The 230686-nt window shown below is 57.4% G+C and carries 212 protein-coding genes, 3 tRNA genes and 2 riboswitches (2 of these 217 running past the window's edge); of the genes, 92 read left to right on the top strand and 123 right to left on the bottom strand.

Translation table 11 applies throughout. From position 1 onward, the window contains the following. The 3 genes in view from MFLA_RS08745 to MFLA_RS08755 are tightly spaced (at most 41 nt apart) and all read right to left on the bottom strand, a layout consistent with a single transcriptional unit that may run on beyond the window. Nucleotides 1-890: the 5' portion of an argininosuccinate synthase gene (locus tag MFLA_RS08745; protein ID WP_011479930.1), read on the bottom strand. 331 nt of this gene lie to the left of the window's left edge; only the first 890 of its 1221 coding nucleotides appear in the window; its start codon is at nt 888-890; the stop codon falls past the left edge of the window. Nucleotides 891-931: 41 nt separating this feature from the next. Further along, the gene (gene argF / locus MFLA_RS08750) at nt 932-1852 is read right to left on the bottom strand and encodes an ornithine carbamoyltransferase (protein ID WP_011479931.1); all 921 of its coding nucleotides are present in this window, start codon (nt 1850-1852) and stop codon (nt 932-934) included. A gap of 20 nt (nt 1853-1872) precedes the next feature. Continuing rightward, nucleotides 1873-3051 (bottom strand): acetylornithine transaminase, encoded by a 1179-nt coding sequence (locus MFLA_RS08755; protein ID WP_011479932.1) that lies wholly within the window; start codon nt 3049-3051, stop codon nt 1873-1875. A 442-nt stretch (nt 3052-3493) separates the two neighbouring features. On the opposite strand from MFLA_RS08755, the gene MFLA_RS08765 reads away from it, so the two are divergent. The 3 genes from MFLA_RS08765 (at nt 3494) to MFLA_RS08775 (ending at nt 6293) form a co-directional block, all read left to right on the top strand. Next, a complete protein-coding gene (locus MFLA_RS08765; RefSeq protein ID WP_011479933.1) occupies nt 3494-4618 on the top strand; it encodes an aromatic ring-hydroxylating oxygenase subunit alpha in 1125 nt (374 codons plus the stop codon). A 66-nt stretch (nt 4619-4684) separates the two neighbouring features. Next, on the top strand, nt 4685-5548 hold the full coding sequence (locus MFLA_RS08770) for a DMT family transporter (protein ID WP_267864354.1): 864 nt from the start codon (nt 4685-4687) through the stop codon (nt 5546-5548). Between the two features lie 31 nt (nt 5549-5579). Continuing rightward, nucleotides 5580-6293, top strand: a complete 714-nt coding sequence (locus MFLA_RS08775) for a hypothetical protein (RefSeq protein WP_011479935.1) — start codon at nt 5580-5582, stop codon at nt 6291-6293. Between the two features lie 4 nt (nt 6294-6297). On the opposite strand, the gene MFLA_RS08780 is transcribed toward MFLA_RS08775, so the two are convergent. Both MFLA_RS08780 and MFLA_RS08785 read right to left on the bottom strand, forming a co-directional pair. After that, entirely contained in the window at nt 6298-6939 is a 642-nt protein-coding gene (locus MFLA_RS08780) for a response regulator (RefSeq protein ID WP_011479936.1), read from the bottom strand. Beyond that, nucleotides 6936-8657: a PAS domain S-box protein gene (locus MFLA_RS08785; protein ID WP_011479937.1), complete on the bottom strand. Its 1722-nt coding sequence runs from the start codon at nt 8655-8657 to the stop codon at nt 6936-6938. The genes MFLA_RS08780 and MFLA_RS08785 overlap by 4 nt, the downstream gene beginning before the upstream one ends. Before the next feature lie 120 nt (nt 8658-8777). On the opposite strand from MFLA_RS08785, the gene MFLA_RS08790 reads away from it, so the two are divergent. Further along, entirely contained in the window at nt 8778-8996 is a 219-nt protein-coding gene (locus MFLA_RS08790) for a hypothetical protein (protein WP_011479938.1), read from the top strand. Nucleotides 8997-9321: 325 nt separating this feature from the next. On the opposite strand, the gene MFLA_RS08800 is transcribed toward MFLA_RS08790, so the two are convergent. Further along, nucleotides 9322-11184 carry a methanol/ethanol family PQQ-dependent dehydrogenase gene (locus MFLA_RS08800; protein ID WP_011479939.1) on the bottom strand — a complete coding sequence of 621 codons (1863 nt, stop codon included), beginning with the start codon at nt 11182-11184 and terminating at the stop codon, nt 9322-9324. 263 nt (nt 11185-11447) lie between these two features. On the opposite strand from MFLA_RS08800, the gene MFLA_RS08805 reads away from it, so the two are divergent. The 4 genes from MFLA_RS08805 (at nt 11448) to MFLA_RS08820 (ending at nt 15540) form a co-directional block, all read left to right on the top strand. Then, nucleotides 11448-12128 (top strand): PEP-CTERM sorting domain-containing protein, encoded by a 681-nt coding sequence (locus tag MFLA_RS08805; RefSeq protein WP_011479940.1) that lies wholly within the window; start codon nt 11448-11450, stop codon nt 12126-12128. A gap of 350 nt (nt 12129-12478) precedes the next feature. After that, nucleotides 12479-12748 (top strand): tetratricopeptide repeat protein, encoded by a 270-nt coding sequence (locus MFLA_RS15005; RefSeq protein WP_267864502.1) that lies wholly within the window; start codon nt 12479-12481, stop codon nt 12746-12748. A 171-nt stretch (nt 12749-12919) separates the two neighbouring features. Beyond that, on the top strand, nt 12920-13753 hold the full coding sequence (locus MFLA_RS08815) for a hypothetical protein (RefSeq protein WP_011479942.1): 834 nt from the start codon (nt 12920-12922) through the stop codon (nt 13751-13753). Nucleotides 13754-13920: 167 nt separating this feature from the next. After that, complete coding sequence (locus MFLA_RS08820; RefSeq protein ID WP_011479943.1) at nt 13921-15540, top strand: Na/Pi cotransporter family protein; 1620 nt, start codon at nt 13921-13923, stop codon at nt 15538-15540. Here MFLA_RS08820 and MFLA_RS08825 read toward each other — a convergent pair. Then, nucleotides 15537-16643, bottom strand: a complete 1107-nt coding sequence (locus MFLA_RS08825) for a methyltransferase (protein ID WP_011479944.1) — start codon at nt 16641-16643, stop codon at nt 15537-15539. The genes MFLA_RS08820 and MFLA_RS08825 overlap by 4 nt on opposite strands. Before the next feature lie 141 nt (nt 16644-16784). On the opposite strand from MFLA_RS08825, the gene MFLA_RS08830 reads away from it, so the two are divergent. From MFLA_RS08830 to MFLA_RS08840, 3 genes are all read left to right on the top strand, one after another. Next, a complete protein-coding gene (locus MFLA_RS08830) occupies nt 16785-18092 on the top strand; it encodes a PQQ-dependent sugar dehydrogenase (RefSeq protein ID WP_011479945.1) in 1308 nt (435 codons plus the stop codon). 114 nt (nt 18093-18206) lie between these two features. Then, the gene (locus tag MFLA_RS08835; RefSeq protein WP_011479946.1) at nt 18207-18752 is read left to right on the top strand and encodes a DUF3828 domain-containing protein; all 546 of its coding nucleotides are present in this window, start codon (nt 18207-18209) and stop codon (nt 18750-18752) included. A 124-nt stretch (nt 18753-18876) separates the two neighbouring features. Beyond that, entirely contained in the window at nt 18877-19500 is a 624-nt protein-coding gene (locus MFLA_RS08840) for an HD-GYP domain-containing protein (RefSeq protein WP_011479947.1), read from the top strand. Here the strand turns inward: MFLA_RS08840 and glnE are convergent. After that, nucleotides 19497-22238 (bottom strand): bifunctional [glutamate--ammonia ligase]-adenylyl-L-tyrosine phosphorylase/[glutamate--ammonia-ligase] adenylyltransferase, encoded by a 2742-nt coding sequence (gene glnE, locus MFLA_RS08845; protein WP_048811663.1) that lies wholly within the window; start codon nt 22236-22238, stop codon nt 19497-19499. The genes MFLA_RS08840 and glnE overlap by 4 nt on opposite strands. A gap of 99 nt (nt 22239-22337) precedes the next feature. Between glnE and acs the strand changes: the two genes are divergently transcribed. Further along, entirely contained in the window at nt 22338-24302 is a 1965-nt protein-coding gene (gene acs / locus MFLA_RS08850) for an acetate--CoA ligase (protein WP_011479949.1), read from the top strand. Between the two features lie 82 nt (nt 24303-24384). Here the strand turns inward: acs and MFLA_RS08855 are convergent, their stop codons facing one another. From MFLA_RS08855 to MFLA_RS08875, 4 genes are all read right to left on the bottom strand, one after another. After that, nucleotides 24385-24738 (bottom strand): TIGR01244 family sulfur transferase, encoded by a 354-nt coding sequence (locus tag MFLA_RS08855; protein WP_011479950.1) that lies wholly within the window; start codon nt 24736-24738, stop codon nt 24385-24387. A gap of 67 nt (nt 24739-24805) precedes the next feature. Next, nucleotides 24806-26992 carry a bifunctional mannitol-1-phosphate dehydrogenase/phosphatase gene (mtlD, locus tag MFLA_RS08860; protein WP_011479951.1) on the bottom strand — a complete coding sequence of 729 codons (2187 nt, stop codon included), beginning with the start codon at nt 26990-26992 and terminating at the stop codon, nt 24806-24808. Nucleotides 26993-27982: 990 nt separating this feature from the next. Then, on the bottom strand, nt 27983-28351 hold the full coding sequence (locus tag MFLA_RS08870) for an antibiotic biosynthesis monooxygenase family protein (RefSeq protein WP_011479953.1): 369 nt from the start codon (nt 28349-28351) through the stop codon (nt 27983-27985). 34 nt (nt 28352-28385) lie between these two features. Next, nucleotides 28386-29024 (bottom strand): zinc-binding dehydrogenase, encoded by a 639-nt coding sequence (locus MFLA_RS08875; RefSeq protein ID WP_229407039.1) that lies wholly within the window; start codon nt 29022-29024, stop codon nt 28386-28388. Between the two features lie 263 nt (nt 29025-29287). Between MFLA_RS08875 and MFLA_RS08880 the strand changes: the two genes are divergently transcribed. Further along, the gene (locus MFLA_RS08880) at nt 29288-29986 is read left to right on the top strand and encodes an MBL fold metallo-hydrolase (protein ID WP_011479955.1); all 699 of its coding nucleotides are present in this window, start codon (nt 29288-29290) and stop codon (nt 29984-29986) included. Nucleotides 29987-30053: 67 nt separating this feature from the next. Further along, complete coding sequence (locus tag MFLA_RS08885) at nt 30054-30779, top strand: Crp/Fnr family transcriptional regulator (RefSeq protein WP_011479956.1); 726 nt, start codon at nt 30054-30056, stop codon at nt 30777-30779. A 10-nt stretch (nt 30780-30789) separates the two neighbouring features. Here MFLA_RS08885 and MFLA_RS08890 read toward each other — a convergent pair whose 3' ends face one another. Beyond that, nucleotides 30790-31449: a hypothetical protein gene (locus MFLA_RS08890; protein WP_011479957.1), complete on the bottom strand. Its 660-nt coding sequence runs from the start codon at nt 31447-31449 to the stop codon at nt 30790-30792. Between the two features lie 13 nt (nt 31450-31462). After that, complete coding sequence (locus MFLA_RS08895; protein ID WP_195741984.1) at nt 31463-31858, bottom strand: response regulator; 396 nt, start codon at nt 31856-31858, stop codon at nt 31463-31465. Nucleotides 31859-32033: 175 nt separating this feature from the next. Here MFLA_RS08895 and MFLA_RS08900 point away from each other — a divergent pair, with 175 nt between their 5' ends. The 3 genes from MFLA_RS08900 to MFLA_RS08910 are packed head-to-tail and all read left to right on the top strand — an operon-like array spanning nt 32034 to nt 35217. After that, the gene (locus tag MFLA_RS08900; RefSeq protein ID WP_011479959.1) at nt 32034-33608 is read left to right on the top strand and encodes a peptide chain release factor 3; all 1575 of its coding nucleotides are present in this window, start codon (nt 32034-32036) and stop codon (nt 33606-33608) included. A 5-nt stretch (nt 33609-33613) separates the two neighbouring features. After that, on the top strand, nt 33614-34006 hold the full coding sequence (locus MFLA_RS08905) for a YchJ family protein (protein WP_011479960.1): 393 nt from the start codon (nt 33614-33616) through the stop codon (nt 34004-34006). A 2-nt stretch (nt 34007-34008) separates the two neighbouring features. Then, a complete protein-coding gene (locus tag MFLA_RS08910) occupies nt 34009-35217 on the top strand; it encodes a glycosyltransferase family 4 protein (RefSeq protein ID WP_011479961.1) in 1209 nt (402 codons plus the stop codon). 368 nt (nt 35218-35585) lie between these two features. Here the strand turns inward: MFLA_RS08910 and MFLA_RS14600 are convergent, their stop codons facing one another. The 5 genes from MFLA_RS14600 to MFLA_RS08925 all read right to left on the bottom strand — a co-directional run bounded on the left by MFLA_RS14600 (nt 35586) and on the right by MFLA_RS08925 (nt 39998). Next, the gene (locus MFLA_RS14600) at nt 35586-36206 is read right to left on the bottom strand and encodes a hypothetical protein (RefSeq protein WP_229407040.1); all 621 of its coding nucleotides are present in this window, start codon (nt 36204-36206) and stop codon (nt 35586-35588) included. Between the two features lie 56 nt (nt 36207-36262). Further along, entirely contained in the window at nt 36263-36727 is a 465-nt protein-coding gene (locus MFLA_RS14605; protein ID WP_195741985.1) for a hypothetical protein, read from the bottom strand. A 75-nt stretch (nt 36728-36802) separates the two neighbouring features. Further along, nucleotides 36803-37282: a hypothetical protein gene (locus MFLA_RS08915; protein ID WP_195741986.1), complete on the bottom strand. Its 480-nt coding sequence runs from the start codon at nt 37280-37282 to the stop codon at nt 36803-36805. A 196-nt stretch (nt 37283-37478) separates the two neighbouring features. Beyond that, a complete protein-coding gene (locus MFLA_RS08920) occupies nt 37479-38045 on the bottom strand; it encodes a hypothetical protein (protein ID WP_011479964.1) in 567 nt (188 codons plus the stop codon). A 51-nt stretch (nt 38046-38096) separates the two neighbouring features. After that, nucleotides 38097-39998, bottom strand: a complete 1902-nt coding sequence (locus MFLA_RS08925) for an ATP-binding cassette domain-containing protein (protein WP_011479965.1) — start codon at nt 39996-39998, stop codon at nt 38097-38099. A 212-nt stretch (nt 39999-40210) separates the two neighbouring features. On the opposite strand from MFLA_RS08925, the gene MFLA_RS08930 reads away from it, so the two are divergent. The 6 genes from MFLA_RS08930 to MFLA_RS08955 all read left to right on the top strand — a co-directional run bounded on the left by MFLA_RS08930 (nt 40211) and on the right by MFLA_RS08955 (nt 51243). Then, nucleotides 40211-44065, top strand: coding sequence for a YhdP family protein (locus MFLA_RS08930; protein WP_011479966.1), 3855 nt, complete (start codon nt 40211-40213; stop codon nt 44063-44065). Nucleotides 44066-44130: 65 nt separating this feature from the next. Beyond that, a complete protein-coding gene (locus MFLA_RS08935) occupies nt 44131-44988 on the top strand; it encodes a carbon-nitrogen hydrolase family protein (RefSeq protein ID WP_011479967.1) in 858 nt (285 codons plus the stop codon). 216 nt (nt 44989-45204) lie between these two features. Further along, nucleotides 45205-46680, top strand: a complete 1476-nt coding sequence (gene tldD / locus MFLA_RS08940) for a metalloprotease TldD (RefSeq protein ID WP_011479968.1) — start codon at nt 45205-45207, stop codon at nt 46678-46680. Between the two features lie 79 nt (nt 46681-46759). Beyond that, the gene (locus MFLA_RS08945; protein ID WP_048811935.1) at nt 46760-47038 is read left to right on the top strand and encodes a DUF2934 domain-containing protein; all 279 of its coding nucleotides are present in this window, start codon (nt 46760-46762) and stop codon (nt 47036-47038) included. A gap of 160 nt (nt 47039-47198) precedes the next feature. Further along, on the top strand, nt 47199-50603 hold the full coding sequence (gene mfd, locus MFLA_RS08950; protein ID WP_011479970.1) for a transcription-repair coupling factor: 3405 nt from the start codon (nt 47199-47201) through the stop codon (nt 50601-50603). A 1-nt stretch (nt 50604) separates the two neighbouring features. Further along, a complete protein-coding gene (locus MFLA_RS08955; RefSeq protein WP_011479971.1) occupies nt 50605-51243 on the top strand; it encodes a DedA family protein in 639 nt (212 codons plus the stop codon). 123 nt (nt 51244-51366) lie between these two features. Here the strand turns inward: MFLA_RS08955 and MFLA_RS08960 are convergent, their stop codons facing one another. From MFLA_RS08960 to MFLA_RS08970, 3 genes are all read right to left on the bottom strand, one after another. Then, nucleotides 51367-52314, bottom strand: a complete 948-nt coding sequence (locus MFLA_RS08960; protein ID WP_011479972.1) for a choice-of-anchor A family protein — start codon at nt 52312-52314, stop codon at nt 51367-51369. Nucleotides 52315-52580: 266 nt separating this feature from the next. Then, nucleotides 52581-55970 carry a UvrD-helicase domain-containing protein gene (locus tag MFLA_RS08965; RefSeq protein ID WP_011479973.1) on the bottom strand — a complete coding sequence of 1130 codons (3390 nt, stop codon included), beginning with the start codon at nt 55968-55970 and terminating at the stop codon, nt 52581-52583. Beyond that, nucleotides 55967-58732 carry a PD-(D/E)XK nuclease family protein gene (locus tag MFLA_RS08970; protein ID WP_195741987.1) on the bottom strand — a complete coding sequence of 922 codons (2766 nt, stop codon included), beginning with the start codon at nt 58730-58732 and terminating at the stop codon, nt 55967-55969. The genes MFLA_RS08965 and MFLA_RS08970 overlap by 4 nt, the downstream gene beginning before the upstream one ends. 114 nt (nt 58733-58846) lie before the next feature. On the opposite strand from MFLA_RS08970, the gene greB reads away from it, so the two are divergent. Genes greB through efp form a run of 3 tightly spaced genes read left to right on the top strand, consistent with a single transcriptional unit; the run spans nt 58847 to nt 61062 of the window. Continuing rightward, nucleotides 58847-59344 carry a transcription elongation factor GreB gene (greB, locus tag MFLA_RS08975; RefSeq protein WP_011479975.1) on the top strand — a complete coding sequence of 166 codons (498 nt, stop codon included), beginning with the start codon at nt 58847-58849 and terminating at the stop codon, nt 59342-59344. An 8-nt stretch (nt 59345-59352) separates the two neighbouring features. Continuing rightward, nucleotides 59353-60453: an elongation factor P maturation arginine rhamnosyltransferase EarP gene (gene earP, locus MFLA_RS08980; RefSeq protein ID WP_011479976.1), complete on the top strand. Its 1101-nt coding sequence runs from the start codon at nt 59353-59355 to the stop codon at nt 60451-60453. A 51-nt stretch (nt 60454-60504) separates the two neighbouring features. Beyond that, complete coding sequence (gene efp / locus MFLA_RS08985; RefSeq protein WP_011479977.1) at nt 60505-61062, top strand: elongation factor P; 558 nt, start codon at nt 60505-60507, stop codon at nt 61060-61062. A gap of 125 nt (nt 61063-61187) precedes the next feature. On the opposite strand, the gene MFLA_RS08990 is transcribed toward efp, so the two are convergent. The 4 genes from MFLA_RS08990 to MFLA_RS09005 all read right to left on the bottom strand — a co-directional run bounded on the left by MFLA_RS08990 (nt 61188) and on the right by MFLA_RS09005 (nt 65480). Then, on the bottom strand, nt 61188-61814 hold the full coding sequence (locus tag MFLA_RS08990) for a hypothetical protein (RefSeq protein WP_011479978.1): 627 nt from the start codon (nt 61812-61814) through the stop codon (nt 61188-61190). A 2-nt stretch (nt 61815-61816) separates the two neighbouring features. Continuing rightward, nucleotides 61817-63130: an ammonium transporter gene (locus MFLA_RS08995; RefSeq protein WP_011479979.1), complete on the bottom strand. Its 1314-nt coding sequence runs from the start codon at nt 63128-63130 to the stop codon at nt 61817-61819. Nucleotides 63131-63290: 160 nt separating this feature from the next. Next, on the bottom strand, nt 63291-64223 hold the full coding sequence (locus MFLA_RS09000; RefSeq protein WP_048811667.1) for a TIGR03915 family putative DNA repair protein: 933 nt from the start codon (nt 64221-64223) through the stop codon (nt 63291-63293). Nucleotides 64224-64244: 21 nt separating this feature from the next. Continuing rightward, nucleotides 64245-65480 carry a putative DNA modification/repair radical SAM protein gene (locus tag MFLA_RS09005; RefSeq protein WP_011479981.1) on the bottom strand — a complete coding sequence of 412 codons (1236 nt, stop codon included), beginning with the start codon at nt 65478-65480 and terminating at the stop codon, nt 64245-64247. Nucleotides 65481-65618: 138 nt separating this feature from the next. Here MFLA_RS09005 and MFLA_RS09010 point away from each other — a divergent pair, with 138 nt between their 5' ends. Further along, nucleotides 65619-68246, top strand: coding sequence for a chemotaxis protein CheW (locus MFLA_RS09010; protein ID WP_011479982.1), 2628 nt, complete (start codon nt 65619-65621; stop codon nt 68244-68246). Nucleotides 68247-68272: 26 nt separating this feature from the next. On the opposite strand, the gene MFLA_RS09015 is transcribed toward MFLA_RS09010, so the two are convergent. The 19 genes from MFLA_RS09015 to MFLA_RS14905 form a co-directional block, all read right to left on the bottom strand. After that, complete coding sequence (locus MFLA_RS09015; protein ID WP_011479983.1) at nt 68273-69208, bottom strand: response regulator transcription factor; 936 nt, start codon at nt 69206-69208, stop codon at nt 68273-68275. Next, nucleotides 69195-72635: a hybrid sensor histidine kinase/response regulator gene (locus MFLA_RS09020; protein ID WP_011479984.1), complete on the bottom strand. Its 3441-nt coding sequence runs from the start codon at nt 72633-72635 to the stop codon at nt 69195-69197. Before MFLA_RS09020 ends, MFLA_RS09015 begins: the two co-directional genes overlap by 14 nt. 110 nt (nt 72636-72745) lie before the next feature. After that, nucleotides 72746-73312 carry a HupE/UreJ family protein gene (locus MFLA_RS09025; RefSeq protein ID WP_011479985.1) on the bottom strand — a complete coding sequence of 189 codons (567 nt, stop codon included), beginning with the start codon at nt 73310-73312 and terminating at the stop codon, nt 72746-72748. Between the two features lie 121 nt (nt 73313-73433). After that, complete coding sequence (ureG, locus tag MFLA_RS09030; RefSeq protein ID WP_011479986.1) at nt 73434-74045, bottom strand: urease accessory protein UreG; 612 nt, start codon at nt 74043-74045, stop codon at nt 73434-73436. 193 nt (nt 74046-74238) lie between these two features. Then, the gene (locus MFLA_RS09035; protein ID WP_011479987.1) at nt 74239-74922 is read right to left on the bottom strand and encodes an urease accessory protein UreF; all 684 of its coding nucleotides are present in this window, start codon (nt 74920-74922) and stop codon (nt 74239-74241) included. After that, on the bottom strand, nt 74915-75406 hold the full coding sequence (gene ureE / locus MFLA_RS09040; protein ID WP_011479988.1) for an urease accessory protein UreE: 492 nt from the start codon (nt 75404-75406) through the stop codon (nt 74915-74917). Before ureE ends, MFLA_RS09035 begins: the two co-directional genes overlap by 8 nt. Before the next feature lie 160 nt (nt 75407-75566). Further along, on the bottom strand, nt 75567-77270 hold the full coding sequence (gene ureC, locus MFLA_RS09045; protein ID WP_011479989.1) for an urease subunit alpha: 1704 nt from the start codon (nt 77268-77270) through the stop codon (nt 75567-75569). Next, nucleotides 77267-77575: an urease subunit beta gene (locus MFLA_RS09050; RefSeq protein WP_011479990.1), complete on the bottom strand. Its 309-nt coding sequence runs from the start codon at nt 77573-77575 to the stop codon at nt 77267-77269. The genes ureC and MFLA_RS09050 overlap by 4 nt, the downstream gene beginning before the upstream one ends. A gap of 154 nt (nt 77576-77729) precedes the next feature. Further along, nucleotides 77730-78032: an urease subunit gamma gene (gene ureA, locus MFLA_RS09055; protein ID WP_011479991.1), complete on the bottom strand. Its 303-nt coding sequence runs from the start codon at nt 78030-78032 to the stop codon at nt 77730-77732. A gap of 55 nt (nt 78033-78087) precedes the next feature. Next, entirely contained in the window at nt 78088-78945 is an 858-nt protein-coding gene (locus MFLA_RS09060) for an urease accessory protein UreD (protein ID WP_011479992.1), read from the bottom strand. Between the two features lie 186 nt (nt 78946-79131). After that, the gene (gene urtE, locus MFLA_RS09065) at nt 79132-79821 is read right to left on the bottom strand and encodes an urea ABC transporter ATP-binding subunit UrtE (protein ID WP_011479993.1); all 690 of its coding nucleotides are present in this window, start codon (nt 79819-79821) and stop codon (nt 79132-79134) included. A gap of 68 nt (nt 79822-79889) precedes the next feature. Then, nucleotides 79890-80633: an urea ABC transporter ATP-binding protein UrtD gene (urtD, locus tag MFLA_RS09070; RefSeq protein ID WP_011479994.1), complete on the bottom strand. Its 744-nt coding sequence runs from the start codon at nt 80631-80633 to the stop codon at nt 79890-79892. After that, nucleotides 80630-81799 (bottom strand): urea ABC transporter permease subunit UrtC, encoded by a 1170-nt coding sequence (urtC, locus tag MFLA_RS09075; RefSeq protein WP_011479995.1) that lies wholly within the window; start codon nt 81797-81799, stop codon nt 80630-80632. Before urtC ends, urtD begins: the two co-directional genes overlap by 4 nt. An 11-nt stretch (nt 81800-81810) precedes the next feature. Then, on the bottom strand, nt 81811-82728 hold the full coding sequence (gene urtB / locus MFLA_RS09080) for an urea ABC transporter permease subunit UrtB (RefSeq protein ID WP_011479996.1): 918 nt from the start codon (nt 82726-82728) through the stop codon (nt 81811-81813). Between the two features lie 111 nt (nt 82729-82839). Beyond that, nucleotides 82840-84084 carry an urea ABC transporter substrate-binding protein gene (urtA, locus tag MFLA_RS09085; RefSeq protein ID WP_011479997.1) on the bottom strand — a complete coding sequence of 415 codons (1245 nt, stop codon included), beginning with the start codon at nt 84082-84084 and terminating at the stop codon, nt 82840-82842. Nucleotides 84085-84201: 117 nt separating this feature from the next. After that, the gene (locus tag MFLA_RS14610) at nt 84202-84576 is read right to left on the bottom strand and encodes an FmdB family zinc ribbon protein (protein WP_011479998.1); all 375 of its coding nucleotides are present in this window, start codon (nt 84574-84576) and stop codon (nt 84202-84204) included. Between the two features lie 28 nt (nt 84577-84604). After that, a complete protein-coding gene (gene fmdA, locus MFLA_RS09090; RefSeq protein ID WP_011479999.1) occupies nt 84605-85825 on the bottom strand; it encodes a formamidase in 1221 nt (406 codons plus the stop codon). A gap of 71 nt (nt 85826-85896) precedes the next feature. Further along, nucleotides 85897-86547 (bottom strand): porin, encoded by a 651-nt coding sequence (locus MFLA_RS14900; protein ID WP_011480000.1) that lies wholly within the window; start codon nt 86545-86547, stop codon nt 85897-85899. Between the two features lie 62 nt (nt 86548-86609). Then, nucleotides 86610-87056, bottom strand: coding sequence for a hypothetical protein (locus MFLA_RS14905; RefSeq protein WP_011480001.1), 447 nt, complete (start codon nt 87054-87056; stop codon nt 86610-86612). A 252-nt stretch (nt 87057-87308) separates the two neighbouring features. Here MFLA_RS14905 and MFLA_RS09100 point away from each other — a divergent pair, with 252 nt between their 5' ends. Beyond that, nucleotides 87309-87851 (top strand): hypothetical protein, encoded by a 543-nt coding sequence (locus tag MFLA_RS09100; protein WP_011480002.1) that lies wholly within the window; start codon nt 87309-87311, stop codon nt 87849-87851. Between the two features lie 136 nt (nt 87852-87987). Here the strand turns inward: MFLA_RS09100 and MFLA_RS09105 are convergent, their stop codons facing one another. Continuing rightward, entirely contained in the window at nt 87988-88572 is a 585-nt protein-coding gene (locus MFLA_RS09105; protein ID WP_011480003.1) for a LexA family protein, read from the bottom strand. Between the two features lie 382 nt (nt 88573-88954). On the opposite strand from MFLA_RS09105, the gene MFLA_RS09110 reads away from it, so the two are divergent. After that, nucleotides 88955-89347, top strand: coding sequence for a hypothetical protein (locus MFLA_RS09110; RefSeq protein WP_048811668.1), 393 nt, complete (start codon nt 88955-88957; stop codon nt 89345-89347). 123 nt (nt 89348-89470) lie between these two features. On the opposite strand, the gene MFLA_RS09115 is transcribed toward MFLA_RS09110, so the two are convergent. From MFLA_RS09115 to MFLA_RS09125, 3 genes are all read right to left on the bottom strand, one after another. Then, on the bottom strand, nt 89471-90706 hold the full coding sequence (locus MFLA_RS09115; RefSeq protein ID WP_229407041.1) for an MgtC/SapB family protein: 1236 nt from the start codon (nt 90704-90706) through the stop codon (nt 89471-89473). 134 nt (nt 90707-90840) lie between these two features. Then, a complete protein-coding gene (locus MFLA_RS09120; protein ID WP_011480005.1) occupies nt 90841-92130 on the bottom strand; it encodes an LLM class flavin-dependent oxidoreductase in 1290 nt (429 codons plus the stop codon). Between the two features lie 188 nt (nt 92131-92318). Further along, nucleotides 92319-93104, bottom strand: a complete 786-nt coding sequence (locus tag MFLA_RS09125) for a 3-oxoacyl-ACP reductase (protein ID WP_011480006.1) — start codon at nt 93102-93104, stop codon at nt 92319-92321. A gap of 44 nt (nt 93105-93148) precedes the next feature. Then, a riboswitch (TPP riboswitch) is annotated at nt 93149-93259 on the bottom strand. A gap of 190 nt (nt 93260-93449) precedes the next feature. Then, nucleotides 93450-93553, top strand: a riboswitch (TPP riboswitch). Between the two features lie 47 nt (nt 93554-93600). On the opposite strand from MFLA_RS09125, the gene MFLA_RS09130 reads away from it, so the two are divergent. Continuing rightward, the gene (locus tag MFLA_RS09130) at nt 93601-95052 is read left to right on the top strand and encodes a sodium:solute symporter family transporter (protein WP_011480007.1); all 1452 of its coding nucleotides are present in this window, start codon (nt 93601-93603) and stop codon (nt 95050-95052) included. A gap of 119 nt (nt 95053-95171) precedes the next feature. Further along, nucleotides 95172-96656, top strand: a complete 1485-nt coding sequence (locus MFLA_RS09135) for a mechanosensitive ion channel (protein ID WP_011480008.1) — start codon at nt 95172-95174, stop codon at nt 96654-96656. 281 nt (nt 96657-96937) lie between these two features. Here the strand turns inward: MFLA_RS09135 and MFLA_RS09140 are convergent, their stop codons facing one another. Then, entirely contained in the window at nt 96938-98494 is a 1557-nt protein-coding gene (locus MFLA_RS09140) for a protein adenylyltransferase SelO (RefSeq protein ID WP_011480009.1), read from the bottom strand. A gap of 348 nt (nt 98495-98842) precedes the next feature. On the opposite strand from MFLA_RS09140, the gene MFLA_RS09145 reads away from it, so the two are divergent. After that, nucleotides 98843-99844: an LLM class flavin-dependent oxidoreductase gene (locus MFLA_RS09145; RefSeq protein ID WP_011480010.1), complete on the top strand. Its 1002-nt coding sequence runs from the start codon at nt 98843-98845 to the stop codon at nt 99842-99844. 221 nt (nt 99845-100065) lie between these two features. Here MFLA_RS09145 and MFLA_RS09150 read toward each other — a convergent pair whose 3' ends face one another. Next, on the bottom strand, nt 100066-101079 hold the full coding sequence (locus MFLA_RS09150) for a LysR family transcriptional regulator (protein WP_048811938.1): 1014 nt from the start codon (nt 101077-101079) through the stop codon (nt 100066-100068). A 275-nt stretch (nt 101080-101354) separates the two neighbouring features. On the opposite strand from MFLA_RS09150, the gene MFLA_RS09155 reads away from it, so the two are divergent. The 5 genes from MFLA_RS09155 (at nt 101355) to MFLA_RS09175 (ending at nt 109146) form a co-directional block, all read left to right on the top strand. Further along, nucleotides 101355-102167 (top strand): alpha/beta hydrolase, encoded by an 813-nt coding sequence (locus tag MFLA_RS09155; RefSeq protein WP_229407042.1) that lies wholly within the window; start codon nt 101355-101357, stop codon nt 102165-102167. Nucleotides 102168-102300: 133 nt separating this feature from the next. Then, a complete protein-coding gene (locus tag MFLA_RS09160; RefSeq protein WP_011480013.1) occupies nt 102301-103539 on the top strand; it encodes an efflux RND transporter periplasmic adaptor subunit in 1239 nt (412 codons plus the stop codon). A 25-nt stretch (nt 103540-103564) separates the two neighbouring features. Beyond that, on the top strand, nt 103565-106753 hold the full coding sequence (locus tag MFLA_RS09165) for an efflux RND transporter permease subunit (RefSeq protein WP_011480014.1): 3189 nt from the start codon (nt 103565-103567) through the stop codon (nt 106751-106753). 10 nt (nt 106754-106763) lie between these two features. Then, nucleotides 106764-108224, top strand: coding sequence for an efflux transporter outer membrane subunit (locus MFLA_RS09170; RefSeq protein WP_011480015.1), 1461 nt, complete (start codon nt 106764-106766; stop codon nt 108222-108224). A gap of 283 nt (nt 108225-108507) precedes the next feature. Continuing rightward, nucleotides 108508-109146: a LysE family translocator gene (locus tag MFLA_RS09175; protein ID WP_011480016.1), complete on the top strand. Its 639-nt coding sequence runs from the start codon at nt 108508-108510 to the stop codon at nt 109144-109146. Between the two features lie 162 nt (nt 109147-109308). Here the strand turns inward: MFLA_RS09175 and MFLA_RS09180 are convergent, their stop codons facing one another. After that, complete coding sequence (locus MFLA_RS09180) at nt 109309-109635, bottom strand: BON domain-containing protein (protein ID WP_011480017.1); 327 nt, start codon at nt 109633-109635, stop codon at nt 109309-109311. Nucleotides 109636-109944: 309 nt separating this feature from the next. On the opposite strand from MFLA_RS09180, the gene MFLA_RS09185 reads away from it, so the two are divergent. The 3 genes from MFLA_RS09185 to MFLA_RS09195 all read left to right on the top strand — a co-directional run bounded on the left by MFLA_RS09185 (nt 109945) and on the right by MFLA_RS09195 (nt 112678). Continuing rightward, on the top strand, nt 109945-110178 hold the full coding sequence (locus MFLA_RS09185) for a hypothetical protein (protein ID WP_011480018.1): 234 nt from the start codon (nt 109945-109947) through the stop codon (nt 110176-110178). A gap of 270 nt (nt 110179-110448) precedes the next feature. Further along, nucleotides 110449-111375 carry an aldo/keto reductase gene (locus tag MFLA_RS09190; RefSeq protein ID WP_011480019.1) on the top strand — a complete coding sequence of 309 codons (927 nt, stop codon included), beginning with the start codon at nt 110449-110451 and terminating at the stop codon, nt 111373-111375. A gap of 13 nt (nt 111376-111388) precedes the next feature. Beyond that, nucleotides 111389-112678: an NTP/NDP exchange transporter gene (locus MFLA_RS09195; RefSeq protein WP_011480020.1), complete on the top strand. Its 1290-nt coding sequence runs from the start codon at nt 111389-111391 to the stop codon at nt 112676-112678. Between the two features lie 118 nt (nt 112679-112796). Here MFLA_RS09195 and MFLA_RS09200 read toward each other — a convergent pair whose 3' ends face one another. Further along, nucleotides 112797-113183 (bottom strand): winged helix-turn-helix transcriptional regulator, encoded by a 387-nt coding sequence (locus MFLA_RS09200; protein ID WP_011480021.1) that lies wholly within the window; start codon nt 113181-113183, stop codon nt 112797-112799. A 143-nt stretch (nt 113184-113326) separates the two neighbouring features. Here MFLA_RS09200 and MFLA_RS09205 point away from each other — a divergent pair, with 143 nt between their 5' ends. Continuing rightward, complete coding sequence (locus MFLA_RS09205; protein ID WP_011480022.1) at nt 113327-113938, top strand: NAD(P)-dependent oxidoreductase; 612 nt, start codon at nt 113327-113329, stop codon at nt 113936-113938. 285 nt (nt 113939-114223) lie between these two features. Then, a complete protein-coding gene (locus MFLA_RS09210; RefSeq protein ID WP_011480023.1) occupies nt 114224-115018 on the top strand; it encodes an SDR family NAD(P)-dependent oxidoreductase in 795 nt (264 codons plus the stop codon). 131 nt (nt 115019-115149) lie between these two features. Here MFLA_RS09210 and MFLA_RS09215 read toward each other — a convergent pair. From MFLA_RS09215 to MFLA_RS09245, 7 genes are all read right to left on the bottom strand, one after another. Further along, nucleotides 115150-115225 (bottom strand) — tRNA-Gly (locus MFLA_RS09215). A 26-nt stretch (nt 115226-115251) separates the two neighbouring features. Further along, a tRNA-Cys gene (locus tag MFLA_RS09220) sits at nt 115252-115325 on the bottom strand. A gap of 77 nt (nt 115326-115402) precedes the next feature. Continuing rightward, a tRNA-Gly gene (locus tag MFLA_RS09225) sits at nt 115403-115478 on the bottom strand. A 60-nt stretch (nt 115479-115538) separates the two neighbouring features. Beyond that, the gene (pgsA, locus tag MFLA_RS09230) at nt 115539-116105 is read right to left on the bottom strand and encodes a CDP-diacylglycerol--glycerol-3-phosphate 3-phosphatidyltransferase (protein ID WP_011480024.1); all 567 of its coding nucleotides are present in this window, start codon (nt 116103-116105) and stop codon (nt 115539-115541) included. Further along, a complete protein-coding gene (gene uvrC / locus MFLA_RS09235) occupies nt 116105-117904 on the bottom strand; it encodes an excinuclease ABC subunit UvrC (RefSeq protein ID WP_011480025.1) in 1800 nt (599 codons plus the stop codon). Before uvrC ends, pgsA begins: the two co-directional genes overlap by 1 nt. 60 nt (nt 117905-117964) lie before the next feature. After that, on the bottom strand, nt 117965-118150 hold the full coding sequence (locus MFLA_RS09240; RefSeq protein WP_011480026.1) for a tautomerase family protein: 186 nt from the start codon (nt 118148-118150) through the stop codon (nt 117965-117967). 41 nt (nt 118151-118191) lie between these two features. Continuing rightward, complete coding sequence (locus MFLA_RS09245; protein ID WP_011480027.1) at nt 118192-119169, bottom strand: cation diffusion facilitator family transporter; 978 nt, start codon at nt 119167-119169, stop codon at nt 118192-118194. Nucleotides 119170-119342: 173 nt separating this feature from the next. Here MFLA_RS09245 and MFLA_RS09250 point away from each other — a divergent pair, with 173 nt between their 5' ends. Together MFLA_RS09250 and MFLA_RS09255 are read left to right on the top strand one after the other, a co-directional pair. After that, nucleotides 119343-120188, top strand: coding sequence for a 23S rRNA (adenine(2030)-N(6))-methyltransferase RlmJ (locus MFLA_RS09250; RefSeq protein WP_011480028.1), 846 nt, complete (start codon nt 119343-119345; stop codon nt 120186-120188). Between the two features lie 54 nt (nt 120189-120242). After that, nucleotides 120243-120773, top strand: a complete 531-nt coding sequence (locus tag MFLA_RS09255) for a TIGR00645 family protein (RefSeq protein WP_011480029.1) — start codon at nt 120243-120245, stop codon at nt 120771-120773. A gap of 37 nt (nt 120774-120810) precedes the next feature. On the opposite strand, the gene MFLA_RS09260 is transcribed toward MFLA_RS09255, so the two are convergent. Genes MFLA_RS09260 through MFLA_RS09285 form a run of 6 tightly spaced genes read right to left on the bottom strand, consistent with a single transcriptional unit; the run spans nt 120811 to nt 125072 of the window. After that, nucleotides 120811-121593 carry a sulfite exporter TauE/SafE family protein gene (locus MFLA_RS09260; RefSeq protein ID WP_229407043.1) on the bottom strand — a complete coding sequence of 261 codons (783 nt, stop codon included), beginning with the start codon at nt 121591-121593 and terminating at the stop codon, nt 120811-120813. Continuing rightward, nucleotides 121587-122012 (bottom strand): DUF6691 family protein, encoded by a 426-nt coding sequence (locus MFLA_RS09265; protein ID WP_011480031.1) that lies wholly within the window; start codon nt 122010-122012, stop codon nt 121587-121589. The genes MFLA_RS09260 and MFLA_RS09265 overlap by 7 nt, the downstream gene beginning before the upstream one ends. Before the next feature lie 7 nt (nt 122013-122019). Beyond that, nucleotides 122020-122442 carry a YeeE/YedE family protein gene (locus tag MFLA_RS09270; protein ID WP_011480032.1) on the bottom strand — a complete coding sequence of 141 codons (423 nt, stop codon included), beginning with the start codon at nt 122440-122442 and terminating at the stop codon, nt 122020-122022. A gap of 5 nt (nt 122443-122447) precedes the next feature. Beyond that, the gene (locus MFLA_RS09275; protein ID WP_011480033.1) at nt 122448-122636 is read right to left on the bottom strand and encodes a YgaP family membrane protein; all 189 of its coding nucleotides are present in this window, start codon (nt 122634-122636) and stop codon (nt 122448-122450) included. 40 nt (nt 122637-122676) lie between these two features. After that, the gene (locus MFLA_RS09280) at nt 122677-124341 is read right to left on the bottom strand and encodes a bifunctional protein tyrosine phosphatase family protein/NAD(P)/FAD-dependent oxidoreductase (protein ID WP_011480034.1); all 1665 of its coding nucleotides are present in this window, start codon (nt 124339-124341) and stop codon (nt 122677-122679) included. Between the two features lie 44 nt (nt 124342-124385). After that, nucleotides 124386-125072: an MBL fold metallo-hydrolase gene (locus tag MFLA_RS09285; RefSeq protein ID WP_011480035.1), complete on the bottom strand. Its 687-nt coding sequence runs from the start codon at nt 125070-125072 to the stop codon at nt 124386-124388. 195 nt (nt 125073-125267) lie between these two features. Between MFLA_RS09285 and MFLA_RS09290 the strand changes: the two genes are divergently transcribed. Continuing rightward, entirely contained in the window at nt 125268-126569 is a 1302-nt protein-coding gene (locus tag MFLA_RS09290) for a sigma-54 interaction domain-containing protein (protein WP_011480036.1), read from the top strand. Here MFLA_RS09290 and MFLA_RS09295 read toward each other — a convergent pair. Together MFLA_RS09295 and acnB are read right to left on the bottom strand one after the other, a co-directional pair. Next, on the bottom strand, nt 126553-127059 hold the full coding sequence (locus tag MFLA_RS09295) for a DUF3016 domain-containing protein (protein ID WP_011480037.1): 507 nt from the start codon (nt 127057-127059) through the stop codon (nt 126553-126555). The genes MFLA_RS09290 and MFLA_RS09295 overlap by 17 nt on opposite strands. 167 nt (nt 127060-127226) lie before the next feature. Beyond that, nucleotides 127227-129794 carry a bifunctional aconitate hydratase 2/2-methylisocitrate dehydratase gene (gene acnB / locus MFLA_RS09300; RefSeq protein ID WP_011480038.1) on the bottom strand — a complete coding sequence of 856 codons (2568 nt, stop codon included), beginning with the start codon at nt 129792-129794 and terminating at the stop codon, nt 127227-127229. Nucleotides 129795-130340: 546 nt separating this feature from the next. Here acnB and purB point away from each other — a divergent pair. From purB to MFLA_RS09345, 9 genes are all read left to right on the top strand, one after another. Further along, complete coding sequence (gene purB / locus MFLA_RS09305) at nt 130341-131711, top strand: adenylosuccinate lyase (RefSeq protein WP_011480040.1); 1371 nt, start codon at nt 130341-130343, stop codon at nt 131709-131711. Continuing rightward, nucleotides 131695-133527 (top strand): autotransporter assembly complex protein TamA, encoded by a 1833-nt coding sequence (locus MFLA_RS09310; protein WP_229407044.1) that lies wholly within the window; start codon nt 131695-131697, stop codon nt 133525-133527. The genes purB and MFLA_RS09310 overlap by 17 nt, the downstream gene beginning before the upstream one ends. Beyond that, on the top strand, nt 133527-136697 hold the full coding sequence (locus MFLA_RS09315) for a translocation/assembly module TamB domain-containing protein (RefSeq protein WP_011480042.1): 3171 nt from the start codon (nt 133527-133529) through the stop codon (nt 136695-136697). Before MFLA_RS09310 ends, MFLA_RS09315 begins: the two co-directional genes overlap by 1 nt. Nucleotides 136698-136720: 23 nt before the next feature. After that, nucleotides 136721-137548 (top strand): NYN domain-containing protein, encoded by an 828-nt coding sequence (locus tag MFLA_RS09320; RefSeq protein ID WP_011480043.1) that lies wholly within the window; start codon nt 136721-136723, stop codon nt 137546-137548. Next, entirely contained in the window at nt 137545-138144 is a 600-nt protein-coding gene (gene wrbA / locus MFLA_RS09325; RefSeq protein WP_011480044.1) for an NAD(P)H:quinone oxidoreductase, read from the top strand. Before MFLA_RS09320 ends, wrbA begins: the two co-directional genes overlap by 4 nt. Nucleotides 138145-138223: 79 nt before the next feature. Continuing rightward, nucleotides 138224-138967, top strand: coding sequence for a 5'/3'-nucleotidase SurE (gene surE, locus MFLA_RS09330; RefSeq protein ID WP_011480045.1), 744 nt, complete (start codon nt 138224-138226; stop codon nt 138965-138967). Nucleotides 138968-138970: 3 nt separating this feature from the next. Next, nucleotides 138971-139642, top strand: coding sequence for a protein-L-isoaspartate(D-aspartate) O-methyltransferase (locus tag MFLA_RS09335; RefSeq protein WP_011480046.1), 672 nt, complete (start codon nt 138971-138973; stop codon nt 139640-139642). Next, nucleotides 139642-140643 carry a peptidoglycan DD-metalloendopeptidase family protein gene (locus tag MFLA_RS09340; RefSeq protein WP_011480047.1) on the top strand — a complete coding sequence of 334 codons (1002 nt, stop codon included), beginning with the start codon at nt 139642-139644 and terminating at the stop codon, nt 140641-140643. The genes MFLA_RS09335 and MFLA_RS09340 overlap by 1 nt, the downstream gene beginning before the upstream one ends. A 26-nt stretch (nt 140644-140669) precedes the next feature. Continuing rightward, complete coding sequence (locus MFLA_RS09345; protein WP_011480048.1) at nt 140670-141011, top strand: hypothetical protein; 342 nt, start codon at nt 140670-140672, stop codon at nt 141009-141011. A gap of 141 nt (nt 141012-141152) precedes the next feature. Here the strand turns inward: MFLA_RS09345 and MFLA_RS09350 are convergent, their stop codons facing one another. The 6 genes from MFLA_RS09350 to MFLA_RS09375 all read right to left on the bottom strand — a co-directional run bounded on the left by MFLA_RS09350 (nt 141153) and on the right by MFLA_RS09375 (nt 145278). Then, on the bottom strand, nt 141153-141527 hold the full coding sequence (locus MFLA_RS09350) for a thioredoxin family protein (protein WP_011480049.1): 375 nt from the start codon (nt 141525-141527) through the stop codon (nt 141153-141155). 59 nt (nt 141528-141586) lie between these two features. Continuing rightward, nucleotides 141587-142189, bottom strand: coding sequence for a nitroreductase family protein (locus MFLA_RS09355; RefSeq protein ID WP_011480050.1), 603 nt, complete (start codon nt 142187-142189; stop codon nt 141587-141589). Between the two features lie 4 nt (nt 142190-142193). Further along, nucleotides 142194-143270 (bottom strand): alkene reductase, encoded by a 1077-nt coding sequence (locus MFLA_RS09360; protein ID WP_011480051.1) that lies wholly within the window; start codon nt 143268-143270, stop codon nt 142194-142196. Between the two features lie 86 nt (nt 143271-143356). Then, nucleotides 143357-143938 carry a YceI family protein gene (locus tag MFLA_RS09365; protein WP_011480052.1) on the bottom strand — a complete coding sequence of 194 codons (582 nt, stop codon included), beginning with the start codon at nt 143936-143938 and terminating at the stop codon, nt 143357-143359. Nucleotides 143939-143974: 36 nt separating this feature from the next. After that, nucleotides 143975-144541, bottom strand: a complete 567-nt coding sequence (locus tag MFLA_RS09370; protein ID WP_011480053.1) for a flavodoxin family protein — start codon at nt 144539-144541, stop codon at nt 143975-143977. A gap of 14 nt (nt 144542-144555) precedes the next feature. Further along, nucleotides 144556-145278 (bottom strand): pirin family protein, encoded by a 723-nt coding sequence (locus MFLA_RS09375; RefSeq protein WP_048811946.1) that lies wholly within the window; start codon nt 145276-145278, stop codon nt 144556-144558. Between the two features lie 139 nt (nt 145279-145417). Here MFLA_RS09375 and cysZ point away from each other — a divergent pair, with 139 nt between their 5' ends. From cysZ to MFLA_RS09415, 8 genes are all read left to right on the top strand, one after another. Further along, a complete protein-coding gene (cysZ, locus tag MFLA_RS09380; RefSeq protein WP_011480055.1) occupies nt 145418-146179 on the top strand; it encodes a sulfate transporter CysZ in 762 nt (253 codons plus the stop codon). Next, nucleotides 146176-147078, top strand: coding sequence for a LysR family transcriptional regulator (locus tag MFLA_RS09385; RefSeq protein ID WP_011480056.1), 903 nt, complete (start codon nt 146176-146178; stop codon nt 147076-147078). Before cysZ ends, MFLA_RS09385 begins: the two co-directional genes overlap by 4 nt. Before the next feature lie 137 nt (nt 147079-147215). After that, the gene (locus tag MFLA_RS09390) at nt 147216-147671 is read left to right on the top strand and encodes a phosphate-starvation-inducible PsiE family protein (RefSeq protein WP_011480057.1); all 456 of its coding nucleotides are present in this window, start codon (nt 147216-147218) and stop codon (nt 147669-147671) included. A 24-nt stretch (nt 147672-147695) separates the two neighbouring features. Next, nucleotides 147696-148604, top strand: coding sequence for an AAA family ATPase (locus MFLA_RS09395; RefSeq protein WP_011480058.1), 909 nt, complete (start codon nt 147696-147698; stop codon nt 148602-148604). Next, nucleotides 148585-149538: a DUF58 domain-containing protein gene (locus MFLA_RS09400; RefSeq protein WP_011480059.1), complete on the top strand. Its 954-nt coding sequence runs from the start codon at nt 148585-148587 to the stop codon at nt 149536-149538. The genes MFLA_RS09395 and MFLA_RS09400 overlap by 20 nt, the downstream gene beginning before the upstream one ends. Continuing rightward, complete coding sequence (locus tag MFLA_RS09405) at nt 149535-151496, top strand: transglutaminase TgpA family protein (protein WP_011480060.1); 1962 nt, start codon at nt 149535-149537, stop codon at nt 151494-151496. The genes MFLA_RS09400 and MFLA_RS09405 overlap by 4 nt, the downstream gene beginning before the upstream one ends. Continuing rightward, nucleotides 151496-152002: a tRNA adenosine(34) deaminase TadA gene (tadA, locus tag MFLA_RS09410; RefSeq protein ID WP_011480061.1), complete on the top strand. Its 507-nt coding sequence runs from the start codon at nt 151496-151498 to the stop codon at nt 152000-152002. Before MFLA_RS09405 ends, tadA begins: the two co-directional genes overlap by 1 nt. Nucleotides 152003-152045: 43 nt before the next feature. After that, a complete protein-coding gene (locus MFLA_RS09415; protein ID WP_229407045.1) occupies nt 152046-152261 on the top strand; it encodes a hypothetical protein in 216 nt (71 codons plus the stop codon). Between the two features lie 9 nt (nt 152262-152270). Here the strand turns inward: MFLA_RS09415 and MFLA_RS09420 are convergent, their stop codons facing one another. Together MFLA_RS09420 and MFLA_RS09425 are read right to left on the bottom strand one after the other, a co-directional pair. Further along, nucleotides 152271-153341: a rhomboid family intramembrane serine protease gene (locus MFLA_RS09420; protein WP_011480063.1), complete on the bottom strand. Its 1071-nt coding sequence runs from the start codon at nt 153339-153341 to the stop codon at nt 152271-152273. A gap of 83 nt (nt 153342-153424) precedes the next feature. Further along, entirely contained in the window at nt 153425-154030 is a 606-nt protein-coding gene (locus tag MFLA_RS09425) for a Bax inhibitor-1 family protein (RefSeq protein ID WP_011480064.1), read from the bottom strand. Nucleotides 154031-154364: 334 nt separating this feature from the next. Here MFLA_RS09425 and MFLA_RS09430 point away from each other — a divergent pair, with 334 nt between their 5' ends. Next, nucleotides 154365-154901 carry an FxDxF family PEP-CTERM protein gene (locus MFLA_RS09430; RefSeq protein ID WP_011480065.1) on the top strand — a complete coding sequence of 179 codons (537 nt, stop codon included), beginning with the start codon at nt 154365-154367 and terminating at the stop codon, nt 154899-154901. Here the strand turns inward: MFLA_RS09430 and MFLA_RS15010 are convergent. From MFLA_RS15010 to MFLA_RS09520, 19 genes are all read right to left on the bottom strand, one after another. Continuing rightward, nucleotides 154898-155026 (bottom strand): hypothetical protein, encoded by a 129-nt coding sequence (locus tag MFLA_RS15010; RefSeq protein WP_267864359.1) that lies wholly within the window; start codon nt 155024-155026, stop codon nt 154898-154900. The two genes, MFLA_RS09430 and MFLA_RS15010, sit on opposite strands and share 4 nt — an antisense overlap. Next, nucleotides 155019-156068, bottom strand: coding sequence for a beta-N-acetylhexosaminidase (gene nagZ, locus MFLA_RS09435; protein WP_011480066.1), 1050 nt, complete (start codon nt 156066-156068; stop codon nt 155019-155021). The genes MFLA_RS15010 and nagZ overlap by 8 nt, the downstream gene beginning before the upstream one ends. A 31-nt stretch (nt 156069-156099) precedes the next feature. Then, nucleotides 156100-156798, bottom strand: coding sequence for a queuosine precursor transporter (locus MFLA_RS09440; RefSeq protein ID WP_011480067.1), 699 nt, complete (start codon nt 156796-156798; stop codon nt 156100-156102). A gap of 11 nt (nt 156799-156809) precedes the next feature. Next, complete coding sequence (locus tag MFLA_RS09445) at nt 156810-157604, bottom strand: ABC transporter permease (RefSeq protein WP_011480068.1); 795 nt, start codon at nt 157602-157604, stop codon at nt 156810-156812. Then, complete coding sequence (gene nikB / locus MFLA_RS09450; protein WP_011480069.1) at nt 157601-158512, bottom strand: nickel ABC transporter permease; 912 nt, start codon at nt 158510-158512, stop codon at nt 157601-157603. Before nikB ends, MFLA_RS09445 begins: the two co-directional genes overlap by 4 nt. Further along, nucleotides 158505-158987, bottom strand: coding sequence for a L,D-transpeptidase (locus tag MFLA_RS09455; protein ID WP_011480070.1), 483 nt, complete (start codon nt 158985-158987; stop codon nt 158505-158507). Before MFLA_RS09455 ends, nikB begins: the two co-directional genes overlap by 8 nt. Continuing rightward, nucleotides 158988-160487, bottom strand: a complete 1500-nt coding sequence (locus tag MFLA_RS09460; protein ID WP_011480071.1) for an ABC transporter substrate-binding protein — start codon at nt 160485-160487, stop codon at nt 158988-158990. After that, nucleotides 160484-161821 carry a 23S rRNA (uracil(1939)-C(5))-methyltransferase RlmD gene (gene rlmD, locus MFLA_RS09465; RefSeq protein WP_011480072.1) on the bottom strand — a complete coding sequence of 446 codons (1338 nt, stop codon included), beginning with the start codon at nt 161819-161821 and terminating at the stop codon, nt 160484-160486. The genes MFLA_RS09460 and rlmD overlap by 4 nt, the downstream gene beginning before the upstream one ends. Before the next feature lie 34 nt (nt 161822-161855). After that, complete coding sequence (locus MFLA_RS09470; RefSeq protein WP_011480073.1) at nt 161856-162632, bottom strand: 3'-5' exonuclease; 777 nt, start codon at nt 162630-162632, stop codon at nt 161856-161858. 24 nt (nt 162633-162656) lie between these two features. Then, a complete protein-coding gene (locus tag MFLA_RS09475) occupies nt 162657-163073 on the bottom strand; it encodes a YdbL family protein (protein WP_011480074.1) in 417 nt (138 codons plus the stop codon). Continuing rightward, nucleotides 163070-163255, bottom strand: coding sequence for a hypothetical protein (locus MFLA_RS09480; RefSeq protein WP_011480075.1), 186 nt, complete (start codon nt 163253-163255; stop codon nt 163070-163072). Before MFLA_RS09480 ends, MFLA_RS09475 begins: the two co-directional genes overlap by 4 nt. A 151-nt stretch (nt 163256-163406) precedes the next feature. Next, entirely contained in the window at nt 163407-163877 is a 471-nt protein-coding gene (gene nikR / locus MFLA_RS09485; RefSeq protein WP_011480076.1) for a nickel-responsive transcriptional regulator NikR, read from the bottom strand. Nucleotides 163878-164001: 124 nt separating this feature from the next. Then, nucleotides 164002-165363 (bottom strand): type III glutamate--ammonia ligase, encoded by a 1362-nt coding sequence (gene glnT / locus MFLA_RS09490; RefSeq protein ID WP_011480077.1) that lies wholly within the window; start codon nt 165361-165363, stop codon nt 164002-164004. A 134-nt stretch (nt 165364-165497) separates the two neighbouring features. Then, on the bottom strand, nt 165498-166412 hold the full coding sequence (locus MFLA_RS09495) for an ABC transporter ATP-binding protein (protein WP_011480078.1): 915 nt from the start codon (nt 166410-166412) through the stop codon (nt 165498-165500). Between the two features lie 4 nt (nt 166413-166416). Continuing rightward, nucleotides 166417-167382: an ABC transporter permease gene (locus MFLA_RS09500; protein ID WP_011480079.1), complete on the bottom strand. Its 966-nt coding sequence runs from the start codon at nt 167380-167382 to the stop codon at nt 166417-166419. A gap of 20 nt (nt 167383-167402) precedes the next feature. Beyond that, complete coding sequence (locus MFLA_RS09505) at nt 167403-168395, bottom strand: ABC transporter substrate-binding protein (RefSeq protein WP_011480080.1); 993 nt, start codon at nt 168393-168395, stop codon at nt 167403-167405. A 349-nt stretch (nt 168396-168744) separates the two neighbouring features. After that, the gene (locus MFLA_RS09510) at nt 168745-170553 is read right to left on the bottom strand and encodes a hypothetical protein (protein WP_229407046.1); all 1809 of its coding nucleotides are present in this window, start codon (nt 170551-170553) and stop codon (nt 168745-168747) included. Between the two features lie 1529 nt (nt 170554-172082). After that, a complete protein-coding gene (gene cysM, locus MFLA_RS09515; RefSeq protein WP_011480082.1) occupies nt 172083-172970 on the bottom strand; it encodes a cysteine synthase CysM in 888 nt (295 codons plus the stop codon). A gap of 53 nt (nt 172971-173023) precedes the next feature. Then, nucleotides 173024-173524: a disulfide bond formation protein B gene (locus MFLA_RS09520; RefSeq protein WP_011480083.1), complete on the bottom strand. Its 501-nt coding sequence runs from the start codon at nt 173522-173524 to the stop codon at nt 173024-173026. A gap of 140 nt (nt 173525-173664) precedes the next feature. Here MFLA_RS09520 and xseA point away from each other — a divergent pair, with 140 nt between their 5' ends. The 9 genes from xseA (at nt 173665) to MFLA_RS09565 (ending at nt 182527) form a co-directional block, all read left to right on the top strand. Then, complete coding sequence (gene xseA, locus MFLA_RS09525) at nt 173665-174861, top strand: exodeoxyribonuclease VII large subunit (RefSeq protein ID WP_011480084.1); 1197 nt, start codon at nt 173665-173667, stop codon at nt 174859-174861. Between the two features lie 119 nt (nt 174862-174980). Further along, nucleotides 174981-175307 (top strand): TfoX/Sxy family protein, encoded by a 327-nt coding sequence (locus tag MFLA_RS09530; RefSeq protein WP_011480085.1) that lies wholly within the window; start codon nt 174981-174983, stop codon nt 175305-175307. A 97-nt stretch (nt 175308-175404) separates the two neighbouring features. Beyond that, a complete protein-coding gene (locus tag MFLA_RS09535; protein ID WP_011480086.1) occupies nt 175405-176247 on the top strand; it encodes a M48 family metallopeptidase in 843 nt (280 codons plus the stop codon). A gap of 104 nt (nt 176248-176351) precedes the next feature. Continuing rightward, complete coding sequence (gene dapD / locus MFLA_RS09540) at nt 176352-177176, top strand: 2,3,4,5-tetrahydropyridine-2,6-dicarboxylate N-succinyltransferase (protein ID WP_011480087.1); 825 nt, start codon at nt 176352-176354, stop codon at nt 177174-177176. A gap of 426 nt (nt 177177-177602) precedes the next feature. Continuing rightward, a complete protein-coding gene (locus tag MFLA_RS09545) occupies nt 177603-179741 on the top strand; it encodes a putative bifunctional diguanylate cyclase/phosphodiesterase (RefSeq protein WP_011480088.1) in 2139 nt (712 codons plus the stop codon). Nucleotides 179742-179781: 40 nt separating this feature from the next. Then, nucleotides 179782-180132 carry an ArsC family reductase gene (locus MFLA_RS09550; RefSeq protein WP_011480089.1) on the top strand — a complete coding sequence of 117 codons (351 nt, stop codon included), beginning with the start codon at nt 179782-179784 and terminating at the stop codon, nt 180130-180132. Beyond that, complete coding sequence (gene dapE / locus MFLA_RS09555; RefSeq protein WP_011480090.1) at nt 180129-181256, top strand: succinyl-diaminopimelate desuccinylase; 1128 nt, start codon at nt 180129-180131, stop codon at nt 181254-181256. The genes MFLA_RS09550 and dapE overlap by 4 nt, the downstream gene beginning before the upstream one ends. Further along, nucleotides 181253-182152, top strand: coding sequence for a 50S ribosomal protein L3 N(5)-glutamine methyltransferase (gene prmB / locus MFLA_RS09560; RefSeq protein ID WP_011480091.1), 900 nt, complete (start codon nt 181253-181255; stop codon nt 182150-182152). Before dapE ends, prmB begins: the two co-directional genes overlap by 4 nt. A gap of 12 nt (nt 182153-182164) precedes the next feature. Beyond that, complete coding sequence (locus MFLA_RS09565) at nt 182165-182527, top strand: YidH family protein (RefSeq protein WP_011480092.1); 363 nt, start codon at nt 182165-182167, stop codon at nt 182525-182527. A 6-nt stretch (nt 182528-182533) separates the two neighbouring features. Here MFLA_RS09565 and MFLA_RS09570 read toward each other — a convergent pair whose 3' ends face one another. The 6 genes from MFLA_RS09570 to MFLA_RS09595 all read right to left on the bottom strand — a co-directional run bounded on the left by MFLA_RS09570 (nt 182534) and on the right by MFLA_RS09595 (nt 187367). Continuing rightward, entirely contained in the window at nt 182534-183685 is a 1152-nt protein-coding gene (locus MFLA_RS09570; RefSeq protein WP_011480093.1) for a pseudouridine synthase, read from the bottom strand. 69 nt (nt 183686-183754) lie between these two features. Beyond that, the gene (scpB, locus tag MFLA_RS09575; RefSeq protein ID WP_011480094.1) at nt 183755-184309 is read right to left on the bottom strand and encodes an SMC-Scp complex subunit ScpB; all 555 of its coding nucleotides are present in this window, start codon (nt 184307-184309) and stop codon (nt 183755-183757) included. 3 nt (nt 184310-184312) lie between these two features. Next, nucleotides 184313-185113: a segregation and condensation protein A gene (locus tag MFLA_RS09580; RefSeq protein WP_011480095.1), complete on the bottom strand. Its 801-nt coding sequence runs from the start codon at nt 185111-185113 to the stop codon at nt 184313-184315. Nucleotides 185114-185229: 116 nt separating this feature from the next. Beyond that, nucleotides 185230-185871, bottom strand: a complete 642-nt coding sequence (locus MFLA_RS09585; protein WP_011480096.1) for a site-2 protease family protein — start codon at nt 185869-185871, stop codon at nt 185230-185232. Next, on the bottom strand, nt 185871-186500 hold the full coding sequence (locus MFLA_RS09590) for an L-threonylcarbamoyladenylate synthase (protein WP_011480097.1): 630 nt from the start codon (nt 186498-186500) through the stop codon (nt 185871-185873). The genes MFLA_RS09585 and MFLA_RS09590 overlap by 1 nt, the downstream gene beginning before the upstream one ends. Nucleotides 186501-186512: 12 nt before the next feature. After that, nucleotides 186513-187367, bottom strand: a complete 855-nt coding sequence (locus tag MFLA_RS09595) for a 3',5'-nucleoside bisphosphate phosphatase (protein ID WP_011480098.1) — start codon at nt 187365-187367, stop codon at nt 186513-186515. 109 nt (nt 187368-187476) lie between these two features. Between MFLA_RS09595 and MFLA_RS09600 the strand changes: the two genes are divergently transcribed. The 6 genes from MFLA_RS09600 to MFLA_RS09625 all read left to right on the top strand — a co-directional run bounded on the left by MFLA_RS09600 (nt 187477) and on the right by MFLA_RS09625 (nt 193294). After that, the gene (locus tag MFLA_RS09600) at nt 187477-188016 is read left to right on the top strand and encodes a septation protein A (RefSeq protein ID WP_011480099.1); all 540 of its coding nucleotides are present in this window, start codon (nt 187477-187479) and stop codon (nt 188014-188016) included. Then, nucleotides 188016-188318, top strand: coding sequence for a YciI family protein (locus MFLA_RS09605; RefSeq protein ID WP_011480100.1), 303 nt, complete (start codon nt 188016-188018; stop codon nt 188316-188318). The genes MFLA_RS09600 and MFLA_RS09605 overlap by 1 nt, the downstream gene beginning before the upstream one ends. Then, the gene (locus tag MFLA_RS09610) at nt 188315-188593 is read left to right on the top strand and encodes a BolA family protein (protein WP_011480101.1); all 279 of its coding nucleotides are present in this window, start codon (nt 188315-188317) and stop codon (nt 188591-188593) included. The genes MFLA_RS09605 and MFLA_RS09610 overlap by 4 nt, the downstream gene beginning before the upstream one ends. Before the next feature lie 21 nt (nt 188594-188614). Beyond that, nucleotides 188615-189466 (top strand): peptidylprolyl isomerase, encoded by an 852-nt coding sequence (locus MFLA_RS09615; RefSeq protein ID WP_267864360.1) that lies wholly within the window; start codon nt 188615-188617, stop codon nt 189464-189466. An 89-nt stretch (nt 189467-189555) separates the two neighbouring features. Beyond that, on the top strand, nt 189556-191310 hold the full coding sequence (locus MFLA_RS09620) for a M61 family metallopeptidase (RefSeq protein WP_011480103.1): 1755 nt from the start codon (nt 189556-189558) through the stop codon (nt 191308-191310). A gap of 46 nt (nt 191311-191356) precedes the next feature. Then, nucleotides 191357-193294: a cytochrome c/FTR1 family iron permease gene (locus tag MFLA_RS09625; RefSeq protein WP_011480104.1), complete on the top strand. Its 1938-nt coding sequence runs from the start codon at nt 191357-191359 to the stop codon at nt 193292-193294. A 102-nt stretch (nt 193295-193396) separates the two neighbouring features. Here the strand turns inward: MFLA_RS09625 and MFLA_RS09630 are convergent, their stop codons facing one another. From MFLA_RS09630 to sucC, 6 genes are all read right to left on the bottom strand, one after another. After that, nucleotides 193397-193777: a VOC family protein gene (locus MFLA_RS09630; protein ID WP_011480105.1), complete on the bottom strand. Its 381-nt coding sequence runs from the start codon at nt 193775-193777 to the stop codon at nt 193397-193399. Nucleotides 193778-193826: 49 nt separating this feature from the next. Continuing rightward, nucleotides 193827-194165, bottom strand: a complete 339-nt coding sequence (locus MFLA_RS09635; RefSeq protein ID WP_011480106.1) for a P-II family nitrogen regulator — start codon at nt 194163-194165, stop codon at nt 193827-193829. Between the two features lie 36 nt (nt 194166-194201). Further along, nucleotides 194202-195809 (bottom strand): NAD+ synthase, encoded by a 1608-nt coding sequence (locus tag MFLA_RS09640; protein WP_011480107.1) that lies wholly within the window; start codon nt 195807-195809, stop codon nt 194202-194204. A 69-nt stretch (nt 195810-195878) separates the two neighbouring features. Continuing rightward, complete coding sequence (locus MFLA_RS09645; protein ID WP_048811673.1) at nt 195879-196832, bottom strand: ankyrin repeat domain-containing protein; 954 nt, start codon at nt 196830-196832, stop codon at nt 195879-195881. A gap of 49 nt (nt 196833-196881) precedes the next feature. After that, on the bottom strand, nt 196882-197760 hold the full coding sequence (gene sucD, locus MFLA_RS09650) for a succinate--CoA ligase subunit alpha (RefSeq protein WP_011480109.1): 879 nt from the start codon (nt 197758-197760) through the stop codon (nt 196882-196884). A 5-nt stretch (nt 197761-197765) separates the two neighbouring features. Beyond that, a complete protein-coding gene (gene sucC, locus MFLA_RS09655; RefSeq protein WP_011480110.1) occupies nt 197766-198929 on the bottom strand; it encodes an ADP-forming succinate--CoA ligase subunit beta in 1164 nt (387 codons plus the stop codon). A gap of 166 nt (nt 198930-199095) precedes the next feature. Between sucC and serB the strand changes: the two genes are divergently transcribed. Next, a complete protein-coding gene (serB, locus tag MFLA_RS09660) occupies nt 199096-199968 on the top strand; it encodes a phosphoserine phosphatase SerB (protein WP_048811674.1) in 873 nt (290 codons plus the stop codon). Nucleotides 199969-199979: 11 nt separating this feature from the next. Beyond that, the gene (locus tag MFLA_RS09665; RefSeq protein WP_011480112.1) at nt 199980-200531 is read left to right on the top strand and encodes a peptidylprolyl isomerase; all 552 of its coding nucleotides are present in this window, start codon (nt 199980-199982) and stop codon (nt 200529-200531) included. Nucleotides 200532-200557: 26 nt separating this feature from the next. Here MFLA_RS09665 and MFLA_RS09670 read toward each other — a convergent pair whose 3' ends face one another. The 3 genes from MFLA_RS09670 to fabA form a co-directional block, all read right to left on the bottom strand. Next, nucleotides 200558-201991: a PLP-dependent aminotransferase family protein gene (locus tag MFLA_RS09670; protein WP_011480113.1), complete on the bottom strand. Its 1434-nt coding sequence runs from the start codon at nt 201989-201991 to the stop codon at nt 200558-200560. Between the two features lie 69 nt (nt 201992-202060). After that, a complete protein-coding gene (gene fabB / locus MFLA_RS09675) occupies nt 202061-203284 on the bottom strand; it encodes a beta-ketoacyl-ACP synthase I (RefSeq protein ID WP_011480114.1) in 1224 nt (407 codons plus the stop codon). A 61-nt stretch (nt 203285-203345) separates the two neighbouring features. Next, nucleotides 203346-203861 carry a 3-hydroxyacyl-[acyl-carrier-protein] dehydratase FabA gene (gene fabA, locus MFLA_RS09680; RefSeq protein WP_011480115.1) on the bottom strand — a complete coding sequence of 172 codons (516 nt, stop codon included), beginning with the start codon at nt 203859-203861 and terminating at the stop codon, nt 203346-203348. 300 nt (nt 203862-204161) lie between these two features. Here fabA and MFLA_RS09685 point away from each other — a divergent pair, with 300 nt between their 5' ends. The 7 genes from MFLA_RS09685 (at nt 204162) to MFLA_RS14615 (ending at nt 209920) form a co-directional block, all read left to right on the top strand. Next, a complete protein-coding gene (locus MFLA_RS09685) occupies nt 204162-205178 on the top strand; it encodes an AAA family ATPase (RefSeq protein ID WP_011480116.1) in 1017 nt (338 codons plus the stop codon). 5 nt (nt 205179-205183) lie between these two features. Continuing rightward, a complete protein-coding gene (locus MFLA_RS09690) occupies nt 205184-206044 on the top strand; it encodes a DUF58 domain-containing protein (protein WP_011480117.1) in 861 nt (286 codons plus the stop codon). Continuing rightward, on the top strand, nt 206041-206997 hold the full coding sequence (locus tag MFLA_RS09695) for a hypothetical protein (RefSeq protein ID WP_011480118.1): 957 nt from the start codon (nt 206041-206043) through the stop codon (nt 206995-206997). The genes MFLA_RS09690 and MFLA_RS09695 overlap by 4 nt, the downstream gene beginning before the upstream one ends. Beyond that, on the top strand, nt 206998-207978 hold the full coding sequence (locus tag MFLA_RS09700; protein WP_011480119.1) for a vWA domain-containing protein: 981 nt from the start codon (nt 206998-207000) through the stop codon (nt 207976-207978). Then, nucleotides 207969-208505 carry a hypothetical protein gene (locus tag MFLA_RS09705; protein ID WP_011480120.1) on the top strand — a complete coding sequence of 179 codons (537 nt, stop codon included), beginning with the start codon at nt 207969-207971 and terminating at the stop codon, nt 208503-208505. The genes MFLA_RS09700 and MFLA_RS09705 overlap by 10 nt, the downstream gene beginning before the upstream one ends. Before the next feature lie 7 nt (nt 208506-208512). Next, nucleotides 208513-209478 carry a vWA domain-containing protein gene (locus MFLA_RS09710; RefSeq protein ID WP_011480121.1) on the top strand — a complete coding sequence of 322 codons (966 nt, stop codon included), beginning with the start codon at nt 208513-208515 and terminating at the stop codon, nt 209476-209478. A gap of 127 nt (nt 209479-209605) precedes the next feature. Beyond that, nucleotides 209606-209920: a hypothetical protein gene (locus MFLA_RS14615; protein WP_011480122.1), complete on the top strand. Its 315-nt coding sequence runs from the start codon at nt 209606-209608 to the stop codon at nt 209918-209920. A gap of 838 nt (nt 209921-210758) precedes the next feature. On the opposite strand, the gene MFLA_RS09720 is transcribed toward MFLA_RS14615, so the two are convergent. Further along, nucleotides 210759-211457: a DUF2490 domain-containing protein gene (locus MFLA_RS09720; RefSeq protein ID WP_011480123.1), complete on the bottom strand. Its 699-nt coding sequence runs from the start codon at nt 211455-211457 to the stop codon at nt 210759-210761. 65 nt (nt 211458-211522) lie between these two features. Continuing rightward, a complete protein-coding gene (locus MFLA_RS09725; RefSeq protein WP_011480124.1) occupies nt 211523-211996 on the bottom strand; it encodes a protein YgfX in 474 nt (157 codons plus the stop codon). Nucleotides 211997-212010: 14 nt separating this feature from the next. On the opposite strand from MFLA_RS09725, the gene MFLA_RS09730 reads away from it, so the two are divergent. The 3 genes from MFLA_RS09730 to MFLA_RS09740 all read left to right on the top strand — a co-directional run bounded on the left by MFLA_RS09730 (nt 212011) and on the right by MFLA_RS09740 (nt 215736). Beyond that, complete coding sequence (locus MFLA_RS09730; RefSeq protein WP_011480125.1) at nt 212011-213015, top strand: YgfZ/GcvT domain-containing protein; 1005 nt, start codon at nt 212011-212013, stop codon at nt 213013-213015. 102 nt (nt 213016-213117) lie between these two features. After that, nucleotides 213118-215259, top strand: a complete 2142-nt coding sequence (locus MFLA_RS09735; protein WP_011480126.1) for a TonB-dependent receptor plug domain-containing protein — start codon at nt 213118-213120, stop codon at nt 215257-215259. A 15-nt stretch (nt 215260-215274) separates the two neighbouring features. Then, nucleotides 215275-215736, top strand: a complete 462-nt coding sequence (locus MFLA_RS09740) for a TlpA family protein disulfide reductase (protein WP_011480127.1) — start codon at nt 215275-215277, stop codon at nt 215734-215736. Nucleotides 215737-215746: 10 nt separating this feature from the next. On the opposite strand, the gene MFLA_RS09745 is transcribed toward MFLA_RS09740, so the two are convergent. From MFLA_RS09745 to glyA, 11 genes are all read right to left on the bottom strand, one after another. After that, complete coding sequence (locus tag MFLA_RS09745) at nt 215747-217210, bottom strand: sensor domain-containing diguanylate cyclase (RefSeq protein WP_011480128.1); 1464 nt, start codon at nt 217208-217210, stop codon at nt 215747-215749. A gap of 22 nt (nt 217211-217232) precedes the next feature. After that, on the bottom strand, nt 217233-217553 hold the full coding sequence (gene ftsB / locus MFLA_RS09750; RefSeq protein WP_011480129.1) for a cell division protein FtsB: 321 nt from the start codon (nt 217551-217553) through the stop codon (nt 217233-217235). Beyond that, nucleotides 217550-218833, bottom strand: coding sequence for a phosphopyruvate hydratase (gene eno, locus MFLA_RS09755; protein ID WP_011480130.1), 1284 nt, complete (start codon nt 218831-218833; stop codon nt 217550-217552). The genes ftsB and eno overlap by 4 nt, the downstream gene beginning before the upstream one ends. Before the next feature lie 40 nt (nt 218834-218873). Further along, nucleotides 218874-219713: a 3-deoxy-8-phosphooctulonate synthase gene (gene kdsA / locus MFLA_RS09760; protein WP_011480131.1), complete on the bottom strand. Its 840-nt coding sequence runs from the start codon at nt 219711-219713 to the stop codon at nt 218874-218876. Nucleotides 219714-219718: 5 nt separating this feature from the next. Then, nucleotides 219719-221347, bottom strand: coding sequence for a CTP synthase (locus MFLA_RS09765; RefSeq protein WP_011480132.1), 1629 nt, complete (start codon nt 221345-221347; stop codon nt 219719-219721). A gap of 182 nt (nt 221348-221529) precedes the next feature. Continuing rightward, on the bottom strand, nt 221530-222993 hold the full coding sequence (locus tag MFLA_RS09770; protein WP_011480133.1) for a bifunctional ADP-dependent NAD(P)H-hydrate dehydratase/NAD(P)H-hydrate epimerase: 1464 nt from the start codon (nt 222991-222993) through the stop codon (nt 221530-221532). Between the two features lie 9 nt (nt 222994-223002). Beyond that, nucleotides 223003-224130, bottom strand: a complete 1128-nt coding sequence (gene mtnA / locus MFLA_RS09775) for an S-methyl-5-thioribose-1-phosphate isomerase (protein ID WP_011480134.1) — start codon at nt 224128-224130, stop codon at nt 223003-223005. Nucleotides 224131-224710: 580 nt separating this feature from the next. Continuing rightward, entirely contained in the window at nt 224711-225517 is an 807-nt protein-coding gene (locus MFLA_RS09780; protein WP_011480135.1) for a TatD family hydrolase, read from the bottom strand. Between the two features lie 7 nt (nt 225518-225524). Next, nucleotides 225525-226658, bottom strand: a complete 1134-nt coding sequence (gene ribD / locus MFLA_RS09785; protein WP_011480136.1) for a bifunctional diaminohydroxyphosphoribosylaminopyrimidine deaminase/5-amino-6-(5-phosphoribosylamino)uracil reductase RibD — start codon at nt 226656-226658, stop codon at nt 225525-225527. 176 nt (nt 226659-226834) lie between these two features. Continuing rightward, complete coding sequence (gene nrdR, locus MFLA_RS09790; protein ID WP_011480137.1) at nt 226835-227281, bottom strand: transcriptional regulator NrdR; 447 nt, start codon at nt 227279-227281, stop codon at nt 226835-226837. A 183-nt stretch (nt 227282-227464) separates the two neighbouring features. Then, nucleotides 227465-228712 carry a serine hydroxymethyltransferase gene (gene glyA / locus MFLA_RS09795; protein ID WP_048811676.1) on the bottom strand — a complete coding sequence of 416 codons (1248 nt, stop codon included), beginning with the start codon at nt 228710-228712 and terminating at the stop codon, nt 227465-227467. A 293-nt stretch (nt 228713-229005) separates the two neighbouring features. Between glyA and MFLA_RS09800 the strand changes: the two genes are divergently transcribed. Continuing rightward, nucleotides 229006-230529 carry a fumarate hydratase gene (locus tag MFLA_RS09800; RefSeq protein WP_048811952.1) on the top strand — a complete coding sequence of 508 codons (1524 nt, stop codon included), beginning with the start codon at nt 229006-229008 and terminating at the stop codon, nt 230527-230529. Nucleotides 230530-230542: 13 nt separating this feature from the next. Beyond that, nucleotides 230543-230686, top strand: the 5' portion of a protein-coding gene (locus tag MFLA_RS09805; protein WP_011480140.1) for an NADH:flavin oxidoreductase/NADH oxidase. 927 nt of this gene lie beyond the right edge of the window; the window shows 144 of its 1071 coding nt (coding positions 1-144); its start codon is at nt 230543-230545; the stop codon falls past the right edge of the window.

Consider the following 230686-nt stretch of genomic DNA (forward strand, 5'->3'; position numbering starts at 1 on the left):
AGGGTGATGGACTCGATCGCGCGGTGCGCCTTGAGCAGGATGGTGCCGCCCGGGGTCTCGTAACAGCCGCGCGACTTCATGCCTACATAGCGGTTTTCCACCAGGTCGAGACGACCAATGCCATGCTTGCCGCCCAGGCGGTTCAGTTCCGCAAGCAGTTCATGTGGTTTCAGTGTCTTCCCATTCAATGAGATGGGGTCACCGTTGCGATATTCAATCTCAAGGTACTCGGCTTCATCTGGCGCGCGCTCTGGCGATACCGTCCAACGCCACATATCCTCCTCGGCTTCCGCCGCCGGGTTCTCTAAGTGACGACCTTCGTAGGAGATATGCAGAAGGTTGGCATCCATACTGTAAGGGCTACCGCCTTGACGATGCTTCATTTCGACCGGGATGCCATGCTTCTCGGCATAAGCCAGGAGCTTTTCACGGCTGAGCAAGTCCCATTCGCGCCAAGGCGCAATGATCTTGATGTTGGGGTTGAGCGCATAGGCTCCCAGCTCGAAGCGCACCTGGTCATTGCCCTTGCCAGTAGCCCCATGCGAGACCGCATCGGCATTGGTTTCCTGGGCGATCTCGATCAGGCGCTTGGCGATCAGTGGTCGCGCAATCGAAGTGCCGAGCAGGTATTCGCCTTCATAGACGGTATTGGCGCGGAACATCGGGAATACGAAGTCGCGCACAAATTCTTCGCGTAGGTCATCAATATAGATTTCCTTGACGCCAAATTGCCTGGCTTTTTCGCGCGCAGGTTCGAGCTCCTCACCTTGGCCGATATCTGCTGTAAAGGTCACCACTTCACACTGGTAGGTATCCTGCAGCCACTTCAGGATCACAGAGGTATCCAGGCCGCCGGAATAGGCCAGCACGACTTTGTTCACATCACTCATTTCGCTATTTCTTTCTCAATTAAATCCAGTTCAACCCAGGTCTACACCTGTACCTTGCCCAGCAGGAGGTATTCCATCAGCGCCTTCTGCACATGCAGCCTGTTCTCGGCCTCATCCCATACGACCGATTGCGCGCCATCAATCACATCGGCCGTGACTTCCTCACCGCGGTGCGCAGGCAGGCAATGCATGAACAAGGCGTCCTTGCCTGCAACACGCATCATATCGGCATCCACCTGCCAGTCGTGGAAGTCACGGCGGCGCTCTTCGTTCTCGGCCTCGAACCCCATCGACGTCCAGACATCGGTAGTGACGAGGTCGGCACCGCGTGCGGCCTCCATCGGGTCGGTGAATTCCTCGTAATGGTCGGTGCCATAGAGGTTGGCGCGTTCTGGCTCGACTTCATACCCCGGCGGCGTGGACACATGGACATTGAAATCCAGCACCTCTGCCGCTTGCAGCCAAGTGTTGCAGACATTGTTCGAATCGCCGATCCAGGCCACAGTCTTGCCCTTGATCGAGCCACGATGCTCGATATAGGTGAAGATGTCGGCAAGTATCTGACATGGATGGTATTCATTGGTCAGACCATTGATCACCGGCACGCGAGAATTGGCGGCAAAGCGCTCAATGATTTCCTGCTCGAAGGTGCGGATCATGACAATGTCGCTCATGCGAGAGATAACCTGCGCCGCATCTTCCACCGGCTCGCCACGTCCAAGTTGGGAATCACGGGTATTGAGGTAAATAGCGGAGCCGCCTAACTGCTGCATCCCGGCCTCAAAGGAGAGGCGCGTACGTGTGCTCGCTTTCTCGAAAATCATCACCAGGGTACGGTCAGTCAGCGGCCAATACTGCTGATAGGCTTTGAACTGCTCCTTGATCCAGCGTGTACGCTCGAAAATATGCGCCAACTCGTCCGCATTCAGGTCGTTGAACTGCAAGAAATGTTTGAGTGCCATAACGTTTTCCATTCCCGGGATCAAGCCAGGAGCTTCTTGATTAAAGGTGTCAGAATGTCCACCACTTGCTGTGCCTCCTGCTCACTCATGATAAGCGGAGGCAACAGGCGGATCACTTTTTCTGCGGTCACATTGATGAGCAAACCAGCCTCCAGTGCCTGACCGACCAGTTCAGCACAAGGGCGATCCAGCTCTATGCCTATCATCAGGCCAGCGTTGCGAATCACAGTGACACCAGCCACGCCCTGCAGGCTCACGGTGAAGGCTTCGCGGATGTCATTGCCCAGCTTTTCGGCATGGGCAAGCAAGCCCTCCGACTCAATGATGTCCAGCGTCGCCAGCGCCGCGCTGCAGGCCAGCGGATTGCCGCCAAACGTAGAGCCATGTTTGCCGTAGGTAAATATTTCTGCAGCGGGTCCATGGGCCAGGCATGCACCGATGGGCACACCAGACCCCAGCCCCTTGGCCAAGGTCATGACATCCGGCTTCACATCAGTGTGCTGGAATGCAAACCAGGTACCGGTACGGGCCATACCACTCTGGACCTCATCCAGCATCAACAACCAACCATTGGCATCGCAGATTTCACGCAATCCCGTCAAATAGGCTGCCGAATCACGCGGTAAATTGATACCACCTTCACCCTGTATGGGTTCAAGCAGGATGGCGACAACATTTTTGTTATGCCTCGCCACCTGACGTACGGCATCGAGGTCATCGAATGGCACACGGATAAAGCCGCTCACCAATGGCTCGAAACCTGCCTGGGCCTTGCGATTCCCCGTTGCAGAAAGGGTTGCCAGGGTGCGGCCGTGGAAAGCGCGTTCCATGACAATGATTTCAGGGCTTTCTACGCCCTTGCCATGGCCGTAAAGGCGTGCAAGCTTGATGGCCGCCTCATTGGCCTCGCAACCGGAATTACAGACAAAGACCTTGTCCATGCCGGAAACCTCGCACAACCTCTCGGCCAACCGGGCCTGCTCGTCGATGCCGTAAACGTTGGAGACATGGATCAAGCGGCCGGCCTGTTCGCTGATGGCGGACACTAGCCGAGGATGGGCGTGACCCAAGCCATTGACCGCAATCCCGGCAAGCGCATCTAGGTAGCGCTTGCCTTCAGTATCCCAGAGCCACACACCCTCGCCCCTGGTGAAGGTGACGGGCTGGCGGGCATAGGTATTCATCAAGTGTTCAGACATTGCAGTATCTAGCCTCTACGTTGGAACGAGCGTAAGCAAAAACAAAAACGGCGGCACCAGCCGCCGTTTGAAGCACCCTGCGGCACCCTCAGCGGTAGAACGCGCGTTTTCTCAGCAGTCGAATGGCTGCTAGCAGAGCAATACCCGTTGCTACCTTGCGCACTACAGTTTTCATGAGGTCACCGTTGAATTCTTAAAATGGAAACCCGGGCGGATTTCCTATCTTGCCGGACTTGGTCAAGCTTTCAAGCCAAATTGAAATCTTAGCCTTTAATTGCTCGAGAGTAGCGCAAATCCCGGGTTTAGGCAAGGAATTCGGCAGCGCAATCTTATCTTCAACCTCATGCAAGTGATGACAAATGGGTTTCAAAAAACTTGAGTTTAGGGCAGAATCCAATGTTCGCCCGAACTTTAAGATCATAACTCTAAACCCTTGCATGATATGGTGTCGCTAGCTACAGTTACCAAGATGCCCGGCCAGGGCCAGGATGCTCGATTCAGCACCCAGTTGCCAGTTTCGTGGTACACGGACCCTGCCATTTATGCCCTAGAGCAGCAGCATCTCTTTGCAAGCTCGCCTCAATATATTGGCCATGAGCTCATGGTCCCCGAGGTCGGCAGCTATCATGCCCTGTCATGGATGAACAATGCCAAGGCGCTTGTGCGTAATGAAAACGGCATTGAACTCATCAGCAATGTCTGCCGTCACCGACAGGCGCTCATGCTCAAGGGTAGTGGCAAAACCAAGAATATCATTTGCCCCTTGCACCGCTGGACTTACGATACCCGCGGCCAACTGCTCGGAGCGCCCCATTTCAAGGAAAACCCCTGCCTGCATCTCAACAAATCTTCGCTGCAGAATTGGCAGGGCCTGCTGTTCGAAAGCAAGCGCGATATTGCGCAGGACCTGCAGAACCTGGGCTGCAAGCAGGATTTCGACTTTACCGGCTACATGCTCAACCGGGTGATGGTGGATGAGTACAACTTCAACTGGAAGACCTTCATCGAAGTCTACCTAGAAGACTACCACGTCGGCCCTTTCCATCCCGGTCTTGGCCATTTCGTCAATTGCGATGACCTCAACTGGGAATTCGGCGATTGGTATAGCGTGCAAACAGTAGGCGTGCACAAGGCTCTACAGAAATCCGGCTCATCGATTTACGACAAGTGGCACAATGAAGTACTGCGTTACAACAAGCAGCAATTGCCCAAGTTTGGCGCGATCTGGATGGTGTATTACCCATTCCTCATGATCGAGTGGTACCCGAACACATTAGTCGTGTCCAACATCATCCCGCGTGGTCCGAATGCCTGCACCAATGTGGTCGAATTCTATTATCCCGAGGACATTGCGCTGTTCGAGGAGGAATTCATCGCTGCACAGCAGGCAGCCTATACCGAAACTGCCGTGGAGGACATGGAAATCTGCCAGCGCATGCACGATGGCCGACATGCCTTGGCCGCCCAGGGGGTGGATGAACGCGGGCCATACCAGCATCCGATGGAAACCGGCATGCAACACTTCCATGCCTGGTTGCACAAGCAACTGGATCCGTACCTGAAATAAGCATTTCCGGGCAGGCTATGCCCTGCCTAGGGATTGAGCCTGAAGCCAGCTTGGAAAGATCGCACTTTGAACCTACCTAAACTCGGCAGCCTATGGATGCTGGTTGCCGCCTTCTTTTTTGCCATCATGGGCGTGCTGGTCAAGCTGGGAGCGCAAAAATTCGCCAGCGCGGAGCTAGTCTTCTACCGTTCACTGTTCGGCCTGCTGCTCATCGTAGCTGTCACGCACTACCGCCGGCTTTCGCTCAGGACCCGGCTCATCAACCCGCATATGAAGCGGGGAATTCTCGGCTTCGCCTCGCTGCTCTGCTTTTTCTTTGCCATCAGCGAGCTGCCACTTGCCACGGCCATCACACTTAACTACACATCTCCGCTATTCCTGGCAATGGCCATGCCATTCATGTTGCATGAAAAGCCGCGCAAGATCCTGCTGCTCGCCGTCGTACTCGGCTTCATCGGTGTCACCTTGTTGCTCAAGCCCAGCCTGCACATGGATGAGTTGATCGCGGGCGTGATCGGCCTGCTCTCGGGCGCAATGGCAGGCATCGTCTACGTCCACGTCACTCAGCTTGGCCGTGCCGGTGAACCGGACTGGCGCACTGTGTTCTACTTCACCTTGGTTTGCACCATAGGCAGCGGCTTGTGGATGCTGTGCTACCACTTCACACCCCCGGACTGGTCCGACATGCCCCTATTGTTGGGGCTCGGCGCATCAGCTACCGTCGCCCAGCTCGCCCTGACACGCGCTTATCGTACCGGCAGCCCATTGGTGGTGGGGAGCCTGGCCTACTCCACGGTGGTCCTGGCCAGCCTGTTTGGCATACTGGTCTGGCAGGAAACCTTGTCTCTTGACCGCTGGCTCGCGGTCGGCTTGATCGTGCTCAGCGGCATCATCAGCGTATGCGCCACCCCCAGGCCCAACAAACACTAAACTTTGGCCTGAAGCATCCGTTGAAGATAACATGATCATTAGGTATCTTCACTATCTTGCGCGCATTGCCAGCGTGACGCTGCCCACCCTCATGCTGGCAGGATGCATGGGAGGGCCCATTGTGCAGCAGATCGCTTCTTCGGTCCTGATGCGCGTTGCAGACAAGGCCACGTCAAATGCCTATGAAGCATACTTGCTCAGAGATCCCTCCGCCACCACGCCTAGGCACGATTCCAGCACGATGGCAACCATTCCTGGCCATACTGGCACCAGCGCCGTCACCTCACCACCGCCACCGCAACTTGATGCATATTGGAGCGCATTCCTCAATGCGGGGTTTACCGAGATCAAGCCCACCTCTGAACCCTTGCCTGCACATGCGTCAGACATCCCCACCGGCAATGGCGATACGATGACGACAAGCGAGTTGGTGGTGGTCGAAGTATGGAGCATGCTGTTGGGGGAAGAAAAGGCCGCCATCCTGGAGCAAGCCAGGCTGCGTGGGAACGATATATCGCATTTACAACATTCAGCCCAATGGCAGATGGCAGTGGGCGCGTCCATTGCCTCGCCGCAGTCGCCGGTCACCTTCTTGATCCCTCCCGAACTTGGCCGCATTCGCAGCGGCCAGGAATTGCTGGTGGAAATATCCGGGCAAGATGATCTCAACGTTGCACGCTACCTCATACAGCCGCCCCGCGGCTTCCAGCAGGCATCAAGCCATGCTGCCATCAGCCAGCCCTGAACCCTCAGGGATCGATCAGGCCTGACCGCATTGCAATCAAGGCGATCTCGGCTGAATTGCTGGCATTGAGCTTCTGCTTGATATTGTAGAGATGCGTACCCACAGTCCGCGGCGACAAGCTTAGAATATCGGCAATCTCATTGGTGGTCTTGCCTTTTGCCAAGGCCATGAATACTTCAAACTCGCGGTCGGACAAGACATCCACTGGATTCTGCTGCCCGGAAATCTGCTGGATTGCCATTTGTTGAGCCACGTTGGCCTCAAGGTACATCTTGCCGCCTGCTACGGTATGAATCGCCTTGATCAGCTCCTCCGCCGCGCTACGCTTGGTCAGGTAACCCATCGCCCCCGCATTGAGCACACGCTTGGGATGCACGGAATCCTCATGCGCGGACAATACCAGGATGCGCGCATGCTCATCCTTGGCCCGGATGCGGTCTATCGCCTCCAGCCCGCCTATGCCTGGCATGGTGATATCCATCACCACCACGTCGGGCCGATGCTCCTGATAAAGCTTAATCGCCTGCTCTCCGCTTTCTGCTTCGGCAATGACCTGAATGGCCTGGTCAGATTCGAGCAGCAGCTTGAATCCCATGCGCACCACGGCATGGTCATCCACCAGCATCACTTTGATATTTGCACTCATGGCATTGGCCTTTCCGGAATCGTCACCGTGATGGCGGTACCCTGGCCCGGCTGGGAATCAATGGCAAAATTGCCATACAGGGCCTGGACACGCTCGCGCATTCCTAAGAGTCCGAAATGGCGGTTCTGGTCGACGTTGCACATATTCATGCCAATGCCATTATCCTTGATCAAAAGCGTGAGATTACCATTTTCGTCGCGTGACAGGCGGATATCAATGCGGTCTGCCTGCGCATGGCGCAAAGCATTCGTCACGGACTCCTGCACAATCCGGTAAAGGTTGATGTTCAGACTTTCTCCGAGCAAGTCCAGTTTGCCCTGCAATTCCAGGTTGAATGTGACATTGGAGTTTTGCGCCTGCCAACCGGCGACAGCGTCGCGCAAAGCCTCTGACAACCCGAGATTGTCCAGTGAGCCGGGGCGCAGGTGGCGGATAATATTGTGCATGCCATCGTAAATATGGTTGGCCGCAGAGACAATGGTCTGCGCACTGCTTTCTATGCTGGGCATTTCCTGCTTGGCCTTGTTCGCAATCGCCACGGCAAAGGTCTTGATGGCAGTGACATACTGTCCGAGCTCATCATGCAGCTCACGCGCCAGGCTACGCCGCTCATCCTCGATATGGCGCTGGATCAGGTGCGTCAGCTGGCGATTTTCCTCCAGCTTGCGCGCCGTCTCCTCTGCCAGCTTACGCTCGGTAATATCACGCATGCTGCAAATCTCGCCGATCAGTTCTCCACTCTTAGGATCCATCAACGGTGCGATGGAAAGCGACACATCGAGCAGTTTGCCGTCACGTGCCACCCGCTGCGTGTCGTAATGCTCCACCAAGCCATTCGCCGACATGCTTGCCGCGCTGCTGCGCTCCTGCTCACCCTCATGCCCTGGCGGCATCAACAGCGCTGCCGACTTGCCGATGATATCCTCGGGAGCATATCCAAAGAGCCGCTGGGCGGCTGGATTCCAGAACGAAATATTGCCATCAGGGTCATGGATCATGATGGCATCGGCGCTCTGTTGCACGATCAGCGCCAGGCGACGGTTTTCTTCGGTTCGCTCCCTCAGCGACTCACCCATCAAGTTGAAGTTCTGTGCAATACGTGAGAACTCAGGCACATTGAACTTGGGTAGCCGGACATCCAGATTGCCCCGCTCCACCTCGGAAATCGCCCTGAGAATATCGTCTGCAGGCCTGAGCCAACGCCCCAGCATCCAATAAATCAGGGCATTGAGCACAACAAAAAACCCCGCCTCTATCCACAGCAGATGCTGGAAGGAGGCCCAAGATTCCCGGATCGCACCTGCCGCATCAGAGGCCACCACCAGCATGCCGAAGCGGATACGACGTGAAACCACTTCAGGCTCAGGCTCCACCATGCGCACAAACCAGCGTGGCGGCGTTTCATTGGCACGGTAGGTAGATGGCGGCGACTGGTATATCAGCTCGCCCTGTGCGTTATAAAGAAAAATTTCGCTGCTGCGTACATGTCCCAGAGATTGCAGGAACGTATGCATCACATCATGCGTATACCCCCACTCCGGGTTCTGGCGAGAATTGATGATCACCGTGTCGAGTAATTGCACCGTCACCCGCGTGGCGGCCTCCACACTCTCCTCGGTGGAAATACGCATACCTTTGATGACCACGTAACCCACTGCTACCATCAGCATGAGCAACAACGTGGTGATCAGGAGATTGAACCTAACGCGTAAACTCATACATTATCCATCGGCCTGTCACCTCTGCCACATTCATCAGAATGTCATGAGTATAGAACACAGTGGAGTGCCATATGCATTCCAACGTCACATCGCAGGCATGCAATATGCGGCCTATTCATGTTCATGCCGCACCTGCAACCGGAACATGACGGCATTGCACATTCCCCCTATAATCCTGCCATGCCGAACAAATACAAAGATATATTCAATCTCAGCGTCGCTACCATCCTGGGGACGACTGTCGGCCTGACGCAGGACAACCTGATATTAGGCGCGGTGGTCGGCATTGCCCTGGGGATCGTATTTTCCCTGTTCAACCGGCCTGACCAAGACTGAGCCATCATACCGCCTTGCCCGGCGGAAGAGATACAGCAGGTCGACCCTGGGCGATGTCAACACAGGTCCTATCCCGGTCACGCAATCAAAACATTGGCGACAACTCCTCAGAGTATGGCAGCTGCCCTCATTTTTGCCGATATCCTGCTTCTGGAGAATAGCCGGCTGAAGACATGGAAATCACCCCTCAACTGGGCAGGGATGCGTCCCCAACCCTCGAAGAAACGTGACGCGCCCCTCACCGACCAACAGAAAATCGATCTCTGCACCCACATCCGGCAGGAATATGCGCCACCCACGGCTTGGACGGCATGGCTAGGTGGGTTTACAACGCGAATACGTTGAGCGCACCACTCCCTGGAGCCGCATTCTCCTGGCTCAACCCGCGAAAAGCGCCAGCCGTGCCAGCCCCGTCGCTGTCCCCTGTCAGTCCCTGGTTGAGCGCAACACCTGCCCATCCTCCGATGCCTGAGAAAACCGCCACATACTGCTTGCCTGCGTGCTGATAAGTCATGGGGTTGCCCACAATGCCCGAACCCACTTGGAAGCGCCATAACTCCTTGCCATTCCGAGCATCCAGCGCCTTGAACCATCGGTCCAGTGTGCCGTAGAATGCCAGTTGCCCAGCCGTCGCCAATGCCCCGCTCCAGACAGGGTACTTCTCACGCGTATACCAGACAGGCTTGTGCTTAAGGGCATCCCAGGCCATGAAAGCCCCCATGTCGCCATCAGGCCCCGGGTACATGGACAGGCTGGCGCCGGCCCATGGCTGTCCAGCCACATACTTGGCCTCCACCGCTTCATACGTCATGCACAAGTGGTTCATCGGCACATAAAACCAGCCGTTTTGCGGGGAATACGCCGCAGGCTGTATATTCTTGACGCCTATGGCAGAGGGGCAGATCGCCGACGTTTCCTGGTCCTCATGCGTAGCATAGCGGCCATCCTTGAGCGGAATCCCGGTCTGCAGGTCAATACCGGTCGCCCAGTTGACGAAAGGGTGCATTTTCTCCGCCGCCAGTAACTTGCCATTCTGGCGATCCAGAGTATAGGCAAAGCCATTGCGATCGAAATGCGTGGCCAGCTTCCGGCTACCCTGATCCCATAGTATCAATTCATTGACGCTGTCGTAATCCCACTCGTCATGAGGCGTCAGCTGGTAGCCCCAACGCGCCATGCCGGTATCGAGGTCGCGTGCGAACAATGTCATGGCCCATTTGTTGTCCCCAGGCCGGATATCTGGATTCCAGACCGAGGGATTGCCCGTTCCATAGTAAACCAGGTTGAGCTTGGGATCATAAGAAAACCATCCCCAGACCGGGCCTCCACCATGTTGCCAGCCGTTGGCAGCCGCCTGCGGCTTGAGCCAGGTTTTCACCCCCAGCTCGGTCTCTGGAAACTTCAGCCTTTCCTTGGGCAGGGCACGGAAAGACCCCCCTTCCCTATTGCCACCGTTCACATCCTCATAAGTGGAGAGTGCACTGTAATGCGGGTTCTCTGCATTAAATCCCGGACCTATCAACACTTCACTATCCGGCCCAGTGCTATAGGCCTTCCATTGCAACCGCCCATCCTGCAGTGCATAGGCGGCAAGAAAGCACCGCACACCAAATTCGCCACCGCTGCACCCCGTCAGTACTTTATCCCTGAACACATAAGGCGCATTGGTATTGGTAGCCCCCATTCTGGGGTCGTTCACCTGAACCTCCCACACCTTGCGTCCATCGCGGGCGTCCAGTGCCAGCAATATGCCGTTGTTCTGCTGCAGCAGTATCTTGCCATCGCCATATGCCAGGCCGCGGCTCACGCTGTCACAGCACAGAATGGCTTCAATATCGCTGGTTTGCTTGGGGAAGTAAGCCCAGAGTATTTTCTGGTCATGATCCAGGTCCAGTGCATAGACATTATTAGGAAACGCTGTATGCACATACATCACATTCCCCACCACCAGAGGCGCCCCTTCATGCCCACGCTGGACACCAGTCGAAAAGCTCCAAGCAAGCTTGAGGTTCGCAACATTGCGGTGATTGATCTGGCTCAGGCGACTATAGCCTTGATTGTAATAATCCTTGCGTGGGCTGACCCACTGCTTGTCATCCTGAAGCAATGGCAGCAGAGGATCTGCTGCTGACGAAACGGCGGAAACAAGATTCAAGGAAACGACGATAAGAAAAGGAGAAATACGCATTCGAAACCCAACGTTTCGCAGCCCCCTGAGATGACAGGGCGAACAAAAAATGACAAAGATGACCAGTTTATTTTAGCCAAAAAGAAGAGTTAGAGTTGACACATAAGAAAAAATAAACATAATACAAATCATTCTTATTTGTAAATCAAATGAGAATTCGCCAGTTCATCCTTGTGCTCATTGCAAGATAGCTCGGCGAAGGTGTCCGGATTTTCATTGGGAGAGTCCGGTTGATCATCATCAATACTAAGGAAATTAACAGAATGAACATGACATCCGTTCGTGCCATCATTGGTGCCAGCCTTCTTGCCGTAGCAAGCCTTGCTCAAGCGAATGCAACCCATGAGAGTTTTATTGACGTTGCAGGGTCCGTGTCCTTTGACGGCTGGAACCAACTGAATCGCAACCGCACCGATGCCAAGGGCAACCCCGACCCATTGACCTCCGCACAACTGGAAGCCGGTACCGCTGGCAATGTAGCAGGTTCAGGCGATGCACTACTGACACTGATTTCCGGCTCCTACTATCCTGCAGGTGCGGGCCTGTATGGTAATGCTTCCATCACCTTTAGCGACAACACCGTTGCCAGCAACATCTCCTCCCTCGCATTCCAAGGCATCATCAATGACTTTGATGGATCCTTTGGCGGCACCCCATTCTCCTTGAGCCTGAGCTACAATGGTGGCGATCAGGCCATTGCCGGCACATTGGTCAACTTCGTTGATACCGGCACCGCTGCCGACTATTACTATTTCACCTGGGATCTGAGCGGTATTTCCACGCCCATCACTTCCTACACCCTCAATTTCGACATCGGCTTCTCCCAGTCGCTGGCTTTCCAGATTGACCAAGTAGCCGCAGTACCTGAACCATCCACCTATGCCATGCTCATGCTGGGCCTGGGTGCAGTAGGCTTCGCAGCACGTCGTCGCAAGCAAGCCTAAGCTACTCAAGCGCTACTGCAAGCTATGCAGTAGCGCTCCCCTCTCATATTCATATTGAAAATCTTGGAATAATCATCTCGGCATTGAAGTAAGCATCTGGATTTGCCTTCGATCAAATGATCATTTGAGTGCGTTGATTAAAAAAATAACTCAAACACCAATGAAGAATTTTCTTATATTGCTGACTATAATTAGTCAGCACCTCCGGTTGCGCGTCTAGCCCAAGCAAGCACACTATTCACATATGCGATGAGCAAGGTTGCTCTGACCGTCACCGCAGCGGATCCACCTTTGCCCCCGAGTCCTCCACCTCTCCAGAAGAAAAGCTGAAGATCCAGCAACTTACCGCGCTGGCAGAAAAAGACCCGCGCGCAGCTTTTGATCTTGGACTGCGGTATTTCCGTGGCGATGGCATCACCAGCAACTCATATCAAGCATTGACCTGGATGCGTCATGCAGCAGAGCATGGCGATGTTGATGCCCAGCTCGCGGTCGGCCGTTTCTACCTGATGGGGCTGGAAGAAATGGGTTCCGACCCTGCCGAAGCTGAATCCTGGCTAAGCCAGGCCGCAGGCAAGGGTAATCAGGAAGCGCAAACACTGCTGGAACAAGCACAGTAAACCAAAAAAAATGAAGTGGAATACCGCCGGTGGCTGAATCTTTATCGGCCTTACTGGTACGGATATTGGCATAGCGGCTATAGCTACCGCAGCTATTGGCGCGGATCTTCCTGGCATTTTTATTGATACGCCAACGATTACCTCACCCCTCAACCCTAGCGAGAATTAAGCATGTTCAAGAAAAAACTTAACCTGGCAATGGTATTGTTGCCACTGGCATTGGTCGGTTGCGTCAGCACTGATGGTCCTGGCCTGGGCGGTATGCTTTCCACCGGCTCCTCACCAACCGTGGCCTCCGGTGCAGCAGGTAGTACCAGTGCAGATGCAAACTCCAACCTGGAGCGCTGCAAAGCCCCGCTTGGCACCATTGCCATGGATGACGGCCGCGACAAAGAATGGTTCACCACTTTCGGTTCCGCCACAAAAGTCACCAGCATTGAACCTCTATTGCGCTTGGCGGTGCAGCAATCAAACTGCTTTGTAATCACAGCTATCGGCAACAGTCATACCGATGGGCACATCTCGGCCATTACCGATAAGCAACGCAACTCCGTCGAATTTCGCGCTGGATCCAAACAGCAAAAAGGGCCGCGCGTGGCTGCCGATTACTTTCTTGAACCAGCCATCATCATCGACAACGACTCCACCGGTAAAATTGCGGGTGCCTTGGGCAGCCTGATTGGCAACGGCGTAGGTGCATTGGCTGGCTCCTTGGAATCCAAGGTATCCGTTGCAACATTATCTTTGTACGATATCCGCTCTTCCTTGCAAATCGGTATTGCGGAAGGCAATGCCACCGCCACTAATTATGGTGCCGCACTCGGTGCATTTGGCGGCGGGGCGGCAGGAGGGCTTGGCGGCTTTTCCCGCACGCCTGAAGGCAAGGCAACTGTTGCTGCATTCGTGGATGCTTACAACAAAATGGTAGTTTCACTACGCCACTACAAGGCGCAGGAAGTTGAAGGTGGCTTAGGCACAGGTGGCAAATTGAAGGTCGGCAAATAAGCCTCTTGCCCATCACGTCAAGGGAGGATGCCTATCGGCATTCTCCTTTTTCATTTCCATCTCCTATTTTCCAGACTGCGTCCTTAGTCACTTCAACTAAGGGCTGGCCCAGCATCACTTCGGGTTAAACTAATGTTTTCCCTGCATACAGAGGCATCAACAACTTAATGTGGTCTGATCTCTTCATGGGCTTAGGGGCGATCGGCCTCATGCTGCTAGGCATAGATTGGATGACGCGCGGCCTGAAAACCGCGGCGGGCCCCAGCTTCATGCAATTATTGCAACGTTGGACCGGCACGCCGCTACAAGGCATTTTCATCGGCAGCGTGAGCACGCTCGCCGTCCAGTCTTCCACCGCAGTCACCGTAGCAACCATCGGCTTCGCCAATGCCAACATCCTCTCACTTTCCGCCGCAGCCTTTATTATTTATGGCAGTAACCTGGGCAGCTCGCTGAGTGCATGGCTGGTGGCAGTCGTTGGCGGCGGCATCAAGCTGGACGATCTGGCGCTGCCCATCCTCGGCATCGCCGTCATGCTCAAGCTCCTCAGCAAGCACTCCCGCCGGCAGGGCATCGGCGAGGCATTGACCGGATTCGCACTGTTGTTTCTCGGACTGGGTTATCTCAAGACCAGCTTCGACTCGGCTTTTATCAATATCGATTTCGCCTTCCTCACCAGCCTGGGCGTCTGGGGCATCCTGCTTTCCATGCTGGCAGGCATCCTGCTCACGGTCGTCATGCAAGCCTCCTTAGCAGTCGTCGCCCTCGTCGTCACTGCAGTATCCACTGGCGCCGTCCCGCTGGAAATCGGCGCTGCAGTCGTCATCGGTGCCAATGTCGGCACGACCTCGACAGCACTGCTAGCAACCTTGGCGGCCACAGCAACCGCCAAGCGGGTCGCCAGCCTGCACGTGCTGTTCAACGTGCTCACCGCGATCGTCGCCTTACTACTATTAAAACCACTGCTTTGGGGCATCCAGGAAATCGCACAGCTGTTATTTCACGACACCCAGCCACAATTCATCCTGGCATTGTTCCATACCATGTTCAACGCCTTGGGTGTCGTGCTGATGTACCCCCTGACACCACCGCTACTCCGCTGGCTGGAAACCAAATTCAAGGCACCCACCTACCAAGGATCGTTTAGCCTCGACCAATCCAGTCTGGCCATTCCCAGTCTGGCGATCAAGGCCATGAGCCTGGAAGGCATGCGCGCCGGGCAATTGATCGCACGCCTCGCACTCACGATGGGGCGGCACCATGAACTGGATGCGCAACTGCTGGAGGATAACAAGCAAATCCTGCAAAACCTGCATCACTACATTGCGCAGTTAGCCCAGCAAAGCATGTCGGCAGAAGAAGCCGAACTGCTCAATCAGCTCGTGCAAAACCAGCTTCGCCTTTCCATGGCTCTGCAATTGCTGCCGGCCCTGGCTCGGCACCTGGATCAGGACCCGGCTGCCTTCGAGCTGGAAATCCCTTACTGGCAAGCCTTGAGCGACAGCCCCCTGCCTCCCGACTCGGCGGCGCTGCGCCATGCCTACCGGCAATTCATTCGTGAGCGCCAACAGAAAAAACAGCGCATTGTTCAGGATGTACTACATGAACGCAGGGGCCAGGAGTCCGGCGGCGACGACCTGCTCAAACTGGCAGAAACACGGCGCTTCAACCAGCAGCTGACCAAGGCTCTGCTTGCATTCGGCAAGCTGCAGTCTCGCTTCGATCAGCCGGAATCGATTGTCGAAGCACCGGAAGAAAGCTCTGGCCAGCCACAAACAGCGGCCTAGGCGGCCGTGAGCCGCCACAAGGAAGTCACTTCAGCCGACCTTGCCAGGTATAAAGGATCGGCTTGGTCGCTGGCCCGGCCATGCCGTGGCCGGATATCCATTTTATCAATGACCTTGAGTCCAGACTCCTCAAACATCCGCAGCAACACCTCGCGGGTGCGCAACTCCAAGTGCTCGGCAATATCGGACAAGATGAGCCAGGCTTCCCCGCCTGGTGTGAGGTGGGCTGAAACGCCACCAAGAAAGCCCTTGAGCATTGTGCTCGCAGGATCATAAATCGCATACTCGATGGGGGCATTAGCCTTTGCCGGTATCCAGGGCGGATTGCAGACAATCAGCGGTGCCTTGCCTGGCGGGAAGAGATTGCACGACAGCACTTCCACCTGCGCCTCCAGCCCCAGTCTTTGCATATTCTCTCGCGCGCATGCCAAGGCACGGGCATCCTGGTCGGTGGCAATGACTTTCTGCACCCCACGTTTTGCCAGTACCGCTGCCAGTACACCACTGCCCGTGCCGATGTCGAACGCCAGCATCTTATCTGGCAACGGTGCCTGGGCCACCAGGTCGACATATTCACCACGCACTGGCGAAAACACACCGTAATGCGGATGGATCCGCGCGCCTAGCGCTGCCACCTCCACCCCCTTCTTGCGCCACTCGTAAGCGCCGATGACGCCTTGCAGTTCACGCAGGGATATCAGGGAGGGCTGCACGGCATCACCATATGCCTGCTGGCAGGCTTCCCGTACATCGGGCGCGCGACGCAAGGCGATGCTGTAATCTTGGTCCAGCTCCACCAGCATCATGCCTAGCACGCGTGCCCGCTGCGCCTGGGCTTGTCGGTGCAAATGGAATGCCTCTGCAGGCTGGACAGAGGTTTTGGTCGGCTTGCGATCTATCCGTCTTGCCATGGCCTGCAACAGCTGGCGGGCATTCTGGAAATCCCCTCGCCACAGCAATGCCGTGCCTTCACAGGCCAGGCGGAAGGCATGGTCCGCCTTGATAGCGTCATCCACCACTTGCACCCTCGTTGGCGGCTTGCTATGGTTCTCGGATCGCCACAAGGCCTGGCGTGACTGTGCGGCCTCCTGCCAGAAGATCATCGTGTCGGGAAAGGCGGGCGTGCTCAAGTCAGAACTTTCTTGGTATGTAATGCGTCATTCAGTTGCAGAATCAAAATAAAACTATTTGCTCATTATAGAGCATGACCGCCCACTACCCGGATGCCACAAAGGACAACCACCATGCACCCAATTTTGTTTCCTGCCTTGATCGTACTATCTCTCGCCGCGTGCGGCGACGTTGCAAAACTTTCCGTCTCTGCGGGAACCGGCACCAAACCCGAGCTGCCTGAACCACGCAGCAGCCTGATTCCTACCGTGCATATTGCCCCTGCAGTAGGATGGGCTGAGGATGCAACGCCAATTCCCGCAGAAGGGACTATAGTCAATGCGTTTGCCAAACACCTGGACCACCCTCGCTGGCTCTACCAACTGCCCAACGGCGATATCCTCGTGGCGGAAACCAACGCCCCCCCGAAGGAGGAAGGTTTCAGCCTACGCAGCTGGGTTGCCTCCAAGGTCATGGCGCGGGCTGGCGCGGCCACTCCGAGCGCAAACCGCATTACCTTGCTGCGTGATACGGACGGTGACGGAGTAGCAGACCAACGCTCCGTCTTTCTGAAGGGCTTACATTCGCCTTTTGGCATGGCCCTGATCGGCAACACTTTTTATGTCGCCAATGCAGACGCAGTGGTCACGTTCCCCTACCAGGAAGGCGCCACGGAAATCAGCGTCCCGCCCACCAAGCTGGTCGACCTGCCTGGCCTTCCGCTCAATCACCACTGGACCAAGAACTTGATTGCCAGCCAGGACGGCAGCAAGCTGTATGTCACCGTGGGCTCCAACAGTAACATCGGGGAAAATGGCATGGACATCGAACAAGGCCGCGCCGCCATCTGGGAAGTGGACGCCAAGACGGGCGAGCACCGCATTTTTGCATCAGGCCTGCGCAACCCGAATGGCCTGGCTTGGGAACCGGACAGCGGGGCATTGTGGACTGCAGTCAACGAGCGGGACGAGATCGGCAGCGACCTGGTCCCCGACTACATTACCTCGGTACAGGATGGGGGATTCTATGGCTGGCCTTACAGTTACTATGGTGGCCATGTCGATACGCGCGTCAAGCCGCAACGCCCGGAGCTGGTCGCAAAGGCCATTGCCCCGGACTACGCTGTCGGACCTCACACTGCTTCACTGGGTCTGGCAGCAGCCAGAGGCAATACGCTGCCTGAGCAGTTTGCCAATGGCATGTTCATCGGCCAGCACGGTTCATGGAACCGCAAGCCCAGCAGCGGTTACAAGGTAGTGTTCGTGCCCTTTGCCGAGGGCAAGCCCTCCGGCTACCCTATCGACGTACTCACTGGCTTCCTGAACAGCCAGGGCGAGGCTCAAGGTCGACCCGTGGGCGTGCTGGTGGACCAGAAAGGTGCCTTGCTGGTAGCTGACGATGTGGGCAACACCATATGGCGTGTGACCTCGTCAGCAAATTAATGAGAAATAGCACGGATTTTTTCCTGATCTAGCGCAAAGGGTTGCCTGCGTTTTTTACGACATGTTTTAATGCGCCATCTTTGTCCATTGCAGACTGAACCCGGAGCCGCATGCATGATCAGGAAAATTTTCACCATCGCCCTGGGCTTTGGTGTGTTAAGCACTTTGTCGGTCAATGCGGCAACATCGGAAAAGGACGACGCGCGTGAAGCCGCCGTCCGCTTTTTTGACGACTACGCCACGCTGCGGAAAACCGATCAGATAGCTGGGTTGCCAAACATGCAACAGCTTGATGCGGTTTCCCGGCACTTTATCCCAAAGCTGCATCGTATTTTCTATATTTCGCTACGCGAGCAGCACCGTTGCCGGACAAGAAACAAGCCCATCCCCTGGTCTAGTGGCGACCTGTTCACTTCCAATGATGCCGGTTACACCAGCTTTACCATCGAACCTAGCATCCCGAACCAGTTCGGCCGCCAGTCAACTGTCCATTTCAGCCTGGAGCAAAACGGCAAGGTACAACGCTGGAGCGACGAGGTGATCCTGCACAAGGAAAATAGCCAATGGATGATTTACGATATCGAGTACCACGCCCCATTTGCTGGACAAAAAGCTGGAAAGAGCCTGCAATCCATCATCGACAAGAATCCCGCCTGCTGAACTTAGAGGTTTCAATCAACGGATGCCTATGTTAATGTACGCGCCTATTACTTAGGTCACGTATATTCAGTTTCAAACGGATGTAGATTGATAGTATTAGCAACACACCAGCAGGGAACCGGTTGTGGCATTTGATGCATCAACCGCAGTCGCGCCCTCTTCCTTCGAGTCTTACCTGGCTGCGTCCACACAAGCGTTGTTTATCGCCCTAGATGAACGCGATTCCTATACCCACCAGCATTGCGACCGGGTGTCGCTACTCGCCCACGAGATCGGCATCGCTTGCGGATTGAGCCAGAAAGAACTCGACCTGCTTGCCGTGGGTGCGCGATTCCATGACATCGGCAAAATCGGCATCCCGGACAACGTGCTACTCAAGCCTGGAGCATTGACCGCCGAAGAATGGGGCATCATGAAGATGCACCCTGTGAAGGGAGAGCGCCTGTTCCGCAACACGCTGCACCCCCAGGCTGACCAAATCGCTACCATCATCCGTCATCATCATGAATGTTTTGACGGCAGCGGCTACCCGGATGGTCTGGCAGGTGATGACATCCCGCTGGCGTCTCGCATCATGCTGATTGCCGATGCCTATGACGCAATGGCGACGACGCGCCCTTATCATCGCGCACGCGCCCATCGCGACATCATCGACATCCTGGCTGCAGAGGAAGGCATCAAGACCGACCCCGATGTCTTGGCCCGTTTTCTACGTGTGATCCCTCACAGTCAGGCGCGCGCAGACTAAGCATCATCGCTGAATACCTGCTGCCACAGACGCCGTACAGCAGACACCTCTCGTTCCACCTGGTCCAGCGGCACGCGCGCCTTCTGGTCCCCTTGCAGCCGGATGGCATGCTGGCGGCGCCGGTAATCGCGATATGCCTGCGCCACCTCGTGCGCCAATGCCGCATTCACCAGACCCAACCCACCCAGAATGTCGAGCAATGCAATATTGCCCAGATTACGCGTCAGCTCGGGATACTGCGACGCATGCGCCAATACCAGGTATTGCACGATGAACTCGACATCGACGATACCGCCACGATCATGCTTCAAGTCGAATAGCTCACCATGGTTGGGATGCGCCTGGTGCATCTTCTGACGCATCGCCACGACCTCTGCAGCCAGCGACTGCCTGTCACGCGGCTGGCGCAGCACGCTTTCCCGGATGCACTCGAAAGTAGCGCCGACCTGGGGATTACCTGCACAGAACCTGGCCCGCGTCAGCGCCTGATGCTCCCAGACCCAGGCCTTTTCCTGCTGATAAAGCTGAAAAGCCTGTACCGAACTCACAAGCAAGCCGCTGGCCCCATCCGGACGCAACTGCATGTCGGTCTCGTAGAGGGTGCCGGCCGAGGTAATGCTCCCGAGCCAGGTATTCACGCGCTGTCCAAGCTTGGCATACACTTCTCCGGCTTCTGGCGCCTCATCATCGTAAAGGAAAATGATGTCTAGGTCGGAAGCATACCCCAGCTCCTTGCCTCCCAGCTTGCCATAGCCAATGACGGCGAACAGCGGTTGCTCACGGTGACGGTGACGCAGGACTGACCAGACGGTTTTGATGACCACATCCAGAATGATGTCCGCCAATGCGCTCAGATAGTCCGAGAGCGTTTCCAATGCCAGCTCTCCGGCCACATCCTTGGCCGCAAAACGGAACACGGCGGCATGCTTGAAATGCCGCATCTCATCCATCTGCCGCTCCAGATCGCCGGTAAGTGACGTCATGCGCTGCTCAAGGTCAGCATGCATGGCGGCAAAATCGGGAGCCGCATACAGGTTGCGCGTATCGAGCAGTTCGTCCAGCAATATGGGATGCTGGGTCAGGTATTGCGCAAGCCATGGGCTGGCAGCCACAATACGCGTTACCAGCGTCAGGGCCGAGGGATATTCGGCCAGCAGAGCAAGATAACTCGCTCGACGGCAAATGCTGTCCAGCAGGTCGGCAACCCGTATCAGTGCCTGGTCGGGATTGACCTCCTGAGCAGCCTCCTTGATCGCCAGCGGCACCAATGCGTCGAAACGCTGGCGGCTGAGCTCGGGCAATTGCTTGTAACGCGGGCTGTCATGCAAACTTAGCAGCTTGCGCAGGGTTTCGGCCGGCTCCCGATAATTGAGCTGTGCCATGGCTTCGACCGCTTCCTCTCCCTGGAGCGCCCGCTTCCATAAAGCGACTTCACGCTGTCGCGGCACCTCTTGCTCGGTACACTCATCCGCAGGGTCGTTGAACACCTCTTCGAAATGCCGCTGCACTACAGTGCGATGCTGTTCCAGCACGTCGAGAAAGGCGTTCCAGTCATCATAGCCCATACCCAGCGCGATACGTCGCCGGCTCTCTTCGCTCACTGGCAAATCCTGCGTCTGCGTGTCTTCAAGGTACTGCAACCTGTGCTCCAGGTTGCGCAGGAAAATATAGGCCTGTCTCAATTCCCGCACGGCATGTGTGGGCAGCAAACCCTTTGCCTCCAGCAGCCCCAGGACCGACAAGGTCGGCTTGACTTGCAGGCTGGCGTCTCGGCCGCCGCGAATCAGCTGGAACACTTGGGCGATGAATTCCACCTCCCGGATGCCGCCGCGCCCCAGCTTGATGTTGTCGTGCATGTCGCGGCGGTTTACATCCTGTTGTATCTGCACCTTGAGGTCGCGCATGGAGGCAAATGCGCCAAAATCGAGATACTTGCGGAATACGAATGGTCGCAGCAGCTCGGTCAGGCCCTGATCCGGTCCCGCAACCACCCTGCCCTTGATCCAGGCATAACGCTCCCATTCGCGTCCCTGGTTCTGGTAATACTCCTCCAGCATGGCAAAACTGCAAGCCAGCGGGCCTTCCGAACCGTAAGGCCGCAACCGCATGTCCACACGGAAGACAAAGCCATCCTCGGTGATCTCATCAATCGCGGCAATCAGGCGCTTGGCCAGCCGGGTAAAGAACTCGAAATTGCTGATCGACTTCGCACCGTTGGTTTCGCCATCCTCCGCAAACGCAAAAATCAAATCGATGTCAGAAGAGACGTTGAGTTCACTCCCACCCAGCTTACCCATACCCACTACGGTAAACTGCTGGCGCTCGCCGCTTTCTTCGCCTATAGGGGTGCCATATTGCGATTCCAGCCACCCCGTGATGTGACGCAAGGCAAATTGCAGACTGATCTCCGCCAATGTGCTTACCACCTGCATCACTTCGTCCACCCCGCCAAGGCCATTGAGGTCGCGCACGATCAAACGCAGCATGACGCGTCGGCGCAATTGGCGCAGCGCACGTTTGAGGCCGGCATCGTCCACGACTTCGTGGCTGTCCAGCCATGACTGCATCTCTGCAGCAGTCCATGGTCGATGCAGGGTGGCGCCCAACTCGGTCAGCAACCCAGCATCGCTATTGATCAAGCGAGCAATAAAAGGACTGCACTTGACCGCATGCAACAAATATTGTTCATCCCGCGATAAGGGTGTATCTGCCTGTAAAATCTGTGATAGTGTGCGCATCTTGGATTTGTAAATGAAATGTTATAATTCGTTTCCTAACGGCACAGGTGCGCTAGCACCGATAGCATAGCCTCATTATAAAGTCTTGAAGGAGCATTTATGTCGTCCATTGAATCCGTGCTGACGGAAACGCGCGTTTTTGCGCCGCATGAAACATTCCGCCAGGCCGCCACCGTCTCGGGATTGCCTGGCTACCAGGCTTTATGCGATGCGGCTGAGCAGGATTACACCGGCTTTTGGGCCAACCTTGCCCGGCAGGAAATCTCGTGGCAGACCCCGTTCACCGAGGTACTGGATGAGTCGAATGCCCCTTTCTATCGCTGGTTTGCCGATGGCAAACTCAATGCTTCCTATAACTGTATAGACCGTCACCTGGAAAAACGGGCCAACAAGATCGCGCTGATTTTTGAGGCCGATAACGGCGATGTCGCCAACATTACCTATAGGGAACTTCACCAGCGCGTATGCCGCTTCGCCAATGCTTTGAAAAAGCAAGGGGTCGGCCTCGGCGACCGCGTCATCATCTACCTGCCCATGAGCATAGAAGCCATCGTTGCCATGCAGGCCTGTGCCCGCATCGGGGCAATCCACTCCGTGGTATTCGGCGGCTTTTCCGCCAAGAGCCTGCACGAGCGCATCGTCGATGTCGGCGCCAAGCTGGTCATCACTGCCGACGCCGGTATACGCGGAGGCAAACAGGTAGCATTGAAGGCTTCAGTGGACGAAGCGCTGGAGCTGGGCGGCTGCGAATCGGTCGAGAAAGTCATCGTCTACCAGCGTACAGGCGTGGATATTGCCTGGAATCCGCACCGCGACGCATGGTGGCATGAGGTTGAAGCCGCCGAGAACGACAATTGCGAGCCTGTCTGGGTGGATGCCGAACATCCTCTGTTCATTCTATACACTTCGGGCTCCACCGGCACGCCGAAAGGCGTACAGCATTCCACCGGAGGCTATCTGCTTGGCGCCATCATGAGCATGAAATGGGTGTTCGACCATAAAGCCACCGATATTTTCTGGTGTACGGCCGACGTTGGCTGGATCACCGGCCACAGCTACGTAGCTTACGGCCCATTGGCGCTCGGCAGTACGCAAGTGGTGTTCGAGGGCGTGCCAACTTATCCCGACGCCGGCCGCTTCTGGCAAATGATAGAACGCCACAAGGTCAGCATTTTCTACACCGCACCCACTGCCATCCGTTCGCTGATCAAGCTGGGCGGCGACCTACCCCACAAGTATGACCTCTCGAGCCTGAGGCTACTGGGCACCGTGGGTGAGCCGATCAACCCTGAAGCCTGGATGTGGTATTACAAAGTGGTCGGCAAGGAGCGCTGCCCGATTGCCGATACCTGGTGGCAGACCGAGACCGGGGCGCATATGATTGCGCCGCTGCCTGGCGCCATCGACCTCAAGCCAGGATCCTGCACCCGCCCCCTGCCCGGCATCATCATGGATATTGTCGAAGAGGACGGCACCCATATCGAAGGCACCGGCGGCGGCCTGTTGGTGGTGAAGAAGCCGTGGCCCTCGATGATACGCAACATCTGGGGCAATCCTGAACGATTCAGGAAAGCCTATTTCCCCGAAGAGCTCAACGGGCTGTACCTGGCAGGCGATTCGGCGCACCGTGATGAAGACGGTTATTTCTGGATCATGGGCCGCATCGATGATGTACTCAACGTTTCCGGCCACCGCTTGGGCACCATGGAGATCGAATCTGCCCTGGTTGCCAACCCCTTGGTGGCTGAAGCAGCCATTGTCGGTAAACCGCACGATATCAAGGGCGAATCCATTGTGGCCTATGTAGTGCTCAAGGGTGAGCGGCCTGAGGGCGAAGCCGCCAAAACCATTGCCGGTCAGTTGCGCGAGTGGGTAGGCAAGGAAATAGGCCCGATCGCCAAGCCAGACGAAATCCGCTTCGGCGAGAACCTGCCCAAGACGCGCTCCGGCAAGATCATGCGCCGCCTGCTGCGCTCGCTCGCCAAGGGAGAGGAAATCACATCGGACATTTCGACGCTGGACAATCCCGCCATTCTCGATCAGCTCAGACAGTCAGCGGGCTGAAACCCTGGCAGGCCTTAAACAAAGACGGCATCCTCAGGATGCCGTCTTTGTTTCTACGCCAGGGACGAATTGCGCATGAGTATCATGACTGCGGACTTCTGGCCAATGCCTGCTGGTAGATATTGACTGCACGCGTCCCAAGCTTGCAGAACCCCAGGATCGGCGTCGGCAGGCTGGGCAGCAGCGCGGCTAGCTCCTCCACTTGGGCAGGGGTCATCTGGCCTGGCACCACAGGAATGTGGACATACCGTAAACCATGGGCTTCCGCAGCCTGTCGGATGTCCTCGCTACGGGGCTGCTCGGCGCCGCCCTCTCCATCCGGGCGATTGTTGATGATGGTTTTGAATCCTGCAGCAGCAGCGTCAGCTACCTGCTCCACTGTCAATTGTGGGCAGCTGCTGAACTTGTCGCTGAAGGTGTTGGTCGTGAGTGTCATCTTTCCTCCTGTGAAGTCATGTCGAATATACCACAGTCGGCAAAGCCTCCTCGCTGTTGGCAGCCTGTCAGGATGCCAGCTCCTCGGCGTAGTTATAACTCAGCGGCCATTGCCAATGCGCCGAAGTTGGGTCGGTCAGCTGTCGCAAGTGCTCTGCAATGCGCTCGATCAATGCCGCATCCTGCTGCCGGTCGAGGCCAAGGTAGGGTTTGCCGTGATAGTCACCACTGAAGGCCAGCACGTCGGCCACGGCACCATTCTCCTCGAACAAGGCCTTGATGCGCTGGCACTCCTTGTCCTCTGGCGTGATGAGGCGCAGTGAATACAAAATCCCCAGTGCTGCACCGAACTCCAGCATAGGCGTCTGGATACCATGGCGGGCAGCCAGCTCAATGCTGCCCATGATACGCTCCTTGCGCTGTAGTTTGCGTAGGGGATCGCGCCCGATACGCCGACATGGGTCCTTGAAAGAAGCCTTGCAACGCGCAATGAAGCTGTTGACGAACGAGGTATTGATATATTCCGCCAGGGCCGGGTTTTCCTGCAGCATGGCAGGCTTGATCTCGTTATTGACCAGGCGCTTTACCAGCATGACCACACGCTCGTCCCCCATGCCTTGCCCGATGGTCTGGTAACCCAGCAAGCTGGCATACCATGCGATGATGGCGTGTGTACCGTTCAGCAGCCTGTTCTTGATCGCCTGGATCTCGGCAATGTTATCCACGGTCTGTACCTGGCGGAGGCGTTCGAGTATCTTGCCTCCCTTCTTGGCATACAGCACCATGTCCGGCCCGCTTTCAAACAAGGTCACTCCAAGCTGGTCCAAGGCCCGATTAAGATGCGAGGCATGCCGTAACTGGCTCACGATCTTGCCCAGCCCCGGCTCGGCCAGGAGGGCGGGTTCCTGATGCATGGGCGCCACGTTGCCTTCCCCGCTGCCCAGTGCCTTCTGGGTATGTTTCTCAAAACTAGCGAAATTAATCCTGACCTGCTTCAATAGAATTTCTTTCGGTATTTTTGACACCATGCGGTTGACGACCGTTTCGGTAAAGTATGCCATCGCCATGATCTGCTCTGCGCGCTGCTCATCAAGCATGCGTACCATGGCCTCCTTCACCTGCCGCCTGACAAATGCCGCTCCGCTCAACTTGTTGAGTATGACCAGAATGGTCAGGGGCCCGGCGCCGTTCTGGTAGCGTGCAACCAGTCCCTTGGCAATCATCGCCGCCTGCTGCTTGATGGCGGACTCCGGCAGGCACAGCCCGATGATCTCCGATACTGCGTACATCTCGCACACCGCTGCCTCGTCTGCCATGTCGATCAGGCGGATACGGTCTATGGTCTGATGGAAGGCCAGGTTCCCGTAGTGAACGTCATACTTGCCGAATGCATTGACCAGGCTGCGCAGGATCGCATTGTTGCTCGCGCCGATAATTTCATAGGGCCTGGTATATCCATCCCAGTGCGAGAATATCTGCGCCAGGTAACCGCCGCCCATCGCGCCGAAACCATGAATGCCCGCACGCATATTGTTGATGGTTTGCGGAAACGCATCTGTCAGCTTGGGCTTGGGCAGATTGGGTGTGAATCTGACCAGGTCGGCCAGGAAATCGGGCATGCTGTCGTAGGCCTGGTAGGCCAATTGTTTGATATCGGGCCTGGGCTCCTTGATGTCCTTGATCAAAATGGGCAGGCCGCCGGCTCCTGAGGCAGAGCGCAGGCCATTTTCAGAATCCTCGAACATAAGACAATGCTCGGGCAGGCAATTCAGCTCCTTGGCCGCGGTGCGGAATATCTCCGGGTGCGGTTTGCCCTGCTTCACCTCGTCGCCGCAGACCGTGATATCGAAATACTTCATGACGTTGGCGTTGATCAGGTACTCCTCCGCAATCGCGCGACGGCTGGAAGTGGCAACCGCCATCAACAGGCCATTGCGCTTGAGTCGCTCGAGGATCTCATACAGTCCTGGTTTGACCGGCACGCCATGCTTGCGCACATGCGCCAGCTCCAGCTCGTCCGCGCGCTTGCGAATAGCGGCATAGGGATAGTCTTCGCCATAGCGGCTCTTGGCAAGCTCTTCCGCCTTCTTGGCACTCAGGCCCAAGGAGCCGAGCAGGATCTCATCACTGATGGTTTCGCCGAAAAGTTCGGCAGAAGCTTGCTTGATGGTGGTAAATCGGAGACGTTCGGTATCGAACATGGTGCCATCCATATCGAATATGGCAGCATGGATGAGTCTTTCCTTGAAAATCATTAAAAATCCTTAACGCTGATTGATTATGCGGGTTCACCTCGGGTGTGAAATGAATGATGACTTTTTTACCATAACATATTTTTGCTACTGTTCGGCTATTTGGTCTTTGGATTCAATTTGATGCGATGAGGAATACTCATCATTCGGCAGGGCCCTAACGATCCTGAAAGCGGCTTACTTGTAGGACTGAGGCAACATTTTCGCCGGTAGCACAACATGGATCCATGGATTGCCTTTCCCTTGAATAAGGGCCGCTGCCAAGTCTTTAGTACAGACATGTAGCGGGGTGAAAGGTCTTGTGGGGCAATAGGTTAGGCAAAAAACGACCGTTGCATGTTTTGGGTTAAGTGCTACACAAGCGCTTCACAATAACAATCGTAGGGGCGTTCTGACAGGCTGGGACGCAGTATTGTCGTAACCTTCAACTTGTTCTATTCCCAAAAGGCGAAAGCGCGTGCACACAACGGCACTCGACGTCATCCTGGCCCGTGTGCTGGGAGTGCTTTTTGTCGAAGCTCTGCACTCGACGGCTGGAACAACCGTGTCTTCTGGCTTTCTGTGTGGACTTATGGATGAGAGTCTTTCAGCCGCAATACGACAGATGTATGAGATCCCGGAGCGATCATGGGAATGACTCCGATGGAATATTTGTTGGCTTGGCGCATAGGGCTGAGCAAGCATTTCCTGATACTCAGTGCGTGCGGTCTTGCTGAAGCAGAGCGCGATGGATACAGCTCAGTAAACAGGTTCCGTGTCGCGTACATCCGCTATGCGGGAGTGGCGCAAGGCGCTATGCTCTGCGGGGCATGACAGTGCCTTGCACGCAAGAAAAGTAATAGCGCACAAAGGTCTAAAGGGGACAGCTGGACGGCAGTGTATACACCGCCTCGCTGCCCTAACGGCTACTCTGCCAACGTCTACACGGTAATGTCGCGCAGTCGGTACAGATCGCGTTGGGTATGAAAGCTTCCCGACAACGATCCAATTATTTTATCGCCACAACCCCCTTGAGGCACTAGCATTCCCGGTGCGAACAGCACTACTCATATCATCATCTGTATCAAAACTCTCCCCTTCGCCTTCAATGTGATAGACCCTCGGCTCTTCTGAAAAGTATTTCTGCAAGCCTGTCATGAATGTCAGATGGTCTTCACTTGCTTCGAAGCCCGGGGTGTGATCTTCAAGTGACTCCCATCGTACGATCAGATTAAATAGCTCAGGTGTTTCGACCCCTCGTGCGAGCAGGTGACCGCCGTAGCCCTTGGCTCGACTGAGCAAGAGAGCGACCTCGGCAAATGCACAACTGAATCTTTCAACGTATTCCTTGTGAACAGGTAGCAAAGCGATTTCATAAATCATGGTGACTCTCCAAACTGATTTTGATGGCTAAAAATTATGCACTTTCGGTATGACTCGATGGCTCTACTGCAATCGCGATTTTTCCCCGGAGACCATTATTGGGAGTCTCCAATAGCGCATGGGCGAGTGGTATGTCGGCTAGCGAATAGACCGCGCCAATGTGTGGCCGTAGTTGACCGCGCTCTATCAGTGCGCTCAATTCATCAAGCTTGCCGCGATTCTGTCTTGTGAATACGAAGTGGTAACTTGCGTTCTTGCCCCAGGCCTGAACGAGGTTTTGTGGCAGTGAAGTGTCTACTATCGTGACAATGCGGCCAAGTTGGGCCAGCGTATCGGGGCTGCGCGACAACGTGTTACCGCCGATGGTGTCGAATACGACATCGACGCCATGACCACCCGTTTCCCGCATAATGGCATCAACATAGTCCTCCTTTTCATAGTCAATGACCACGTCAGCCCCCAAGGTTCGAGCGAACTCAAAATTTGCTTCACGCACAGTCGTAAACACCCTGGCCCCCATGGCTTTTGCGACTTGGATCGCTACATGGCCCACCCCGCCCACACCACCGTGTATCAGGATGCTTTCTCCCACTCGTAACGCGGCGCGCACGACCAGTGCTTCCCATACCGTTCCTCCTACCAGGGTCAGACTTGCCGCCTCAAGATGGCTCAATGAGCGCGGCTTCTTACGCCAGTCCCCGGTTACGCAGTGAGCCCAGCAGGTTGCGTGCTGCCCGGTAGTCCAGCGAAATGCGGTATTGAAGTTATCGGTGAAATGAAAAAACTTTGGTTCCGGATTTTTATCAATGCATTTATAACGGCAATAAATCCCAGCCAGGAACATAGTGCAGTCAACCGTTGTCTTTTACTGTGTCAACTCAAGATTGACATTTTTTCCCCGAGGACCAACCGATAAAAATCAAGAAAGGAGCCTCAATGATATTCAGGCAACTGTTTGATCAGGAATCCTCCACTTATACCTACCTGCTCGGTGATGAATCAAGCAAAGAAGCATTGCTAATCGACCCTGTCGATTCGGGACTCCAGCTTTACCTCACCCTGCTGGATCAATATGGCCTGGTGCTGAAATATTCACTGGATACCCATGTGCATGCTGACCACATCACCGCCAGTGGCTTGTTACGCCAGGAAACCAGCACGCTCACGGGCATTGGCAGCCGCTGCAACGCCTTGCTTGCAGACCTGCAATTACAGCATGGAGACCAGCTCAGCCTGGGCCAACATATCGTCGACGTGCTGGCGACACCCGGCCATACGGCAGGCAGCGTCAGCTACCTGATGAATGACAGGGTGTTCACAGGAGACTCATTAATGATCAATGGCTGCGGACGGACCGATTTCCAGGGCGGAGACCCGGGCACGCTTTATGACAGCATCACCGGCCAGCTCTTTACCTTGCCGGACGAAACGCTGGTCTACCCAGGTCATGATTACAAGGGATACCGCGTCAGCGCCATCGGCCAGGAAAAGGCCATCAACCCGCGGCTGGCAGGAAAATCGCGCGAGGAATTCATCGCCATCATGAACGCGCTGGATTTGCCGAAGCCGGATATGCTCGAGGTCGCGGTGCCAGCCAACAAAAGGCTGGGGATAGAAGCCTACCCCCATGGCTGAAAGCCAGCATGCACCGAGCAAACCCGACCCGCAGTTTGCCTGACTCAATAGAACCCAAGGAGACTTTATGGATGCACTCAGTGACTACCTGCGCCAGCAACCGGCCTTCAAACGCCACAAGCCAGAGGAAATCGCCTTCATCAATACATTCAAGCTACGCCAGCTCAACATGCCTGCGGGCAAGACGGTCGTAAAGGAAGGCGCCAGCTCCCCCCAGCTCTATACCCTGCTTGACGGCTGGGCTTATCGGTATCGCACACTCAAGAACGGCAACCGCCAGATCCTCAACTTTCTGCTGCCTGGCGACCTGATCGGGCTGCAGCAGAACCTGCTGGAAAACAGCGGCAGTAGCGTGCAATCGTTGACGCCCATCAGCCTGTGCGAGCTGGACAAGAGCAAGCTCTGGTCGCTCTATCAGCACCACCCGGCGCTGGCCTACGACATTACTTGGCTATGCGCTCAGGAAGAACAAATCGTCGATGAGAACCTGATCAATGTCGGCATGCGCAACGGCATGGAAAAAATTGCCATGCTGCTGCTGCACCTCTACAAGCGATACAAATCCATCTACCCTGCCACCAGCAAGACCATTCCCTTTCCCCTCACACAACAGGAAATTGCCGATGCGCTGGGATTGTCACTGGCCCATACCAACAAAACGCTGCACAAACTGGAGAAGCTCGGGCTGCATCACCTACGCAACAATCTGCTGACTATCTATGATGAGAAAATGCTGGCCAGCCTGGCGGATTACTTCCACACACCGTTGAAACCGCGCCCTCTACTTTGCTGAAAGCCGACGACTATATCCAGCTCAGGCGCATCCACCCTTCCCCAGAGGTTAGCTGTAAGCCGCTTGCGGCAGCCATCAATTCCAGCGCTGCCTGATCAATCAGGCGCACATGCGCAGTTGGCCTGGTTTTGTCCTGGTTGACGTCATATAAGGAATGTATGATCTCCACAGACACGGACTTGGGCTGCTTCTGCTCGATACGCAAGCTCACAGGCGCTTGCACACTATCCTCGACATGACATAGCAGTGCCAACCAAGCGTAGAGAAATGGCTGGTGGTGCACCTCTTCTACCTCCTGGATATCGCTGGGAACATAATCCAGCTTGATATCGCGCAAGGCCAGCGATGCCGTCATCAATGACATACCCTGGCGCAGCACCTCGGCAGGCGTCGCCAGCCCCTTGGCCCCAGGTTCCCATGCCTGCAGCGCGCGTATTCCCGTCACGGCCTCTGCCAGTTGCTGGTCTATGCGTTCAACCGGTTCGTTCAGCACTGCCTTGCCTGCATCCCCTTTGGATAATAGCCGCCGAACGATGGAAACGCTCATGCGTGCAATGGAGACGGGGCCAACCAGGCCATGTCGCAAGGCAGGGAAAACACGCATGAATATCTCATGCCTGATACCTGCAAGCACCCATTCCCGTTGTTGTACCGCTATTGGAGATTCCATGCATTCAACCTTGTCAAATGGACTGCAATATAGGCTCAAGCGAGGCAATATCTATCGGTTTTTCCAGATAGAAGTCAAATAGCTCGCAAGCTTCCTTTCCGAGGTCATTCTTGGCAAAACCGCTCACGGCAACGAACTTCGATGTTTTCTCCATAGGCAATGCGCGCAATTGCTTGACCAATGCCAGCCCTGAAGTGTCGGGAAGATTTAAGTCGATGAACACTGCATCATAGCCCCTTGTGGACATTGCATGCAGTGCATCGGTACCGGACATGACATAATCGGCCTGAAAACCGAGCATTTCCAGCAGCTCCTTGAAGGTTTCTGCCGCGGCTTGATAATCTTCGACGATCAACGCCTGTTGCGCCTGTTTCTCCAAGTCCCCTCCATTATTATTTTTAAGTGTCATGATCTGCATTATAGGAAAACCGACAGCTTAGTCATATGTCGTTTCACATATTCATCAAGTATTCGTCAGCCAGAGGTTACGGCGTTCATCATACCCTGAGCACAAAAACCGCGGCACATGGAAACAACAAGGTAAAATAGCCCCTTTGTCCAGCGTTCAAAATTTAAAACTCCCTATGTCCAGTTTCAGCTCAGAAGTCCAGCGCCGTCGCACTTTCGCGATTATTTCCCACCCGGATGCGGGTAAAACCACGTTGACCGAGAAGCTGCTCTGGTTCGGCGGCGCCATCCAGGTCGCAGGCGAAGTGCGCGGACGCAAGGCGGCACGCCATGCCACCTCGGACTGGATGGAACTGGAAAAGCAGCGCGGCATTTCCGTCACATCGTCAGTGATGCAGTTCCCCTACCGCGAGCACATGATCAACCTGCTCGACACGCCGGGCCACGACGATTTCTCGGAAGACACTTACCGTACGCTTACCGCAGTGGATTCTGCCGTGATGGTGATCGACTCTGTCAACGGCGTGGAGGCCCAGACCATCAAGCTGCTCAACGTCTGCCGCATGCGCGACACGCCCATCCTCACCTTCATCAACAAGCTGGACCGCGAATCGCGCGCGCCGATTGAATTATTGGACGAGATCGAATCCACGCTGGGCATGCAGTGCGCCCCGATGACCTGGCCGATCGGCATGGGCAAGAGCTTCCGCGGCGTCTACCATTTGTACAACGACACTATCAGCTTCTTCGATCCGCATGCTGAGAAGGGTACCGCCGAAATCATCCAGGGCCTGGACAATCCACGCCTGGACGAACTGATCGGCGCACAGGCCGATGACCTGCGCGTGGATGTGGAACTGGTGCGCGGCGCCTCCAATGCCTTCGACAAGCAAGCTTATCTCGACGGCAAGCAAACGCCGGTGTTCTTCGGCTCGGCTATCAACAACTTCGGGGTGCAGTCCCTGCTCGACGCCGTAGTAGAGCTTTCCCCGCCCCCGCTGCCGCGCAATACCGCCAGCCGCGTGGTTGAGCCGACGGAGGAAAAATTCTCCGGCTTCGTGTTCAAGATCCAGGCCAACATGGACCCCAAGCACCGCGACCGCATTGCTTTCCTGCGCATCTGCTCGGGCCGCTTCGAGCGCGGCATGAAGATCAAGCAGGTCGCGACAGGCAAGACACTGTCGGTGAACAACGCCATCACCTTCATGGCACAGGACCGCACGACCATGGACGAAGCCTATTCCGGCGACATCATCGGTATCCCCAACCATGGCACAGTCAAGCTGGGGGACACCTTTACTGAAGGCGAAAACCTCAAGTTCATCGGCATTCCGTCCTTTGCCCCTGAATATTTCCGCCGCGCACGCATCAAGAACCCGATGAAAATGAAGCAATTGCAGATCGGCCTCAAGCAACTAGCCGAGGAAGGCGCTTCGCAATTGTTCCGCCCGCTACTTTCCAATGACTTGATCCTCGGCGCCATCGGCTTGTTGCAGTTCGACGTAGTGGCACACCGCCTGGAACATGAATACGGCGTGGACGTCGCATTCGAGAATTACGATTGCGCCACCGCACGCTGGCTACGTGGATCTGATGCCGACCTCAAGGCAATTGCCGACAAATACGGCTTCAACGTCGCGCTGGACGGCAATGAGGAATACGTCTACCTCGCTCCCAACCGCGTCAACCTGCAAATGGCACAGGAACGCTATCCCGACATCGAGTTTCTCGAAACCCGCGAGATTTTCTGAACCCGATGAAGCACACGGTTCCCTGTCCTTGTGAAAGCGGCGACGCCTACGAGCAGTGCTGCAAGCGCTGGCACCTGGGAGAACCCGCGCCAGACGCCGCAGCGCTCATGCGCTCCCGCTACACAGCCTATGTGCTCGGGCTGACGGATTACCTGCTGCATACCTGGCACCCTTCGACGCGCCCTGCCTCGCTGCAGGATGAAGCGGGTAGTCAGCCGCTGAAATGGCTGGGCCTCAAGGTCGTGCAGCATGAGGCAACAGGCAGCAACCAAGCTATCGTCGAATTCATTGCCCGCTACAAGCTGAACGGTAAGGCGGAAAGGTTGCACGAGCACAGCCGCTTTGTGTGCGAACATGGACGCTGGTACTACGTGGACGGCGACTTCATCGGGGACTGAGCATGAATATCCTTTTCATCCACCAGAACTTCCCTGGGCAATTCCGCCATATTGCCCAATCCCTGATCGATGAAGGCGGACATCAAGTATTGAGCCTATGTGAAGCCCATGCCCCCGGCATGCAAGGCGTACAGCGCATGGAATACAAACCGGCTCGTGCCGCGACTCAAGGCGTTCACCCCTATCTCGCTCCCGTGGAAGAGCATGTGATCCGCGGCCAGAGCGTCGCGCGGGCGCTGCTGCACCTGAAAGAAAAGGGTTACCGGCCCGACATCATCGTCGCCCATATGGGCTGGGGCGAAGCGATCTACCCCAAGGACATCTACCCCGATGTGCCGCTGGTCACATTCTTTGAATTCTTTTACCAAACCACAGGCGCAGATGCCGGCTTCGACCCGGAATATCCCATGACACTGGATGACCACCTGCGCATCCGTACCAAGAACATCACCAACCTGCTCTCTCTGCATGCCGCCGACATCGGCATCAGCCCCACGGCTTGGCAACGCAGCCTGTACCCGCCGCAATACCAGCCCAAGCTGCGGCTGATCCATGAGGGCATCAACACCGAGGCTGCGCGTCCCGACCCTTCAGCCTGGATACAGCTAGGCTCAGGCTTAAAACTCACGCGCAAGGACGAAGTGATCACCTATGTATCGCGCAATCTCGAGCCCTACCGCGGCTTTCATGTCTTCATGCGCGCCTTGCCGGAAATCCTCAGGCGCAGGCCCAAGTGCCATGTCTTGATCGTGGGGGGTGACGAGGTCAGCTATGGCCGCAAGCTGCCGCCAGGCGAGACCTACCGGGCCAAATTGTTGCGGGAAGTGCCTGGCCTGGACCTCAGCCGCGTGCACTTCCTCGGCAAGCTACCCTACCAGCAATACCTGCGCGTGCTGCAGATATCCTCGGCACACGTCTATCTCACCGTGCCTTTCGTGCTGTCCTGGTCGATGCTGGAAGCCATGTCGGCCGGCTGCCTGGTGATAGGCTCGCGCACGGCACCGGTGGAGGAAGTCATTGAAGATGGCAAAAATGGCTTGTTAGTTGATTTTTTCTCAGGCAACGAGCTGACCAATGCCATAGACCGCGTATTTGCCTCATCAGACCAATTGCAAGCCATCCGCGAAACCGCACGCGCTACCATTATTGAACGCTACCCTTTGAGCCAAGGCATCTCGGCCTACCGGCAACTATTCGGCGAATTGATATAACAGTTGAGAACAGCACTTGGCGACTGCCTACGAAAAATAAAAAAAAACGATCAAGACTCAGTGTAACAAGACTCAGTGTAAAAAGAACCTGACAACATTGCTTGCACTACATCCGATGCTTACTTGACCAGCTTGGTGAGCAATGTTACTGACAACTACGAAGCAGCCTATACCAACTAGGCAAAACACTAGGGAGAAAACAGCATCAACCGGCAATCAGGCGGTTGATTACGGCTTATGACAGTAGTAACGATGCAGCGTGAGCAGTTCACTTAACTTGGCTGCTCGACGCCTAACTGGCGAGTCGGCAAAGGGACGGCAGGTTTTACCCCCATCCCAGCAAGCAAAATAAACGGCCTATAAAGTTGTTAGGTGCTTGTGTTGAGCTTTGGAAAACCTTTGTACCACTCAGTAAAATTACCAGTGACACTCTCGCCTTTCAATAGAACTCTAGGCTTCATCCAGCTCGTAATGAGTTTTTTAGGCTTTTCATGCCAGCTCAAATTAAATGAGCACATACCGCGACCATCAAAAAACTCAGCTTGACTATAGGGAAGATGATCATGAATCCAATATGCAAGTGACCGCCAGTCAGTGCCGCTGCTGTATTTATCCATAAACCAAGGAATGACAATACATGCAGTTGCCCCTATGCCATTATCATCGGGATAATCCCAGATATGATGGGAAAAATTTGCTTTATTGCTAGCGCAATTATGCCCTTTCTCATGTCCAATACTATTTATTTTCGGTGATCTATAAGCAGAACGTACTGTTATACGACCAAAGGTAGCATTTAGTGGCTCTAGTAACTCCTCACACAAATGCCTACCTGCCTCAACAGCCTTATCCGGATTTTCTGGAATATTTGGCACTCCGTAAAAATTCGATATTTCGCTATACAAAAAATCCCGCATAAAAAAATGCTTAGATAGACGAATGCGACCAAAGCGATCAAGTGCATCATAAGATTTAATGGTTCGCATCATATATCCTCAATCATCCAATATCTAAGCTCATCAAATGAGCTTACTGCGATGAATTATCAAAAAACCTCTGGCTGTCTATCCCAAGTACAATATTTCCAAGGAAGGACATCCTCAAGAACGGTTAGCCTTGGCTTAGGCATCCCTGGGTCAACAAACGCTCCAAGCGTAGCAAGCTTTCGTTCGTAAATGTACTGTCGACTCTCTGGTAAAAATACCCAAACAGATATATGCCAAGTAGGATCGATGCCAGAGTCTCGTTGCAAAGCAAGCTCCAATTCAGGCCAATGTGCCTTCCAGGCTTTAAGACGCTTTATCAGTGCAGATACGCTTGACGAATAAGTGACTTCACAAAGATATACCTCACGCTCTCGAAGGGAGACTGCCATTAGATCACAATACCAAAAGCGGCCTTTCTTTGGACTAGCTCCAAGTTCAAGTTGCAGCAATATTTCAGGATTAACAAATACCCCACGGTCAGCACGTAAAAACTCGGCCACAACACCTTGAAAAAAATCTGTCACAACCACTCCTCATCTCGAAATCATCGACTTGTTCCACTATGTAGGCAAGTCCAATATATGACAGTATTAGTGCAATCAATCATTCAGTAAATATGAAGTTTTCTGTACCGAAATGCAATTAGACTTTCTTCTTATAGGAGCAATTGATTTCCTTACAAATTGGGGCAACAACACTCCTTCGCTGTGCTCAAAGTTGGCAGCATGCAAAAATTCACTATTATTCTTCCTTATCTCTTCAACAACATCACACCTAAACCAGACTTTTGCATCGACTTCATTATCAAAAATTGTGTAAATATCTGGTCCTTTTATCATAGAAAACGAATACTCAATGACCCGTACCCGAAATTTAACAACTCGCTTTAGATCAATCTTTTTCGTCTGGTTTTCGGTGTAGTAGAGATACATCCAGAACGCTGCATTTTTATCATTTGGTAGAGTAGTTGGTTTAAACCATAGAAAAGGAAATGAAATCGCTCTGGTTCCCGAGCTTTTCCACCTCTCAAGAAGTTCTTCAAACCAGCCTGGAATTGTTGGATATAAATATGAATTCATCTGTTCCTTATTGATTACCAATGCCTGCATACACTGTATCGAGTAACCAGTTCGGTTTCGATGCTTAGCTTAGATACGCTTATTCATAGAGATGAGAGAAAGCTACCTGCCAGTTTAAGGCAATAAGAGCGCTATCAATAATAAGCGCAATAACTACATGAACCTTTTAAAAATCCACGCATATAATTCCTTGATGCTATTCACTCGCAAACGCCTCGCACAACATACTGAGCAAGGCCCCCAGCATTGGCACCAACTCTTCCTTGTCGAAAGGCGATTCTTCATCGGTTGCGGCGATCACGAACGCCATCAACACTTTCTCGATATCCTGGCGGTAATTCATCCAGTGTTCGGCTTCCGCATCGCCGATCAACTGGTATTTATGGCTGCCGGATTCGATGATTTCCGCCAGCTCCTCGTTTTCCAGTTCAGCAAACAATGACCTCGCAATGGTAATGGCGGCCGCCTTGTAATCCGGCTCTATTGCTTCGTCCCCCAACGGCAGCGTCAGGTAGGTATAGACCAGCATCGCGTATGCCTGGTATACGGCCAGCATATCGAAGTTTTCTACGCGCTCGTCCGCAGGCGAACGGCCGGCTTGCTGGATGGCACGGAAGGTGATGTAGCAGGCGAGGTAGGTCGAAGCCTCCAAGGGATCATAATCCTCCAGCCTGGTGCTGGGCGGCTCGCCGGCATTGGTACGTGCTTCATTGAGGCACAAAGCATAAGTCAGGCTTAATCTCTGTGAATAGCGTATTTCCATTGCTTTACTTTCCTTTTTCATTCTTGTGGCGGTGCGCCTGATTGATCGTGCTCAATGGATGTCGGGCAAGGCTTCCAGCTGTTCCTGCAAGGTCAGCCAGCGCTCTTCTGCCTGCGCCAGTTGCTGTTCCAGCTCTGCCTGGCGCTTCTGCAAGCTGTACAAGCGCGTCTTGTCCGCTTCCTGGTATAGCTCGGGTGCGGCCAAGGCTTGTTCCAATTGGTTTTTTTCTGGCTGCCAGACAGCCATTTTCTTTTCTATCTGCTCCAGTTCCTTCAGCAGGGGCCTGCGTTCCTGCAGCCGTGCATGGCGTTCTGCCTTGTTCTGCGCGCGGGCATTGGGCGCCGCTTCTGGTTTGTCTTTTTCTTCCTTCGCCTTGTCGCGCAGGCGCTGCTTGTTGAGCCAGTGGCGATAATCCTCCAGATCACCATCAAACTCCTGCACCTTGCCATCCGCGACCAGCAGGAAACGGTCACAGGTAGCACGCAACAGGGAACGGTCATGCGACACCAGCACCATGCCGCCCTGGTAATCCTGCAAGGCCATGGTCAGGGCATGGCGCATTTCCAGGTCGAGGTGGTTGGTCGGCTCGTCCAGCAGCAACAGATTGGGACGCTGCCAGATCAGTAATGCCAAGGCCAGCCTGGATTTTTCACCGCCGGAAAACGCGCCGACTGCGCTGGTGGCCATGTCGCCGCGGAAATCAAACCCGCCCAGGTAGTTGCGGTGTTCCTGCTCGCGCGTCTCGGGATCAAGGCGCAGCATGTGCTGCAAGGGAGACTCATCCGGACGCAATTGCTCCAATTGATGCTGGGCGAAATAGCCAAGCCGCAAATCCTTGCCTTCCACCCGTTTGCCTTGCAATGGCGGCATGGCATTGGCAAGCAGCTTGATGAGCGTGGATTTTCCCGCGCCGTTACGGCCAAGCAGGCCGACCCGTTCACCGGGACGCAAGGTCAGCATGATGCGCTGCAATATCAGCGTAGATGCATAACCCGCATCGGCCTGGTCCAATACCAGCAAGGGATCTGGCGCCGCTAACGGCTCGCGGAAGCTGAAGCTGAATGGGCTGTCCACATGCGCCGCGCTAATCAGCTCCATGCGCTCCAACATCTTGATGCGGCTTTGTGCCTGCCGTGCCTTGGTGGCCTGGGCACGGAAGCGGTCGATATATTTCTGCAAGTGCGTCACTTCGCGCTGCTGACGTTCATAGTTGGCTTGTTGCTGTGCCATGCGCTCGGCGCGCTGGCGCTCGAAATCAGAATAACCGCCGCGATAAAGCGTCAGTGTCTGCTGCTCGATATGTGCGATGTGGTTGACGATGGCATCGAGGAAATCGCGGTCATGCGAGATCAGCAGCAAGGTGCCGCGGTAATCCTTGAGCCAGTTTTCCAGCCAGATCACGGCATCAAGGTCGAGGTGGTTGGTCGGCTCGTCGAGCAGCAGCAAGTCGGAGCGGCACATCAGTGCGCGGGCCAGATTGAGTCGCACGCGCCATCCGCCGGAGAAATCGGAAACCGGCCTGCCCAGGTCCGCCGGTCCGAAACCCAGCCCATGCAACAGCTCCGCCGCGCGTGCTCGCGCGGAATAACCATCGATTTCTCCCAGGCGGGCATGCAGCTCACCAACCTTCTCCCCCTCTCCCGCAGCCTCGGCCTCGCGCAGCGCTGCCTCGATCTGCCTGAGCTCGACATCGCCGTCCAGGGTGAATTCGATCGCGGCATCGGCAAGCGCCGGAGTTTCCTGGGCGACATGGGCAATTGTCCAATGCGCGGGAATATCCAGCTCACCAGATTCAGGATGCAGCTCGCCGCGCAACATGGCGAATATGCTGGATTTTCCTGCGCCGTTTGCACCGGTCAGGCCGACTTTGTGACCGGGATGAAGCTGAAAGCTTGCGCCTTCGATCAGGCATTTAGCTCCCCGGAACAGTTTGATATTTTTTAGCTGAATCAAGAATTTCTACTCAAGTGATGGGCAAAGCGAGGAATAACGTTTGCCGGAACAATGTCAACAATTGTAATTGTAAGCCAATCCTAGCAACTTTCGCCTTTCAAGCGTTGACCAACGCACATGCCAATGAAATACTTTCAGCATATCGAATACCTTTATGTAGCTTAAACAGGCATGAATCGTGCGGACTCCGGCGACAACAGTGCAAACAGAATATGGTCAAAAAATCCCTGATATGGTGTTACCGCGCCGCCCTCGCCCTGCTGTGGTTCGCCATCATTGCATTCTCCATCATCGTCCTCAGCCTGCGCTACCTGGTGCTACCTAATATCGGCGACTATCGCGAACACATTGCAGGCAAAGTCAGCGAAGCCTTGGGGCAAACCGTGACCATCAAGCAATTGCACGCAAGCTGGAGCGGCCTCAACCCACACCTTTCCCTGCGCGACATCGACATTTACGATGCGGAGCAACGTGTTGCGCTTTCCTTTGAGCATATCGAGGCCAGCTTGTCATGGCTCAGCATCCTGCTGCTGGAGCCTCGCCTCAGCTCACTCGTCATCCATGATCCCGCATTGAGCATTCGCAGGGATACAGACGGCACGCTCTATATTGCCGGCATTGCAACCAACGGCCCTTCCAGGCCCGAGTTCGCCAATTGGCTGTTGCGCCAGGCCAGTATCGATGTCAGCAACGCCACCATCACCTGGCACGATGATTTGCGCCAGGCACCGCCGCTGCGTCTTGAAAAACTTCATCTGCACATCGAAAACCCCGCCTGGAGCAGCTTGGTTGGCCACCATCGCTTTGGCTTGCAGGCCATTCCCTCCGTGGCGGCGTCCGGGCTGATCGACATTCGCGGCAACCTCTACGGCAAGGATGTCAGCAAGCCGGATACCTGGCGAGGCACCTTGTATGCCCACGCCGACGGCACCGATATCGCTGCCTGGAACCAGTGGCTGCCTGAAAACGTAATTGATATACGCCGTGGCTACGGCGCCATGCGCGCATGGCTGGAATTTGCCCACGGAGAGCCAAAGAAGCTCGTCAGCGACATGATCCTCCACAACGTCATCAGCCACATCATCCAGGACCAGCCCGAAACCAGGCTGGAAAAGCTATCTGGCCGGCTGACGTGGATCAAGCACGCGGACGGGCAGGAGCTGATGGCTGAAAATCTCAAGATCGTCACGCCCAGCGGGCTGGATATGCAGCATGGCCAGATTGCGCTGCGCGAGCGGCATGACGGAGAAAAACAGTCGCTAGAAGGCAGTGTTGCGCTGGATGAAATATCACTGCCGTCGGCCCACCTGCTTGTCTCCCACCTGCCCTTGCCGGAAAAACTCAAGCACACCCTCGCAGAGATCAGGCCCAGGGGGGACTTGCACAAGCTGACCCTGGAGTGGGCCAGTCAGGGCGGGTTCCCGGAAAAATACAAGCTCCGTACGCAATTCACCGATCTGGGCATGCAGCCCTATATGAAGTTTCCCGGCTTCAAGCAGCTGAGTGGGACCGTCAGTGCGGATGAAACCGGCGGCAGCCTCACGCTCAACGCGCGCAACGCGGAACTTGAGTTCAAGGATATATTGCGTTGGCCGGTGCCGGTGGACAAGCTGAGCGGCCAGGTGAAATGGAAAACCAATGGCGACAGCCCTGAGCTGCGCATCAACAACCTCAATATCGCCAACCGGCACCTCGCAGGCGCCATCAATGCCAGCTTCCAGCACAACGCCGCCACGGGTGGCAGACTGGAGCTGATCGGCAAGCTCAACCGCGTGGATGGGCAGTATGCGCGCTTCTACTATCCCGTGATGCTGGGCGAGCACACCCTCTCGTGGCTGGATAACGCCATCCTCGCCGGAAAAAGCGAGGATGTCAGTATCATCGTCAAAGGCAACATGCGCGAATTCCCCTTCGCCGACAACAAGAACAGCCTGTTCCAGGTCAAAGCCAAGATTCATGACGGCGAACTCAGGTTCTCCCCGGAGTGGCCCAAGATCGAGAATATCGCCCTCGATATGCTTTTCGAAAGCAACCGCATGGAATTGAATGCCAGCAAGGGCAGCACGTTAGGTACCGACATCACCAAGAGCAAGGTTGTGATCACCAACCTAGCATCGCACCAGCCTGTCGTGAGCATCGCGAGCGAAGGCCAAGGCCCGGTCAGCCACGGCATCCAGTATCTCAACTCCAGCCCGCTGATCAAGATCACGGGCGGCTTCACCGAGGGACTGCAAGCCAGCGGTACCGGCAAGCTGGCATTGAATCTGCAGATTCCGCTGCATGACGCCAACGCGACCAAGGTCAAGGGCAGCTACACCATCACCAACGGTAGCCTCGCAAGCGAGGACATCCCGCCGTTAAGCCGCATCAACGGCAAACTGGACTTCACGGAACATGGCGTGAGCGGCCAGAACATAAGCACCTGGGTGTACGGCGGACCGGCGCAGGTCAGCCTCAGCACAGGCAAGGACAAGGCCATCCACATTACGGCCCACGGGCAGGTCAGTGATGCCGGGTTGCGCGCCAGTTTTGGCAATGGCATTTTCTCCCGCATCTTCGGCACCGCCGACTGGCAGGGCAATATCGTTGTCAGCCCGAACGGCGTCAATCTCGTCATCGACTCCAACCTGCAGGGCATGACATCCAGCCTGCCCTTCCCGCTCAACAAGGCCATGAACGACAATGTGCCCCTGCATATCGAGAAAAAACAGCCCACCCCCAGCCAGGACAACATCACCATCCAATATGGCAACAACCTTGGCGCCTTGTTTGTCCGTACCAAGCAAGGCGACGGCAGCTGGAAGTTGGAGCGTGGAGATATCGCCTTCAATGCTGCACCTTCGCTCCCCCAGCAAGCGGGCATCAGGATACATGGCAAGATAGACCATCTGGATATCGATGAATGGCGGGCGCTGGCCATCGCGACCAAGGAAAGCAGTCAGCAATCTGGTCATGGCGTGGATATCCGCAATATTGACCTGTACATCAGCAAGCTGGACGTATTCGACCGCCGCATCAATGACCTCAACCTCGCTGCCACCGCGATCAAGGATGGCTGGCAGGCGCAGGCACAAAGCAAGGAAATGATTGGCGATATCCAGTGGCTGAGTCATGGGAACGGCAAGGTGCTGGCCCGCCTCAAGCGCTTGAGCATCCCATCTTCGACACCAGACACAGCCATGCTGCGCACCCAGGGACAATTCAGCCAGCAAAGCAATGTCAATGAGTACCCCTCGCTGGATATCGTCGCCGACAGTTTCGAATATGGCCCGAAGCAGCTAGGGAAACTCGAGCTGCTCGCCAACGAGCACAACAATGACTGGAGCATAGAGAAACTGCGCATCTCATCCCCGGAAAGCGAGTTGAATGCCGAAGGCGAATGGCACAACTGGAAGCGCTCCCCCAACACCCGCCTCAATATCAACTGGAAAATCAGCAACGTAGGCAAGACGTTGGAACGATTCGGTTATCCCAACGCCATCAGGGATGGCTCGGCCAACCTCACGGGCCAGCTCAAGTGGCCGGGTAGCCCGCATGATTTCGAAACGACTAAACTGAGTGGCAATCTCCAGCTCGATGTCCGCAAGGGGCAGATACTCAAGATACAGCCCGGCGTAGGCCGTCTGTTCAGCGTGCTGACATTGCAGAACCTGCCGCGCCGCCTCACTTTCGATTTCCGCGATGTCTTCAGCAGCGGCTTTGCCTTCGACAAGATCAGCGCCAGCGTGCGCATCGATGAAGGCATCATGCGCAGCGACGATTTCCGCCTGGAAGGTCCCACCGCCCTGGTGCAAATGACCGGGGAAACCAACCTGCAGAAGGAAACCCAGCATATCAAGGTCAAGGTAACGCCCTATGTCAGCGACAGCCTCTCGATTGCCGCGCTGGCAGGCGGCCCTGTCGTGGGTGCAGCCACCTACCTCGCGCAGAAGCTGCTGAAAGACCCACTGAACCAGATCGCATCTTCGGAGTACGAGTTCGTCGGCACCTGGGACAACCCGGTGGAAGTCGAGGCGGGCAGCAGGCGCGAAAATGCCGACCAGACACCCATGCTGCCAGGGAGATGACAACCGGCACTTACAAATGCAACAAACCAAGCTGACAATTCATAGTCCGTCCGGAATCACGAACCATGGCCATCAAATCAAGAGAAAAAGTTGCCAAGAGCAAGAACAAGAACTCCATCCCTGGCATTCACCGCATTGCCGCCATCCAGATGGCCTCAGGGCCCTACGTCGCAGCCAATCTGAGCGAGGCGGAGCGCCTGATCGAAATTGCCGTCAACATGGGGGCCAGGTTAATCGCCTTGCCGGAATACTTTGCCATCATGGGTCTCAAGGATACCGACAAGGTCGCCGTCCGGGAAAAGGAAGGCAGCGGCCCCATCCAGCGCTTTCTTTCGAAGACGGCCAAGAAACACCAGGTCTGGATCATCGGCGGCTCGGTACCGCTGGAATGCGGGAACCCGGATAAGGTGCGCAACACCTGCCTGGTTTTCGACGACAGGGGCAAACAAGTGGCACGCTACGATAAAATCCACCTGTTCGGATTCGAGAAAGGCGACGAGCATTACCAGGAAAAGAAAACCATAGAGCCTGGAAACAAGGTAGTGACCGTAGACACGCCTTTTGGCAAGCTCGGGCTTTCCATTTGTTATGACCTGCGCTTTCCCGAGCTATACCGCGCCATGGGGGAAGTCGACATCATTGCCGTGCCATCGGCCTTTACCGAGACGACAGGCAAAGCGCATTGGGAAACGTTGGTGCGGGCGCGTGCAATCGAGAACCTCTGCTACGTCATTGCACCAGGCCAGGGCGGTTATCATGCATCCGGGCGTGAGACACATGGCAACAGCATGATCGTGGATCCGTGGGGCGTCGTGCAGGACAGGCTGCCGCGCGGCTCAGGCATCGTGATTTCCTCCATCAATACCGCCTACCTGAAAAGTCTGCGCAAGAGCCTGCCAGCATTAAAACACCGCAAGCTTTGAAAAGGCATGCGCTTCCGCCGTGGTCGCCTTGACTTCTTGAATCACTTGCAGGGACTGTGCACCGTCTCCCATGAGGATCTGCACGCGACATTCCTAAAACCAGGCTGTCGTGCTTGAAAAAGCAGCCAATCGCCGCCATTTACAGAAAATACTTATATTCCGCCATCTCAGCTGGCTGTTATGATGGCGTCAATGCAACCTTGAAGATGTAATGCCATGAAACCCGATACATTACCGACCGCCTCCAGTCCTGCCACCGACTCGCATTTCCATACCGCGACCGAAGCCTTGCTTCGTCCCAGCGGACTGGATATCGGACATTTGCAGGGCGTGATCGGCAACATCATGTCGCACCAGGTGGATTACGCCGACCTGTATTTTCAATACAGCCGGGCAGAAAGCTGGGGGCTGGAAGAAGGACAGGTCAAGTCGGGACATTTCAGCATCGACCAAGGCGTCGGCGTACGCGCAGTGAGCGGCGAGAAAACCGCGTTCGCCTACTCTGATGACATCAGCCTGCCCGCGCTGAAACAGGCAGCGAATGCCGCTCGCGCAATTGCAGCACTTGGCGAAGAAAGACAGGGCCAGGCCGTACAGCGCGTCAATGCTCCCCAACTCTATCTGCCGCAAGACCCGATTGCGTCGCTGGGCGCCGAAGCCAAGGTCAGGCTGCTGGAGCGCCTGGAACTGTACGCCCGCAAGGCGGATCCGCGCATCACCCAGGTCATGGCCTCGATTGCGGGCGAGTATGAGGTGGTCATGGTAGCGCGCCATGATGGCGTCATGGCGGCGGACGTGCGCCCGTTGGTACGTCTTTCCATCCAGGTAATCGCCGAGCAGAACGGCAGGCGTGAACAGGGCTCCGCCGGCGGCGGCGGGCGCTTCGACTATCGCTATTTCACTGACGAAGTACTACAGGACTACGCACAGAAAGCCGTACACCAGGCATTGGTGAACCTGGAAGCCCGTCCTGCTCCTGCTGGCAGCATGACTGTCGTGCTCGGGCCAGGCTGGCCCGGCATCCTGCTTCATGAGGCGATCGGACACGGGCTGGAGGGAGACTTCAACCGCAAGGGCAGTTCCGCCTTCAGCAATGCGATCGGCCAGCAGGTCGCCGCCAAGGGCCTTACCGTGGTGGATGACGGCACCATCATCAACCGCCGGGGCTCGCTCAACATCGACGATGAAGGGAACCCGACCCAGCGCACCGTGCTGATCGAGGATGGCATCCTGCGCGGCTACCTTCAGGACAGCCTCAATGCCCGTCTCATGAACATGCCGCTCACCGGCAACGCGCGTCGTGAATCCTACGCCCACATCCCCATGCCGCGCATGACCAACACCTACATGCTCAACGGCAACATGGCGCCCGAGGAAATCATCAAGTCGGTGAAGAGAGGCCTGTATGCCACCAACTTCGGCGGCGGCCAGGTGGATATCACCAGCGGCAAGTTCGTGTTTTCCGCAGCCGAAGCGTGGATGATCGAGGACGGCAAGCTCGCCTATCCGGTCAAGGGCGCGACCTTGATCGGTAATGGCCCGGACGTGCTCACGCGCGTATCCATGATCGGCAACGACATGGCCCTGGATAGCGGCGTCGGCACCTGTGGCAAGGAAGGCCAGAGCGTCCCGGTCGGCGTTGGCCAGCCCACCCTGCGCATTGACGGCTTGACGGTGGGTGGAACGGTTTAATATGATGGTGCCGAAGGTTACCGCCTTCTCCCCCTATTCCAAGCAGAACGGAAGTCCCGACCACGAGAAAGGAACCGAAATGGCTACACCCAAGAGCACCACTGCAAAGAAACCTGCCACTACCCGCGCCGCGGCGGCTAAACCAGCGGCAGCCCCCAAGAAGACCACGACCCCCAGAAAGAGCAGTTCAAGCAAAACTAAGGCCGTTGCGCCCTCCTCCCAGATCAGCGCGGAAGAGCGCTACCGCATGGTGGAAGTAGCCGCTTATTTTCTTGCCGAACGCAATGGCTTTGCGGGCAGCCCGGTAGAATACTGGACGGCAGCCGAGGCCCAGATCGACAAGCTGCTCAGCAAGTAGCACGCAATTTTGCACTTCAGGCCCCAGCTTGTCCGCGAGCGGACAGCCTGGCGTGCCACTTGTCATATCCCGCCATCATCACGCCAGACGCCAGTATTCGCGTACCTGGCAAGCGAAAAGGCTATAATAGGCCGTTTATCCAATCCCTCACGGCAAAGCAATGCAGTTTTCCCTGCCCATTCCGGCACCCGGCCAAACGAGCCGGATCAATCCCCTGACGCCCGGCACCGATAGCCTGGCACTCGCACAACTCGCCACCCACCGTGCAGAGACTTCTGCCAAGGCGCCTATCGTTGTGGTCACCTCCAACGCTTTCGATGCACAACGCCTACTGGAAGAAATTCCCTGGTATGCGCCGCAGCTACGCGTGCACCTGCTGCCGGACTGGGAAACCTTGCCCTACGACCACTTCTCGCCGCACCCGGACCTGATTTCCGAGCGGCTGGCAACCCTGTACCAGATCAGCCAGAACAGCTGCGACATCGTGCTCGTGCCGATATCGACAGCACTGTTGCGCTTACCGCCCAAGGCCTACCTGGCAGCCCATACTTTCATCTTGAAAAAGGGACAGACCCTGGACATTGAGGCCTTGCGCAACCAATGTGCCAATGCCGGCTACCACCATGTCAGCCAGGTCATGGGTCCCGGGGAGTTCAGCGTGCGTGGCGGGCTGATCGACCTGTTCCCGATGGGCAGCGCCCTGCCTTATCGTCTGGACCTGTTCGATGACGAGATCGAGACTATCCGTACGTTCGATGTCGATACCCAGCGCAGCCTGTATCCGGTTGCCGATATCCGCTTGCTGCCGGCCAAGGAATTTCCACTGGATGAAGCCGGTATCGCGCGCTTCCGCCAGAGTTTTCGTGAAATGTTCGAGGGAGATCCCTCGCGCAGCCGTATTTACAAGGATGTTTCCAAAGGCATCGCCAGTGGCGGTATCGAATGGTATCTACCCCTGTTTTTCGAACAGACCGCGACACTGCTGGATTATGTGCCTGCTGACGCCCTGTTGTGCCTGCACGGCAACCTCGACCTGGCATCGCAGGCCTTCTGGCATGATGCGCAATCACGTTACCGCCAGCTGGCGCATGACCCCGAGCGCCCCATCCTCAAGCCAGAAACCTTGCTGATCAAGGCTGAGGAGTTCTTCAGCCAAAGCCACGCCTGGGCCAGGATGCAGCTCAGCCTGGATAATGACAGCAAGCTTCCGGCGCTGGAGGTAGAGCGCCGCTCGGAGCAGCCCCTGCATAAACTGAAGGACTACATCCGCCGCTTCAAGGGCCGCATCCTCATTGCCGCAGAAAGCCTGGGACGCCGCGAAACCATGGCGCAGCTGTTTCACGACCACGGCATCTCCTATGAAACCTCCGAGGACTGGCAATCCTTCCAGGCAGGCACCGCTCCTGTCATGCTCGGCATCAGTCCCTTGCATGGCGGTTTCAGGGTCGACGACATCACCGTCATTACCGAAGCCGAGCTCTACGCCAACACTGTCCGCCAGCAGCGCCGCCGCGACAAGGAAAAGCAGCGCAATACGGAAGGCATGCTCAAGGATCTCTCCGAGCTTCGCGAGCACGACCCGGTCGTGCATGAACAGCACGGGGTAGGTCGCTACCGCGGCCTGGTCAATATCGACTTCGGCGAAGGCGAAACCGAATTCCTGTTGCTCGAATACGCCGGTGACGACAAGCTCTACGTCCCGGTCTCACAGTTGTTCCTGATCTCGCGCTACTCCGGCGGCCCGCCGGAATCCGCGCCGTTGCACCGCCTGGGCAGCGGCCATTGGGAAAAGGCCAAGAAGAAGGCCCTCAAGCAGGTACGCGACACCGCTGCCGAACTGCTCAACCTCTACGCCCAGCGTGCGGCGCGCAAAGGCCATGCCTTCAAACTCGGCCTGCATGACTACGAGGCATTTGCCGAGGGGTTTCCCTTCGAGGAAACCGCCGACCAGCTTGCCGCGATCGAAGCCGTCATCAGCGACATGCAGTCCGGTCGTCCCATGGACCGACTGGTCTGTGGTGATGTCGGCTTCGGCAAGACGGAAGTGGCCTTGCGCGCCGCCTTCGTCGCCGTCATGGGTGGCAGGCAGGTAGCCGTGCTGGTGCCGACAACGCTATTGGCGGAACAACATTTCCACAACTTCAGCGACCGCTTTGCCGACTGGCCGGTCAAGATCACCGAAATCTCCCGCTTCCGCACCGCCAAGGAACAGGCACAGGCATTGAAGGGCCTGGAGGATGGCAGTATCGATATCGTCATCGGTACCCACCGCCTAATCCAGAAAGACGTCAAGTTCAAGAACCTCGGCCTGGTCATTCTCGATGAAGAACACCGCTTCGGCGTTCGCCAGAAGGAACAACTCAAGGCCATGCGCGCCGAGGTGGATGTCCTGACGCTGACCGCCACACCGATCCCACGTACATTGTCCATGGCCATGGAAGGCCTGCGCGAATTCTCGGTCATCGCCACGCCACCGCAGAAGCGGCTGGCGATCAAGACCTTCGCCACCCATTATTCCGAAGGCATCATTCGCGAGGCTGCCATGCGCGAGTTCAAGCGCGGCGGACAAGTGTACTTCCTGCATAACGAAGTGGACACCATCTTCGTCATGAAGGAAAAGCTGGAGAAAATCCTGCCCGAGGCCCGCATCGGCATCGCCCATGGACAGCTGCGCGAGCGCGAGCTGGAACATGTGATGCGCGACTTCTACCAGCAGCGCTTCAACCTGCTGCTGTGCACCACCATCATCGAGACCGGCATCGACGTGCCAACGGCCAATACCATCATCATGAACCGCGCCGACATGTTCGGCCTGGCGCAGCTGCACCAATTGCGCGGACGCGTGGGACGCTCGCACCACCAGGCCTATGCCTACCTGCTGACCGACCCTGACCGCAATATCACGCCGCAGGCGCAAAAACGCCTGGATGCGATCCAGCTGCTCGAAGATCTGGGAGCGGGCTTCCATCTCGCCATGCACGACCTGGAAATCCGTGGCGCAGGCGAACTGTTGGGCGACAGCCAAAGCGGGGAAATGCAGGAAATCGGCTTCACCCTCTACTCCGAGATGCTCAGCCACGCCGTCAAACAGCTCAAGGCAGGCAAGGAGCCGGATCTTTCGGCCCCCCTCGGCGTCACCACTGAAATCAACCTTCATACGCCTGCATTATTGCCGAACGATTATTGCCCCGACGTGCATGAGCGCCTGGTGCTCTACAAGCGCCTAGCCAACTGCAGCGACGACGATGCGCTGGACGCCATGCAGGAAGAGCTGATTGACCGCTTCGGGCTGTTGCCAGAACAAGGCGAGGCCCTGATGGCCTGCCATCGCCTGCGCATTGCCGCCAAGGCCCTGGGAATCAATAAGATCGACGCCAGCGACTCCGCGATCCAGCTGCATTTTTCACCGAAAGCGGATCTCGATCCGACCAAGCTCATCGCGCTCCTGCAACGTGACCGCCGCTGCCGCATGAACGGGCCGGACAAGCTCAGGGTTACGGTACAATATCCCGGCATTGCGCAACGTGCCGACTTTATCAAGAACCTGTTAAAGGAACTCGCCTGACATGCTGGAAAAAATCATTGCAAGCGTCGCTGCCTGGATCATCGGGGTAATCTCGACCATGGGTTACGGCGGCATCGTATTGCTGATGGCAATCGAGTCTGCCTGCGTCCCCTTGCCCTCGGAAATCATCATGCCGTTTGCGGGCTATCTGGTATTTACGGGTGAGCTGACCTTATGGGGCGTGGCACTAGCTGGGGCCGTGGGCTGTGTGGTCGGCTCAATCCCCGCTTATTACCTGGGCATGTTCGGTGGCCGGCCCTTGGTGGAGAAATACGGCAAATGGGTGCTGATCTCCCATCACGACCTGCACTTGGCCGACCGCTGGTTCGAGAAATACGGCGACATCATCATCTTCGTCGGCCGCCTGCTGCCTGCAGTACGTACCTTCATCGCCTTCCCAGCCGGAGTGGCACGTATGCACATGGGCAAGTTTATTGCCTATACTTTCGTCGGCTCATTGATCTGGTGCTTCCTGCTGGCGTATGCCGGCATGAAATTCGGCCAGCATTGGGAGTCGCTCGAAGTCTATTTCCACCAGTTCCACATCGTGCTGGTCGTCGTCGGCGTCATCTTCGCCGTGTGGTACATCAGGCGCCACCTCAAAGCCATCCGCCGCGTACACCACCACGATCACCATTGATCCAGACTACATCCCGGCAGCACGGTTAGAGCAACGCAGACGCCAGAAAGGAAAAAAGCGTGGGTAATGCTACCCCACGCCTTTCTCCTCCTCTATCCCCCCCGGGATTCAGATGGTATGGCTTTACTTCCTAGCCAAAATCTTCCTGCGACGGGCGGTTGCCAGCCCAATCACACCCAACCCAGTCAATAACAAAGCATAATCATGTGGTTCCGGTACAGCAGCTGTTACACCAGCGAACAACGCAGTCTCGACAGTGTCGAACCCACCGTTGCCCAATGTCATGGCGTTATCCCATTGGTTGGCAATCACCGTCCCATATAGATTGCCAGAGCCAGTGATGGTGGCATTGACCGCCAGAATGTTCGCATTGATGGCCGCATTTTCCAGCTTGACGCTGGTGGCCTCGTAAAAGTTGAACAATACGTTGTAGTCATTGCTCAACGACTGCCATTGCCAGCCCAGGACTGCATCAGAACCTGCCACGTTGAAAACCAGTGTAGTACCAGCAGAAAATCCATTGAAGGTTAAATTATTAAAGCTTGCGAATTCGCTGGCATCAAGGTTGAAAAACTCGACACCGGATCCCGAGCCGGTAAACACCTTACTATTCTGGTTCCATTCATCCAATGGTGAGTAGCTGCCTGTCGCAGAGACATTGGAGAGGCCGCTTGATAATGCAGTCAGGTAACTCTCTGCCGCAGCAAAATCAACGGGAGCTGGCGCTGTCGATGGATTATCCAATGTGCCGCTTATTGTGTAGTTCCCGCCCTTGTTATTGGTGCCACCTACCCACAGATTACCATTCGCGCTACCGCCCCATGGGGTATCGCCCAGATTGCCACCGACCACGACGGCATAATCATTGCCATTGATATTGGAGACGCTATTGCCATTCAAGCTGGCATCGCCGCCGATAGCCAATGCGCCTGCCACCGAATTACCGTTGGCCGTATAATCCCCAAAGATAAATGCGTTGTAATCTCCAGCAACCCCGAGGTCAATCGTGCCCGCAGCGGCTGGAGCGGATATTGCCGCCAATACTGCCAACATACTCAATTTCGTTTTCATCGTTTCACTTTATCCTGTTGTAGGGGGATGTTTGCTTTACTATAAGCAACCCTTGTACCGATCTATACCAAGGGCATGCTCATCTATAAATATGACTCTTAAATATCCTTTAAATTCAATTTGGTACTAAAAAAACATTCCAGTTTTCCACGGATATCATCCGGCTTCCCATCCAGGCCAATACCACTTGGAGTGACAAAATTTCCACACATCCATCAAAATTCCGACAATCTTTGTCATGATGTTGTCCAGATTGGCGTGATGGATCAAGGCAATTCACACAGTTTGCCCAAGGCCATGAAGTAAATTGCCTTGCGAATTGGTCGTCCTTCCTCCGCAAATAGTGCCGCATATCCCGTCAATTGTGCTGCATGCACTGAAGCGGCATCCAGCATGATTTGGGCATCTGCGTTGACAGGCAGCCGTGTCGATTTGTAGTCGATGATCCAGCGCTCGCCATTCTCGATGAAGCATCGATCCACGACATGCTGCTTGAAGCCAGCGTCGCCGACATGCCCGAGAGCGAGTTCCGCCGCCGCTTGCGGCCTCGCCGACAGCACCCAGCGGCCATCCGGACTCTGCAAGGTGAGTGCCAGCAACTGCAGTACCTGCCCTGCTGCCTCCTGCGCAGCATCTTGATGGTGCCCTTGCCGCGCCAGCCACCTTACCATTGCAGGCCTCAGGCTGGGCAGGCGCGCCAGCCAGCCATCGAAGTCGGGATCGGCTGAGATCATTTCCACATATTTATGCGCAAGCGTACCGATGTGGGCTTCCAGCCCTGCCTGTCTGCCCAACACCGGTGTGTCCGCAGGCGCCTGTTCGTAAGAGACCACTTCATGCCTGTCATCGTTGTAAATTGACGGCATGTCGGCTTCTTCCACCCTGACCAGCTTGGGCACGAAGTCGGCCAGCAATGGCGGCTGACTTGCATCTTCCGCAGGCAGGACATGCTGCGCAGCCGCTTCCATGAAGCGGCCTGCCAAGTGTGGCCACAGCAAGTCAAGAAATGTGCCGCCGGACGGCCTGAGCTCCCCCTTGGCATTCGGAACGACGCTGCCGAGCAGGTGCAGGCAGCGTTCGGCTCGGGTTGCCGCGACATACAGCACGCGCGCGCTTTCATGGTCCGCGCGCTCCTTTTCCAGCATTTTCAGGTAGCTGTATGGGCTGGGTTCGTCCCGCCCCGCCGCCCCCTTGGGAATAAACGGCGCCGTGACCAGCTCGGTAGTGACGCCAGCCTCCGTGTCGATGGCAACTTCCTCCCACAGCAGCAGAGGCATTTCACCGTTGCGCGGCCGCCGCTCCAGTCCCGGGAGGATGACCGTATCGAATTCCAGTCCCTTGGACTTATGAATCGTCATGAACTGTAATTGCCCATTCGCCTCCAGATCTGGCGCGGCATAGAGTTTCTCCACCTCTTGCACCAAGCGCTCCAGGCTGAAGCGGCCTTGCTGGTCCAGCTGGTCCACCAAGGCAAAAAAGGCTTCCACATCGGCCACATCCCCCGGTTGCCACAGGCATTGCGCTCCGCCCAGCATCAGCCAGGCGCTCTCCAGCCAACGGCTCAAGGGCATGCGTCCCTGCTGTCCCAGGATTTCCGACAGCACCTGCACCACATGCTGGCTGCGCCGGCGGCCGTCTTCACTCATCCCAGCCAGCAGGGCGTTGTCATGCAACAATGACCAGATCGTGCGATAACGGTCACGCCCTGCCAGCACATGCAGATCGGCAAGGCGGAGGCCGCACCAGGGCGCACGCAATACGGCAAGCCAGTTGACGCGGTCAGCGCGCTGCAGCAAGGCATGTGTCAAGGCCAGGAGATCCTGCACACTCTGCCGCCCGGCAAGTGGCTCGATCTCCACTGCCTGGAAATGCAGGTCGGGGTGGTGGCGCCGAATTTCCGCCACCAGCGTCTCGAGATGCGCACGCGCACGCACCAATACCGCAATGCGCGCCTCAGGCCGACTTGCCCAGGTATGACGTATGATCCCAACCACCGTGCCGGCTTCGCGAATGCGCAGTGCATCGGCACCCTCGTCCGGATGAGCGATCAACGGGTGCACCATCACGTCGGCGCCGGCTTCATTCTCGCGGGTGGCCACGAATTCGCGGTAGCGGATCGCCCCCTGCACCACGCTGTCATGGGCAGGAAACACATGGCGGAACGTGGCGTTGATCCAATCCACCACCGGCGGTGCAGAACGGTTGTTGCGACAAAGCTGCAGGCGTTCCAGCTTCAACGCGCCAATGCCGTCTTCGGCAACCTCAAGGAACAGCCCCACATTGGCCTTGCGGAAGCGGTAAATCGACTGCATCGGGTCGCCCACGGCAAACAATGTCCGGCCATCGCCAGGCATCCATCCCTGCGTCAGCCGCTGCAACAGCTTGACCTGCCCGGGGCTGGTGTCCTGGAATTCATCCACCAATAGGTGGCTGATCTCATAATCCAGTTTCATGGCCAGTTCGCTGGGCGCATCGTCATCGTCGCCCAGTGCCAGCAATGCGCGTTGCGACACTTCGACGAAATCCACCTCCCCTGCCTGCTGGAACACCAGCCACAATTGAGCGACGGCAAGCTTCAATAACTGCGCCAGCGCTGCCACCATCTGCCAGCTATGTTCGTCCTGCCGTACCGGCAGGCTGCGCAAGCGCTGCAAGGTGGCCTCTGCACCTGCGGTCTGCTGCAAGGTTGCCACGATCTCGGCAAACCGCTCCTTGAAGGGCTTGGATTCCGGCGTGGCCGGGAAGCCATTCTTGACGTTGACCGTCTTGCGCAATGTCCCGGTGCCCGTCAGCAGCAGGTCACACACTGCCAGCCATACCGGCAATGCCTGGGACGAGGCGGGCAATGGCGTTTCCCAATCCAGCAACAATGCCTGGCGTACGTCGCAGGCCAGGTTCCCGGCAGCATATCGCGCCACCGGCATCAAGACGCGCTGCATGCGCTCCGGCAACACCTCGGCAGCGGCTTTCAGATCCTGGATGACCAAGTGTTCCAGCGCCCGCTCGGCAGCCTGTTGCAGGTTGCCATGGTTGGCGTAGTCCAGCCATTGGTCGCGCTTGCCCAGCATGTCCACCAGCAAGCCCGTGAGCTTCTGCACATCATTGTCGACATAGCGTAAGGCCAGGCGTACAGCTTCGCCCATGCTCTCTTCGTCCACCAGCGCGAGCGTGCGCTCAGCGGCAAGCCGATAATGCGCGCTGGCGTCCTCGCTGACGGCTGGCTGGCTGCCGAAGCGGCTCAGCAGCGGCATCTGCCGCGACAGGTGTCCGGACAAGGAATCGATCGTGAATATCCTCAATCGCGACGGATGGTCCAGCAACTCCCAACCCAGGCTGTCCGCATGCCGCAAAGCCTCCTTGCCCAGCCTGAAGGTCTGCTGCTTGTGCGCTTGCGGTGGCGGGCTGCCACTGGCGGCCATCAGCAAGCTGTCGAGAATGCGGGCACGCATCTCGGCTGCTGCCTTGTTGGTGAAGGTGATCGCAATGATCTGCTCAGGCGCCGAGACGGTTGTAAGCAAGCGCAGAAAGCGCTGGGTCAGCAGCTCGGTCTTGCCAGCCCCGGCAGGCGCTTCCACGATGAAAGATGCAAGCTCGAGCGCCCGCTCGCGGCTGACGCGATCCAACTTGAGCAAATCCGTTGCCTGCGCTGTTGTCATTGTGCGCCCCCCTGCTGCATGTGCTCGAACTGCAGCCGCCTTTCCGGCAGGCGCAGCAGGGGCAGCACCTCGCAATAGGCAAGTTCATTCTCATCCTGTACCAGGACTGCGGCTTCTCCGCGCTTCAATTCATCCACCACTGCGGTAATGCTGCTGCGCCAATGCGCAAGCACACTGTGCCAATCCGGAAACATCTCCTCAGAAAACACTTCCCGGGTTTTCTTGTCATCCAGCACCGGCATCGCTGGCAGCACGTTGCCATTGGCAAGCCCGGCAAATCCATGTTCCTCCAGCTTGACCATGGCGAAGGCGATCGCGGAAATCTCTGCGCCCTGGGAACCGGCCGTATCGGCCGGGTCGAGCGACGACAGCACAAAGGCGGCATATACCGGTAGCTGGGGCTCGGTAATGCGACTTTGCGCCCAGTTGCGCGTATCCGGCTTGCGGCCGGTCTTGTAATCGATGACGATGCGACTACCGTCTTCCAGCTGGTCGATGCGGTCTATGATCAAGGTGATCTCCACCCCTTCGATGAGTACTTTCTGCTGCTGCTCGCTGGCCAGGACGGTGAATGGCTGTTCGCGCATGCGCTCGAAGGCCAGCCAGCCCTTGAGCAAGCGGGTTAGGCGCAATGTCTCCAGCGCAACGAACGCCTCGCTCAATACTTCGCCGCAAGTGTCCGCATAAATACTCAGCCCGTCCTGCACGGCTTCTCCGAGTGCCTGTTCCAACTGCATCTCATCCATTGCCTGCAAGTCATGCAGGCCTCTTCCGCGCCAGAACCGTTCCAACACCAGATGGACCAGCGTCCCGCGACCGGCTGCATCCAGGCCATTCACCGGTGCCTTCAACGCGCGCGCATGCAAGCGATACTGGAAATAAGCCCAGGCGGGACAGACCGCCTGGGCCTTGAGCAGGCCGGTACCGCCCGAGATATGCTCGCCTTCCTCGACCGGCGGCGCCTGGTGGTCATCCAGCCATTGCAGCGGCTTGCCGTCACGTTCAGCGAGCGCCTGCGCCAGGCTAAGGCTAAGCTCGGGCATCGCATCGGCCAGGGGAATCGCCTGCAGCAGCGGGCTGGGGCGCAATTCGCGCTCGCCGTCCTTCAGCGCACTGGAAAATATGACTTGCTGCGCGCTATGCAGCAGGCGCTGATGAACCACCTGCGCAAACGCGGCCTGCACCGCGCTGTCGGCATTCGGCACGCCGTATTGGCGCTGCATTGCAGCGGGCAGCAGGGGATTGGGCCTGGGCGGCGGCGGCCATACATAGTCATTCATACCCATTACCCACAAGCCGTGCAGCGGCTGGCTGACGCTTTCCAGCATGCCCATGACCTGCAACCGGACCTCACCTTCCGCCTCCGGCTGGTGAATCTTCTCCTGCACCAGCTCGCGCAATCTTGCCAGTGCCTGGGAGAAAGGCAACGCTTGCTGCAGCACATCGAGCGAAGCCAGCGCCTGCAGCACCTCATCGAAAGCCTTGATGGCCTGGAATTCAAAACTGGACAGGCTGCGCTGCCTGCCCGGCCATTCAAGCGCGTCCAGCGTACGCTGCATGACGTCTGCCCATACCGAGGGCAGCTGCTGGCCGTGCTGCTCCTGCAGGATGGCCAGCGCGTCGGAGATATGTGCCTGCAAGCCGGCCAACACCAAAGGCGCTTTTTCACTGCCGGCCTCGCGCCGGATAAAGCGGACCAGGCGCGACATGCTCATGGACAATGGCAGCCGCTCACGCATCCGCGCATCGAGCTGCGCGCGGGCATCTGCCTCGGTAACGGCATGGGACCAATAGGGTTGCTGCAGCAAGTGAGAGAAATCCTGCTGCTCGATCTTGTCCTGTCGCCGCCACTGGCTGAAGAACTGGAGGAGCGCCAGCGCCGTATGCACGACTGGCTCTCGGTGCAAAGGCTGTCCCAGAGAAAAGTCGTATTGCCGTGGCGCCTCCACCATGGCAGGGCGCACCCACGAGGGATGCAAGGCGTCATCAAGCAAGCGTGCCAGCGTCCCGCGCAGCTTGGCCAGCTCTGGCACCACAATCCCGATACTGGCCCCGGGGTGTTCGGCCAGCTGCCGTTTCGCCCAAGCCACAGCGGCCCGGCACTCTGCCTGCTGGTCGGCGAGCAGCAGGCGCTGGGCACCCCCTGCTTCAGCAAGAGCGGTATCATGGCGCTGCACATCGACATGGCGTTGCTGCAAGATTTCCCACAGTCGCACCATCTGCGGTGTCATGCGGTCAAAACCCGCAAAGGCGATGCTGCCGGGCAGCCGCCCTACGCCCCGGGCCAGCATGTCGAGTTGCCAGTCGAAGTAACGCGCCGCCTCCATCCAGCCACTCTGCCGGCACCGGGCCACGAACTCTCGCCGCCAGGCGAGAAACTGGCGCGTTTCCTCGCTGTAGCCGGCATCAGGCGCAGGCAGGCGCCACTCCAGCAACAATTGGTTGGCCTCCTGCGCCATGCACGCCAACCCCTTGATATCGAACAGGTCGCCGGCCACCTCGGCTGCAAGCACCTCCTTGATGACGGTTTCCCACAACATACGCTCCTGCGCGCTGCTCAACACGCCTTGCGGGACCTCTTGCGCGTCCAGTTCACCCGTGAGTAGGGCTGCCTCGAACAAGGCGTCCAGCCACTGGCTGACGGTCATGACATCCAGTAACGTCCACTGCTTCAGGCCACGGGCCGACTGCGCCCTGGCATGGTCGAGCTGCAATGCGCGCGCCAGCCGGGCCGTGGCGCAGAGAATCAGGTGGTTTTCCATGGGCGGAATTCTACTTGATTCAGCACCGCTTGGCCCGGTATCTGTCCCCACTGCCATGCGGCTTTGACGGCAACGGCTTGACAGGCGGCGCCTTGCCGCCTACCTTGCCAGCCTATGGCAGACCAGAAAAACTACATTACGCCGGAAGGCTATGCTCGCCTCAAGGACGAGTTCGAGCAGCTATACAAAGTTGAGCGCCCCAAGGTCGTCAGTGATGTCGCCTGGGCAGCGAGCAATGGCGACCGCAGCGAAAATGGCGACTATATCTACGGCAAGAAGCGCCTGCGCCAGATAGACTCGCGGCTACGCTTCCTCATGAAGCGCATGGACATTGCCGTGGTCGTGGACCCGGCCCAGCAGCAGGACCTGGAGAAAATCTATTTCGGCGCCTGGGTCGAGCTTTATTCCATCGACAAGGACAGCGAACATCATTACCGCATCGTAGGCCAGGATGAACTCGATCCCGGCAAGGGGTACATCAGCTGGATATCGCCACTCGCACGCGCCCTGTTAGGTAAACAGCCGGGCGACGTGATCCGCGTGGAAACGCCAGCAGGTGAGGAGCGCTTCGAGATTGTCGACGTCAGTTACCACCCGCCGGGACAAGGCTGACTGACGCCATGCGCTGGGACATTTTCTGCCGCATTGTCGACAACTATGGGGATATCGGCGTGTGCTGGCGCCTGGCAAAACAGCTGGCACAAGCGCATGGGATACAGGTCAGGCTGTGGATAGACCAGCCCGGCATCGCGGCCAAACTGGTGCCAGAGCTGGATCCTGCACTGCCTGCACAGACAGTCTCGGGGGTGGAAATATGTCACTGGACGCTACCGTTCCCGCAAACCGCCGCTGCCGACGTCGTGATCGAGGCATTCGGCTGCGATCTGCCTCCAGCATACCTGCATGCAATGCAGGCATCCCGACCAGTATGGATCAACCTGGAATACCTGAGTGCCGAACGTTGGGTGGATGATTTCCACGCCCGCGCGTCTACACACCCCCAACTCGGCCTGACCAAGCATTTCTTCTTTCCTGGTTTCACCCCAGCCTCCGGCGGGCTACTCCGCGAAACCAACCTGCTGGCGGAACGCACCCGCTTCCAGCAAAGCCATGCCTTGCAGGCTGCATTCTGGGAGAGCCTTGGCATCATGCCGCAGCATGCCTATACCATCAGCCTGTTCTGCTACCCACATGCGCCGCTGGATTCGCTGCTGGATGCGATGATGCAGGTTGGGCAACCGGTCCTGTGCATCATCCCCAACGGCCCCATCGCCGAACACGCCATGGCGTGGCTCAGAAGCAGGAAAGGCCAGCACAAACTGAGGGTCGCCACTGTCCCCTTCCTTTCCCAGGAGCGTTACGACCACCTGCTCTGGGCTTGCGACCTCAACTTCGTTCGCGGAGAGGACAGCTGGATCAGGGCACTGTGGGCAGGCAAACCCTTGATCTGGCAGCCCTATCTTCAAGAGGGGGATGCCCATCTCGCCAAACTGGAGGCCTTCCTGCAACACTACTGTCAAGATAGTCCGCCAGACTTGTCCATCCACATCATGGCGGCCCATCGCGCATGGAACCGGAACGGCTTCACACCCTCTGCCTGGCAGGCATTGCTCGCCGCGCTGCCGGGCTGGCATAAGCAGTCGCAAGCCTATGCCAGGAAGCAGGCCGAAGAAAGCGACCTTGCCGCTAAGCTTGTGATTTACTGCAGGAAATTTTTCTGATTTTCGGTTATACTGCGACCCTTTTTCCTTTCAACCTTTTAAGCACATATTATGAAGACAGCTCAGGAACTTCGCGTAGGCAACGTAGTGATGATCGGCAACGACCCATTGGTCGTGCAAAAGACTGAATACAATAAATCCGGCCGCAACGCGGCTGTGGTCAAAATGAAGTTCAAGAACTTGCTGACCGAAGCCGCTAGCGAAGCCGTCTACAAGGCTGATGATAAATTCGACGTGGTCATCCTCGAAAAGAAGGAAGTGACTTACTCCTATTTTGCCGACCCTATGTATGTCTTCATGGATGCGGAATACAACCAGTACGAAGTCGAAGCCGACAACATGACCGATGCCCTTAACTTCCTTGAGGACGGCATGACGTGCGAAGTCGTGTTCTACAACGGCAAGGCAATCTCCGTGGACCTGCCAAATTCCGTGGTCCGCGAGATCACTTACACCGAGCCAGCAGTCAAGGGCGACACCTCCGGCAAGGTGATGAAGCCGGCGAAAATCGCCACTGGCTTCGAATTGGCCGTGCCGTTGTTCTGCGATATCGGCGACAAGATCGAAATCGACACCCGCACACTGGAATACAAGAACCGCGTGAAATAAGGTTCAAGCCACCGAGCGACAGGAGCCCTTAGCGGCTCCTTTTTTTATGCCGCCCGAGCCCAAGCCTCCAGGTTGTGTCGGCAGTGCGCCCAGCGCCATAGCATCCACACCCACAGAACAGCAGCCTACAGCAAGTCATGTACCCGGAATCCCAGGCGGGCGCCCTGGGCGTCTGCCTGGCGAATCGCCAGGGCCAGTACCTGATCGGCCTTGACCGGTCCAAGCGCTTCGCACATCGCCACATACGCCTGGTTGATCAAGTCCCGCAGCAATGCAAGACTGTAGCTTTGCGACAATTCAGTCCCATGCCCTGCCAACCAGTCACGCAATCCCTGCCCTTCGTCCGCCTTCAGGTGTGTCAGCAAGCGACCGCGTATCGTTCCCTCTGTCCTTGCATCCAGGTTCACCAGCATCGCCGCTAACAGCAGAGCAAACATGCGCGTCTGCTCATCGGGCTTCGTCGCGGCTGCCTGCGCTCCCAGGGAAATCGTGTCCCCTCCCAGGCTGCCAGGGTCTGGTAATAATTGCGCCTCCGGCAATTCCATGGCGCTGACAACGGCCCGCAGCATCTGCCCGCGCTGCACCTTGAGCTCTGCACGGAAACAACACCTGGAGATGAAGCTGCTCAATGCGAATGATGGCTGATGCGCATAATCGCGCTCCCATAAACTCACCGCGGACAAAAGCTCTTCATCGTCAAGAAAAGGCCTGAGCCCGGTCAATACGGCTCGGCGACGCAGTACGATATCCATGCTCACAATCTGCTCAGGTGTTGCACATGCTCAGGCTGGTAAGCCGCTTCGCGGTTGAATTCCGGATACCCGACCTCGCCGTGCTCCGTGATATCCAGCCCGCGCTGTTCATGCATGGTGCTGACGCGCAGCCCTATCGTGCGGGCAAGCAGTCCATACATCAGCAATGCGCTGAGGAAAACCCAGACAAAGGCCACGGCCACGCCGATCATCTGCACGAGCACCTGGTTGAGGTCGAACATATTGTCCTTTAGGAACAAACCGGCAGCCACTGTACCCCATACGCCGCTGAAACCGTGCACGGCAACCGCGCCCACGACGTCATCCAGCCTGAGTTTCTCCAGCGCCCACACTCCCAGCATCGTCACAATCCCGCCGATGAAACCGGTTAGGACCGCAAAAGGGACATCCATGCTGGCGCAACCCGCGGTAATCGCCACCAGCCCGCCCAGGCTACCGTTGACGACGTAAGCCATCAATATTGGCCTGCGCATGGCCAGCGCAACCAGCAGGGCTCCCACGGCCCCGGCGGCCCCGGCCATATGGGTATTCAAGAGGATAGGCCCGATCTCGACGCCCGCCGCCAGTGTACTGCCGCCATTGAAGCCGAACCAGCCGAACCAGAGCAGGAAGCCGCCCATCGCTACCAGGCTGAGGTTATGACCTGGGATCATGTGCACTTCGCCCTTGCTGCCGAAACGTCCCAGCCGGGGACCAAGCACCATGATGCCTGCCAATGCGCACCATGCCCCGACCGAATGCACCACGGTGGAGCCGGCAAAATCAATGAAACCCATCTGCTTGAGCCACCCATGCTCATTCCAGGCCCAACTGCCGAATACGGGGTAGATGAGTGCCATGATGCCGCAAGCGCCCAGCAAATAAGCAATGAAGTTCGTACGCTCGGCCATGGCGCCGCTGACGATGGTCGCCGCCGTCGCGGCGAACATTACCTGGAAGAACAGCATGCTGGCGCCCCAGTCATCGCCATGGGCCAGGGCGAAATGATCCGTGCCGATCCAGCCGCTGGGATTGCTGCCGAACATCAGGCCATAGCCCACCAGCCAGAACAGCAGCGCCCCCACGGCCAGGTCCATGTAGTTCTTCATCATTACGTTCACGGCATTCTTGGCACGTGTCATGCCGCTTTCCAGCATGGCGAACCCGGCCTGCATCATAAACACCAGCGCGCCAGAGATTGCCACCCATACGCTGTCGACTGCCAGCGCCTGGGGTGCGCCCTCGCCTGCAGATACAGGCAGGGGGACGATGCAAAGAGAGAAAAGAAGGGTTAACGGCAACAGAGATATGGGCATGGCAGCTTCTTATGATGATCGGCGGTCTCTCCGGACAAAAGCACGAAAAATGCCAGCGCTTGCCCCATACCCGACAATTTGCCACCCCCTCAAATGGGCATCCGGCCATTAGCAAGCCTGGCTTGCCTGCTTTCAGGCACCCGCCACTTCCTGGATATCGCTATGTCTTTCCATCGTCCGCATCTGGCCGGGGCACCTTCCGCCTGTAGCCAACAATCTTGCGCCTGGGCGCTTCGGGCACGCGTTCCAGCATCGCACGGGTGCGCATTCCGGCACTGGCAACCAATGCGGTGATCAGCTCGGCCTCGGGCAGGTTGCGCCAGTATTTTTTCGGCATTTCCTTTTGCATGGCCTTGAGCTTGAGACGGGCGGGATTGAAAATGTGCTGGTAGTAGCTCAGCCACAGCGCTTCGCCTGCATCCTCCTCCGGTAGCGCCTCGAGCTTGCCGCCCGGCAGGAAATGTAGCCTGCTGCCGTCCCAGCGCATCCCCAGACGCGGGCTCATGATGGTCCAGTCCATGGCGGCAAACCGCCCGATGAAGAAAGGCGCGATCGCGGCCATGATATGGTGCTCCGGCTCGAACCAGGCCAGGTAGCGCAACTGGCCCTGCACCACGGCCTCCCGGAACCGGACGAACGCCGTCATTTTGTGCATATCGCGCCGCACCGCCTTGGCCATGGCATTCAGCCCGGCAATATCGGCATCCCCTGCCAACTTCATCAACCCGCGCTCCTGCTGCAGGCGCCAGAGAACCCGGTACAGCAGGGCAAAGCGCTCCGGCGCCCGGTGCATGATCACCGGATGCACCAGCTCGGCAAATGCGCGCGGCACCATCAACGGCCTGCTGTCGGCTGACGTGACTGGCGGCGCATTATCGGCCCCACTTGCCTGGACTCTGACGGCAGATGGAGACTCCGCCGGGTACGCTGTCTTCCCTGTTCCTGCAAAGAAATCTTCCTGAACCACAGTCCCCGGGGCTGGCTTCACGTACCAGCTCACCTCCTGTGGGGCAACACCCTGGGCAAGCAGCCGACGCGCTGCATGGCGCCAGCCTTCCATGTCGGTTTCACTCTTGAGCTCAACGTTGTACATACGCAGCTTGCCAACAGGCCCCTATATGAACAAGCCCAACTGCTGCGGGGCTGTATGCGTGTCCTTGAGCCGGGCATGCAGGTTGGCAGCATCCAGGGTCGCACCCGGATGATGGTCCGGCAGCTGAATGAACGGCAGCATGCGATTGACCGGTGCGTGCATGCGCACCAGATCATCCAGGCGTACTGCGCGCACGCGCCTTGCTGCCAGGATGCGCTGCACGTTGCGTACCCCCAGTCCCGGCACGCGCAGCAGCATAGCCTTGGGCGCACGGTTGAGGTCGACGGGGAACATGGCGCGGTTCTGCAGCGCCCATGCCGTCTTGGGGTCGATATCCAGCGCCAGCATGCCCTGGTTGCCAGTCACGATTTCATGCGCCTCGAATCCATAGAAGCGCAGCAGCCAATCTGCCTGGTACAGCCTGTGCTCGCGCACCAGCGGTGGCGACTGCAATGGCAGTACCGGGCTCGCATCGGGAATCGGGCTGAACGCGGAATAATAGACGCGCCGCAGGCGGTAGCGTCCATAGAGGTCGGCACTGGTGCTGAGTATCGTCCTGTCATCCGTGGCATCCGCGCCGACGATCATTTGCGTACTTTGCCCGCCTGGGGAGAACTTCGGCGGACGCTTGCCGCTGATGCTTTTCTCCTTTCCCGCGTCAATGCGTTCGCGCAGTCTTGCCATCGAGATACGGATGGCCGCACCGTCCTTTTCCGGCGCCAGCGCGGAAAGACTGGCTGCCGTCGGCAGTTCGATATTGATGCTCAACCGGTCTGCATAGCGCCCTGCGCGCGCCAGCAAGTCCGGGCTCGCATCCGGAATGGTTTTCAGGTGGATATAGCCGCGGAAGCCATGCTCCTCGCGCAGGACGCGCGCCACCTCGACCACCTGCTCCATGGTGTAATCCGGGCTCTGGATGATGCCCGAGCTCAGGAACAGACCCTCGATATAGTTGCGACGGTAAAACGCCAGTGTCAGCTGCACCACTTCGTCTATGCTGAAGCGCGCGCGGGGAACATTGCTGCTTACCCGGTTGACGCAGTAAACGCAGTCGTACAGGCAAAAGTTGGTCAGCAATATCTTCAATAGTGAAATACAGCGGCCATCGGGCGCATAGCTGTGGCAAATCCCCGTGCCCGTGGTCGAGCCTATGCCCTTCCCGTCCCGCGAGTTGCGCCGCTCAGTGCCGCTGGATGCGCACGAGGCGTCATACTTGGCGGCATCGGCCAAGATTTCGAGTTTCCGTTTCACCTGCATTTCATTATTGTACGTTCGTACAGTAATTTTGCCTACCCTCTCCCTGCCCGGTTCAACCCTGCAAGGAAAAAATGTCGTCCCAGGAATAGGCACGATAATTGCTGGCAGGTTGCTGGCACTTCACCAGGAAAGCAAATCATGATGACCGCACATCACCTCCCAGCCATGATACAAAGCATGGGCAGCCTCCACCGTTATCGTGAATCGCTGCAGCAGCTGCAGAGCACCTGGGATAACCTCTCCCTGCTCAGCCAGCTTTCCGGCACAGGCACCGACATGAGCGAGACGCGCCAGGCATTCGGCAAGATCACGACCGACGTGCTGGACAGTCTGGCCCAGGAAACGCTGAACAAGACCATCAGCGCGATCACGGCAAAGGCTCAGGTAGCAGTGGACATCGTGGTGCGCAACCTGTTCGAGCGCACCGCAGACATCGGCTTTCTATCCACGGACGACAACCTCAGCAACTTCCTCGACAAGCACATCGCAGGCAGCGTCGACGAGACTGACTACCTGCTGCTGCGCGAGCGCTTCAGCGAGTATGTCCAGAAGTACTCGGTCTACTTCAACGTGATCCTGCTTGATGCAGGCGGCAACATTTTGGTGCAGCTGGATGATACCAACCCCACCAGGCAGTCGCACGACCCTCTGATCGAGGAAGCCCTGCATTCCGACGCACCCTACCTCGAAGTGTTTCGACACAGCGATTTATCGCCCGGGCGGGATGCCAGCCTGATCTATGCGCGCAAGGTATGCCATGACAATAGCGATACCGCGCTGGGCGTGCTCTGTCTTTGCTTCAAGTTCGAAGATGAAATGGACGGCATATTCAAGGACCTGATCCGACAGGACGAATGGTGCGTGGGCTTACTGTTGGACGAACAAAACCGGGTCGTTGCCAGCAGCGACCACTACCAGATCCCGCTGGGCGCCCCATTGGAACATGCCCTGGGCCAGGACTGGATACTTACGCGCTTTGCCGGCAGGCTGTATCTTGCCGTCACGCGCGAAACCAAGGGCTACCAGGGCTACATGGGCCCTGGCTGGCGCGGCCATGTGATGATTCCGCTCGAGCATGCCTTCGAGGACAATGTCGCCAGTATCATCGCCGGCATCGACCCGATGCTGCTGAAGAAAGTCATGCGCAGCCCGTTGCTGTTCTCGCCGACATTGCTGGGCATTCCCAAGCAGGCAGCCACCATCCAGAGTAAGCTCAACCAGTCGGTCTGGAATGGCAATATCTGGCAGAAGCGTGACGCCAGCCACAACGCGCAGCAGAACAATTTCTCCAAGATGTTGCTGTGGGAAATCAGCAACACCGGCTTCAAGACACAGAGCGTCGTGGAAAAGACGGTCGCCGACCTCTACCAGACCGTCGTGGCCGTCATGCTGGAGAACTCGCGCTTTTTCGCGTCGCTGGCTGTGGATATCATGGACCGCAACCTGTACGAACGTGCCAATGACTGCCGCTGGTGGGCATTGACCGCAACATTCCAGCGCCTGCTCTCCCAGCCGGAACTCGGCATGCAGGAAATGCATGCGATCACTAAGGTGCTGGCCTATATCAACCAGGCTTATACCGTGTATTCCAACCTGGTCGTCTTCGATCGCCATGGCCGTATCGTCGCGGTGTCCAATCCCACCTATGAGCGGCTGACAGGCGAAACCATCACAGCGGACTGGGCCAAGGCTGCACTGCAATTGCGCCGGTCGCAAGACTATGTCGTATCGGACTTCGAACCCACTCCCCTGTATGACAACCAGCCCACCTATATCTATGCCGCCGCCATCCGCCACCAGGAGCAGACCGTAGGCGGCATCGGCATCGTGTTCGACAGCGCACCGCAATTCTCCGCCATGCTCTCGGACGCCCTGCCTCGCAGCGCCGATAACGAAGTCATCCAGGGCAGCTTCACGCTCTATGTCGACGAAAAGCTGCGCGTGATCTCATCCACCTCCCAGGACTTTGCCGTCGGCAGCCACTTTACCGTGCATCCGGGGCTATGCAAGCTGGCGCCAGGAAGCACAGGCTTCGATATCGCGCTCTATCACGACAACTACTATGCCGTGGGCGCGCGCGCCTCGTCCGGATATCGTGAATACAAGGGGGCCGGCGACAATTACAAACACCATGTGACCGCGCTGATCTTCATCCCGCTGGGCAAGGCCGCTGACATCAACGCCATGATGGATTCAGAGAACTTGTTGCAGCAAAACCAGTTCAAGCCGGTAAGCAACCAGGCTGCGGCGGAAGACGCCGAGGAATACGCCACCTTCTACATCGGCAAGCACTGGCTCGGCCTACCGGCCTCACACATTGTCGAGGCTATCCAGGCCAACAGCATCAAGCCTTTGCCCGACACCTCATCGGTGCTGGAAGGCATGCTCAAGCACAAGGACAGCGTCGTGCCCGTCCTCAACCTCGCCCGACTCACCGGCATCGACTTTCAGCCCCCCGAACAGGACAAGCAGATTGTCATTGTCCAGGCCGGCCCCAAGCTGCCCAAGTTCGGCCTGCTGGTGAGCGCGCTGGGGGAAATCCCCGCCATCGCCCCCGACGCGATCGAGCCGCTCTCGGCCTTTTTCGCGACCATCAACATCCCGGCCGAGGGCATTGCCAAGGTCATGACGGACAAGGGTGAAAACCTGCTGATCCTGCTATCGGCCGTCAACCTGATCACGCGCATCAGCGAGGCGGCACGGCAGGCGTCCGTGCAAAATGCGGAAACGGAAGGTGGAGGCGACGTGCTGGAGCAGGTGGCCTGAGCCAAGGGTGGCGCTAGATTGTCTCCTCAACCCGCCTTGAGGTTGCGCAGCTTGCTGGTGGCGAGCGCTGCGGCGGCGGTGCGGGTTTCGACACCCAGCTTGGCAAAAACGTGCTCCATGTGCTTGTTGACGGTGCGTGGGCTAGTGCCGAGGATGTCGCCGATGTCGCGGTTGGTCTTACCCTTGATTGCCCAATAGAGTACTTCGGATTCGCGCTGGGTCAGGCCGAAGGTCTGCATCAGCGCTTCGATCTGGGCAGCATCGGATTCCTCCCTCAGGATGATGATCCATTGCTCCTCCGCATTGAGGTCCGCCAGCGAGAAGACGAGGCGGCCGCTGCCCTGCACAATGGTGAGCGGCATGCTTTCCTTCCCGTCCTCCCTCAAGTTGGCCAGCCACTTGAGTACCGCCAATGGGGTGAGCGTGACCGGATCGATATCACTGGCGCTGAAGTAGCGCTGCATCCAGTCCCGCGCCAACGGCGTCTGCCAGACGATGCGGCCGCTTTTGGGCATGACGGCAATGGCCGCCTGGCCGAAGGCGTCCAGCGCCCCGCGCGCCTGGTGCATCTGGCGCGATGCCTGCAGGTGCGTATTGATGCGGGCCAGTACTTCGGCAGTACGGATGGGCTTGGTGACGTAATCGGTGCCGCCTGCGGCAAACCCCGCCACCACGTGTTCTGATTCGGTCAGGCCGGTCATGAAGATCACCGGGATGTGCTGGGTGTTGAGGTTGGCCTTGAGCCTAGCACAGACTTCGAATCCGTCCAGGCCCGGCATGATCGCATCCAGCAGGATGATATCAGGGCGCGCTTCTTCCGCCCGCTTGAGCGCAGTCTCGCCGTTATTGGCCACCAGCACCATATAGCCGGATTCGTCCAAGGCATCGTGCAACACGGCCAGGTTGTCCGGCACGTCATCTACGATCAATACGACCGCGGTATCTTTCCTAACCTCCATCATTCACTTCTTCCAACATTTTCTGCATTGCTTCAAGTTCGAATTGACCTGCCAGCTGGCGCATGGCGGCAATAAAAGTCTCATACTGGCCATCCTGTCCGATCTCATCCAGCTTGCGGGTAATGCCTCGCATATAGCCCACCTTGATCAAGGCCATCAATTCGTCGCGCTGCTCGCGGGGAGGCGCTTCCAGCTCACCGGTCACAGGCCGGGAGACCGCATCTACATCCACAACATCACCGAGCGCGGTCACCCACTCCAGTTTGAGTTGTTCGCCAATCCAGCGCAGCAATTCCATCACGTTCACGGGCTTGACGATGAAGTCCGAAGCCGGGATGCCTGCGGTATTTTCCAACCCCTTGTCGAACGCGTTGGCGGAGACGATCGCGATCGGCACGTCGGACTGGTGCACCTTGCGTATCATGTAGCTCGCCTCCCAGCCATCCATGTCCGGCATGGCAAGATCCATGAGGATGACGTTGGGCTTGAACTTGACATAGGTCTGCAGACACTCGCGCCCGTTCGCCGCCTCTGCCACCTCGAAGCCCAGCGGCTGCAGGATGTTCTTGAGCAGCTCCCTGTCCACCTGCTCGTTGTCCACCACCAATATCCGCCGACGCTGTCCCTTGTAGGCCAGAGGCATGGGCATGGAAGCATTCTCGATCTCTTCGGGCACCCGCACCTGGGAAAGGAACAGGCGGATATTGAACTGGCTGCCCTGCCCCAGGGTACTGCGCACCGTGAGCTGGCCGCCCATCAACTCGGTGAGCATCTTGCTGATCGTCAGGCCGAGGCCAGTGCCGCCGATATTGCTCTTGGCGGCTGCCGAACCACGCGCGAATGGCTCAAACACCTTCTCGATTTCCTCGGGCGCTATACCGGGGCCGGTATCCTCAATGCTGATATGGAGCATCTCGCGCGCATAGCGCAATTTGAACGAGACCCCGCCATGGCGCGTAAACTTCACGGCATTGCCGAGGATATTGATGAGGATCTGGCTCAGGCGCTTCTGGTCGATGCGCACCACCTTGGGCAGCTCTCCCCGCAATTCATATTTGAAGTCGATACCCTTGTTGCGTGCCTGCAACTCGAACATGCTCACGAGTTGCTGAATGAATTCCGGGAAGCGTACCAGGCGCAGGTCGAAGGTAAGCTTGCCGCTCTCGATGCGTGCAATGTCCAGCGTGCCTTCGATCAGGGACAGCAGGTGCTCGCCGCTGCGACGGATTACGCGAATGGACTGGCGCCGGTTTTCCGGGATGCTGGGATCATTGTCCAACAATTGCGCGTAGCCGAGGATGCTGTTGAGCGGCGTGCGCAACTCATGACTGATGCCGGTGATGTAGCGGCTCTTGGCCTGGTTGGCCTGCTCAGCGACCTGACGCGCGCGCTGCAATTCAGCATCGGTCTGTTTGTGCAGCACGATTTCGCGTTGCAGCAGATTGGTCTGGCGGTTGGACTCTTCCTGCGCGACGCGGCGACTCTCCGACGTCAGCACGATCCACCAGGCGATGATGCCGCTCACGAACGCAAGCGCAGCGAATACCTTGAGATATCCCAGCCTAAGCTCGGGCAGCAGGGCTTCCTTCTCGCCCGTGAAGGTCAGCGACTCATGGAAATAAATCAGCCCGAACAAGGCGCTCAGGAATGCCAGCGTCACTGCCATGAGCAACAGGTAATGCCCCAACCCGCTCTGCATCACCTCAACCCAGCGATCGGGCAGCACCCGCCGCATGACGCGCTGCCATTGATACTCGATGCGGCCATGCGGCTTGCAGAGATCGTTGCAACGCGCATCCAGCGAGCAGCACAGCGAGCAGATCGCGCCCTGGTAGGCTGGGCAATGCGCCATGTCCTCGACCTCATACTGCTTCTCGCAGATGCTGCAGCGCTGTACGCCGCTCGCCGGCTGGTAGCTCACGGGACGACGCGCGATGTAGTACTTGCCCTTCGTCAGCCATGCAATCAAGGGGGACACCACCAAGGCGGTGCCCAGCGCGATCAGGGCCGAGAACGCCTCCGCCTCGACGCCGAACATGCCGAAGAACGCCGCCACCGACAACAGCGAGGCGATCACCATCGCCCCGACGCCGACGGGGTTGATGTCGTAGAGGTAAGCGCGGCGAAACTCGATCCCCTTGGGACTCAGACCCAGCGGCTTGTTGATGACGAGATCGGCCACCACTGCCGTAATCCAGGAAATCGCGATATTGGAATACAGGCCCAGCACCTGCTCCAGCGCCTGGAACACGTCCATCTCCATGAGAATGATCGCGATCATGGCATTGAACACCACCCACACCACGCGGCCCGGGTGGCTATGCGTGAGACGCGCGAAGAAATTGGACCAGGCGAGAGAGCCTGCATAGGCATTGGTCATATTGACCTTGATCTGCGAAATCACCACGAAGAACACCGTCACCGCCAGCACGACTTCCGGGTTCGAGAATACCTGGCTGAAGCCAGCCATGTACATCTGGTTGGGATTGACCGCCTGCTCGAACGACCTGGCGCCCTCCACCGCCAGATAGGCCAGCAAGGCGCCACCGAGCATCTTGAGCATGCCTAGGGATATCCAACCCGGCCCTGCCACCAGTACGCCAAGGTGCCAGCGGAAACGGTTCTTGCGCGTCTTCTCCGGCATGAAGCGCAAGAAGTCCACCTGCTCGCCGATCTGTGGGATCAGGGCCATGCCCACCGCCATCGCCGTGCCGAACATCAACAAGTTGAAGTCGCTGTCGTAGCCCGACTTACCTGCAAACTCGCCAAGCCTGCCCAGCACGCCCGGATCCTTGTAAATGATGAACACATAGGGCAAAGCCAGCAGGAACAGCCAGATCGGCTGGGTGATCATCTGGATGCGGCTGACCAGGGTGACGCCATGGGTCACCAGCGGCACAATCACCAGCGCACTCACCAGATAACCGATGTAGAGCGGCAGGTCGAAATACAGTTCCAGCGCATAGGCCATGATGGCCGCCTCGAGCGCGAACAGGATGAAGGTAAATGATGCATAGACAAACGAGGAAATCGTCGAACCAATGTAGCCGAAGCCTGCGCCGCGCGTGAGCAGGTCCATGTCAAGCCCGAACTTAGCCGCGTAGTAGCTAATGGGCAGGCCGGTCATGAAGATCACCAGTCCGATGGCAAGAATGGCCCAGAAAGCGTTGGTGAAGCCATAATTGACGGCCAGCGTGCCACCAATCGCCTCCAATACCAGGAAGGAAATTGCACCGAACGCGGTATTGGCGACACGGAAAATCGACCACTTGCGGAAAGAACGCGGCGTGAACCTGAGCGCGTAATCCTCCAGCGTTTCGTTGACCACCCAGGTATTGTAGTCGCGGCGCACCTTGACGATGCGCTGCGTGGGCTCCATGACCTCGCTGGTGCCCCCGCCTGCCCCCGCCTGATAGTCAATTGCAGTCATCCAGCCTTGATATTCCCATCAATGTCTACCATACCTGCAGCAATTTTCAAGCCAGGCGGACACCAGGCTGGAACTGCCCTGGACCTGCATGAATAATGGATGGCACCTGCTCAGCTTGCCAGCAGCCAGGCGCCAAGCACCACCATGGTGCACCCAAAAACAGAGTGCACCATCTCAGGAAGCTGCAAGCGGCGACTGGATACTGCCAGACCCAGGACATGCAGCAAGGCTGTTGCGGCCAGCATGCCGAGCATGACTGCCAGGCCTTGGCTTGCGGCCAACTCGCTACCGTGAGCAATGCCATGGAACAGGGCGAACAAGGCAACCAGCCCGGCTTGCAGGGTCCGAGGCAGGCGCAGGCTGACGACGAGCAATGCGCCCAGCGCCATCACGCTCGCGGCCAGCAATGTTTCAATCGCGGGCAGGCGGTAGCCCGCCATGCCGATGACGGCGCCCAGCGCCATCACTGCAACAAAGGTGGCCGGAAGCTGCCAGCGCGCCGCGCCACCGATGCGCCCTGCCCACATCCCGACGGCAAGCATGACCAGCAAGTGGTCCAGCCCGGTGAGCGGATGCATGAACCCAGCCACCAGGCCCTGTGATTCATGTCCAGGATGTGCGAAGGCCAATGGGGAAAATGCCAGCAGGCCCAACGCTGCGAAACGAATGATGTTCATGTGTATTTTCCTTGTACGATAACTGACTTCTAGAATACGGAAACAAAACCCAACGAAGCAATTCAGCGACCATCCGTACTGCGAGGCAGTACCGGTAGCGTTCTCGTTCCGCTGCCAGCCCTCAAAGCATCAGCCCCTGTTTTTCGATAAACCCGACAATGTCTTCCAGCCCCTGCCCGCGCTTGAGGTTGGTAAAGATGAAGGGCCGCTCGCCGCGCATCCTGCGCGCATCCTTCTCCATCACCTCCAGCGAGGCCCCCACCATGGGAGCGAGGTCGATCTTGTTGATCACCAGCAAATCCGACTTGGTAATGCCTGGCCCGCCCTTGCGCGGAATTTTCTCACCCGCCGCAACATCGATCACGTAAATGGTCAGGTCGGAAAGCTCTGGGCTGAACGTGGCAGCAAGGTTATCGCCGCCGCTTTCGACAAATACGATGTCCAGCGGGTTGAAGCGTTCGCTCAACTGCGCTACCGCTTCGAGGTTCATCGAGGCATCCTCGCGGATCGCCGTGTGCGGACAGCCGCCCGTCTCCACCCCGATGATGCGCTCTGGTGCCAATGCTTCGTTGCGTGTGAGAAACTCTGCATCTTCCCGCGTATAAATGTCATTGGTCACCACCGCAATGTTGTACACATTGCGCAAGCGCTGGCACAACGCCAGCGTCAATGCGGTCTTGCCCGACCCGACCGGGCCGCCGATGCCGACGCGTAAAGGTTCCTTAATCTGCATTACTTATCCAGTATTTAAAAATCACTCAAAAACAAAGCTCAACACGGTAACTATCTACAAGCAAAAGGCTGGCCAAGCTCCGGGACGCAGACAATCGGGGTCGCCTTTTGTTTGCTTCCTTTATTTTGCGTCGCCAAAATAAAGGAAGCAAACAAAAGGCGACCTCTCATTACCAACAATATTGCTGAGTCACTTACGACCTGAACAACCGACTGTACTGCGTCTCATGCCTACAACCCGCAATGGTCAATGCAGGACAAAAATTACTGATCTCATGATCCTGCATCTGTATCGCAGCTTCTACCAACACAGGAATTTTCCCTGCCACACCCAATAATATCTTCTGCCCTGCCACCTGCCCCAACGGCACCGCCTTCATCGCGGCGCTGGCCTGGTTTTCCAGCCAAGACCAAGCATATGCCTGCAAGGCATCCTGTTCCTCTATCTCCCAGGCCTGGCTGATGCCAGCGTACAGCGCCGGAAATGATGCATTGGGCAAGGCTTCCAGCATGGTCGCCCAGGCACCGGACAATTCCTCGAACTCCAGCAGCAAGCGCTTGAGCGAATACCCCATTTGCCTGCTCTCGGCCAAGGCTTCGGCGTTGTCGCGCCCGGCCAGGTAAAATGCATTCCATTCGTTCAAGGCCTCAACATCGCCACGCTGCCACGCACGGTAACACCGGCTCAGCACAGGCAGCTCGAAACCGCCCTGGTAAACCTGTAGTACGTCGCCGATCCATGCCTGGGCGCTTTCCAGGTCATGCACCTCGCCCGACTCGATGCCCCACTCCAGGCCTTGAGAGTAGCTATATGCTCCCACCGGCAGCATTGGGCTGGCCAGCTGCAGCAGACGCACCAGCGACCTGGATTTACTCATGTATCCTCAAGCGTGCCGGCTGGCGAATCGAAGGCGCGTCATCGTCGTGGTGATGGCGATGCCCGCCACCATAGGCGCCGGCCTCTGGCTCGAACGGGGCCATCTGCCCTTCCACCTGCACACCCAACCCGAGCAGCATTTCCTGCAACACATGGTCCTGTTCCAGGCGCAGCCAGCCATCGCCAACCTCAAGCGGCACATGGCGGTTGCCCAGATGGTAGGCCGCCCGCGCCAGCTCGCGCGGCGTCGCAGCCGTCACACGCAGCACAGGCTCATCCGCCGCAACCACCTGCACCACGCGTCCGTCCTCGGCCTGCAGCAAATCCCCGCCACGCAATACCGTGCCGCGCTCCAGCAATAAGGCCGCCTCGGTGCCCGATGCCAGCTCCACGCGCAACCGGCTCTTCTGCCTGCGGTCGAACGGCAGCACCAGTTGATCGTCAACCTGGCTGGCGGTTTCTATTTTCTTGCTGATACCTAACATTCAAATCCCATATCGGCGACATTCATTTCATCAATTTCTGTTTTCAATAAATACTGCCTAAGCGTGCAGACTAGCGTTCCTGGCAAGGCGCTTTGCCGCAGGCGGTACATTGAGTACGGCAAGGCAAAGCAACGCCGCCAGGGGCGCTAGTCTGCACGCGTCAAAACAGGAAGTAGCGTTGGGCTAGGGGAAGTATTTCTGCCGGTTCACAGCTCAGCACCATGCCATCCGCCCGCACTTCATAGGTTTCCGGGTCCACATCAATTTCCGGCATCCAGCCGTTATGCACCATATCCGCTTTCTTCACGCCGCGTGTGCCCTTGACCGCCACCAGCGGCTTTTTCAACTGCAATGCAGCGACTTCCGGGTTTTGCAATGCCGCTTGCGAGACGAACGTCACCGAAGTCTGCAACGCGCCGCCGTAGGAACCGAACATTGAGCGGTAATGTACAGGCTGCGGCGTCGGGATGGAGGCATTGGCATCGCCCATCACGGCAGCCGCGATCATGCCGCCCTTGAGGATGGTCGAAGGCTTGACGCCGAAGAATGCCGGGCGCCAGAGCACGAGGTCGGCCAGCTTGCCGACTTCGATAGAGCCGACGACGTGAGCAATGCCGTGCGTCAATGCGGGGTTGATGGTGTATTTGGCGATATAGCGCTTGATGCGGAAATTGTCGTTGCGTGCGCTGTCTTCAGGCAATGGTCCGCGCTGCACCTTCATCTTGTGCGCCGTCTGCCAGGTGCGGATCACGACTTCGCCCACGCGGCCCATGGCCTGCGAGTCGGAGGACATCATGGCGAATGCGCCGAGGTCGTGCAGGATATCCTCTGCCGCAATGGTTTCACGGCGGATGCGGCTCTCGGCGAATGCCACGTCCTCGGCGATTGCCGGGTCAAGGTGGTGGCAGACCATGAGCATGTCGAGATGCTCGTCTATGGTGTTGATGGTGAAAGGCCGGGTCGGGTTGGTCGAGGATGGCAATACATTGGGATACCCCGCCGCGCGGATGATGTCCGGCGCATGGCCGCCGCCTGCGCCTTCCGTATGGAAGGTATGGATGGTGCGACCCTTGAACGCACCCAGCGTGGTCTCGACGAAGCCGGATTCATTGAGGGTATCGGAATGGATCGCCACTTGCACGTCCATTTCCTCGGCGATGCTCAGGCAATTGTCGATCGCGGCTGGCGTTGTGCCCCAGTCCTCATGCAGCTTGAGCCCGACCACGCCCGCCTCGACCTGCTCGCGCAAAGGTTGCGGCAGGCTGGCGTTGCCCTTGCCGAGAAAACCCAGGTTCATCGGGAAAGCATCCGCCGATTGCAGCATGCGGTGGATATGCCAGGGGCCGGGCGTGCAGGTGGTGGCAAAAGTGCCGGTCGCCGGGCCGGTGCCGCCGCCTATCATGGTGGTGACGCCGGACATCAGCGCCTCTTCAATTTGCTGCGGACAGATGAAATGGATATGGGTATCGATGCCGCCCGCGGTGACGATCATGCCCTCGCCCGCGATCACCTCGGTGCCCGCGCCGATGGCAATCTCCACGCCGGGCTGGATGTCGGGATTGCCCGCCTTGCCGATGGCGGAAATATAACCGCCCTTGATGCCGATGTCGGCCTTGACGATGCCCCAGTGGTCGACGATCAACGCATTGGTAATTACCGTATCCGCCACTTCGCTCGCTACGCCCTGGCCTTGCCCCATGCCGTCGCGGATCACCTTGCCGCCGCCGAACTTCACCTCTTCGCCGTAGATGGTGTAATCCTTCTCCACCTCCAGCCACAGCTCGGTGTCAGCCAGGCGCATGCGGTCGCCCACCGTCGGGCCGAACATCTCGGCATAGGCGCGCTTGTCGATTTTCACACTCATTTCAGCGCTCCCATCACCTTACCGGCAAACCCATACACTTCACGCTTACCGCTCAACGCCACCAATTGCACCGTGCGGCTCTGTCCCGGCTCGAACCGCACCGCCGTACCTGCAGCAATATCGAGGCGGAAGCCATAAGCCAGTTGCCGCTCAAACGATAAGGCTTCATTGGTCTCATAAAAATGATAATGCGAACCCACCTGGATAGGCCGGTCACCCGTATTCGCCACCTCCAGCGTCACCGTCTCGCGCCCGTCGTTGAGCAGGATTTCGCCCGCGTCTATTTTCATTTCACCTGGGATCATGTGTATTGCTCCAGTCGCGCTCATTTACTTTTTCAATTTCACACTGCCCTGAGTGGCTCACAATCCATTGCTAGCAAGGCGCGCCGACGCAGACAGTACGAATGAGTACGGCAAGGAGGCGCAACGCCGCTAGCGATGGATTGTGGGCCACGACTCAAGGGATGGGTTGGTGGACGGTGACTAATTTCGTTCCATCCGGAAAAGTCGCCTCCACCTGTATCTCCGGGATCATCTCCGGCACGCCTTCCATCACATCGTCACGCGTCAGCAGCGTTGCGCCATATCCCATCAATTCCGCCACCGTCTTGCCGTCGCGGGCGCCTTCCATGATGGCGGCGGTGATGAACGCCACGGCTTCCGGGTAATTCAGCTTGAGACCGCGCGCCTTGCGGCGTTCTGCCAGCAGAGCCGCGGTGAAGATCAGCAGCTTGTCTTTTTCTCTAGGGCTTAATTCCATAGACCATTCTTTTCCAATTGACTCATGTTCATGCCAGGTTCACATGGCGGCGGTATCAGGTATTCCATATTCTCGGGCGGGTGGCAGGGCGGGCAGCATACCACGGCCTGAGCACCTGCCAAAGCCGTTCGAAATACTCCTTGGCAGCCTCGGAAGAAGCGCCGATATAGCGTGCAGACAATATCTCCGGTAAGGCTGTCACACCGTAATGCGCATCGCCGCGGGCTTCGATTGCCCGGCAAGCCTCAATAATTTCTACAGGCACTGTACCTGCGGCCACCACTAGGCTGCCATTGACCGGCATGCCTTTCAAGCCGATACCGGAACGCATCACCAGGCTATCCGGCTGGGCAAACAGGCGCTCATTCCAGATCAAGCGACCTTCACGCCGCACTTGCATCACTTGACGCAGCTCGCCCTCGCTCCATCGCTCGCCCCGCGCCTGGCGGCCAAAACACAGGATGTCCCAGCCGCAGAATACGGCGCCTTCGGCGAGGTCGATTTCGCTGCTGAAATGCACATTGCTGCCATCAAACAGGATGTTTTCCTGCGGCAGCCACTCCAGGCAGCTATTGGCCGCCAAGTGGAACCGTACCGCCTGGCTCGCGCTCAACTGGTTGGCCTTGTACCATTTACCGGCGCCCGGCGTGGTCAACAAGGCCCGGGCTGATGCCTCCAGCGTCGCCTGCAACTGCAACTGGTCGCCGCCTGCGACGCCGCCCGGCGGGTGAATAATGATGCCGTGGCAGACCTCGTCCCCTTCCGGGTAAAGCATTTTCTGCACCACCAGCGGCCCCTGGTGGCGCTTACCTATTAACGTCGTCCGCCCTGCCCGCGATGAAAAATCAAGCGCCAGCAATGCCTGCCAGCGCTTGTCCGCCCATGCCGCCGTTTTTGTATTGACATCATCCATTGGCAGCATCCTGCCATAAAAACGCCAGCATCTCGAAATCAATCACTCATTATTGAACCTTCTCTCACGTTCAAAACAATCAAAAAAGCCAGCACAGCGGTGCTGGCAAGGCGCGCGACACGCAGACAGTACGATAAGTACGGCAAGTAAGCGCAACGCCGCCAGCAGGCTGTTTTGTTTGTTTTCTTATACGGAGAGGTAGCCTTTGATTTTGGCCGCATCCACTTCGCTGCGCTTGTTCTCGTGGATGAAGTTGCCCTTGTCGATCACGATGATGCGGTCCGCAATTTCCATCGTGAAGCTCAGCACCTGCTCGGACACGATGATCGTGATTTCACGCATCTTGCGGATCTCATTGAGCACCTTGGCAATATCCTTGATGATGGACGGCTGGATACCCTCGGTCGGCTCATCCAGCAACAGCACCTTGGGGTTGGTCACCAACGCGCGGGCAATGGCCAGTTGTTGCTGCTGGCCGCCGGAAAGGTTGCCGCCCTTGCGACCACGCATGTCGTAAAGTACCGGGAACAAGGCATAAATGTCCTCGGGAATCTGGCGTGACTTGGATTTCTCCAGGCCGGTCTCGATGTTTTCCTGCACGGTCATAGTCGGGAAGATCATGCGGCCTTGCGGCACGTAGGCCAGTCCTTTGTGCACGCGCTGGAAAGTTTCGTTGCCGGCAATATCGACGCCGTCCACCGTGGCTTTCTTGCACTTGCTGGGAAGAATGCCCATGAGCGACTTGAACAGGGTGGTCTTGCCCATACCGTTGCGGCCCATGATCGCCAGAGTTTCGTTCTTGACGGCACTAAAGCTGATGCCGTGGATCACTTCACTTTGTCCGTAGCTGACTGTCAGGTCTTCAATTTCAATCATATTCCTATCCTTTCATTGTCCGGGCTGGCGGCACGAGGTTGAATGCATCGCACCGCCTCTCGCATGCGTTAATGGCCCAGATAGACCTCAATCACTTTTTCATTTGCCTGCACCTTATCCATGGGGCCCTCGGCAAGAATCTTGCCCTGGTGCAACACGGTGACCTTGTGGGCGATCTTCTTGACGAACTCCATGTCATGCTCGATCACGATGACAGAGCGGTTCTGGCAGATGCGGTTGAGCAGCTCGGCAGTCTGGTCGCGCTCCTTGGCGCTCATGCCCGCCACCGGCTCGTCCAGCATCAAGAGCTCGGGCTCCTGCATCAGCAGCATGCCGATTTCCAGCCATTGTTTCTGTCCATGGCTCAGCAGTGCGGCTTCCATGCCCAGGATGTCTTCCATCATGATTTCCTTGGCAATCTTGTGCACCTGCGTCACCACTTCATCGGTGCGCTTGAAGAACAGGCTGCCGAACACGCCGCGGCCCTTTGGGTAGGACACTTCCAGGTTCTGGTACACCGTGAGGTTCTCGTAGATCGATGGCGTCTGGAACTTGCGACCTACCCCGGCCCGGACAATTTCATGTTCCGAAAGCTTGGTAAGCTCGCGGTTCTTGAACTTGATCGAGCCGGCAGTGGACTTGGTCTTGCCGCAGATCAGGTCCAATACCGTGGTCTTGCCGGCGCCGTTGGGGCCGATCACCACGCGCAGCTCGTTCTTGTCGATGTACATGTTGAGCTTGTCGACCGCCTTGAAACCGTCGAACGATACGGTCAGGTCTTCGATAGCCAGTACGAAATCGGTATTGCTCATGCTTTCACCCCTGCTTCCTTGGTTTCAACTGGCGCGGTAGGCACAACGTCGGCCTCCTTGGCCTTGGGGGTTTCTTCGGACAATTTGCGCAGGAAAGGTATTTTCTTCGCATATTTGTCGTAGATGCCAGCCAGACCGTTGGGGAAGAACATCACCACGGCGATGAACAGGCCACCCATGAGGAACAGCCAAAGTTCTGGGTAGGTCTCCGAGAACATGGTCTTGCCGAAGTTGACCAGCAAGGTGCCATAGACTGCGCCGATCAGTGACATGCGCCCACCCACTGCAGCAAAAATCACCATTTCAATCGAGGGCACGATACCGATGAAGGTTGGCGACATGAAGCCGACCTGCAGAGTGAACATCGCCCCGCCGATCGCCGATATCAGGGCAGACAGGCAGAAGATGAAGATCTTGAAGTTGGACACATCGTAACCAGAGAAGCGCACACGCTCTTCCTTGTCGCGCATTGCCAGCAACAGCATGCCGAACTTGCTGCTGAGGACATAGCGCGAGAGCAGGATGCAGGCAATCAGCAAGCCGGCGTTCACGTAATACAGCACATATTTGGCGCTATCGGTGCGGATGTCCCAGCCCATCAACGTCTTCAGGTCGGTAATACCGTTGACGCCACCGGTGTAGCCCTGCTGACCAATGATCAGGATGCTCAGGATCAATGCAATGGCCTGGGTGATGATCGCAAAGTACACGCCACCGACACGCCGCTTGAACATGGCATACCCGATCAGGAAGGCAAAGAATGTCGGCACGATCAGAATGGCCAGGATGGTCAGCGGGAAGCTCTTGAACGGCTCCCAGAACCATGGCAAGGCCGTCAGCTGGTTCCAGTCCATGAAGTCAGGAATGCCAGGTGTCGACTGAATCGCCGTGCTTTCTGGGTCGGATGCCTCCAGCTTGAGAAACATCGCCATCGCATAACCGCCCAGCCCGAAGAAGATGCCCTGACCAAGGCTGAGGATACCGCCATTCCCCCACAGCAGCACCAGGCTCACCGCGACAAAGGCATAGGTCAGGTACTTACCTATTAGGCCCAGGCGGAAGGGTTCCAGCCCTAGCGGCAGCACCACCAGGATGAAGGCAGCTAGGATACCGAGGCCGATGGCCCCTTGTTTCCCGCCGAGTAGTTTGTTGAGTGTATCGCTCATATTGGTTCCCCTTACTTACGTACTTTGGATGCAAACAGGCCTTCGGGGCGCAGCATGAGGATGCCGACGATCACCATCAGGGTCGCGACCTTGCCCATGGAACTGGTCATGAAGAACTGCAGGATGGACTGTGCCTGGGCGATACCGAAGGCAGAAGCTATGGTGCCCAATACGCTGGCCGCACCGCCGAAGACCACGACCATGAAGCTATCGACGATGTAGAGCGAGCCTGTCGTCGGGCCGGTGGAGGCGATCGTCGTGAACGCAGCACCAGCAACACCAGCAATGCCACAGCCAAGCGCAAACGTGACGCGGTCAACCTTCTTGGTATTGATGCCAACAGCACCTGCCATCACACGGTTCTGCACCGTGGCACGCACACGCAGGCCCCAGCGGGAACGGAACATGAAGATGAAGACACCCAGTGTCACGACGGCAGCCAGGCCGAGGACGAACACGCCATTGATGGGGATATCAATGTCAGGCGTCGGTTGGAAGGAGCCCATGAGCCATTCTGGCAACACGGCGCTGACCTCCTTGGCGCCAAAGGTAGAGCGGAATATCTGCTGCATCACCAGGCTTAGCCCCCAGGTGGCAAGCAGGGTATCAAGCGGCCGCTTGTAAAGATGCCTTATGAGCACGAACTCAACGATATAGCCGATGATGAACGCCACGATGAATGAGGCAATAATCGCGAAAAGGAAATAGTAGTTGACGATTCCGTAAGTCTCGGCAATCCGGGAAAGAAACACAGTGGTATAGGCGCCAATGGCCATGAATTCGCCATGGGCCATATTGATCACGCCCATTTGGCCGAAGATGATCGCCAGGCCAAGTGCCATCAGGAGAAGAACGCTGAACAGGCTCAATCCGGAGAAAGCCTGCATGACAACGATATTGCCTATCTCTGCCATTGAATAATCAAACATAATCGGCCTCCAGCCTTTTACTTACGAAGATAAAACGTTTGGTACCCGGTACTCGCCACAACAACCCCAAGCGGGGCTGTCGTAGCGTCTTGCATTGTCAGCGCTAGCTGATTATTGATAACCCTTTGGGAACGGATCGGGCTTGATCAGCTCGGACTCGTACACCACATCGGCCTGGCCGTCAGCACGCCACTTGCCTACGCGCAGCCTGCTCACCAAGTGATGGTTGGGGTCAACCTTGACATAACCTTCTGGGGCTTCCTTGAACTCGTAGCCAGGCAATGCTGCTACAGCCTTGTCCACATCGAAGCTACCTGCACGCTCAACGGCAGCTTTCCACAGCCATGGGCCGAGATAGGCAGCTTGTGTCACATCACCGATTACGGACTTCTCGCCCCACATTTTCTTGAACTCGGCGACGAACTTCTCGTTGTTCGGGTTCTTCAGGGACTGGAAGTACTTCATTGCAGAGTAGAAGCCCTCAAGGTTTTCACCGCCGATACCCAGCACTTCATCCTCGGTCACGGAGATGGTCAGCATATTCTGCTTCTTGGAGTTCAAGCCTGCAGCATTCAACTGCTTGAACCATGCCACGTTACTGCCACCCACCACTGCTGCGTAGATCACATCGGGCTTCTTCAGCTTGATCTTGTTGATCACGGAACCGAACTGGGTATCACCCAACGCGATGTACTCTTCACCCACCACCTTGCCACCAAGCTTGTTCTCGATGTGCTTGCGGGCAATCTTCATGGAAGTGCGTGGCCAGATGTAATCGGACCCAATCAGGTAGAAAGTCTTGGCGTTCTTTTCCTTGGCGATCCAGTCCAGGCCTGCCAGGATTTGCTGAGTGGCTTCCTGGCCGGTGTAGAACACGTTCTTGGATTGCTCCAGGCCTTCATAGAAAGTTGGGTAGAACAGCAGGCCATTGTCTTTCTCGAACACTGGCAATACCGCCTTGCGGGAAGCAGAAGTCCAGCAACCGAATACGGCAGCTACCTTGTCCTTTTCAAGAAGTTTCTTGGATTTTTCAGCAAAAGTCGGCCAGTCACTGGCGCCATCTTCCTGTACCACTTCGATCTTGCGTCCCAGTACGCCGCCCATGGCATTGATCTGGGCAATCGCCAGTTTCTCAGCCTGGATGGAGCCGGTTTCACTAATCGCCATGGTGCCGGTGGAAGAGTGAAGGATACCGACCTTGACGGTCTTGTCGGTCACGGCCAACCCTGTCGTGTTGACCTTGGCAGTTGGAAAGTCGGCTGCATAAGCGCTGCCGGAAATAATGCCTGCTGCGAGCATTGCCCCCATCAGGGCGCCTGTCTTGGTGATGAACTGGCGTCGATTTGTCTTACTCATCAGATTTCTCCTGAAATTAAAACTAAAAAAGTGGGGTGTTCAACTTACAACTACTTGGGATGCCCAGCGTCATGTGAGGGTAAGGCGCAACGCCGCCATCACGCGATGCTGGAGTATTCAGTGCCCTAACATCCAGGGTCTGGCGGTTTTCTTCGTCTGCATCTGCAATAGGCTTCCTTTCTCTTTTCCCTCACCTCGCTTGCCTTGGGTGTCCTGGCCGGACTTTTTCGAAGCTGCTGATGAACCGCAAGTATGATTTCCCAGGCACCCGCAGCTTGAACGCCGCGTGGACCTGGGTTCATGGGCAGATTTTTCGTTGCGTTCATATGCGCTTCGCTGCGCCTTGCCCATGATGGCCAGACGCGGTGCCGAAAGAATGCGCTCGCTCAGTTCGCCGCAATCGGGACAGATCGTCGGCTCGCTGGATGTGCTCATTTTCCCCAGTGCGGCAAACACACCGCATTCATCACATCTGTATTCATACATAGGCATGGCTGTTTCCTCTACGCGTTAAATCAACTCAGGATGTCCGGGCAACGTCGGCACCCGTCACAATCTTCACTGGACCGTTGGCGTTCGGCTTCAGGTCGAAGTCAAAGATTTCGGTGGGCAGCCAGAGCGTGGCGCAAGCATTCGGATAATCCACAACGCCGCTGATATGGCCTTCCACTGGCGCAGTACCCAGGATGGCAACCGCCTGCTCGCCGCTATAGCCGAACTTCTTCAGGTATTCGATCGCATTCAGGCAGGCCTGGCGGTATGCGACATGCACATCCAGGTAGTGCTGCTTGCCTTGCTCATCCACGGAAATGCCCTCGAAAATCAGGTAATCACGGTAAGTAGGTGACAGTGGGCTTGGCTGGAATAGCGGATTCTTAATGCCGTACTTCTTCACGCCTTCCTTGATCAAGCCAACCTTTATATCCAGATAGCCGGCCATTTCGATTGCGCCACAGAAAGTGATTTCGCCGTCACCTTGGGAGAAATGCAGGTCACCCATGGACAAGCCACCGTCCTTGACGTAAACGGGGAAATAAATACGTGAGCCCTTGGTCAGGTTCTTGATGTCGCAGTTACCACCGTTATCGCGTGGAGGTACAGTACGCGCACCTTCATTGGCAGCGGCAACAGCCGCATCACCCTTCAACCTACCCATGACGGCAGACTTCGCGGTCGGAGGGCACGCTAGTGGCGGCACGCTGTCAGGGGCTGTCGCAATCAATTCGCCTTCGCGCTTGTTCCACTCATTCAGCAACTCGCGGGATGGCAAGCAGCCGATCAGGCCGGGATGCATGATGCCCGCAAACTTGACATTGGGCACATGGCGGGAAGTCGTATAGATGCCATGAAAGTCCCAGATCGTCTTGGAAGCCTCAGGATAGTGATCGGTCAGGAAGCCGCCGCCATTGGTCCTGGCAAACAAGCCATTGAACCCCCATTGCTGATCCTGCAAGGTACCCACATCCAGGATGTCCACCACCATCAGGTCACCGGGCTCGGCACCTTCTACACCGATCGGGCCGCTCAGGTAATGCACCTGCAGCAAGTCGACATCGCGAATATCGTTCGCACTATCGTTATTGCCGACCTGGCCGCCTGTCCAGTCCATACACTCGACGCGGAACTCATCGCCAGGCTTGACCATCGCCACCATCGGCAGATCAGGATGCCAACGGTTATGGATCTGGCCGTCCTGTTCCCAGGCTGGCTTGTCAAAATCCAGCTTAATCAAGGTCTTCATCTATACATCTCCTTTAACAACAACATTCACGACAGCCGCCACCGCATCAAGTGATGGCGGCCATCCCCCAACTAGAATTGCAACTGCAGACCGACGGTGAACTTGTCGATATCATCTGCACCCTGCGTTTTGGTCTTGGTGTAGACAGTACTGATACGGGCGTTATGGCCATCGATGATGTAGTTCAGGCCCAGGTCGTATTCCTTTACGTCCGGATTGAAAAGCGTTCCGCTAGATGCATCAAAACGTTGATAGCGAGCGTAAGGCTGGAATTTCCCCCAACCTACTGTGTCATTGAACATCCAGGAAACAAGCCCTAAATAGGCTTTGCCAGATTTATGTCCATTGGGATCTGCATTCACTGCAGTGGTGCTGAAATCGTACTTATAGGCTGCGCCTTCAAGGTTTAAAACACCTGCGGCAAATTTCTTTTCCAGCAAAGCATCAATGTTGTAAGCAAAATAATCGTCACTTGCACCTACAGCGCCTACAGCATCTTTTTGATACATACCAACTAACGCTACAGAGAGTACGTCTTTACCGTAGTAAGTACTGCTTGTGTAATAAGCAGGGTCATTCCCAGCATCCCAGAAGTCATATTGCAATCGACCACTGAACATCAAATCGTCAGAACGATTAGGATTCAATGCATTGTTACCATTGAAGGAAGATGCGCGATTACCTTCATAAGTACCAACGGAATACACCAGGCGCTTATCCATTAACTTACCCCAGACCGTGACACCGATATCACGACCAATGAACTTGTTCTGGTAACGCGAAACTACACCAGGATAAGACCAGGGGCATTGAGGAAGAAAGGGCCATCAAGATTGGCTCTGTCAGTTGGCGGAAGCAATTGACCAACCCAGATATTGAATTCATCCATGAACTCAAACTGCAGGTAAGCATCCAGTACTTCCATAGCACCATCGTCACCATATCCATCCACGGTACTGGTAAACAAGTTCAAGGTACCCTTGATATATTTGTTCAAGGAACCATTGATGTAGATACGCGCATCATGGACATCAAAATCCTTGGAATAGGAACTGCCGTTGGGAGCAGCATCATCTTGACTCGTGAACTGAGTACGGATCCCCATGCCGATGCTGATGGACTTGTCTTCACCAAAGGTGATCGTGCCAGCAGCCTGCGAACTCATGGACGGCAATGCGGCAGACGTTGCCAGCGCCACCATCAGCGCACACTTCTTCATCTTGAATTTCATCTTTACTTACCCCTTTATCAAGTTTCACCAAAAATCATCGGGCTGAACGGTGAACTACCCGCCAAATCTTTCGTGTTGCCAGATTAGCGATTGAGGGGTTAGGCTTAAATACGTCATATTGCGTACATGCGCAGATTCGTGAGGCGTGGTAATTTGACTGCGCGCTCGATCCAAACCCATATCCAACAAGGCATTGCAAGAATGAACGACCAGATGAAAAGCCAAGTAACACGTAAAGGAATACCTGCACTAATGATTGCCACACTCTTGTTGGCAGGCTGCGGCGGAGAGTTTGCCTACAAGCGAGGGGCCGGGGTCAATGACTTGAATTCGGCAAAATCCGCATGCCAATCGAAAGGACTGCAGGGCAATGCCTTTGCCCAGTGCATGGAGGAAAGTGGCTGGGTATTCCACAACCCGCTCGATGCAGCAGAAGATGACGACCCGGTCATCAAGGCTTCATTCAAGAAGGATTACCGCAATACCGCTTCCAGCACCGCGAGCGCCCATGCAGAGGAAGCATCAGAAACAGCGAGTCCAGGCGAGACCAAGCAAGAAACGGCAGCGAAACCCGCCGCCAAGAAGCCGGCAGACCCGATGGATATCTTTGTCGTCAACTCCTGGTGGAAAACAGGCCGTGGCGCCGACAGCCTGAAAAGCGACATTCAGCAATGCGTGGCTCAACTTGGCCCGGAACATAAGCCTGACATGTCGGGGAAGACTGCCAAGGCGACACGCGGCCTGTTGCTGTGCATGAGGGAGCTGGGCTGGAAAGCGCTGCAAGCCCACGAATGACCACAAAATCTGTGCATAACATTGTGGGCAGTCTGGGGATGGCGTCACTAAGCAATTGATGGTGCAAAAATAAACGCCATTGCCTTGAAAATAGGCAATGGCGTCGATGCTACGGTAATGGTGAGCACAATACGGCTCAGCCGTATTTGCGGAACTGCCCCACAACCACGCCGAATATCTCGAAATCCCCCTCTGGGCGGATGACAGGGAAATCCTTGTTGGCAGGAATCAATACGAACTGGTTGCCCTCCTTGCCCAAGGTCTTCAATGTAAATTCCTTGTTGAGGATGGCGACGACGATATCTCCGACATTGGCAAACGGGCGCTTTTCGACGATGACGACATCACCGTCGAATATGCCCGCGTCCTTCATGGAGTCGCCGCGAACCGTGATCAGGATAGTCTGCGATGGCTTCTCGATCAGATAGTCATCGATCCCCATTGTATCCAGGCTGTCGCCATAGGCAGGTGTGGCAAACCCGGCCTGCACCGTGCTCTCGGCAATGATGCGCTCAAAGAAGCGCCTGCCTGGTTTAAGCCGCTTATCCGGCGCATAGTCGATGAAGCCTTGCAGTTTCAGGCGTGCCACACACGAAGTCACGGCATTTTTCGACTTGAATCCAAGCAATTGCGCTACATGACTAAAGGTAGGCAATGTCTTGTGCTCGGCAAAATAGTCCTGGAGCTTGCCCAGGTATTCAATATCTTTGTCTTGTCCCATGAGTGGAAATCTACTGTACGAATGTACAAAAAGTCAAGCCTCTCAGTGAAAACTTCTCAACAGGCCTCTTAAATTCTGCAAACGCATTCTTCAATACTGGCTCAACATCACTCAACAGAAACTCTCATGCTTACCAATCGCGTCTTGCCTTGGGTAGCTGTAGCCGATGATCAAGGGTGAGGTTGGTCATCAAGAATTGACTCAGGTCATCGTCGAAAACACCGGGGTTTCCTTCATGATGCATTAACGAATGACAACCCGCGTCTATATTAATAACTATTAATCATATTAAATTATTGCAACGATGTGATAATTTAATAAGTGCATTATTCGCGCCTCTGGCAATCCTGTCGGGAATCTGTTCACAGAACACACAGCATTCATGGACTGGCTACCCACATTGCTCGCTGCTGCGGGCACGCAGCCCGACGCCCGCTACCAACCTGACGGCGAAAATGTGCTGCCAGTCATTCTTGGCGAAGCAGCCGTGCGCCCGCGCACACTTTTCTGGCGCTACAAGGGGCAGGAACAGGCCGCCGTGCGCTCAGCCGACTGGAAATACCTGAAAATCAACGGCAACGAGTTCCTGTTCGACCTGAGCAAGGACCAGCGCGAACGTGCCAACCTGGCGGAGAAATATCCACAGGTGCTGGCCGAGCTCAAGGAAAAATGGCAACACTGGAACAGCAGCATGTTGCCGATTACCCCGGATGTACGCTCACACAGCGTCAATGGCAAGATGCAGGCAGACAGGTATGGCGTGCCTGCCCCCTGAGGGCCTCAACCAACCCATCACGTTGCCGCCCTGCCCTGCATTGCCTTGCTGAATTGGCGATCAGTGTGCTGAATCACCACGCAAGGGCTGTCATTTCAGCCCTTCTCCCTACTAGCAAAGGCGTCAGACTGAGAGCAGCAATACTGATATGCCAGCCACCAAAGCCAGTGCGATGACAGGATAAGTACGCAATGCCAGCTCCCGCCCGCCTATCAACCCGACCAGAACCGCCTTGAAGATGCTATTGCTGACCACCGCGAGGACAATGCCCAGCACCGCGACATGGCTGGCAAGCTCCTGATGCGCACTGCGCGACAGGGACAAGGTGATTGCATCCACATCGGCGATCCCGGCCATCAGAGAAACCAGGTAGACGCCGGTATCTCCCCAATAGCGCCGGCCCGCTTCCACCAGGAACAAAATGAGCGTCAGCAACAAGGCAAACCGCAGCGCAGGTCTCAATTCGAATGGATTGCGCAATGGAGTTTCAGCGTTTGCAGGCTCTTGATGGACAGCCCGCCGCCAGAAAACAGCCGCACCGACCATGTAGACCAGAAACATGGTGCCCAGCGACCAGGCAATGGGCGGCAATAGGGAGGCATTCACGACAGCGACTTCCAGCAACACGCGCGGGAACATCAAACCCGAGGTCGCCAGCAGGCCCGCTGCCAGCAAACTATGCAGGTTCTTGGCAGACAGGCGCGACAGGGTCAATGTCATTGCGGTAGAGGAAACCAGGCTGCCGAGAATGGCCGTGAGCATCAGGCCATAGCGCGTGCCGGTCAAACGCACGGCGATATAGGCAATGAAGCTGAGGGCTGCGATCAGCACCACCATCCACCAGGTGGTGTAGGGATTGAACACCTGCCAGGAATCGTAGGACTCGTTGGGCAGCACCGGCAGCATGACCACAGAGATGAATAGCAGCTTCAACGCACCGGAAAGCTCCGCCTCGCTCATGCGCTTCAAGAGGGTATGCAGAACATTCTTCAAGCTGAGCAGCAAGGCCACCACTACCGCCCCGGCACTGGCCAGCATGACATTGTCCGAGAGCGCCAGGCTGCCCAACAGGAAAGTAATCAGCAGCGCCAGCTCGCTGGTAATGCCCTGGTCGCCATTGCGGCGCAAGTCGCCCACATAGGCAATGCTGACGACCAGCATCAGTGCCACCAGCACCGTCACCCAGACCGCAATGCCGAGATGCTGGCTGAGCAGGGCGCTCAGTCCCCCGAGCAGGCCGGTCAGGGCGAAAGTGCGTATCCCTGCACTCTGGCGGGACTCTGTCTCGTCACGCTCCTGCCAGCCACGCTCGGCCCCGATCAATAACCCTGCCCCCAAGGCAATGAGCAGGTGAAGCATTACATCTACAGAGACGGACTCAGGCATCAAGCGGCTTTCTCAACAATGGTTTAGGGCCTGTTCCAGGCGCTCACATCATACATGACGGCGCGATATCCAAGATAGGACCCGGCGCGGGACAAGGAAGAGCCAGGCTACTGTCTCCCAGGCCGCGCTAGGCCCAGGTGGCCGCGCAATGTCGTGTGCTCGTAATCCTCGCGGAACAAGCCGCGCCGTTGCAGGATGGGAATCACATGGTCGACGAAATCCTGAACGCTGTCAGGCTGCACAGGTGGCATCAGGTTAAACCCATCGGCGCCGCCATTGCGGAACCAATGCTCCATCTGGTCTGCCACCTGCTCGGGAGTGCCAACCATGGTGCAATGCCCTCCTCCGGCCGCCAGGCGGCCCAATAGCTGGCGTACCGTGGGCCGCTCGGTTTCAATGATGCGCAACACGGTGGCGTAGCGCCCCTTGGGGCCGGTGAAGGCTTCCAACGGCGGTAATGGCGGCACCGGGGCATCCAGCTCCCAGCCCATGCAATCCTGGTCGATGAACAACTGCAATTGCCGCAACGAGGTTTCCGCAGGCAGCAGTTCATCCAGTGCGCGCTGCTTGGCACGCGCCTCAGCCTCAGTTGAGCCGATGAAGGTCACCAGGCCGGGCAGGATGGGCACATCCACCTGCCGTCCGGCAGCCTTGACCCTGGCCTTGACGTCACGGTAATAGGCCTGGGCCGATGGCAGGTCGTAGGCCACCGCATAGATCGCCTCAGCGTGTTTTGCCGCCAGCGCGCGACCATGCTCGGAAGCGCCGGCCTGGAACAGCACGGGATGTCCCTGCGGCGGGCGCGGCACGGTCAACGGCCCGTCGACGAGAAAATGCTTGCCCCGGTGGTTGATCTGGCGCACCCGGCTTTCGTCGACGTAATCGCCAGCGCGGTCGTTGAGCAGCGCACCATCGTCCCAGCTATCCCACAACTGCAGCACCGCCTGGATGAACTCTTCTGCCCGGGCATAGCGCTCAGCATGGCCAGGCATGGCTTCATAGCCGTGATTTCGGGCCTCGACGTCGAACATGGACGTCACCACGTTCCAGCCCGCGCGCCCACCGGAAATATGGTCAAGCGAAGCCATCAGCCGTGCGGCATGGAATGGTGTGAAGAAGGTGCTGGAAATCGTGCTCACCAAGCCGATGTGCCGGGTGGCGCGGCTGATGGCCGTAAGCATGGTCACCGGTTCGAGAAACCAGCGTGGACCATCGGTGATGTTGTTGGTGGCATGGCCGTCGGCAAAGAACACGGCGTCCAGCTTGCCACGCTCGGCCAGCTGCGCCATTTCCTCGTAATAGCGGATATCACCAAGCCGCTCGACCTGGGAATCCGGGTGGCGCCAGGCCGCATTGTGGTGGCCGCAGCCGAACAGGAACAAGTTGATGTGCATCATGGCAGAACAAAAGCCTCTTTAGTGAATTCGATCATGACAGGCGCTGAGTCAGCGGATAGCATATTGACGCGAGCAAGAATGGCTGGAAAAAAGCTTAGCAGCGATCCTGGCTAGACGACTTGCCGCAGGCAGCGCAAGAAATAACGCCAGAGCTGGGCAACAACGCCAGAAAAATGGCGTCAGCCATCCTAATTCTTGACCAGCCCGCCATCCACCACCAGGTTCTGCCCCGTCACCGCGCGCGACCAGGGCGAAGCGAAGAACAGCACCGCGTCGGCGAACTCTTCCGGCGTAGTAACGCGGCGCAAGGGTGTGCTCGCGGCAATCAGGTCAAATACGGCATCCGGTGTGGCAGCAGAGGCGTCAGTCGTGCGCAGCAGGCCGCCCGACACCATGTTGACCGTGATGCCATCAGGCCCCAGATCCTGCGCCAGGGTGCGCGTGAGGGAAAGCAGCGCTGCCTTGGCGGCGGTGTAATCATGGTAAGGCACTACCGGGTTCTGGAACAGGTTGGTGCCGATATTGATCACCCGGCCGCCGCCCTGCGCACGCATGCCAGGCAAACAGGCCTGGACGGTATTAAGGGCACCGCGCACCACACCCTCAAATTGCTGCTGCAACTCTTCCCATGCCAGCTCATGCGCATGCGACCGCGCATCGCCGTTGAACTTGAAGTCAGGCAGGGCGTTGTTCACGATGGTGGTTACGGTCTTGCCGAAATGCGCCTGCGCCTGCTCCACCATCGCCCGCACGGCAACGGCATCACTCACGTCCGCCCGGATCGCCAAGGCCCGCCCCGGCGCTTCATCTGCCAAGGCCTCGGCGGCTTCCGCACTGTGAAGATAGTTGACGACCACACTTGCCCCCTGACCAAGGAAGGCGCGAGCGATATGCCGCCCCAGCCCACGGCCTGCGCCGGTGACGAGCACGAGTTGTTCTTGAATCGGGAGTAGCGATGAAGATGGATTGCCCATGTAATTCCTTTGCAATGGTCCATGGCAAGGGAATACATGGCAGCGCAAACTGCGACAGGCATTCCTCCGCCAGTATGATCTGGATCAGGTATACGGGTGTGTTCTCAGCCCTGACTGAATTGAATCATTCAAACAAGGCACCCCGTGCCGAAGAGTGGCTAACAAAACTCTCCTGACGTTGTTGTGCTCTGCCTTGCCGTACTATTTGTACGGTCTGCGGCAGAGCGCCCAGTCAGGATCGCTTGGCTGAGTTTTATTTAGCCACTCTGAGGCCGAACCATACCATGAAACATGAATTATCCGCATGTCTTCATCGCACACTGGAAGAATATCGCTATAATTCCAGACCTAACCTAGGGGAGCCGCTTGCGGCTGAGAAATGACAACCGTCATGACCCTTAATACTTGATCCAGACCATGCTGGCGAAAGGAAGGAAACAACGCATTCGATGTGCGTGCTCCTTGTCGTTCGCCGATTACCAGGAGTCACCACGCAATGCTCAGTACACAAGCCGTTTTCACCTGGCTGGTCTTTTTCGCCGCCATTTTCGCCATCGCTGGCATAGCTTATTCACGCAGGTTCCGCGGCAATCTTGAGGAATACATCGTCGCGCGTAATAGCCAGGGTACGCTGGCCAGTATCATGACCCTGCTGGCCTCGTCGCTGGGCGCATGGATATTGTTCTCGCCTGCGCAGGCAGCGACCTGGGGCGGCCTGACTGCCGTGATCGGCTATGCTATTGGCGCCATGTCGCCCCGACTTGCCATGATCCCGCTCGGCAAGCGCATGCGCGAGCTGATGCCCAGCGGTCACTCGCTGACTGAATTCCTCATCGCCCGCTACGGCAAGCCCATGTACCTGCTTGCGCTGACCATCATGCTGTTCTACCTGTTCATCGCCATGAGCGCCGAGATCACCGCCATCGCCAAGATGGTCACGCTGCTCGCGCCGGTGCCGCTCTGGGCCACTGCTGCCATCGTGCTCGGCTTCACGCTGCTCTACACCACCTACGGCGGCCTCCGTGCCTCCATCTTCACCGACAAGGTGCAGATCGTCATCATCATCCCGCTGTTGGCCGCGCTGGTCTTCATCGGATGGCAGGCGACCGGCGGCATTGCCCCGATCGCGGAAAAGCTGCAGCACACCGCGCCGCAGTTGATCGACCTGGAGGATATCGGCGGCATCAAGGCCGGGCTCACCTTCTTTGTCGCCATCCTGCTCACCGGCATCTTCCACCAAGGCAACTGGCAGCGCATCTACTCCGCCAAGGACATCCCTACCATGCGCAACGGCTTCCTGCTCGGCGGCATTCTCGTCGTGCCCTTCATCTTCATCATGGGCTTGTTCGGACTGGCCTTCATGGCAATGACACCGGACGGCGACAGCTCAGTGGCGTTGTTCAGCGTGATCATGCCCAATATCCCGCTCTGGTTGGCCGTCGCCCTGATTCCGCTGGGCATCTCGCTGGTCATGTGCAGCGTGGACACGGCCATCAGCGCCATCTCCAGCATCGTGGCGGTTGATATCGGCCGCGTCATGCCCAGAAGTAGCGCAGCCAGCCTGATGCGCCTGTCGCGCTGGCTGGTCCTGCTGGTTGCGATTCCCGTGCTGGTCGTCGCCGCGCAAGGCTACAGCGTGCTCTACCTGTTCCTGCTGGCAGACCTGCTCTGCGCAGCGGCAGCGTTTCCGGTGTTCTTTGGCCTGTTCAGCCGCTCCCACACCGGCCGCGAAGCCGTCACAGGCACCGTGGCAGGACTCGCCGCAGGCCTGTTCATGTTTCCGATGCCTTACCAGCCGGTGACACATTTGCTGGAGTCCTTCCTGCTTGCTGCCCTGGCCCCGGTTGTCGTGATTACCCTCATGCGCTTGCTCAAGCGCCGAAAACAGCATTTCGACCTGACCACGCTCAACGGCAGCGTCCGTAAACTGGATGGGGGACAGCTTTAAGGTAGCAAGGACTTGTTGACAAACCCTTCCCAGCACAGCCATCATCAAACCATTGAATACCGAATATTGTCATTGAAAACAATCGAATAGTGTCATCTATACGAAAATAGGAGGTTCGCATGAATACACAATGGAACAATGTGTGGAGCACGGTGCAAGCCGGACTCGGCGACAATATGCTCCAGTTGCTGGGCGCGCTGGCCATCCTCGTATTGGGCTGGCTGTTCGCCGTACTGGTACGAGCCGGCGTGCGACGCGGTCTCGGCATGGCAGATCTGAACCGCCGCTTTGCGCAGATGACCGGTCAGACCGGGAAAATTGTGGATATCGAAAAAGGCGTCGCCATCAGCCTGTTCTGGATAGTATTGCTGTTTACCTTTGTCGCGGTGCTCAATTCGCTCGACTTGGCGATGGTATCCGACCCGTTCGCCGCACTGCTCACCGAAATGTTCGCCTATGCGCCGCGCATCCTTGCAGCGCTGGTGCTGGCATTGATCGGCTGGCTGCTGGCCAGCTTGGTACGCGCCATCATCACGCGCGTGCTGGCGAAAACCACGCTGGATGAAAGGCTGGCCGAGCATGCAGGCATGGCACCTATCAGTGACAGCCTGGCACAGGCCCTATTCTGGCTGGTGATCCTGCTGTTCGTGCCAGCCGTGCTGGGCGCGCTGCAGTTGCAGGGCCTGCTCGATCCGCTGCGCGACATGGTAGGCCGGGTACTCGACATCCTGCCCAATGCAGTCGCCGCACTGGTGATCGGTAGCGTTGGCTGGATCGTCGCCACGGTGCTGCGCAACCTTGTCAGCAACCTGCTGCGCACCGCTGGCGCCGACAATCTCGGCCAACGCGCCGGCATAGCGGAAACTCTGCGCCTGTCGCACGTGGGCGGATTGATAGTGTTCATTGCAGTCTTCCTGCCCTCACTGATCGCCGCACTCGACGCTCTGCGCATCGAGGCGATTTCCCGCCCGGCCACCGAGATGCTGAGCATGTTCCTCGCCGCCGTGCCACACATCATCGCCGCTGGCCTGATCCTGGGACTCACCTGGCTGGTGGGCTCATTCGCAGCGCGCTTGCTGGCCAGCCTGCTGCATACCCTCGGCTTCGACGCCCTGCCTGCACGCATCGGCCTCGGCCATGCCTTTGAAGGGAAATCTGCCTCGGGCCTCGTTGGCAAGATCGCGTTGTTCTTTGCCATGCTGTTCGCCACGGTGGAAGCGGCCAACCAGCTTGGCTTCCTCCAGGTCAGCGACATCATCGCCACCTTCATACGCTTTGGTGGTGATGTGCTGCTCGGCTCGGTGATTCTGGTGGTCGGCTTCTGGCTGGCAGGGCTGGCACATGAAGCCATCGACCGCGCTACCGGCCCCAACAGCCGCGGCCTGGCACGCATTGCCCGTTTCGCCATCCTCGGCCTGGTAGTGGCCATGGGCCTACGCGCCATGGGCATTGCCGACGACATCGTCAACTTGGCATTCGGGCTGACACTGGGCGCCATCGCAGTGGCCGTTGCCCTCTCCTTCGGCCTGGGGGGACGTGAGGCGGCTGGCAAGCTCATGGATCATTGGCTGTCGAAATTCATCGACGACGACAAGCAGAATTAAGTCCATCTGGATCACCGCCTTACCTATTCAGGCAGAAGCCGTTCAGCAAAGCTGGGCGGCTTTTTTTGCACATTCCCAGCCGATGTTGCGCCCTTGTCCCTGCCAGATAGCGAGAGGATAGGCTAGACCATATGGCGTGTATCGTTTCTCTGTTGTCGAAAGTAAGAATGTCAAACGAGAAGTTTGCGGCAAGTGCGATCAATCCCACACTTGGCTGCGCCATTCCGCATCATTGGGGCGATCAGGCGCGGTCAGACATTCACTCGTGGAAAAAGCTTGAATCAAGAACTACACGATAGCATCGAACACCCGGCCTTGTGCCTGGCCCAATCCGGTCTCAGGGCAGCAAAACGCTCCTTGCCCGGCTGCTCATCATAAGGCTTTCGCAGCACGTCCATCAACGCTTCTATCATGCTGGTATCGCCGGTGTCGGCCAGGTCTATGGCCTGCTGGGCAAGATAATTGCGCAGCACGTAACGCGGATTGACCCGGTTCATCGCCTCACGCCGCTCCGCTGGGTCGCGCCCGTCCGCCAGAGTCGCCTGCGCGTATTGCCCCAGCCAGTCGCTGAACCTGGGCTTGAATGTTTCCCACAATGCGGGACTGTAAGCCGCGCTCTGCAGTATGCCCAAGTCGGGCTGAGCGGCATCTACCAATGCCAGCTTGCGGAAAAATTCAGTCATGTCGATTTCGGCCTGGGTCATGAGGCCGAATACTTCATTGAGCAAAGGCTCATACTCGTCGCGCCATGCACTGAAACCGAACTTGGCAGCCAGCACGGCGCCCCATTCGTTGTTGTAGGCCTGGTCATACAGCATGAGACCTTCGTCGTAGATTTCGCGCTCCGGCTTCAAGGTATAGAGCGCCTGCGCCAGGCGCTCCAGGTTCCAGCGCGCAATGTCGGGCTGGCGGCCGAAGCAATAGCGGCGGCCCGCCGCATCGGTGGTATTGGGGGTCCAGCCCGGGTCGAAATTGTCCACCCATCCGTAGGGGCCGTAATCGATGGTCAGGCCGAGGATGGACATATTGTCGGTGTTCATCACGCCATGCACGAAACCCACGCGCATCCATTGCGCGATCAGGCGCGCCGTGCGTACGCAGATGATCGCAAACCATTCAGCCAACCGTTCCTCTTCCGGGTAATTCCTCAGTTCGGGAAAATCGCGGTCAATGGTGAAGTCCACCAGCTTTTGCAGGGTTTGCTTGTCATCACGCATGGCAAATATCTCGAAATTGCCGAAACGGATGAACGAGGGCGAGACCCGGCAAACAATCGCGCCTTTTTCTGCCTGGGGATGGCCGTCGTAGAACATGTCGCGGATCACGACATCGCCGGTCTGCACCAAGCTCAGGGCGCGTGTCGTCGGGATTCCCAAGTGGTGCATGGCCTCGCTGCAGAGGAATTCGCGCACCGAGGAGCGCAGCACTGCGCGCCCGTCCGCCATACGGGAATATGGCGTGACGCCTGCCCCCTTGAGCTGCAGCTCCCAACGCTGCCCTTGGCGGTTGACCACCTCGCCCAGGCTGATGGCCCGGCCATCTCCCAGCTGCCCTGCCCAATGGCCGAACTGGTGCCCGCCATAGCAAGCCGCATAAGGCTCCATGCCGGGCATCAGGCCATTGCCTGCCAATGCGTCAACCCATGCCGGGGAGCGGATCTCTTCCTCGCTCAGCTCCAGCGCCTCCAGCATTTCGTGGGAATACGCCAACAACTTGGGCGATGATACCGAGGTCGGCATCACGCGGGACCAGCAAGCGCCATATACCTGACGCAACTGGTTACTGGTTTCCGGGTCTCCCGGCAGTTCCCGCAGGAAACGGTTATCAAAAGTGAGCATAGTCAAATCATCAATTCAGGGGGCAGAAGAAAAAGAAAAGCTTATGAGGATGACAGTTTTCAGCATTGTATGTTCTCCTGCTGCAGAAGTTAATCTGGAAACTTGCCTGGGGAAACAGGCCAAATGAGTTCATGCATGGCGCAACAGCCGCTGGGAACAACCGGCACGATCCAGCCTAGCCGGCCCGGGCCCGGAGCGTTGTCTTGACACAAAGCGCGTTTTCTAGCCAATCCCTGGGCTCTCTTACGAACTTCCCCCAGGCATCGTTATTGCCGGTGCATAATCAGGCTTGCAAAGAACCTCAGGCACACATGCCTGTCTTCCACAATAATCCCACGACACTTGCACATGATGATTCCATTTTCCATCCTTGACCTCTGCCCCATCGTTCAAGGCAGCACGCCTGCGCAGGCGTTCAGCAACTCCGTCGAGCTGGCGCAGCTCGGCGAAACGCTGGGTTATCGTCGCTTCTGGCTGGCGGAACACCACAACATGCCCGGCATCGCCAGCGCTGCGACGGCTGTCGTCATTGGCCATGTCGCCGGCCATACCCAGACAATCCGCGTCGGTGCCGGCGGCATCATGCTGCCCAACCATGCTCCGCTGGCGATTGCTGAGCAATTCGGCACGCTGGAATCGCTCTATCCCGGACGCATTGACCTCGGACTGGGCCGGGCGCCCGGTAGCGACATGGCCACCGCCCGCGCCTTGCGGCGCAACTTGCATGCGCATGGCGAAGACTTCCCCGAGCTAGTGGCAGAACTGCAGGGCTACTTTGACTTGCCCCAGCCAGGGCAAAGCATCAGGGCGGTGCCCGGGGCCGGGCTAGCCATTCCCATCTGGGTACTGGGTTCCAGCCTGTATGGCGCCCAATTTGCCGCTGCACATGGCTTGCCGTTCGCCTTTGCCTCGCATTTTGCGCCTACCTTCCTGTTGCAGGCGCTGGACACCTACCGCCGCAACTTCCAGCCTTCCACCTCGCTGGACAGGCCTTATTTCATGGTGACGGCCAATATCCTGGTCGCTGACACCGATGAAGAAGCACGCTACTGGTTCAGCTCCCAGCAACAGGCGTTTACCAATCTCCATCGCGGCATACCGGGACAATTGCCGCCGCCGGTGGACGATATCGAGCAATACTGGACGCCAGCCGAGAAAATCAGCGTGGAGCGCATGCTGGCCTGTTCGCTGGTCGGCTCTTCCACCACCGTGGAGGCCGGCCTGAGAAAACTGCTCAACGATCTCGCCCCTGATGAGTTGATGGTGACCGGCCATGTGTTCGACCAAGACATCAGATTGCAATCGTACCGTGCCGTCGCCACTATCCGCGACAGGCTGACCGCGGAATGAACAAGGCCGGACATGCGTCCGGCACCTGGGGAACGAATATCTTTCATTGAGTCGATGATGGCGTTGATGCCTGCTGATCAGGGTCAGCACCTGGAGCTGGGCCGGGGAGCCATGACCACCACGCGATTGATCAAAGCATGAAGCGAGGATACATCCTGCGCTCTTACTACATAGCTCAGTTCAAAGTGATGAGATTGTGGCAGGCCAAGAACGGTCACACTTCAGAACACCGCCTCGGCGACATTATTGCGATCGATGATCCCGCGCATCGTGTTGCCCTGCTCGCATTGAGCAAAGCGACATTCATTCTCGACCATGTCGCTGCTGCATCCGCCCAGCAAGGGGCAGCTGCCGAACAACTCCGCAATCCAGTCCACGAAAGCCCTGACCTTTGGAGACAAGTGCCGGTTATGTAAATAGACCACCGAAATCGGGTGGCTTGAAGGCTGCCATTGCGGCAAAACCTCGACCAGCTCACCGGATTCGAGCTGCGGCAACACCATGTAACGCGGCGCCTGGATAAGCCCAAACCCCTGCAATGCGCAAGCCACATAGACCTCGGAATCATTGACCGCGACCCTGCCCGCCATCTTGACCTCAGTAACCTTTCCCTCGATGACGAAATCCCAATCCATATTGCGCCCGGTGCGGCTGGAAAAATAATGCACGGCATGATGGTGCTGCAAATCGTCCAAGGTGCCGGGCATGCCATATTCCGCCAGGTAACGCGGGGCGGCGCAGGTAACAATATGGAACGTGCCGATGCGCCGTGCCACCATGCTGGAATCCTGCAAATCGCCGACGCGCACCACGCAGTCGACCGCCTCCTGCACCATGTCCACCGGGCGGTCGCTCATGCCGATCACCAGCTCCACATCCGGGTAGCGGGTATAAAAATCGCATAGTTTGGGAATGATGATAAGACGACCGATCGAGGGCGGTACGTCGATGCGCAGCCGTCCGCTCGGGCCGCGCGTCACATCGCGGAACAAGGCCTCCGTCTCATCCACTTCGGCCAGGATGCGCATGCAACGCTCGTAATAGGCCGCGCCGTCCGGCGTCAGGCTCAAGCGCCGCGTAGTGCGGTTGAGCAGGCGTACGTTGAGCAGGCCTTCCAGCGCCTGGATGGTAGTCGTCACCGTAGTGCGTGGTAGACCTAGACTATCCGCCGCCCGCGTGAAGCTGTTGGCATCCACCACCCTGGTGAAGACCTGCATTGCCTGCAACCTGTCCATCATGAATTCCCGTCAAACTGAATGATTGTGAGGAATTCTACTAACAATATTGAAAAATTTAACCAATTATTTACAAAAAACCTATAAAAAGCATACCGACACTCCTTCAGAACCAAGTCACTTGGGCAATAACTAGCCTGGATGGTGTGCGTTACTCCATTAGACCAACACTATTGTTTGCCAATTAGCAATAGTGTTTCCACATTTCGACAGATTATTAATACAGAAACAACGATCACAATGTGTCGCATCGCTACCACGACTGCAGACCAATTGTGAACGAACTACACGTTTCGCGTGAAAATTTCATCATCCCCGGGCCGGAGGGAACAATCCCCGTCCGGCTGTACCGTCGCGCGCAGGCAGGCGGCGATGTGCCACTAGTGCTGTATTTCCACGGCGGCGGATTCAACGCAGGCTGCCTAGACGATGCGGACTTTCCCGCCGGCTTCATCGCATACCATTGCCCTGCCGTCGTCCTTTCCGTCGGCTATGCCTTGGCGCCACAGCACCCGTTTCCCGCTGCGCCAGAAGATGCCTACGCCGCGACACGATGGGCGGCACGCAATACGTGTCGCCTGAACGTGACTGCCAAGCTGCTGGTGGTCGCAGGCGATGATGCCGGAGGCAGTATCGCCGCGGGCCTGAGCATGATGGCGCGCGACCGCGGGGAATTCAGCATTGCCGCGCAAGTGCTGATCGCGCCGATGCTGGACCCCAGCATGACCCTGCTGGGCGACGCCGCCGGGCTCAAGTCCGAGCTCACCGCGGCGCAATGCGCGCAACGCTATCGTCAATATCTGCCCAAGTGCACGCAACGCATGCATCCCTATGCCGCACCGCTGGAATCGCTACGCCTTGCCGGCCTGCCCGCTGCCATGATCGCCACTGCCGAATGCGACGTGCTGCATATCGAAGCGGAAAAATACGCCAATGTCCTGATCCAGGCTGGCGTCCCCACCCAGGTTTCACGTTTTTCCGGCGTCCAGCATGCCGAATTGCTCGCGCACCAGCCCATGCTGCGCGAGGTAGTCGAGTTCCTGCGCCGCCAGGCCATGCACGCCGGCTTACCTATTGACAGCGGCTAGCAGCACTCCGCCAGGCGGCCCGGGCTACGCGCCCTGCCACAGACTGTACAAGCAGCACGACAAGACAGGGCAACACATGAGCGTTTTGTTAGCTGCGCTAATTTCGATTTCAACATTAAAGATGAGGGACATCATGTCTGCACCACTCCAACAAAAGAAATTCGCCGCCCTGCTGGCGGCAACCCTGGCCATCTCGGGTGGCGTCATCTTGTGGTCGCCAGCGAGCCACGAGGCCCAGGCCGACACTGCCGCCGTATCAAATATCGCTAGCGTGGACGTTGCGGTTGTCGCGCAGCAGGACATCACCGACTGGCAGGATTATTCCGGCCGCCTGGAAGCAGTCGAGCGCGTGGAAATCCGCCCCCTGGTTTCCGGCACACTGACCAAGATCCACTTCAAGGACGGCGACCTGGTGAGGAAAGGCGATCTGCTGTTCACCATAGACCCGCGGCCATTCGAAGCGGAGGTAGCACGCGCCCAGGCCCAGTTGAGCGGCGCCGAGGCGCGGTTGGACTACACCAGCCACGACCTGGAACGCGCAGAGCGCCTGATCGGTGACAACGCCATTGCCCGGCGCGACTTCGAGGAAAAGCGCAATGCGGCATTGGAGGCGAAAGCCGCATTGCTGGCAGCCCAGGCTGCATTGCAGACCGCCCGCCTCAATCTGGAATATAGCCGCATCACGGCCCCGGTTTCCGGCCGGATTTCCCGCGCCGAGGTGACACTGGGCAATATCGTTTCCGCGGGCGCTAGCTCCACGCCGCTCACTACGCTGGTATCTACCGACAACATCTACGCGGCGCTTGAAGTAGACGAGCAAAGCTACCTGAAATTCATCCAGCCCGGGCATACCAGCCGGCTCAAGGTATTGCTGGGCCTGGCGAACGAGGACGGCTACAGCCGCGAAGGCCGCATCGGATCGGTCGATAACCGCCTCGACACCGCATCGGGCACCATCCGCGTGCGCGCCGTGTTCGACAACCACAAGGGCGAGTTGCTGCCGGGGCTGTATGCGCGCGTCAGGCTGGGCAGTGGCAGCACCCGTCCGGCGTTACTGATAGACGAGAAAGCCGTGGGCACCGACCAGGACAAGCGCTACGTGCTGGTGGTTGATGCGCAGAACCAGGCCAATTACCGCGAGATACAGCTAGGCGCGGCCCATGGCGAACTGCGTGTGGTGGAAAGCGGGCTGCAGCCTGGCGAACGCATCGTGGTCAATGGCCTGCAACGCGTGCGCCCCGGCAGCCAGGTCAGCCCGCACTTGGTCGCCATGCCTGGCAGCGATTCGCCATTGGCACAGGTCAGGGCAGAGGAAGCCATCCACACCATCCGCAGCCTCCCCAATCAACAACAAAAGACCGTCAAAGCCTAAGAACCTTCTTAGGGAGAACTTATAAATGAACATCTCAAAATTCTTCATCGACCGCCCGATCTTTGCGGGCGTACTGTCGATGCTCATCTTGCTGGGCGGAGCGCTGGCCATGTTCCAGCTGCCCATCTCGGAATATCCCGAAGTCGTGCCGCCCTCCGTGGTGGTACGCGCACAATACCCCGGCGCCAACCCCAAGGTGATCGCCGAGGCGGTGGCTTCGCCGCTGGAGGAATCCATCAACGGCGTGGAAGACATGATCTACATGCAGTCGCAGGCCAACAGCGACGGCAACCTCACCATCACCGTCAACTTCAAGCTTGGCGTGGACCCGGACAAGGCACAGCAACTGGTGCAGAACCGTGTCAACCAAGCATTGCCCAGGCTGCCGCCCGACGTGCAGCGGCTGGGCCTCACCACGCTGAAAAGCTCGCCCACCCTCACCATGGTGGTGCACCTGGCCTCGCCGGACAACCGCTATGACATGACTTACCTGCGCAACTATGCCGTGATCAACGTCAAGGATAGGCTGGCGCGCATCCAGGGCGTGGGCGAGGTCGGCCTGTTCGGCTCCGGCAACTACGCCATGCGCGTCTGGCTCGATCCGCAGAAAGTCGCCCAGCGCGGCATGACTGCATCCGACGTGGTGCAGGCAATCCGCGAGCAGAACGTGCAGGTGGCGGCCGGCGTGATCGGCGCGTCGCCCAACAATGTGCCGTTGCAGCTGTCAGTCAATGCCCAGGGTCGCCTCAAGACCGAGGAGGAATTTGCTGCGATTATCCTCAAGACTTCCGCCGACGGCGCCATCACGCGCCTGTCCGACGTGGCGCGCATCGAGCTCGCCGCCTCCGAATACGGCCTGCGCTCCTTGCTGGACAACAAGCCTGCGGTCGCCATTCCGATCTTCCAGGCACCCGGCGCCAACGCGCTGGCGATTTCTGATGCCGTGCGCGCCACCATGAAGGAGTTGGCCGCCGATTTCCCCGAATCGGTGGAATACCATATTGTCTACGACCCGACGCAGTTCGTGCGCTCCAGCATCCGCGCCGTGGTGACCACGCTGCTGGAAGCGATCGCCCTGGTGGTGCTGGTGGTGATCCTGTTCCTGCAAACCTGGCGCGCATCCATCATCCCATTGCTGGCGGTCCCGGTCTCCATCATCGGCACTTTCTCGCTGATGCTGGCGTTCGGCTACTCTATCAACGCGCTGTCGCTGTTCGGCATGGTGCTGGCGATCGGCATCGTGGTGGATGACGCCATCGTCGTCGTGGAAAACGTCGAGCGCAACATCGAATCGGGCCTGAGTCCGCGCGATGCCACCTACCAGGCCATGCGCGAGGTGAGCGGGCCCATCATCGCCATCGCGCTGACCCTGATTGCGGTGTTCGTCCCATTGGCGTTCATGACCGGCCTCACCGGGCAGTTCTACAAGCAGTTCGCCATGACCATCGCCATTTCCACCGTGATCTCGGCGTTCAACTCCCTGACCTTGTCCCCCGCCCTGTCCGCCATGCTGCTCAAGGGCCACGGCGACAAGAAGGACTGGCTCACGCGCTTCATGGACCGTTGGCTGGGCGGCTTCTTTGCCAGGTTCAACCGCATGTTCAGCCGTGCCTCCGACAGCTACGGCAAGGGCATCAAGGGCATCATCAACCATAAGGGCGCAGCCATGGGCGTCTATGCCGTGCTGCTCGGCCTGACCGTGGGCGTGTCGCTCGCCGTGCCCGGCGGCTTCGTACCGGCGCAGGACAAGCAATACCTGGTGGGCTTCGCCCAGCTGCCCAGTGGCGCCTCGCTGGAACGCACGGAGGAAGTCATCCGCCGCATGAGCGAGATCGCATTGCAGCAGCCCGGCGTGGAAAATGCGGTCGCCTTCCCTGGCCTCTCCATCAACGGCTTCACCAACAGTTCCAGCGCCGGTATCGTCTTCACCCCGCTCAAGCCGTTCAGCGAACGTAAAGACAAGGCACTGTCGGCTGCTGCGATTGCACAATCGCTGAACGAGAAATTCGGCCAGATACAGGACGCCTATATCGCCGTGTTCCCGCCGCCCCCGGTCATGGGCCTGGGCACCATCGGCGGCTTCAAGCTGCAGATCGAGGACCGGGGGGCGCTGGGCTATGCCGAGCTGGACAAGGCGGTAAACGCCTTCGTTGCCGGGGCTTCCAAGGCGCAGGAACTCGGCCCGATGTTCACCAATTACCAGATCAACGTGCCGCAGCTGAACGTGGACCTGGACCGCGCCAAGGCCAAGCAATTGGGCGTACCGGTGACCGAAGTGTTCGACACCATGCAGATCTACCTCGGCTCACTTTACATCAACGACTTCAACCGCTTCGGTCGCGTGTTCCAGGTGCGCGCGCAAGCCGATGCACCCTACCGCGCCAAGGCCGAGGACATCCTGCAGCTGAAAACGCGCAATATGGCGGGCGACATGGTGCCACTGTCCTCGCTGGTCAGGGTGACACCCACCTACGGCCCGGAAATGGTGGTGCGCTACAACGGTTATACCGCTGCCGACATCAACGGCGGGGCAGCGCCAGGTTATTCCACCGGGCAGGCCCAGGCGGCAGTGGAAAGGATAGCCGCGCAGACCCTGCCGCCCGGCATCAAGTTCGAGTGGACCGACCTGACCTACCAGCAGATCCTCGCGGGCAATGCCGGTATCTGGGTGTTCCCGATCAGCGTTCTGCTCGTGTTCCTGGTACTGGCCGCACTGTACGAGAGCCTGACCTTGCCGCTAGCGGTGATCCTCATCGTGCCGATGAGCATCCTGGCGGCGCTCACGGGCGTGTGGCTGACCAAGGGGGACAACAACATCTTCACCCAGATCGGGCTGATGGTGCTGGTCGGGCTGTCTGCGAAGAACGCCATCCTCATCGTCGAGTTCGCACGCGAACTGGAGCTGCAAGGCAGCAGCATCGTCAAGGCGGCCATCGAGGCCAGCCGCTTGCGTTTACGCCCCATCCTCATGACCTCCATCGCCTTCATCATGGGCGTGGTACCGCTGGTGACTTCCAGCGGCGCGGGCTCGGAAATGCGCTATGCCATGGGTATCGCCGTGTTCTTCGGCATGCTGGGCGTGACCCTGTTCGGCCTGTTCCTCACGCCCGTGTTCTACGTGCTGTTGCGCAAGCTGAGCGGAGGCCGCCGGCTGCACTCGGCCACCAAGCACGAACCCCATGTTGTCGGCCCAGCCGCCAGCCATTTGATATAGGACGCAACACATGAAACCGACCAAGACATTATCGCTATTGACCGCCACGCTGCTGCTGGCAGCATGCTCGGTGGCCCCGGTCTATGAAAAGCCCCAGGTGGTAACGCCGGTGCAATTCAAGGAAGCCAGTCTCAGCGCGACAGGCGAACAGTCCGGCCAATGGAAGACTGCCGAGCCGGCGGAATTGAACCACCGCGGTCAGTGGTGGCAGGTCTTCAACGACCTCACCCTGGACAACCTGGAGGACGAGGCCCTGGCCGCCAACCAGAACCTGCAGGCCGCCACCGCCAGGCTGGCACAATCCCGCGCCTTGTTCAAGGACGAGCGTTCCAACCGCTATCCGCAACTGAGCGGCGGCATCAGCCCCGGGCATCAACGGATATCGCCGGACGCACAGCGCACCGGGAACGGCAGCGAACAGACATTGTGGCGTGCGCAGGCGCAGTTCGCCTACGAGGCCGACCTGTTCGGTCGCGTATCCTCGCTGGTCAATGCCGCCCAGGCCGATGCGGAACAGAGTGTTGCCCTGCTGCGCTCGGTCCTGCTTTCCCTGCAGGCGGATGTGGCGCAACAATACTTCACCATCCGAGAGCTGGATGCCGAGCGTGTCATCTACCAGCACACCGTCAAGCTCCGCGAGCAGACTGTGCAATTGACGCAACACCGCTACGACGCCGGCGACATCAGTGAACTGGAACTGGCCCGCGCCAAGTCCGAGCTGGCGGCTGCACGCTCGGAGGAACTGGGCGTGACGCGCCGCCGCGCGATTGCCGAACATGCCCTCGCCATCCTGCTGGGTAAATCCCCTACGGAATTCAGCCTGGCAGCACTGCCACTGCAACGCATCAGTATCAATGTACCGGCCGGCTTGCCCTCCTCATTGCTGGAGCGCCGGTCAGACATCGCCGCCGCTGAACGCGCGATGGCGGCAGCGAATGCGCGCATCGGTGTCGCCAAGGCGGCCTACTTCCCACGCCTCAACATTACCGGCGCACTCGGTTATGAATCCTCCGAGCTGGGCAGCTTGTTCGAGTGGTCCAACCGCACCTTCCTGCTTGGCCCCTTGATCGGCACCATGCTCTCAATGCCGATCTTTGACGGCGGCCGCCGTGAAGCCGGGCTGGAACGCGCACGCGCCGTCTATGAGGAAGACGTCGCCAAATACCGGCAGACCGTGCTCAACGCCTTTGGCGAGGTCGAAGACAACTTGGCCAGCCTGCGCATCCTCGACAACCAGTCCGAAGTGCAGGACACGGCCGTTGCCTCGTCGCAACGCGCCAGCCACCTCGCCCAGAGCCGCTACCGCGAAGGGCTGGTGAGCTATCTCGAGGTAATCGATGCGGATCGCACCTTGCTGCAGCAAAAGCGTGTCACTGTGCAATTGGACGGAGAACGCGCCCGCGCCACGGTCAACCTGATCCGCGCGCTGGGCGGCAGCTGGGAGGGTGCGCCACTCGTTGCATCAAAATGACGCCAGCGGCCTTGGCTGGACCATGGCAGCCAGGCACGGCCTTGTACAACCATCCTGGGCAAAGTGATACTCTGGCTGGCAAGGATGATGTTGCGATAATGCGCAGCATCCATTCAACAATCCTTGTGGCAGATTACCCGCCGGGCAGCTTATGATGGCGAACAAACTCAGCCAGGTGGCTCTGGCCAAGCACATTGACCCAGGTACAGACATATTTAAGCGGACGACAATGACTGGCAACAGCACCTGGAGAGTTTATTAGCCCGTTTTAAAGGAGATCAGCATGGTTTCAATCGATACGGCGCTGCAGTTTATCGCAGTATCCGCGGTACTTGCTGTGGTGCCTGGCCCCGACAACCTGTTCGTCCTGATGCAGTCAGCTGCCGGCGGCGCGCGCAAGGGCATCGCCGTGACGCTGGGCCTGTGCACCGGCCTGGTCGTGCACACGGCGGCTGTCGCATTTGGCGTCGCTGCTATTTTCCAGGCATCGGCCGCCGCCTTCACCGCACTCAAGATTCTTGGGGCCACCTACCTGCTTTACCTTGCATATGGTGCACTCACGTCGGGCATGGACACCCCGGTCGCCAGCGAAGGACCGGCCGGCGCTGGCCGTGATAACCTGACAGGACTTTACAGGCGCGGCATCCTCATGAACATCACCAACCCCAAAGTCGCGCTGTTCTTCCTGGCTTTCCTCCCTCAATTCGCCAAGGCAGGCGCCGGGCCAGCGGCGCTCCAGATATTGCAGCTCGGCGGGCTGTTCATGATGACCGCCTTGATGATCTTCAGCCTGATTGCCTATACCGCAGGACGACTCAGCCATTGGCTGCGACGCTCGCCCAAAGCCATCAAGACCATGAATAGGGTCGCAGGGATCGTATTCATCGGGCTTGCTGCCAAGCTGGCAGCCGCACAGCGCTGACTCATCGACCATGCGCAGCATCACGGCAAGTGGTTAGTGCGCCCAATCTATATCGGCAGAGTCACACTGGGTCAATGACGGCTCATCGGCCTGCATGCAGGCTTACTGCCTTATTCACGGCACTAACCCGCACATTCTAACCCCGAATGGTACTGGCCACCGCTACTTCCGCTTGGGGTCATCAGGGCTGTCGATCACGATATCATTCTGTACCGACACCACCCCACTGACGCTGCGTGCCACGAGGGTCGCCTGGCTCACCTCGGCTTGCGACCTTGCGGTGCCGCTCAAGTGCACGGCGCCTAGGTCATCCGACCGCACCTTGATATCAAGCGCCGCCAGCACCTGATCGCGAGCGAGCGCGGCCTTCACCTTGCCAGTGGTGGCTGACTCTTCCGCATAGGTAGTCAGGGATGCGCTATCCTCGGCGTGACCGTGCAACGGCAAGGACAATGCCAGTATCAGCAACGAATATGTGCATAAGCGCATGTCTTATCCTCAAACTTGATTTGATCCCATCATCCTAAACTTGGCTCTCCCGGGAATAAGAGTCTTCCTATTCCGAAGCGCATGTAGGAATTCGCAAACACGCGTGATGAATCGCGTTCGGCTGGGCATTCTGCGGCAGTCAGTACAAGCCATATGGCAAGGCGCCACATCGACACCAGGGGAATTTGGCTCGCCGCTTTAAGCGCAAATCGCTTGGCACAGGCGGGGCAGCGCCATGTAAGATGAAAAACTGTTTCCGTCATCAAAACTTGAACCGGAAGAGTCCAACCAGGAGTAGAAGGATAAGCGATGCCCTCGTTATACAAGAGCCGCGAAGAGCGTGTGCAAGATGTCGTCAAAGCCTATATGAATGAGAACAACACCGTGCGCCATTCCCTGACGTTTGGCGGCCAGTTCCTGCCCCATAGCGAGCAGGAAAGGGAACAGATGCGCGAGGAACGCGCTTGGGCACTGGCCCGTCTCGCCATTGACAAGATCATGCGGCTCCCCCATATCCCCATCAACCGCATGTCGGCGATGTGATGCCTCCTGCATCATGAGCAATGAAGCGCACCCAACACCACGTCCCTAACGTTGCTGCCTTGCTTCACCAACCGCTTGCACTGCGTGCGGTAGAGACCCCTAGCCGTCTGCCTCCCTGAGCTTTGTTAACTGCGCTAACTCTTCTGCTCCGGCATAAGATAAGGAGTTATGCTTTGCTTGGATGTTTCAGCATCTCGTGTGCCTGGTAGCATTTATTTATTCCAGCACTCAAATTAAACTCCGGAATACCCCAACTGATAAGGAGCTCCCATGCTATCCCGACGCAGTTTCCTCTCAGGTCTTGCAGCGGCTAGCGCAGGCATTGTCCTCGCCCGCCATGTATTTGCCAATCCGTTATCCCCAACCCAATCGGGGATCATGCAAACTCGCGTTGTTCCGTCCAGCGGCGAGCGTTTGCCCGTGATCGGCATGGGTAGTTCCGGCAGCTTCGAAGTTGGCAATAGCGCCGCCGAACTCGACCCCTTGCGTGAAGTACTGCGGCGGTTCTTCGCGGGCGGCGCCACTGTGATCGATACCGCCCCCTCCTATGGCACAGCAGAGAAAGTCATCGGGCAATTGCTTGAAGAGCTGGGACTGCGCTCCAGCGCCTTCCTCGCCACCAAGATCGGCACTTCTGGCCGTGAGGCCGGGCTGGCGCAGTTCCAGGATTCGCTCAAGCGGTTGCGCACGGACAAGGTGGAGCTGCTTCAGGTGCACAACCTGCGGGACTGGCGTACCCAGTTCGAAGTGATCAAGGAACTCAAGGCCCAGGGCAAGACCCGCTACACCGGGCTCACCCATTATCTGGACAGCAGTCATGACGAGCTTGCCGAGGTAGTGCGCAAGGTGAAGCCGGACTTCCTGCAGGTGAATTACTCCGTCGTCTCGCGCAACGCAGAGCAAACAGTCTTCCCAGTGGCGCGGGAGCTAGGCGTGGCGGTACTGGTCAACCGCGCTTTTGAGGACGGACGCCTGTTTTCCAGGGTGCAGGGCAAAGCGCTACCGCCATGGGCCGCCGAAGTCGGGATTACCTCATGGGCGCAAGCTTTCCTCAGGTTTGCCCTGAGCCACCCTGCCGTCACCACCGTAATCCCTGCCACCGGCAAGCCGGAGCGCCAGAGCGACAACCTCAAGGCTGGCAGCGGGCCCATCCTGACCGAAGCGCAGCGGCAATCCCTGATCGACACGGTCGGCTGAGGCAGCGCACCATATGCGCATCTCCTCGCTAGCCAGCCGGCTGTTCAACGTGGAAAAACAGGAGGCGCCAGCAGTGCTGGCTGGCCTGCTCATGTTCTTCCTGCTATTCGCAGGCTATTTCATGCTGCGCCCGGTACGCGAGACCATGGGCATTGCAGGCGGCGTGCGCAACCTGCAATGGCTGTTCACTGGCACATTCATCGCCACACTTGCCGTGCTGCCGCTGTTCGGCTGGATTGCCTCCAAGGCACAGCGTCGGAACATTCTGCCTTGGACTTACGGCTTCTTCACCGTCAATCTGCTTGCATTTGCCGCAGGCATGGCATGGCGGCCTGACGATCCATGGCTGGCGAGGGCATTCTATATCTGGCTGTCGGTATTCAATATGTTGACCATCTCGCTGGCCTGGAGCGTCCTGGCCGACGTCTTTTCCAGCGCCCAGGCCAAGCGCCTGTTTGCGCTGATGGCGGCAGGCGCCAGCCTTGGCGGCCTTGCCGGGCCGCTACTGGGAACAATCCTGGTCGGGATGCTCGGCCATGCCGGGTTGCTGGCGCTATCGGCATTGATGCTCGGGGGCAGCGCAGTGGCGGGCAGCGTCCTGCAGCGCTGGCGCGACTACCTCCCGCTCGCGCCGGACGAGGGACTCCTCCGCTCGCAGCCATTGGGAGGCAATCCGCTATCAGGTGCAGTTGCAGTATTCCGCTCGCCATACCTGCTTGGCATCGCCGCTTTCGTCATCTTGTTGGCGACAGCCAATACGTTCCTCTATTTTGAGCAGGCACGCCTAGTGGAATCAACCTTTCCGGACCGCATCCAGCAAACCCAGGTGTTCGGCATCATCGACATCGTTGTGCAGTCGCTGGCGCTGCTGACCCAGCTCTTCCTCACCGGCCGCATCGCCCAACGCCTTGGCATAGGCGTGCTGCTGGTGGCGGTGCCTGTAGCAATCGCCGCCGGATTTCTCTGGCTGGCACTGGCACCCGTGTTCGCAGTACTTGCCGTCATCATGGTGGTACGCCGCGCCGGTGAATATGCATTCGTGCGCCCAGGCCGTGAGATGTTATATACCTCGGTTTCCCCCGAGCAAAAATACAAGGCCAAGAACTTCATCGACACCGTTGTATACCGCGCTGGCGATGCCGTCAGCGGTTGGGTCAAGCACGGTATTGATTTATTGGCAGGCCAGCCTGCTGTGGCGATGCTGCTTGGGAGCGTTCTTGCCCTGATATGGGCAGGCAATGGGCTGTTGCTGGGACGGACACAAAAACGCCTGGAAGCAAAAGAAGGCGTGAGTGCACAATAGCAAGTCGCCTGTGCAATCGGTGTCTGCACGACAGGCACCCTAATGACTAGAATGACGGCCCTTCAGCCACATCTTCACACAACAGGAGATGCTGCAGCACGTGGCTACGGTACGGGCTCTACTGAACCTGCTCCCGCAAAGCCTGCCGTTGCTTGCGTGACCGACAGATAGCCTCGTGATTGTCCTCCGCCCACTGGATCAGCTTCTGCATGGGTTCAAGAAAGGATCTGCCAAGTCCGGTCAGCGCATACTCGACGCGGGGTGGCACTTCGGCATACACCGTGCGGCTGATATAACCATCGTTTTCCAACCGCTTTAGTGTGCGCGAGAGCACTTGGCGCGACACATCGCCGATCTCACGGTGAAGCTCGTTGAAACGCAGGGTGCGCAGGGCCAGCGCTTCAAGTATCAATAAGCTCCATTGATCACCTATCCTATCCAGCACATCGCGGATAGGGCATGGCTGCTCAAGCTCAATAGGATCTTCGGTATGACTCGATGACATGATATCCCTACAGTAAAGGTCACCTCAGAGTGACTCAGTCGCAATAAACTGACTTCTTGTTTCAGGTTAATGACGAATGTACCATCCCAGCTCTGAACAGTCTATTTTTGTTACTTAGTTTCACTCATCAAAAGGAATCCATAATGGCACGCATTGCACTCATTGGCGCATCCGGACAGGCCGGCTCGCGCATCCTCAAGGAACTCTCTGACCGCGGCCATACCATCACCGCGATCGCCCGCCATCCGGAGAAAATCCCCGCACTACCCAATGTAACCGCCAAAACCGGAGACGCCAACGACAGGGAAGGCCTGGCCAAGTTGCTGACTGCCCATGATGCGGTGATCAGCGCAGTCAAGTTCACCGCCACTGACCCGCGCACGCTCATCGAGGCCGTACGCGCATCCGGTGTCAAACGCTATCTAGTAGTGGGTGGCGCCGGCAGTCTTGAGGTCGCTCCCGGCCAACGGCTGATCGACCAGCCAGGCTTTCCCGACGCCTATCGCCCCGAGGCCAGTAAAGGTGGAGAATTCCTCGACATACTACGCAAGGAAAAAGAGCTGGACTGGACCTTTTTATCTCCTTCGGCAGAGTTTGTACCGGGTGAACGCACTGGCAAGTTCCGCCTTGGCGGCGACCAGTTGCTGTCGAATGAGCAAGGCAGCCGCATCTCTTTTGAGGATTTCGCCGTCGCCCTGGTGGATGAAATCGAAAACCCTGCACATTCGCGCCAGCGCTTCACGGTAGGCTACTGACTGAGGTCATGAGGCGCAAACTCGGCAGGCACTGCTTACCCTCGCGTCCATCCTGATGGCAATTGATTCCATGCAGGACGAACAATCATGAGGCTTGCATACCACCCTTCACCGAGCTGCAACCTCGGGGCCACCAGGGCTCGATGAACATCACCCTCTTCCCTTACCCGCATGACACGATATGACGCCTGTACATGGTGTTATAGGCAAGACTGTCGTCAAGCAGACTCGCGGATGGACAAGAATGCGCCGCAACCGCATTTAAGTTAAATACAGGAGAAAATCATGATCATCGACCTTACGGGCAAGACCGCTATCGTCACAGGTTCGACAGCCGGTATCGGCTTCGCCATCGCCGACGGCCTGGCCAAGGCAGGTGCGCGGGTAGTCGTGACCGGGCGCACTCAGGCTGCGGTAGATAAAGCCGTTGCAGCAATCAAGGCCGGAACCACGGCAGGAAGCGTTGAAGGCATTGCCGCTGACTTGGCCTCGCCAGAAGGAGCCGCGGCGCTCGTGCGTGCCGTGCCGCAGGCAGACATCCTGGTCAACAATCTGGGTATCTATGGCGCAAAACCGCTGTTCGATCTGGAAGATGATGACTGGCTGAAGCTGTTCGACGTCAATGTCTTAAGCGCCGCACGCCTTTCCCGCCACTACGCACCCGGCATGAAGGACAGAGGCTGGGGCCGTTTGATCTTCATTTCCAGCGAATCGGCACAGAACATCCCGGTGGAAATGGTGCATTACGGCGTTTCCAAAGCCGCAATGCAAGCGCTTTCACGTGGCTACGCCAAGGCGCTTGCCGGCACGGGAGTCACCTCCAACGCTGTCTTGCCCGGGCCCACCCGCACTGACAACGTTGGTCAATTCCTTGCGGATTTTGCCAGGGAGCGCGGCATCCCCGCCGAGGATGCCGAGGCACGATTCCTGACCGAGAACCGTCCATCCACACTGATCCGCCGCTTCGCGACAGCAGAGGAAGTCGCCAACCTGTGTGTCTACGTAGCCTCACCGCTATCAAGTGCCACCACGGGCGCTGCCCTGCGGGTCGAGGGTGGGATTGTGGAAGGAATAGGCTGATCCGAACCCGAGCTATGCCATTATCGGATAGCTACAAAGTGCGTGCTGTTCATGCAAAACACTCACTGCAAGCAAGTGGGAATAGCATTCTGGAATAAAAAAGGACCTTAATAAAAGGTCCTTTTTTATTCTGGAGCGGGAAACGAGTCTCGAACTCGCGACCTCAACCTTGGCAAGGTTGCGCTCTACCAACTGAGCTATTCCCGCATTGCTTCACAGCTAAATCATTTACCTGGAGGCGCGAGCCGGAGTCGAACCGGCCTAAACGGCTTTGCAGGCCGCGGCATAACCGCTTTGCTATCGCGCCATAAACAGTATCAGGCCACTCTTCAGGACACCTGATAAAAAAAGAAAGCGCTTGCAGCCACTTTCCTTTTAAAATCCTGGAGCGGGAAACGAGTCTCGAACTCGCGACCTCAACCTTGGCAAGGTTGCGCTCTACCAACTGAGCTATTCCCGCATCGAAAGAAGGCGCTATTCTAAGGATTTTCAGACCTGTGTCAAGCGTATTTCAGCCCGCTCAGCCGGCCTTCATGCGCGGCCACGCGGCCTTCAGATAATAAGCCATTGACACCAATGTCAAAAATGCAGCAATGTAAATCAGTACCTCACCATAAAAACTGACATGCAATGGTCCCAGGGGATCGTAATACAGCAGCAACAGGATGGCGGCCATCTGCACCGCGGTCTTGACCTTGCCGATGAACGCCACAGCAACACTGCCGCGCTCGCCCAGGCCGGCCATCCATTCCCGCAGGGCGCTGATCGCGATTTCACGCCCAATGATGATCAATGCCACCACCGCCCCCACGCGATCGAGCTCTATCAGCAGTATCAAAGCTGCCGCGACCATCAGCTTGTCCGCGACCGGATCAAGAAAGGCGCCGAACGCGGAAGTCTGGTTGAGTGCGCGTGCAAGGTAGCCATCGAACCAGTCGGTAATGGCGGCAAAGGCAAAAATAAACGTCGCCAGCACGTTTTTATCATGCATGGGCAAGGTCGTTTCCGGGAGATAGAATATCCCGATGAAAACCGGGATGCTCAGGATACGCATCACCGTCAGGCTATTGGGGACATTCCAGACCATCAGTGCAACTCCTCATAAATTTTCTGCGCCAGTGCATGGCTGATGCCATCCACTTGGGCAATCTCGTCCACGCTGGCATTCTTGACGCCATCAAGGCCGCCAAACCGCGTCAGCAGGCTCTTGCGGCGCTTGGCGCCTATGCCGCTGATATCTTCCAGGCTGGAATGCATGCGCGCCTTGCCACGTTTTGCACGATGGCCGGTGATGGCAAAACGGTGGGCTTCATCGCGGATTTGTTGCAATAGGTGCAACCCGGGATGATCCTTCTTGAGGCTCACCGGCTCTTCCCTCTCGGGAAAGAACATCTGCTCCAGCCCCGGCTTGCGCTCCTCGCCTTTGGCGATGCCGACCAGCTGGATATCCGGCAAGCCGACTTCATTCAGGACCTCGACCGCCACGCCCAATTGCCCCTTGCCACCGTCGATAAATACTAGGTCGGGACGCTTGCCTTCCCCGGCGGCCACTTTGCGGTAGCGCCGGGTCAGCACATCGCGCATCGCGGCATAATCATCTCCTGGCGTGATGCCGGTGATATTGTACCGGCGATACTCCGAGCTCTGCATGGCGCCCTTGTCGAATACCACGCAGGAGGCCACCGTCGCTTCTCCCATGGTATGGCTGATGTCAAAGCATTCAATGCGCTCCGTGCTCTCGGGCAGGCCCAGGGCTTCGCGCAGGGCATTCAGCCTGGATTGCTGGTTGGCCTGTTGCGCAATGCGCTGACTCAGCGCAAGTTGCGCATTGGTATGCGCCATCTTGAGCCAGACACGCTTGTCGCCGATGGGATGAGTATTGATCCTGATTCTGCGGCCGGCCTGCTCACTGAACACCTCTTCCAGTGCAGCGGTTTCCAGGGAGGCTCCCACAATCAGCAGCGGAGGGATCGCGCCCGCCATGTAATGCTGCTCGAGAAAGGCTTCCATCGTCGTTTCCAAGTCGGCACCGTCAGCATTTTTGGGAAAGAAGCTTTTGTCACCCAGGTGATGACCGCCGCGGATCATGACCAGATTCACGCACCACTGTCCTTCCAGTTCGGCGCAGGCAATCACATCGGCATCACTGACGTTGAAGTCGCTGACGAATTGCTTGGCCTGCACCTGGCGCAGGCTCTGGATGCGGTCACGGTAAACGGCGGCAAGCTCATACTCCATTTTTTCGGCGGCTTCGTTCATTTTCTCGCCAAGCTCGTCCATCACCTGCTGCTCCTTACCTTGCAGGAACAGGCTGGCATGCATCACGTCCCGGCGGTAATCCTCTTCGCTGATGAAACCCACGCAAGGCGCAGTGCAACGCTCGATCTGGTGCAACAGGCAAGGCCGTGAGCGGTTGGCGAACACGGTATTCTCGCAAGTGCGCAGACGGAACACTTTCTGCAGGAGCTGAATACTTTCGCGCACCGCCACCGCGTTGGGGAATGGGCCAAAATAGCTGCTGCCCTTGCGCTGGGCGCCACGATGGAAAGCCAAGCGCGGGAAGGTATCTCCAGTCAGCGCGATATAAGGGTAGGACTTGTCGTCGCGAAACAACACGTTGTAGCGCGGCATGAAGCCCTTGATCAGATTGTTCTCCAGCAAGAGCGCTTCCGCTTCCGACCGCGTCACCGTGGTTTCGATGCGCGCGATATTGGACACCATGAGCCGGGTGCGCGCAGACGGCAGGTTTTTCTGGAAATAGGATGAGACTCGCTTTTTGAGGTCGCGCGCCTTGCCCACATAGATCACTTCATCCTGAGCGTTGATCATTCGATATACGCCAGGCAGGTTGGGCAGATTTTTCAGTACCGGTTTGGGGTCGAACATAAGATTTGGTGGCCGTCACGCAGCCAGCAGCATCCACTCAATGAAACAAGGCAGCAGGGTTCAATCGCTGTCCAGCAGCTCGCCTGCCACAGCCCAGTTCTCCCCTGCCACCTCATGGAAGGTAATATAGGTATAGGATTTGGGCTTCTTGGCGATACGCTCCAGCGTATCGGTGATTTCTTCCGCAATCTTGGCCTTTTGTTCGCGAGTCAATGTTCCCGCGACCTTGATATCGACATAGGGCATATGCTTCTCTCCTGGCTTGGGTTGTCAGATTCACCAATCATTCAGTGCGCATGACCAGGCTGGCCATGGAGGTGGTCAGACGCATCATCATGGTCATGCCGATGATTGGTGCTGGTCAGCCAGCAATTGGCGCTGGCATCGCTGTGCAAGTTGCCGATCTCCGGCTGCAGTGTGACATGCTCGATATTGAACCGCTCATGGAGCATATGCCGCAGGTTGTTCAATACCTCATGCCAATCCAGTATATTCTCCAACACGATATGGGCAGAAAGTGCAGTTTTCTCGGAAGAAAGTGACCAGATATGCAAATGGTGCACGCCCTGCACCTTGTCGCTCGCGCTCATGGCATGCTCAACTGCCTGGATATCGAGATGCAGCGGCACACCCTCCATCAGCACATGCAGCACTTCGCCCAACAGGCGCAGGGTGGATACCAGGATCAGTACCGAGATGAAGATCGACAAGATGGGGTCAATCGGCATCCAGCCTGTGAAATAAATCACTGCACCGGCCAGGATCGCCGCCACTGAGCCAAGCAAGTCTCCCAGCACATGCAGCAAGGCAGCACGGCTGTTCAGGCTGCTGTGTCCCTTATGTAACATCAAAGCCACGACGATATTCACCAGCATGCCGATAAACGCGATCAGCATCACTTCCCCGCCCTGCACCGGGCGCGGATCGGCGATGCGCTGCACGGCTTCATAGGCAATACCGCCGATCACTGCCAGCATCAGCAGGGCATTCACCAGCGCTACAATGACTTCGGCACGCACCAGACCGAAATTATGCTTGCGCGTGGCAGGCTTGCGGGCGATCCAGCTGCCCAGCCAAGCAAGCGCAAGGGCGAAAGCGTCCGACACCATATGGCCGGCATCGCTGAGCAAAGCCAGCGAGCCCGTCCACCAGCCGCCCACCGCCTCGACCACGGCAAATCCCGCAATCAATAGCAAGGGAAGCAACAGGGAGGGCTGGCCGCCACCATGTGCATGAGAATGATCGTGATGATGATGAGCACTCATAGGAGTGTAATGCTAGCAGGCATGACCACAATTAAAAAGCCGCAGCTATAAATATCTGCCTGCATGCCTTTACCGGCGTCTCATGATGAGCAGGGAAAGAAATTTCATGGATAAAACACGATAGAGCCCTGCCCGTCCTTTATAATGTGGCCAGTTCTTGCCAACCCTTACCCATGCTCAGTTATCGTCACGCATTCCATGCCGGCAACCATGCCGATGTCCTCAAGCATTTCATATTGCACCAGGTGCTGGCTTACACCAACCAAAAGGACAAGCCATATTGGTACATCGATACGCATGCCGGTGCCGGGATATACGCCCTGGATCATGGCTATGCCACCCAGAATGCGGAGTTCGAGCATGGCATCGCGCAATTGTGGGAATGTCATGACCTGCCTGTCCCGCTGCAATCCTTCGTTGACCTGATCAAACACATCAACCGTGGCAAGACGCTCAAGCATTATCCAGGCTCTCCCGCCATTGCACAGGCGCTGTTACGCAGCGGCGACCGCGCGCGCTTGTTCGAATTGCATCCAAGCGACACCAAACTGCTCAGGCAGCACTTCAAGACGGCTGGCCGCCAAGTACTGATCGAACAACAGGATGGATTTGCAGGCCTGAAAGCCTTGTTGCCGCCACCACCGCGCCGAGCTGTGGTACTGATCGACCCGCCCTATGAGGAAAAGCACGATTACCAGCGCGTGATCGACGCATTGAAGGATAGCCTGCAACGCTTTGCCACTGGCACCTATTTGCTGTGGTATCCGCTATTACAGCGCTCCGAGGTTGATCAGCTGACAGGGCGCCTGGCAAAACTGGGCGTTGGCAGCTGGCTGCATGCCACGTTGACTGTCCATCGCCCGGCTGCAGATGGATTCGGCATGCACGGCAGCGGCATGTTCGTGATCAATCCGCCGTGGACATTGCCCGGCCTCCTGGCGCAAACCCTGCCATACCTGGCGGAAAAGCTGGCTTTGGATGATGGTGCCGGATATACACTGCAGCACCATATTCCCTGAGCATTCCTTCCCCAGGCTACTGAATTATTTTATCCAGCAAGAAAGGAAACAAGCATGCAACCCCAGCCCAAACCCAAAATGAGTCCGTTGAGCGCTATTCTGTTCGGCAGCCGCTGGCTGCAATTGCCGCTCTATCTGGGCCTGATCGCGGCACAGGTGATCTACGTCATCCATTTCATGAAAGAGCTGGCACACCTGATCGAACGCCTGCCGCAACTGCAAGAAGCCGACATCATGCTCATGGTGTTGGGCCTGATCGATGTGGTGATGATTTCCAATCTGTTGATCATGGTCATCATTGGCGGTTACGAAACCTTCGTCTCACGCCTCAACATCAAGGGCCATCCTGACGAGCCGGACTGGTTGTCACATGTCAATGCCAACCTGCTCAAGGTAAAACTGGCGATGTCCATCATTGGCATTTCCTCCATCCACCTGCTCAAGACTTTCATTAATGTCGAAAACCTGGACGAAAAAACCCTGATTTGGCAAACCATTATCCACATGGCTTTCATTGCCTCAGCCGTCTCCATCGCCTGGATAGACCGCATCATGTCGCACTCGGGTGCCCCAAAAGCTCACTGATCCCCTCTTGCCCTCCAGAACTGGAGGGCTGTTCACTTCAGGAGATTGCCCTCATCATCATCGCCATCGCCACGGCAGCAGCGACAAAGGCAAAGCTTCTTTTCAACGATGCGGGAGCAAGATAACCAGCCAGCCTCCGCCCAGCCGCCATCCCTAACACGGATCCAGCGACGAAAGGCAGGGCAAGCCAGGCATCGAAGCTTCCCCACAACAATGCGCTGCCCAGGCTAGAGAGCGAAACCAGAGCGATCACCGCCAACGAGGTGGGAATGACGGAGTGCATGTCCAGATTGGACAGCCTATTCAGTGCCGGCACAATCACAAAACCTCCCCCCACTCCAACCAGGCCCGACAGGAAACCAGCAAGGCTTCCTGCGCTCATCAGCCAGAACGAGCATCGACTGGTCCAGCGAAAGCGGCCAGTGGCTGGATCAATCATGCACGCCGGATCGCCGGGACGGTTGCGTTGTTTTTTCTGCACCAGGTTTTCCGCTGCCACGAACGCCAAGACGCATGCAAACGCGAAGGTCAGTGTACGATTGTCAAGGTGATGCGCCAGCCACAACCCCAAGGGGGCCATCAGGATACCTAGCCCCGCCATCACGCATGCAGAGCGATAGCGTACTACGCCTTTTTTCCAGCCAGCAACCGCTCCCACCCCAGCAGCTACCGTGATGGCGGTGAGCGCCACGGGCGCAGCAGCCGTCAAGGAAATGTCCGTAAAAAACACCAGCAATGGCACGGCAAGAATACCACCGCCAGCACCGGTTGCTCCCATAAGCAGTCCGACGGCTGCGCCCAACAGACAAAGGGTCAGCACGGCCCTCCCCATTTCCTATCAAACAGGTGGTGCAGCAGCATGCCCGCCATCATGGCCAGAGAAAAAATCACAGGACCATCCAGCCCACTCATCAGGCTGGCCAATGCAGGTCCGGGACAATAGCCTGCCAAGCCCCACCCCACACCGAATATAGCCGCCCCAGCCACCAGGCTGGCATCGATTTTCCGCTTGGCTGGGATAAGCACATCCTGTTGCAAACAGGTCTGCTGCCGTAACCGCATAAGTCGATATGCCAGTGCCATCACCGGAATGGCGCCCAGCATGACGAATGCCAGAGAAGGATCCCACGCCCCCGTGACATCGAGAAAGGCAAGCACTTTTTGAGGGTTGGTCATGCCGGAGGTGATCAAGCCGATGCCGAACACCAGCCCAGCCAGCAATGCTGTTATCAGATGCATAGCTACCTCACCAAGGGGGATAAATTGACACAGTCAGCATCGCAGCTGCCATGAAAACCAAGGTGGCAATCATAGAGCGTGGTGACAGTCTTGCCATGCCACATACACCGTGACCACTGGTGCAGCCGGAACCAAGCCGGGTACCAAACCCGACCAGTATGCCAGCCAGAACCAGTACATGGATATCCCGGGGAGCAGTGGCCTCAGGCATGGCCGACCATAGAGAATACAGCCAGGGAGACCCCACCAAGCCAGCAAGAAAGCAAAGCCGCCAGGCATTGGCTGACCATGATGCGTTGAGCAGTCCGCCGAGAATGCCGCTGATACCGGCGATACGCCCGTTCATGATCAATAGCAGCGCTGCCGCCAGTCCGATCAATACACCGCCCGCCAGCGATTCCAAAGGGGTAATATGCGCCCAGGTAACCATCACTCTCACTTTCCTTTGGAGGTTGCAATGCCAAACACAGCATATGCCGGACACCACCGTACCAGCCCGGTCAGTAAAGGCAAGATGCCAACATATGCCCAGGACGGCCCTTGAAAAAACGCCGACCAACCAATCAATGCCAAGCCAACCAATATGCGTAATACCCGGTCGACGCTCCCTATATTGATATTCATCTCGACTCCTACTCGTTTATCGACCCAATGACCGCGTTATTCAGCGATCCTGCCTTGCCGGGCTAGCCAGCCACTCGCGCCCCTTGAGCATGGCCTTCCAGTACACGGGTGGCAATATCCTTTCCTTGAGCCACCATGCCAGCCGCGACGGGCGCTGCCCGTTAATGAACCAGCGCGGAAAACTCGGCAGCAGTTTGCCGCCATAGCCAAACTCTGCCAGCACGATCTTGCCGCGCTCCACCGTCAGCGGGCATGAACCATAGCCATCGTAAACTGCCTGCATTTCATGACCAGACAGCACTGCCAGCACATTTTCCGCCACAACCGGCGCCTGCTTGCGCGCAGCGGCGGCTGTCTTGGCATTCGGAGCGTTGGTGACATCACCGAGGCCGAATACATTGGCGAACTGCCTGTGGCGCAAGGTGTACTGGTCGACATCCAGCCATCCGGACGCGTCCACCAGAGGACTCGCACGCACAAAATCCGGTGCTTGTTGAGGCGGCACCACGTGAAGCATGTCGAACTCCACCTCCAGGCTGCCCTGCCCCCCCTCGGAGTCCGTCACCGCGAACCAGGCCCGCTTGGCCTTGCCGTCAACCTTGGTCAACCGGTGACCAAAATGAAGCTGTGCACCATAGTGTTTGACATACTCCATCAGAGCCGGAACATATTCCTTTACCCCAAACAGCACGGGGCCGCTGTTATAGAACTCAATGCTGATATCGTGCAGACAGCCCGCACGCCGCCAATGGTCGGCAGATAGGTACATTGCCTTTTGCGGTGCGCCAGCACACTTGATCGGCATAGGCGGCTGAGTAAACACAGCTTTGCCGCGCCTCATCTGGCTCACGAGCTGCCAAGTATAGGGTGCAAGGTCATAGCGGTAGTTCGATGTCACCCCATTCTCGCCAAGCGTATCCACCAACCCCTCCACTCCATGCCAGTTCAGCTTGATACCGGGACATACCACCAGCACGTCATAAGCAATAAGCTTGCAGCCTTCAAAAAGGACACGACTATGCTCTGGCTCAAAAGCTGCCACCGCCGCCTTGATCCACTTGGCCTGAGCGGGGATGACTGAAGCCATCGTGCGCACAGTGGTTTCTGGACGAAATATGCCACCACCCACCATGGTCCAGCCTGGCTGGTAATAATGGATTTCCGCCGGATCTATGATGGCAATATCAATCCCGGGATGACGCGACAGCAGGCTGGAGGCGACAGCAATGCCCGCCGCGCCAGCCCCGACAATCAATACTTGGTGATGGCTGACATGGGCCGGTACTTCATTGCCGCCAGCTAGGCGGTAGGTAATGCCACTCAAATCATAACCGGCAGACTTGGCTGCGGAAAGCACTGCAGGCAAGCCCTGGACTGGCGCCTGGCTCAATGCCCATAATGTGACTGCGCGCATGCCTGAACGACAATACGCCATTACGGGTTTGGACATTCCGGCATAGGTGCTGGCAAAAGCCCGCACATCATCATCCGAGACCTTGCCGCTTTCCACGGGCAGGTAAGCCATCTCGATACCGGCCTGCCTTGCGAGCGCCTCCAATTCGTTGAATGTAGGCTGGTCCGTCCCCTCGCCATCAGGACGGTGACACAATATCGTCCTGAATCCGGCGGCGGCCAGCCTGGGGATATCCTGAGGGAAAATCTGCCCGCTGACGCTGAATCCTGCTTCAATTTTTTCTATTTTCATGCTCGCTCTAATGGGGTCCAAATAACGTTGAAATGCTTTAATGATCAGGATAGTCTGCCGCACGCCTGGTTGGCAGGTAAAGCGATATCAATCTTTCCGGGATAGGACAGCTTGAGCTCGGACATTAATGCAATGAAGTCCTCTCGACTGCGGCCTCTGCCTAGGCGTTGATTGTGCAGACGCTCCTGCCCCACTGTCGAATGCAACCTACCGTGATAGTCATGCCCGGGATACACTTTGGTATCATCCGGCAGGGTAAAAATCTTCTGGTGAATACTGTCATATAGCTGCCCAGCGTTGCCCATCTGAAAATCCGTGCGGCCGCAGCCATCAATCAGCAGCGCATCTCCAGTGAACACCTTGTCCCCACAGACATAGCTGACGCAACCGTTGGTATGCCCTGGAGTATGCCGCACTTCGATATCCAGGGTTCCCACGATCAAGTGCACGCCATCCGTGACCAGCAAATCCGCACACATGGCGCCTGCATCGCGGTGCACTACGCTCTTGCTGCCCAGTCTTTGCCTCAGTAGATCGGCACCGGTCACATGGTCGGCGTGCACATGTGTTTCCATGGTATACACCAGCTTGCAACCAGTTGACTCCAGCTCGGCAATATAAGTATCCACTTCAGAGGCCACGGGATCAATCAGCACAGCCAGTCTGGTCTTGTCGCACCCCAGCAAGTACGTATACGTTGAGCTCTCGGGCTCGAAAAATTGCTTGAACATAACTTACCCCTCGAGAAACAATGGATTTCATATTGTCAGCAAAAAAGGGGCCACGCGGACACTCAAAATTTTTACCTTATAAATCAATAACCAATATATCCACCAATGCCACCATATGTTTCAAAAGTAAAAATGAAACAAGTTCATCCTGTTTCATGATATAAGAATGAAACACCACATAAAATCATACCCGCCATGCCTTTATCCCTAGCACAGCAGATTGCCAAACTCATGCCGGATGCCGCCGTGATCATGGTCAACCGGGATTGCACCATTCATTACTGGAGCCCGGGCGCCGAGAGGCTGCTGGGCTTCCCTGCGGTTGACGCCATAAGCCAGGCAGGGCTGGCTGGAAGTCACTGTGAAAGCTGCCAAGCTGCCTATGAAGTCACACCGCACGACAGGCTGGTCGGCCACATCCTGACGTTACAAACTGCAGGTGGCCAATCCCGTGTTGTGAAGAAATACACTATGCCCCTGTTCGACGACCATGGGGAGTTCAATGGTAGCATTGCCGTACTAATCGCCTACCCTACATTGCCGGGTCCCGGTGACTCCCAGCCAGTGCCCGGCAAACCCTACCATGGCATGATCAGCCATAATCCGGTCATGCAACATGTATTCACCATGATCGGCCGAGTAGCCAAAACCGATCTGCCTGTACTCGTCCGTGGCGAATCCGGAACCGGCAAGGAGCTGGTGGCACGCGCCATTCACGAGGAGAGTACGCGCAAGGGACAGCCCTTCATTGCCATCAACTGTGCCGCCCTAAACCCCAATATTCTGGAGAGCGAGCTCTTCGGTCATGTGAAAGGAGCATTCACCGGCGCCATACGCCAGCACGTGGGTGTTTTCGAGCAAGCGCGGGGCGGCACACTGTTCCTGGATGAAATTGCCGAGATTCCGCTGGACCTGCAGGCGAAGCTGCTGCGCGTGCTGGAAACCGGTGAATTCACTCCGCTGGGCAGCGAACGCAGATATATCGCAGATGTACGCATCATTACCGCCACCCACCGGGCACTGCGCGAAGAGGCGAAATCAGGTCGTTTCAGGCATGATCTGCTTTACCGGCTGCGCGTCATTCCGATCTTCCTGCCGCCGCTGCGCGAAAGGCGGCACGACATTCCACTGCTGGCGAAACATCTATTGCACGAGCAAGCAGGCGACGTACTAGTGCCGCAGCTTACTCAAGCCGCTGTTGAGCACCTGATGCAATATGACTGGCCAGGGAATGTGCGGGAGCTGCGCAATGCACTGAGTTATGCCTGGGTGATGTCTGACGGCGCCGTGATAGACATGCAGCATCTTCCAGCGGAAATACTGGGCCTGAAAAACACAGGCAGGGCAGCCTCCAAAAATACGGCGACACGCAGACAATTAGACCGTCATGAAATCCAGGCGGCCATCGAGCGTCACCACGGAAATCTATCGCAAGCCGCCCACTCCTTGGGCATCAGCCGGACAACATTATGGCGGAAACTCAAGACTCTGGATTGAGCCCTTTCCTGGTCGCACGGCCAGAGAAGGTACTTGCCAGCCAATCGTCCAGCAACGCCTTCTCATAGCGCATGGTATCCTGGCTGTTCTGTACGGAGCGCATTTGGTAATTCGGCTCAGTCAACCGCACCTGCCCCTCCTTGAGCACATTGCCTTCAGCATCCTTGAGCTGATAATGCAATTCGACGCGTGGTGGATAGATATGCCGGATCATGCGAATATCGTTACCTGGGGTATTCCAGGGCTCAAACTCCCCCGCCATGTCGATGTCCTTGATCTTAATGCTCAATTGCTCGCCTAGTGCAAGATAAACAGCCGCTTTTTTCATCACGTGTCTGCGGAGCTGCTCGAGATAATTCTGATTGGGCGGCCCATGGTCGGTGCTGGAACATCTGTAAACTTCTCTGGCGAGACGTACTCGACGACAACCGGCGGCCGTGACGCTTCTCCGGCGTGAACTGCAAACACCACCCATCCTACTATCCAGCATGCTAGCATTCTTATGCTCACCTTACCGTCCCCTTTTCTACCTGCTCTTAACCAAGAGACAGTGCGCCGGCGAAACAATTCTCACCATACGCAAGTACCGTCTAAAGACAATAAGCCGCATGAAGCGGCTTATTGTCTATGCATTCGAGGCCAAATGCCGGTGGCGACCTAGCTTGCCACTTCGGAAATCGGAATCACTTTCTTCGTATATTCCGGCATCTGGTCGAAATTGAGGTACTTGTAGATATTGTCGGCATGCTTAGTGAGCTTGTCGCCTATGATCTCAAGATACTCGGCTTGTGTCGGAATGCGTCCTAAGCGTGCGCATACGGCCGCCAGTTCAGCAGAACCGAGATAGACGCGCGCATCCTTGCCCATACGGTTGTCGAAGTTACGGGTAGAGGTCGAGAACACTGTCGCCTTGTCCGCCACGCGGGCCTGGTTCCCCATGCACAACGAGCAACCTGGCACTTCGGTACGCGCCCCCGCCACGCCGAACACCGAATAGACACCTTCATCGCGCAACTGGCTTTCGTCCATGCGGGTAGGCGGCGCGATCCATAACCGGGTCGGAATGTTGCCAGCCCCCTCGAGTACCTTGGCGGCAGCACGATAGTGGCCAATGTTGGTCATGCAGCTGCCGATGAAAACTTCGTCGATCTTGTCTCCCACCACGGCAGATAGCGGCTTGATGTCGTCCGGGTCGTTCGGGCAGGCCACCAGGGGCTCTTTGATGTCGTTGAGGTCGATCTCGAGTACATAAGCATACTCCGCATCCTTGTCGGCCTCGAGCAACTGTGGGTCGGCCAGCCAGGCCTCCATTGCCTCGATGCGGCGCTGCAGGGTGCGCGCATCCTGGTAGCCGTTGTCTATCATGTTCTGCATCAGCACGATATTGGACTTGAGGAACTCGATCACCGGCTCCTTGTTCAGGTGCACGGTACAGCCATTGGCGGAACGCTCGGCGGAGGCATCGGCAAACTCGAACGCCTGCTCGACCTTGAGGTCCGGCAGTCCCTCGATTTCGAGAATGCGCCCGTTGAAGACATTCTTCTTACCCTGCTTGCCTACGGTCAGCTCGCCCCGCTGGATCGCGGCGTAGGGAATCGCATTTACCAGGTCGCGCAAGGTGATGCCAGGCTGCATCTCTCCCTTGAAACGCACCAGCACAGATTCCGGCATGTCCAGCGGCATAGCGCCCATGGCGGCGGCAAACGCCACCAGGCCGGAACCCGCGGGGAAGGAAATGCCGATCGGGAAGCGGGTGTGCGAATCGCCGCCGGTGCCGACGGTATCGGGCAGGATCATGCGGTTGAGCCAGGAGTGGATCACGCCGTCACCGGGCCGCAGGCTGACGCCGCCGCGGCTGGAGATGAATTCCGGCAGGCTGTGCTGCAACTTGATGTCCACGGGTTTGGGGTAGGCGGCAGTATGGCAGAAGCTCTGTATGACGAGGTCGGCAGAGAAGCCTAGGCAGGCCAGCTCCTTGAGTTCGTCACGCGTCATCGCCCCCGTCGTATCCTGTGAGCCGACAGTGGTGATCTTGGGCTCACAGTAAGTGCCCGGACGCACGCCCTTTCCTTCGGGCAGCCCGCAGGCGCGCCCCACCATCTTCTGTGCCAGGGTGTAACCCTTGCCGGTATCTTGCGGCATGATGGGCTGGATAAACAAATCAGAAGGCGGCAGGCCGAGAAGCTGGCGGGCATTGTTGGTGAGGCCGCGGCCCACAATCAGCGGGATGCGTCCGCCGGCGCGCACCTCGTCCGGCATGGTCAAAGGCGCCAGCTCGAATCGGGCGATTTCCTCGCCTGCAGCATTCAGCACCTTGCCATCGTAGGGCCGCACTGCGATCACATCGCCTGTGGACATGGCGCTCACATCGCATTGGATGGGCAAGGCGCCGGAGTCTTCCGCCGTATTGAAGAAGATAGGCGCAATCTTGCCGCCCAGCACTATCCCGCCCGTGCGCTTGTTTGGAATGTAGGGAATGTCGTTGCCCATGTGCCACTGCACCGAGTTGATCGCAGACTTGCGCGAAGAGCCAGTGCCCACGACATCGCCGACATAGGCCAACGGCAAACCCTGAGATTTCAATTGCTCCAGGGTTTGCAACGCCCCTGGCATTTTGTTGATGAGCATGGCCTTGGCATGCAGCGGGATATCAGGACGCGACCAGGCTTCCTGCGCAGGAGACAGGTCATCGGTATTGGTTTCACCATCGACCTTGAATACCACCAGCCTCAACTCTTCTGGCAACTTGGGACGGCTGGTGAACCATTCCCCGGCAGCCCATGATTCGACCAATGCCTTGGCATAGGTGTTGCCTGCCTTCATTTTTTCGGCTACGTCATGGAAGGCATCGAACATGAGGATAGTGTGCGACAGCGCCTTGACGACTTGCTCAGCCAATGGGCTGTCCAGCAAGGCCACCAGGGCTTGCACATTGTAGCCGCCCAGCATGGTGCCCAATAGTTTGACGGCATGCTCGGGAGTGAGCAGAGGGGAATGCGCTTCGCCTTTGGCGATATCTGCCAGGAAGGCTGCCTTGACATAGGCGGCCTGGTCCACGCCGGCCGGGATACGGTTTTCCAACAGGTTGAGAAGAAATGGCTCTTCACCAGCGGGAGGGTTCTTCAACAGCTCAACCAGGGCAGCGGTTTGCTCTGCATCCAGTGGCAAAGGGGGAAGGCCAGCGGAGGCGCGTTCTTCTACATGTTTACGATAGGCAATTAGCATGGTTTTCCATTAACTTCGTGATAGCGGTAGGCGGCAACATACGTGACGATGGCTGCAGACATGCTGGAGATGTTCCCATGGCAGCGCCAGGCCTGTTGCCCGCATGATCTGCGTGGCCTGAATGAGTGAATTATACAGTGTTGCGGCCGGCTTATAAAACGCCGGCAATGTCCTGCATGCAATGAACATGCCTGTTTTGACAGGATTTTTCAGAGAATGAATCTTGTTTGCACTTGTGGCACCCAATGACGCACGAGGCCACACCTTTCGACCTTGCATGCAGAAATCTCCAGGCAGATGAGGATAAATCCGGATGCAAAATGCCTGTCGCCATTCCGCTGCCAGCCCATCCATGCACCACTTTGGCGCAACCATGGACGACAACATGGAAATGGCGGGAAGGCGGACCATGCAGAGCGAAAGAAGCCAACGATTTTGTCAATCGCAGATGTCAGGTAAAATCACGGTTTTCCAACGCTGGCAGAACAGCTTGTATGAAGGCTGTCCATTGCGCCCGCGCTCACTACCATGCAAAAAGGTTTACCGATGGAGCTCACACCTCTTAACGCACTTTCCCCCCTCGATGGCCGCTACCAATCCAAGCTCGATCCTTTGCGCCCCTATTTCAGCGAATATGCCCTGATCCGTTTCCGCGCGCTGATCGAGGTCGAGTGGCTCAAGGCACTTTCCGCCGAAGCGGAGCTCAAGGAGGTCGCCCCGTTCAGTACCGAGACCATACACGAGCTCGACAAGGTCATTGCGGCATTCGGTGAGGTGGAAGCCGCACAGGTCAAGGCAATAGAATCCCGTACCAATCACGACGTCAAAGCTTTGGAATACTGGCTCAAGGAACATTTCGACGGCAACCACGAAATCCGCGCCGTCAGCGAGTTCATCCACTTCGCCTGCACTTCGGAAGACATCAATAACTTGTCGCATGGCCTGATGCTGAAACATGCGCGTGACGAAGTGATTATCCCCATGGTAGACAAGCTCATTGCCCGCCTGACCGAGCTTGCCCACGAGTTGGCCGAGATACCGATGCTGTCTCGCACGCATGGGCAGACCGCCTCCCCTACCACGCTGGGCAAGGAACTCGCCAACGTGGTCTACCGGCTGCGTCGCCAACGCGAACAACTCGCAGATAACGAGATCCTAGGCAAGATCAATGGCGCGGTAGGCAATTTCAATGCCCACCTTTCCGCCTACCCCGATTTCGACTGGGAAAGTTTTGCCCGCAAATTCGTCGAGAGCTTGGGCCTGACCTACAATCCCTACACCATCCAGATCGAGCCACACGACTACATGGCTGAGCTATACGATACGGTGGCCCGCATCAATACCATCCTGATCGACATCGACCGCGACATCTGGGGCTATATCTCCCAGGGCTACTTCAAGCAGAAAGTAAAGGAAGGCGAAGTCGGCTCCTCCACCATGCCGCACAAGGTCAACCCGATCGACTTCGAGAACTCGGAAGGCAACCTGGGCCTGGCCAATGCCTTGCTGCGCCACTTGGCGGAAAAGCTGCCGATCTCCCGCTGGCAGCGCGACTTGACCGACTCCACCGTGCTGCGCAACATGGGGGTCGCGCTGGGCTACGCCCTGCTTGGCTATGACTCCTGCCTCAAGGGTCTGGGCAAGCTTGAGGTCAACCGCCAGCGCCTGGAAGAAGACCTCGACAGCAACTGGGAAGTGCTCGCGGAGCCCATCCAGACCGTCATGCGCCGCTACGGTGTACCGAACCCGTACGAGCAGCTCAAGGCGCTTACGCGCGGTAAGGGCGGCATCAACAAGGAATCTCTGCATGCCTTCATCCACGATCTCAAGATACCGGCGGAAGCCAAGCAGGCGCTGCTGGAGCTGACCCCTGCCAATTACACAGGAAAAGCCGCGGCACTTGCAAAAGCCATTTAGCCAGCCTGCCATGATGGCCTTTGCGGCCATTGACTACTTTTTCAAGGCACCGGGCCTGCACAGATGCTTCCCGATGATACAGGCCTGGCTGCTGCTCATCCTGCTGTCATGGCAGGGCCAGGCCGTTGCTGATACCCGCTATAGCGTCGATATCGACGCCCCCTCCGCAGTAGAAGATCTGCTGGAGAAGCACATGGAGATCATGCGTTGGCTTGATAACCCGCGCATGAACAATGCCGAATGGCACCGCTTGTTGCAGGCAGCGCCCCGCAATATAGAGGACCTGCTAGCAACCGAAGGCTACTTCTCGCCAGAGATCAAGCAACAACTCGAAACCAGCCGCGAAGGCGAGAATGTCCGCCATCGCGCCACATTCACCATCGTGCCGGGCAATCCGGTCACCGTGGACATCGTCGATATCCGCTTCACAGGCGACGTCACGCAGCAAGACGCCGGTGCAGAGCCTGCCCCGGACAAGCTGATTGAGGGTTGGCCGCTCAAGCGGGATATGCGCTTCAGCCAGGATGCTTGGGCTAGTGCCAAGCGCAGCCTGCTAAGAGGACTGATGCTGCAGCGCTACCCGAACGCCAGGATCACCAGCAGCAAGGCCGAAATCGATGCTGCCAGCAACAAGGCCAGATTGCGGGTGGAGATCGACAGCGGCGCACCTTTCCGCTTTGGCGGCCTGGAGGTCAACGGCCTGCAGCGCTACCCGCGAAGCCTGGTCGAGAACATGAATCCAATCAAGCCAGGCGAAACCTATAGCCAGGCCCGCTTGCTGTTCTTTCAGTCATTGTTGCAAGCCAGCGGCTATTTCGGCAACGTCGAAGTCACATCGCACACCGAGGACGCTGACCCGGAAGCGGCACCAATCGTCGTCACCGTCACCGAGTTGCAATCCGTGCAAGTGGGGGTCGGCGTCGGCGCCAGCACCAACACAGGGGCTCGTACGACACTATCCTACCAAGACCTCAACCTGTTCAACCGCGGTTGGCGCTTCACCAACACCTTGAAGATCGAGCAAAAAGCGCAGTCACTCAACTCCCTGGTCCGATTGCCTACGGACAAGAACGGCTACCGCGATAGTTTCAATGCCGATCTCAACCGCATTGATATCGAGGGCCAGACCATTTCCACCTTGGGCAGCGGGGTGAAACGCGCATGGGGCCCGCGCAGCTTCGAACAAACCATTGGGGCAGCCTATCTGCTAGAACACCTGGCCATCGATGGCAGCGATTCCGAGAACAACTACGCCGCTACCGTCTCCTACGGCATCACCCTGCGCCGCACGGACAATGAGCTCAACCCGACGCGAGGCTACTTGCTCAATGCCTTGTTCACTAGCGCCCCACTCGATGTCATGGCCACCGGCAAGTTTCTGCAAAGTTATGTCAAGACGCAAATCTATTATCCGCTGACGCGCAGGACGCAGCTCATCACCCGATTCGAAGGCGGCATTGTCAGCGGCGCCAACAACGCACCTGCCACCTATCTGTTCCGCGCCGGTGGCGATCAATCGGTGCGAGGCTATGCCTACCAAAGCCTTGGTGTCGCCGATGGCGACGCCGTGATCGGTGGACGCTACCTAGCCACCGGCAGTATCGAGATCATCCAGTGGCTGACGGAGTCATGGGGCGCGGCTGCATTCGTGGATTTCGGCAATGCGGCAAACAGCACGCGCGACCTCAAGCCTGTATATGGTTATGGCCTGGGGGCCCGCTTCAAGAGTCCCGCAGGGCCGATCGGCATCGATATCGCCCGCGGCCAGGAAACCGGCGAATACCGGTTACACTTTAACCTGGGGGTCACCTTCTGATGGCAAAACGGCTACTGCTCATCCTGCTGCTGTGGTTCCTGCCCTGCATCGCGCCGGCATATGCCTTGATCCAGCTCAGCTCCAGCCTGCAGGACCTGCATTACGATGCGGGCAGCATGGAGATCGACCTACTGCAGTTCGAGGGCCACCTCAGGCTACTGCCCACACGCGAAGGACGCCTGCGCGTGGATCGGCTGCATGCGCAGCGGCTGGTCATCACCATGAAGCAGGCTGCGCCTGAAGATGCGCCCGATACCCCCACCGGCAGCCTGCCCGAATTGCCCGACGCCATCCAACTGCCATTCCCGATCGAACTGGAACAGGCGTCCATAGATGAAATCGAGATCGTGTCCGGCAACAGCCGCCAGGTGCTGCAGCATGTCACGCTCAACATGGCGGCGGACAGCAACACCATCCGCCTGCAGCTGTCGCGCGCGGAAACGCCCTGGGGCGACATCACGGCCGAGGTCGTCCTGCGGAACAGCAAGCCATTTCCCTTGTCGGGCAACATCCACATCCGCCAGGCGCAAGGCAACATGCCGTATGACCTCAACACCACCCTTTCCGGTGACCTCCAGGCATTGCGCTTTGACATGCGCAACCTGTTTGCAATGCAGAACGAGCTGCCTGCCATGGTCGCGATCGATAGTCCGCTGCCTGCGGCTGGCAGGCTGGATATTACGGGAGAAGTTGCCCTGGAGGGCGACCTGCCGCTCAAGCTCGACATCCGGTTACGCGACTTGAACCCGAACGCGTTGGGCCAGGCGACCGACGCTCACCTGAGCGCCGACCTCAGCGTCAGCGGCAAGCTGCTGCCCGCTGCCGACTTCACCGTGGCATTTAGCAGCCTGGACAGCCAATGGCGCGGCCATCCTCTGCGAGCCACAGCCAGCATACGCCTGCTGGATAACATCCTGGACAGCATCCAGGTCGATGCCACACTCGGCGACAACCGCATCAGCGCTCGAGGTAGCCTTGGCCAGCCCGGCGGCACCCTCGCCTGGCAAGCGGCCTTTCCCGTATTGGCTGCACTAGGGCCGGCGTTTGCTGGCAAGGCCGAAGCCAGCGGCACAGTAGCTGGCGAGTTCGACGATCTGCGCGCGCAATTCCAGCTGCTCGCGGAAAACCTGCGCCTTCCAGGCAATATCACGGCCCATCAGCTCAGCGGCAACGGCAGCCTGCACACCCAGGGCGAACTCAATGCAGCGCTCAATGCTTCAGGCCTGCGCATCCACCAAGGCAGCTTCATGGATGGCAAAATCGCTCTGACCGGCAACCGCGCGCGCCATACGCTCAGAATGGAAGCCACCGGTCCTGGCCTCAACCTGCAATCCACCCTTGATGGCGGCATCGATGACACCGGTGCCTGGACAGGCGTCCTGCACCAGTTCGAATACCAATCACAGGCACCGGTCAAACTGCAAGCGCCCGCCCCCATCCGCTACGATGCGGCCGGGCTTGCAATCGACGACCTGACCTTGCAGTTCAAGCAGGGCATCATCCGCCTGGACACCTTGCGCCAAGGTCCCAATGGCTTGCAGACGCAAGGCCAGATTGAGCGGTTGGCCTTGCAGGACATTCCGCCGCTGTTATTCTCATTGCCTGCCAATCTCAAGGGCAATCCGGTATTTTCAGGGGAATGGGATATCAATGCCGGGGAACTGCTCAACGGTAAAGTCATGCTGCAGCGCGAGTCCGGCGATATCGCCGTGGTACGCGAAGGCCAGCCCGAACAACCGCTAGGCCTCAGCGAAGTTAAATTACTGCTGGCGATGCGTGACAATCAGGTCGGCCTGACGGCCAGCATTCGGGGTAGCGGGCTCGGCAATATTGCCGGAAGCCTCAATACCAGTGTCACCAGCGCAGATGGCAGCCTCAGCCTCGTCAGCAGTGCACCGTTGCAAGCCAGCCTGATCGCGGAAGTGAACAGCCTTGCCTGGCTGCCCTCTCCCGACATCCAGGCGGATGGTACCCTCCATATCGATATCCATGCCGATGGCAGCATCGGCAACCCCAACCTGGACGGCAATATCCGCGGCCGCAACCTCAGCGCCAGCCTGCCGGCCGAAGGCGTGAACCTCACCAATGGCCAGCTCGACGCATCTCTGTCAGGCAACAGGCTGATTCTGGATACGCTGCGCTTCACAGGAGGCCAGGGTACCATCAATGCCAGTGGCAACATCAGCCTGGTAGCAGGCAAACCGGCAATGGAGCTCGACTGGATCCTCGACGACTTCACGGCGGCCGAACGCACTGACCGCACATTGGTATTGAAAGGCAGCGCAAAAACCACACTACAGAACAATGAACTCATCCTGGACGGCGACCTGCGCATCGTGCGTGGCTTGATCGAACTGGCGTCCGAAGGTGCCCCGCAGCTAGACAACGACGTCGTCGTGGTAGGACGTGAGCGCGCGGAAGAGCCGGCCCCATTGCAATTCACGATTGGCCAGCTCAGGATCAACCTCGGTGACGAAGTCATTGGCATCGTCGATCCGGGCAAGCAGTTCCTGCTGCGCGGTTTCGGCCTGGATGGCTACCTCACCGGCATTCTCACCCTGTCAGGAAGCGTACCCAACGGCCTGCGTGCGGAAGGTTCGATCAGGGTTGGCGGCACCTATATGGCCTATGGTCAGCTGCTCAACATCAAGCAGGGCATCGTCAACTTCAGCGGCCCGGTGGATAATCCCGGCCTCAACATTACCGCCATGCGCGAGAACCAGACCGTACAGGCCGGCGTCGAAATCACCGGCAATGCCCAGATGCCCATGGTCAAGCTGGTTTCCAACCCCAGTGTGCCGGACAGCGAAAAACTCTCCTGGCTGGTGCTCGGCCATGGCCTGGACCAGGCAGGCAAGAACGAATTCGCCATGCTCTCGCTCGCCGCCGGCGTCCTGCTCTCTCAGGGAGACTCCGTTCCGCTACAGACCAGGATGGCCCGCGCCGCAGGCCTCGACAGCTTCAGCATAGGCGGCAGTGATATGGAAAGCACTACCGTCAACTTCGGCAAGCGCCTGTCTTCCAGGCTCTACCTCAGCTACGAAAAGAGCCTGACCGGCCTGCTCAACGTCGCCAAGCTTACCTACACCATCAGTCGCAACTGGTCGGTCGTCTCGCAAGCTGGGTCGGAAAGCGCGGTGGATGTGCTTTATACTTTCCGCTTTCAATAACCCATTCCACAGAGAATCGCATCATGCATTACACCGAGACTGGCAGCCCCCGCCTGGCAATATTGATTGATGCCGACAATACTTTCAGATTCATCAACGTGATAGATGAGTTACTGGAAGAAATCTCGAAATACGGGGATGTGAGCATTCGACGAATTTATGGCGACTGGACCGAAACCAAGATGCAGCGCTGGAAAGAAATCCTGCCCAAATATGCGATTCAGCCTATCCAGCAATATGCCAATACAAAAGGGAAAAACTCGACCGATAGCGCCCTGATTATCGATGCCATGGATTTACTATACACAGCCCCACTCGATGGTTTCTGCATCGTTTCCAGCGATAGCGACTTTACCAGGTTAGCCACCCGGCTGCGCGAATCGGGCAAGCAGGTGTATGGCTTCGGAGAGCAAAAAACGCCAGACTCATTGATCGCGGCATGCAACAAATTCATCTATATTGAAATTCTGTCAAAAGAAAAATTATCCGATCCTCCCGAACCTACACCCATATCAACATCAGAGACCTCTGCAAGCGTAGAATCTAAACCTCCAGCCGCCCCATCGACTCCCTTGTCCCCAGCCGCATTGGCTCCGGGCATCCGCAAGAGCAGTCGCGAGCTGGCCATGGATACACGGCTCATTTCCCTCATCCGCTCAGCCATCAGTGCATTGTCCGATGACGATGGCTATGCCCATATCGGGGAAATAAAAAAATATATGATCAAGAACTTCCCTGCCTTTGATTCGCGCAATTATGGTTACAGCAAATTTAGCGAGCTGATCAAGGCCACGGGGCTTTTTGACATCGATAAGGATAAGCAGCGTATTAAGGACAAGCGGAAAAAATGATCCCCATTCTTATACTCTACTATTCTCAAGGCGGCGCTACCCGCGACATGGCCAAGCTCGTCGCGCGCGGCATTGCTTCGGTCGAAGGCACGCAACCCAGGTTGCGCACGGTACCCAAAGTATCCGCCAACCATGAAGCAACCGAGCCCGAGATTCCGCAAAGCGGCGATCCTTATGTCGAGCTTGCCGACCTAGAGGAATGTGCTGGACTGGCATTGGGCAGTCCGACCCGTTTCGGCAACATGGCCGCGCCGATGAAGTATTTCCTCGATGGCACCAGCGTGCTCTGGCTCAAGGGTGCTCTGATCGGCAAACCGGCTGCAGTGTTCACTTCCACATCCTCCATGCATGGCGGCCAGGAGAGCACGCTGCTCTCCATGATGATCCCCTTGCTGCACCACGGTATGCTGGTGCTGGGCCTGCCTTATTCCGAACCTGAGCTCGCGGCCACCAGCACGGGCGGCACGCCATATGGCGCCAGCCATCTTGCTGGCGTGATGAACAACAAGCCAGTCAGCGCGGAGGAGAAAGCGCTATGCATTGCACTGGGAAAACGCCTGGCAGAAACGGCCATCAAGCTCAAGCGTGGCGAGTGAAAACTGCCAGCCGTATTTTTTACGCGATTGTTCCCGGATAGGCATGAAAAGCGCTTCATGACTCGGTTATAATAAAAAAATGCGTATTCTTCTTTCCAATGACGACGGTTATTTTGCCCCCGGGCTCAATATCCTGGCCCAACACCTTGCAAAGGTGGCAGACATTGTCGTTGTCGCTCCCGAGCGTGACCGCAGCGGCGCGAGCAACTCCCTGACACTGGATCGCCCGCTGTCGGTGCATCGAGCCAACAATGGTTTTTATTATGTCAACGGCACCCCGACCGACTGCGTGCACCTTGCCGTGACCGGTCTGCTCGACGAATTGCCCGACATGGTGATATCGGGCATCAACGACGGCGCCAACATGGGGGATGACACCATCTATTCCGGCACCGTCGCTGCCGCTACCGAGGGTTTCCTGCTCGGTGTACCGTCGTTTGCCGTTTCCATGTCGCGCCATGGCGTACAGCATTTCGAGACTGCGGCAAAATTCATGGTGAGCCTGGTCAAGCGTTACCAGAAAGACCGCTTTCCGCCGCCAGTGCTGCTGAATATCAACGTGCCGGACGTGCCGTTCGATCAGATCAAGGGCACGGAAGTCACGCGTCTAGGTAAGCGCCACAAGGCGGAGCCTGTGATCAAGTCCACTACGCCTCGCGGCCAGACCGTGTACTGGATCGGGGCGGCTGGCAGCGCGCAGGATGCCGGCGATGGTACGGATTTCCATGCCGTGAGCCAGAACCGCATTTCCATTACGCCCCTGCAAATCGACCTCACGCAATACAGCCAGCGTGAACAAGTCAAGAACTGGCTTGCGTTGTAAAGTATGAGCAGCGCGGCATTAAGCGGCATTGGCATGACCTCGCAGCGCACGCGCGAGCGTATGCTGAGGCGCCTGAGCGAGAAAGGCATCAAGGACGAAGTGGTGCTGGCGGCGCTGGGCGCCATCCCCCGTCATATCTTCGTCGACGAGGCGCTGTCCTCACGCGCCTATGAAGACGGCTCGCTGCCGATCGGGTTCGGACAGACCATTTCCCAGCCCTATATCGTGGCCCGCATGACCGAGATCTTGCGCAACGGCGGCCCGCTCGGAAAAGTACTGGAAATCGGCACCGGCTGCGGTTACCAGACTGCCGTACTTTCCAAAGTGTCCAAGGAGGTCTACTCGGTAGAGCGTATCCGCCCGCTGTTGATGAAGGCACGTGGCCATTTGCGGGAATTGCGCCTCGCCAATATTAAGCTCAAGCATGCCGATGGCACCATGGGCTTGCCGGAACTGGCACCTTTTGACGGCATCATGGTCACAGCGGCTGCACGTCATATCCCGCAAGAGCTGCTAGAGCAGCTTGCCGTCGGGGGACGCATGGTCATCCCTGTCGGCACTGAAGAACAAATCCTGTACCTGGTCGAGCATCTCAAGACTGCATCAGGCTCGGAATACAGACAAAGTAAACTGGAAGCGGTGAAATTCGTACCGCTGCTAGGTGGAACCAACTAATGCAATGGACTAAGCAATTCAACACATCCAGGATGATATGCCTGCTCCTGATCGGCCTGGGAGGCTGCAGCACGACCGAGCACGCCCCGGTGATAGATCGCGCGCCCGCAACCAAGCCGTCACAGGGTAAACCAGCGGCAGGCCAGCATGCCAGTGACTGGCGGCCCAACACGCATATCGTCAAAAAGGGCGACACCCTGTACAGCATTGGCCTGGAATATGGGTTCGATTACAAGGAAATCGCCCAGCTCAATAATATCGCGCCACCGGCCTATACCATACACATCGGACAGCAGCTCAACCTGCCTGCCCGTTCGGCAGACATCTCTACCGCAGCCAGCCCTGTGGCGGGACAACCGGCCAGCACCACCGACGGCGATGTCATTGTCACGCCACTCAACCTGGACGGGGGAAGCGATCCTGCCACCCTAGCAGGGCAGGCGGAAACCGCCCCACTGTCGGCGGGCCAACCACTGCTGTTGATTGAGCCCAAGGCACTACGCCAGCCTTACAGCGAAGCAGCCATGAATGCGCCCGCCCCAGCGCCGCAACCTCAGCCCGTGGCAGCCCCAGCAACGGCTACTCCGGCTCCGGCAGCAGTTTCATCCGCCACCAAAAGCATTGAAGGCATCGAATGGGCATGGCCGACCAACGGCAAAGTCATCGCGGGCTTCAATGATTCCGCCAGTACCAAGGGCCTGGATATTGGCGGCACCATGGGACAGCCGGTATATGCCGCGGCACCCGGCAAGGTAATTTACAGCGGGTCTGACCTGCGAGGGTACGGCAAGCTGGTCATCATCAAGCACAACAATACTTTCCTCTCGGTCTATGCCCACAACAGCAACATCCTGGTCAAGGAAGGCCAGCAAGTCACCCGGGGCCAGAAGATTGCGGAAATGGGCGACACCGATACCGACAAGGTCAAGCTGCATTTCGAGATTCGCCGCCAAGGCAAATCAGTAGACCCAAGCAAATACCTGCCTGCATCCCCGAGCTAGATACCGACCCCAAGGAGCCCGCCTATATGAGCAAGCCTGTGCGCAACCCCGATGCCAAGCCAGAATCCTTGCTCGCCACGCTGCTAGCAGGTCTCCGGTTGGGGTTGATGCTGCTCGGCATTATCGGTATTGCCGTCCACCTGTTCAGCGATGAGGGTTGGCTGGACCGCGCGATGGCCTGGATATTTTCTGGCACCTGGACGCTGCTGGCCGTTCCTACTGCGGTCTTGGGCGCTTATCTTGCCAATCGCTGGCTCACGGCCCCCAAACGCGGGGAATTGAGCAAACGCGGCGACCTGCCGCTTTACCTCATGATGGGGGTAGGCGCGTTTTTCCTATTTCGCCTACTCAGCACGGGTGGCTTCTGAACTGCTGAAATCCTGTGCTTTGCTGAATTGACACTGCCCTGCCAGTGCTGCGACCTCATGCGCCAAACCCATGGCAGCCAATAAAAATGCCGCCCCCTTTCAAGGGGCGGCATTCATTCAACGACTTCATTATCCCGCGAGCTACTTGGCGGCCGCTGCTTCCTGCTGGGCGTAATATTCGCGCACCTGGGTCATGTCATAGGCCCTGGCCCACTCAATGATCTTGTCGAGCGCAGGAGCGCCTATTTCACCGACCTGGGCATGAATGCCGGCCTGCTCGCGGATCACCAGGATGCCCGGAATCTTCTCCACCTCGAAATACTCGCTGATTTCCGGGTCATCTTCGGTATTCACCATACCGAACACGATATCCGGATTCTGCTCGGAGGCCGCTTCAAAAACAGGCGTGAAAGCAACGCAGGGCTGACACCATGGTGCCCAGAAATCAACAATCACAAAGTCATTGCTCTCGATGGTGTGCTTGAAGTTGGCTTTGGTAAGCTGCAAAACAGGCATGATGAAATCCCAGCTGATGGAAGAAGCGTTGCATTATAACAGACCTGTATACCACCTACTCAGACAATAGGTTTACCCCAGGCGCTGTCGAAGAACAGCTCTCCCAGCTCGCGACGGCTGCGTGCAGCCAGCTCTCCCTCCTTGACTTCACCCTCCAGCGTGGCAGGGTCAGCGGCATAACCCACCGCTACCATGGCAATGATTTCGATCTGCTCGGGAATGGCAAAGGCATCCCGCAACTTGCCCGCATCGAAACCTGCCATCTGGTGCGCCATGAGTCCTGATGCAGTTGCCTGCAAGCAAAGGTTTTCTGCCGCGGCACCAGCATCATAAGCTGCAAACGGATTGGGTTTTCCATTATGGTGAAACTTGGTGTCAGCCGCGACCAAGATCAAGAGCGGTGAGTTCTTGACCCAGCCCTGGTTGAATTCTACCAAGGTATCGAAAGCTTTCTGCCATGCCGCAGCATCCTTGTTCTTATCCCAGACAATGAATCTCCACGGCTGATCGCCATAGCAGGAAGGCGCCCAACGGGCTGCCTCCAGCAGTGCAATGGTCTGCTCACGCGTGACCGGCTTGCTGGCGTCATATGCGCGACCGCTCCAACGACCGGCAATGGTGGAATCAATAGGAACACTGGTAACTGCTGGTTTTTTTGACATATTGTTATCCTTGTAAAGTTGGGTAATCGGTATAGCCCTTGGCATCCCCGCCATAGAACGTCGCCTGGTCAGGCGTATTCAATGGCGCATCCTGCTGGAATCGCTCCACCAGGTCAGGATTGGCAATGTACAAGCTGCCGTAGGCCACTGCATCGGCATGGCCCGAGGCAATGGCGGCATTGCCCTTGGCCTTGTCGTAGCCAAGGTTGGCAATATAGCCGCCCTTGAAGTGTCGACGCAAAGCGGAGAAATCGAATGGCGGTATATCCCCGCCGCCCATTCCGCCCTCGACGACATGAAGATAAGCCAGTCCAAACGGACTGAGGCTGTCAGCCACATGGTTGAACAAGGCCTGCGGATTGGAATCGCTGATGTCATTGAATGGATTCAGCGGCGAAATGCGCACCCCAACACGGTCCGCACCAGCCACATCGACCACGGCCTGGGTCACTTCCAACAACAGACGGGTGCGGTTCTCGATACTGCCACCATACTCATCGGTACGGCGGTTGGTGCTGTCGCGCAGGAACTGGTCTAGCAGGTAGCCATTAGCAGCATGAATCTCGACCCCGTCGAAACCGGCTTCGAGTGCGTTGCGCGTAGCCTGCGCATAATCTGCAACGATGCCCGGCAGCTCCTCAATCGCCAATGCACGCGGCGTGACGAAATCCTGCAAGCCCTCGTAGGTAAAGGCCTGCCCTGCCGGCTTGATGGCCGAAGGTGCTACGGGCAGGGCATTGCCAGGCTGCAGGGACGGGTGCGAGATACGGCCTACATGCCAGAGCTGCAGCACGATCTTGCCCCCCTTGTCATGGACGGCCTTCGTCACCAGCTTCCAGCCCTCCACTTGCTCGGGCTCGTGTATGCCTGGCGTGGCGGGATAGCCATGTGCAGTGGGAGAAATCGGTGTCGCCTCGGTGATGATCAGCCCGGCGGAAGCGCGCTGGGCATAATACTCGGCATTGATAGGCTGTGGCACATTGCCCTTGCCGGCACGGTTGCGGGTCAGTGGCGCCATCACGATGCGGTTCTTGAGTGCGATGCTGCCCAATTTGGTTGGGCTGAATAAATCAGCAGGCATGACATTCCTCCGTAATTGAACAACGAAACACCGCGCAAGTCGAGACTTGCGCGGCTTATCGGACGTTAAGACATAACATGCAGGATTTACTTCTTGATACCTTCGATCAGCAAGGTGACTTCGATATCATCGCCCACCGGGGAACCAGGCTTGCCCCAGGTATAGCCATAATCGGAAGCCTTGATGATGGTCTTGGCTTCGATACCGGTGCGTACGTTACCCCAGGGGTCGTTGCCGAAACCGAGAATGGCAAATGGGAAGGTCACTTCCTTGGTCACACCGTTGATGGTGAGCTTGCCCGTGACATTGCCCTGAGTGGCAGAAGTCGGCTCAACCTTAGTACTGACGAAGCGCATTTCGCCGAACTTTCCTGCATTGAGATATTCTTCTTTCTTAATGTGGTCGTCGCGCTTTGCGTTGCTGGTGTTGACGCTCAGCACGTTGATCCTCGCATCCACGCTGGAATTGGCCAAGTTGTCCTTGTCGATGGCCAGTTTGCCCGTGATGTCACTGAAAGTACCAGAGGTCTTGGACACGACGTGGCGGATCGCAAAGTTGGCAAAGCTGTGCGTATTGTCGATCTCGTAAGTCTCGACGGCAGCAAATGCCAGGCTGCTTGCTGCAAACAGGCCGGCAACCAAGCCCAGTTTAGCGATGGAGTGTTTCATTGCATTTCCTCTCTGCGTTTCAAAAATCGTTTTAGTTTAACTGCGTAACTTCTTGGTGATGCTGGCAACCCGCTCACCCAGGTGTTCGGCTGTCAGCAAGTCACTCTGCAATGGCGCAACGTCTGGGCCTTGATCACTGTTCGCCTGGGCCAATGCGCCCAAGAAACCACCCAGGCGGTTCAAGTCATTGACTGAACCTGAGCTGCTGTTGTTCCCTGGCAGCAAATCATTTCCCACCCAGATCATGCCGTGCTGGGCGGCAAAAATAGCAAGCTGCACAATAGTGTTGAGCTTATCTCCGCTCTGGCTGGCTGAAGTCGTGAAGCCTGCAGCCACCTTGTCCTTCCACCCCCTGTTATACCAGATGCCGGAGCTGGCATCCATGAATGCCTTGAATTGGGCAGAAGCCGAGCCCATGTAGGTCGGGCTGCCGAAGATGATGGCGTCAGCGGCGTTCAGCGCATCCCAGTTTTGCTGTGCATCCTCCGAGTTGAACAGTTGCACCTCGGTGCCGTCGACTTTCTCAGCCCCGCGCGCGACTGCTTTTGCCTGGACTTCAGTATGGCCATAGCCGCTGTGATACACCACTACCACTTTCGTCATGATATTTCCTTTCATTACACAAGATTAACGGAATGATGAGATGGCAGATCGAACAACAGCACCTCTGCTGCTTCCCCCGCCGTGATTTCAATGTGCTGCTGGGCATCGACCTTGGCAGCATCGCCCGCCTCCAGCAATAATCCATCCACAATGAGGCTTCCGCGTACCACATGCAGGTATACGCTGCGTCCTCGCTGCATGCTGTATTCGATTCGCTGGTTTTCGGACAGCACTGTTGCATACAGGGCAACATCCTGGTGAATGCGCAATGAACCCTCACGGCCATCGCGTGACGCAACCAGGCACCAGCGGTCGCGCTTCTCCTCGGCGGCAAAGTGCTTCTCCTCGTACCCAGGCGATATCCCGCCCTCTTCGGGCAACAGCCATATCTGCAACAAATGTGCCTGGCTACGGTCAGAAGCGTTGAATTCGCTGTGCACGATGCCGGTACCAGCGCTCATGCGCTGTACGTCGCCCGCGCGAATCACCGAGCCGTTGCCCAGGCTATCCTCATGGCGCAACTCGCCTTTGAGCATGTAGGTGATGATTTCCATATCGCGGTGCGGGTGCATGCCGAACCCCATGCCGGGCGCGATCACATCCTCATTGATCACACGCAGTACCGAGTAATGCATGTGCTCGGGATCCTGGTAGCTGGAAAAGGAAAATGAATGATAGCTGTCGAGCCAACCATGGTTGGCATGGCCGCGCTCCTGGGCTTTACGCAAACTGATCATGGTGTGCCTTTCTTGACCTTCAATAATATTGAACTGAATAGGCATGGTAGATAAACGACTGCAGTATGAATAGCAAAGAATTTTGTATATATTGTTCAAAAATTATGAACATGTTGCGGTGCACCCACCCAGAGACTGCATGACCACCATCATCCAACCCAACGCTGTGTCAGGGCCACAGTATTTATGGCAAGGCCTGAAACTGGTATTGAGCCCAGGACTACGCCTGTTTGTGCTCTTGCCCCTGCTTGCCAACCTCGCGCTGTTTATCGGCATGGTCTATTACGCCATCAGGCAGTTCGACCGCTGGCTGGCAGGATTGCTGGCGACCTTTCCCCAATGGCTGGAATTCCTTTCTTACCTGGCATGGCCTTTCTTCGCCATTCTGCTTATGCTGATCATCTTTTTCACCTTCAGCCTGTTTGCCAACCTGATTGCCGCGCCATTCAATGGTCTGCTGGCGGAAAAAGCGGAAGTCATGATCCGCGGCCAGGACGACTTTCCCGCCTTCAGCCTACAGGAGCTATTGGCCATCATCCCCCGCACTTTAGGCCGCGAGCTGCGCAAGTTGTTGTACTTCCTGCCGCGCGCGCTGGGCCTCATGCTCCTGTCGCTGATCCCCGGACTCAACTTGCTCGCCCCACCCTTGTGGCTGCTGTTTGGCATCTGGATGATGTGCGTGCAATACCTCGACTATCCTGCGGACAACCACAAACTAGACTGGCAGGATATGCTGGCCTGGCTGAGACAGAAGCGCTTGAAAAGCCTGGGATTTGGCGCCAGCGTCTATGCTGCGCTGTGGATTCCCGGACTCAATGTCCTGATGATGCCGGCGGCAATCGCAGGCGCCACGCTGTTCTGGGTGCGTGAGCGTAACACGCTCCCGAAAGCCTCCGCATGAGCATCAGGCTCTCCATCGAAGCGCTTGAGGTGCTGGATGCGATTGACCGTGAGGGAAGCTTCTCCGCCGCCGCCGAAAGCCTTCACCGCGTTCCTTCGGCCATCACCTATACCATCCGCACGCTGGAAGACGACCTCGACATCAAGCTTTTCGACCGCAGCGGGCACAAGGCAAAGCTCACCGCTGCCGGGCTCGAGCTCTTGCGCGAAGGCCGCCACCTGCTCAAGGCGGCTGGGGAATTGGAACGTAGGGTGCGTCGCGTCGCCACTGGCATAGAAACCGATATCCGCATTGCCATCAGCGACCTCCTCAGGCTGGAACCACTGTATGACATCCTGGATCGCTTTTACCGTCAAGCATTCGGTACTCGCGTATATCTGCAGCGCGAAGTCTACGGCGGCAGCTGGGATGCCTTGATCAGCAACCGGGCGGATATCTCGATAGGCGCGCCAGGCGAAGGTCCATCCGGCGGCGGCTATACCACGCGCCTGCTCGGCACGCTGGAATTCGTATTCGCCATCGCGCCCCACCATCCTTTGGCTGACCTGCCAGAACCACTGTCCAACCACGACATCCAGCAGCACCGTTCCATTTCGGCGGCAGACAGCTCACGCCACCTCCCGCCGAAAACATCCGGTATCCTGGACGGACAGGATGTGCTGTCTGTTCCAGACATTCCGAGCAAGGCACTGGCACAGATCAAGGGGCTCGGGGTGGGTTATTTACCGCGCAAACTCGCTGAATACCATGCTGCACGCGGCGAATTACTGATCCGCGAGGTGGCAGAGCCGAAGCCGGAAGTGGTGGCCTATGTCGCCTGGCGCAGCGGCGGCAAGGCGCAGCAATGGCTGCTGCAGGAATTGCAGAAAGTTGGTATGGAGGCCTTCCTGCCTGGGTGAGACAAGCTGGCATGTAGTTCCGGGAAATTTGGTATATTGGCGCAGAAGGGCATCCTACTTCAACAATCACACAATGATGCCGTTGGATATGACACGCCACCAAGACAAACATTAAGAAGGGGAGACAGGAAACCACCATGGCACAAAACCACTTTCCACGCGAGTTCAACGCCATCAATCGCTATACCATTCGCGCCATGCTCTGGCTCAATGGTTTCGCGCATATCACCATCGGATTGGCGCTCGCTGTCTCCGTGGCGATGTTCACCTGGCTGTTTTTCCTCGACGTGCGCATCGCCTTTGCCGCCAATAATCTCGTTCATGGCTTCCTCAACGCGCTGGGTACCCTGATGTTACTGTGGTCGATTTCAGCATTGATTTCCGCCGAGATCCGCTACCTCATGGGCGCCAAGCTGGAAGTGGAAACCTTTATCGAAGTCGCCATGGTGCTGGTGCTGCGCAAACTCATCATCATGCCGGTACAGGAAGTCACGCCTGACCCGATGGAGGTAGTGCTCTGGGTCGGCGCAGGCCTCATGCTCGGGCTGACTTTCGTGCTGGTGCGCTGGGGCCAGAAGCAGCAAACCGATTAACACAACACACATGAAGGAAAGAGCATGCAGGCCCAGATCCAGGCCATCATCCAGAACACCAGCCGCATCATTCTAGGCAAGGACCAGCAAATCAAGCTGGCCCTGGCTGCCATCCTCGCTCGCGGGCACCTGCTGATCGAGGACCTGCCCGGCATGGGCAAAACCACCTTGTCCTACACGCTGGCCCAGGTGCTGGGCTTGCAGTTCAATCGCGTGCAATTCACCAGCGATCTGCTGCCAGGCGATATCCTCGGCGTATCGGTCTATGACCGCAATGCGGCTGATTTCAAATTCCATCCCGGCCCGGTGTTTACCCAAGTGCTGCTGGCGGATGAAGTCAACCGCGCCACGCCCAAAACCCAGAGCGCGCTACTGGAGGTCATGGAAGAAGGCCAGGTGACGCTCGAAGGCGAAACGCGCGCGCTACCAGCGCCGTTTTTCGTGATCGCTACCCAGAACCCGTCCCAACACGTCGGCACATTTATCCTGCCAGAATCGCAATTGGATCGTTTCCTCATGCGCATCAAACTGGGCTATCCCGACCCTCGCGCAGAACGCGCCCTGCTCCGGAACGATGGTGGGCGCCACGGCGTTCATGCGCCGGAGCAGGCGATTGACGCAAGCGGGCTGATCGCCCTGCAACAGGCAGTCGACCGCGTCCATCTTTCCGATGCGCTGTTGGACTACCTGCAGGCCCTGTTGCAATATAGCCGCAACTGCAACCAGTTCAAGGCTGGTCTGTCGCCTCGCGCCGGGCTGGCGTTGCGGCAGTGCGCGCAAGCCTGGGCATTGATTCACGGGCGCGACTTTGCCATCCCCGACGACATCCAGGCAGTGCTACCTGGTGTGGCAGGCCACCGCCTCCAACCCATCTCCGGCAGTACCGTCAGCGACACCGCTGAGCACCTGCTGAATGCCGTTGCCATCCCTTGACACCCAGTCAGCGAGGTTGTGGAGGCGCCACAGTGCGACACTCCCCGCCAAGCTGACGCTCCAGCGCATCTATATCATGCCCAGCCGCGCAGGCTGGGGCCTTGCCATCCTATTGCTTGCCATGCTTACAGGTGCCATCAATTACACCCTGAATCTGGGGTTCATTCTCACCTTCCTGCTCGCGGGCATGGCACTGGTCTCCCTGCTGCACACCTGGCGCAACCTAGCATGGCTGCAAGTCGAAGCAGCCCCGCCATCCCCCGTCTTTGCTGGCCAGGATGCCATGCTCCATGTTTCCCTGTCGGAAGACCGCGGATGCGAACGCTTTGCCATTGCCGCCAGCCTGGGCAGCCAAGCCGCGTTATTCGTCGATGTGCCAGCCAACGGCACTGCCACGCTAGTGATCGGCAGTCCAACACTCAAGCGCGGCTGGCACGACATGGGGATTCTCACCCTCTCGACCGGGTTCCTGGGCGGCCTATTCCGCGCCTGGAGCCGGCTTGAAACCGGAACCCGCTGTCTAGTGTACCCACGCCCTGCTGCCACGTCCCTGCCCCTGCCGCAAGCGAATGGGCCGACCCATAGCGGCAGCCTCTCCCCGCAAGCAGGGGATGAGGATTTCGCGGGCTTGCGGCTTTACCAGCGCGGGGACTCTCCTCGCCGGATAGACTGGAAGGCATCCTCACGCGAGCAAGGCATGTACAGCCGCGACTTTCATGCCGAATCGCAGCAGCAGGTCTGGCTGGACCTAGGGCAGACGCCTGGCAGCGACCTCGAGCAACGCTTGAGCCAGCTGACCAGCTGGGTCATGCAGGCGCACGAAACCAATCAGCGTTACGGCTTGCGCCTGCCGGGTAGGGATCTCGCACCGGCACACAGTCAAGCCCACTATGAAGCCTGCCTGCGCGCCCTGGCCCTGCTGGAGGTGGAGTGAGCATCGCCAGCCAGCCTGGCAAGGCCGACCTCCATTGGCTGCTGGGAGCCATGTTGCTCGCCATGGCGCTACATTTCAGCCACTTCCCGCTATGGGCCAGTGCATTGATCCTGCTATTCATGGTCTGGCGCCTGTTACTGCAGCTGAAGCAGTGGACCATGCCCAAGTTATGGTTGCTGTTGCCCATCACCCTGCTGGGCGTCGCCGGGATATACCTGCAATACCGTACCCTGTTTGGTCGCGATGCCAGCGTGACGCTGCTTGCGCTGATGCTGTCGCTCAAACTCATGGAGTCCGGCACCCGACGCGACTATATCATCCTGATCTTTGCTGGGTATTTTCTCACGATCACTGCCTTTCTGTTCGACCAGTCGCTATGGGTCGGCGCTTACCTGCTGCTCCCGGTATTCGGCCTGACAGCATGTCTAATCGGCATCAGTTATCCGCACGGCATCCTGCCCCACCGCGTGCGCACTCGCTTGAGTATGATGCTGCTCTTGCAGGCAGTACCGCTGATGCTGGTGCTTTTTATGCTGTTCCCGCGCATTCCCGGCCCGCTCTGGGGCGTGCCGCAGGATGCCTACCGTGCCATGAGCGGTCTGAATGACCATATGCAACCTGGCGACATCAGTGAGCTCAGCCTGTCCGGTTCAGTGGCCTTCCGAGCGCAGTTCCAGGGCAAAATCCCAGCGCAGCAGCACCTTTATTGGCGCGGACCAGTACTCTGGCAATTCGATGGTCGCAACTGGCATATGGGAGGGCATGAACGCTACCAGGAAACGCTGGAGGGATTGGCGGAACCAGTCGACTATGCCGTCACGCTGGAACCGCATAACCGCCGCTGGCTGCTGATGCTGGATGTGCCGCACGCCCAACCGGCGGGCACCTCTTTTACCAGCGACCGGCAGGCGCTTGCGCAGATGCCCGTTCGGACAAGAATGCGCTATACCGGTAGCTCCCACGTACAATACCACCTAGCCGCCGACATCTCCGACAAGACACTTGCCCAGGCCTTGCAGCTGCCATCGGGCGGCAATCCGCGCAGCCGTGCACTGGCGCAAGCCTGGCACCGGGAGCTGCAAGCGCCGGAGCGCATTATCGATGCCGCGTTGTCGATGTTCCGCAGCCAGGCATTTTTCTACACCCTGACGCCCCCGCGCCTGGGCGACCAAGCTATTGATGACTTTCTCTTCAACAGCAGGCGCGGCTTCTGCGAGCACTATGCCAGCAGCTTTGCCTACCTCATGCGGGCTGCCGGCATTCCTGCACGCATCGTCACAGGCTATCAGGGCGGCGAGACCAATCCCGTGGGCCAATACCTGATCGTACGCCAATCCGATGCCCATGCTTGGGTGGAAGTCTGGCTCGAAGGCCGGGGCTGGGTCAGGGTGGACCCCACGGCGGCAGTCGCCCCATCCCGGGTGGAGAGCGGGATCAGCACAGCATTGTCGGACAATAGCCCATTGCCTATCCTGGCGCGGCAGGATCGCACCTGGCTGCGCGATCTATACCTGAACTGGGATGCCATTAACAACGGTTGGAACCAGTGGGTGCTGGGCTATGACCAGCAACGCCAGCTTGCGCTGCTGTCACGCATGACGGGTACATCCGCCAACTGGCAGCAGCTCATGCTATGGCTCACTGGCAGTCTGCTGTTGATGTCGGTACTGCTGTGCGCCTGGTTACTCCGCCGCAGGCATATACCAACCGACCCCATAAAAGCGCTTTACCTGCGCTACCTGGCGAAACTGTCGCGCAGGGGGATTCACCATAGTCCCGGAGAAGGGCCGCTCAGCGTCCAGCGACGTGCCAGCACAGCGTTACCTCAGCATGCGACAGACATTGCCCGTATCACCCGGCTTTATCTCGCGCTTCGTTACGGACCACTTGAAGAACTGCCTAATGAGCACAAAACCATGGCAGAATTACGGTTACTAATAGAAGGACTAGATGGCTAATGCCAGCATCTCAAGAAGAAAACACCGCCGCTGACGAAGATTTCATGCGCATTGCCCTGCAGCTGGCACAGGAGGCCGCTCTTGCGGGCGAAGTACCCGTGGGTGCTGTCGTGGTGAAAGACGGGGTGGTGATTGGCCGCGGCAGCAATGCGCCGATCGCATACCACGACCCCAGCGCACATGCCGAAATACGTGCCATGCGCGATGCCGCGGCCAGGCTGGGCAACTACCGTCTGACCGGCTGCGCGTTGTATGTCACGCTGGAACCCTGCGCCATGTGTGCAGGCGCCATCCAGCATGCCCGCATTGCACGCCTGGTATTTGGCGCCCATGATTACAAGACCGGCGCTTGTGGAAGCGTCATCGACCTCATGGCCGAAGAGAGACTCAACCACCATACCCTGGTAAAAAGCGGCGTATTGGTGCAGGAATGCAGCGCCACCCTTACGCAATTCTTTGCCGAACGGCGGCGGCAGCAAAAGGTAGAAAAGTCTGGCAGCAATTAAGATTTACACCTGAATGACAGGCGGGAGAACCGAGGAGACAATCATGATTCCAGAAGAGTATATCGTGGTGTATTTCATATCGCTTGGGCTTTGCCTGCTTTCCACCATCTACAAGACAGCCTGCTTCAAATCCATGCTCTGCAGGCAGATTCTTGGCAGCGTATTCTGGAGTCTGGTGCCGGTCATGAACACGTTCAAGGCCATGCTCTGGCTACTATCCCTGCTCGTGACATGGCTGGATAGGCGCAAAACCATGTAGGCCAAATGCTCAGGGCGCAGGTTTAGACGGCTTTCTGCCCTGCTTGAGCTCCTCGGCCAAAGCCCGCGAAGCATCGCGCTTCTGCTTGGTGTATTGCAGTATGTTCTCTAGCTTGGCGGCAGACGGTAGATTAGGATCATAGGGCAGTTGCGACAAGGCCTCATAGCGTTCCTGATAGCGGTCGGTGATATCGTTCTCGATCTGCTCGCCCAGCTCAAAATATGTCACATTGCCCTGCTTGCTCTCATGCATGATATGCAGCCAAGAACGGTTGATCGCCTGATCTTCCTGAATGAAAGCATTGATTTCCTTTTGCAGCAGCAGCTCATCGCCCCAGCTGTATTTAGGCGCTGGAAGCTTGTATAGCATGATGGCAATAGCAGCTACCAGCAGGCTGCCGCCGATCAGCCGGGGCAAACGTGGCACTACCTCTTGCGGCCTCAAGCCGCGCATCAGCAGCAATCCAGCCAGCATGCCCGCGACAAAGCCGCCAATATGTGCGGCATTGTCAATCGCGGGAATCATGAAGCCCAGCGCAATGGTGGCGGTTGCGAATACGCAGGCGCCCCCGAACAGCCAACGGAACTCGCGTCGGTCTAGCAACGCCCGTTCTTGCCAGAGAAATACGATCAAGGCGCCATAAATGCCGAAAATCGCGCCAGATGCCCCACCAGATACCGCCTGGTTGCCCTGCCACACCAGCGAAAGCAGGTTACCGACCAAGCCGCTGACCAGATAGATGACCAGGTAGCGCCAATGGCCATACATGCGCTCCACGAGCTGCCCGCCATCCCAGAATGCAATCATGTTCAATGCCAGGTGCACAGCGCCGAAATGCAAGAACAAGGCGGTGAACAAACGCCACCATTCCCCATCCTGCGTCGCAGGACCGAAGTTGGCACCCCATGCAAGCTGCAGCTGCACATTGTTGGGGGAGTGCCAGAAACCAGCACCATTGAACAGCATCAGCACAAATACCAGCAAGTTGGCCGCGATGAGGCACTTGGTCACCGGGATGCCTGGCGTGCGCTGCTTGATTGCAGCACCTAGGGAAGGCCAGCTATCGGTTAGGTCAGTCATATCGTTGGATGGAGGATACAAAAAGAATGTGCCGAAACAAAAAACCCGCCACAAGGACGGGTTCTTGACTTAGCGATGGGAGATCAGTCACGCTCGCCCATGAACGCCATCAGCAACTGCAGCAAATTGACGAACAGCTGATAAATGCTGATGTACAGTGACAGGGTAGCCATAATGTAATTGGTTTCCCCTCCACGCACGATGCGGTTCACATCGTACAGGATGAAGCCGGAGAACAGCAGCACTGCCACTGCAGAGATCGCCAGCGAAGCAGCAGGCACCTGGAAGAACAGGTTAGCCAGTGACGCAACGATCAGCAGGATCAGGCCAGTGCCGCCTGCAGCCAAGCCAACCAGCTGACCACCATTACGCAGGTTCAATGCCACCTGCAGGATAGGGCCAAGCATCAGGCCCATGAAGAATGTCAGGCCAAACAGCAGCACGACTCCAAAGCTATTGTTACGGTTTGCAGAAATGGCAAAGAACAGCCCGAACATCACGGCCAGCATGATGAGGGAGGACATGATCGGGCTGGCAGCCATCCACGAGAAATTCATGGACATGCCAATCAGCGCGCCGATCACGGTCGGCACCATGGTCAGGCCCAGCATCATGTAAGTGTTACGCAATACTTTATGCGCGCCCGCCGGCAACGCTTGCGTATTGGCGACTTGATAATTCGTTTGCATCTGGATATACCCCCTAAGAAAAAACCGAAACTACTCCTAAGACTAGCCAATAAGCCCGAAAGTTTCAACCTTATTCAACGACAGGCTGTGGACTCACATTCAAATACCGATCATACCAGCAATCCGCCAGTTAATTCTGAGTATGTATTCAGTTCACAAGTCACAATCATCATTTACCTGCGCACGTCATTAGTCTCTTCGGGCTATTGCGATGATTTCAGCGTGCCCCTATGCTGGCCCTGTCAATTCGAAATTACCAACATCTAATAAATATTGACATCGCGTTACTGACGCTTTTCTTTCCTTTCAACTCAATTTATAGGGGTAACATCGCATGAAAGCAATGAATCTCAAGGCAATTCTGCTGGCTGTTTCTCTGATTGGCGCATCTGCTGGTGCTTACGCCAATCCAGTTCTGGGTCCTGATCAAAATGCATCTCCAGATATAGAAGTCTATAACTTCGTTCATGAAGGTTTTATTGGGGCTGGCACCTTTACTCACTGGCTTGCATTTGATATTGAGGGATACCGCTCTGTCAACGCAACTATCAGCGCCAGCACTCCACTCGGCACCATTTCTTTCGAAGACTTCGATCTCTACACTGCTATTGATGGCACGCTGTTACAGGAAGGTGACACTTCTACCCCACTTCCAGTACTGTCTTTCGGTTACCTGACTGGTAATGTAGATGGTCCTGCAACATACTGGTTGAAGATCACAGGGTCAGCCGATTTTCCTGATGGCTTCAATGCAACCTATGCTGGTACCATCACTGCTGCCGTTCCCGAGCCAAGCACCTACGGCATGCTGGCACTGGGCCTGGGCCTGATCGGCTTCGCAGCACGCGGCCGTTCCAAGTTCTCCGCCTAATCTTTGGCACGGAACTGATCAAAACCCGCTGCGGCGGGTTTTTTTATTGTCTTTTTGAGATTGAATATCCAAGGGTTTTTCGGCAAACCCTGCGCCATTTCCTGCCAACCCCATTCATCACGCAAACGGCAAATCCCCATCTGCCTTGCCCACCTGTCCGACCCGGTGCACCGCGTGCATGAAGTCAGGATCTTCATGCAAGGCCACCATGCTGGAAGGGTGCCGCCCGCCATGCATGCGGGCAAGCCGTGCCAGGCTTTGCGCCTGGATGTCCCATTTCAGATTGGCAAGCAGTTCGTCCGCCTTGTCGGGCTGGTTGCACAGCAGCACCATGTCGCAGCCCGCGTTGAGCGCCGCCAGCGCACGCTGGGTCACGTCTCCCACCACGCCTGCGCCTTCCATGGAAAGGTCGTCGCTGAAGATCACGCCGTTGAAACCCAGCCTCTGGCGCAGGACTTTTTGCAGCCAGCGCTCGGAAAAACCTGCGGGCTTGTTGTCCACCTTGGGATAGATGACATGGGCAGGCATGATGGCCTGGATGCCGTCGTCGATGAGCTGGCGGAAGGTTTGCATATCCGTTGAAGCGATCTGGTCGAAATCGCGCTCGTCCACGGGAATCGCTACATGAGAATCCGCCACCACATAGCCATGGCCGGGGAAATGTTTGCCCACGGCCGCCATGCCGCCGCGCTTGAGGCCCTGCATCAGGGAAAACGCCAGTTCGTTGATGGCTTGCCTGTCGCCATGGAAGGCGCGGTCGCCGATCACCTGGCTTTCGCCATAATCCATATCGAGCACGGGCGTGAAGCTGAAATCAATACCATGGGCGCGTAGCTCTGCCGCAATAATCCAGCCCGCCTCCTCCGCCAGTTGCCTCGCCTTGCGCGGGTGCTCGTCCCAGATCTTGCCGAACTCTCGCATGGGCGGGATTCGCGTGAAACCCTCGCGGAAACGCTGCACGCGCCCTCCTTCATGATCGACCGCAATCAGCAAGGGGGGCTGGCGCACGGCATGGATGCTGTCCGTCAGCGCCTTGAGCTGGGCTGGCGACTCGAAATTGCGCGCGAAAAGAATGACGCCACCTACCAGGGGATGGCGGATGCGGCGAATGTCTTCCTGGGTAAGCTCGGTGCCGACGACATCGAGCATGATGGGGCCTAGTGTCATGTTGATTCAGTCTAGTCAGTATAAAAGCCCGCTATTGCAGGCGGAATGGATTGAAATCGGTATGCCTGTCGTAGTAGTCCTCGTTCTCGGCACGCTTGAGGAATGCCACCACGCGGTAGGTCACCGGCGTCAATACTACCTCAACCCCGGTCTTGGCGAGAAATTGCGCCAGCATCACCAACGGCAATTTGTCGTCCGGGATGATGCCGCTGCCATAGAAAGCCAGCGGATAGAACAACAGCGAATCCACGCCTTCGCCGGTGATGGTGGAACCTATGGTGCGCATCCAGAGCCAGCGCCCTTCGGTCCAGACCTTCATTTTTGCCAGCACCATGGCATTGACGAACTCGCCGCAGGCAAAGGCGATCAAGCCGGCCAGTGAGATGCGCCACGCCGACCCAAACGCGATTTCATAGGCGCGTTGATTCTCCCAGAATGGGGCCGGCGGCAAGGCGACGATGATCCAGGCCATTGCAGAAGCGAATGCCAGTGCGGCAAACCCCGTCCAGATCACGCGGCGCGAGCGGGCGTAACCGTAGACTTCGGTCAACACATCACCAAACACGTAGGAAATCGGGAAAAACAGCACACCGGCGCCGAAAGTGAGGGTGCCGACCAGCGGAAAATCGAGCTGGGCAACCTTGGCCGGGCCGATGAGGTTGTAGCAGACCAGTACCACCACAAACGCCACCATGACGACATCATAGTACCGGTAAGCGCGCTGCGGCATGGCCCCTCCTCTCAATCCCCGGCACGCCTGACATCCCAGGCATCACGTAGCTGGTCTCCCAGCACATTGACCGCCAGCACCACCGACATCAGGCTGATGCCAACCACCAGTATGTAATGTGGCGCGACCAGTAAATAGCGCACCCCATCCCTGAGCATGGCACCCCAGGATGCATGTGGTGCCTGGATACCCAGCCCGAGGAAAGAGAGGCTGGCTTCGGCAATCACCAGGCCGGCGATGCTATAGGTCGCCTCCACCACCAATGGCGCCGCCAACAGGGGCAGCATGTGCTTGCGCATGATGCGGCCTGCCGATGCTCCCAGCGATTGCGCCGCCTGCACATGCTGGCGCTGGCGCAGGCTCAGCGCTTGCGCGCGCGTCAGGCGGGCATAACCCACCCAGGAAGTCAGGCACAATGCCAGCAGCAGGTTGTCGAGGCCAGGCCCCAGCACGGCGGCAAATGCAATCGCCAGCAGGATGCCGGGGAAAGCCAGGAATACGTCGGTCACCTGCATCAGTGCCCGGTCCACCCAGCCGCCGCAATAACCGGCCAGCAATCCAATTGCGGTACCTACGCTCAGTGTCACAGCCGTCACCAGCAATGCCACCAGCATAGAGACACCCGCCCCGGCGGCAATCCGTGCGGCGATATCGCGGCCCAGGTCGTCAGTACCGAGGACGTGATGTGTGCCTGGTGCAAGCAGTACTTGTGTCAAGTCGATATCATCCGGCTTCAGGTCGAACAATAGCGAGCATGCCACGGCCACGAGCCAGAAGACCAACACCCAAGAGGGCCAGCGCTTCACGAGGCGAACCTCACCCTGGGATCAAGCCGGGCATACAGAATATCTGTCATGAGGTTGACCACGACGTAAGTCAGCGCAATGACCACGACGCAGGCTTGCGTCACCGGATAATCGCGCTTTTCGATCGACTCCACCAGCAACCGTCCTATGCCTTCCCAACCAAACACGGTCTCGGTAATCACGGTACCCGCCAGCAGGCTGCCCAATTGCAAGCCGACCACGGTGACGATAGGCAACAACGCCGCGCGCAAGGCATGCCGCAGGATTACCTTGCGTTCGCTGATGCCTTTTGCGCGTGCAGTACGGACAAAATCCTCGCTCAATACTTCCAGGAGGCTGGCGCGGGTCATGCGCGTCAGAATCGCTGCGAGGCCGAAGCCTAAGGTCAGCGCAGGCAGCACAATGGCACCCGGTTCGCTCATGCCGCTGACCGGCAACAGGCCCAGCCACAACGCCAGCAGCAGCATCAGCAAGGGACCAAGCCAGAAATGCGGCATGGCGGACAAGGCCAGGCTCAGCAATGTCGCCAGGCTATCCTGCCATTTGCCCTGCCTCAAGGCTGCCACTATCCCCAGCGGCAAACCCAGGCCGATGGCAATCAACAAGGCGCACAACGCCAGGCAGGCAGTGGCAGGCAGGCGCTCCAGCAGGGTGTCCGCAATCGGTTTGCGGCTGTGGATGGAGCGGCCGAAATCCCCGTGTGCAAGCGCTGCCAGGTAATGAGCGAATTGCACCGGCAAAGGCTGGTCCAGCCCAAGGTCCGCACGCAGCTTGTCGCGATCGGCCATGGGAGCAGACTCTCCCAGCATCACTTCGACAGGGTCGCCCGGGACCAGATGCACCAACAGAAATGTGAGCAACAGGACGCCAAAGACCACCGGCACAATGCCCAGCACGCGTTTAAGCATCCAGCACCATCACCTGTGTATTGACGGGCACCAGATCAAACAGCTCGCGCACATCGGCATTGCGCATGCGGATGCAGCCGTGGGAATGCGCTTCGCCCATGGGCTCGCATTCCGGGGTGCCGTGGATGTAGATATAGCGCTGCATGCTGTCGACATTCCCCAGGCGGTTGAAACCGGGTTCGCAGCCGGATAGCCAGAGGATGCGCGTCAGTATCCAGTCACGGCCTGGATGCTGGGCATGCAATGCAGGTGTCCAGACCTCACCCGTAGGCCTGCGGCCACGGAAAACTGCGCCCAGCGGTTGTCCGGCACCGATCTTGGCGCGCACGATGTGCCGGCCGCGCGGCGTGCAATAACTGTCTTTTTGCTCGCCGGGGCCATTAAGCGCCGTGGAGACAGGATATTCCTTCAGCAAATGCCCGGCATCGTCGGACAGACGCAGTATTTGCAAGGGGATGGAAACTTCAATCTTCATCTACATTCCTGCCGACTGGTTCCTGCCCGGAAAGACGGACTTCAGCTTGCTGCGCTTGACATCCACCAGGCCATCCCAGCTCCCGTCCGGCTGCAAGGAGTAGCCTTTGATATGATCCCGGGTGGCAGCAAACTGCCCCTCATACCAGAGCGGGATATACGGCAATTGTGCATGTACACGTTCGGCGACGCTGGCCCAATCGCTCACGGCAATCAACTCGTCCGTTTTCGGATCGGCATAATGTCCACGATTGGCACCCTTGGGCGGTACCGAGGAGGAGTGGAACGCATGATGGTAGATCTCAGGTGTCTTGATCCCCACCCACATCAGTCCGTATAGCTGGAAATTGCCGCGCTTGATGTCGTCGAAGAATGTGCCCCAGTCCAGGCTGCGGATCTCGAGCTGGATGCCGGCATCGCGCATCTGCGCCTGCATCATGGTAGCCAGCCTGACCCGCTGGGCATCGGTAGAGGTCTTGTAGACCAGCTTCAAGGGCAGGCTGACCCCGGCACGCAACAACAGCTCACGTGCCAGCACCGGATTATATTCGTACGGTTTCAGGTTTCCGTTGCCAGCCCAATGCTCTGGCGGGAGAATGCTTTCCGCAAGTCGGCTGTGCCCAACCAGCGCATGCTTGATGATGGATTCCCGGTCGATCGCATGGGCCAAGGCCTGACGCACCAGGGGGTTCCGCAGGACATCATCCTGCAGGTTCAGGCCGATATAGGCAAAATTGGACCCTTCGGACTCCTGTACATCAATGCCGGGCTGCTGCTTCAGGTAGTTCACCAGCTCCGGCGGCAAGTCGCCCTGCAGGATATCCGCTTCACCGCGCACCAGCTTGAGCACACGCACCGTCGGATCCCGAACCTCCTCGAAAACGAAGCGCTTCTTGTCGGAACGGCGCTCAAGCTTGAGCGAACGCTGCCAGGAAACGAACTTGAACGGTCCGCTGCCTACCGGCTCCCTCGAAAAATCATGCTGCCGCGCAATCAGCTCAGCGGGAAGTATTCCCAGTATCAGGCGCGCGGGAAAGTTGCTGTCTGCATCGTGGAGAAAGAAATCCAGGGTATTCTCGTCGCGCACCTCGATCTTGCTGATGTTGGCGAACTCGGCCGCGTGCGGCGAATCTGCCAGCTCGATGACAGACTGGTAGGTAGCGGCAACATCTTCTGCAGTCAGGTAGCGCCCATCATGGAAATCTCGTCCATGCCGTCCCAAGGTGAAACGAAACAGGCGCGGAGACAGCACACGCCAGCTAGCCAACGAGGGAGCCGGGCGTGCATGGACGTCAAAATCCACAAGCGAGCGATAAATCAACCGATTGACCCGCGCAGAAGCGGCATCGGTGGCATAGCGCGGATCCAGGGTTTGGGGCAGTTGGCTGACCGCGCTGCGGATTTGCACCGGTGCTTTATCACGGCTGCAGGCATCCAGCAATAGCAGCGATGCCACCATGGTGATGGCCAGGCCGCCGAGACGCCATACCTGCCACGTCATGGACTCGCCTTCTCGAACAATGCGATGGACTCCACGTGCGAGGTGTGGGGGAACATATTGATCACGCCGCTGGCAAGCAAGCGGTATCCCTTGGTATGCACCAATATCCCAGCATCGCGTGCCAACGTCGCCGGATTGCAGGACACATACACGATACGTTGCGGGACATGCGACGTATCGGCATCCGCATCCTCGATATCAGGCAAGGCTTTCACCAGCTCGATCGCGCCGTCGCGCGGCGGGTCAATCAGCCACTTATCGAAACGGCCCAAGGACTGCAATAGTGCCGGCGTCATCTTGAACAAGTCCGCCTCCTGAAACTCCACCTGGCCAGCCAGGCTATTGAGGGCCGCGCTCTCATTGGCACGCGCCACCAGCGCGGCCGAGCCTTCCATGCCAAACACCGAGGCGCCGCTGCGTGCGATAGGCAGCGTGAAATTGCCCAGGCCGCAGAAGAAATCGGCAATGCGCTCCCCAGGCTGCGGCTGCAGCAGCTGCATGGCGCGGCGCAGCATCACCCGGTTAATGTACGGGTTGACCTGCGTGAACTCCGTCGGCTTGAACGGATAGGTCAGGTTGAACTCAGGCAGGGAATAGCTCAGTCCCGGGCCTTGCAGCGGATAGAACGGCTGCACGGTATCCGGCCCCTTGCTCTGCGTCCAGACCTCCACGCCGTAGCGGTCGGCAAATGCCTTGATGGGAGCGGCGTCCTGCGGTTGCAAGGGCTCGAGTATGCGCAACACCAGTACCGTGGCCAGCTCCCCTACCGCCACCTCGATCTGCGGCAGGCGGTCGCGTATGCTGAGCTGGCCCACCAGCTCCTTCATCGGCACGATCAGGTTGGACACATGGGGCGGCAACACCCTGCAACTGTCCATGTCCGCAACAAAGCTGCTGGATTTCTCATTGAAACCGACCAGAACGCCGCCTTTTTTCGCCACATGGCGCACACGCAGACGGGCCTTGTGGCGGTATCCCCAGGCCGGGCCGTAGATCGGCGGCAACATGCGCTCGGAACGGGTCTTGCCGATATGCCAGAGGTTGCTCTCGAGCATGCGCTGCTTGGCAGCTACCTGCCCGGAAAACTCCAGGTGTTGGATGGCACAGCCCCCACAGACACCGAAATGCTCGCAGCCAGGCTGGGTGCGCAGATGAGAAGCCTGCAGGACATCCAGCACATCGGCAACTTCGTACCTTTCCTTGCGGCGGCGCACTTTGTAGGTCACCTGTTCGCCTGGCAGCGCGCCGTCGATAAAAATGGTCTTGCCTTCGACGTGGGCGACGCCCCGCCCTTCCTGATCCAGGGATTCAACTAATGCAATAGGAGTACTCATGAATGGTTTCTAGTCATGCAGGGCGAGCAGTGGACTACTGCCGCCAGTGGTTTAAGAATTCCTGCCAGTGCTCGCCCTGATAGCCGGCCAGGGTATCGCGCACCAATGTGATTTCACGCTCATATGCGGCCCGGTCCAGCACGCCGCGCATCAATTGGAAGCGCAGATAGACAAGATAAGTGTTTGCCACGTCGGTTTCGCAATAATCGCGAATCGCATCGATCTCGCCCTTGACGAAGGCTTCCCATACCTTGCTGCCATCCATGCCCAGCTTGCCGGGAAAACCGCACAATTGCGCAATCTCGTCCAGGGGCGCATTGGCCCTGCCGTTGTACAGCGCCATCAGGTCCATCAGGTCCATGTGGCGGGTATGGTAGCGACTGATGTAATTATTCCACTTGAACTCGCGGTCATCGTCGCCCATGTCCCAGTAGCGGGGCGCGACGATACCATGCACCAGCCCGCGATAGTGCAGCACCGGCAAGTCGAACCCGCCCCCGTTCCAGGAAACCAGGTTCGGGCTATATTTCTCTATACCATCGAAAAACCGCTGGATGATCTCCTGCTCCGGCGCATCCGGGCTGCCCAGCGTCCAGACGCGGAAACTCTCGCCCTCACGCAGCGCGCAGGAAATTGCCACGACCCTGTGCTGGTGCAAGGGCAGGAACTCGCCGCCATTTTGCTGGCGGCGCTTGTGAAACGCCACACGGGCAACATCCTCATCGGTGGTATCATGCGGCAAGCTATAGAGAGTGCGCAGACCTTCGGTATCCGGAATGGTCTCAATATCAAATATCAGCGTAGGTGTCATGTCGTGGCCTTGTTGTATCCATGCCTATTTCTTCACCCAGCCGTTGCCGTCCTGGTAGTACCAACCACTCCGGGCCTTTTGTATCCAGCGCTGGGCAAAGGTACTGCGCACTTCGCTCTCCCATTCGGGGTGACTGTTGGCATTGGCAATTTCCCTGTACAACGCATTGCGGTCATTGTTTTCCGCCGCCACCAGCGCATTGAGGCCCTGGCGCTGCGCCAGCGGCACAGCATTGGCATCCCGTACGGCCACCAGCCCGTCGCGCGTAAAACCGACCGCCCCGCTGGCGTAGAACCCGGCCAGCTGCGCATGTCTCGCCTGCATGCTGCGCTTGATCGCTGTGATTGCGGGGGTATTGATTTCCAGGTCCGCCGCCGCATGCGCCAGCGCAAAGGTCAATACCCCGACCAGCAGCAGGCACGTCGTGATGAAACGTTTCATTGATTTTCCTCCTGTTCCGGGCTAGACGGTAATGTCTTGTCCTTCAATTGCCAGACATCGTCGATGATGCGGTCTGCTGCCTTTTCCGCTGCGGCTGCCGGGAAATAGATGTTGATGGTGACGCAGGCTGTCAGTATGAGTAGCGCTGCCAGTGGCACTGCCCAGAGCCATGTTCTTAGCATTCAATTACCTCTTAAAGCCTTGATTGAAGGTGATCAATGAGTGCAATGGTGCACAAACCCTTGATTGCATTTCTGGATTCAGGCATTCATTGTAACCTACGGCAGCCCAGCCTGGCAGGCTGCGGCATTGGTTCGGCATAGCGCCTGGCGGTTACGCCTTCCTGCCTTTTGAGGGCATGGGGTGTAAAGGTGGAATCATGGCAGCCATCAATTGCAACCTGCCTGTCGTCACGCCTCGCAGCGCAATCAACTCATCCGCAATTTTCTGCACATCCTGGGCGGGTCCCTGTACCAGGATCACCTCCATGGTTTGGTTGTCGGTCAAGTGCACATGCAATGAACTGATGACCTCATCCACATGTTGATATTGCAGGTCCGCGATGGTCTTTTGCAGGCCGCGGGTTGCATTGTTGTAAAGGAGCGTAATGGTGCCGACCATGACTTCATTGCCTTTTTCGCGCTGATGCTCCGCCAAATACTGGCGAAGCATGTCATTGATGGCCTGAGAACGGCTCTCGAAGCCACGCTCGGCTACCATGATGTCCAGCTCTGCATGCAATTCGTCCGGCAGCGAGATACTGATGCGATTGACTGGCCGGCTGCGCTTTTTCTGGGCCTCCATGAAACACCTCATTTATCCAATAGTGCGGAAGTATAAAGCGATGTCAGGCAAGTTTCGAGCACAGCATGCCACGATTGACTGTGAATAGAGGCCCGCCTCGCTTGCCGAGACGAGCCAACATTTTTTAGAACATATAGCTGTAGCGCTCTACTTCCCACTGACTGATGCTCAGGTGGTAGGCATCCCACTCCTGGCTCTTGTAAGTAATGAACTCATCCCGCAGCTCCTTGCCGAGGGTTTTTTCCATCAACCCATCGGCAGCAAAGCAGGCAACGGCCTCCTGCAAGGTTTGCGGCAGAAAGTGGATACCACGCTTCTCCCGCTCTTCATCGTTGATGGCGTAGAGATTGTCCTCATTGGGCGCCCCTGGGTCGAGCTTCTCGCGAATGCCCTCCAGGCCTGCAGCCAGCACCAGCGCAGCAGCCAGGTAAGGATTGACCGCGCCATCGGCATTGCGTGATTCACAACGTCCCCCACCCTGCGGCACCCGCACGGAATTGGTCCGGTTATTGGAACCATACGAATTGAATACCGGTGCCCAGCTGAAATAGCTCATTGCCCCACGACGCACCAAGCGCTTATAGCTGTTGACCGTAGGCGCGAATACAGCGCATAGCGCTGCTCCATGCTTGAGGATGCCTGCAATGAAGTGATAACCGAGCGGGGTCAAGCCCAGGCCGCGTGGATCATCCTTGGGATCGCAGGCGAACAGGTTCTTGCCAGTGTCCAGATCGTACAAGGACATGTTGAAATGCGCGCCGGTTCCGGTCTTGTCCGCAAACGGCTTGGGCATCATGGTCGCCAACAGGCCTTCTTCCTTGGCGTAATGCTTGGCCATGTAGCGGAAGAAGGTAAAGCGATCGCACATGGTGAGCACATCACTGTAGTTGAAGTCGAACTCGAACTGGCTGTTGCCGTCTTCATGGTCAAAGGAGTACAGATCCCAGCCCAGGCTGTTGATCGCGGTTGCCATCTTGTCCAGCCAGCCGAAATTGTCCATGAAGCCGCGCACGTCATAGCAAGGCTTGACCAATTTATCGTCGGGGTTGGGAATGGCGAGCTTGCCGTCGGCTTCCTGCTTCAACAGGTAGATCTCGCATTCAATCCCCAAATTCATGCCGAAGCCCATGGCCGCAGCCTGTGCCAGCACGTTCTTCAAAGCCACGCGCGTGTTCAGAGCATAAGGCTGGCCCTGAAAGCCGTTGTCTGCAGGCATCCAGGCCACTTTAGGCTCCCATGGCAATTGGATGATGTGGTCGAGATCGGGAATGGAGGTCAGCTCATCGTCGCTGGGTGCCTGGCCCAAGCCATCCAGTGCATAACCGGTATAGCGCTCGGAGCCGGCTGCCATCTGCGGCAAATGGTCGATCGGCACCACCTTGGCCTTGGGCACGCCGTGGATATCGACATAAGCACCGATGCAATACTTGATGCCTTTATCCTTCATTGCATTCTGGATGCTGGTTACTTCTGCGGGGGATTTCATGATCACTACCTTTATAAAAAAACGACTGGGATAAAATTGTCACGCGGCCCCAGGCTCAAGCCTGGGCCTCGTCATCAATGGGGTATCAGTGGCGGCGTCTGGCGCCCTCGATAAATGCAACATGCTCGCCATATTCATTCCACGTTATCGTTGACGTTCACCAGCCTGATCATATGAGGATGGACGAGCTGTTCAGCCTCTGACTGCGGCGGGTGAATCAAGGCTTCCAGCCTGGCCTTGGTCGCAATAAATTCGGGACTGTTGAACTGCTCTGCCGAACGGGGACGCGGCACCGGCACCTCGATCAGTTCCTGTACCTCGCCTGGATGCGCCTTCAGGACCAGGATGCGATCGGCGAGGTGAATCGCCTCATCCAGGTCGTGCGTGATGAAGAGGATGGTGATGTCAATGTTGCGCCAGATGTCGATCAGGTGCGACTGCATGCGGGCACGGGTTTGGGCATCCAGCGCCCCGAATGGCTCATCCATTAACAGGATGCGCGGCTGGTTTACCAGTGCCCTGGCAATCGCCACACGCTGTTTCATGCCTCCAGAAAGTTCATGAGGATAGGCATCGGCAAACTTCTCCAGCCCGACCAGTTCCAGCCACATATCTACTTCGCGAGCGGCTTCCGAGCGCGAAACATTGTTCATTTCAAGCCCGAACATGACATTGCTCTTGACGGTGCGCCACGGGAACAAGGTATATCCCTGGAACACCATGCCTCTGTCGCGGCCCGGCCCGTTGACCGGCTTGCCGTCGACCAGCACCTGGCCGCTGCTGTAGCTCTCCAGCCCTGCGAGGATGCGGATCAACGTAGACTTGCCGCAGCCCGAGGGACCGATCACACACACGAACTCTCGCCTGTGGGTTTTAAAACTTACATCCTTGAGCGCCAGGGTCTTGCCCTTACTGCCTTCATAGATTTTATGCAGTCCCCGCACCTCCAGGACCACTTCGCGTTGCTTCAATCTCTCAAAGCGCGACTTCACGGCCGGCTGTTGATCTAGGTAGCTAGGCAGGCTATCTTGCTGAATGTGTTGGCTCATTCGCTTACTCCTTGTTTGCTGGCTTGTCCCAGGGGAACAAGCGCTTGCCCAGCCAGGCCAACAACATGTCCGTGCTGAGCCCGATTACGCCTATGATGAAAATGGCGGCATATACATTATCAAAATGTTCATAGCGCGCTTGCTGGGTAATGAACCAAGTAATGCCCGACGAGGTGCCGATCAGCTCGGCCACGATGAGGTAAGTCCAGGCCCAGCCGAGCAGGATGCGCTGGTCACGATATAACTGTGGCAAGACGCCCGGAATCACCACGTGCCGCAACAGCTTCCAGCGGCTGGTCCCCAGTGTCATGGCGGCTTCCAGCAACGCATAGTCCAACTGGCGTGTGGTATTGGAGATGATCAGCACTTGCTGGAAGAAGGTACCGATGACAATGATGGCAATTTTGGGCCCTTCGTAGATACCGAGCACCGCAACTGCCAAGGCCCCAAAAGCGGGTGCGGGCAAGTAGCGGAAAAACTCGATGAACGGCAAGCACAACCGGCCTGCGACACTCCAAGTTCCCGCCAATATGCCCAGCGGTACACCTACCAGCGACGAAATCAAAAATGCATAGGCAATCAACTGAATGCTCTGCCACAGGCTCTGGTGTAGCCACAGGCCATCGCGCTGGACAGGCGGGGTAGTGAAAGCGCTATACAGCGCTTCGATCACCTGATGCGGCGGCGGCAGGTAGATAGGGTTGGCAGGCTCGCCAAGCGGCAACTCCTTGCCCGCTTGCTGCATCGCCAGCACCTCCTGGTGGAATACCTGCTTCTTCACCAGCATATCGACCTGGAAATAATCCACGTCCCCGGGCGCAGCTATCTTCACCATCGGGTGCCAAATGACGGGCACATAGCTGACCACGGCCCAAACCAGCAGCGGCAGCAGGAAGGAAGCAATCGTCAGCAGCCTGCGCCGCCGTGGCGACAGCTCCTGCCTGACTGCGAACCAGCTTGACAAACCCATGACCAATCCTCCCGCGCCTATTACTGGTTGACCAGGGTCGGATCGATCGCACGCTCAATATCTTGGGGCTTCTTGTAAATGCCTGATTTGACGTTGAAATCATCTACGATCTTGGAAGAACCATACAGGGACTTGAAACCTTCTCCCTTCACCATGACGGCCTTGCTCTCTTCCAGCGTCAACAGCCGGGTTCCCTTGAGCAAAGGCATATAAGCCTCGGGCTTGAGGCCAACACGGGCAGCCATGATCTTGACCGCATCCGGCTGCGTCTTGGGATCATTAATGTAGCTCACGACCCGGTCCCATACCTTGACCACCTTTTCCCAGTCGGCACGGCGAGCGGACAAGCTGACGGGGTTGACGGTCAACACGTCGTAAATCAGCCCGGGCTCATCGGCAGAGGTATAAATAGGCCTGGCGCCCGGGACGCGCTTCATGGCCTCCCCTGAATTGGGCTGCCATGCACCGATGGCATCCAAATCACCGGAAGCCAGCGCCTGTGGAGTTTCATTGGTCAGTGTATTGACCAGGGTGACGTCGCTTTCCTTGAGCCCGGCTTTTTCCAGGCCGTTGAGCAATAGCAAGTGGATGACAAAGCCGGTTTCCAGCCCGATTTTCTTGCCCTTGAGCTCGGCCAGGCTCTTGATGCCAGGCTTGGCCACGATCATGTCATTGCCATTGGAGTAATCCGTGACAATGATCATCACATTCTTGGCGCCGCTGGCACCCGTCACCAGCGCGTCGCCGTTGGTCACGGTTACCGCGTCGATCTTGCCCGCAGTGAAGGCATTCATTGAAGCAGAATAATCAAACCAGTCGAATTTCACATCAACGCCGGCTTCCTTGAACCAGCCTTTCTCGACCGCCACCTGCCAGGCTACCCACCCCGGCCAATCACTATGCCCAATTCGCAGGGGAGCCGCTTCAGCAACTGCGGCAAATAAAAGACTGGCACCCAGCAAAGTAGCACCAACGACCTGCTTTAACTTAGAAATATCGAATACAGCTGCCACGACAACCTCCAATTAGTATTACTAAAAATAAAATCAGTAATACTAAAGCAGGTTATGTGCCAATCTTGAAAATAAAAAATAATCAATAAAAATCAATGCAATAATAAAAAATTCTCAACTACACCCAAGATACAGTGTTCTGGAGACGCGCCAATTGAGTGCTTAGGCACCTAATTGAACATGCCATCACGCACCAATCTAAGGATGCCTCGCAAAAAACTGGCCAACCCACCACGGGGAAAGTGAGCATGCAACATCACAACCATTACCAGGAGACGGGGATGACGATCAATTCGTCAGGATTGCGGGAGGGTTACTGGAGCAGGATGACGATGACAAGATGGCTGGGTTAATCGATCACCGGCTTGGGGTTGTTTTCCGTCACATGCCGCAGGCGCGCGAGGAGATCGCTCCATCCCACGTGGTGGTTATAGCCCATCACGGTGATGGCCGGGATGCCGCTGCCCTCGACGATCACATAGCCTTGCGGGGTATTTTCCACACCGCCCATCTGGCAGATGTCGTTGCGCAGCTGGCAATGCCAGCCTATGCGTTTATAGTTGAACTCACTGAAGAAGCGCAGCAAGCTGCGCTGTATCGCTGCCGCAGCCCCTGCGCCGCCCAGCGCAGTAATATTCTCCACCGCACGCTGGGAAATCTTCTTGCGATAACTGCCGGGGCTGCTATAAAGACGGGCATCGAAACCCACAGGCTGCCAGTTGGACAGCTCCAGGCCACGTACATCGCCATCCAGCTTGCCCTCGATCGCCCCGAACGAGAAAGTGCGCGTGATATCGCCCAGGTCCAGCTGGCGCACCTCCAGGTCGGCATGCAGCCTCGAGGCTGCCTCCAGCGGCGTCTGCATGTGGAGATTGCGCACGACCACATTCCCATTGAACATCTGGAACAATAAATCGCCATTGGCCGTGAGACTGCCTGCGCTGTAGGTCACCATCGGGATCGCCGCAGCCACCTTCCCCTCCATGCGCGGCCAGCCCAGTGCGTGGCTCAATGCCGGCATGGAGATCGGCACCAGGTTGGCCCGCAAGTGCCAGTGCCAATGCCCGGCAGCACGCGTGGCGGAAACATCCGTCAGGCTAAGCGCACCGTCGAGGATAGGCAGGTAGAGTTGCGGCATGGTGACCGCATATCGGTTGAGGTCAGCCAGCACACTCGCCTCCCCCAGGGGAATCTTGAGGAAATGACCGCCGCCATAGGCGAGCTGGGCCACATGCGACTCGTCATAGGACCATGGAATACGACTGTTGAGCCCGTGCAGCGCGAAACGGCCATCCAAGTCTTCAAGATCGACATCGTTGAGCACAAGCAACGCAGAGACGGGATCGCCTTGGCGCATCTCGAACCTCACGCTGGCCTGGCCGGCGATATCGAGCTTGTTCAAGGCACTGTCCACCAGTAAAGGCTGCAATAACAAGGAATAAAACGCGGACAGTTCCAATCGGTCTGCGTCCAGGAACAAATCCTTCAGGCTCCCTGCCTTCCAGCGTGCGCGCAGCGCAGCCTTGCCCACCTTGGCGAGCGTGACATTGGCCGCCTCCACCGCCAGCTCATCCCCGGCATAATGCCCATTGGCCACCAGCTGATGTCCGCCCTCGGCAAAATACCAGGGTTGCCAAAACAGCTCGCCACCCTGCCAATCCAGCATGGCCTGCCACTGCCAGCCATCGGCCTGCTGACGCAGGTCCAACACGACATCGGCGTTGAGCTTCTCCGCCGCCTGGGTCCCCGCCTGATTGCTGAACGAAGCATCCCGCACACTGGCAACCACCTGGTATTGCGGAACATCCGCCTTGATCTGCTTGAACAAAAGATTGAAAGGTAGCCTTACATTGGCAGACCTGAACTCCCCACGCTCGCAACGCCACTCATCCGCAGCCGGATGCCCCGCCTGCGCACAGCCCAATGCCAGCGCCTGCCAATCAGCGTCCTCTTTCTGCCGCAGCTCTGCCTGTAAATCCATATGACCATCAAGCCCCAACTCAGCCTTGACCTTGCGCAAACTGACCGAGGGAGATACAACCGTGTCTGCCTCTATGCTGATAGTGCTGATTGCCAAGGCAGGCGAAATCCATGCAAATATGCCGCAGGTCACCCAGACCAAGACAATGGGACGCCAATAGACAAACTTTGCATTCATTAAGCTATCCAATGGACGCAGCATGCTACGTCCGGCTTTGTTCAATATATGTATCATCGTCATGACCCTCCGCTACTTGCCCCTGCGTGTGTCTATCGGATAACACCGAATTGGAAACACATACTGCCAGGCCCACGCCTGCGCCTCGCGCTGCGAAAGCGCTATAGACTCAACCTAAGCGGTTGTTTGGCCGCCACGACTTCAGAAGGCCACGGCAAGTCCTGCTGCAACACCTGCTGATATCAAGAACAGCAAAGCGGCCTTGATCGGGTTGTTTGTTGAAGCGGACACCTGCCGATTGACAGCCAAGTCACTCATGAAAAAGCAATCTCATCAACCCCTCTCTCTGCAGGATGACGCTGGCCATGAAGGAAAATTTAGCGCTGAATCCAGTCCACATCGGCATCTTTCGCGGGAATTAAATCATGTCGCACACATATGGCAGCACCTACCCTGTCAAGCAATCATAGCAATGAGCCATCTTCATGATGGCTGCCTGGACATGGCGACATTCCCAAAGCAAAGTGATCAGCCAAATCTTAGGCGGCCTAAACGATTATGTATAGCTTGGTGCCATTGAAATCATAGGAGGGCGCATCAAGTGAGATATTTCCCCATCTCATACGACGAGTCTATCTAAATATAATGTAGGCACAGTGGGGGTTTCTGCATGACCAAGTCGTTGAAGTTCGCCGCAGGGCGAAATATTGCAATGAAGACTCGGCCTCATGCCTACGATGACACGGTACGCTTCTACCGTGATGTGATTGGCTTTCGCCGGATTCTAGAATATCAACCGGCAGTGGCCTTTGAGTTTGGAGGCAATCACCCCACCTTTGGATAGATCGTATGCCGGGCTTGAGTCAAGCTGAAACTTGGCTTGAAGTACGTACCAATGATTTGGCCGCTGCGAAGGCTCATCTGGCATCTGCACAGGTAGTGCGCTGACGAGATAGAGCCTTTGCCAGACGGTTTCAATGTGCTCTGGATAGCTGGTCCTGCGTCTATTGTTCACCTAGTGCGCCAAGAAGAAGAATAATGCGGTGGGTCCCACCTGACAATTCATTGAAGCAAACGCCTCTTCGCGGCGCAGCTTAATTCAGGTTGGAGCTATAGGAAAGTCGTCAGTCAATCCGAGAATTCGTTACGGTGACGGGAGAGCTGCGCTCCTCGATGTGGAAGGTACTGTGGTCGGTGGTGTTGTCTTCATTCTTAACTTTGCAACACCAACCCGACCCCGAAATCAACACTCTCCGGTACGTAGGCCAGGAAGATCAACGCCGCTTGCTCGCATTGCGGGTAGCATTTATGCGCTGAAAATACGTGAGTCTATGGTACTGAATGCCGGACGCTTCCTCTCCGATATAGCCAAGCCGGCATTTCTACAGATAGCTATAGTTCTACTGTAACTGCGATACCGATACGGATTATTCCCTCGTTGCTCGTGTAGCGCCTTTCTTCAATCTCTTCAGGCCGATCTTGAATAACACTCACAACGTGGGCACGAGGGCATCGCTACATCAATGCGATTAAGATGGAAACACGCCGGTGGAAAGATACCGATCACCCCGATCACACACAATCGTCACGATCACGGCATTCTCCACACGCTTTGAGAGTTGCAATGCCGCATACAAGGCGCCGCCAGAGGAAATGCCGGCAAAGATGCCTTCTTCCTGCGCCAGCCTGCGCGTGGTTTTTTCCGCATTTTCCTGGTTGACGTACACCAGCTCGTCGATGCGCTTGGCATCATAAATTTTGGGCAGGTATTCTTCTGGCCATTTGCGGATGCCAGGAATCTGCGCGCCTTCTTCAGGCTGCACGCCGACGATGCGGATATCGCGGTTCTGCTCCTTGAGGTAGCGCGAGGTACCCATGATGGTGCCAGTCGTCCCCATGCTGGAGACGAAATGCGTGATCTTGCCTGCTGTGTCGCGCCAGATTTCCGGGCCAGTGCCTTCGTAATGCGCCAGCGGGTTGTCCTGGTTGGCGAACTGGTCAAGCACGATGCCCTCACCCTCCGCCTGCAGCTTGGTCGCCACGTCGCGCGCCAGTTCCATGCCGCCGTCGCGTGGCGTCAAGACTAGTTCGGCGCCGTAGGCCTTCATGCTTTGGCGGCGCTCCACGCTCTGGTTGTCCGGCATGACCAGCACCATTTTGTAACCACGCATCGCCGCCACCATGGCCAGTGCGATCCCGGTATTGCCGGACGTGGCCTCGATCAGGGTATCGCCGGGCTTGATGTCGCCGCGCGCTTCCGCGCGCTTGATCATGGAAAGCGCTGGCCGATCCTTGACCGAACCTGCCGGGTTGTTGCCTTCGAGCTTGAGCAAGATGGTGTTGCTGGTCTTGCCCGCCATGCGCTGCAGCTTGACCAGTGGGGTGTTGCCTACGAAATCATCCAGGGTTTTGTACATGTGGTTTCAATCAGTTGCTGGGCATGCCTGGCTGGCCTGCCCGGAATTCCAAATCAGGCTTTCTTGTGAAAAGCCAACAAGACGGCGAATAGGCCCAGGCCGACAAACGCGATCAGGGAAAGCTGCGGAATGGTCAGACCGAACAAGGTCCAGTCTATTGCCGAACATTCGCCGGTGCCCTTGAATATCAAGTCCAGGGCCTTTTTCAGCGGGAAGGTTTCCATGATGTAGTCAAAGCCCGCGCCGCACTCGGCCATCACCTTGTCCGGGTTGGCCTGGATCCAGATATGGCGTGCCGCGATGCCTATGCCGGTCGCGGCGGCGATGACGTGCAACAGGCCATACACCTTGCGCCCCACCCTGCCGGGGTTGTGCAGCGCGGCCAACAGGAACAATATCCCCAGCGCCATGAATGCAATCCGCTGGGAGATGCACAGTGGACAAGGCTCCAGGTTGTATTTCTGTTGCAGGAACAAGGCCAGGCCCACCAGCCCGAAACTGGCGACGAAACCAAGGAAATACCCGCGGCGCCCAGCAAACAGCTTATTGCACATAAACAAAGCCCCAGCACTTATAATGAAAGTCCCGCAATTGTAACGGATACATCCCGGTTAGCACCAATCCATGCTGCGATACCCGGGCCCGGCCGCCAAACAATCTTAATAGACATAAACCTATATAGCACAACCCCGATATGGTAGACCCTCAACGCATCCTCAGCGTCAGCGAACTCAACCGCATGGCGCGCGAACTACTGGAAACCAGCTTCCCCTTGTTCTGGATCAGTGGCGAAATCTCCAACCTGACCCGGGCGGCCTCGGGGCATTGGTATTTCTCGCTCAAAGATCAGGGTGCCCAGGTGCGCTGCGTGATGTTCCGCAGCCGCAATGCCTACCTGGACTGGTCGCCACGCGAGGGCGACAAGGTTGAGGCGCGGGCCGTGGTCACGCTTTACGAAGCCAGGGGCGACTTCCAGCTTACCATCGAGTTCCTGCAGCGCGCAGGCCTGGGCAACCTGTTCGAAGCCTACGAGAAGCTCAAGAACCAGCTCGCCGCCGAAGGCCTGTTCGCCGCAGAGCATAAGATTGCCATTCCCGCACACCCACGCCAGATCGGCATTGTCACCTCGCCCGACGCTGCCGCCTTGCGCGATGTGCTCACCACCCTGCGCCGCCGCATGCCTGCGGTCAATGTCATCATCTACCCCACGCCAGTGCAGGGTAAGGGCGCGGCCAAACTGATTGCCGACGCCATCCGCACCGCCGACCAGCGCGCGGAATGCGACGTGCTCATCGTGTGCCGGGGCGGCGGTAGCATCGAAGACTTATGGCAGTTCAACGAGGAAATCGTCGCGCGCGCCATCCATGTCTGCACCTTGCCGGTCATCAGCGCCGTCGGCCATGAGACCGACTTCACGATCGCGGACTTCGTCGCCGACGTGCGTGCGCCCACCCCCACTGCCGCTGCTGAATTGACTACCCCTGACCGCAGCAGCCTGCTCAATACCCTGTTACAACACCGCAATCGCCTGGCACGCAGTATGCAAAACCTGCTCCAGCAACGCAGCCAGCATCTCGATTACTTGAGTCGCAGGCTGTTGTCCCCCATGCAGCAGGCCGAGCACAAGCGGCAACACCTGTCCCAATTGCGCCTGCGCCTGACCCAGGCCATGGCCAGGCAGTTGCAGAGGCAACACCAGCATTTGCAAGCAGTGCAGCAAAGTCTGGCGCACTTGAACCCAAGAGCGGTATTGCAGCGCGGCTACGCACTGGTGGAGAAATTAAACGGCGAACTGGTGCAAGACAGCAATCAACTGGCGCCGGGCGACCAGGTCAAGCTCACCCTGAGCAAGGGTAGCGCCCAAGCTGAAATCCGCGACAAAGGCACTTGAGAATGGCTAACAAAACGCTCCTGCCGTTGTTGCTCTATATGCTAGTAGCGCTTGCTGGCCAGGAATGCTTGTGCTTCACTACACTAAATTAACCGCACTTAGCCCCCCAACCCAGCGATATGAATGAACTCATCACCCATCTGGAGGAATTGCTGCAGGGCTTCGGCCCCATCCGTGCCAAGCGCATGTTCGGCGGTTATGGCATTTACCATGACGGCCTGATGTTCGCGCTGATCGCCGACGATACACTCTACCTCAAGGCTGACGCAGAGAGCCGCAAGGAATTCGACAGCCTCGGCTTGCCTGCCTTCCGCTACGCTAAGCAGGGAAAGGAAGTCACCATGTCCTATTTCCAGGCGCCGGCGGATATGCTCGAAGCGCCGGAACAAGCGGTCTATTGGGCGCGCCTCGCCTATGCCGCCGCATTGCGTGCGGCACACAGGTAGATATATCCGGTCAAGGATTGTCGGCCTAGAGCAGCACGGACTAAAATAAGCGCTCGATTGAGGTTCGAGATCTTCCTCAAATATCAAGGTTGAGAATATGAAATCCATCAGACTGATATTAATGACGCTGGCATTGCTCCAGCTTGCAAGCTGCACGACGATCAGCACGACCAGCAGCGGCAATGTGGGCGTCAACCGCAAGCAGTATGTGGGACTGGTTACCGAAGAGGAAGCAGTACAGCAATCTGCCCTGGCCTACCAGCAAACCGTCAAGGATGCTCAAGCCAAGAAGCTGTTGAATACTGATAGCGCCGAAACCAGGCGCGTGCGCAACATCGCCAACAAACTGATTGCCCATGTCGGCGTATTCCGGCCCGATGCCCCAAACTGGAAATGGGAAGTCAATGTGCAGGAAAGCAAGGAAATCAATGCCTACTGCATGGCAGGCGGCAAGATCATGGTCTATACCGGCCTGCTCGACCAGATCAAGCCCACCGATGACGAGCTTGCCGCTGTGATGGGCCACGAAATCGCCCATGCCCTGCGCGAGCACGTGCGCGAGCGCATGTCCCGCGCCAAGGCGCAACAGTATGGGTTGCTTGGCCTGGCTGCCGTGGTCGGCCTCAGCTCCAAGAATGCTGACAATGCACTTCAGACATTGGCACTCGGCGGCACAGTGGCAGCCTTGGCACTCACGCTCCCTAACAGCCGTACCGCGGAACATGAGGCAGACCAGATCGGCCTCGAGCTTGCGGCGCGTGCAGGCTATGACCCGAATGCAGCACTCAGCCTCTGGCAGAAAATGAGTGCAGTAGGAGGCGAGAAACCACCTGAAATCCTCAGCACCCATCCTTCGGATGAATCCCGCATGGCAGATATCAAGCGCCTGATTCCTGCCGTCATGCCGCTTTACGAGCAAGCCAAGAAGCAGCGTCAATGAGCTTGTTTTTCCCCTTGCCCGCAGCGCTCCGGCTCTAGCCTAACGATGGGATGGTTTTCAGGTAAAATAGCGGTTTTACCCGAAGCGATCCCTAGGAATCTTAGATGAGCAATTTGCAAACCATTATCGAAGACGCGTTCGAGCGTCGTGCCGAGATTACTCCGTCCACTGCCAGCGCAGAAATCAAGGATGCTGTGTTCAGCGTGCTTGCCGACCTCGATAGCGGCAAACTGCGCGTGGCAGAGCGCACCGACGGCCAGAACTGGGTCACCCACCAATGGATCAAGAAGGCCGTATTGCTCTCCTTCCGCCTCGAAGACAATGTCCTGCTCGATGACGGCGTCACCAAGTATTTCGACAAGGTTCCGCCCAAGTTCGCCAACTATACTGAAGCAGACTTCAAGGCCGGCGGCTTCCGCGTCGTACCTAACGCAATCGTGCGCCGCGGTTCTTTCATTGCCAAGAACGCTGTGTTAATGCCTTCCTATGTCAATATCGGCGCTTACGTCGGTGAAGGCACCATGGTGGACACATGGGCCACCGTCGGCTCCTGCGCCCAGATCGGCAAGAACGTCCACCTTTCCGGCGGCGTGGGCATCGGCGGTGTGCTGGAGCCCGTACAGGCCGGCCCCACCATCATCGGTGACAACTGCTTCATCGGCGCACGATCCGAAGTGGTCGAAGGCGTCATCGTCGAGGACAACTGCGTGATTTCCATGGGCGTCTACATCGGCCAGAGCACCAAGATCTATGACCGCGAAACGGGCGAGATCCATTATGGCCGCGTCCCGACCGGTTCGGTCGTCGTCTCCGGCAACCTCCCTTCCAAGGATGGCAGCTACAGCCTGTATTGCGCCGTCATCGTCAAGAAAGTCGATGAAAAAACGCTTGGCAAGGTTGGCATCAACGAGTTGCTCCGCGGCATTTAAGCACTGTAAAAACGATCGCAGCACCAAGCGTTTTTCGGTGAAGCCTCACTTGGGCATCTGCCCAAGTGAGGCACGAGCCGTGTCAGAGCCAAAAATTTGAGTGATCAAATACAGTGCCCAGGTTCAGGCAATCTCTCATTTCACGTTGGCATCAATAATCTATTCTTAAAAGTTGAAGCAAAACATTAAGCTGATCTGTCAACATTCTGACACTGGCGTCGAAACCCCAACACAAACCTGCCTATGGCAGGTTTTTTTATCTTTTTCTACAGCACATCACCACGCCACCACCACTCACGCAACAAATTGTTTTATATAGAAAAATTTATTACCCTGCTTTTCTGACGTCTGAACCCTTAATAACGGCACAAAAGTTGCCGTAGGGGTTATAGAGTCCACAATTCTTGCTGGACATTGAGGATCATCATGACAGGCAATTACGATTACACGCTGGTGCTGCTTTCGGTTGGGATTGCGTTCATCTCATCGATGGCTGCATTCATGTTCACTGATCGTGTTGTCCGCAATCAGGGGCGCTTAGCCAAGGCATGGATGGCGCTGGGAGCCATCGCCCTGGGATCAGGGGTCTGGGCCATGCATTTCACCAGCATGCTCGCATGGTCGCTGCCTACCCCCATGGAGTCCATGCTCGACCATACCGTACTTTCCTGGCTGATCGCGGTCAGTGCCTCCTGGCTGGCGCTTGATATCGCCAGCAGGCCTGGCTATTCTCTGCAGGCGTTGATCATTGCCGGCTCGGTGATGGGGCTGGGCATTAGCGGCATGCACTATACAGGGATGCATGCCCTGCAAATGTTCCCTGACATCACCTATAACAGAACTTTGCTGGTCCTATCCCTTAGCGTTGCCGTCGCCGTCTCGATACTGGCGATGGCCTGCATGTTCCATGCCGGTCATCAATCCAGAAACAACAGCCTCCGGGCCCGTCTTTACGCTGCCCTGGCGATGACCGGCGGCATTGCCTGCACACATTTCACCGCCATGGCCGCGATCGAGATTCCTGCCCATATCGCTCTTACTGCGACTCCCACATCGCAACCTGGCTTGCTTTCGGTCATTATCGCGTTAGGCACCTGCCTCCTGGCTCTGCTTGCCGCCATACTGGCCACGGTGGATTCACGCCACCGCGACAGGGATAATTGGCTGCATGCAGACACGCAGGACAAACTCAGCCGCATGCACATGCTGGATGATCTCACCCAACTGCCGAACCACAGTTATTTCCAGCACCACCTCAACATTGGCATCCGCCGTACCGCCCGGCTCGGCAGCGCATTGGCCGTCGCCGTCATCAAGCTCGATAACCTGAGACAGATCCGGCAGGAGCTGGGCCAGCATATCAGCAATGAAGTCCTTCGCCTGGCAGCAAAACGCATCAAGGAAACAATTCGCGGCTGCGACATGGCAGCCTATAACACGTCGGAAACCTTCCTGATCCTGTTTGAAGATATCCAGCACGAGCAGGACATTGTGCCTGTCATGGAAAGAATCATGCAGTCACTGAACGCCACCCTCCGCATCGACCATCATGAGATTCCATTGGAAGCCAGGGCCGGACTTGCTTTGTATCCCAAGCACGGCACCGCCGACCGATTGCTCACTTATGCCGAGGCCGCCATGCACCGTGTGGCACCTGATGACAACCGTGGTTTCCGCCTGTTTGATGACCGCCTGGAGCCTGCGTCTTTCGACCTGCTCGAAACCCGGCAGGAACTGCGCAAGGCAATCGAAAACGGGGAAATGGCACTTTACTTCGAGCCGCGCATGGACATGGCGGGAGGCACAATCACAGGACTGGAGGTATTGCCTCGCTGGCTGCACCCGACCAAAGGCGCCATTCCCGCCGCCACCTTTGCCCCGATGGCGGAAAACATGGGCCTCATCAACGACATTAATACCTGGGTGCTGGAACAAAGTTGCCGTATCATCAAAGACTTGCAAGGACATCTGATCCATGTGCCAGTCTATTTGCCACTGACATCGGCACAATTGCATACGCCCGGTATTCAGCAACATGTCGCGGACACGCTAAACCGGTTCAAGCTGCCATCCGATGCGCTGGTACTGGAAGTAGCCGAACTGGATTTCATGCAGCAGCCAGAGCATCATACCGATCTGCTCAAGCAGCTGCCTGCCATCAGCCTCAAGATCAGCCTGGAGAATTTCGGCACCCGCTTTTCCAGCCTTCCCTATATACAACACCTAGGCCTCAAAATACTCAAGCTCGACCATAGTTTCACCCGGGAGCTCCTCAGTAACCCGAAAGCCCGGGCCATTGCCGGGGCGATCATTGAGCTAGCGCATGCCCAGCATCTCAAGGTGGTGGCGGAACATGTAAGCAATGAGGCTGAACGCAATACCCTCCTGTCTCTGGAGTGCAATGAAATCCAGGGTTATTTCTGTGCCAATCCGGTGCACGAAGCTCAACTGTCCGAGTTCCTAATGTCCAGCAAGCTTTCATCCCTGCAGAAAACTCCTTTGCCCGAGCACAACGCACAACCAGCATATTCGGTGACAGCAGACAGCCTTGCCTCGGCACGCTAGTGTAAAATGCTATGATCTACAGTCACCCATATGCTCATACATGAAGCTTTACGGCATCCCCAACTGCAATACAGTGAAGAAGGCGCGCGCCTGGCTGGAAGAGCGCGGCATTGCTTACGAATTCCATGATTTCAAAAAGTCGGGCATCAGCGAAGACACGCTCAAGGAATGGCTAAGTCAGGTCGAATGGGAAAAACTGGTGAACCGGGCTGGGATGACGTGGCGCGGCCTCAGTGAAGCAGAAAAGGCTGCGGTCACCGATGATGCCTCGGCAATCAGGCTGATGCAGGAAAAAACCTCTGTCATCAAGCGTCCCGTGCTGGTCAAAGACAACCAGGTCATCTGCCTGGGCTTCACCGAGGCAGCTTATGCCAAGCTGTTCGATGCATGAGCAGAACACTTGAACTGGCCAAGGACTTGATTGCACGGAAGTCCGTCACCCCCGACGACGCAGGCTGCCAGGAACTGCTGATCTCCCGGCTCGAACCTTTGGGCTTCTCCATTGAACGCCTACGTTTCGGCGATGTGGACAACTTCTATGCCCGCCGCGGCAATACTGGCCCCTTGCTCGTGTTTGCCGGGCACACCGATGTCGTCCCCACCGGCCCGGTGGCGCAATGGCATACTCCCCCATTCACCCCCACCGTCAAGGACGGCATGCTGTATGGCCGGGGCGCTGCCGACATGAAGACATCTTTGGCGGCCTTCATCACCGCGATCGAGGCCTTCGTGGCAGACCATCCCGACCATCCCGGATCGATCGGCCTCATCATCACTTCGGACGAAGAGGGTGTAGCAATCAACGGCACTGTCAAAGTGGTCGAAACCCTCAAGGCACGCAATGAGCTGATCGATTACTGCATCGTCGGCGAGCCGACCTCCAGCAAGGTCGTTGGCGACATGATCAAGAACGGGCGGCGCGGCTCACTGTCGGGCAAATTGACTGTCAAGGGAATACAAGGCCACATAGCCTACCCTCACCTGGTGAAGAACCCCATCCACATGGCAGCGCCCGCGATCAAGGAGTTGTCAGAAACCATATGGGATGAAGGCAATGAATATTTCCCTCCTACCTCCTGGCAGATATCGAATATCCATGGCGGCACAGGAGCAACCAATGTCGTGCCTGGCGAAGTGGAAATCCTGTTCAACTTCAGGTTCTCCACAGCCAGCACGGCTGAAAACCTCAAGCAACGCGTCCATGCCATCCTCGACCGCCACCAGTTGGAATACGACCTGGCTTGGGAGCTTTCCGGCAAGCCGTTTCTGACCCCCAGGGGTTCCCTGGTCACGGCTATCTCATCCGCAATTGACCAGGCGTTCGGCGTCACGCCGGCACTCTCCACCAGCGGAGGCACATCAGACGGCCGCTTCATTGCCGACATTGCCGGGCAAATCGTCGAATTCGGCCCACTCAATGCGACTATCCACAAACTCAACGAATGCGTTGCCGTTGCAGACATAGAGCCCTTGCGGCGCACATACCAACTTACACTGGAAGCCCTATTGAAATGACGAGATTTCCCGGCATGACCGAAGAACTCCACACCATCCGCGATTGGCTGCGCTTTGCCGTCAGCCGCTTCGAAGAATCCGGCATCTTTTTCGGGCACGGTACCGACAATGCCTATGACGAAGCCGTATGGCTGATTATGTCGTCCTTGCACTTGCCACACGACACCCTGGACAACTTCCTGGATGCGCGCTTGCTGCCGCCGGAACGCACCCGCCTGAAAGAACTGATCCGCCGCCGCATCACCGACCGTACCCCAACCGCCTACCTGGTGAATGAGGCCTGGCTCAAGGGCTTCAAGTTCTATGTGGACGAACGTGTCATCGTGCCACGCTCCTTCATTGCCGAGTTGCTGGAAGACAGCCTCAGCCCCTGGATCGAATATCCGGAAATGGTCGAAAGCGCTGCCGACATCTGTACCGGCAGCGGATGTCTCGGCGTATTGCTCGCCAATGCCTTCCCCAACGCGCATATCGATGTCGTGGACATCTCCCCGGATGCACTTGCCGTCGCCAGCATCAACATCCGCAACTACGGCCTGGAAGACCAGATCACCGCCATTGAATCCGATATGTTCAGCAACCTGCAAGGCAGGACTTATGACATCATCATCAGCAACCCACCGTATGTGGACGCATCCTCCATGGCACTGTTGCCGCAGGAATACCGGAACGAGCCGGAAATCGCACTGGGTAGTGGACCGACGGGATTAGATCACACCCACGTTCTACTGAATGAAGCAAAGAAACACTTGAATGACAATGGCCTGCTGGTCGTCGAAATCGGCCACAACCGTGATGCGTTGCTGGAAGTATATCCCCACCTGCCGTTTACCTGGCTGGAGGTGGACTCAGGGAATGAATTCGTTTTCCTGCTGACCAAAGAACAATTGCCTTAAACAGGATAATACGTGTCAGACCCAAGAGTATTCTTCGCCGCAGAACGCACCCTGCTGGCATGGCTGCGTTCCGGCCTGACGCTCATGGCGCTGGGGTTCGTCGTGGCGCGCTTCGGCCTGTTCCTGACCCTGCTGGCGCCCGGCCAGGTGGAACACCTCCACTCGCATCGCTGGCTCTCTGACCTGCTTGGCCTGATACTCGTCCTCAGCGGCGCGGCCGTGATTCTCTGCGCACAGTACAACCATCGCCACTACGTCCAATCATTGCCGCCCGAAGATGTGCCGCAATTGGCCCTGCCCTGGCTGTCCTCGGTGCTGGCCATCACAGTGGCATTGGCCGGCAGCTTGCTGGCAATCGACCTGATCCTGTTCTGAGTCAATTCAGCGCTTCACGCGCTTATTCGCTGACGGATGCTTTGCCGCTGGAATATCGGCCTGCTGACGGATACGGCGATTCACCGGCTTGCGTGCAGGCTTGGCACCCTGCCTAGATGGGCGTTGCGCCTCTTCAGTTTCGGCACCATGGCGCGACCTGCGGCCTGCTTGCTGCTTGCCCAGTTCCTGCCGCATGCCCTCTTCACGCGCCTTGGTGACACGCCGCGGTCCCCTGCTTTCAAGATGGGCCTCCGGATCAAAGCGCGATTTTCTGGCCTTGGGGGTGAATACCTTGCCCAGCTTTTCCTTCTCGCGCGGGCTCAGCTGGCGCGGGACAGCCTTGGGCACCGCAAGCTCCGCCCATTCCAGCAGCGCAGTAACCTCCTTGGCACCCAGGTGTATCATCTGCCCACGCTTGAGCCTAGGCGGCAGGTTGACCGGACCAAAACGTACGCGGATCAGTCGGCTCACGGGTTTTTGGAACGCCTCGAACAAACGACGGACTTCGCGGTTGCGGCCCTCACGCAGGATCACTTCGTACCAGTGGTTGGCACCCTCGCCGCCCTGCGGACGGATGCTGTCGAAATTGGCCGGACCGTCGTCGAGCTCAATGCCGTAAGTCAATTGGGCCATTTCACCTTCCGTCAGTTCGCCGAAAATGCGCACGGCATACTCGCGCTCCACTTCATAGCGCGGATGCATGAACCGGTTGGCCAGCTCACCGGAAGTCGTGAAGATCAGTAATCCGGAAGTATTCATGTCCAACCGCCCGATGGCGATCCACTTGCCGTTACGAATACGCGGCAACTTGTCGAAAACGCTGGCCCGGTTCTCCGGGTCATCATGGCTCACGATTTCGCCCTCCGGCTTGTGGTATAGCAATACCTGCGGCAGCTCCGGCTCGAACGGCAGACGCAGTGGCCGGCTGTCAAGGCGCACCACGTCGCTGGGCACGACACTGGCACCCACCTCCGCAGTCTTGCCATTGATGGTGATACGGCCGCTGGCAATCAGGGTTTCCATCTCGCGGCGCGAGCCGAATCCAGCCAGTGCAAGAAGCTTGTGCAGCCTTTGCGGCACGGCATCGGGATCTGCCGCGACAGGCTTGGCAGGAGAAGTATTGCGGGGGTTGCGTTGTTGCTTGAACGGACGGGCCATGGAGTCAACCTTGAGAATATTGCGCGTATTATAAGCCAGAGCGCACCGATTCCACCGTACGCGTTCCGATTATCCGATATCGAGCGGAATTTCCTGCTGGGTGAAATGCTGGATGGGCGGCAATTCGGACAGGGAGCGCAAGCCGAGATCGTCGAGAAAAGTCTTGGTGGTCGCATACAGGGAGGGCCGGCCCGGCACGTCGCGCTGCCCGACGATGTCGATCCAGTTGCGCTCGAGGAATTGGCGCATGATGTTGGGGTTGACCGCCACGCCGCGGATTTCCTCGATATCGCCACGCGTCACCGGCTGGCGGTAGGCAATGATCGCCAGCGTTTCCAATGCCGCGCGCGAATAGCGCATCGGTCGCTCGGGATTGAGACGGGCAATGAATGGGGCCAAGTCGGCACGCGCCTGGAAACGCCAGCCGCTCGCCACCTGCACCAGCTCCATGCTGCGGCCCTGCCACTCTTGACGCAGCTCGTCCAGCAGCATACGCAACGTGGCACGCTCCATGCGCCCTTCGAATGGACGCAGCAACATCTCCAGCGACAGAGGTTCTCCCGCCGTCAGCAACACAGCCTCGAGCACTTGCTTCACTTCACTGACGCTTTGCCCTGTACTCATGGCTCAGTTGACGTTCGCCAGCGGCATGTCCGCCGCCTGCAGGTAAATCGGGCTGAAGGGCGCCTGCTGGGTGATGCGCACCAGACCCTCGCGCGCCAGCTCGAGGATAGCGAGGAAATACACCACCAGCTTGGGTAGCCCCTCGTACACCACGTCGAACAAGGCAGTGAACTCTACCAGCGATTCCTGCTGCAAGCGGCGCAATACCAAGCTCATATGCTCGCGGACCGAAAGTTCTGCACGCCCCACCCTGTGGTGCTGGAAATGGCTCGCGCGCTTGAGCACCGACTGCCATGCCGCGACCAGTTCGTCAAAGCTCACCTCGGGCCAGCGCGTCTCGGCCATATGCTCATAATAGGCGCGCGCGACCTGGATTTCCCGGCCAGCCACCGGCAAGGCGTCCAAACGCTCTGCCGCCAGCTTGATCGCCTCGTATTCCATGAGTCGGCGCACCAGCTCGGCACGCGGGTCTTCTTCCTGTTCTATGCTCTCCGGCTTGGGCAGCAACATGCGCGACTTGATCTCGATCAGCATCGCCGACATCAGCAGGTATTCCGCCGCCAGCTCCAACTTGCTTTCGCGCATTTTCTCGACATAGTCCATGTATTGGCGGGTCAGTTGCGCCATGGGGATATCGAGGATATCGAGGTTGTGCTTGCGGATCAGGTACAGCAGCAGGTCCAGCGGGCCCTCGAACGCGTCCAGATAGACTTCAAGCGCATCCGGCGGGATATAGAGATCCTGCGGAATGGTATCCAGCTGTTCGCCATAGATCCGGACATCGAATGCGAGTTGCGCCACCATTGGTCAGGATGCTTTCAATGCCTGGCCTGCAGGGAAGCCAGACACGTTGCCGACAAGCGCAAGGCGCTCATCTGCATTGCAAAATTGCTTTCTTGAAAGCCCCGAGTGGATCATGTTCAGCTAAAAATTCCGGCAAACATTGCCAGCAAGATCATGATGAAAGGCATCATGATCTTGGACAAGATGCCTGTGAACATCAACACCAGCAAGATGATGAAGCCGTAACGTTCTACCTGGGCAAATTTGTATGCCATGTGGTTGGGCATCAGGCTGACCGCTATCCTGCCACCGTCCAACGGCGGTAGCGGCAGCAGATTGAGTACCATCAGCACCACATTGACGAGGATGCCTGCCTGCCCCATCAGGCTGAGCGGCATGGCAAAATCCCCCGACATGGACGCGCCAAGCTTGTAGACCATCGCCCAGAAAATCGCCATGAGGAAATTGGATGCAGGGCCTGCGGCCGCCACCCAGCGCATGTCATGCTTGGGATTGCGCAGACGCGCATAATCGACAGGCACAGGCTTGGCCCAGCCGAACAGAAACCCGGTGCCGGAAAACACCAGCAGCGCCGGGACCAAGATGGTGCCGATCGGATCGATATGCTTGATGGGGTTGAGCGTAATACGGCCCAGACTTTCCGCAGTGGTATCGCCGAAATAGCGGGCGATGTAGCCATGTGCAGCTTCGTGCACGGTGATGGCAAAGACTACCGGTAAGGCGTAGATGGCGATTTTCTGGATCAGGGTGAGCTCCATCATGCCTCCAGGCCGAATGGCGCCGGGTCGCCCGCACCCAGGCGGACCAGGCTGGGACTTTCCCCGGTCAGGTCGATCACCGTCGTCGGCTTGAATGCGCATGCGCCAGCATCGATGACGAGATCCACCTGATGTTCTAGCTGGTCGCGGATTTCCCAGGCTTCGTTGAGCGGCGCATCATCTCCAGGCAATTGCAGCGTCATGCTCAGCATAGGCTCGTTCAATTCTTCCAGCAATGCCAGCGTGACAGCATGCTGCGGCACCCGCAAGCCCACGGTGCTGCGTTTGGGATGCTGCAATCGGCGCGGGACTTCGCGCGTGGCCTTGAGAATGAAAGTGTATTGTCCCGGCGTATTGGCTTTCAGCAACCGGAACTGGCTGTTGTCTACCTGAGCATAGGTGGAAAGCTCGGCCAGATTACGGCAGATCAGCGTAAAATGATGGCTGTCGTCCACACCGCGGATGGCACGAATGCGGTCCTGTGCCTCCTTGTTTCCCAGCATGCACCCCAGCGCATAGCTGGAATCGGTGGGATAGGCGATCACGCCACCATCGCGCAGGATGGCAACCGCCTGGTTGATCAGGCGTGGCTGCGGGTTTTCAGGATGAATCACGAAATATTGCGCCAAATTGACTCCAATTTAATTGTTAAGTGATCGGATTTCCGGCCAATCCTGCCACACCGGGATGCAACCGCGCGGCAAATCCGGCAGCCGGCCCATTTCGATATTGCCATGACCCGGGCCGTGGTAGTCGGACCCCATGGAAGACTTGAGGCCGAACATGTGCGCGAGCTTCGCATATTCCTGGAACTGGTCTGCGTTATGGCTGCCGGTGACGACCTCGATCGCCGTACCGCCCAGGTTGCGAAACTCTTCCAACAATAGCAGCATATTGCTGCGCCCGATATCATAGCGGCCAGGATGGGCAAGCACCGCCACGCCGCCGCTACCATTGATCCAGGCAACCACCTCTTCCAGCGTGGCCCAGTGATGCTCGACATAGCCAGGCTTGCCCTTGACAAGGTAACGCTTGAATATAGCCTTCATATTGGAGGCATATCCCTGATCGATCAGGTAGCGCGCAAAATGCGCTCGGCCGATGATGCCCTGCCTGGCGTGGGCATAGGCGCCTTCCAGGCTGCCCTTGATGCCGAACTTCTCCAGGCTGGCGGCGATATTTTCTGCACGTAGATGGCGGCCCGCGCGGATTTTTTCAAGCCCTTCGCGTAATGGGCCGTGATCCGGATCTACCCGCAAGCCCACGACATGAATGGTTTTCCTGCGCCAGGTCACGGAAATCTCCACGCCGTTGATGAACTCCATGCCGTGCCCTGCTGCAGCGCTGGCCGCTGGCGCAAGACCGGAAGTATCGTCATGATCCGTCAAGGACAACACCTTCACGCCCTGCTCCGCGGCATGCGCCACCAGAGCCTCCGGCGCGAGCAGTCCATCAGATACCGTGGAGTGACTGTGCAAGTCGATAGGGGATGGCATGAAGGCAGGTTGGCAGTACAGCTTGTTAGTCTTGCCGAATCATAGCAAAATACCGCATCAACTTAAACTTAATCCCGATGCCTCCAAGCGCACGGCCTGCGGACGACACATGAAGTTTCTTTACGATCTATTCCCGGTGATCCTGTTTTTCATCGTTTACAAGCTGTTCGGCATTTACGAAGCCACTGCCGCTGCAATTGCCGCGACCATTGCCCAGATTGCCTGGGCCAAGATCACGACCGGCAAGGTGGACAATGCGCTCATCATGAGCGGCGTCATCATCGTGGTGTTTGGCGGCGCCACCTTGTGGCTACAGGATGAAAGCTTCATCAAGTGGAAGCCCACCATTCTCTACTGGGTGTTCACCGTCGGCCTGCTGGGCAGCCAATGGCTGTTCAAGCGCAACCTGATCCGCGGCCTCATGGAAAAGCAGATTACCATGCCAGATCCGATCTGGAGCCGCCTCAACCTGGCATGGGCGATATTCTTCCTGCTGCTGGGATTCCTCAACCTGTATGTCGCCTACAACTACTCCACTGACCTATGGGTCGATTTCAAGTTGTTTGGCACCATGGGGCTGATGTTCGTGTTCGTGATCGGCCAGACGTTGTTGCTCAACAAACACATCACCGAACAGGACAAGAAATAATGTGGTATACCATCATTGCAGAAGACGTTCCCGGCAGCCTGGAAAAACGCCTGGCTGCCCGCCCTCCCCACCTTGAGCGCCTGAAGGCTCTTCAGGATGCAGGTCGCCTCCTGCTGGCTGGCCCCTTTCCCGCGATCGACAGCAATGATCCGGGTCCTGCAGGATTCACCGGCAGCCTGATTGTGGCCGAGTTTGACAGTCTGGAATCGGCGCAGGCCTGGGCCAATGAGGATCCATTTGTGAACGCAGGGGTATATTCCGCTGTCACAGTCAAACCTTTTCGCAAAACCTTGCCTGCATGACCCTGATAGAAGAAATCCGCAACCGACTCTCGGCACTCTCGCCTACCATGCTGGAAATCCGTGACGATAGCGCCCTGCACAAGGGCCACGCAGGCAACAACGGCGGCGGGCATTTTTTCCTGACCATTGCCAGCGCGGAATTTTCCGGCAAGTCGCAGGTCATGCGGCATCGCCAGGTCTATGCCATGCTGGGCGACCTGATACCGCACAAAATACACGCGCTCAGTATCCAGGCAATTGCAACAGATGATCCTCCTGTTGTCACAATCGACTGATACTTTATCACCCTCAACTTTATGACATCCATTTTAACCAGCCAAGGAATTCTCATGAAACTTACAACCAGCGCCCTGATTGCCACGGTCGCATTTGGTATGCTACAACCCGCTTTTGCTGCCGGCACAAACGGCAGTGTTGCCACAGTCAATGGCAAGCCCATCAAGCAATCTCTGTATGACTACATTGCCAAGGAAGCCTCTTCCCGCGGTCAAACGGTAGACGACAATGTCAAAAATGTCATCATCAACAAGCTGATCGGCAGTGAACTGATCTACCAGGAAGCGCAGCGCACTGGCCTGGACAAGCAGCCGGACTACCTAGCCAAGGAAGAGCTAACCCGTCGTGAACTGCTGGTCAACACCTTCCTGCAGGATTACATCAAGAAAAACCCTGTGAGCGAGGCTGACATCAAGCTCGCGTACGAAAAATACAAACAGGAGCTGGGCGACAAGGAATACAGCGCACGCCACATCCTGGTATCGACCGAAGCCGAGGCCAAGGATATCATTGCCCAGCTCGGCAAGGGCGGTGACTTCGCTAAGCTGGCCAAGGAAAAATCCAAGGATCCCGGCTCTCAGGAAAAAGGCGGCGATCTGGGCTGGTTTTCCGCAGCAGGCATGGTGAAACCTTTCAGCGATGCAGTCGTCAAGTTGCAGAAAGGCAAGTACACCACGACACCGGTGCAGACCCAGTTCGGCTGGCATGTCATCAAGCTGGAAGACACCCGCGCCACACAGCCGCCATCCTATGACGATGTCAAGGACGGCCTGCAGAAACAGCTGCAGCAGCGCAACCTGGAAAAACTCCTGACCGACCTGCGCAGCAAGGCCAAGATCGAGGCGCCAGCCGGCGCCACGGCTGCAAAGTAATCACCGCCGATTCTTGCCCGGCATACAAAAGCCCGCCGCGCTGCGGGCTTTTTCCATCTGCAAGACTGACCTGACTGAGCTTACTGCCCATGAAGCAACACAAAATCCACTATGACGTGCGTTTCGAGACGCCGCAAAGCCACTTGTTCGAACTGGAGTGCCATATTGCCCACCCGGCAGCCGAAGGCCAGCGCCTGTCGTTGCCAGCCTGGCTACCTGGCAGCTACTTGATCCGGGATTTCGCACGTCACATCGTCGGGATCAGTGCCAGCAGCCATGGGCAAGATATCAGGCTGCAGAAGATCGACAAAAACACCTGGATCGCAGCACCCTGCAAGCACCCGCTCGTTGTCCGTTACCAAGTGTATGCCTACGACCTCTCGGTACGCACTGCCTACCTCGACCACACCCGCGCCTACTTCAACGGCAGCAGTTTATTCCTGCAAGTCGCAGGACAAGAGCAGGAACCCTGCAGCGTCGAGATCCACCACCCGGGCAAGGCCTATGCAGGCTGGTCCATCGCCACCACGCTGCCAGCCCGCAAAACCGATACGAATGGCTTCGGCCTGTATGAGGCCAACGACTACCAGGCACTGATAGATTATCCGGTCGAAATCGGCGACTTGGCCATTGCGGAGTTCAAGGCCATGGGCGTACCGCATCGACTGGTCGTCTCGGGCAGGCACGAAGCGGATATCAAGACCATCAGCCGCGACCTCAAGAAAATCTGCGAGCACCATATCCGCTTTTTTGGCGAAGCGCCGTTCAAGCGTTACGATTTCCTGCTCTATGCTGCGGCCGACAACCAGTATGGCGGCCTGGAGCATCGCGACTCCACGAGCCTGATCTGCCCGCGCAGCTGGCTGCCAGTGAAGCATGAACAGCACGACAGGCAGCAATACCAGGATTTTCTCGGTCTATGCAGCCATGAATACTTCCATGCCTGGCACGTCAAGCGCATCCGCCCTGCCGCGTTTGCCAATCCGGATCTCGGCCGCGAGTCGTATACCCGACTCCTATGGGTATTCGAAGGGTTCACCGCCTATTACGATACCCTGGCGCTGGTGCGCAGCGGCCTCATGAGCGAGCAGGAATACCTCGCCGCGTTGAGCAAGGATATCACGCGCTACCTGCGCACGCCGGGGCGCCGGGTGCAGGCGTTAGAGGAATCCAGCTTTGATGCCTGGATCAAGCTATACAAGCCGGATGAAAACACGCCCAACAGCCAGATCAGCTATTACCTCAAGGGATCGCTGGTGGCGCTGGCAATGGACCTCAGCCTGCGGCTGAAAGGCCATTCGCTCGACGAAGTCATGCTGGCATTATGGAAAGGCTTCAAGCAAGGCATGTTTGTGGCCGAGGGCAGCATACAGGGCTTGATCCAGGAAACCTGTGGCGAAAAGCTGACCGCGCTTTTCCGCGACTGTGTACAGGGCTGCGAGGATCCTCCACTGGAAAAGCTGTTGTTGAAATTCGGCATCAGGCTCACTGGCCCCAGCCTTTCCGATGCCGACCTAGTGCGCCAATGGCTGGGCATGCAGCTCGCAAGCGATGACACCCGCATCAGCCATGTGCTCAGCGGCAGCGCAGCAGAACTGGCAGGGCTGGCCGCAGGCGATGTCATCATCGCTCATGACAACCTCAAGGCCAGCGCCAATAGCCTCCAGCGGATACTCAAGCGCGGCCGTCAACAGATCAGCCTGCATTTCTTCCGTCGTGACGAACTAATGGTGACCGCCATCAAGCCGCACGACCATGCGCTGGCCAACATCACGCTTGCCCTGAACGACAAGCGCAACGCGCAACAGGATCAACTACGCCAGGACTGGCTAGGCATAAATTGATAGAATACGGAGTTTTCCGCACCCGCATTACACAAGGTTAGCACTCATGACGTCCACTCCCCTGACCCGCTTGCTGTCCTCCTTGCAGATGCTTGTACTCGGCAGCATGATCTGGCTGGTCGGCTGCCCTCATGCCCACGCCGTCACCGATGAGGAAAAAGCACAGACGGCAGTCCATATGCTGGATTATGTGAGTGTGGACTACCCTGAATTCGTGCAAGACGGCAAGATACTCAATCCCGAGGAGTATGAAGAACAGCTCGAATTCGCTACCCAGTCTGCCAACTTGATTTCGGAACTGCCCGCCGTAGCCCAGCAGGCGGAGCTACTTGAGCAAGCGGCAACACTGCGCGAACAAATTCTGGCAAAAGCGGAAGGCGATGCCGTCTCGGCGACAGCCAATCGCCTGCGCCTTGCCGTCATCCAGGCATACAAGGTCACCGTTGCGCCCAAGGATATCCCGGACCTCAACCGCGGCGCGCAATTGTTCGGCGAAACCTGCGCAGCATGCCATGGTGCCAACGGCCACGGCGATGGCCCGCTGGCAAAGGGGCTGGAGCCAGAACCCAGCAACTTCCACGATCAGGACCGCATGCGCATGCGCAGCATTTACGGCTTGTACAATACCATCACCCTAGGCGTCAACGGCACCCCGATGCAATCCTATGCGCAGTTGCCCGAGGCCGACCGGTGGAGCCTGGCATTCTATGTAAGCAGCCTGCGTGCGACCGATGCACAAAAGGCCGCTGGCAAAGCCGCATGGCAGCAAGGGCGAGGCAAGGCTGAACTGGGTAACCTGAAGCAATTGGTGATGCAGGCTCCCGCCGAACTTGAACAGGCCGGCCTCAGCGATGTGCAGGCATATCTCACCGCTCAGCCGTCTGCGCTGCAGGCAGTTGCTGTCAACCCGCTCAATATCTCGCGTGACAAGCTCGAAGCCACGCTGAGCGCTTATCGCAAAGGGGATGAGTCCAGTGCACGCCAGCACGCCATCAGCGCCTATCTCGAAGGCTTCGAGCTGGTGGAAAACAGCCTGGACAACATCGACAAGCCGCTCCGCCTCGATATCGAGCGCCACATGATGGACCTGCGCAGCGCCATTGCAGGCAAAGCCAGTGCTGAAGACGTCGAAACTCTCATCAACCAGATCAATGACCTGCTGGACGAAGCCGATGAAAGATTGGCATCTGGCAGCCTCATCGGCGCCACCGCATTTGTCAGCTCGCTATTGATCCTGCTGCGCGAAGGTCTGGAAGCCATCCTGATCCTGGCGGCATTGAGCGCATTCATCAGCAAGACCGGCAGGCGCGACGCCCTACCCTATTTCCACCTTGGCTGGATATTGGCCATTGTTCTGGGCGGCATCACCTGGTTCGTTGCAAGCTACCTGCTCACCATCTCCGGCGCAGGCCGTGAAATGACCGAAGGTATCACCGCGCTGGTTGCGGCTGCCATGCTACTGTACGTGGGCTACTGGCTGCATAGCAAATCACACGCCCACGCCTGGCAGCAATTTATCAGCGATCATGTTAACGCAGCCCTCAACAAACGCACCTGGTGGGCTATTGCCGGGGTTTCGTTCCTCGCGGTGTATCGAGAGCTGTTTGAGGTCATCCTGTTCTACCAGGCGTTGTGGACACAGGCCGGAACGGAAGGCCAGGGCGCTGTGGTAGCCGGCATCGTCGCTGCCGCCGTCCTGCTGGCGCTGTTATCTTGGGCCATCCTCAAATTCAGCGTCCGCCTGCCGCTGGGCAAGTTCTTTGCTGCCACGGCAGGCTTGCTGGCCCTGATGGCCGTTGTGTTCGCGGGCAATGGCTTCGCCGCCCTGCAAGAAGCTGGCATCGTGGCAGCAGACCGCCTACACTTCATCAGCCTACCGTTGCTGGGCATACACCCCACCATCCAGACATTGGCTGCACAAGGCATCGTACTGGCGCTGATCGTGGCCGGCATGCTGATCAGCCGTAAACAAGAAAAACATTAGCATTCCGCAAATAAAAAGCCTGACGACGCCAGGCTTTTTATTTGCGCTCGACAACAGCAGCCAGCTCTGCGCCTGGCTAGTCAAGCATGATGAATACCCTGATCAATCCATCTTGACTGCAGAGAATTCCAGCGCATTGCCATCGGGATCACGACAGAACAATGCCGCCCGCCCGGACATGCTCATGGTGTACGCCACACCCGCCTGGTCCAGTACCTGCTTGACTTCCATCACGTCATCCACGGCAAAGGCCACATGGTAATCTCGGCCACCATGGGCGGGAAGCTCCGCACCGGCATAGGGGTTTGGCACCACCATCAGGTGCAACTGGTTGATGCCGATGTCGTACCAGGCCCCATCAAAGCTCAATGGGGGACGCTTGTCGCTGGGCTTCAGGCCGAGCAGGCCCTCATAGAAAGCGCGGGAACGCTCCATATCGGACACGATAATGCCGGTATGCAGCATTTGCTTGATCTTGATCATGCAGGTTCACCCTCCACTCGCGGCAGCTTACAGGCCAATGAAATAGCGTTTAGATGGCTGCCTCATCGGTCTCCCCGGTACGGATACGGATAATCTGCTCCACGGGAGTCACGAAAATCTTGCCGTCGCCAATCTTGCCGGTACGTGCTGCCTTGATGATGGACTCCACTGCTGCATCCACGACATCGTCGGTCACCACCAGCTCGACCTTGATCTTGGGCAGGAAGTCCACCACATACTCCGCACCGCGGTAGAGTTCGGTATGCCCTTTCTGGCGGCCGAATCCCTTCACCTCGGTCACCGTCAACCCGTTTGCCCCGATCTCGGATAGCGCTTCGCGCACCTCGTCGAGCTTGAATGGCTTGATTACTGCTTCAATTTTTTTCATCGCTTGTTCCTTTTCCTGGTTGTTTCCGTCTTGAAGCTATCTATTGAACACGAATTTGTTGGTCAATGGGTAGCGCCTGTCCTTGCCAAAACCTCGCTTGGTCACCCTGACACCGATAGGTGCCTGGCGCCGCTTGTATTCGTTACGGTCAACCAAGCGGGTCACGCGGAGCACATCCTGCTCCCGGTAGCCCAGCGCCAGGATTTCCTCCCAACTGTAATCATTTTCGACATATGCCTCCATGATACCGTCCAGTACCGCATAATCCGGGAGACTGTCCTGGTCTGTCTGCCCATGGCGCAATTCCGCCGACGGCGGCCTCAGGATGATACGCTCGGGAATCACCTGGCTGATCGTATTCCGGTATTTGGCCAGCTGATAGACCAATGTCTTGGAAACATCCTTGAGCAAGGCAAAACCGCCCGCCATATCCCCATACAATGTCGAATATCCTACCGCAGTCTCGCTCTTGTTGCCGGTGGTCACCACCATGCTGCCGAACTTGTTCGAAAGCGCCATCAGCAAGGTACCGCGAATGCGTGCCTGCAGGTTTTCCTCCGCAGTGTCGAAGGGCCTGCCGGCGAACTCCGGCGCCAAAGCTGCGCAGAATGACTCGAATACGGGACCGATCGCAATCTCGCTATACCGCACATTGAGTCCTGCTGCCATTGCCTGGGCATCTTCCAGGCTGATGGAAGCCGTGAATGCCGATGGCATCATCACCGCCTGCACCTTGCCAGCGCCCAGCGCATCCACGGCAATCGCCAGCGTCAAGGCGGAGTCGATGCCGCCAGACAAGCCAAGCAGTACGCCCGGGAAATTGTTCTTCAATACATAGTCGCGGAACCCCAGGCTCAACGCTTGGTAAACCGCTGGCTCCAGCCCGGGCAGAGGATGAATCTCCGCGGGCTCAGGCGCCCCATCGCTGAAGGATACGATGCCCAATGCCTCATCAAAGGACGGCAGTTGCTGAGTCAATGCCCCCTCATCATTCATGACGAAGGAAGCGCCGTCGAAAACCAGCTCATCCTGGCCGCCAACCAGGTTGGCATAGACCACGGGCAACCCGGTTTCCTTGATGCGGTCACGCACTACTGCATAGCGTTCCTGTTGCTTGCCGATATGATAGGGCGAGGCATTGAGCACCAGCAACACGGTCGCGCCCGCATCGCGAGCACGGCGGGCCGGTTCGGGCGCCCAGACATCGGCACAGATCACGATACCAAGCTTGCAGCCCAGGTGATTGATAACCAGGGCTTCGCTACCTTCGCTGAAGTAGCGTACTTCGTCGAAGACGCTGTCGTTGGGCAGTAATGCTTTGTGATAGGTATGGCAGATTCGCCCCGCTTCGAGCACCGAAGCTGCGTTATAGCGGTTGCCGAGATATTTGCGTGGATGGCCGACAACCACGGTCAATGTGGCGGGAAGCTCCTGTGCCAAGGCATACAGCGCGCGTTCGCAGGCGTGGTAAAAATCATCTCGCAACAACAAGTCTTCGGGTGAATACCCCGACAATGCCAGCTCGGGACAGAGCAGCAAAGTCGCCCCGGCCGCTTCGGCACGCCGGGCCTGTTCGACGATCTTGGCGGCGTTGCCTGTCAGGTCGCCGGCCGTGGCATTGATTTGAGCGATCGCGATTTTCATCGTCTCGAGCCTGCAGGTTGCAGAATACTGCCGTCCACGGCAATACCGCTACCAGTGTAGCGTCGCTTCTTAATAGCTACCACCTGCATCCTTGATCAACTGCACGATTTCGGGTTTCTTGCCTTTCATGGCATACACCAGTGCGGTCAGGCCATACTGGTCCTTGACCTTGACGTCGGCACCGTTGGCCAGCAACAGCTTGACCAGCTCCACATTGCCTTCGCTCACTGCATATTGCAGGATGGGCGTGCCTTCGGAGTCCTTGTGGTTGACGTTGGCACCCCTCTCGATCAATAGCCTGGCGGTACCTTCCTGCGACTTCTTGACAGCCCAGGACAGCGCAGTCCATTTGGTCTTGTCCTGTGCATCCACCTTGGCTCCCTTGTCGATCAACAGTGCGGTAGCCTCCACATTGCCCTCTCGTGCCGCATACATGAGCGCAGTCAGGCCAAAACGGTCGCGTGCGGCAATGTCTGCACCCTGCGCCAGCAGGGTATTGATAGTATCAATGTCACCATTTCTGGCGGCATACATGAGAATGCTCTTGCCATCGTCGCTCTTGCTGCTGGGATCTATACCCCGCTGCACCAGCAAGCCTACCATTTCACTATAACCGGACGTTGCCGCCATGCCCAGCGCGCTCCAACCGGATTCGTCGCGTACCTTGGCATCCGCGCCATACTCGAGTAACACCTTGGCGGTATCAATGAAGTTCTTCTTGGCGGCAAACATCAAGGCCGTCCACCCGCCAGCATCCGTGGCATTCACGTCAGCGCCCTTTTCGAGCAAGACCCGTGCGACATCTGCCTTATCCTTGCGCGCTGCGTACATCAGGGCGGTAATGCCTTCTGCATCCCTGGTATTGGGATCGGCCCCGCTATTGAGCAACGATTTTACGGTGGCGAGATCACCCTTGGACGAGACAGTCAGGAGATAAGGCACTTGCTCCTTTCCAAGGGCGGGCAATGCCACCACGCCCAGCAGCACGCTGCAAAACAGAGCAACAGTTAATCGACGCAACATAGAGATTTCCATGGCTGATGAATTGAAACCAAATAACCCGCTTGATATCTCATTGCTTGGCCTGGATTGCAACCTGGACCGCTTCACCCAGCCCCGCCGGCGAGCTGGCCACCACGACCCCGGCTTGCTCCAATGCCCTGATCTTGTCCTCGGCCTTACCGCTACCTCCGGAAATAATCGCACCGGCATGTCCCATGCGCTTGCCTGCTGGTGCCGTCTGACCGGCAATATAGCCCGCTACTGGCTTGGTCACGTATTGCTTAATATATTCCGCCGCTGCTTCCTCATCACTGCCCCCGATCTCGCCCACCATGATGATCGCCTCGGTTTCCGGATCAGCCTCGAACAGCTCCAGGCAATCGATGAAGTTCATGCCGCGGATTGGGTCGCCGCCTATGCCCACGCAGGTGGACTGTCCCAGGCCCAGCGCCGTCGTCTGGTGCACGGCCTCATAGGTCAAGGTGCCCGAGCGCGATACGATGCCGACCTTGCCGCGCAGGTGGATGCTGCCGGGCATGATGCCGATCTTGCATTCATCCGGCGTGATCACGCCAGGACAGTTGGGACCAACCAGCCGGGCGCCGTTGGCCTGGAGTGCCGCCTTGACGTTGAGCATATCCAGCACCGGGATACCCTCGGTAATGCAGACGATCAGCTCGATGCCGGCATCGCAGGCTTCCAGGATGGAATCCGCGGCAAATGCGGGAGGCACGTAGATCACCGACGCATTGGCACCTGTTTCACGTACTGCAGAACGCATGGTATTGAAAACGGGCAGGTCGAGATGGCGTTGACCGCCCTTGCCGGGCGTGACCCCGCCTACCATCTGGGTGCCATAAGCCAATGCCTGCTCGGAATGGAATGTGCCCTGCTTGCCGGTAAAGCCCTGGCAGAGAACCTTGGTTTGCTTGTTGACCAGGATTGCCATCTTGTTTACACCTTCACTGCTGCTACTGCCTGCTGCGCGGCATCTGTCAGGCCTGCGGCAGAAATAATGGATAAGCCGCTTTCGCTCAGCATCTTGCGGCCAAGCTCAACGTTGGTCCCTTCCAGACGCACCACCACGGGAATCTCGATCCCCACCTCCTTGACAGCAGTGATGATGCCTTCGGCAATGATGTCGCAGCGCATGATGCCGCCAAAGATGTTGACGAGAATGGCCTTGACGTTGGGGTCGGCGAGAATGATCTTGAACGCACGCGCCACCGTGGTCGCAGTTGCGCCACCGCCAACATCGAGGAAGTTGGCGGGCGCGCCACCGTGCAGCTTGATCAGGTCCATGGTCGCCATGGCCAGGCCGGCGCCATTCACCATACAGCCAATATTGCCATTCAATGCAATATAGTTGAGCCCAGCATTGTGCGCCTCGGCCTCCTTGGCGTCGTCTTGGCTCCAGTCGCGCTGCTCCGCAAGCTCGCGGCGCCGGTAGAGCGCATTATCATCAACGCTCATCTTGCAATCCAGCGCTACCAGGGCACCTTCCGCAGTGACGATCAGCGGATTGATCTCGAGCAAGGCCAGGTCGTTTTCCTTGAACAGGCGGTACAAGCCCTTGGCCAGCCGCGTGAACGCCGCAACCTGGTCACCAACCAGGCCTAGTGCAAATGCGATATTGCGTGCCTGGTAATCGACCAGCCCGTTCAGCGGATCACAGACTTCCTGCAGGATTTTTTCCGGACTATCCTTGGCGATTTCCTCGATTTCCATACCACCTGCCGCCGACGCTACCAATACGACACGCTCCAGAGAACGGTCCACGAGCATGGAGACATACAATTCACGGGCGATTGGCAGGGTTGCCTCGACCAGCACCTTTTCCACCGGCTGCCCATCCGGTGCATTCTGGTAGGTGACCAGACGCTTGCCAAGCAGGCTGACGGCAATATCCTGCACCTCGTCCAGAGTGCGCACCAGCTTGACGCCCCCGGCCTTGCCGCGACCGCCGGCATGCACCTGCGCCTTCACCACCCAGGCATCGCCTTCGAGGGCCCGCGCGGCTTCCACTGCTGCCTGTGCCGTCTCGGCCACCTGACTGCGCGGCACATTCACGCCATAACGCTGCAGCAGCGCCTTGGCCTGATACTCATGCAAATTCATGTTTTTACTTTTGTAATGGGCTAATAGCGTATTTTCGCGCAAATCCCCGCATTGCGCCAGTACGGAGACCTACGGCTGCAACGATAGGCATCATCGAGATGGAATCCAGCAACAGTGCCAGCCATGTATAATGAAGCCCAGTGTTCACCTTATAGTGTTTTTGCATATGCGCCTCGTCATCCAGGGCCCGGGAATCGGTTTCCAACAGTTGGCCCATATCCACCAGCTACTCGGCGCCAGCCACCAGCAGTTCATCCAGGTCGGGGAACATGCCTACCAACTGGCCGGCCAGTCAGAAATGCCTCCTACACTATGTGCGTTCTGCCAGGAGCAGCACATTGACGTCGCATTAGTCGATGATCAGCATCAGCTGAACAATCTGGGTTTGGCCGTCATGGATATGGATTCCACCCTGATCACCATCGAGTGTATAGACGAGATTGCCGACATGCAGGGCCTCAAGCCCCAGGTAGCGGCAATCACGGAGAGTGCGATGCGCGGCGAGATCGAGTTTGCGGAAAGCCTGCGCCGCCGCGTAGCGCTGCTTCAGGGACTAGAGGCTTCAGCTTTGCAGCGCGTGATCGACGAGCGACTGCAATTGACGCCGGGCGCGCAAGCCTGGATCTCCGCATGCAAGCGGCACAATATCAAGACCATGCTGGTATCGGGTGGTTTCGATTTCTTTGCTGACCGGGTCAAGGCCATGCTGGACCTGGATGTCGCCAAGGCCAACTCGCTGGAAATCATCGATGGCAGACTGACTGGCCGCTTGCTTGGCCCAATCGTCGATGCCCAGGCCAAGGCCGATTACCTCGAACGCTTCCGCCAGGAGCTGGGTTTGCGGCAAGACCAGGTGGTCGCGATCGGAGACGGTGCCAACGACCTCAAGATGATGTCTGCCGCCGGCTGTGGCATCGCCTACCATGCCAAACCCGTTGTGCAGCAGCAAGCCACCTATGCGCTCAACCACGTCGATCTGGAAGGCCTGGTGTATTTGTTTGCCCCGCTGTCCGTATCTTCAGTCCAAACTTGTCATTGAGGAATTGCTCCATGCTGTCCAAACTTCTGCATCTGCCTATCATTTTGAGCCTGATTGCCATGCCGGCCATGGCACAGCCGCTGGCTGAAATCCAGACCAGTGAGGGGTTGATCGTGGTCGACCTCAATAGTGAAAAAGCCCCCAACACTGTGGCCAACTTCATCCGCTATGCCAAGGAAGGCCATTACGCAGGCACGATCTTCCACCGCGTGATCGCAGGCTTCATGATTCAGGGCGGCGGGCTGGACGTCAATTTCGAACCCAAGCCCACGCATCCTCCAATCAGAAACGAGGCTGACAACGGCTTGACCAACGCGACGGGCACCATCGCCATGGCACGCACCAGCGACCCTCATTCCGCCACCGACCAGTTCTTCATCAACCTCGCCAACAATACCTCGCTGAACTTCAGCGAGCGCTCCGAAACTGGCTGGGGCTATACCGTTTTCGGCAGGGTGATCAAGGGCATGGATGTGGTGCAGCGCATCGCCATCATGCCCACCGACGGTGGCGATGCGCCATTCCAGAACATCGTGATCGAGTCCGTCACGATCAAGGAATAAGACGGCGACCTGAAAGGCAATTGCATCTAGTGGCCCGGCGCTGCTGCCTCAATCGAACTCATCAGGCGCCCCAGGGTCTTGAATGCCTGCTCCACCTCGGCATCCACCGGCTTGCTGTAATTGATGCGAATGCAATTGCAGCATTGATGCCTGGCTGAGAAAATCGGCCCAGGCGCAACACTCACCCCCTGCTCCAGCGCGCGTTGGAACAAGACCAGGGCATCGACTCTTTCCGGCAGGTCCACCCAGAGAAAATATCCGCCATGGGGGCGTGTGACCTGCGTCTCCGCAGGGAAGTACCGAGCAATCAAGTGCAAGTATTGATGCTGCTGCAACTCGAACTTTGTGCGAAGCCTGCGCAGATGACGGTCATAGCCGCCATGCTGCAGAAAATCCGCTATCGCCGCCTGGGCAATCGTACTGGTGGATAAGGAGGTGATGACTTTGAGCCGCTCGACTTTGCGCTCGAACCGCTTGGGCAACAGTGCCCAGCCAATGCGATATCCTGGCGCCAGGGTCTTGGAGAACGAACTGCAATGCATGACGTAACCTTCGCTATCATAAGCCTTGGCCGGCCTGTGCTCCTGCATGCCGAAATAGAGCTCGCCGTATACGTCATCCTCGATCAAGGGAATCCGGTACCGGGTCAGTAGCTCAACCAATACCTGCTTGCGTTCTGCCGGCATGGAAACGCCCATTGGATTCTGAAAGCTGGTCATGCTCCAGCATGCGCGTACCGGGCACTTCTCCAGCACGCTTTCCAGATAGTCCAGATCCATGCCCAATACCGGGTCTACCGGGATCTCAACGGCCTTCAGCTGCAGTCGTTCTAGCGCCTGCAAACACCCGTGGAATGTCGGCGACTCAATGGCGACAAGATCGCCGGGCTGGGTCACCGCCTCAAGGCAAAGATTCAAAGCCTCAAAGGCACCATTGGTGATCAGGATGTTATCGACATCTGCTTCGACACCCTGCATAAGGTAACGGCGCGCAATCTGCCGGCGCAGGTCGTGATTGCCAGGTGGCAGCGACTCGACGATGGCTGCCGGTCCCATGTCACGCGTGGCATGGGCCAGTGAGCGTGACAGGCGCGCCAACGGGAACAGGTCAGGCCAGGGGAAAGCCGACCCGAGCGGCACCGTTTCCGGGTCCTTGATCGAGCTAAGGATGGAAAAGACCATATCGGAGATACTGACCACAGTGCTTGCCTGCTCAGGAACTGGCGTAGTCTTGGAAGCCAGCTGTTTGATGGCATGATTGCTGACGTAATAGCCGGATTTGGGCTGGGCACGGATCAAGCCCAGGTTCTCTAGTTCGTAATAGGCACGGAAGACGGTGGCCGGGCTCAGCTTGTGATTGAGGCAGGCCTGACGTACTGAAGGCAGTTTCTCGCCTGGAGCGAGCACGCCGGAGCGGATGGCGGTTGCGATGTCGTGCACCAGCTTTTCATAGCGTTTCATACCTACAGCCCTTGATACACATTCCAGACGCCGACATGACAACGGGGCCAGCGGCCCCGTTCGATCAGATCAGGCAAGCTGCCTGCGCGAAAACGTCAGGGTGGCATTGGTACCGCCGAAACCGAAGCTGTTCGACACCGCGGTCTGTATATTGGCGTTATCGATGCGCTCGCGCACGATATTCAGGCCTTCTGCGGCTGGGTCGAGGTTGTCGATATTGGCCGAAGCGGCGATGAATTGATGTTCCATCATCAGCAGAGTATAGATCGCCTCATTGACGCCTGCCGCACCCAGCGCATGACCGGACAGCGACTTGGTGGAGGCAATCGCGACACCGCTGTCGCCGAACACGGCGCGAATCGCCTCCAGCTCCTTCACATCGCCCACCGGCGTGCTGGTGCCGTGGGTGTTGATGTAATCCACCGGCCCTTCAACGCCTTGCAAGGCCAGGCGCATGCAACGCTCGGCACCCTCGCCGCTCGGGGCCACCATGTCGTAGCCATCGGAAGTCGCGCCGTAACCGACGATCTCGGCATAGATCTTCGCACCGCGTGCCTTGGCATGCTCGTATTCTTCCACCACCAGGATGCCACCGCCACCGGAAATCACGAAGCCGTCGCGATCGACGTCATACGTGCGCGACGCCTTTTCTGGTGTCGCATTGTATTTGCTGGACAATGCACCCATGGCATCGAACATGAAGGACAACGTCCAGTGCTCTTCCTCGCCCCCGCCAGCGAACACGATATCCTGCTTGCCCAGCTGGATCTGCTCCACGGCTGCACCGATACAATGGGCACTAGTGGCACAAGCAGAGCTGATGCCGTAATTGATGCCCTTGATCTCGGCGCCTGTTGCCAGGCACGCGGAAACCCCGCTCGCCATGGCCTTGGTTACCATGTAAGGCCCGACGCGCCGCACACCCTTGGCACGCAGGGTGTCGACTCCGGACAGGATACTCTCGTGCGAGGCGCCACCCTGACCCACGATCAGGCCAGTGCGGATATTGGACACCAGTTGGGGCGGCAGGCCAGCATCGGCAATCGCTTCCTGCATGGCCAGCCAGGCATAGGCATGCCCTTTGCCCATGAAACGCATCAGCTTCCGGTCGATCAGTGCTTCCAGATCGAGGTTCTCGATCGACCCCGCAACATGGGAGCGCAATCCCTGATCAACGTACTCCTGCTGAAAGCGAATGCCAGAACGGCCTGCCTTCAAACTGTCCAGAACTTCAGATTTGTTGTTACCGAGACTGGAAATGATGCCCATCCCGGTGACCACGACACGACGCATTGCGTGTTCTCCTACATTAATTCAATCAAGTGATAGGCGATTGCAGCAGAAGCTTAATCTGCTAGAAATTATCGGTGCGTGTGAACAGGCCTACACGCAAATCGCTGGCGACATATATTTCACGACCATCAATTTCCATGTGGGCATCAGCAATGCCCATGACCAGCTTGCGCATGATGACGCGCTTCAAGTCAATGCGATAAGTAATCAGTTTACCAGTAGGCAGCACCTGGCCGGTAAACTTCACATCGCCTGCGCCCAATGCACGACCACGGCCTTTGCCACCCATCCAGCCAAGATAGAACCCCACCAACTGCCACATGGCATCCAGGCCAAGACAACCTGGCATCACGGGATCACCCGCGAAATGACAATTGAAGAACCAGAGGTCGGGCCTGACATCCAGCTCCGCCACGATCTGCCCGTTGCCATACTGCCCGCCCTCCTCGGTGATGGAGACGATCCGGTCAAACATCAGCATCGGCGGCAGGGGCAATTGCGCATTGCCTTCCCCGAACATTTCGCCGCGACCACAAGAAAGCAATTCTTCAAAGGTAAAACTATTCTGTTTTTGCATTTAATTATTCTGTACTGGTAATCCCATTATTTTCGCCTGAAATGCCTTTTAACAAAAGCCCTAAGCAGAGAAAGTATTAATAAATCTGCTCGAACTCAGCCCTAAGGCCCTGTTCACGATCTTTATCATATGGCACGTTGCACCAGCAGGATAATCGATGCAAGGCGTAAACCGCATCCGCAAACACCAGGCCGCACTTCCGCCAGGACTATACAGATCTGTTTACACCACGAATTAAAAACCCTACCATACGGGAAAAATTCCCCATCCACCCACTTCCCGAGGACTGGAATACACCACATGAGTGACAGCCAATTAGCCGACTGGCGTGCACAGGCACTGCAACTTGAAAAGCATGTCAACGAGGTCGTGGTCGGCCAGGCCAGGGCAATACGCCTGATCACCACCGCCATCTTTGCCCGTGGTCACGTACTGCTCGAGGGCGATGTCGGCGTCGGCAAGACAACCTTGCTGCGCGCCTTCACACGCGGCATCGGCGGCGGCTATCAACGTATCGAGGGCACTATAGACTTGATGCCCAATGACCTGGTGTACCATACCTACCTCGGCGATGACGGCCGACCACACGTGAGCCCGGGTCCGTTGCTATCCCATGGAACCAACCTATCTGTATTCTTCTTCAACGAAATCAACAGGGCCAGACCTCAAGTACACTCGTTATTGTTACGCGTGATGGCAGAACGCACCTTGTCCGCCTTCAACCGCGAGCATCATTTCCCCCATATGCTGGTATTTGCCGACCGCAACCAGGTGGAAAAAGAAGAGACATTCGAGATACCCTCAGCAGCCCGCGACCGCTTCATGATGGAAATCCCCATCACGATCCCGGCAGATACCGATATCATGGAGGCATTGATTTTCGAGACGCGCTTCCACGATGTCGACGCCCTGGTCGATAACGTTCCGCCGGACATCCTGCAATTCGACGGGCTCAACCAGATCGCATCCCTGGTCCAGTCCAGCGTGCAGGCCAGCCCGGCGCTGCGTCGCTATACGCTGGACCTCTGGCTGGCAACCCGCGACCCGGTCGCCTATGGCCTGGCGATCCCAGGTGTGGACATCAAGCGTCTGGTGGTGGCCGGCGCCAGTCCGCGCGGCATTGCCATGATGATGCGCGCCGCCCGCGTCAATGCCTGGCTCAACGACCGGGAATCGGTGCTGCCCGAGGACATACATGCCGTGTTCCATGAAACCGTCGCGCACCGCCTGGTCTTCAACCCGATTTACGAAATGCGCCGCACCGAGATTGCACGCACACTGCTCAGCCAGGCCATTCGTACCATCAGCGCCACCTGATCCCCATGCATGAGCTAGCCAAGGAGTTCAGTTACCAGATCGCCTGGCGTTCCCGCGGTCGCCATCCCGGCCGCCATGCCAGCGCACAGCGCGGACTAGGGATGGACTTCGTCGGACATGCGCCCCTGATCTCGTACCCCGATCCGCGCCGTATCGACCTGCGCCTCAGCCTGCGCGATCCGATGGAGCAGATCCATGTGCGCATCTTCAACCAGCGCAGCGCGGTACCCGTGTTCGTCGCCTGCGACCTATCCGGCTCCATGGGGTTTCCCGGCCATTTCAACAAGCTCAGGATTGCAGCGGAAATCACCGCCTCCGCCGCGCAATCGGCATCGCGCATCAACGACCCGTTCGGCTTCATCGGCTTCGACGAGGAAGTCAACGAGGCCTGGATGATTCCTGCTAGCACACGGGTGCAGGCGGCTTACCTACTGGCTGAATCCTTGCAAGACTACCGCCCTCCCCATGTCGGCGGCGCAGGCATCCTGCAGGTCAACCGCTACCTGCCGCGAGAACGTGCGCTGGTCCTGCTGGTCTCGGACTTCCACATGCCGCTGGAAATGCTCGAGGAAGCACTGGTTTCCATGCAACGGCACCATATCGTGCCCATCGTGCTTTGGGATGCCGCCGAATACAGCGCGATCCCCGAATTCGGGCTGACGCATGTCACCGACAGTGAAACGGGAGAAAAACGCACACTGATGCTGCGCAAATCCACCCACGCCCGCATCCAGGCTGCATTTGCAGAGCGCCGTGCCGCACTCGACGCCTTGTTCATGCGCTACGACATCCCGCCTTTCTTCATCGAGCAAGGCTTCGATGCAGACGCCTTGACGGAATACTTCTACCAGTTTGTGACGGCATGAACATGATCGCACTCCACAAATTCAACATTTTCCTCTTGCTTGCCCTCCTGCCGGCCATCATACCGGCCTGGGCGGCTGAGGCACCTGCCGCAAAAGCCGACGATCCGCCTGTCAAGATCATCGAGAAAAACCCGGCGCGCGAAGTGGGCTACCACGTGGGCGATGTCCTCAGCCGCACCATCACGCTCAAGGTCAACGACCAGTACACGCTACTGCCGACCTCGCTGCCCATTCCCGGCAACCAGAAACGCTACCGCAACAAGGAGCAAGGCATCGAGCTCTACGCCAGCAACCTCAGTGAATCGCACAAGAACGGCCAGAACGTCTACACGCTGGAACTCAGCTACCAGGTATTCACCTCCAGCATCGTCGCCAAACCGGCGGCACTGCCGCCCGAGTTCGTCAAGTTCACCGGCAACGGCAAGCTGTTCCAGGTGCGCATCCCCAGCTGGAATTTCCGCATTTCGCCACTGGCCGTCTATGGCTCAGTCAACATCAGCAAGGACATGAGCCCGCTGCGCGGTCCGTTACTGATCAGCGATCATAGGCAGCACCAGGTTCTTTACGGCGCATTCGCCATCTTGGGCCTGAGCCTGCTAGGGCTGTTGTACATCCTCGGCAACCACGCCTGGCTGCCCCGCATGGGCGGGCCATTCTCCAAGGCCTATCGCCAATTGAGAAAAGCCAGGCCTGATGCGAATAAACTGGAGGCAGCCGTCAACCACCTGCACCAAGCCTTCAAGCAAGCGTGCGGGCAAAGCGTCTTCAGCGCCGAAGAGATTCTCCAGATCAAACCCGCGTTCGCCCCGCTGGCGGACGATATAGCACGCTTCTTCTTATTGTCTCGCGCAATATTCTTCGACCACGCCAAACAGAATGTCCCGCCCAACCCGCATGCATGGCTACGCCAGCTCGCCCGCCGCTGCCGCGACATCGAGCGGGGGATGAAGTAAGTGAATTTCAACCATGCCTGGCTGCTCATGCTGCTGCCGCTCAGCCTGGTACCCTTGTTGCTGGACCGCCAGCATAGCCGCAGCTATTCATGGCTGAGCCTGCTGCCGCGCGACCGTCTCTCGGATCTGCTGGGCATATTGCTGAAAATACTCGCCGCGCTGGCGCTGTGCTTCATGCTGTTGGGAGCTGCCGGGCCAGTGACCGATGCGCAATATATCGAGCGCATCGGCCAGGGCGCGCAACTGGTGCTGGTGATCGACCGCAGCGCGAGCATGGACGAAGCCTTCTCGGGCGCAGAAACCAGCGGCGTCGCCGGGGAATCCAAGGCCGCGGCGGCCGAGCGCCTCATCACGCATTTCGTCAATGAACGCAGCAACGACATGTTCGGCATGGTCACCTTCAGCAACTCAGCCATGCACGCCCTGCCGCTCACCGATAGTCGCGAAGCCATCCTGGCCGCCATCCGGGCCGCAGGCGGTGCCGCCCTGTTCCAGACCAATATCGGCAGCGGACTCACTGCCGCCCTCGCCCAATTCGACAAGACGCCGGATTCCGGTTCACGCGCCATCATCCTGCTGTCAGATGGCGGCGGCCGCATGGGCGCCAACACCCAACAGAAAATCCGCGACTGGCTGGAGCGCATGAACGTGACCTTGTACTGGATCGTGCTGCGTCAGCCGGGCGCCACCAGCATCTTCGATACCAGCTACGTCCCGCCAGAAGACAACCCATTGCCCCCTGCACTTGAGCTTCATGATTTCTTCAAGACCTTGCGCACTGGTTACCAGGCCTACGAGGCCGAAGACCCGACATCGCTGGCCGCCGCGATCGAGGATATCAACCGCAAGGAAAAGAAACCCATCCGCTACCAGGAAGAAATTCCCGGCCGCGATTTTGCGCCCTATTGTTACCTGCTCGCAGCCGCGATGCTGTCGCTGCTGCTGCTGGCTAAATTCATCGAGGTCAGAACATGGCAGTAAGCGCCAGACAACTTACCTGGGGCTTCGCCCTTCTCACCATTGCCTCTCTCGGCGTGGCCGGATGGCAGCTCTACCAGATCCAGGAAATCCGCGCCTTCAACCAGGCCATCCAGCAAGGCAAATCCCCGAGTACGCGCCATGACAGCTATGAGGCCAAGTTCGCCGTGGCTTACTGGCAAGCGCATAACGGGCGCTACCAGGAAGCCACACAACTATTCGGACAATTGCTGGAAAAAGGCGACGACACGCAAAAGTCCGCAGTGCAATACAATACGGGCAACATCTTCTTCCTGCGCGCCCTGGCGGTGAATGGGCGGGACATCACAGTGCGTGACGAGACGGAATACCTGCTCAACCAGGCCCGTACCGCCTATGAGCAATCCCTGCGTCTCGACCACAGCTTCTGGGATGCGCGCCATAACCTCGACCGCGTGCTCAGCATGCTGCCCTCGAACCCCACGCCGGGCTCGGGCGAGTCAGACTCCCCCGGCCTCATCATGGGCAACATCCCGGTAGGGCTGCCATAACAAGACCATGCTGCCTGCCCGCCTCAAGCCCTATTTGCACCGTGATACCCTGCTGCCGCTGCTGGCCCTGCTGTTGCTATTGGTCGCTGCACTCAAGCCCACCATCCCGGTACCGCACAACATCTACAGCACCATGCTGGTAATCGACATCAGCCAGAGCATGAACACCAAGGGCATGAGCTGGCGCGGCGAAGATATTTCACGCCTGGAATACACCAAGTACCTCGCGCACAACCTGGTCGCCAGCATGCCGTGCGGCAGCCGTGTCAGCCTGGCCCTTTTCTCCGGCCTCAGCGTCGCCGCGCTTTACACGCCGATTGAAGTCTGCGAGAACTACGCCGCCATCCAGGACACCATCGCCCGCCTGGAATGGCGCCAGGCCTGGTCAGGCAACACCCGCCTACGCGAAGGTATCGATTCACTGGCGCGCCTGCTGCGCACCATGCCCGAACCCACCCAGGCCATCTTCTTCACCGACGGCGAAGAAGCTCCGCGTCTGCATGCCTTCAACACCCGTGACCTCAGCAACTTCCAGAAAGACGGCGACTGGCTGCTGGTCGGCATAGGCAGCAAGGAGCCGCAACCCATCCCCAAGTTCGACGAAAACAACAAGCTGCTGGGCTACTGGTCGGCAGAAAATTTTGTATTGCAACCCGGCGTCGCCCAGATTTCACAGCAAAACCTGGGCACGCGCGACAAGGGCACGGCCACTAGCGAAGACGACCGCTACCAATCGAGACTAGATGAGGAATACCTGATCAAACTCAGCGAGGAGATCGGCGCTGCCTACGTCAACGGAGATAGCATGGAGGATGTCAAAGCGGCAATGCACCAGCTCAAGCCCAGCAGACGTGACTTTGCACCTATGCATATTGATTGGCTGCTTGCGATTGCGGCTGGGGGATTGGTGCTTGTCTCGTATACGCCGCAACGGTTGAAGAGACTGCTCAAGCGGGTTTTGCGCAGAAGGTAGACTAGCAGCCGCTTTCTGGAAAAGAAAGCACAGCATTTGTGTTGCCTCAGTCAAAAATCAGTTAGCATTCGGAACCATAGTCGCTAATTATTAGCAACATGTGAGCTGAGAAAAACGGAGATAACAAATGCAAATTAAAATCTATGCTCTAATCCAAGCTATCCGAAATCTCTCTTTTGTTTTTACCCTATCGTACAGTACTACTGTATACGCTTATGACCCCGTTGACTGTCTAGGCGACATATCGAAAGTTGATCCTGAGATTACTGTGGGTTTGGCTGCAAGACTTTGCTCAGGATCATGGATATCAGAGCCTGTTAAGTACTATCAAAACGTATCTGAAGTTGATGACAGCATTCCTCGCGGAATTGCTATTGATCTTTGCGCTGGCACAGAGGATTCGGAAAAAACTATTGCCTGCTATGCCAAGGCAGCTACATAACTGAATCGCGGTCTTGCGACGACTCTCTGTGGAGCAAAAAAAATCGAGAAATAGTCTTTTCAGCTGGCGTAGGCAGAATGTGTACCATAACCATACCTCACACTGATCAAACACCCTGAGTTGAGACATTCATCAATGCATGATAAGTCTGCAAAAGAGAAAGATGCCATGCAATTCATAGCCTGCACCGAAGAGATACACGCAGAGGCTATTGTCTCCATACTCAACGAAACGATTACAACATCTACCACACTATAAGAACCTCCCTCCGGCCCAATCAAAGATATATGCCTTGCTCGACTAATCGTTGGACAGCGAATATGGCCAATCTTTTACGCTGGTCTTCAAGCCATGCTTAACCGGTGCAATAAGTTAACGGTAAGTGAAGTGTGTGCCGCCTTTATGCCATACACGCCTATCGTCCATTCGAGAAGTATATGAAATTGCCGTCATTCGCGATGCGATGAAAAACGATGCAATATCAATCCACCTGGTCAATCCATTGCAATCAAAGGTTTGGGGATTTAATGAGAAGTGGTATGAAGTTATTTTCAATCCTCCTCTCTGCCTGGATATTGGTATTTCATTGCCAAGCCTGCGCAATCATCCTTTATCTTGACAAAAAACGTTCGAAGAGTCTGCCAATCAGGAGATGTTGGAAAGAAAATCCAGCCGTGAAAACATGCAATTCCGTGGGCTGAGCGTGACAAAGTTCGACGATAGCCTGAACTTGTGTGGTGAGGTCAATCAATCGCCCGATGAGCCAGTATGGATGCGTTTCATCAAGATTTTCGATAATGATGAGGGCTTTGTTCTTTCATGCCCTTACCCAGCAATTTTAAAAACTAATCCCCAGCGTCGTGGCCAGCACATGATTATCGCGATTAACGGCTTGGGTATGGATGAATTGATTCAGGTAACCGGCCTCTATGCTGGAGGACTGGTTGAATTTCCAGTTCAGTCCAACAAACAGACGGTTTTGGTCAAAGCCGCGTTCGCCGCTCCATTCGGTCTGATTCAGGTTGATAAACAGCTCATCGGAAGCGACCAAGGAAAGATGATGCTCACTCGACAATGGCGTGCTGGCCTTGACCATTTGCCGCAGCCGATATCCCAGGCCATGATAGCCTTCACGATGGCGTTGCTCTATGCGGGTACGATTGGTAAATGTCACCTCGGAGACCGGGTCAAATTGATACTGGAATTGCTGCCACAAGCGATATTCGTGAGATGGTGATTTACCTGCGGAATGTCGGACAATATTGTCATGCCCTAACCAGAGACTGGTTTTTGGATTGACCTTGTAAAACACGGATGGCCGCAGATATAGCTGGTCCAGATGACCGCCCTCATCCCGCCAGCGCGGGTTGGTGTCCATGCTCCAATGCAAATGCTCAGCAGGCAAATCGCCCTGCATATGCACATTGAACCAGATGGCACCGTCCTCTTCTACTCCAGCGGCATTCCCAATCTGTGTAGCCAACAATGAAAATAAGGCCAACAGCCATTTGTAACGCGATAGCGCCATGTTGGTCATATGCGTAACTCCAATAAAACACCCTGCTGGGATCAGTTGACGGCGAACTAGGTTCCATTGAGACATTATCGAGCATCATCAGTCGTTTCCCGCCACCAGCATAGCCACACGCGCAAACGCCGGAAGGCTTCGGCATCTACGGCGTCCGGCAAGATGACGCATGAAACCCTCCCATGTTCCAGCTTGAGGTTGAGCACGACCAGACCTGCCATCACCAAAGTACTGCCCAGCACTTGGGCGGGATAACGCATGCCGTTGCGCGTGACGAGCCAGAGCTTGCCTGCATGATCCAGCTCGATCATTGCAGGCGAGGCCGGATGCCTGCGCCAGGCATCACGCCAGACCTGCCGGGCAACGACAGCAGCAATGCCTGCGAGGCAAATGGCTTTCAGCCACCATGCCCATGGCAGCAGGATGATGGAAATACCGGCGAGAACACCCATCGACAGGAACAGGAAAGCAAGCCATCGCGACAGCCCCAGGGTCAGGGCCAGCGGCTTCACGCTATAATGGTGCGGTGTTTTCTGCAGTTTATTCATTCAGAGGGTGATTCATGACTTCATGGCAGCAATTCCTGTCCGGACAAGGCGCTACAGTGCAGGACGGCATTATTCGACTCCCCGGCCGGGCCAAGGCTGACGACAGCATCATCGCCGACCTGTCGCATTATGGCCTGTTGTCGCTGGAGGGTGAAGATGCGGTCACATTCCTGCAGGGCCAGGTGACCAACGATGTCAAGAAACTGGATGGCAATATTAGCCATTACAGCGGCTATTGCTCGCCCAAGGGCCGCTTGCTGGCCCTATTCCTCGCCTTTGCCCAGGATGGCAGATTGTACCTGCAATTCGATCGCGGCCTGCTCGAGCCCATCGCCAAGCGGCTGCGCATGTACGTGTTGCGCTCCAAGGTGGTGATTGCGGACCGCAGCGATGACACCGTGCGCATCGGCATTGCTGGCAATGCCGCGGAGGCGGCATTGAACACCCGTTTCAGCCATATTCCCGAAACCGAATATGCCCAGGTGAGCCAGGACGGCATCATCATCATCCGCCTTCCCGGCACGTTGCCGCGTTATGAGCTGCTCAGCCCGGCCGCGCAGGCTGCCGAACTCTGGACCGCATTGCGCGAGCACCTTGTCCCAGCGGACAAGGCGGACTGGGACTGGCGCGAAATCCAGGCAGGCATCCCCGAGATCGTCGGCGCCACGCAAGAGGCATTCGTGCCGCAGATGGTCAATCTCGACCTGCTGAACGGCATCAGTTTCAAGAAAGGCTGCTACACCGGGCAGGAGATCGTCGCCCGCACGCACTACCTGGGCAAGGTCAAGCGCCGCACGCATCTTGCCCATATCGCCGTGGACGCCGCGCCAGCGGCAGGTGAGGAAATCGTGGACGCCGATGGCATTGCCGCGGGCCAGATCGTGCGCAGCGCGCCCAATCCCACTGGTGGGCAGGATGTGCTTGCCGAATTACGGCTCGAGAGCGTGGAAGCTGGCGGCTTGACCTGGCAGGGGCAGGAACTCGCCCTATTGCCCTTGCCTTATGCCCTGGAAAAATAATTCACTTTCAGGGCTGCGCCAAAGCCATGTCGCCAAAAAGGGATTGCATTATCAAATGATAATGATTACCATTATCATAAATATCACTTCCCAAGAGATCCTATGATGACGCCCACTAAACTCTTTACCGCATGGCTGGCTTTATTTTCCCTGGGATTGCTACCCCTTTCCAGCACGCGCGCCGAAGAGGACACTTCCCAGATACAGCTCCCGTCAATCACCATCAAGAGCCGCACCAACCAGGGCTCGACCAGGCCCGGCGCGTTGCGCGACGATATCGTCAAGACGGAATCCATCAGCGAGCGCCGCATCGAGCAATCTGGCGCTGTCAACCTGACAGAGGCGCTGGAGAAGCAGCCCGGCATTGCCGTGCAGGTGGAATGCTCGATCTGCAATGTGCGCAACGTGCTGCTCAATAACCTGCCCGGCCGCTATACCACGTTGATGATCGACGGCATTCCCATCTACTCGTCCGTCTCTTCGGCCTATGGCCTCGACAGCGTCAGCGTCTGGGGCATAGAGCGCATCGATATCGCACGCGGTGCTGGCGCCAGCCTGATCGCGCCGGAAGCACTGGCCGGCTCGGTCAATATCGTCAGCAAGCGTCCACAGCACGATACCGCCAAGCTGCGCATTCAGGGCGGCCACTTCGGCTCGCGGCTGTATGAGGGCTATCTGGCAAAGACCCTGGACACCGGCGCATTGACTGCAACGTTCAGCGAGAACCGCCACGATGCGGTGGATGCAAGCGGCGAAGGCGTTTCTGAATACACTGGCTACGACCGCAAGATGCTGGGCGTAGGCTGGTTCGCCGATGACCTGGGCGGATTCACTGTACGCGGCCGTCTGGACATCGTGGACGAAAAACGCAACGGCGGCGCGCTCGGCAAGCGTTACAGCGCCATCAAGGCGGATCAGTCGGGCAATCCTTTCGATTTCAGCCGTGGACGGCATGGCTCGCCTGTAGGCAACGGTTGGTTCGCACCAGACGGCAGCGGATTCCTCCCCTGGAATCTGGGCCGGGCGGGCCTGTCGGAAATCATCTTTACCGATCGGGTACAGCTCACCACCTCGGCGGAAAAACAACTGGGCGACGGTAAGCTACGCTTTGCTGTCGGGGCCGCCCAGCACAAGCAGGACAGCTTCTACGAAATCACCACCTACAAGGCCAAGCAGCAGCAATATTACCTGGAGGCATCCTACCAGTTCCCACTGGCGGACTGGCTGCTGACTGCGGGGCTGAATTACCGCTACGAGGACCTGCGCAGCCACGGCTATTCTGCAGCGCAGGATGAGTTCGTGCGCGGCGTGGATAATTACCGCTACCGCACTCCCGCCATGTTCCTGCAGGCCTACCGCACTTTCCTCGAGGACAAGCTGGAACTCAATGCCTCGGTGCGCGCGGACGATCATAATGTATTCGGCACCATCACCTCGCCGCGACTCAACCTGCTCTACCATCACACAGAGGAGATCGCCAGCCGTTTCAGCGTGGGGCGCGGCTTTCGCGCGCCGACCAGCTTCTTCGAGCAAGATCACGGCATCCTCGACGATATCCGCATCATCCGACTGTTGAGCAAGCCGGAAAAGTCCGACAACCTCAGCTATGCCTTGAGCTACGCCGACGAGAGGCTGGCAGTGGTTGGCTCCTACAATTACAACCGCATCCACGACATGGCGATCCTGACGCCGGGAGTAGCCGATCCCGCTGGCGGCACCGGCACGGTGACGCTGTTCGAGAGCTCGCCCGACAAGGTCGTGGTGCAAGGCGTGGACTTCAATCTCTCCTACCAGCTCACGCCCAGCACCGTGGTCAGCATCGGCGGTGAGCGTTTCCATTATCAGTTCACACCAGGAACGTTGGTATTCTCCCGCCCCAAGGCGCGCGCCTTCTTCACATTGGATTACGAGCAAGGCCCCTGGACCGCCTACCTGCGCGTCAACTGGACCGGACCGCACGACCTTGCCAAGTTTTACGACTATGCCAACAACCCGCGCTACAACTTCGACGGCAGCCGCAAGCGCGACCAGAGCCCTTCCTACGCCACCACTGATGTACGCGCGGAATACCAGGTCAACAAGACTGTGGCGCTCTATGCCGGGGCCGACAACCTGTTCGACTACCAGCAAGTCAACAAGGAGAACTTTCTCTGGATTGATGGCGCGGGCAATATAGACTTTACGCACTTATGGGGCCCTGGGCGCGGCCGCTATCTCTATGCCGGGCTCAAGCTGAATTTCTAGCCGAATTTCTGACCAATGCGCAGATTGCTTTTTATATCACTGCTGATGGCAAGCAACCATGTCGCTGCGGAAACAGACTTGGATTTCAAGCTGCCGACACTGGACGGCACGCGCTTTGTCGAACTTCGCCAGGTTGCCAAGCCGGTGCTGGTCAATTTCTGGGGCGTGGATTGTCCGCCGTGCGTGGCGGAACTCCCGATGCTGGATCAGTTTGCAGTCGAACGCCCGGATTGGAGCGTTCTGCTGGTCAATACAGATGGCGCCGCCATGGCACAGCGCTTCCTTGAACAGCACCCGGTGAAATCCACCGTGCTGCGGCCTGGCATGAACGTCACAGGACTGATGCGCAAGGCGGGGAACAAGATCGGCGCCCTGCCCTTTACCGTGGTGCTGGATAGCAGGCAGGCGATCTGTTTCCGCAAGACCGGGGCATTGAGCCCGGAAGATATGGCGCGGATTGCGGCATTATGCCACTGATGCCACCATGCTAAGCGCTGTCGCCTAGCTGGACCTGGTTGCGCCCGGCTGCCTTGGCCGCATACATGGCCTTGTCGGCACGCTCCAACACAGGCTCCAGCTTCTCCCCGGCACGGGCCACGCCCACGCCCACGCCTAGGCTGGCCGTGATGGCAACCTGGCTGCCTTGGTAGGCAATCAGCTCGTTCTCGATGGCGCTGCGGATTTTCTCTGCCAACAGCAATGCGTTGTGCTCATCGCAATCCTTGATGGCGATGAGAAATTCCTCGCCACCCCAGCGGCAGATGAAATCAGCGGCTCGAGTGTTGCCCTTGATGATGCGCGCCACTACGGTCAATACATAGTCGCCGCCCAGATGCCCCAACCTATCGTTGATGGACTTGAAATGATCCACGTCCAGCAAGATGAATGCCAGTGTGCTGCGTGCTCGCTCGTTTTCATTGAGGAACACGTCGATTACCACATCGAATGCACGGCGGTTGGGCAAGCCGGTCAGCGTGTCTGTGGTCGCCATGGTTTCCAGCTTGTCCTGATAGCGCCGCAGCGCAACATGGGTGAGCGCGACGACGATCGCGGTCACGACCAGGCACAGCAGCAAGTTGAGCTGCAGCGCCTGACGGATATCGCTGGTTGCCTCCAGTTCATCCTGCCCGACGAATAGATACCATTGCAGTTCCGGGATATAGCGGATATTGATGAGCTGCTTTGTCTCGGCATCTTCGTACTGGAAGCTGCCGCCGTGAATATCGTCCTTTGCTGTATTGAGCACTTGCTGGAAAATGCCGGCCAGCGCAGGCTGCTGGTTGATGTTCTGGCCCACCACCTGGTGCTTGCTACCCGATAGACGGATCAGGCCGGACGAATCGACAAAATAGACATCGCGCCTGAAGCGATCCTGATAGTGGCTAATCAGTTTCTGCACCGAATCCACGGTCAGGCCGACGCCAACGGCACCCAGGTATTGGTTGTCGTAATCCAGCACACGGTAGTTGATAAAGATGGTCAAGGCGTCGGCATGCGCCATATCCCGATCCACATTGATCTCATAAGGGACCTGCATATCGCGTACCCGGTAGTACCAGGCATCGCGCTCCTCATTGGGTCGCACCTGTTTCAGCACGCCTTTGCCATAGTAATAGTTGCTCGTGCGCCCCGACACCAGGAAACTGATGAATGCACCATACTGGTCCTGCACCTCCTGCAAGTAACGGCTGATTTTGTCGATATTTTGCTCGCCGTCGAGCATCCAGTCCCGCAGGAAGGTGTCGGATGCCATCTTGGACGATACGAAAATCGGCCGGATGAGGTCCTTCTGGATTTCGGAATAGATGTTGTCGGAGCTGAGGGGCAGCGTGCTGTCGACGATCGCATTGTGGATGGACATTCGCGATACTTGGTAGCTCACTACCGAGGTGGCGATGAAACCGCTTGCCAGGATGGCAATGATAAGGAAAATCAGCTTATGTCTGCTCATGGGAGCCGGCCCGGACTGCAGTTCATTGTGCACCGGTCAGCGCGGCAGGTGGTGAAGCCGGTTGGCCAGGCATCTGGTCTATTACCTGGTAGAAGACTTCGTCCTGCTTGATCATGCCCAGCTCGCTGCGCGCACGCTCCTCGATAGCGGCATTGCCCTGCTTGAGGTCACGCACTTCAGCATCCAGGGTATCGTTGCGCAGCTTCAATTCGGCATTGACGGCCTTCTGCGCAACGATTTTCTGGTTCAGGTCCCACACCCTCAGCCAGCTGCCCTTACCCAGCCACAGCGGATACTGCAGCAAGGCGATCAGGGCGACGAAGATGAGGGTGAGCAGTCTCACTTCAGATTATAAAACGCTTCTTTGCCTGCGTAGCTGGTGGCATCACCAAGCTCTTCCTCGATACGCAGCAGTTGGTTGTACTTGGCGATACGCTCGGAACGCGACAAGGAGCCAGTCTTGATCTGCAAGGCATTGGTCGCAACCGAGATATCCGCAATCGTGGTGTCCTCGGTCTCGCCGGAGCGGTGCGAGATCACGGCGGTATAGCCGGCGCGCTTGGCAGTCTCGATGGTGGTGAAGGTCTCGGTCAGGGTACCGATCTGGTTGACCTTGATGAGCACGGAGTTACCCACGCCCTTCTGGATGCCTTCACGCAGTATCTTGGCATTGGTCACGAACAGATCATCACCCACCAGCTGTACTTTCTTGCCGATGCGGTCGGTCAGCAACTTCCAGCCGTCCCAGTCATGCTCGGACATACCGTCCTCAATGCTGACAATGGGATACTTGTCGACCCAGGTCGCCAGGTAGTCGGCAAACTGTGCTGAAGTCAGCTGCAGGCCTTCGGATTCCAGGTGGTAGAGGCCGTCCTTGTAGAACTCGGAGCTGGCGCAATCCAGGCCCAGCAGGATGTCGCGACCCGGCTCATAGCCGGCTGCGGTGATCGCCTGCAGGATGTACTGGATCGCGGCTTCGTTGGATGGCAGGTCCGGCGCAAAACCGCCTTCATCACCCACGGTAGTCGCCAGGCCTTCGCTGTGCAGGATTTTCTTCAGGGCGTGGAACACTTCAGCGCCTGCGCGCAGGGCTTCGCGGAATGTCGGCAGGCCAGCAGGGATGATCATGAACTCCTGCATATCCACACTGTTTTCAGCATGCGCGCCGCCGTTGATGATATTCATCATCGGTGTAGGCAATTGCATGAAGCCGGAACCACCGAGGTAGCGGTAGAGCGGCAGGCCGGACTCTTCAGCGGCGGCACGGGCGCAGGCCATGGAAACCGCGAGGATCGCATTCGCACCCAGGCGGCTCTTGTTCTCGGTGCCGTCGAGGTCGATCAGGGTCTGGTCGATGAAGCTCTGTTCTTCAACGTCGAGGCCGATGATGGCTTCAGTGATTTCGGTATTGACGTTCTCGACTGCCTGCAACACGCCCTTGCCGAGGTAGCGCGCAGCGTCGCCGTCGCGCAGTTCGACCGCTTCCTTGGTGCCGGTGGAGGCACCGGAAGGCACGGCCGCACGGCCGATCACGCCGGACTCGAGCAGGACATCAACCTCGACAGTGGGGTTACCGCGGGAATCAATGATCTCGCGGGCAATAATATCAACAATGGCACTCATGCTTTATTTCCTCAATGTAGATTTGGATTTTTGTTCCGGCTTACACCGTATGTTCGATGAAGCCGGCTTTTTTCACCACGCGGTCGAGGTCGACCAACACTTCCAGCAATGCCTTCATCTTGGACAAAGGCCAGGCGTTCGGGCCGTCGGACAAGGCCTGGGCAGGATCGGGATGGGTTTCCATGAACACCCCAGCCACGCCGCTGGCAACCGCGGCGCGCGCCAACACAGGCACGAACTCGCGCTGGCCGCCGCTCTTGTCCCCCTGGCCACCAGGCTGCTGGACTGAATGCGTGGCATCGAACACCACCGGGCAATTCGTCTCGCGCATGATGGCGAGTCCACGCATGTCAGAGATTAAAGTATTGTAGCCAAAAGAAGCGCCACGCTCGCACACCATGATGGTATCCGCGCCGCCGTTGGCTTCTTTCGCTTTCTGCACTACCTGCTTCATGTCGCCGGGCGCCAGGAACTGGCCCTTCTTGATATTCACCGGCTTGCCGGACTGGGCGCAGGCGGTGATGAAGTCAGTCTGGCGGCACAGAAAGGCTGGTGTCTGCAATACATCCACGACTGCCGCTACATGTGGCACCTGTGCTTCAGTATGCACGTCGGTGAGAATGGGCACGCCGACCTGTCGGCGCACTTCGTCTAGGATCTTCAACCCCTCGTCCATGCCGAAACCACGGAAAGTCTTGTTGGAACTGCGGTTGGCCTTGTCGTAAGAGGATTTGTAGATGAAGTTGATACCCAGCGCTGTCGTGATTTCCTTGAGCTGTCCAGCCGTCTCGATCGCCATTTCCTGAGACTCGATCACGCATGGGCCGGCAATCAGGAACAAGGGCTGGTCTATGCCAACCTCAAAACCGCAAAGCTGCATGTTGGTTACGCCTTTCTATTGGCCAGGGCCGCTGCAATATAGGCATTAAACAAGGGATGCCCGGTACGTGGATTGGAAGTGAATTCAGGGTGGAACTGGCAGGCGACGAACCAAGGATGTACCTCGCTGGGCAGCTCAACCATTTCACAGAGCTGCTCGGTCGGCGTGCGCGCTGATACCACCAGGCCGGCCTTTTCCAGCTTGTCCACATAGTGGTTGTTGACTTCGTAGCGGTGGCGGTGGCGTTCGTTGACTTCCGCACCGTAGATGGTAAACGCCTTGGTATCCGGCACGATGGGACATTTCTGCGCACCCAGGCGCATCGTGCCACCGAGGTCGGAATCCTCGCTGCGCTGCTCCACCTTGCCGTCGGCATTCTTCCATTCGGTAATCAGGCCAACAAGCGGATGAGGAGTATGGGGGTCGAATTCGGTGCTATTGGCGTCCTTGAGCCCTGCCACGTTGCGCGCAAACTCGATGACGGCCAGCTGCATCCCCAAGCAGATTCCCAGGTAGGGTGTCTTGCTTTCACGCGCATAGCGGATCGCGGCAATCTTGCCTTCCGTCCCGCGCTTGCCGAAACCGCCTGGCACCAGGATGGCATCCATTTTCTCCAGTTCGCCGGTGCCGTGTTTTTCCACCTCCTCGGAATCGATGTAGTGGATATTGACTTTGGACTCGTTATGAATCCCGGCATGAATCAGCGCCTCGGTCAGGGATTTGTAGGACTCGGTCAGGTCCACATACTTGCCGACGAAGGCGACATTGACCTCATGCTTGGGGTTCTTCAATGCATGTACGATGCGGTTCCAGCTCGACAGGTCTGCCGCGCGCGCGAGCAGGTTGAGCTTGTGGCAGACGATCTCGTCCAGCATCTGGTCGTGCAGCATGCGAGGAATGCTGTAAATACTGTCTGCATCGACTACCGAAATGACAGCCTCGTGAGGCACATTAGTAAATAATGCGATCTTGCGCTTTTCGTCCTCGGGAATGGCACGGTCCGCACGGCAGAGCAGGATGTCTGGCTGGATGCCGATTTCGCGCAACTCCTTCACGGAATGCTGGGTAGGTTTGGTCTTGAGCTCGCCTGCGGTGGGAATCCACGGCAGCAGCGTCAGATGCATGAAACAGGTATTGCTGCGCCCCTCCTCGATGCCCATCTGACGGATGGCTTCGAGGAAAGGCAGGGACTCGATATCGCCCACTGTGCCGCCCACTTCGACAATCGCCACATCGGCCCCTTCGGCGCCGCGCTTCACATGCGCCTTGATCTCGTCGGTAATGTGCGGAATCACCTGCACGGTCTTGCCCAGGTATTCACCGCGGCGCTCCTTCTTGATCACGGTTTCGTAGATCTGGCCGGTAGTGAAGTTATTGCGCTTACCCATGCGGGCGCTGATGAAGCGCTCGTAATGGCCGAGGTCGAGGTCGGTTTCGGCGCCGTCGTCGGTGACGAACACCTCGCCATGCTGGAACGGGCTCATGGTGCCCGGGTCGACGTTAATATAAGGATCCAGCTTGAGCATGGTCACCTTGATGCCACGCGACTCAAGAATTGCGCCTAAGCTGGCGGCTGCAATGCCTTTACCTAAAGAGGAAACAACCCCGCCGGTAACGAATACGAATTTGGTCATGGAATAAACACTTTGGACATTGCGGACGGGGCTAGATTTTACTGCAAACGCCTATGCCCGACAAATGGGAAAATCCGTCATTATAACGCCCTGCAAGCCCGAGTGATTAATATTCAAGCAGTAAGGCCCTATACTTGAATGATCGCTTCAGCAGCTATCTTGACAGCCGCTGAGGCAGAGCGTCACGTCTTAGCATAGACCCAAGCATTGAGCAGATCCCTCGCAGCCCATGCCACTTCTCCGGCAGTCAGCCCGATCGGGCCGATACCGCGCTCGACCAGGGCATCGGCAGCGGCACCATGCAGATACACCCCGAGCAATAACGCCTGTTCCATGCCCATGGACTGCGCCAGCAAGGCAGCGATGATGCCGCACAAGGTATCGCCCATGCCGGCGCTCGCCATGCCGGGATTACCGCTCCGGTTGACGAACCAGCGCCCGTCCGGCAAGGCAATGATGCTACCGCACCCCTTGAGCACCACGGCGGCCTGGTATGTACGGGCGAGCTTCAGGGCGCTGGCAATGCGATCGGCCTGCACTTCGTCATTGCGACATCCCAGCAGGCGGGCGGCCTCGCCGGGATGTGGAGTCAGCACGGTACTTGCCAAAGGACGTCCCTTCAATGCCTGCTGCAGAGAATGATGGGCTGCAACAAGGTTGAGCGCATCCGCATCGAGCACCAGAGACTGCGACTGCCCAAGCACCTCATGCAACACAGCCATCGCCGCACTCGAGGTTCCCATGCCAGGGCCGACTGCCAACACACTGGACAACGCCGGCACGGTGGCGGCATCGTGTAGCATCAGTTCCGCCTGTGCCGTATCCAGTACCCATGGTTGATGTGCGAGCAGGCCACAATACACCCGCCCCGCCCCCAGCAGCAGCGCCGCCCGGGCAGCGAGGATTGCAGCCCCTGTCATATGCTCGGCGCCGCCGATCACGCCTACGCTGCCGTGACTGCCCTTGTGGCTGTTGCGCGTTCTCGGCAAGGGTAGCGCTGGAGGTTGGTCGACCAGCATGCCAGTAGCGATGGTATTCGCTTGCGCTAATCCCAGGGTTTCAAGGTGAACCTCGCCCGCATGGTCCGGGCCATCCAAGGTAAACAAGCCAGGCTTGAGGCCAATGAAGCTCAATGTGTGACTGGCCTTGACGGCAGCCCCCAGCACACGTCCTGTCGACATGCATAATCCGCTGGGGATATCCAGCGCCAGTACCGGCAATCCGAGTGCGTTCACCTGCCTGATCAGCTCACAGTACCGGGCATCCAGCTCGCGGGACAAGCCGATCCCGAATAAGCCATCGATCACCAATTGCCAACGCCCGTGCGGCGGAATTTCATTAAGCAACTCGCCACCTGCGGCAATCCATGCCTCATAGGCAGCAGCTGCATCGGCAGGCAGCCTGGTGCTGTCGCCGACAAATACCACGGTCACCTGGTACCAGGCCGCCCTGAGATGGCGCGCGGCAACCAATGCGTCGCCACCGTTGTTCCCCGGCCCAGCCAGCACCAGCACGCTATATTCATGCTCTTGTAGCAGTTTTCTCGCCATGCTGGCAGCCGCCAGTCCAGCTTTTTCCATCAGCCCCTCGGCAGCATGCCGCTGCTCGATTTCCCGCAGTTGAGCTAGATCATATAAAGGTTTCATGGGCTCGCGTCATGTTTGCATGGTTACCGGATGGATTGCTGGATCAACAAGCTGCAGGATATCGCTCAACCGGCCTGGTGCATAGCAGCCATGCTCGGTAATGATGGAAGTCACCAGCCGCGCAGGCGTCACATCGAAAGCGGGATTGGCTGCCGCGCTGCCTTCCGGCGTCACGCGCACGCTGGTCATGCATCCGTTTTCCGCCCGCCCGGCCACTATGTGGACTTCATCGACATCCCGCTCTTCGATCGGGATATCCTTCGCATCGGCGATCTGCCAGTCTATCGTCGGCGTCGGCACTGCCGCGTAGAACGGCACCCCATTGTCTGCCGCAGCCAGTGCCTTGAGATAGGTGCCGATCTTATTGCAGATATCCCCGGCGCAGGTAGCACGATCCGCCCCCACGATCACGCAATCGACCTTGCCATGCTGCATCAGGTGCCCGCCTGCATTGTCGCACACTATGGTATAGGGCACGCCGTGCTGCTGCAGCTCCCAAGCCGTCAGGCTGGCGCCCTGGTTGCGCGGCCGGGTTTCATCGACCCAAACGTGCACATCCATGCCTGCATCGAAGGCGGCATAAACAGGGGCCAGCGCCGTTCCCCAATCCACGGTCGCCAGCCAGCCGGCATTGCAGTGCGTGAGGACGTTGAGGCGGCCCGGCTTGCCCACCGCCAACCTCTGTAGCAAGGCCAGGCCATGCTGGCCAATCGCCTGATTGATCCGGACATCCTCGTCGGCGATGCAGTCAGCTTCCCGCCAGGCATACTCACAACGCTGGGCTTCAGGCACCACAAGCAATGTACGCATCATGCGCTCCACTGCCCAACGCAAATTCACGGCTGTCGGACGGCTGGCCAGCAAACGCGAAGCTGCTGCCTGCAAATGCTGCTCGCTAGGGGATTCCTGGCTTGCCAAGGCCATCCCGTAGGCAGCGGCCGCGCCGATCAAAGGGGCGCCACGCACCTGCATCCGACGAATGGCATCCACCATTTGCTCCACAGAATCTAGGGTAATGATCCGCCACTCATGCGGCAGCACCGTCTGGTCGATGATCGCCACGCAATACGCGGTGTGCTCGCCCTTCTCCCGGACAAGCGGCCAAATGGTGCGAAATAGTTGTTGACCTATGTTCATTTTTCTATCTGGACACAAGAAATATGACTATCCACAAATTCTGTGGATAATTTTGTGAATAGAGGTGACTTAAAATTGTAACTATTGTAATTAAAAGGAATTTTTGGTTTGCCCATTTTTTGGGCTATATCATAACTAAATGATTTTAAAGTAATTTTTATATATCTTTGGATTTAATGGAGTTCCGGCAAAAACCTTAAGTAGTCCTTGAGCATGTGTGCACAACTTGCAGGAAATGATTGGTCAGAAATCAGGCAAAGAAAGAAATTCGGCAAAAATGAAATTCAATATGTCACACCATGTTCATATTTACACGATAAATACGGTTCCTGTTTTCAATTTTCCTGCCTTATCACTGCCTTCTGCATCGGCCCTCACATTAGGCAAGGTGCAGATTGCTCCCTAACGCGGCTATCCACAAATTCTGTGGATAATTTTGTGGATACCTGTGACTTAAAAGTGTAACTTCCCAATTCATAATGCTTTTTTCGAATCGCCCAAAAAATGAACTTATTTATTAATCCTTACAAATCATACAGTTACCATAAGCCATTGGATTGTTAACATTTTTTAACAGCCCTTAAAGTGTTACTTGAGGTGATGTGCATAAATTCCCCAGCCCAGGCAAAATGTCAAGCGCATTCTGGCTTGTTTTTTCCATGACCAACGCTACATCCTCGCCCCGGATTTCTGCCAATGTTGCAGCAATCTGGACCAGTTGTCCCGGCTCGTTGCGTCCGCGATGTCCCAGCCATGCGGGAGGGATGTCGGGCGCATCGGTTTCCAGCACGATAGTGTCCAGCGGCAATGCCTGGGCAAGATGGCGTATTTTGAGCGCACGCTCATAGGTCATGGCACCGCCGAAGCCCAGCTTGAAGCCCAGCCTGATGAATTCCTGGGCCTGTTGCAGGCTGCCATTGAATGCATGGGCAATTCCCCGCACCTTGAAACGCCGCACCTGCTTGAGAACCTGATCCACGGAACGCCTGACATGCAGCAGCACGGGCAGGTCGAAATCACGCGCAAGCTTGAGTTGCTCGACGAAGTAAAACTCCTGTCGCGCACGGTCATAATGCTCGACAAAGAAATCCAGACCGATTTCCCCTACGGCGACGACATCACCACGATAACGTGCAATTTCCGTGGCCAGCATCTCCAAATCTTGAGGCTGGGACTGGTCGACGAATAGCGGGTGTATGCCAAGCGCCATGGCACAGCCCCGATAACGCCCTGCAAGTGCCTGTACCGCCGCGAAATTGCCGCGCACGACCGCGGGGACCACAATGATGCCGACGCCCGCTTGCCAAGCCGCCTGCGCCACCTCATCCCGGTCGTGGTCGAACTCCGGTGCGTCGAGGTGGCAATGGGTATCGATCAGCCAGGCCATTCTGCCGTCACTTCACCGGCTTGGCGCGCACAAACCAGTCAGCACCCACCTGGCGGAAATCCAGCGCATGCAGTTGAATTTTCTGCTGCATCTCCTGCAAGGCGGGCATGGTGAACATATCACGCGCCCCACCTCCCAGCAGTACTGGTGCGTAATACAACAGCAATTCGTCCACCAGTCCGCCGTACAGCAGGCTGCCATTCAATCTCGCACCAGCTTCCACCATGACATCGTTGATCTGCCGCTGGGCCAGCGCGTGCAACAGGGCTTCCAGATCGACCCGTCCTGAGGGGCCGGGCATGGCGATCAATTCGGCACCGGCATCCCGCAAGGCTTTTTCCTGTACAGGTAGGCTGGCTGCATGGGCGATCAGCACGCGGCCGGCCTGCAGCGTCGCAGCTGCAGGCGGAGTGCGCAATTGGCTATCGACGATCACGCGCCAAGGCTGGACGCCATGCCGCTGCTGCAGAAGCGTGACATCCCGTACGGTCAGCATAGGATCGTCGGCGAGCACAGTGCCGACACCGGTGAGTATCGCGCAGGATTGCGCGCGCCATTGTTGTACATGCTGACGGGCCGACGGGCCGGTGATCCACTTGCTCTGCCCATTGTTCAGGCCGGTCTTGCCATCCAGGCTGGCGGCAATCTTGCTGCGCACCCAGGGGCGTTGCCTGGTCATGCGTGAAATGAACCCGGCATTCAGCTCCCTGGCTTCATGTTCCAACAAACCGTAGGCGACTTCGATGCCATGTGTGGACAGCCGCTTCAACCCGCTGCCTGATACCAGCGGATTGGGATCCTGCATGGCGGCAACTACGCGCCTGACGCCCGCCTTGACTAGGGCATCGGCACACGGCGGCGTACGCCCGAAATGACTGCACGGCTCCAGGGTAACGTAAGCATCCGCGCCCGCCGCCTGCCCTCCGGCCATTCTCAAGGCATGCACCTCCGCATGCGGCTCGCCCGCCCTGAGATGCGCGCCACGCCCCACCACCTTGCCATCCTTGACGATCACGCAGCCGACGCGCGGATTGGGACTGGTGCTGTACAAACCACGAGCCGCTTCACGCAGCGCAAGATTCATATAGTGGTGGTCGCTGGCGGAGAATTCTGGGGAGGTAAAGGTATTCATGCCTGCCATGATAAGTGCTGGCAAGGCTAGGAGACAAGCAGAGAGCAGCGGTGTGAAGTCCTCAACCAACCAGCTAAGAAGGCCTTGACTCCACCCCTCGTTCCATCCTAATAAAAAAACACCGCCCCAGATCACTGGCAGCGGTACTTTTCACTCCGGATACCGGCTTGTCACCGATCCTTAAATCAATCCAAGTCGCGAATCACGTCGTTGAAGTCATCGACGTCCTGAAAGCTGCGATAGACTGATGCAAAACGGATGTAAGCTACCTTATCGATGGCCTTCAGCTCCTGCATGACAATTTCGCCAAGATCGCGCGCCATGATCTCGCGCTCACCCTTGGCGAGAATTTTCTGCACGATATGCTCGAGCGCTCTGTCCACATATTCGGTCGGCACCGGGCGCTTGTGCAGAGGACGTGTGAAGGAAAGCCGCAGCTTGTCCCGGTTGAATTCCTCGCGTTTGCCATTCTGTTTCACGACCTGCGGCAAATGCAATTCCGCTGTCTCATAGGTGGTGAAACGCTTGTCGCAGGCGTTGCACCGGCGGCGGCGGCGAATGGAATCCCCTTCCTCGTTGACACGGGAATCGATCACTTGCGTATCGTCAGCACCGCAGAATGGACATTTCATTGCGTAATTTTGCCCTGCAATTCCTGCAATTTAAATAAGAAACTCCACCGACTACAAGGCGTGCTCTGTATGGATGATATGTCTAGATGCAGCCAACAGAGCTCATCTGTAGCGGTCCTGGCTAGGGGCTCTGCTGCAGGCACAAGGCAGAGCAACAACGCCAGGAGAGCTTTGTTAGCCGCACTAAGCGCCGTACACCGGGAAGCGCGAGGTCAAGGCATGCACCTTGGCCTTGGTCGCAGCGATGACGGACTCGTCAGTCGGGTTATCAAGGATGTCGGCAATCAAGTTGGCCACTTCTGCAGCTTCGGCCTCCTTGAACCCGCGCGTGGTAATCGCGGGCGAACCGATGCGTATGCCGGAAGTGACGAATGGGCTCTCGGGGTCGTTTGGGATGGCGTTCTTGTTCACGGTGATATGCGCCTGCCCAAGATAGGCGTCAGCCGCCTTGCCAGTCAGCCCCTTGGGACGCAGGTCGACCAGGAACACATGCGACTGCGTGCCGCCGGAGATGATGCGCAAGCCTCGAGAAGCCAAGGTCTTGGCCATGGTGTCGGCGTTCTTTAATACTTGTTCCTGGTAGGCCTTGAATTCTGGCTGGGCGGCCTCGAGGAAGGCAACCGCCTTAGCAGCGATGACATGCATCAATGGACCACCTTGCAGGCTGGGGAATACGCTGGAGTTCAGCGACTTCTCGAACTCTGCCTTGGCCATGATCAGGCCGCCGCGCGGGCCACGCAAGGTCTTGTGCGTCGTGGAGGTGACAAAATCGGCATGCGGCACGGGGTTGGGATAGACGCCAGCCGCGATGAGGCCGGCATAATGCGCCATATCGACCATGAAATAGGCGCCTACTTTCTTGGCGATGTCTGCCATGCGCGCCCAGTCGAAACGCAAGGCGTAAGCAGAAGCCCCGCCGATCAGCAGCTTAGGTTTGCATTCCAGCGCAATGCGTTCCATCTCGTCGTAGTCGATCTCTTCCTTGTCATTCAGGCCGTAAGGCACGATGTTGAACAGCTTGCCGGACAGGTTGGCTGGTGAGCCGTGGGTCAAGTGCCCGCCATGGCCCAGATTCATCCCCATGACGGTGTCGCCGGGCTTGAGGACGGAGAAATATACGGCCTGATTGGCCTGGGAGCCGGAGTGTGGCTGTACGTTGGCATACTCGGCGCCAAACAGCTTCTTCAGGCGGTCGATCGCCAGCTGCTCGACACCATCAACGAATTCACAGCCGCCATAGAATCGCTTGCCTGGATAGCCCTCTGCATACTTGTTGGTCAGTTGCGAACCTTGCGCCTGCATCACGGCAGGACTGGTGTAATTCTCGGAGGCAATCAGTTCAATGTGTTCGTCCTGGCGATGGCGCTCTGCTTCCACATATTTCCAAAGATCAGGATCAACAACGCTCAGGTTTTTGGCCGTGCTAAACATGGTTCGATATCTCGGGTATGAAATGAATAGGCGGGATTTTAGCATGTTCACCGCACGACAGCTTTGAAACAGATGCAGAGGCAATGAAAATGATGCATTGCCCGCCTGCGGCCAATAGCCACCACCACCTGCCTCCACACAGCCAAACGACTTAGCGGCAAAGTCGTATCCGGTTGAGAAGCAAGCTGATGATCATTGGCATGTCGATTGCCAGGATGTTCTCTAGATGCACCCCCATCCCAAATCTCTCGGTCAGGTATAATCTCGACTTATACCATCTCGAATTCCCCATCATGGCCTTCATCCGCCAAGAAGATTTTATCGACAGCATCCACCAGGCATTGCAATACATTGCCTGCTACCATTCGCCGGACTTCCTCGCTGCCATGCACGATGCATGGCAGCGTGAGCCGTCTCCGGCAGCGCGGGATGCGATCGGTCAAATCCTCATCAACTCTTATCTCTGCGCACAAGGACAACGCCCGCTCTGCCAAGACACCGGGATTGTCGTGGCCTTCGTTTCCGTCGGCATGAACGTGCAGTGGCAGGCCAGCATGAGCCTGCAGGAGATGGTGGACGAAGGTGTACGCCGCGCCTACCTCGACCCGGACAACCGCCTGCGCGCCTCCATCGTGCGCGACCCCGCGGGCAAGCGCCTCAATACCCGCGACAACACGCCGTCTGTCGTACATGTGGACATGGTGCCCGGCGATACGGTGGAAATCCATATCGCCGCCAAAGGTGGTGGATCGGAAAACAAATCCAAACTCGCCATGCTGGAACCTTCCGACGACCTCATCGAATGGGTGCTGAAAACAGTACCGGAAATGGGTGCCGGCTGGTGCCCACCTGGGGTACTCGGCATCGGCATCGGCGGCACGGCGGAAAAAGCCGTACTGCTCGCCAAGCAATCCTTGTTTGCTCCCATCGACATCCAGGCATTGAGAGCCAGGGGACCTCAGACACGGGCAGAGGAGCTACGCCTGGAAATCTACGAGAAAGTCAACCGGCTCGGCATCGGCGCTCAAGGCCTGGGCGGACTCACAACGGTACTGGATGTGAAGATCCTGGAGGCCCCGACCCATGCGACTTCGCTACCAGTCGCCATCATTCCCAATTGCGCAGCCACACGCCATGTGCATTTCACATTGGATGGCACTGGGCCAGCACGCCTGCCTGCGCCCCGGCTGGAAGATTGGCCACGAGTTGCGCTGGATGCCAGCACCCCCATGCGCCGGGTCGATCTCGGCAAGGTAACACGAGAAGACGTGATCAGCTGGCAGCCAGGAGAAAAACTGCTGCTCTCGGGCAAACTGCTCACCGGGCGCGATGCCGCCCATAAGCGCATCGTCGACCTGATCGCCCGCGGTGAGCCGATGCCGGAGGGCCTGGACTTCACCAACCGCTTCATCTATTACGTCGGGCCGGTCGACCCGGTAGGCGATGAAATCATTGGCCCAGCGGGCCCCACCACCGCCACACGTATGGACCGCTTCACGGAGACCATGCTGACCCAAACCGGCCTGCTCGGCATGATAGGCAAGGCCGAGCGCGGCGAAGCCACCGTACAGTCCATCAAGCGGCATCAATCGGTCTACCTGATCGCGATCGGCGGCGCAGCCTACCTGATCTCGCAGGCCATCAAGGCATCTCGTATCGTGGCATTTGCCGACCTGGGCATGGAAGCCATCTACGAATTCACGGTGGAGGATATGCCCGTGACGGTGGCCGTGGATAGCCGAGGCCACGCTGTGCATGATACCGGCCCGGCCGAGTGGCGTCCCAGAATTGCTAACATCCCCATTTTCAGCGAATAGACAGGATTTATCCATGGCTAAATTGTTTACCCCGATCCGTTTCCGCGACACTGAAATCAAGAACCGTATTTTCGTCTCGCCCATGTGCCAGTATTCCGCCGAGGAAGGTATCGCCAATCACTGGCACCTGGTGCATCTCGGTGGCCTGGCTGTGGGC

Origin of the sequence: Methylobacillus flagellatus KT (assembly GCF_000013705.1) — a bacterium.
Classification (GTDB): Bacteria; Pseudomonadota; Gammaproteobacteria; order Burkholderiales; family Methylophilaceae; genus Methylobacillus; species Methylobacillus flagellatus.

Bases quoted from the DNA above. Each gene is read 5' to 3' on its own strand.
- argF (WP_011479931.1), bottom strand. From the start codon at position 1,852: ATGGCACTCAAACATTTCTTGCAGTTCAACGACCTGAATGCGGACGAG.
- MFLA_RS08755 (WP_011479932.1), bottom strand. From the start codon at position 3,051: ATGTCTGAACACTTGATGAATACCTATGCCCGCCAGCCCGTCACCTTC.
- MFLA_RS08765 (WP_011479933.1), top strand. From the start codon at position 3,494: ATGGTGTCGCTAGCTACAGTTACCAAGATGCCCGGCCAGGGCCAGGAT.
- MFLA_RS08775 (WP_011479935.1), top strand. From the start codon at position 5,580: ATGATCATTAGGTATCTTCACTATCTTGCGCGCATTGCCAGCGTGACG.
- MFLA_RS08780 (WP_011479936.1), bottom strand. From the start codon at position 6,939: ATGAGTGCAAATATCAAAGTGATGCTGGTGGATGACCATGCCGTGGTG.
- MFLA_RS08785 (WP_011479937.1), bottom strand. From the start codon at position 8,657: ATGAGTTTACGCGTTAGGTTCAATCTCCTGATCACCACGTTGTTGCTC.
- MFLA_RS08790 (WP_011479938.1), top strand. From the start codon at position 8,778: ATGTTCATGCCGCACCTGCAACCGGAACATGACGGCATTGCACATTCC.
- MFLA_RS08800 (WP_011479939.1), bottom strand. From the start codon at position 11,184: ATGCGTATTTCTCCTTTTCTTATCGTCGTTTCCTTGAATCTTGTTTCC.
- MFLA_RS08805 (WP_011479940.1), top strand. From the start codon at position 11,448: ATGAACATGACATCCGTTCGTGCCATCATTGGTGCCAGCCTTCTTGCC.
- MFLA_RS08815 (WP_011479942.1), top strand. From the start codon at position 12,920: ATGTTCAAGAAAAAACTTAACCTGGCAATGGTATTGTTGCCACTGGCA.
- MFLA_RS08820 (WP_011479943.1), top strand. From the start codon at position 13,921: ATGTGGTCTGATCTCTTCATGGGCTTAGGGGCGATCGGCCTCATGCTG.
- MFLA_RS08825 (WP_011479944.1), bottom strand. From the start codon at position 16,643: ATGATCTTCTGGCAGGAGGCCGCACAGTCACGCCAGGCCTTGTGGCGA.
- MFLA_RS08830 (WP_011479945.1), top strand. From the start codon at position 16,785: ATGCACCCAATTTTGTTTCCTGCCTTGATCGTACTATCTCTCGCCGCG.
- MFLA_RS08835 (WP_011479946.1), top strand. From the start codon at position 18,207: ATGATCAGGAAAATTTTCACCATCGCCCTGGGCTTTGGTGTGTTAAGC.
- glnE (WP_048811663.1), bottom strand. From the start codon at position 22,238: ATGCGCACACTATCACAGATTTTACAGGCAGATACACCCTTATCGCGG.
- acs (WP_011479949.1), top strand. From the start codon at position 22,338: ATGTCGTCCATTGAATCCGTGCTGACGGAAACGCGCGTTTTTGCGCCG.
- MFLA_RS08855 (WP_011479950.1), bottom strand. From the start codon at position 24,738: ATGACACTCACGACCAACACCTTCAGCGACAAGTTCAGCAGCTGCCCA.
- mtlD (WP_011479951.1), bottom strand. From the start codon at position 26,992: ATGATTTTCAAGGAAAGACTCATCCATGCTGCCATATTCGATATGGAT.
- MFLA_RS08870 (WP_011479953.1), bottom strand. From the start codon at position 28,351: ATGATTTATGAAATCGCTTTGCTACCTGTTCACAAGGAATACGTTGAA.
- MFLA_RS08880 (WP_011479955.1), top strand. From the start codon at position 29,288: ATGATATTCAGGCAACTGTTTGATCAGGAATCCTCCACTTATACCTAC.
- MFLA_RS08885 (WP_011479956.1), top strand. From the start codon at position 30,054: ATGGATGCACTCAGTGACTACCTGCGCCAGCAACCGGCCTTCAAACGC.
- MFLA_RS08890 (WP_011479957.1), bottom strand. From the start codon at position 31,449: ATGGAATCTCCAATAGCGGTACAACAACGGGAATGGGTGCTTGCAGGT.
- MFLA_RS08895 (WP_195741984.1), bottom strand. From the start codon at position 31,858: ATGACACTTAAAAATAATAATGGAGGGGACTTGGAGAAACAGGCGCAA.
- MFLA_RS08900 (WP_011479959.1), top strand. From the start codon at position 32,034: ATGTCCAGTTTCAGCTCAGAAGTCCAGCGCCGTCGCACTTTCGCGATT.
- MFLA_RS08905 (WP_011479960.1), top strand. From the start codon at position 33,614: ATGAAGCACACGGTTCCCTGTCCTTGTGAAAGCGGCGACGCCTACGAG.
- MFLA_RS08910 (WP_011479961.1), top strand. From the start codon at position 34,009: ATGAATATCCTTTTCATCCACCAGAACTTCCCTGGGCAATTCCGCCAT.
- MFLA_RS14600 (WP_229407040.1), bottom strand. From the start codon at position 36,206: ATGATGCGAACCATTAAATCTTATGATGCACTTGATCGCTTTGGTCGC.
- MFLA_RS08915 (WP_195741986.1), bottom strand. From the start codon at position 37,282: ATGAATTCATATTTATATCCAACAATTCCAGGCTGGTTTGAAGAACTT.
- MFLA_RS08920 (WP_011479964.1), bottom strand. From the start codon at position 38,045: ATGGAAATACGCTATTCACAGAGATTAAGCCTGACTTATGCTTTGTGC.
- MFLA_RS08930 (WP_011479966.1), top strand. From the start codon at position 40,211: ATGGTCAAAAAATCCCTGATATGGTGTTACCGCGCCGCCCTCGCCCTG.
- MFLA_RS08935 (WP_011479967.1), top strand. From the start codon at position 44,131: ATGGCCATCAAATCAAGAGAAAAAGTTGCCAAGAGCAAGAACAAGAAC.
- tldD (WP_011479968.1), top strand. From the start codon at position 45,205: ATGAAACCCGATACATTACCGACCGCCTCCAGTCCTGCCACCGACTCG.
- MFLA_RS08945 (WP_048811935.1), top strand. From the start codon at position 46,760: ATGGCTACACCCAAGAGCACCACTGCAAAGAAACCTGCCACTACCCGC.
- mfd (WP_011479970.1), top strand. From the start codon at position 47,199: ATGCAGTTTTCCCTGCCCATTCCGGCACCCGGCCAAACGAGCCGGATC.
- MFLA_RS08955 (WP_011479971.1), top strand. From the start codon at position 50,605: ATGCTGGAAAAAATCATTGCAAGCGTCGCTGCCTGGATCATCGGGGTA.
- MFLA_RS08960 (WP_011479972.1), bottom strand. From the start codon at position 52,314: ATGAAAACGAAATTGAGTATGTTGGCAGTATTGGCGGCAATATCCGCT.
- MFLA_RS08965 (WP_011479973.1), bottom strand. From the start codon at position 55,970: ATGACAACAGCGCAGGCAACGGATTTGCTCAAGTTGGATCGCGTCAGC.
- MFLA_RS08970 (WP_195741987.1), bottom strand. From the start codon at position 58,732: ATGGAAAACCACCTGATTCTCTGCGCCACGGCCCGGCTGGCGCGCGCA.
- greB (WP_011479975.1), top strand. From the start codon at position 58,847: ATGGCAGACCAGAAAAACTACATTACGCCGGAAGGCTATGCTCGCCTC.
- earP (WP_011479976.1), top strand. From the start codon at position 59,353: ATGCGCTGGGACATTTTCTGCCGCATTGTCGACAACTATGGGGATATC.
- efp (WP_011479977.1), top strand. From the start codon at position 60,505: ATGAAGACAGCTCAGGAACTTCGCGTAGGCAACGTAGTGATGATCGGC.
- MFLA_RS08990 (WP_011479978.1), bottom strand. From the start codon at position 61,814: ATGGATATCGTACTGCGTCGCCGAGCCGTATTGACCGGGCTCAGGCCT.
- MFLA_RS08995 (WP_011479979.1), bottom strand. From the start codon at position 63,130: ATGCCCATATCTCTGTTGCCGTTAACCCTTCTTTTCTCTCTTTGCATC.
- MFLA_RS09000 (WP_048811667.1), bottom strand. From the start codon at position 64,223: ATGTACAACGTTGAGCTCAAGAGTGAAACCGACATGGAAGGCTGGCGC.
- MFLA_RS09005 (WP_011479981.1), bottom strand. From the start codon at position 65,480: ATGCAGGTGAAACGGAAACTCGAAATCTTGGCCGATGCCGCCAAGTAT.
- MFLA_RS09010 (WP_011479982.1), top strand. From the start codon at position 65,619: ATGATGACCGCACATCACCTCCCAGCCATGATACAAAGCATGGGCAGC.
- MFLA_RS09015 (WP_011479983.1), bottom strand. From the start codon at position 69,208: ATGATGGAGGTTAGGAAAGATACCGCGGTCGTATTGATCGTAGATGAC.
- MFLA_RS09020 (WP_011479984.1), bottom strand. From the start codon at position 72,635: ATGACTGCAATTGACTATCAGGCGGGGGCAGGCGGGGGCACCAGCGAG.
- MFLA_RS09025 (WP_011479985.1), bottom strand. From the start codon at position 73,312: ATGAACATCATTCGTTTCGCAGCGTTGGGCCTGCTGGCATTTTCCCCA.
- ureG (WP_011479986.1), bottom strand. From the start codon at position 74,045: ATGCAGATTAAGGAACCTTTACGCGTCGGCATCGGCGGCCCGGTCGGG.
- MFLA_RS09035 (WP_011479987.1), bottom strand. From the start codon at position 74,922: ATGAGTAAATCCAGGTCGCTGGTGCGTCTGCTGCAGCTGGCCAGCCCA.
- ureE (WP_011479988.1), bottom strand. From the start codon at position 75,406: ATGTTAGGTATCAGCAAGAAAATAGAAACCGCCAGCCAGGTTGACGAT.
- ureC (WP_011479989.1), bottom strand. From the start codon at position 77,270: ATGAGTGTGAAAATCGACAAGCGCGCCTATGCCGAGATGTTCGGCCCG.
- MFLA_RS09050 (WP_011479990.1), bottom strand. From the start codon at position 77,575: ATGATCCCAGGTGAAATGAAAATAGACGCGGGCGAAATCCTGCTCAAC.
- ureA (WP_011479991.1), bottom strand. From the start codon at position 78,032: ATGGAATTAAGCCCTAGAGAAAAAGACAAGCTGCTGATCTTCACCGCG.
- MFLA_RS09060 (WP_011479992.1), bottom strand. From the start codon at position 78,945: ATGGATGATGTCAATACAAAAACGGCGGCATGGGCGGACAAGCGCTGG.
- urtE (WP_011479993.1), bottom strand. From the start codon at position 79,821: ATGATTGAAATTGAAGACCTGACAGTCAGCTACGGACAAAGTGAAGTG.
- urtD (WP_011479994.1), bottom strand. From the start codon at position 80,633: ATGAGCAATACCGATTTCGTACTGGCTATCGAAGACCTGACCGTATCG.
- urtC (WP_011479995.1), bottom strand. From the start codon at position 81,799: ATGAGCGATACACTCAACAAACTACTCGGCGGGAAACAAGGGGCCATC.
- urtB (WP_011479996.1), bottom strand. From the start codon at position 82,728: ATGTTTGATTATTCAATGGCAGAGATAGGCAATATCGTTGTCATGCAG.
- urtA (WP_011479997.1), bottom strand. From the start codon at position 84,084: ATGAGTAAGACAAATCGACGCCAGTTCATCACCAAGACAGGCGCCCTG.
- MFLA_RS14610 (WP_011479998.1), bottom strand. From the start codon at position 84,576: ATGCCTATGTATGAATACAGATGTGATGAATGCGGTGTGTTTGCCGCA.
- fmdA (WP_011479999.1), bottom strand. From the start codon at position 85,825: ATGAAGACCTTGATTAAGCTGGATTTTGACAAGCCAGCCTGGGAACAG.
- MFLA_RS14900 (WP_011480000.1), bottom strand. From the start codon at position 86,547: ATGGATAAGCGCCTGGTGTATTCCGTTGGTACTTATGAAGGTAATCGC.
- MFLA_RS14905 (WP_011480001.1), bottom strand. From the start codon at position 87,056: ATGAAATTCAAGATGAAGAAGTGTGCGCTGATGGTGGCGCTGGCAACG.
- MFLA_RS09100 (WP_011480002.1), top strand. From the start codon at position 87,309: ATGATTGCCACACTCTTGTTGGCAGGCTGCGGCGGAGAGTTTGCCTAC.
- MFLA_RS09105 (WP_011480003.1), bottom strand. From the start codon at position 88,572: ATGGGACAAGACAAAGATATTGAATACCTGGGCAAGCTCCAGGACTAT.
- MFLA_RS09110 (WP_048811668.1), top strand. From the start codon at position 88,955: ATGGACTGGCTACCCACATTGCTCGCTGCTGCGGGCACGCAGCCCGAC.
- MFLA_RS09115 (WP_229407041.1), bottom strand. From the start codon at position 90,706: ATGCTTCACCTGCTCATTGCCTTGGGGGCAGGGTTATTGATCGGGGCC.
- MFLA_RS09120 (WP_011480005.1), bottom strand. From the start codon at position 92,130: ATGATGCACATCAACTTGTTCCTGTTCGGCTGCGGCCACCACAATGCG.
- MFLA_RS09125 (WP_011480006.1), bottom strand. From the start codon at position 93,104: ATGGGCAATCCATCTTCATCGCTACTCCCGATTCAAGAACAACTCGTG.
- MFLA_RS09130 (WP_011480007.1), top strand. From the start codon at position 93,601: ATGCTCAGTACACAAGCCGTTTTCACCTGGCTGGTCTTTTTCGCCGCC.
- MFLA_RS09135 (WP_011480008.1), top strand. From the start codon at position 95,172: ATGAATACACAATGGAACAATGTGTGGAGCACGGTGCAAGCCGGACTC.
- MFLA_RS09140 (WP_011480009.1), bottom strand. From the start codon at position 98,494: ATGCTCACTTTTGATAACCGTTTCCTGCGGGAACTGCCGGGAGACCCG.
- MFLA_RS09145 (WP_011480010.1), top strand. From the start codon at position 98,843: ATGATGATTCCATTTTCCATCCTTGACCTCTGCCCCATCGTTCAAGGC.
- MFLA_RS09150 (WP_048811938.1), bottom strand. From the start codon at position 101,079: ATGGACAGGTTGCAGGCAATGCAGGTCTTCACCAGGGTGGTGGATGCC.
- MFLA_RS09160 (WP_011480013.1), top strand. From the start codon at position 102,301: ATGTCTGCACCACTCCAACAAAAGAAATTCGCCGCCCTGCTGGCGGCA.
- MFLA_RS09165 (WP_011480014.1), top strand. From the start codon at position 103,565: ATGAACATCTCAAAATTCTTCATCGACCGCCCGATCTTTGCGGGCGTA.
- MFLA_RS09170 (WP_011480015.1), top strand. From the start codon at position 106,764: ATGAAACCGACCAAGACATTATCGCTATTGACCGCCACGCTGCTGCTG.
- MFLA_RS09175 (WP_011480016.1), top strand. From the start codon at position 108,508: ATGGTTTCAATCGATACGGCGCTGCAGTTTATCGCAGTATCCGCGGTA.
- MFLA_RS09180 (WP_011480017.1), bottom strand. From the start codon at position 109,635: ATGCGCTTATGCACATATTCGTTGCTGATACTGGCATTGTCCTTGCCG.
- MFLA_RS09185 (WP_011480018.1), top strand. From the start codon at position 109,945: ATGCCCTCGTTATACAAGAGCCGCGAAGAGCGTGTGCAAGATGTCGTC.
- MFLA_RS09190 (WP_011480019.1), top strand. From the start codon at position 110,449: ATGCTATCCCGACGCAGTTTCCTCTCAGGTCTTGCAGCGGCTAGCGCA.
- MFLA_RS09195 (WP_011480020.1), top strand. From the start codon at position 111,389: ATGCGCATCTCCTCGCTAGCCAGCCGGCTGTTCAACGTGGAAAAACAG.
- MFLA_RS09200 (WP_011480021.1), bottom strand. From the start codon at position 113,183: ATGTCATCGAGTCATACCGAAGATCCTATTGAGCTTGAGCAGCCATGC.
- MFLA_RS09205 (WP_011480022.1), top strand. From the start codon at position 113,327: ATGGCACGCATTGCACTCATTGGCGCATCCGGACAGGCCGGCTCGCGC.
- MFLA_RS09210 (WP_011480023.1), top strand. From the start codon at position 114,224: ATGATCATCGACCTTACGGGCAAGACCGCTATCGTCACAGGTTCGACA.
- pgsA (WP_011480024.1), bottom strand. From the start codon at position 116,105: ATGGTCTGGAATGTCCCCAATAGCCTGACGGTGATGCGTATCCTGAGC.
- uvrC (WP_011480025.1), bottom strand. From the start codon at position 117,904: ATGTTCGACCCCAAACCGGTACTGAAAAATCTGCCCAACCTGCCTGGC.
- MFLA_RS09240 (WP_011480026.1), bottom strand. From the start codon at position 118,150: ATGCCCTATGTCGATATCAAGGTCGCGGGAACATTGACTCGCGAACAA.
- MFLA_RS09245 (WP_011480027.1), bottom strand. From the start codon at position 119,169: ATGAGTGCTCATCATCATCACGATCATTCTCATGCACATGGTGGCGGC.
- MFLA_RS09250 (WP_011480028.1), top strand. From the start codon at position 119,343: ATGCTCAGTTATCGTCACGCATTCCATGCCGGCAACCATGCCGATGTC.
- MFLA_RS09255 (WP_011480029.1), top strand. From the start codon at position 120,243: ATGCAACCCCAGCCCAAACCCAAAATGAGTCCGTTGAGCGCTATTCTG.
- MFLA_RS09265 (WP_011480031.1), bottom strand. From the start codon at position 122,012: ATGCATCTGATAACAGCATTGCTGGCTGGGCTGGTGTTCGGCATCGGC.
- MFLA_RS09270 (WP_011480032.1), bottom strand. From the start codon at position 122,442: ATGGTTACCTGGGCGCATATTACCCCTTTGGAATCGCTGGCGGGCGGT.
- MFLA_RS09275 (WP_011480033.1), bottom strand. From the start codon at position 122,636: ATGAATATCAATATAGGGAGCGTCGACCGGGTATTACGCATATTGGTT.
- MFLA_RS09280 (WP_011480034.1), bottom strand. From the start codon at position 124,341: ATGAAAATAGAAAAAATTGAAGCAGGATTCAGCGTCAGCGGGCAGATT.
- MFLA_RS09285 (WP_011480035.1), bottom strand. From the start codon at position 125,072: ATGTTCAAGCAATTTTTCGAGCCCGAGAGCTCAACGTATACGTACTTG.
- MFLA_RS09290 (WP_011480036.1), top strand. From the start codon at position 125,268: ATGCCTTTATCCCTAGCACAGCAGATTGCCAAACTCATGCCGGATGCC.
- MFLA_RS09295 (WP_011480037.1), bottom strand. From the start codon at position 127,059: ATGCTGGATAGTAGGATGGGTGGTGTTTGCAGTTCACGCCGGAGAAGC.
- acnB (WP_011480038.1), bottom strand. From the start codon at position 129,794: ATGCTAATTGCCTATCGTAAACATGTAGAAGAACGCGCCTCCGCTGGC.
- purB (WP_011480040.1), top strand. From the start codon at position 130,341: ATGGAGCTCACACCTCTTAACGCACTTTCCCCCCTCGATGGCCGCTAC.
- MFLA_RS09315 (WP_011480042.1), top strand. From the start codon at position 133,527: ATGGCAAAACGGCTACTGCTCATCCTGCTGCTGTGGTTCCTGCCCTGC.
- MFLA_RS09320 (WP_011480043.1), top strand. From the start codon at position 136,721: ATGCATTACACCGAGACTGGCAGCCCCCGCCTGGCAATATTGATTGAT.
- wrbA (WP_011480044.1), top strand. From the start codon at position 137,545: ATGATCCCCATTCTTATACTCTACTATTCTCAAGGCGGCGCTACCCGC.
- surE (WP_011480045.1), top strand. From the start codon at position 138,224: ATGCGTATTCTTCTTTCCAATGACGACGGTTATTTTGCCCCCGGGCTC.
- MFLA_RS09335 (WP_011480046.1), top strand. From the start codon at position 138,971: ATGAGCAGCGCGGCATTAAGCGGCATTGGCATGACCTCGCAGCGCACG.
- MFLA_RS09340 (WP_011480047.1), top strand. From the start codon at position 139,642: ATGCAATGGACTAAGCAATTCAACACATCCAGGATGATATGCCTGCTC.
- MFLA_RS09345 (WP_011480048.1), top strand. From the start codon at position 140,670: ATGAGCAAGCCTGTGCGCAACCCCGATGCCAAGCCAGAATCCTTGCTC.
- MFLA_RS09350 (WP_011480049.1), bottom strand. From the start codon at position 141,527: ATGCCTGTTTTGCAGCTTACCAAAGCCAACTTCAAGCACACCATCGAG.
- MFLA_RS09355 (WP_011480050.1), bottom strand. From the start codon at position 142,189: ATGTCAAAAAAACCAGCAGTTACCAGTGTTCCTATTGATTCCACCATT.
- MFLA_RS09360 (WP_011480051.1), bottom strand. From the start codon at position 143,270: ATGCCTGCTGATTTATTCAGCCCAACCAAATTGGGCAGCATCGCACTC.
- MFLA_RS09365 (WP_011480052.1), bottom strand. From the start codon at position 143,938: ATGAAACACTCCATCGCTAAACTGGGCTTGGTTGCCGGCCTGTTTGCA.
- MFLA_RS09370 (WP_011480053.1), bottom strand. From the start codon at position 144,541: ATGACGAAAGTGGTAGTGGTGTATCACAGCGGCTATGGCCATACTGAA.
- MFLA_RS09375 (WP_048811946.1), bottom strand. From the start codon at position 145,278: ATGATCAGTTTGCGTAAAGCCCAGGAGCGCGGCCATGCCAACCATGGT.
- cysZ (WP_011480055.1), top strand. From the start codon at position 145,418: ATGACCACCATCATCCAACCCAACGCTGTGTCAGGGCCACAGTATTTA.
- MFLA_RS09385 (WP_011480056.1), top strand. From the start codon at position 146,176: ATGAGCATCAGGCTCTCCATCGAAGCGCTTGAGGTGCTGGATGCGATT.
- MFLA_RS09390 (WP_011480057.1), top strand. From the start codon at position 147,216: ATGGCACAAAACCACTTTCCACGCGAGTTCAACGCCATCAATCGCTAT.
- MFLA_RS09395 (WP_011480058.1), top strand. From the start codon at position 147,696: ATGCAGGCCCAGATCCAGGCCATCATCCAGAACACCAGCCGCATCATT.
- MFLA_RS09400 (WP_011480059.1), top strand. From the start codon at position 148,585: ATGCCGTTGCCATCCCTTGACACCCAGTCAGCGAGGTTGTGGAGGCGC.
- tadA (WP_011480061.1), top strand. From the start codon at position 151,496: ATGCCAGCATCTCAAGAAGAAAACACCGCCGCTGACGAAGATTTCATG.
- MFLA_RS09415 (WP_229407045.1), top strand. From the start codon at position 152,046: ATGATTCCAGAAGAGTATATCGTGGTGTATTTCATATCGCTTGGGCTT.
- MFLA_RS09420 (WP_011480063.1), bottom strand. From the start codon at position 153,341: ATGACTGACCTAACCGATAGCTGGCCTTCCCTAGGTGCTGCAATCAAG.
- MFLA_RS09425 (WP_011480064.1), bottom strand. From the start codon at position 154,030: ATGCAAACGAATTATCAAGTCGCCAATACGCAAGCGTTGCCGGCGGGC.
- MFLA_RS09430 (WP_011480065.1), top strand. From the start codon at position 154,365: ATGAAAGCAATGAATCTCAAGGCAATTCTGCTGGCTGTTTCTCTGATT.
- nagZ (WP_011480066.1), bottom strand. From the start codon at position 156,068: ATGACACTAGGCCCCATCATGCTCGATGTCGTCGGCACCGAGCTTACC.
- MFLA_RS09440 (WP_011480067.1), bottom strand. From the start codon at position 156,798: ATGCCGCAGCGCGCTTACCGGTACTATGATGTCGTCATGGTGGCGTTT.
- nikB (WP_011480069.1), bottom strand. From the start codon at position 158,512: ATGCTTAAACGCGTGCTGGGCATTGTGCCGGTGGTCTTTGGCGTCCTG.
- MFLA_RS09455 (WP_011480070.1), bottom strand. From the start codon at position 158,987: ATGAAGATTGAAGTTTCCATCCCCTTGCAAATACTGCGTCTGTCCGAC.
- MFLA_RS09460 (WP_011480071.1), bottom strand. From the start codon at position 160,487: ATGACGTGGCAGGTATGGCGTCTCGGCGGCCTGGCCATCACCATGGTG.
- rlmD (WP_011480072.1), bottom strand. From the start codon at position 161,821: ATGAGTACTCCTATTGCATTAGTTGAATCCCTGGATCAGGAAGGGCGG.
- MFLA_RS09470 (WP_011480073.1), bottom strand. From the start codon at position 162,632: ATGACACCTACGCTGATATTTGATATTGAGACCATTCCGGATACCGAA.
- MFLA_RS09475 (WP_011480074.1), bottom strand. From the start codon at position 163,073: ATGAAACGTTTCATCACGACGTGCCTGCTGCTGGTCGGGGTATTGACC.
- MFLA_RS09480 (WP_011480075.1), bottom strand. From the start codon at position 163,255: ATGCTAAGAACATGGCTCTGGGCAGTGCCACTGGCAGCGCTACTCATA.
- nikR (WP_011480076.1), bottom strand. From the start codon at position 163,877: ATGGAGGCCCAGAAAAAGCGCAGCCGGCCAGTCAATCGCATCAGTATC.
- glnT (WP_011480077.1), bottom strand. From the start codon at position 165,363: ATGAAATCCCCCGCAGAAGTAACCAGCATCCAGAATGCAATGAAGGAT.
- MFLA_RS09495 (WP_011480078.1), bottom strand. From the start codon at position 166,412: ATGAGCCAACACATTCAGCAAGATAGCCTGCCTAGCTACCTAGATCAA.
- MFLA_RS09500 (WP_011480079.1), bottom strand. From the start codon at position 167,382: ATGGGTTTGTCAAGCTGGTTCGCAGTCAGGCAGGAGCTGTCGCCACGG.
- MFLA_RS09510 (WP_229407046.1), bottom strand. From the start codon at position 170,553: ATGAATGCAAAGTTTGTCTATTGGCGTCCCATTGTCTTGGTCTGGGTG.
- cysM (WP_011480082.1), bottom strand. From the start codon at position 172,970: ATGTACAAAACCCTGGATGATTTCGTAGGCAACACCCCACTGGTCAAG.
- MFLA_RS09520 (WP_011480083.1), bottom strand. From the start codon at position 173,524: ATGTGCAATAAGCTGTTTGCTGGGCGCCGCGGGTATTTCCTTGGTTTC.
- xseA (WP_011480084.1), top strand. From the start codon at position 173,665: ATGGTAGACCCTCAACGCATCCTCAGCGTCAGCGAACTCAACCGCATG.
- MFLA_RS09530 (WP_011480085.1), top strand. From the start codon at position 174,981: ATGAATGAACTCATCACCCATCTGGAGGAATTGCTGCAGGGCTTCGGC.
- MFLA_RS09535 (WP_011480086.1), top strand. From the start codon at position 175,405: ATGAAATCCATCAGACTGATATTAATGACGCTGGCATTGCTCCAGCTT.
- dapD (WP_011480087.1), top strand. From the start codon at position 176,352: ATGAGCAATTTGCAAACCATTATCGAAGACGCGTTCGAGCGTCGTGCC.
- MFLA_RS09545 (WP_011480088.1), top strand. From the start codon at position 177,603: ATGACAGGCAATTACGATTACACGCTGGTGCTGCTTTCGGTTGGGATT.
- MFLA_RS09550 (WP_011480089.1), top strand. From the start codon at position 179,782: ATGAAGCTTTACGGCATCCCCAACTGCAATACAGTGAAGAAGGCGCGC.
- dapE (WP_011480090.1), top strand. From the start codon at position 180,129: ATGAGCAGAACACTTGAACTGGCCAAGGACTTGATTGCACGGAAGTCC.
- prmB (WP_011480091.1), top strand. From the start codon at position 181,253: ATGACGAGATTTCCCGGCATGACCGAAGAACTCCACACCATCCGCGAT.
- MFLA_RS09570 (WP_011480093.1), bottom strand. From the start codon at position 183,685: ATGGCCCGTCCGTTCAAGCAACAACGCAACCCCCGCAATACTTCTCCT.
- scpB (WP_011480094.1), bottom strand. From the start codon at position 184,309: ATGAGTACAGGGCAAAGCGTCAGTGAAGTGAAGCAAGTGCTCGAGGCT.
- MFLA_RS09580 (WP_011480095.1), bottom strand. From the start codon at position 185,113: ATGGTGGCGCAACTCGCATTCGATGTCCGGATCTATGGCGAACAGCTG.
- MFLA_RS09585 (WP_011480096.1), bottom strand. From the start codon at position 185,871: ATGGAGCTCACCCTGATCCAGAAAATCGCCATCTACGCCTTACCGGTA.
- MFLA_RS09595 (WP_011480098.1), bottom strand. From the start codon at position 187,367: ATGCCATCCCCTATCGACTTGCACAGTCACTCCACGGTATCTGATGGA.
- MFLA_RS09600 (WP_011480099.1), top strand. From the start codon at position 187,477: ATGAAGTTTCTTTACGATCTATTCCCGGTGATCCTGTTTTTCATCGTT.
- MFLA_RS09605 (WP_011480100.1), top strand. From the start codon at position 188,016: ATGTGGTATACCATCATTGCAGAAGACGTTCCCGGCAGCCTGGAAAAA.
- MFLA_RS09610 (WP_011480101.1), top strand. From the start codon at position 188,315: ATGACCCTGATAGAAGAAATCCGCAACCGACTCTCGGCACTCTCGCCT.
- MFLA_RS09615 (WP_267864360.1), top strand. From the start codon at position 188,615: ATGACATCCATTTTAACCAGCCAAGGAATTCTCATGAAACTTACAACC.
- MFLA_RS09620 (WP_011480103.1), top strand. From the start codon at position 189,556: ATGAAGCAACACAAAATCCACTATGACGTGCGTTTCGAGACGCCGCAA.
- MFLA_RS09625 (WP_011480104.1), top strand. From the start codon at position 191,357: ATGACGTCCACTCCCCTGACCCGCTTGCTGTCCTCCTTGCAGATGCTT.
- MFLA_RS09630 (WP_011480105.1), bottom strand. From the start codon at position 193,777: ATGATCAAGATCAAGCAAATGCTGCATACCGGCATTATCGTGTCCGAT.
- MFLA_RS09635 (WP_011480106.1), bottom strand. From the start codon at position 194,165: ATGAAAAAAATTGAAGCAGTAATCAAGCCATTCAAGCTCGACGAGGTG.
- MFLA_RS09640 (WP_011480107.1), bottom strand. From the start codon at position 195,809: ATGAAAATCGCGATCGCTCAAATCAATGCCACGGCCGGCGACCTGACA.
- MFLA_RS09645 (WP_048811673.1), bottom strand. From the start codon at position 196,832: ATGTTGCGTCGATTAACTGTTGCTCTGTTTTGCAGCGTGCTGCTGGGC.
- sucD (WP_011480109.1), bottom strand. From the start codon at position 197,760: ATGGCAATCCTGGTCAACAAGCAAACCAAGGTTCTCTGCCAGGGCTTT.
- sucC (WP_011480110.1), bottom strand. From the start codon at position 198,929: ATGAATTTGCATGAGTATCAGGCCAAGGCGCTGCTGCAGCGTTATGGC.
- serB (WP_048811674.1), top strand. From the start codon at position 199,096: ATGCGCCTCGTCATCCAGGGCCCGGGAATCGGTTTCCAACAGTTGGCC.
- MFLA_RS09665 (WP_011480112.1), top strand. From the start codon at position 199,980: ATGCTGTCCAAACTTCTGCATCTGCCTATCATTTTGAGCCTGATTGCC.
- MFLA_RS09670 (WP_011480113.1), bottom strand. From the start codon at position 201,991: ATGAAACGCTATGAAAAGCTGGTGCACGACATCGCAACCGCCATCCGC.
- fabB (WP_011480114.1), bottom strand. From the start codon at position 203,284: ATGCGTCGTGTCGTGGTCACCGGGATGGGCATCATTTCCAGTCTCGGT.
- fabA (WP_011480115.1), bottom strand. From the start codon at position 203,861: ATGCAAAAACAGAATAGTTTTACCTTTGAAGAATTGCTTTCTTGTGGT.
- MFLA_RS09685 (WP_011480116.1), top strand. From the start codon at position 204,162: ATGAGTGACAGCCAATTAGCCGACTGGCGTGCACAGGCACTGCAACTT.
- MFLA_RS09690 (WP_011480117.1), top strand. From the start codon at position 205,184: ATGCATGAGCTAGCCAAGGAGTTCAGTTACCAGATCGCCTGGCGTTCC.
- MFLA_RS09695 (WP_011480118.1), top strand. From the start codon at position 206,041: ATGAACATGATCGCACTCCACAAATTCAACATTTTCCTCTTGCTTGCC.
- MFLA_RS09705 (WP_011480120.1), top strand. From the start codon at position 207,969: ATGGCAGTAAGCGCCAGACAACTTACCTGGGGCTTCGCCCTTCTCACC.
- MFLA_RS09710 (WP_011480121.1), top strand. From the start codon at position 208,513: ATGCTGCCTGCCCGCCTCAAGCCCTATTTGCACCGTGATACCCTGCTG.
- MFLA_RS14615 (WP_011480122.1), top strand. From the start codon at position 209,606: ATGCAAATTAAAATCTATGCTCTAATCCAAGCTATCCGAAATCTCTCT.
- MFLA_RS09720 (WP_011480123.1), bottom strand. From the start codon at position 211,457: ATGACCAACATGGCGCTATCGCGTTACAAATGGCTGTTGGCCTTATTT.
- MFLA_RS09725 (WP_011480124.1), bottom strand. From the start codon at position 211,996: ATGAATAAACTGCAGAAAACACCGCACCATTATAGCGTGAAGCCGCTG.
- MFLA_RS09730 (WP_011480125.1), top strand. From the start codon at position 212,011: ATGACTTCATGGCAGCAATTCCTGTCCGGACAAGGCGCTACAGTGCAG.
- MFLA_RS09735 (WP_011480126.1), top strand. From the start codon at position 213,118: ATGATGACGCCCACTAAACTCTTTACCGCATGGCTGGCTTTATTTTCC.
- MFLA_RS09740 (WP_011480127.1), top strand. From the start codon at position 215,275: ATGCGCAGATTGCTTTTTATATCACTGCTGATGGCAAGCAACCATGTC.
- MFLA_RS09745 (WP_011480128.1), bottom strand. From the start codon at position 217,210: ATGAGCAGACATAAGCTGATTTTCCTTATCATTGCCATCCTGGCAAGC.
- eno (WP_011480130.1), bottom strand. From the start codon at position 218,833: ATGAGTGCCATTGTTGATATTATTGCCCGCGAGATCATTGATTCCCGC.
- kdsA (WP_011480131.1), bottom strand. From the start codon at position 219,713: ATGCAGCTTTGCGGTTTTGAGGTTGGCATAGACCAGCCCTTGTTCCTG.
- MFLA_RS09765 (WP_011480132.1), bottom strand. From the start codon at position 221,347: ATGACCAAATTCGTATTCGTTACCGGCGGGGTTGTTTCCTCTTTAGGT.
- MFLA_RS09770 (WP_011480133.1), bottom strand. From the start codon at position 222,993: ATGAAACCTTTATATGATCTAGCTCAACTGCGGGAAATCGAGCAGCGG.
- mtnA (WP_011480134.1), bottom strand. From the start codon at position 224,130: ATGAACATAGGTCAACAACTATTTCGCACCATTTGGCCGCTTGTCCGG.
- MFLA_RS09780 (WP_011480135.1), bottom strand. From the start codon at position 225,517: ATGGCCTGGCTGATCGATACCCATTGCCACCTCGACGCACCGGAGTTC.
- ribD (WP_011480136.1), bottom strand. From the start codon at position 226,658: ATGGCAGGCATGAATACCTTTACCTCCCCAGAATTCTCCGCCAGCGAC.
- nrdR (WP_011480137.1), bottom strand. From the start codon at position 227,281: ATGAAATGTCCATTCTGCGGTGCTGACGATACGCAAGTGATCGATTCC.
- glyA (WP_048811676.1), bottom strand. From the start codon at position 228,712: ATGTTTAGCACGGCCAAAAACCTGAGCGTTGTTGATCCTGATCTTTGG.
- MFLA_RS09800 (WP_048811952.1), top strand. From the start codon at position 229,006: ATGGCCTTCATCCGCCAAGAAGATTTTATCGACAGCATCCACCAGGCA.